This window comes from Candidatus Sulfurimonas marisnigri (assembly GCF_015265475.1).
GTDB classification, from domain to species: Bacteria; Campylobacterota; Campylobacteria; order Campylobacterales; family Sulfurimonadaceae; genus Sulfurimonas; species Sulfurimonas marisnigri.
Map to the genome: position 1 here is coordinate 806,922 of NZ_CP054493.1, position 230,686 is coordinate 1,037,607.

Annotated in this window: 224 protein-coding genes, 8 tRNA genes, 3 rRNA genes and 3 pseudogenes (2 of these 238 only partly in view); 136 read left to right on the top strand and 102 right to left on the bottom strand. The window is 33.2% G+C overall.

Features of this window, described 5'->3' with window-relative positions:
- The 7 genes in view from infB to HUE87_RS04140 are tightly spaced (at most 21 nt apart) and all read left to right on the top strand, a layout consistent with a single transcriptional unit that may run on beyond the window.
- Positions 1-2,129 carry the 3' portion of a translation initiation factor IF-2 gene (gene infB, locus HUE87_RS04110; protein WP_194367470.1) on the top strand. It extends 490 nt beyond the left edge of the window, so the window shows 2,129 of its 2,619 coding nt (coding positions 491-2,619); its start codon lies off the left edge, out of view; its stop codon occupies positions 2,127-2,129.
- Positions 2,126-2,476, top strand: coding sequence for a 30S ribosome-binding factor RbfA (gene rbfA, locus HUE87_RS04115; protein WP_194367471.1), 351 nt, complete (start codon positions 2,126-2,128; stop codon positions 2,474-2,476). Before infB ends, rbfA begins: the two co-directional genes overlap by 4 nt.
- 2 nt (positions 2,477-2,478) lie before the next feature.
- Positions 2,479-2,940: a ribosome maturation factor RimP gene (locus tag HUE87_RS04120; protein WP_194367472.1), complete on the top strand. Its 462-nt coding sequence runs from the start codon at positions 2,479-2,481 to the stop codon at positions 2,938-2,940.
- Between the two features lie 17 nt (positions 2,941-2,957).
- Positions 2,958-3,947, top strand: a complete 990-nt coding sequence (gene ribD, locus HUE87_RS04125) for a bifunctional diaminohydroxyphosphoribosylaminopyrimidine deaminase/5-amino-6-(5-phosphoribosylamino)uracil reductase RibD (RefSeq protein WP_229855220.1) — start codon at positions 2,958-2,960, stop codon at positions 3,945-3,947.
- 3 nt (positions 3,948-3,950) lie between these two features.
- Positions 3,951-4,670 carry a bifunctional demethylmenaquinone methyltransferase/2-methoxy-6-polyprenyl-1,4-benzoquinol methylase UbiE gene (gene ubiE / locus HUE87_RS04130; protein ID WP_194367474.1) on the top strand — a complete coding sequence of 240 codons (720 nt, stop codon included), beginning with the start codon at positions 3,951-3,953 and terminating at the stop codon, positions 4,668-4,670.
- A 21-nt stretch (positions 4,671-4,691) separates the two neighbouring features.
- Positions 4,692-5,942 (top strand): exodeoxyribonuclease VII large subunit, encoded by a 1,251-nt coding sequence (xseA, locus tag HUE87_RS04135; RefSeq protein ID WP_194367475.1) that lies wholly within the window; start codon positions 4,692-4,694, stop codon positions 5,940-5,942.
- Between the two features lie 8 nt (positions 5,943-5,950).
- Positions 5,951-6,550 carry an FmdE family protein gene (locus HUE87_RS04140; RefSeq protein WP_194367476.1) on the top strand — a complete coding sequence of 200 codons (600 nt, stop codon included), beginning with the start codon at positions 5,951-5,953 and terminating at the stop codon, positions 6,548-6,550.
- Between the two features lie 5 nt (positions 6,551-6,555).
- Here the strand turns inward: HUE87_RS04140 and sppA are convergent, their stop codons facing one another.
- The 3 genes from sppA to mqnF all read right to left on the bottom strand — a co-directional run bounded on the left by sppA (position 6,556) and on the right by mqnF (position 9,884).
- Positions 6,556-7,425, bottom strand: a complete 870-nt coding sequence (gene sppA, locus HUE87_RS04145) for a signal peptide peptidase SppA (protein ID WP_194367477.1) — start codon at positions 7,423-7,425, stop codon at positions 6,556-6,558.
- A gap of 110 nt (positions 7,426-7,535) precedes the next feature.
- Positions 7,536-8,609: a methyl-accepting chemotaxis protein gene (locus tag HUE87_RS12640; RefSeq protein WP_194367478.1), complete on the bottom strand. Its 1,074-nt coding sequence runs from the start codon at positions 8,607-8,609 to the stop codon at positions 7,536-7,538.
- A 54-nt stretch (positions 8,610-8,663) separates the two neighbouring features.
- Positions 8,664-9,884, bottom strand: coding sequence for an aminofutalosine deaminase family hydrolase (gene mqnF / locus HUE87_RS04155; RefSeq protein ID WP_194367479.1), 1,221 nt, complete (start codon positions 9,882-9,884; stop codon positions 8,664-8,666).
- Positions 9,885-9,989: 105 nt separating this feature from the next.
- Between mqnF and aroQ the strand changes: the two genes are divergently transcribed.
- From aroQ to HUE87_RS04230, 15 genes are all read left to right on the top strand, one after another.
- Positions 9,990-10,469 (top strand): type II 3-dehydroquinate dehydratase, encoded by a 480-nt coding sequence (gene aroQ, locus HUE87_RS04160; protein ID WP_194367480.1) that lies wholly within the window; start codon positions 9,990-9,992, stop codon positions 10,467-10,469.
- A 2-nt stretch (positions 10,470-10,471) separates the two neighbouring features.
- Positions 10,472-10,960 carry a 2-amino-4-hydroxy-6-hydroxymethyldihydropteridine diphosphokinase gene (folK, locus tag HUE87_RS04165; RefSeq protein WP_194367481.1) on the top strand — a complete coding sequence of 163 codons (489 nt, stop codon included), beginning with the start codon at positions 10,472-10,474 and terminating at the stop codon, positions 10,958-10,960.
- Complete coding sequence (gene flhF, locus HUE87_RS04170) at positions 10,957-12,228, top strand: flagellar biosynthesis GTPase FlhF (RefSeq protein ID WP_194367482.1); 1,272 nt, start codon at positions 10,957-10,959, stop codon at positions 12,226-12,228. The genes folK and flhF overlap by 4 nt, the downstream gene beginning before the upstream one ends.
- Positions 12,225-13,100: a P-loop NTPase gene (locus HUE87_RS04175; RefSeq protein ID WP_272872676.1), complete on the top strand. Its 876-nt coding sequence runs from the start codon at positions 12,225-12,227 to the stop codon at positions 13,098-13,100. The genes flhF and HUE87_RS04175 overlap by 4 nt, the downstream gene beginning before the upstream one ends.
- Positions 13,101-13,121: 21 nt before the next feature.
- Positions 13,122-13,457, top strand: coding sequence for a hypothetical protein (locus HUE87_RS04180; protein ID WP_194367483.1), 336 nt, complete (start codon positions 13,122-13,124; stop codon positions 13,455-13,457).
- Positions 13,450-14,133 carry an RNA polymerase sigma factor FliA gene (locus tag HUE87_RS04185; protein ID WP_194367484.1) on the top strand — a complete coding sequence of 228 codons (684 nt, stop codon included), beginning with the start codon at positions 13,450-13,452 and terminating at the stop codon, positions 14,131-14,133. Before HUE87_RS04180 ends, HUE87_RS04185 begins: the two co-directional genes overlap by 8 nt.
- Before the next feature lie 2 nt (positions 14,134-14,135).
- Positions 14,136-15,236 carry a flagellar motor switch protein FliM gene (fliM, locus tag HUE87_RS04190; RefSeq protein WP_194367485.1) on the top strand — a complete coding sequence of 367 codons (1,101 nt, stop codon included), beginning with the start codon at positions 14,136-14,138 and terminating at the stop codon, positions 15,234-15,236.
- Between the two features lie 2 nt (positions 15,237-15,238).
- Positions 15,239-16,102, top strand: coding sequence for a flagellar motor switch protein FliY (gene fliY / locus HUE87_RS04195; protein ID WP_194367486.1), 864 nt, complete (start codon positions 15,239-15,241; stop codon positions 16,100-16,102).
- A gap of 13 nt (positions 16,103-16,115) precedes the next feature.
- The gene (locus HUE87_RS04200) at positions 16,116-16,877 is read left to right on the top strand and encodes an LOG family protein (protein ID WP_194367487.1); all 762 of its coding nucleotides are present in this window, start codon (positions 16,116-16,118) and stop codon (positions 16,875-16,877) included.
- Between the two features lie 9 nt (positions 16,878-16,886).
- A complete protein-coding gene (gene mnmA / locus HUE87_RS04205; RefSeq protein ID WP_194367488.1) occupies positions 16,887-17,912 on the top strand; it encodes a tRNA 2-thiouridine(34) synthase MnmA in 1,026 nt (341 codons plus the stop codon).
- A gap of 475 nt (positions 17,913-18,387) precedes the next feature.
- Positions 18,388-19,903, top strand: a 16S ribosomal RNA gene (locus HUE87_RS04210).
- Between the two features lie 118 nt (positions 19,904-20,021).
- A tRNA-Ala gene (locus tag HUE87_RS04215) sits at positions 20,022-20,097 on the top strand.
- Between the two features lie 227 nt (positions 20,098-20,324).
- Positions 20,325-23,218 (top strand): 23S ribosomal RNA (locus tag HUE87_RS04220).
- Positions 23,219-23,417: 199 nt separating this feature from the next.
- A 5S ribosomal RNA gene (gene rrf, locus HUE87_RS04225) occupies positions 23,418-23,533 on the top strand.
- The 16S, 23S and 5S rRNA genes sit together here with 1 tRNA gene alongside, the layout of an rRNA operon.
- Positions 23,534-23,644: 111 nt before the next feature.
- Positions 23,645-24,328 (top strand): uracil-DNA glycosylase, encoded by a 684-nt coding sequence (locus tag HUE87_RS04230; RefSeq protein ID WP_194367489.1) that lies wholly within the window; start codon positions 23,645-23,647, stop codon positions 24,326-24,328.
- Here HUE87_RS04230 and HUE87_RS04235 read toward each other — a convergent pair.
- Together HUE87_RS04235 and HUE87_RS04240 are read right to left on the bottom strand one after the other, a co-directional pair.
- Complete coding sequence (locus tag HUE87_RS04235) at positions 24,303-25,250, bottom strand: endonuclease/exonuclease/phosphatase family protein (protein ID WP_229855221.1); 948 nt, start codon at positions 25,248-25,250, stop codon at positions 24,303-24,305. The genes HUE87_RS04230 and HUE87_RS04235 overlap by 26 nt on opposite strands.
- A 56-nt stretch (positions 25,251-25,306) precedes the next feature.
- On the bottom strand, positions 25,307-27,256 hold the full coding sequence (locus tag HUE87_RS04240) for a M3 family metallopeptidase (RefSeq protein ID WP_194367491.1): 1,950 nt from the start codon (positions 27,254-27,256) through the stop codon (positions 25,307-25,309).
- A gap of 131 nt (positions 27,257-27,387) precedes the next feature.
- Between HUE87_RS04240 and HUE87_RS04245 the strand changes: the two genes are divergently transcribed.
- Entirely contained in the window at positions 27,388-28,293 is a 906-nt protein-coding gene (locus HUE87_RS04245; protein ID WP_194367492.1) for a tetratricopeptide repeat protein, read from the top strand.
- Here HUE87_RS04245 and HUE87_RS04250 read toward each other — a convergent pair.
- From HUE87_RS04250 to HUE87_RS04280, 8 genes are all read right to left on the bottom strand, one after another.
- On the bottom strand, positions 28,290-29,378 hold the full coding sequence (locus HUE87_RS04250; RefSeq protein WP_194367493.1) for a trypsin-like peptidase domain-containing protein: 1,089 nt from the start codon (positions 29,376-29,378) through the stop codon (positions 28,290-28,292). The two genes, HUE87_RS04245 and HUE87_RS04250, sit on opposite strands and share 4 nt — an antisense overlap.
- A 4-nt stretch (positions 29,379-29,382) precedes the next feature.
- Entirely contained in the window at positions 29,383-30,696 is a 1,314-nt protein-coding gene (locus tag HUE87_RS04255) for a hypothetical protein (protein WP_194367494.1), read from the bottom strand.
- A 23-nt stretch (positions 30,697-30,719) separates the two neighbouring features.
- Positions 30,720-30,923 (bottom strand): hypothetical protein, encoded by a 204-nt coding sequence (locus tag HUE87_RS12645; protein ID WP_229855222.1) that lies wholly within the window; start codon positions 30,921-30,923, stop codon positions 30,720-30,722.
- 186 nt (positions 30,924-31,109) lie between these two features.
- Complete coding sequence (locus HUE87_RS04260) at positions 31,110-32,234, bottom strand: protein phosphatase 2C domain-containing protein (protein ID WP_347401023.1); 1,125 nt, start codon at positions 32,232-32,234, stop codon at positions 31,110-31,112.
- Positions 32,156-33,016, bottom strand: coding sequence for a hypothetical protein (locus HUE87_RS04265; protein WP_194367495.1), 861 nt, complete (start codon positions 33,014-33,016; stop codon positions 32,156-32,158). Before HUE87_RS04265 ends, HUE87_RS04260 begins: the two co-directional genes overlap by 79 nt.
- A 20-nt stretch (positions 33,017-33,036) precedes the next feature.
- Positions 33,037-33,831 carry an ABC transporter ATP-binding protein gene (locus HUE87_RS04270; RefSeq protein ID WP_194367496.1) on the bottom strand — a complete coding sequence of 265 codons (795 nt, stop codon included), beginning with the start codon at positions 33,829-33,831 and terminating at the stop codon, positions 33,037-33,039.
- On the bottom strand, positions 33,831-34,646 hold the full coding sequence (gene ntrB / locus HUE87_RS04275; RefSeq protein WP_194367497.1) for a nitrate ABC transporter permease: 816 nt from the start codon (positions 34,644-34,646) through the stop codon (positions 33,831-33,833). The genes HUE87_RS04270 and ntrB overlap by 1 nt, the downstream gene beginning before the upstream one ends.
- A 154-nt stretch (positions 34,647-34,800) precedes the next feature.
- A complete protein-coding gene (locus HUE87_RS04280) occupies positions 34,801-36,180 on the bottom strand; it encodes a CmpA/NrtA family ABC transporter substrate-binding protein (RefSeq protein WP_194367498.1) in 1,380 nt (459 codons plus the stop codon).
- A gap of 166 nt (positions 36,181-36,346) precedes the next feature.
- Between HUE87_RS04280 and HUE87_RS04285 the strand changes: the two genes are divergently transcribed.
- Entirely contained in the window at positions 36,347-38,326 is a 1,980-nt protein-coding gene (locus HUE87_RS04285) for a molybdopterin oxidoreductase family protein (RefSeq protein WP_194367499.1), read from the top strand.
- A gap of 28 nt (positions 38,327-38,354) precedes the next feature.
- On the opposite strand, the gene HUE87_RS04290 is transcribed toward HUE87_RS04285, so the two are convergent.
- From HUE87_RS04290 to HUE87_RS04305, 4 genes are read right to left on the bottom strand one after another with little or no spacing between them, the layout of a single operon-like run.
- Positions 38,355-38,600 (bottom strand): thioredoxin family protein, encoded by a 246-nt coding sequence (locus HUE87_RS04290; RefSeq protein WP_194367500.1) that lies wholly within the window; start codon positions 38,598-38,600, stop codon positions 38,355-38,357.
- Positions 38,601-38,645: 45 nt separating this feature from the next.
- Positions 38,646-39,590: a permease gene (locus HUE87_RS04295; protein WP_194367885.1), complete on the bottom strand. Its 945-nt coding sequence runs from the start codon at positions 39,588-39,590 to the stop codon at positions 38,646-38,648.
- Positions 39,590-39,772, bottom strand: a complete 183-nt coding sequence (locus HUE87_RS04300; protein ID WP_194367501.1) for a hypothetical protein — start codon at positions 39,770-39,772, stop codon at positions 39,590-39,592. The genes HUE87_RS04295 and HUE87_RS04300 overlap by 1 nt, the downstream gene beginning before the upstream one ends.
- Positions 39,769-40,254 (bottom strand): HugZ family pyridoxamine 5'-phosphate oxidase, encoded by a 486-nt coding sequence (locus tag HUE87_RS04305; RefSeq protein ID WP_194367502.1) that lies wholly within the window; start codon positions 40,252-40,254, stop codon positions 39,769-39,771. The genes HUE87_RS04300 and HUE87_RS04305 overlap by 4 nt, the downstream gene beginning before the upstream one ends.
- Before the next feature lie 211 nt (positions 40,255-40,465).
- Between HUE87_RS04305 and HUE87_RS04310 the strand changes: the two genes are divergently transcribed.
- From HUE87_RS04310 to HUE87_RS04330, 5 genes are all read left to right on the top strand, one after another.
- Complete coding sequence (locus tag HUE87_RS04310) at positions 40,466-40,714, top strand: hypothetical protein (RefSeq protein ID WP_194367503.1); 249 nt, start codon at positions 40,466-40,468, stop codon at positions 40,712-40,714.
- Between the two features lie 12 nt (positions 40,715-40,726).
- Positions 40,727-41,122 (top strand): ester cyclase, encoded by a 396-nt coding sequence (locus tag HUE87_RS04315; RefSeq protein WP_194367504.1) that lies wholly within the window; start codon positions 40,727-40,729, stop codon positions 41,120-41,122.
- 15 nt (positions 41,123-41,137) lie between these two features.
- The gene (locus tag HUE87_RS04320) at positions 41,138-42,061 is read left to right on the top strand and encodes a glutaminase (RefSeq protein ID WP_194367505.1); all 924 of its coding nucleotides are present in this window, start codon (positions 41,138-41,140) and stop codon (positions 42,059-42,061) included.
- 368 nt (positions 42,062-42,429) lie between these two features.
- Positions 42,430-42,591 carry a hypothetical protein gene (locus tag HUE87_RS04325; protein WP_194367506.1) on the top strand — a complete coding sequence of 54 codons (162 nt, stop codon included), beginning with the start codon at positions 42,430-42,432 and terminating at the stop codon, positions 42,589-42,591.
- The gene (locus tag HUE87_RS04330) at positions 42,591-43,550 is read left to right on the top strand and encodes a hypothetical protein (protein WP_194367507.1); all 960 of its coding nucleotides are present in this window, start codon (positions 42,591-42,593) and stop codon (positions 43,548-43,550) included. The genes HUE87_RS04325 and HUE87_RS04330 overlap by 1 nt, the downstream gene beginning before the upstream one ends.
- A 150-nt stretch (positions 43,551-43,700) precedes the next feature.
- On the opposite strand, the gene HUE87_RS04335 is transcribed toward HUE87_RS04330, so the two are convergent.
- A complete protein-coding gene (locus HUE87_RS04335) occupies positions 43,701-44,516 on the bottom strand; it encodes a class I SAM-dependent methyltransferase (RefSeq protein WP_194367508.1) in 816 nt (271 codons plus the stop codon).
- Positions 44,517-44,622: 106 nt separating this feature from the next.
- On the opposite strand from HUE87_RS04335, the gene HUE87_RS04340 reads away from it, so the two are divergent.
- From HUE87_RS04340 to HUE87_RS04355, 4 genes are all read left to right on the top strand, one after another.
- The gene (locus tag HUE87_RS04340; RefSeq protein ID WP_194367509.1) at positions 44,623-45,822 is read left to right on the top strand and encodes a class I SAM-dependent rRNA methyltransferase; all 1,200 of its coding nucleotides are present in this window, start codon (positions 44,623-44,625) and stop codon (positions 45,820-45,822) included.
- Positions 45,823-46,467 (top strand): HAD family hydrolase, encoded by a 645-nt coding sequence (locus tag HUE87_RS04345; protein ID WP_194367510.1) that lies wholly within the window; start codon positions 45,823-45,825, stop codon positions 46,465-46,467.
- A 41-nt stretch (positions 46,468-46,508) separates the two neighbouring features.
- Positions 46,509-47,147, top strand: a complete 639-nt coding sequence (locus tag HUE87_RS04350) for a helicase-related protein (RefSeq protein ID WP_194367511.1) — start codon at positions 46,509-46,511, stop codon at positions 47,145-47,147.
- Between the two features lie 220 nt (positions 47,148-47,367).
- Positions 47,368-48,102, top strand: coding sequence for a Gabija anti-defense Gad2 family protein (locus tag HUE87_RS04355; protein WP_194367512.1), 735 nt, complete (start codon positions 47,368-47,370; stop codon positions 48,100-48,102).
- 118 nt (positions 48,103-48,220) lie between these two features.
- Here HUE87_RS04355 and HUE87_RS04360 read toward each other — a convergent pair whose 3' ends face one another.
- Complete coding sequence (locus HUE87_RS04360) at positions 48,221-50,479, bottom strand: CHASE domain-containing protein (protein ID WP_229855223.1); 2,259 nt, start codon at positions 50,477-50,479, stop codon at positions 48,221-48,223.
- Positions 50,480-50,594: 115 nt separating this feature from the next.
- On the opposite strand from HUE87_RS04360, the gene HUE87_RS04365 reads away from it, so the two are divergent.
- The 3 genes from HUE87_RS04365 (at position 50,595) to HUE87_RS04375 (ending at position 53,696) form a co-directional block, all read left to right on the top strand.
- Positions 50,595-52,505, top strand: coding sequence for a TIGR00341 family protein (locus tag HUE87_RS04365; RefSeq protein WP_194367513.1), 1,911 nt, complete (start codon positions 50,595-50,597; stop codon positions 52,503-52,505).
- Between the two features lie 24 nt (positions 52,506-52,529).
- Complete coding sequence (locus HUE87_RS04370) at positions 52,530-52,934, top strand: POTRA domain-containing protein (RefSeq protein ID WP_194367514.1); 405 nt, start codon at positions 52,530-52,532, stop codon at positions 52,932-52,934.
- A gap of 483 nt (positions 52,935-53,417) precedes the next feature.
- The gene (locus HUE87_RS04375) at positions 53,418-53,696 is read left to right on the top strand and encodes a hypothetical protein (RefSeq protein ID WP_194367515.1); all 279 of its coding nucleotides are present in this window, start codon (positions 53,418-53,420) and stop codon (positions 53,694-53,696) included.
- Positions 53,697-53,905: 209 nt separating this feature from the next.
- Here the strand turns inward: HUE87_RS04375 and HUE87_RS04380 are convergent, their stop codons facing one another.
- Positions 53,906-54,922: a polysaccharide deacetylase family protein gene (locus tag HUE87_RS04380; RefSeq protein ID WP_194367516.1), complete on the bottom strand. Its 1,017-nt coding sequence runs from the start codon at positions 54,920-54,922 to the stop codon at positions 53,906-53,908.
- A gap of 137 nt (positions 54,923-55,059) precedes the next feature.
- Here HUE87_RS04380 and HUE87_RS04385 point away from each other — a divergent pair, with 137 nt between their 5' ends.
- Positions 55,060-55,758, top strand: a complete 699-nt coding sequence (locus HUE87_RS04385; RefSeq protein WP_194367517.1) for a pirin family protein — start codon at positions 55,060-55,062, stop codon at positions 55,756-55,758.
- Here HUE87_RS04385 and HUE87_RS04390 read toward each other — a convergent pair.
- From HUE87_RS04390 to HUE87_RS04415, 6 genes are all read right to left on the bottom strand, one after another.
- Entirely contained in the window at positions 55,725-56,810 is a 1,086-nt protein-coding gene (locus tag HUE87_RS04390; protein ID WP_194367518.1) for an alkene reductase, read from the bottom strand. The two genes, HUE87_RS04385 and HUE87_RS04390, sit on opposite strands and share 34 nt — an antisense overlap.
- Before the next feature lie 72 nt (positions 56,811-56,882).
- Entirely contained in the window at positions 56,883-57,461 is a 579-nt protein-coding gene (locus HUE87_RS04395; RefSeq protein ID WP_229855225.1) for an NUDIX domain-containing protein, read from the bottom strand.
- 79 nt (positions 57,462-57,540) lie between these two features.
- Complete coding sequence (locus HUE87_RS04400) at positions 57,541-58,332, bottom strand: CbbQ/NirQ/NorQ/GpvN family protein (RefSeq protein ID WP_194367519.1); 792 nt, start codon at positions 58,330-58,332, stop codon at positions 57,541-57,543.
- An 8-nt stretch (positions 58,333-58,340) separates the two neighbouring features.
- A complete protein-coding gene (locus tag HUE87_RS04405) occupies positions 58,341-60,065 on the bottom strand; it encodes a nitric oxide reductase activation protein NorD (protein WP_194367520.1) in 1,725 nt (574 codons plus the stop codon).
- 9 nt (positions 60,066-60,074) lie between these two features.
- On the bottom strand, positions 60,075-61,457 hold the full coding sequence (locus tag HUE87_RS04410) for a cbb3-type cytochrome c oxidase subunit I (protein ID WP_194367521.1): 1,383 nt from the start codon (positions 61,455-61,457) through the stop codon (positions 60,075-60,077).
- 6 nt (positions 61,458-61,463) lie between these two features.
- Positions 61,464-61,910: a c-type cytochrome gene (locus tag HUE87_RS04415; RefSeq protein WP_194367522.1), complete on the bottom strand. Its 447-nt coding sequence runs from the start codon at positions 61,908-61,910 to the stop codon at positions 61,464-61,466.
- 136 nt (positions 61,911-62,046) lie between these two features.
- On the opposite strand from HUE87_RS04415, the gene HUE87_RS04420 reads away from it, so the two are divergent.
- Positions 62,047-62,460 carry an RrF2 family transcriptional regulator gene (locus tag HUE87_RS04420; protein WP_194367523.1) on the top strand — a complete coding sequence of 138 codons (414 nt, stop codon included), beginning with the start codon at positions 62,047-62,049 and terminating at the stop codon, positions 62,458-62,460.
- Positions 62,461-62,473: 13 nt separating this feature from the next.
- Here the strand turns inward: HUE87_RS04420 and HUE87_RS12785 are convergent, their stop codons facing one another.
- Genes HUE87_RS12785 through HUE87_RS04430 form a run of 3 tightly spaced genes read right to left on the bottom strand, consistent with a single transcriptional unit; the run spans position 62,474 to position 63,298 of the window.
- Positions 62,474-62,605, bottom strand: coding sequence for a hypothetical protein (locus tag HUE87_RS12785; RefSeq protein WP_268246181.1), 132 nt, complete (start codon positions 62,603-62,605; stop codon positions 62,474-62,476).
- Between the two features lie 34 nt (positions 62,606-62,639).
- Positions 62,640-62,885 (bottom strand): hypothetical protein, encoded by a 246-nt coding sequence (locus HUE87_RS04425; RefSeq protein ID WP_194367524.1) that lies wholly within the window; start codon positions 62,883-62,885, stop codon positions 62,640-62,642.
- On the bottom strand, positions 62,882-63,298 hold the full coding sequence (locus HUE87_RS04430; protein WP_194367525.1) for a bacteriohemerythrin: 417 nt from the start codon (positions 63,296-63,298) through the stop codon (positions 62,882-62,884). Before HUE87_RS04430 ends, HUE87_RS04425 begins: the two co-directional genes overlap by 4 nt.
- Before the next feature lie 158 nt (positions 63,299-63,456).
- On the opposite strand from HUE87_RS04430, the gene HUE87_RS04435 reads away from it, so the two are divergent.
- From HUE87_RS04435 to HUE87_RS04465, 7 genes are all read left to right on the top strand, one after another.
- The gene (locus HUE87_RS04435) at positions 63,457-65,361 is read left to right on the top strand and encodes a ferredoxin--nitrite reductase (protein ID WP_194367526.1); all 1,905 of its coding nucleotides are present in this window, start codon (positions 63,457-63,459) and stop codon (positions 65,359-65,361) included.
- A gap of 78 nt (positions 65,362-65,439) precedes the next feature.
- Positions 65,440-66,150: a UMP kinase gene (gene pyrH / locus HUE87_RS04440; protein WP_194367527.1), complete on the top strand. Its 711-nt coding sequence runs from the start codon at positions 65,440-65,442 to the stop codon at positions 66,148-66,150.
- Between the two features lie 15 nt (positions 66,151-66,165).
- Positions 66,166-66,384 carry a DNA-directed RNA polymerase subunit omega gene (locus tag HUE87_RS04445; protein ID WP_194367528.1) on the top strand — a complete coding sequence of 73 codons (219 nt, stop codon included), beginning with the start codon at positions 66,166-66,168 and terminating at the stop codon, positions 66,382-66,384.
- 4 nt (positions 66,385-66,388) lie between these two features.
- Positions 66,389-68,545 (top strand): RelA/SpoT family protein, encoded by a 2,157-nt coding sequence (locus HUE87_RS04450; protein WP_194367529.1) that lies wholly within the window; start codon positions 66,389-66,391, stop codon positions 68,543-68,545.
- A 15-nt stretch (positions 68,546-68,560) separates the two neighbouring features.
- The gene (gene tyrS, locus HUE87_RS04455; protein WP_194367530.1) at positions 68,561-69,760 is read left to right on the top strand and encodes a tyrosine--tRNA ligase; all 1,200 of its coding nucleotides are present in this window, start codon (positions 68,561-68,563) and stop codon (positions 69,758-69,760) included.
- Positions 69,760-70,851 carry a nitronate monooxygenase gene (locus tag HUE87_RS04460; RefSeq protein WP_194367531.1) on the top strand — a complete coding sequence of 364 codons (1,092 nt, stop codon included), beginning with the start codon at positions 69,760-69,762 and terminating at the stop codon, positions 70,849-70,851. The genes tyrS and HUE87_RS04460 overlap by 1 nt, the downstream gene beginning before the upstream one ends.
- Positions 70,852-70,858: 7 nt before the next feature.
- Positions 70,859-72,241 (top strand): N-acetylmuramoyl-L-alanine amidase, encoded by a 1,383-nt coding sequence (locus tag HUE87_RS04465; RefSeq protein WP_194367532.1) that lies wholly within the window; start codon positions 70,859-70,861, stop codon positions 72,239-72,241.
- 44 nt (positions 72,242-72,285) lie between these two features.
- Here the strand turns inward: HUE87_RS04465 and HUE87_RS04470 are convergent, their stop codons facing one another.
- From HUE87_RS04470 to HUE87_RS04480, 3 genes are all read right to left on the bottom strand, one after another.
- The gene (locus tag HUE87_RS04470) at positions 72,286-73,353 is read right to left on the bottom strand and encodes a DHH family phosphoesterase (protein WP_194367533.1); all 1,068 of its coding nucleotides are present in this window, start codon (positions 73,351-73,353) and stop codon (positions 72,286-72,288) included.
- 13 nt (positions 73,354-73,366) lie between these two features.
- Positions 73,367-75,451 (bottom strand): flagellar biosynthesis protein FlhA, encoded by a 2,085-nt coding sequence (flhA, locus tag HUE87_RS04475; RefSeq protein WP_229855265.1) that lies wholly within the window; start codon positions 75,449-75,451, stop codon positions 73,367-73,369.
- A gap of 144 nt (positions 75,452-75,595) precedes the next feature.
- Complete coding sequence (locus tag HUE87_RS04480; protein ID WP_194367535.1) at positions 75,596-76,000, bottom strand: RrF2 family transcriptional regulator; 405 nt, start codon at positions 75,998-76,000, stop codon at positions 75,596-75,598.
- A gap of 136 nt (positions 76,001-76,136) precedes the next feature.
- Between HUE87_RS04480 and rpsO the strand changes: the two genes are divergently transcribed.
- Positions 76,137-76,412, top strand: coding sequence for a 30S ribosomal protein S15 (gene rpsO / locus HUE87_RS04485; RefSeq protein ID WP_194367536.1), 276 nt, complete (start codon positions 76,137-76,139; stop codon positions 76,410-76,412).
- 56 nt (positions 76,413-76,468) lie between these two features.
- Here the strand turns inward: rpsO and kdsB are convergent, their stop codons facing one another.
- Positions 76,469-77,185 carry a 3-deoxy-manno-octulosonate cytidylyltransferase gene (kdsB, locus tag HUE87_RS04490; RefSeq protein ID WP_194367537.1) on the bottom strand — a complete coding sequence of 239 codons (717 nt, stop codon included), beginning with the start codon at positions 77,183-77,185 and terminating at the stop codon, positions 76,469-76,471.
- A 63-nt stretch (positions 77,186-77,248) separates the two neighbouring features.
- On the opposite strand from kdsB, the gene HUE87_RS04495 reads away from it, so the two are divergent.
- The 4 genes from HUE87_RS04495 to trpC are packed head-to-tail and all read left to right on the top strand — an operon-like array spanning position 77,249 to position 80,373.
- Positions 77,249-77,944, top strand: coding sequence for a tRNA1(Val) (adenine(37)-N6)-methyltransferase (locus HUE87_RS04495; RefSeq protein ID WP_194367538.1), 696 nt, complete (start codon positions 77,249-77,251; stop codon positions 77,942-77,944).
- On the top strand, positions 77,932-78,312 hold the full coding sequence (locus HUE87_RS04500; protein ID WP_194367539.1) for a YkgJ family cysteine cluster protein: 381 nt from the start codon (positions 77,932-77,934) through the stop codon (positions 78,310-78,312). Before HUE87_RS04495 ends, HUE87_RS04500 begins: the two co-directional genes overlap by 13 nt.
- Positions 78,305-79,591: a tetratricopeptide repeat protein gene (locus tag HUE87_RS04505; RefSeq protein WP_194367540.1), complete on the top strand. Its 1,287-nt coding sequence runs from the start codon at positions 78,305-78,307 to the stop codon at positions 79,589-79,591. The genes HUE87_RS04500 and HUE87_RS04505 overlap by 8 nt, the downstream gene beginning before the upstream one ends.
- Complete coding sequence (gene trpC / locus HUE87_RS04510) at positions 79,588-80,373, top strand: indole-3-glycerol phosphate synthase TrpC (protein WP_194367541.1); 786 nt, start codon at positions 79,588-79,590, stop codon at positions 80,371-80,373. Before HUE87_RS04505 ends, trpC begins: the two co-directional genes overlap by 4 nt.
- A 102-nt stretch (positions 80,374-80,475) precedes the next feature.
- Here trpC and HUE87_RS04515 read toward each other — a convergent pair whose 3' ends face one another.
- Positions 80,476-80,919, bottom strand: a complete 444-nt coding sequence (locus HUE87_RS04515; protein WP_194367542.1) for a GatB/YqeY domain-containing protein — start codon at positions 80,917-80,919, stop codon at positions 80,476-80,478.
- 76 nt (positions 80,920-80,995) lie between these two features.
- Between HUE87_RS04515 and flgH the strand changes: the two genes are divergently transcribed.
- From flgH to HUE87_RS04530, 3 genes are read left to right on the top strand one after another with little or no spacing between them, the layout of a single operon-like run.
- Entirely contained in the window at positions 80,996-81,718 is a 723-nt protein-coding gene (flgH, locus tag HUE87_RS04520; RefSeq protein ID WP_194367543.1) for a flagellar basal body L-ring protein FlgH, read from the top strand.
- Between the two features lie 13 nt (positions 81,719-81,731).
- Positions 81,732-83,129 carry a hypothetical protein gene (locus tag HUE87_RS04525; RefSeq protein ID WP_229855226.1) on the top strand — a complete coding sequence of 466 codons (1,398 nt, stop codon included), beginning with the start codon at positions 81,732-81,734 and terminating at the stop codon, positions 83,127-83,129.
- Between the two features lies 1 nt (position 83,130).
- Positions 83,131-84,363 carry an EAL domain-containing protein gene (locus HUE87_RS04530; RefSeq protein ID WP_194367544.1) on the top strand — a complete coding sequence of 411 codons (1,233 nt, stop codon included), beginning with the start codon at positions 83,131-83,133 and terminating at the stop codon, positions 84,361-84,363.
- 5 nt (positions 84,364-84,368) lie between these two features.
- Here HUE87_RS04530 and HUE87_RS04535 read toward each other — a convergent pair whose 3' ends face one another.
- The 3 genes from HUE87_RS04535 to HUE87_RS04545 form a co-directional block, all read right to left on the bottom strand.
- Positions 84,369-84,689 (bottom strand): hypothetical protein, encoded by a 321-nt coding sequence (locus HUE87_RS04535; RefSeq protein ID WP_194367545.1) that lies wholly within the window; start codon positions 84,687-84,689, stop codon positions 84,369-84,371.
- A 106-nt stretch (positions 84,690-84,795) separates the two neighbouring features.
- Positions 84,796-86,349: a SulP family inorganic anion transporter gene (locus HUE87_RS04540; protein WP_194367546.1), complete on the bottom strand. Its 1,554-nt coding sequence runs from the start codon at positions 86,347-86,349 to the stop codon at positions 84,796-84,798.
- A gap of 4 nt (positions 86,350-86,353) precedes the next feature.
- The gene (locus tag HUE87_RS04545) at positions 86,354-88,981 is read right to left on the bottom strand and encodes a valine--tRNA ligase (RefSeq protein ID WP_194367547.1); all 2,628 of its coding nucleotides are present in this window, start codon (positions 88,979-88,981) and stop codon (positions 86,354-86,356) included.
- A 189-nt stretch (positions 88,982-89,170) separates the two neighbouring features.
- Here HUE87_RS04545 and HUE87_RS04550 point away from each other — a divergent pair, with 189 nt between their 5' ends.
- Positions 89,171-89,602, top strand: coding sequence for a host attachment protein (locus tag HUE87_RS04550; RefSeq protein WP_194367548.1), 432 nt, complete (start codon positions 89,171-89,173; stop codon positions 89,600-89,602).
- A gap of 46 nt (positions 89,603-89,648) precedes the next feature.
- Here HUE87_RS04550 and HUE87_RS04555 read toward each other — a convergent pair whose 3' ends face one another.
- The gene (locus HUE87_RS04555) at positions 89,649-90,470 is read right to left on the bottom strand and encodes a GGDEF domain-containing protein (protein WP_194367549.1); all 822 of its coding nucleotides are present in this window, start codon (positions 90,468-90,470) and stop codon (positions 89,649-89,651) included.
- Positions 90,471-90,574: 104 nt separating this feature from the next.
- A complete protein-coding gene (locus HUE87_RS04560) occupies positions 90,575-91,012 on the bottom strand; it encodes a hypothetical protein (RefSeq protein ID WP_194367550.1) in 438 nt (145 codons plus the stop codon).
- Positions 91,013-91,178: 166 nt separating this feature from the next.
- Here HUE87_RS04560 and HUE87_RS04565 point away from each other — a divergent pair, with 166 nt between their 5' ends.
- A complete protein-coding gene (locus HUE87_RS04565; protein WP_194367551.1) occupies positions 91,179-93,263 on the top strand; it encodes an ATP-dependent helicase in 2,085 nt (694 codons plus the stop codon).
- Here the strand turns inward: HUE87_RS04565 and HUE87_RS04570 are convergent.
- From HUE87_RS04570 to ileS, 24 genes are all read right to left on the bottom strand, one after another.
- A complete protein-coding gene (locus HUE87_RS04570) occupies positions 93,260-94,042 on the bottom strand; it encodes an EI24 domain-containing protein (protein ID WP_194367552.1) in 783 nt (260 codons plus the stop codon). The genes HUE87_RS04565 and HUE87_RS04570 overlap by 4 nt on opposite strands.
- Positions 94,039-94,980 carry a DUF3137 domain-containing protein gene (locus tag HUE87_RS04575; protein ID WP_194367553.1) on the bottom strand — a complete coding sequence of 314 codons (942 nt, stop codon included), beginning with the start codon at positions 94,978-94,980 and terminating at the stop codon, positions 94,039-94,041. The genes HUE87_RS04570 and HUE87_RS04575 overlap by 4 nt, the downstream gene beginning before the upstream one ends.
- A 13-nt stretch (positions 94,981-94,993) precedes the next feature.
- Positions 94,994-95,548, bottom strand: coding sequence for a LemA family protein (locus HUE87_RS04580; RefSeq protein WP_194367554.1), 555 nt, complete (start codon positions 95,546-95,548; stop codon positions 94,994-94,996).
- Between the two features lie 123 nt (positions 95,549-95,671).
- A complete protein-coding gene (locus tag HUE87_RS04585; protein WP_194367555.1) occupies positions 95,672-96,868 on the bottom strand; it encodes a BaiN/RdsA family NAD(P)/FAD-dependent oxidoreductase in 1,197 nt (398 codons plus the stop codon).
- A complete protein-coding gene (locus HUE87_RS04590) occupies positions 96,869-99,088 on the bottom strand; it encodes an endonuclease MutS2 (RefSeq protein ID WP_194367556.1) in 2,220 nt (739 codons plus the stop codon).
- On the bottom strand, positions 99,079-99,408 hold the full coding sequence (locus HUE87_RS04595; RefSeq protein ID WP_194367557.1) for a hypothetical protein: 330 nt from the start codon (positions 99,406-99,408) through the stop codon (positions 99,079-99,081). Before HUE87_RS04595 ends, HUE87_RS04590 begins: the two co-directional genes overlap by 10 nt.
- Entirely contained in the window at positions 99,408-100,721 is a 1,314-nt protein-coding gene (gene murC, locus HUE87_RS04600) for a UDP-N-acetylmuramate--L-alanine ligase (protein ID WP_194367558.1), read from the bottom strand. The genes HUE87_RS04595 and murC overlap by 1 nt, the downstream gene beginning before the upstream one ends.
- Positions 100,722-100,812: 91 nt before the next feature.
- The gene (locus HUE87_RS04605) at positions 100,813-101,316 is read right to left on the bottom strand and encodes a hypothetical protein (RefSeq protein WP_194367559.1); all 504 of its coding nucleotides are present in this window, start codon (positions 101,314-101,316) and stop codon (positions 100,813-100,815) included.
- Positions 101,313-102,449, bottom strand: a complete 1,137-nt coding sequence (locus tag HUE87_RS04610; RefSeq protein WP_194367560.1) for a succinyldiaminopimelate transaminase — start codon at positions 102,447-102,449, stop codon at positions 101,313-101,315. Before HUE87_RS04610 ends, HUE87_RS04605 begins: the two co-directional genes overlap by 4 nt.
- 48 nt (positions 102,450-102,497) lie before the next feature.
- The gene (locus HUE87_RS04615; RefSeq protein ID WP_194367561.1) at positions 102,498-103,028 is read right to left on the bottom strand and encodes a hypothetical protein; all 531 of its coding nucleotides are present in this window, start codon (positions 103,026-103,028) and stop codon (positions 102,498-102,500) included.
- A gap of 2 nt (positions 103,029-103,030) precedes the next feature.
- Positions 103,031-103,702, bottom strand: a complete 672-nt coding sequence (locus HUE87_RS04620) for a HesA/MoeB/ThiF family protein (protein ID WP_194367562.1) — start codon at positions 103,700-103,702, stop codon at positions 103,031-103,033.
- On the bottom strand, positions 103,699-104,496 hold the full coding sequence (locus HUE87_RS04625; protein ID WP_194367563.1) for a carbon-nitrogen hydrolase family protein: 798 nt from the start codon (positions 104,494-104,496) through the stop codon (positions 103,699-103,701). The genes HUE87_RS04620 and HUE87_RS04625 overlap by 4 nt, the downstream gene beginning before the upstream one ends.
- A 49-nt stretch (positions 104,497-104,545) precedes the next feature.
- Positions 104,546-104,731, bottom strand: coding sequence for an exodeoxyribonuclease VII small subunit (gene xseB / locus HUE87_RS04630; RefSeq protein ID WP_194367564.1), 186 nt, complete (start codon positions 104,729-104,731; stop codon positions 104,546-104,548).
- Between the two features lie 26 nt (positions 104,732-104,757).
- A complete protein-coding gene (locus tag HUE87_RS04635; protein ID WP_194367565.1) occupies positions 104,758-105,201 on the bottom strand; it encodes a hypothetical protein in 444 nt (147 codons plus the stop codon).
- Positions 105,198-105,632, bottom strand: coding sequence for a thioredoxin family protein (locus HUE87_RS04640; protein WP_194367566.1), 435 nt, complete (start codon positions 105,630-105,632; stop codon positions 105,198-105,200). The genes HUE87_RS04635 and HUE87_RS04640 overlap by 4 nt, the downstream gene beginning before the upstream one ends.
- A 13-nt stretch (positions 105,633-105,645) precedes the next feature.
- Positions 105,646-106,749 carry a homoserine O-acetyltransferase MetX gene (gene metX, locus HUE87_RS04645; RefSeq protein WP_194367567.1) on the bottom strand — a complete coding sequence of 368 codons (1,104 nt, stop codon included), beginning with the start codon at positions 106,747-106,749 and terminating at the stop codon, positions 105,646-105,648.
- 72 nt (positions 106,750-106,821) lie between these two features.
- Positions 106,822-108,087 (bottom strand): O-acetylhomoserine aminocarboxypropyltransferase/cysteine synthase family protein, encoded by a 1,266-nt coding sequence (locus HUE87_RS04650; RefSeq protein WP_194367568.1) that lies wholly within the window; start codon positions 108,085-108,087, stop codon positions 106,822-106,824.
- 140 nt (positions 108,088-108,227) lie between these two features.
- Positions 108,228-108,725, bottom strand: coding sequence for an RDD family protein (locus tag HUE87_RS04655; RefSeq protein ID WP_194367569.1), 498 nt, complete (start codon positions 108,723-108,725; stop codon positions 108,228-108,230).
- Entirely contained in the window at positions 108,725-111,283 is a 2,559-nt protein-coding gene (locus HUE87_RS04660; protein ID WP_194367570.1) for an EAL domain-containing protein, read from the bottom strand. The genes HUE87_RS04655 and HUE87_RS04660 overlap by 1 nt, the downstream gene beginning before the upstream one ends.
- A 158-nt stretch (positions 111,284-111,441) precedes the next feature.
- Positions 111,442-112,887 carry an IMP dehydrogenase gene (gene guaB, locus HUE87_RS04665; protein WP_194367571.1) on the bottom strand — a complete coding sequence of 482 codons (1,446 nt, stop codon included), beginning with the start codon at positions 112,885-112,887 and terminating at the stop codon, positions 111,442-111,444.
- Between the two features lie 112 nt (positions 112,888-112,999).
- On the bottom strand, positions 113,000-113,254 hold the full coding sequence (locus tag HUE87_RS04670; RefSeq protein ID WP_194367572.1) for a hypothetical protein: 255 nt from the start codon (positions 113,252-113,254) through the stop codon (positions 113,000-113,002).
- 66 nt (positions 113,255-113,320) lie between these two features.
- A complete protein-coding gene (locus HUE87_RS04675; protein WP_194367573.1) occupies positions 113,321-113,743 on the bottom strand; it encodes a hypothetical protein in 423 nt (140 codons plus the stop codon).
- A gap of 212 nt (positions 113,744-113,955) precedes the next feature.
- A complete protein-coding gene (gene gatA / locus HUE87_RS04680; RefSeq protein ID WP_194367574.1) occupies positions 113,956-115,299 on the bottom strand; it encodes an Asp-tRNA(Asn)/Glu-tRNA(Gln) amidotransferase subunit GatA in 1,344 nt (447 codons plus the stop codon).
- A 201-nt stretch (positions 115,300-115,500) separates the two neighbouring features.
- Complete coding sequence (ileS, locus tag HUE87_RS04685) at positions 115,501-118,263, bottom strand: isoleucine--tRNA ligase (RefSeq protein WP_194367575.1); 2,763 nt, start codon at positions 118,261-118,263, stop codon at positions 115,501-115,503.
- 124 nt (positions 118,264-118,387) lie between these two features.
- Between ileS and HUE87_RS04690 the strand changes: the two genes are divergently transcribed.
- The 7 genes from HUE87_RS04690 (at position 118,388) to HUE87_RS04720 (ending at position 120,153) form a co-directional block, all read left to right on the top strand.
- A complete protein-coding gene (locus HUE87_RS04690) occupies positions 118,388-119,476 on the top strand; it encodes a CinA family protein (protein ID WP_194367576.1) in 1,089 nt (362 codons plus the stop codon).
- A 74-nt stretch (positions 119,477-119,550) separates the two neighbouring features.
- Positions 119,551-119,626, top strand: a tRNA-Lys gene (locus HUE87_RS04695).
- Between the two features lie 22 nt (positions 119,627-119,648).
- Positions 119,649-119,725 (top strand) — tRNA-Asp (locus tag HUE87_RS04700).
- A gap of 19 nt (positions 119,726-119,744) precedes the next feature.
- Positions 119,745-119,820: transfer RNA gene (locus HUE87_RS04705), tRNA-Val, on the top strand.
- 28 nt (positions 119,821-119,848) lie between these two features.
- A tRNA-Glu gene (locus HUE87_RS04710) sits at positions 119,849-119,924 on the top strand.
- A gap of 28 nt (positions 119,925-119,952) precedes the next feature.
- Positions 119,953-120,028 (top strand) — tRNA-Val (locus HUE87_RS04715).
- A gap of 48 nt (positions 120,029-120,076) precedes the next feature.
- Positions 120,077-120,153, top strand: a tRNA-Asp gene (locus HUE87_RS04720).
- A 24-nt stretch (positions 120,154-120,177) separates the two neighbouring features.
- On the opposite strand, the gene HUE87_RS04725 is transcribed toward HUE87_RS04720, so the two are convergent.
- Positions 120,178-120,591: a bacteriohemerythrin gene (locus HUE87_RS04725; RefSeq protein WP_194367577.1), complete on the bottom strand. Its 414-nt coding sequence runs from the start codon at positions 120,589-120,591 to the stop codon at positions 120,178-120,180.
- A 59-nt stretch (positions 120,592-120,650) separates the two neighbouring features.
- Positions 120,651-121,763, bottom strand: coding sequence for an FtsW/RodA/SpoVE family cell cycle protein (locus tag HUE87_RS04730; RefSeq protein WP_194367578.1), 1,113 nt, complete (start codon positions 121,761-121,763; stop codon positions 120,651-120,653).
- 93 nt (positions 121,764-121,856) lie between these two features.
- Between HUE87_RS04730 and HUE87_RS04735 the strand changes: the two genes are divergently transcribed.
- The 7 genes from HUE87_RS04735 (at position 121,857) to thrC (ending at position 129,891) form a co-directional block, all read left to right on the top strand.
- A complete protein-coding gene (locus HUE87_RS04735) occupies positions 121,857-122,831 on the top strand; it encodes an RluA family pseudouridine synthase (protein WP_194367579.1) in 975 nt (324 codons plus the stop codon).
- A complete protein-coding gene (locus HUE87_RS04740) occupies positions 122,779-124,131 on the top strand; it encodes a fibronectin type III domain-containing protein (RefSeq protein ID WP_229855227.1) in 1,353 nt (450 codons plus the stop codon). Before HUE87_RS04735 ends, HUE87_RS04740 begins: the two co-directional genes overlap by 53 nt.
- A gap of 13 nt (positions 124,132-124,144) precedes the next feature.
- Positions 124,145-125,317 (top strand): tRNA (guanosine(46)-N7)-methyltransferase TrmB, encoded by a 1,173-nt coding sequence (trmB, locus tag HUE87_RS04745; protein WP_194367580.1) that lies wholly within the window; start codon positions 124,145-124,147, stop codon positions 125,315-125,317.
- Positions 125,310-125,981: a cell division ATP-binding protein FtsE gene (locus HUE87_RS04750; protein ID WP_194367581.1), complete on the top strand. Its 672-nt coding sequence runs from the start codon at positions 125,310-125,312 to the stop codon at positions 125,979-125,981. Before trmB ends, HUE87_RS04750 begins: the two co-directional genes overlap by 8 nt.
- Positions 125,968-126,780 (top strand): cell division protein FtsX, encoded by an 813-nt coding sequence (locus HUE87_RS04755; protein ID WP_194367582.1) that lies wholly within the window; start codon positions 125,968-125,970, stop codon positions 126,778-126,780. Before HUE87_RS04750 ends, HUE87_RS04755 begins: the two co-directional genes overlap by 14 nt.
- Positions 126,777-127,997, top strand: a complete 1,221-nt coding sequence (locus HUE87_RS04760; RefSeq protein WP_194367583.1) for a murein hydrolase activator EnvC family protein — start codon at positions 126,777-126,779, stop codon at positions 127,995-127,997. Before HUE87_RS04755 ends, HUE87_RS04760 begins: the two co-directional genes overlap by 4 nt.
- Positions 127,998-128,418: 421 nt before the next feature.
- Positions 128,419-129,891: a threonine synthase gene (thrC, locus tag HUE87_RS04765; RefSeq protein ID WP_194367584.1), complete on the top strand. Its 1,473-nt coding sequence runs from the start codon at positions 128,419-128,421 to the stop codon at positions 129,889-129,891.
- Positions 129,892-129,931: 40 nt separating this feature from the next.
- Here the strand turns inward: thrC and HUE87_RS12880 are convergent.
- A pseudogene (locus tag HUE87_RS12880) lies at positions 129,932-130,258 on the bottom strand (pyrroline-5-carboxylate reductase dimerization domain-containing protein).
- A gap of 266 nt (positions 130,259-130,524) precedes the next feature.
- Positions 130,525-130,689 (bottom strand): NAD(P)-binding domain-containing protein, encoded by a 165-nt coding sequence (locus HUE87_RS12885; protein WP_347401022.1) that lies wholly within the window; start codon positions 130,687-130,689, stop codon positions 130,525-130,527.
- Positions 130,690-131,344: 655 nt separating this feature from the next.
- Between HUE87_RS12885 and HUE87_RS04775 the strand changes: the two genes are divergently transcribed.
- Entirely contained in the window at positions 131,345-132,580 is a 1,236-nt protein-coding gene (locus tag HUE87_RS04775) for a glutamate-5-semialdehyde dehydrogenase (protein WP_194367585.1), read from the top strand.
- Between the two features lie 3 nt (positions 132,581-132,583).
- Here the strand turns inward: HUE87_RS04775 and HUE87_RS04780 are convergent, their stop codons facing one another.
- Positions 132,584-133,609, bottom strand: a complete 1,026-nt coding sequence (locus HUE87_RS04780) for a response regulator (protein ID WP_194367586.1) — start codon at positions 133,607-133,609, stop codon at positions 132,584-132,586.
- Positions 133,610-133,695: 86 nt separating this feature from the next.
- On the opposite strand from HUE87_RS04780, the gene rsmH reads away from it, so the two are divergent.
- The 5 genes from rsmH to HUE87_RS04805 all read left to right on the top strand — a co-directional run bounded on the left by rsmH (position 133,696) and on the right by HUE87_RS04805 (position 138,616).
- Entirely contained in the window at positions 133,696-134,628 is a 933-nt protein-coding gene (rsmH, locus tag HUE87_RS04785; protein WP_194367587.1) for a 16S rRNA (cytosine(1402)-N(4))-methyltransferase RsmH, read from the top strand.
- Positions 134,621-134,899 carry a hypothetical protein gene (locus HUE87_RS04790; protein WP_194367588.1) on the top strand — a complete coding sequence of 93 codons (279 nt, stop codon included), beginning with the start codon at positions 134,621-134,623 and terminating at the stop codon, positions 134,897-134,899. Before rsmH ends, HUE87_RS04790 begins: the two co-directional genes overlap by 8 nt.
- 12 nt (positions 134,900-134,911) lie before the next feature.
- A complete protein-coding gene (locus HUE87_RS04795; protein ID WP_194367589.1) occupies positions 134,912-138,037 on the top strand; it encodes an efflux RND transporter permease subunit in 3,126 nt (1,041 codons plus the stop codon).
- Between the two features lie 35 nt (positions 138,038-138,072).
- Positions 138,073-138,149, top strand: a tRNA-Ile gene (locus HUE87_RS04800).
- Positions 138,150-138,463: 314 nt separating this feature from the next.
- Positions 138,464-138,616, top strand: a complete 153-nt coding sequence (locus HUE87_RS04805) for a hypothetical protein (protein WP_194367590.1) — start codon at positions 138,464-138,466, stop codon at positions 138,614-138,616.
- A gap of 8 nt (positions 138,617-138,624) precedes the next feature.
- Here HUE87_RS04805 and HUE87_RS04810 read toward each other — a convergent pair whose 3' ends face one another.
- Entirely contained in the window at positions 138,625-139,428 is an 804-nt protein-coding gene (locus HUE87_RS04810) for a D-alanyl-D-alanine carboxypeptidase family protein (RefSeq protein WP_194367591.1), read from the bottom strand.
- A gap of 133 nt (positions 139,429-139,561) precedes the next feature.
- Positions 139,562-139,870 (bottom strand): hypothetical protein, encoded by a 309-nt coding sequence (locus HUE87_RS04815; protein WP_194367592.1) that lies wholly within the window; start codon positions 139,868-139,870, stop codon positions 139,562-139,564.
- A gap of 252 nt (positions 139,871-140,122) precedes the next feature.
- Between HUE87_RS04815 and HUE87_RS12650 the strand changes: the two are divergent.
- Both HUE87_RS12650 and aspA read left to right on the top strand, forming a co-directional pair.
- A pseudogene (locus HUE87_RS12650) lies at positions 140,123-140,473 on the top strand (cyclic nucleotide-binding domain-containing protein); the annotation flags it as partial.
- 129 nt (positions 140,474-140,602) lie between these two features.
- The gene (gene aspA / locus HUE87_RS04820; protein ID WP_229855267.1) at positions 140,603-142,006 is read left to right on the top strand and encodes an aspartate ammonia-lyase; all 1,404 of its coding nucleotides are present in this window, start codon (positions 140,603-140,605) and stop codon (positions 142,004-142,006) included.
- A 124-nt stretch (positions 142,007-142,130) separates the two neighbouring features.
- Here aspA and HUE87_RS04825 read toward each other — a convergent pair whose 3' ends face one another.
- The 3 genes from HUE87_RS04825 to HUE87_RS04835 all read right to left on the bottom strand — a co-directional run bounded on the left by HUE87_RS04825 (position 142,131) and on the right by HUE87_RS04835 (position 144,445).
- Positions 142,131-142,742, bottom strand: coding sequence for a hypothetical protein (locus tag HUE87_RS04825; RefSeq protein WP_194367594.1), 612 nt, complete (start codon positions 142,740-142,742; stop codon positions 142,131-142,133).
- 238 nt (positions 142,743-142,980) lie between these two features.
- On the bottom strand, positions 142,981-143,742 hold the full coding sequence (locus HUE87_RS04830) for a hypothetical protein (protein WP_194367595.1): 762 nt from the start codon (positions 143,740-143,742) through the stop codon (positions 142,981-142,983).
- 79 nt (positions 143,743-143,821) lie between these two features.
- A complete protein-coding gene (locus tag HUE87_RS04835) occupies positions 143,822-144,445 on the bottom strand; it encodes an alpha/beta hydrolase (RefSeq protein WP_194367596.1) in 624 nt (207 codons plus the stop codon).
- Positions 144,446-144,592: 147 nt separating this feature from the next.
- On the opposite strand from HUE87_RS04835, the gene HUE87_RS04840 reads away from it, so the two are divergent.
- Entirely contained in the window at positions 144,593-144,946 is a 354-nt protein-coding gene (locus HUE87_RS04840; protein WP_194367597.1) for a hypothetical protein, read from the top strand.
- A 60-nt stretch (positions 144,947-145,006) separates the two neighbouring features.
- Here HUE87_RS04840 and HUE87_RS04845 read toward each other — a convergent pair whose 3' ends face one another.
- Positions 145,007-145,747 carry a response regulator transcription factor gene (locus HUE87_RS04845; protein ID WP_194367598.1) on the bottom strand — a complete coding sequence of 247 codons (741 nt, stop codon included), beginning with the start codon at positions 145,745-145,747 and terminating at the stop codon, positions 145,007-145,009.
- 96 nt (positions 145,748-145,843) lie between these two features.
- On the opposite strand from HUE87_RS04845, the gene thiS reads away from it, so the two are divergent.
- Positions 145,844-146,044, top strand: coding sequence for a sulfur carrier protein ThiS (gene thiS / locus HUE87_RS04850; RefSeq protein ID WP_194367599.1), 201 nt, complete (start codon positions 145,844-145,846; stop codon positions 146,042-146,044).
- Here the strand turns inward: thiS and acpS are convergent.
- From acpS to radA, 4 genes are all read right to left on the bottom strand, one after another.
- A complete protein-coding gene (acpS, locus tag HUE87_RS04855) occupies positions 146,021-146,386 on the bottom strand; it encodes a holo-ACP synthase (protein WP_194367600.1) in 366 nt (121 codons plus the stop codon). The genes thiS and acpS overlap by 24 nt on opposite strands.
- Complete coding sequence (fliL, locus tag HUE87_RS04860) at positions 146,387-146,935, bottom strand: flagellar basal body-associated protein FliL (protein ID WP_194367601.1); 549 nt, start codon at positions 146,933-146,935, stop codon at positions 146,387-146,389.
- A 78-nt stretch (positions 146,936-147,013) separates the two neighbouring features.
- Entirely contained in the window at positions 147,014-147,274 is a 261-nt protein-coding gene (locus tag HUE87_RS04865) for a hypothetical protein (protein WP_194367602.1), read from the bottom strand.
- Between the two features lie 63 nt (positions 147,275-147,337).
- Positions 147,338-148,684, bottom strand: a complete 1,347-nt coding sequence (gene radA / locus HUE87_RS04870; protein WP_194367603.1) for a DNA repair protein RadA — start codon at positions 148,682-148,684, stop codon at positions 147,338-147,340.
- A gap of 360 nt (positions 148,685-149,044) precedes the next feature.
- Here radA and HUE87_RS12860 point away from each other — a divergent pair, with 360 nt between their 5' ends.
- Positions 149,045-151,102: a methyl-accepting chemotaxis protein gene (locus HUE87_RS12860; protein WP_194367604.1), complete on the top strand. Its 2,058-nt coding sequence runs from the start codon at positions 149,045-149,047 to the stop codon at positions 151,100-151,102.
- Between the two features lie 21 nt (positions 151,103-151,123).
- Here the strand turns inward: HUE87_RS12860 and ftsY are convergent, their stop codons facing one another.
- Both ftsY and HUE87_RS04885 read right to left on the bottom strand, forming a co-directional pair.
- The gene (gene ftsY / locus HUE87_RS04880; protein WP_194367605.1) at positions 151,124-151,999 is read right to left on the bottom strand and encodes a signal recognition particle-docking protein FtsY; all 876 of its coding nucleotides are present in this window, start codon (positions 151,997-151,999) and stop codon (positions 151,124-151,126) included.
- Between the two features lie 10 nt (positions 152,000-152,009).
- Complete coding sequence (locus HUE87_RS04885; protein ID WP_194367606.1) at positions 152,010-152,576, bottom strand: TlpA family protein disulfide reductase; 567 nt, start codon at positions 152,574-152,576, stop codon at positions 152,010-152,012.
- A gap of 63 nt (positions 152,577-152,639) precedes the next feature.
- Here HUE87_RS04885 and HUE87_RS04890 point away from each other — a divergent pair, with 63 nt between their 5' ends.
- Both HUE87_RS04890 and rny read left to right on the top strand, forming a co-directional pair.
- Positions 152,640-153,218 carry a 5-formyltetrahydrofolate cyclo-ligase gene (locus HUE87_RS04890; RefSeq protein WP_194367607.1) on the top strand — a complete coding sequence of 193 codons (579 nt, stop codon included), beginning with the start codon at positions 152,640-152,642 and terminating at the stop codon, positions 153,216-153,218.
- 2 nt (positions 153,219-153,220) lie between these two features.
- Positions 153,221-154,789, top strand: coding sequence for a ribonuclease Y (gene rny, locus HUE87_RS04895; protein ID WP_194367608.1), 1,569 nt, complete (start codon positions 153,221-153,223; stop codon positions 154,787-154,789).
- A gap of 24 nt (positions 154,790-154,813) precedes the next feature.
- Here the strand turns inward: rny and HUE87_RS04900 are convergent, their stop codons facing one another.
- Together HUE87_RS04900 and HUE87_RS04905 are read right to left on the bottom strand one after the other, a co-directional pair.
- Positions 154,814-155,170 carry a hypothetical protein gene (locus HUE87_RS04900; RefSeq protein WP_194367609.1) on the bottom strand — a complete coding sequence of 119 codons (357 nt, stop codon included), beginning with the start codon at positions 155,168-155,170 and terminating at the stop codon, positions 154,814-154,816.
- A 65-nt stretch (positions 155,171-155,235) separates the two neighbouring features.
- Positions 155,236-156,129: a cation diffusion facilitator family transporter gene (locus HUE87_RS04905; protein WP_194367610.1), complete on the bottom strand. Its 894-nt coding sequence runs from the start codon at positions 156,127-156,129 to the stop codon at positions 155,236-155,238.
- Positions 156,130-156,245: 116 nt separating this feature from the next.
- Between HUE87_RS04905 and cmoB the strand changes: the two genes are divergently transcribed.
- Positions 156,246-157,136, top strand: coding sequence for a tRNA 5-methoxyuridine(34)/uridine 5-oxyacetic acid(34) synthase CmoB (gene cmoB, locus HUE87_RS04910; RefSeq protein WP_194367611.1), 891 nt, complete (start codon positions 156,246-156,248; stop codon positions 157,134-157,136).
- Positions 157,133-157,624 (top strand): PaaI family thioesterase, encoded by a 492-nt coding sequence (locus HUE87_RS04915; RefSeq protein WP_229855228.1) that lies wholly within the window; start codon positions 157,133-157,135, stop codon positions 157,622-157,624. The genes cmoB and HUE87_RS04915 overlap by 4 nt, the downstream gene beginning before the upstream one ends.
- A 33-nt stretch (positions 157,625-157,657) precedes the next feature.
- Here the strand turns inward: HUE87_RS04915 and HUE87_RS04920 are convergent, their stop codons facing one another.
- A complete protein-coding gene (locus tag HUE87_RS04920; RefSeq protein WP_194367612.1) occupies positions 157,658-158,254 on the bottom strand; it encodes a class I SAM-dependent DNA methyltransferase in 597 nt (198 codons plus the stop codon).
- A complete protein-coding gene (locus HUE87_RS04925) occupies positions 158,254-158,847 on the bottom strand; it encodes an MBL fold metallo-hydrolase (protein WP_194367613.1) in 594 nt (197 codons plus the stop codon). Before HUE87_RS04925 ends, HUE87_RS04920 begins: the two co-directional genes overlap by 1 nt.
- A 116-nt stretch (positions 158,848-158,963) precedes the next feature.
- Between HUE87_RS04925 and HUE87_RS04930 the strand changes: the two genes are divergently transcribed.
- The 4 genes from HUE87_RS04930 to argB are packed head-to-tail and all read left to right on the top strand — an operon-like array spanning position 158,964 to position 162,673.
- Entirely contained in the window at positions 158,964-159,770 is an 807-nt protein-coding gene (locus HUE87_RS04930) for an NAD+ synthase (protein ID WP_194367614.1), read from the top strand.
- 11 nt (positions 159,771-159,781) lie between these two features.
- Entirely contained in the window at positions 159,782-160,903 is a 1,122-nt protein-coding gene (locus HUE87_RS04935) for a DegT/DnrJ/EryC1/StrS family aminotransferase (RefSeq protein WP_194367615.1), read from the top strand.
- Between the two features lie 11 nt (positions 160,904-160,914).
- Positions 160,915-161,838, top strand: a complete 924-nt coding sequence (locus HUE87_RS04940) for a tetraacyldisaccharide 4'-kinase (protein WP_194367616.1) — start codon at positions 160,915-160,917, stop codon at positions 161,836-161,838.
- Positions 161,822-162,673: an acetylglutamate kinase gene (gene argB / locus HUE87_RS04945; RefSeq protein ID WP_194367617.1), complete on the top strand. Its 852-nt coding sequence runs from the start codon at positions 161,822-161,824 to the stop codon at positions 162,671-162,673. The genes HUE87_RS04940 and argB overlap by 17 nt, the downstream gene beginning before the upstream one ends.
- A 44-nt stretch (positions 162,674-162,717) precedes the next feature.
- Here argB and HUE87_RS04950 read toward each other — a convergent pair whose 3' ends face one another.
- Entirely contained in the window at positions 162,718-163,860 is a 1,143-nt protein-coding gene (locus HUE87_RS04950) for an FAD-dependent oxidoreductase (protein WP_194367618.1), read from the bottom strand.
- Positions 163,861-163,958: 98 nt separating this feature from the next.
- On the opposite strand from HUE87_RS04950, the gene HUE87_RS04955 reads away from it, so the two are divergent.
- The 12 genes from HUE87_RS04955 to HUE87_RS05010 all read left to right on the top strand — a co-directional run bounded on the left by HUE87_RS04955 (position 163,959) and on the right by HUE87_RS05010 (position 174,641).
- On the top strand, positions 163,959-164,240 hold the full coding sequence (locus tag HUE87_RS04955) for a DUF2018 family protein (protein ID WP_194367619.1): 282 nt from the start codon (positions 163,959-163,961) through the stop codon (positions 164,238-164,240).
- A complete protein-coding gene (locus HUE87_RS04960; protein ID WP_194367620.1) occupies positions 164,241-164,657 on the top strand; it encodes a hypothetical protein in 417 nt (138 codons plus the stop codon).
- A gap of 9 nt (positions 164,658-164,666) precedes the next feature.
- Entirely contained in the window at positions 164,667-165,554 is an 888-nt protein-coding gene (locus HUE87_RS04965) for a polyprenyl synthetase family protein (protein ID WP_194367621.1), read from the top strand.
- A complete protein-coding gene (gene hemA, locus HUE87_RS04970; RefSeq protein ID WP_194367622.1) occupies positions 165,554-166,858 on the top strand; it encodes a glutamyl-tRNA reductase in 1,305 nt (434 codons plus the stop codon). The genes HUE87_RS04965 and hemA overlap by 1 nt, the downstream gene beginning before the upstream one ends.
- Positions 166,845-168,149 carry a proline--tRNA ligase gene (proS, locus tag HUE87_RS04975; RefSeq protein WP_194367623.1) on the top strand — a complete coding sequence of 435 codons (1,305 nt, stop codon included), beginning with the start codon at positions 166,845-166,847 and terminating at the stop codon, positions 168,147-168,149. Before hemA ends, proS begins: the two co-directional genes overlap by 14 nt.
- Position 168,150: 1 nt before the next feature.
- The gene (locus tag HUE87_RS04980; RefSeq protein ID WP_194367624.1) at positions 168,151-168,579 is read left to right on the top strand and encodes an FxsA family protein; all 429 of its coding nucleotides are present in this window, start codon (positions 168,151-168,153) and stop codon (positions 168,577-168,579) included.
- Positions 168,542-169,363 (top strand): thioredoxin domain-containing protein, encoded by an 822-nt coding sequence (locus HUE87_RS04985; protein WP_229855229.1) that lies wholly within the window; start codon positions 168,542-168,544, stop codon positions 169,361-169,363. Before HUE87_RS04980 ends, HUE87_RS04985 begins: the two co-directional genes overlap by 38 nt.
- Complete coding sequence (gene hemC, locus HUE87_RS04990; protein ID WP_194367626.1) at positions 169,364-170,323, top strand: hydroxymethylbilane synthase; 960 nt, start codon at positions 169,364-169,366, stop codon at positions 170,321-170,323.
- Between the two features lie 39 nt (positions 170,324-170,362).
- Positions 170,363-172,177, top strand: coding sequence for a menaquinone biosynthesis decarboxylase (locus HUE87_RS04995; protein ID WP_194367627.1), 1,815 nt, complete (start codon positions 170,363-170,365; stop codon positions 172,175-172,177).
- A 97-nt stretch (positions 172,178-172,274) separates the two neighbouring features.
- Positions 172,275-172,616, top strand: coding sequence for a cytochrome C (locus tag HUE87_RS05000; RefSeq protein WP_194367628.1), 342 nt, complete (start codon positions 172,275-172,277; stop codon positions 172,614-172,616).
- A 174-nt stretch (positions 172,617-172,790) separates the two neighbouring features.
- Positions 172,791-174,170, top strand: coding sequence for an argininosuccinate lyase (gene argH, locus HUE87_RS05005; RefSeq protein WP_194367629.1), 1,380 nt, complete (start codon positions 172,791-172,793; stop codon positions 174,168-174,170).
- A 6-nt stretch (positions 174,171-174,176) separates the two neighbouring features.
- Positions 174,177-174,641 (top strand): OsmC family protein, encoded by a 465-nt coding sequence (locus HUE87_RS05010; protein ID WP_194367630.1) that lies wholly within the window; start codon positions 174,177-174,179, stop codon positions 174,639-174,641.
- A gap of 222 nt (positions 174,642-174,863) precedes the next feature.
- Here HUE87_RS05010 and HUE87_RS05015 read toward each other — a convergent pair whose 3' ends face one another.
- Together HUE87_RS05015 and HUE87_RS05020 are read right to left on the bottom strand one after the other, a co-directional pair.
- Positions 174,864-176,051, bottom strand: a complete 1,188-nt coding sequence (locus HUE87_RS05015; protein WP_194367631.1) for a transglycosylase SLT domain-containing protein — start codon at positions 176,049-176,051, stop codon at positions 174,864-174,866.
- 3 nt (positions 176,052-176,054) lie between these two features.
- A complete protein-coding gene (locus tag HUE87_RS05020; RefSeq protein WP_194367632.1) occupies positions 176,055-176,411 on the bottom strand; it encodes a histidine triad nucleotide-binding protein in 357 nt (118 codons plus the stop codon).
- Positions 176,412-176,519: 108 nt separating this feature from the next.
- Here HUE87_RS05020 and pheS point away from each other — a divergent pair, with 108 nt between their 5' ends.
- The 21 genes from pheS (at position 176,520) to HUE87_RS05125 (ending at position 199,527) form a co-directional block, all read left to right on the top strand.
- Positions 176,520-177,524, top strand: coding sequence for a phenylalanine--tRNA ligase subunit alpha (pheS, locus tag HUE87_RS05025; RefSeq protein WP_194367633.1), 1,005 nt, complete (start codon positions 176,520-176,522; stop codon positions 177,522-177,524).
- Entirely contained in the window at positions 177,521-179,854 is a 2,334-nt protein-coding gene (gene pheT, locus HUE87_RS05030) for a phenylalanine--tRNA ligase subunit beta (protein ID WP_194367634.1), read from the top strand. Before pheS ends, pheT begins: the two co-directional genes overlap by 4 nt.
- The gene (gene aroA / locus HUE87_RS05035) at positions 179,851-181,131 is read left to right on the top strand and encodes a 3-phosphoshikimate 1-carboxyvinyltransferase (protein WP_194367635.1); all 1,281 of its coding nucleotides are present in this window, start codon (positions 179,851-179,853) and stop codon (positions 181,129-181,131) included. Before pheT ends, aroA begins: the two co-directional genes overlap by 4 nt.
- 25 nt (positions 181,132-181,156) lie before the next feature.
- Positions 181,157-181,984, top strand: coding sequence for a 4-hydroxy-3-methylbut-2-enyl diphosphate reductase (locus HUE87_RS05040; protein WP_194367890.1), 828 nt, complete (start codon positions 181,157-181,159; stop codon positions 181,982-181,984).
- A gap of 108 nt (positions 181,985-182,092) precedes the next feature.
- Positions 182,093-183,748, top strand: coding sequence for a 30S ribosomal protein S1 (locus HUE87_RS05045; protein ID WP_194367636.1), 1,656 nt, complete (start codon positions 182,093-182,095; stop codon positions 183,746-183,748).
- Between the two features lie 5 nt (positions 183,749-183,753).
- Positions 183,754-184,233 (top strand): hypothetical protein, encoded by a 480-nt coding sequence (locus tag HUE87_RS05050; RefSeq protein ID WP_194367637.1) that lies wholly within the window; start codon positions 183,754-183,756, stop codon positions 184,231-184,233.
- The gene (gene serA / locus HUE87_RS05055) at positions 184,233-185,822 is read left to right on the top strand and encodes a phosphoglycerate dehydrogenase (RefSeq protein ID WP_194367638.1); all 1,590 of its coding nucleotides are present in this window, start codon (positions 184,233-184,235) and stop codon (positions 185,820-185,822) included. The genes HUE87_RS05050 and serA overlap by 1 nt, the downstream gene beginning before the upstream one ends.
- A 270-nt stretch (positions 185,823-186,092) precedes the next feature.
- Positions 186,093-187,025, top strand: coding sequence for an IS256 family transposase, variant Zn-binding type (locus HUE87_RS12905; protein ID WP_430732982.1), 933 nt, complete (start codon positions 186,093-186,095; stop codon positions 187,023-187,025).
- 127 nt (positions 187,026-187,152) lie between these two features.
- Entirely contained in the window at positions 187,153-187,914 is a 762-nt protein-coding gene (locus HUE87_RS05065) for a DUF726 domain-containing protein (RefSeq protein ID WP_194367640.1), read from the top strand.
- Positions 187,904-188,596, top strand: coding sequence for a hypothetical protein (locus HUE87_RS05070; protein WP_194367641.1), 693 nt, complete (start codon positions 187,904-187,906; stop codon positions 188,594-188,596). The genes HUE87_RS05065 and HUE87_RS05070 overlap by 11 nt, the downstream gene beginning before the upstream one ends.
- Before the next feature lie 89 nt (positions 188,597-188,685).
- A complete protein-coding gene (locus HUE87_RS05075; RefSeq protein WP_194367642.1) occupies positions 188,686-190,320 on the top strand; it encodes a hypothetical protein in 1,635 nt (544 codons plus the stop codon).
- Positions 190,320-191,048, top strand: a complete 729-nt coding sequence (locus HUE87_RS05080; protein ID WP_194367643.1) for a hypothetical protein — start codon at positions 190,320-190,322, stop codon at positions 191,046-191,048. The genes HUE87_RS05075 and HUE87_RS05080 overlap by 1 nt, the downstream gene beginning before the upstream one ends.
- Before the next feature lie 221 nt (positions 191,049-191,269).
- On the top strand, positions 191,270-191,650 hold the full coding sequence (locus HUE87_RS05085) for a helix-turn-helix domain-containing protein (protein WP_194367644.1): 381 nt from the start codon (positions 191,270-191,272) through the stop codon (positions 191,648-191,650).
- A 1-nt stretch (position 191,651) separates the two neighbouring features.
- Positions 191,652-192,254, top strand: a complete 603-nt coding sequence (locus tag HUE87_RS05090) for a mobile mystery protein B (protein WP_194367645.1) — start codon at positions 191,652-191,654, stop codon at positions 192,252-192,254.
- A gap of 175 nt (positions 192,255-192,429) precedes the next feature.
- Positions 192,430-193,734, top strand: a complete 1,305-nt coding sequence (locus HUE87_RS05095; protein ID WP_194367646.1) for an ATP-binding protein — start codon at positions 192,430-192,432, stop codon at positions 193,732-193,734.
- Positions 193,735-193,963: 229 nt separating this feature from the next.
- Complete coding sequence (locus HUE87_RS05100; RefSeq protein ID WP_194367647.1) at positions 193,964-194,413, top strand: helix-turn-helix domain-containing protein; 450 nt, start codon at positions 193,964-193,966, stop codon at positions 194,411-194,413.
- The gene (locus HUE87_RS05105; RefSeq protein ID WP_194367648.1) at positions 194,403-195,083 is read left to right on the top strand and encodes a nucleotidyl transferase AbiEii/AbiGii toxin family protein; all 681 of its coding nucleotides are present in this window, start codon (positions 194,403-194,405) and stop codon (positions 195,081-195,083) included. Before HUE87_RS05100 ends, HUE87_RS05105 begins: the two co-directional genes overlap by 11 nt.
- 280 nt (positions 195,084-195,363) lie before the next feature.
- Positions 195,364-196,458 carry an HD domain-containing phosphohydrolase gene (locus tag HUE87_RS12910; protein ID WP_430732979.1) on the top strand — a complete coding sequence of 365 codons (1,095 nt, stop codon included), beginning with the start codon at positions 195,364-195,366 and terminating at the stop codon, positions 196,456-196,458.
- A 194-nt stretch (positions 196,459-196,652) separates the two neighbouring features.
- A complete protein-coding gene (locus HUE87_RS05115) occupies positions 196,653-198,200 on the top strand; it encodes an inorganic phosphate transporter (RefSeq protein ID WP_194367649.1) in 1,548 nt (515 codons plus the stop codon).
- 195 nt (positions 198,201-198,395) lie between these two features.
- Positions 198,396-199,067, top strand: a complete 672-nt coding sequence (locus HUE87_RS05120; RefSeq protein ID WP_194367650.1) for a DUF502 domain-containing protein — start codon at positions 198,396-198,398, stop codon at positions 199,065-199,067.
- Positions 199,051-199,527: a CYTH domain-containing protein gene (locus tag HUE87_RS05125; protein ID WP_194367651.1), complete on the top strand. Its 477-nt coding sequence runs from the start codon at positions 199,051-199,053 to the stop codon at positions 199,525-199,527. Before HUE87_RS05120 ends, HUE87_RS05125 begins: the two co-directional genes overlap by 17 nt.
- A 31-nt stretch (positions 199,528-199,558) precedes the next feature.
- Here HUE87_RS05125 and HUE87_RS12795 read toward each other — a convergent pair whose 3' ends face one another.
- Genes HUE87_RS12795 through HUE87_RS05145 form a run of 4 tightly spaced genes read right to left on the bottom strand, consistent with a single transcriptional unit; the run spans position 199,559 to position 205,029 of the window.
- Complete coding sequence (locus HUE87_RS12795) at positions 199,559-201,241, bottom strand: efflux RND transporter permease subunit (RefSeq protein WP_194367652.1); 1,683 nt, start codon at positions 201,239-201,241, stop codon at positions 199,559-199,561.
- On the bottom strand, positions 201,241-202,824 hold the full coding sequence (locus HUE87_RS12800; protein ID WP_194367653.1) for an efflux RND transporter permease subunit: 1,584 nt from the start codon (positions 202,822-202,824) through the stop codon (positions 201,241-201,243). The genes HUE87_RS12795 and HUE87_RS12800 overlap by 1 nt, the downstream gene beginning before the upstream one ends.
- A 10-nt stretch (positions 202,825-202,834) precedes the next feature.
- Complete coding sequence (locus tag HUE87_RS05140; RefSeq protein ID WP_194367654.1) at positions 202,835-203,623, bottom strand: efflux RND transporter periplasmic adaptor subunit; 789 nt, start codon at positions 203,621-203,623, stop codon at positions 202,835-202,837.
- The gene (locus HUE87_RS05145) at positions 203,620-205,029 is read right to left on the bottom strand and encodes a TolC family protein (RefSeq protein ID WP_194367655.1); all 1,410 of its coding nucleotides are present in this window, start codon (positions 205,027-205,029) and stop codon (positions 203,620-203,622) included. Before HUE87_RS05145 ends, HUE87_RS05140 begins: the two co-directional genes overlap by 4 nt.
- A gap of 207 nt (positions 205,030-205,236) precedes the next feature.
- Between HUE87_RS05145 and HUE87_RS05150 the strand changes: the two genes are divergently transcribed.
- Genes HUE87_RS05150 through HUE87_RS05165 form a run of 4 tightly spaced genes read left to right on the top strand, consistent with a single transcriptional unit; the run spans position 205,237 to position 207,489 of the window.
- Positions 205,237-205,551 (top strand): hypothetical protein, encoded by a 315-nt coding sequence (locus HUE87_RS05150; RefSeq protein ID WP_229855231.1) that lies wholly within the window; start codon positions 205,237-205,239, stop codon positions 205,549-205,551.
- The gene (locus HUE87_RS05155; RefSeq protein WP_229855232.1) at positions 205,536-206,168 is read left to right on the top strand and encodes a type III pantothenate kinase; all 633 of its coding nucleotides are present in this window, start codon (positions 205,536-205,538) and stop codon (positions 206,166-206,168) included. The genes HUE87_RS05150 and HUE87_RS05155 overlap by 16 nt, the downstream gene beginning before the upstream one ends.
- Complete coding sequence (gene hisG / locus HUE87_RS05160; protein ID WP_194367657.1) at positions 206,162-206,791, top strand: ATP phosphoribosyltransferase; 630 nt, start codon at positions 206,162-206,164, stop codon at positions 206,789-206,791. Before HUE87_RS05155 ends, hisG begins: the two co-directional genes overlap by 7 nt.
- 2 nt (positions 206,792-206,793) lie before the next feature.
- On the top strand, positions 206,794-207,489 hold the full coding sequence (locus HUE87_RS05165; protein WP_229855234.1) for a class I SAM-dependent DNA methyltransferase: 696 nt from the start codon (positions 206,794-206,796) through the stop codon (positions 207,487-207,489).
- Between the two features lie 4 nt (positions 207,490-207,493).
- Here the strand turns inward: HUE87_RS05165 and HUE87_RS05170 are convergent, their stop codons facing one another.
- The gene (locus tag HUE87_RS05170; protein WP_194367658.1) at positions 207,494-207,949 is read right to left on the bottom strand and encodes a hypothetical protein; all 456 of its coding nucleotides are present in this window, start codon (positions 207,947-207,949) and stop codon (positions 207,494-207,496) included.
- 105 nt (positions 207,950-208,054) lie between these two features.
- Here HUE87_RS05170 and HUE87_RS05175 point away from each other — a divergent pair, with 105 nt between their 5' ends.
- The 3 genes from HUE87_RS05175 (at position 208,055) to HUE87_RS05185 (ending at position 209,760) form a co-directional block, all read left to right on the top strand.
- Complete coding sequence (locus HUE87_RS05175) at positions 208,055-208,744, top strand: ABC transporter permease (protein WP_194367659.1); 690 nt, start codon at positions 208,055-208,057, stop codon at positions 208,742-208,744.
- A 115-nt stretch (positions 208,745-208,859) separates the two neighbouring features.
- On the top strand, positions 208,860-209,474 hold the full coding sequence (locus tag HUE87_RS05180) for a YceI family protein (protein WP_194367660.1): 615 nt from the start codon (positions 208,860-208,862) through the stop codon (positions 209,472-209,474).
- A gap of 22 nt (positions 209,475-209,496) precedes the next feature.
- Positions 209,497-209,760 carry a hypothetical protein gene (locus HUE87_RS05185; protein ID WP_194367661.1) on the top strand — a complete coding sequence of 88 codons (264 nt, stop codon included), beginning with the start codon at positions 209,497-209,499 and terminating at the stop codon, positions 209,758-209,760.
- A gap of 3 nt (positions 209,761-209,763) precedes the next feature.
- On the opposite strand, the gene HUE87_RS05190 is transcribed toward HUE87_RS05185, so the two are convergent.
- A complete protein-coding gene (locus HUE87_RS05190) occupies positions 209,764-210,885 on the bottom strand; it encodes a metallophosphoesterase (RefSeq protein WP_194367662.1) in 1,122 nt (373 codons plus the stop codon).
- 54 nt (positions 210,886-210,939) lie between these two features.
- Here HUE87_RS05190 and HUE87_RS05195 point away from each other — a divergent pair, with 54 nt between their 5' ends.
- Positions 210,940-211,584, top strand: a complete 645-nt coding sequence (locus HUE87_RS05195; protein WP_194367663.1) for a class I SAM-dependent methyltransferase — start codon at positions 210,940-210,942, stop codon at positions 211,582-211,584.
- On the opposite strand, the gene HUE87_RS05200 is transcribed toward HUE87_RS05195, so the two are convergent.
- From HUE87_RS05200 to HUE87_RS05235, 8 genes are all read right to left on the bottom strand, one after another.
- Positions 211,581-212,210 (bottom strand): NAD(P)H-dependent oxidoreductase, encoded by a 630-nt coding sequence (locus HUE87_RS05200; RefSeq protein WP_194367664.1) that lies wholly within the window; start codon positions 212,208-212,210, stop codon positions 211,581-211,583. The genes HUE87_RS05195 and HUE87_RS05200 overlap by 4 nt on opposite strands.
- A gap of 115 nt (positions 212,211-212,325) precedes the next feature.
- Positions 212,326-213,873 (bottom strand): DUF3373 family protein, encoded by a 1,548-nt coding sequence (locus tag HUE87_RS05205; protein WP_194367665.1) that lies wholly within the window; start codon positions 213,871-213,873, stop codon positions 212,326-212,328.
- Positions 213,874-213,893: 20 nt separating this feature from the next.
- Entirely contained in the window at positions 213,894-214,160 is a 267-nt protein-coding gene (locus tag HUE87_RS05210; protein WP_194367666.1) for a hypothetical protein, read from the bottom strand.
- 69 nt (positions 214,161-214,229) lie between these two features.
- On the bottom strand, positions 214,230-215,789 hold the full coding sequence (locus HUE87_RS05215; protein WP_194367667.1) for a methyl-accepting chemotaxis protein: 1,560 nt from the start codon (positions 215,787-215,789) through the stop codon (positions 214,230-214,232).
- 238 nt (positions 215,790-216,027) lie between these two features.
- Positions 216,028-216,951, bottom strand: coding sequence for a 4-hydroxythreonine-4-phosphate dehydrogenase (pdxA, locus tag HUE87_RS05220; RefSeq protein ID WP_194367668.1), 924 nt, complete (start codon positions 216,949-216,951; stop codon positions 216,028-216,030).
- Complete coding sequence (locus HUE87_RS05225) at positions 216,948-217,730, bottom strand: pyridoxine 5'-phosphate synthase (protein WP_194367894.1); 783 nt, start codon at positions 217,728-217,730, stop codon at positions 216,948-216,950. The genes pdxA and HUE87_RS05225 overlap by 4 nt, the downstream gene beginning before the upstream one ends.
- Before the next feature lie 194 nt (positions 217,731-217,924).
- The gene (locus HUE87_RS05230) at positions 217,925-219,070 is read right to left on the bottom strand and encodes a hypothetical protein (RefSeq protein WP_194367669.1); all 1,146 of its coding nucleotides are present in this window, start codon (positions 219,068-219,070) and stop codon (positions 217,925-217,927) included.
- A 9-nt stretch (positions 219,071-219,079) separates the two neighbouring features.
- Positions 219,080-220,225, bottom strand: coding sequence for a hypothetical protein (locus tag HUE87_RS05235; RefSeq protein WP_194367670.1), 1,146 nt, complete (start codon positions 220,223-220,225; stop codon positions 219,080-219,082).
- Positions 220,226-220,315: 90 nt separating this feature from the next.
- Here HUE87_RS05235 and HUE87_RS05240 point away from each other — a divergent pair, with 90 nt between their 5' ends.
- Positions 220,316-220,663 carry a sensor histidine kinase gene (locus tag HUE87_RS05240; RefSeq protein WP_194367671.1) on the top strand — a complete coding sequence of 116 codons (348 nt, stop codon included), beginning with the start codon at positions 220,316-220,318 and terminating at the stop codon, positions 220,661-220,663.
- Positions 220,664-220,807: 144 nt separating this feature from the next.
- Here HUE87_RS05240 and HUE87_RS05245 read toward each other — a convergent pair whose 3' ends face one another.
- Entirely contained in the window at positions 220,808-222,742 is a 1,935-nt protein-coding gene (locus HUE87_RS05245; protein ID WP_194367672.1) for a thioredoxin domain-containing protein, read from the bottom strand.
- A 315-nt stretch (positions 222,743-223,057) separates the two neighbouring features.
- On the opposite strand from HUE87_RS05245, the gene HUE87_RS05250 reads away from it, so the two are divergent.
- The 6 genes and pseudogenes from HUE87_RS05250 to proA form a co-directional block, all read left to right on the top strand.
- A complete protein-coding gene (locus HUE87_RS05250) occupies positions 223,058-224,596 on the top strand; it encodes a carbon-nitrogen hydrolase family protein (protein WP_194367673.1) in 1,539 nt (512 codons plus the stop codon).
- A 373-nt stretch (positions 224,597-224,969) separates the two neighbouring features.
- Positions 224,970-228,557, top strand: a complete 3,588-nt coding sequence (locus tag HUE87_RS05255) for a proline dehydrogenase family protein (RefSeq protein WP_194367674.1) — start codon at positions 224,970-224,972, stop codon at positions 228,555-228,557.
- Positions 228,558-228,665: 108 nt separating this feature from the next.
- Positions 228,666-229,463: a glutamate 5-kinase gene (gene proB, locus HUE87_RS05260; protein WP_194367675.1), complete on the top strand. Its 798-nt coding sequence runs from the start codon at positions 228,666-228,668 to the stop codon at positions 229,461-229,463.
- Complete coding sequence (locus HUE87_RS05265) at positions 229,460-230,227, top strand: pyrroline-5-carboxylate reductase (RefSeq protein WP_194367676.1); 768 nt, start codon at positions 229,460-229,462, stop codon at positions 230,225-230,227. Before proB ends, HUE87_RS05265 begins: the two co-directional genes overlap by 4 nt.
- 12 nt (positions 230,228-230,239) lie before the next feature.
- Entirely contained in the window at positions 230,240-230,557 is a 318-nt protein-coding gene (ppnP, locus tag HUE87_RS05270) for a pyrimidine/purine nucleoside phosphorylase (RefSeq protein ID WP_194367677.1), read from the top strand.
- Positions 230,558-230,686 (top strand): annotated as a pseudogene (proA, locus tag HUE87_RS05275) (glutamate-5-semialdehyde dehydrogenase); its annotated part runs 249 nt beyond the window's last position; the annotation flags it as partial. It abuts the gene before it with no gap.

Genomic DNA, 230,686 nt, shown 5'->3' on the forward strand with positions numbered 1-230,686 from the left:
AAGAAAATTTTTCTATTCCTGAAAAGCAAGCGTCTATATCTTCATATGGAAAAATGAGTGCAGAAGCTTTGGAAGAGTTAGCTGGTAAGAAAAAATCTAAACAGCATACTGCAACAGCTAAAAAACAGACTCAAGGAACGAAAATAGATGTTTTTGGCGGTTCAATGGCAGACGTATCTATGGATATGGATAATCAAGTTACGCTTCTAGACCTTAACTCCACAGAGCGTCGTGAAATGATGCCTGAACAACCAAGAAAACCAAGAGAACCAAAACCTATAGGTAGAAATGCTAATAAAAAAGCAGCACCAAGAGGCAGAAAAGTTTCTCGTGACAAGAGAAAAACATACGCAAAAAGTAAACCTGAAGATTTAATCGTTACACATGTAGAGATTCCTGAAGATATTCGTGTTTATGAATTTGCAGAAAAATTAAATCGTCCTATATCAGATATTATTAAAGTTCTTTTTGATCTTGGTTTGATGATGACAAAAAATGATTTTTTAGGAAATGATGAGATTGAAATTCTTTCTGAAGAGTTTGATGTAGAAGTTACTATTGTTGATCCTAAAGATGAATTTACTCATGACGAAGAGGATATAGAAGAAGATGTAGATGCTACACCGAGACCTCCTGTAATTACGATTATGGGTCACGTAGACCATGGTAAAACTTCACTTTTAGATGCTATTCGTGAGGCAAAAGTTACTGATGTAGAAGCTGGTGGCATAACACAACATATTGGGGCTTATACGATAGAGCAACACGGTAAACCAATTACATTTATTGATACTCCTGGTCATGCTGCATTCTCTCATATGCGTCAACGTGGTACAGATGTTACAGATATAATTGTAATCGTGGTTGCGGCTGATGATGGTGTTAAACCTCAAACTCTTGAAGTTATTAAACTTGCTAAAGAGTCAGGCGCTCCAGTTATAGTTGCTCTAAATAAAATGGATAAAGAAACTGCTCAACCAGATATGGTTAAAGGTCAAATGGCAGAGCACGGTATGAATCCTACTGACTGGGGTGGAGATGTAGAATTTATTCCTGTTTCTGCAAAAAGTGGAATGGGAATTGACGATTTACTTGAAAACATCCTTCTTACTGCTGATGTATTAGAACTTAAAGCTAATGAAAATGCTATGGCTAGAGCTGCTGTTGTTGAGTCATCACTTGAAAAAGGTCGTGGTCCAGTTGCAACAGTTATTGTTCAAAATGGTACACTTAAAGTTGGTGACTATGTTGTTTGTGGTAGTGCTTATGGTCGTGTTAAAGCGCTGATTGATGAGAACAATAAACAAGTTAAAACTTTATTGCCAAGTCATACTGCTGTTGTAGCTGGTCTTAACGAAGTTCCATCTTCTGGTGAAATTATGATGGCTATGGTTAATGAAAAAGAAGCAAAAGAGTATGCTCTAAAAAGACATGAGTATGATAGACATAAAGAGCTTTCTCACAGTACTAAATCATCATTAGAAGATATGACTTCTATGATTGCAGAGGGTAAGCTTAAAACTCTTAAAGTTGTGCTTAAAACAGATGTGCACGGTTCACTTGAAGCAATTAAATCTTCACTTAACGAACTTAGAAATGATGAAGTTAAAGTAAATGTAATTAGTTCTGGTGTTGGTGGAATCACTGAAAATGATGTTGAGTTGGTAAACAATAGTGAAAATTGTGTACTACTTGGTTTTAATGTTCGTCCAACAGGTAGTGTTAAAGCATCAGCAAAACAAAAAAATGTTGAAATTAAAACTTACTCAATTATCTATCAACTTCTTGATGATATTACGGGTATGCTGACTGGTATGATGTCTCCAAAATACACAGAAGAAAACACTGGACAAGCAGAAGTTAGGGATACATTCAAAATACCAAAAGGTATGGTTGCTGGTTGTGTTGTTGTTGATGGTAAGCTTGTGCGTGGTGGAATGGTTCGTGTTATCCGTGAAGGCGTTGTGATTTATGAGGGCAAACTTACATCACTAAAACGCTTTAAAGATGATGTTGAAGAGATTGGCAACGGTTATGAGTGTGGTGTCGTTATAAGTGGTTATGACGATATTATAGCTGGCGATGTTATTGAAACGTTTAAAAAAGTTGAGCAAAAAGTTTCTCTGTGACAGAAGCTCAAATAAAACTAAAGAGAACAGAGTCACTTCTATTGGAGTTGATTCCAGAAGCTCTTGGTAGTTTAAACGATAAGAGACTACATGTACTAAGTATAATTGATGTTAAATGTTCTCGTGGTAAAAGCGATGCTAAAGTTTATATTGATCCTGCATCATATACTGAACAAGAAAAAAGAGATTATCTAAAACTACTTCGTAATGCTAGACCAATTGTTGAAACATTTTGTCTAAAAGATCAAGGTTGGTTTCGTTCTCCAAAATTAACATTTGAATTTGATGAACAACTAAAAAAGTCTCAAAATATAGAAGATCTTTTTAAAAAAATAGCTAAGGATTAAGGATGGGTTTAGAGAGTGATATTAATTCATTAGTAAAGTCAGTAGATTTAGAACTTTATGACACGTCAATAGTTAGAGAAGGTGAAGATACAATCTATAGGGTTAGTGTTTTATCTACAGAGACAGAAAATGGGAAAAGAAAAGGTGTTAGTCTAGATTCATGTGTGGATTTGACTCATCTTATATCTCCACTTCTTGATGTTACACCTCCGATTTCTGGAGACTATAGACTTGAAGTAGGTAGTCCAGGAATTGAGAGAAAAATATCTTCTATAAAACAGTTTGCAATGTGTATTGGAGAAAAAGTTTCTATTAATTTAAAAGCCGTAGATAAAATTAGAGATAAAATTAGAGGTGTGCTTACAAAAGTTGAAGACTCTAAAATTTTTGTAGAAATTGATGGTGAAGAGATCTCTATAGATTATGGAGAAATTTCAAAAGCTAGAACATATTTTGAATGGTAATCAACAATAACTTTTATATGAGCCTAGCCATTAAAGAGGCTTGGAGATATCAAGGTTTAACTTATCCAAATCCAGCAGTTGGTTGTACGGTTGTTAGAGGTAGTGGCGAAATTCTTGCTGTGGAAGCTCACAAACGTGCAGGTGAGCCACACGCTGAAGTAGCGGCTCTTAAATCTGCCTATTTTAAACTCACAAATGATAAAAATATTATAGATATTACAACATCATCTGAAATACACTTTTACCTTCTAAAAAATCATAAAAACTGTTTTGATAAAGTTTCACTTTATACAACTCTGGAGCCATGCGCACATATTGGAAAAACTCCATCATGCGCTACACTTATATCTTCATTGGGAATAAAAACTATTTTTGTAGGTTCAAATGATACAAACGAAGAAGCTTCAGGCGGCAATGGAATTCTAAAAAAATCTGGGCTACATGTAGAAAATAATATTCTAAAAGAGGAGTGTGATAACTTATTGAAGCCATTTAAGCTATGGACTCAAAAAAGCTTTGTTTTTTTTAAATGGGCACAAAGGCTAAATGGAACTACTGATGGTGGAATTATAAGCTCGCAAGAGTCTAGAATAAACGTGCACGCTATGAGAGACAAATGTGATTTATTGGTTATTGGCGGAAATACAGTTAGAGTTGACAGACCAACTTTAGATGCTCGGTTGGTTAATGATGGCAAGGCACCGGATGTTTTGATTGTATCAAGATGTAAAGAGTTTGATATGAGCATACCTCTATTTAGTGTTCAAAATAGAAAAGTTATCATATCAGATGATTTCTCTAGATGTAGAAATTATAAAAATATAATGATAGAAGGAAGTTCAAAAATGTTTGAACTATCTCGTAATATTATTGATTATTATCTATGTTACTTGGCTCCAACAGTCGGAGGAAGTAACAGTTTTACTGAAATTGATGATAAGTTAGAGATTTTAAATATACAAGAAGAAGCACAAGATATAATTATGTGGATGAAAAGGGATGTGTAAATAATGGAAGAACAAGAAAAACAGAGTAAAATAGTTTCAATGTTTGATAACATAGCTCCAACATACGATACAGCAAATCGTGTGATGAGTATGGGTGTGGACAAAAGCTGGAGACGCAAAGCTTGTGATTTGGCTTATGAGTTCTATGCTAAAGACTCTTTGGATAAAATTGTTGATGTTGCCTGTGGAACTGGTGATATGATGGACTTTTGGAAAAAAAGATCTGAAGTTAATGGCATATCAATTGGTGAAATAGTTGGTGTTGATCCGTCAAATGGCATGGTTAATGTTGCAAGAGAAAAATATCCTAAGTTTAATTATCATATATCTAAGGCGACTGAAATCCCAATGCAAGATAGCGGTGCAGATATTTTAAGTATTACCTATGGTATCAGAAATGTTGTTGAAAGAGTAGAAGCACTAATAGAGTTCAATAGAGTTCTTAAAAAAGATGGACTTGTTGTTATATTGGAATTTATGAAAAATGAAAACCCTTCCATATTAGGAAAAATTAGAGATTTTTATATGAATAAAATATTGCCCAAGATTGGTGGATTTATATCTAAAAATCTAGAAGCATATGAGTATTTACCAAACTCAATAGAAGATTTTTCAACAGTTGAAAATATGAAAAAAGAGCTTGAAAATGCCGGTTTTGAAATGCTTTATGTGAAAAGTTTTTCAATGGATATTTCAACTCTTCTTATTGCAAGAAAAATATAATTTTCCTACAAAGATGAAGCTTTGAATATTTTAAATGTTTCATCGCTAAATGAGCAGATTAAAACTCTGCTTGAGAGTACCTTCTCTCGTGTTTTAGTCGATGGAGAACTTTCCCGTATTACTTTTCATAATAGTGGACATATTTACTTCACGCTAAAAGATTCTACATCAACTATTAAAGCAGTAATGTTTAAAGGTAATGCTTCGAAATTAAAGTTCCAACTTAAAGAGGGACTAAAAGTTATACTCGATGGTGCTGTGACCCTTTATAAACCACGTGGTGAGTATCAGATTAACTGCTTTAGTATTGAGCCCTCAGGACAAGGAGCTTTAGCCTTAGCCTATGAGCAACTAAAAAGTAAGTTGTCAGAACAAGGGTATTTTGATACGCAAAGAAAAAAACAACTTCCCAAATATCCTAATAAAATAGCACTTATTACTTCTGCAACTGGTGCAGCCTTGCAAGATATGCTAAGAGTAGCAAATACAAGATATAGAGCTTTGGAGATAGGCATTTATGATGTTTTAGTACAAGGTGATAGTGCGGCTTTTACAATAGCAAATGCTATCGCCTTGAGTGATACTAAAGAGTATGATATTATTGTTATTGGTCGTGGCGGTGGAAGTATTGAGGATTTATGGGCTTTTAATGAAGAAATTGTGGCAGAGGCTATTTTTAAAGCTAAAACTCCTATAGTCTCTGCAGTCGGTCATGAAATAGACTGGGTAATAAGTGATTTTGTTTCAGATTTACGAGCACCAACACCAAGTGCCGCAATGCAAATGATTCTTCCAGACACCAATGAGCTCTACCAATATATTGACTCGCTGTCAACGCAGTATTCACAGATATTGTCACAAAAACTTTTTAACTCAAAACAAGAGCTTACGCACCTGATAAACTCATACTCACAGCACTCGGTAGAGAGAAAAATTACACAAAAACTCTATGAGATAAAACAGCTAAAAGAGGTGTTTTACCAGACTGTATCATTTAAAATACAAAATTCCTTCAAAGAGATGCAAAGTGTAAATGAGAGCTTTCCTAATATGATTGATTCAAAAGTAAATATTGCTAAAAATCAGATTGTTACTCTGCAAAAGATGTTAGAGTCTAATCATCCAAAATTTAAGAGTAAAAAAGGTTTTGCTCAAATATCTAAAAACTCAAAAGTGATAGATATTTCATCTCTACATGTAGACGAGATTTTTGATGTTCAAAATGATAAAATCAGCATAAGCGCAAAAGTAATTAAAATAAGTAAAATTTAGGAATATATATGAATTATCCAGAGTTTTTCAAGAGTTTAGAAGTTATTAAAGTTCTAGACCCGCTCTCAAATATTTTAGGTGCATTTGAGATGGGGATATATGAGTTTAATTATTTAGATGTTGTAAAATCGGCAGGTCATAGTTGCCCTACAGTTGCAGGTGCTTACCTTATTACCTCAGAGGCATTAAAAGTATTATACTCAAATGGACTGGCAGTTAGAGGAGAAATAAAAGTAGAGTTTAAAGAGGAATTACAAGATGGTGTTTCTGGTGTTATAAGCAATGTTGTTTCTCAAATTACCGGTGCAACTGACAAGAGTGGATTTAAAGGATTATCTGGAAAATTTGCCCGTCATTCATTAATGAGCTTTAACTCAAATATTAGTTCATCTGCAAGGTTTACAAGAGTAGATAACGGTAAAAGTGTGGATGTTTATTATGACCCATCTTCAGTCGCTCCGAGTCCTAATATAAATCCATTAATGCAAAAAATAATGGGTGGCTTGGCCGACCCTAAAGAGATAAAAGAGTTTGGTGAACTTTGGCAAGATAGGGTAAAAAGAATTTTTGAGAATAGTTCTAGCGTAATCAGAGTTGTAGAGCTCTAATTACATTACTTTAATGTAAGGACTGGAAAATAGGTATGAAGAGTAACAGCAGTATTTGCTGAGAGTTTTTTCATAAGTTTTTCGAGCTTATCTTCTTTGTTCCATATAGGATTAGTTACTCCGCTCAGTTCAGTAATTCTCTTTTTAGCATCATGGCTGACCCCAATACTGTCTATTAGACCAACTTCTTTGGCTTGGTGAGCTGTAAATATATGAGCATTGGCATATATGTCTCTTTTTTTAATATCTAAGCCTCTTGCACTTGCTACATCAGCTGTAAATAAATCATAAGTTCCATTTATTACTTTGTTTAGCTCATTTATCTCATAAGGAGTCCAAGGTCTATCCCCTGTTCCTACTTTTTTATATTTTCCAGCTTGGACACTTTGGGATTTCACACCTATTTTGCTCATAAGTTCACTTAAATCAGCTCCTTGCATAATAACACCGATGCTTCCAACCATTGAACCAGGGTTTACTATGATCTCATTTGCCCAAATACTTGCATAGTAACTTCCACTTGCAATAGTTCCTCCCGCATAAGCAACAACCGGCTTTCTCTCTTTGAGTCTTTTAATGGCATATGCCACCTCTATAGATGGAGCAACCGCACCACCTGGAGAATCCACTACTAGCAAAACACCTTTTATAGAGTCATTGTAAGTTGCATCATCAATCTGTTGCAAAACTTCAGACACCTCCATTATTGGCCCAACCAAGTTTATTTGCTGTAGGTTGTTTGGTGTATAGTCTTTTTCACTATCTGGAGCAAATAGTAGAAATAGGATAAGTACAAAAATCATAGCTTTGAAATGATTTTGAATGAAACCTAAAGTTGCTGTTATTGGTGAAAATATTGTTTTAATAAACTGCATAAAATTCCTTATTAATTATTAGTGAATTATATCTAAAGGGCGTTTATAATGAAAGGTATATTGCTTGTAGGTAATTACAGAGGCAATTAAGCCTCTAACGTATATGTTTATTAAGGTTTTCTTACAGCATTTATAAGTTCTTCAAATGCTACTTCGCTTGAATTTTCAACATCTTTTATTCTATCTAATGAATCAGAAAGTTTATTGTTTTTAAACATTTCAATAGCTTCTTTTAAGCCAACATGTACATTAGTATGATGCTTACTAACGCTATTTACAACTTGAGGATTATTTTTAAGTATACCTTTTGCTGCTTCGCCGAACCATTTCCCAAATGCACAACTATTTTCATCTATAATATCTACTGATTCAGAATTTAAAATAGCCTTATAGCCTTCAAGTTTTAATGCAATATGGTCAATTTTTCCATTGTTGACATTAATTTCATTTGTTAGGTTCTGAGTTTTTTCTTTAATATTAGATGAGTTGTTCATTACATCTCCAATATTAGAATTGAAAGTATCTAATATGTCCATAACTGAGTCTGTTTCACTAATAAAAGTTTTACTGATTTCCATCATAGAGTTAGAGTTTTGTTTTAATCCATTGATATTTATCTCTACTTCTTGAGTTGCCTTTTGGGTACGTTCTGCTAGTTTTCTTACTTCATCTGCAACAACAGCAAAGCCACGACCATGTTCACCAGCACGAGCTGCTTCAATAGCAGCATTTAAGGCAAGAAGGTTTGTTTGGTCAGAGATGTCTTTAATAAGATTGATTATGTCAGCAATTGAAAGTACGCTATCATTTAGAGAGTTTGAATCATCACCAAGTTGGTTTGAATACTGTTGAATTGTATCTATTTTTTCAGCTATAACAGAGGTTTCAGATTTAACATCAACCATACTAGTCTCTGATGTGGCATTTAAATGATTTATGTCAGTTAGCATTACTAGGTTTTCTTTTATATTTTTTTGTATAAAGTTGGCTCCACTAGTGTAGCTTTTTAGCAAAACATTTAAAAAACCACTATTGTCATCCTTCATATTTGCAATTAATTCGGAATTTTGTGACTCCAATTCCTGAATTTTATTATTTAAATTTGCAATTTCAGACTCTTTCTCTGATATATGATGAGAGTGCTTTTTCTCTAATTCCGTAATTTTCTTATTTGTTCCAAACATTATTGTCTCCTAATAATCTTTATTTATTAAATTATACTCTAGCTATTCTTAGTCTCAAGATTTTGTGATAATATTACCATTAATGTATGTTTTACTGATGTTATATTTATGAAGTATTAGGTGTATAGCTAACTGATCGTTTGGCTCGTTATCCAAATCAAGTATAAGCATATCGGCATTTTTACCTTCACTTATTTCGCCTGTGTTGAGCCCAAGTGCATCGGCAGCATCTTTTGTAACACTATTTATAAGTTTTTTTGCTAAATCTAATAAAGGCAACTCTGAGTGCATAAAGAGTGCGGCCTTCATCTCTTCAAAGAGGTCAAGTTTATAGTTTGAACTTAGTCCGTCAGTTGCAGTAATCCATCTGATATTAAGTTCATCAAGCTTTTTTAAATCTATGGCTCCATTGCCTAAAAGTCTGTTTGAAACTGGACAATGAATAACTGTATGTCCATTGGATGAGATATTGTTTAGTTCTTTATCATCAGCTTTAACCGCATGTGTAAGCAGAGTCTTTTGTCCATTAAAATGTTCTAAAAACTCATGAGAATCACTCACCGCACTATTTTGTTTTAGTAAGTTTTCAAAAAAATCTTTAAAATCTCCATCACTGTTGTCAAGCCAATTCCTTTCAGCTTCACTCTCCATAAAATGAGCAGTAAGTTTTAATTTTTCACTCTTAACAATCCCAAGAGCTTTTTTAATTAAAACAGGATGCACAGAGTAGGGTGAATGAATTGCTACAGCTGGATAAAATCCTTCTCTTTGTACACTTTTAGAGGCATCTAAACGAGATAAAAAATCACCAAAAAGAGCATCAGCCATAGTTGCTTGAGAACCTATAAGTTCATTGAAAAATACAACATTCTGCTTCGCATTTGCACAAGCTTCTAAATCTATACCATGTGAACTGACAGCCCCAAAAGTTGTAATCCCAGACTCTAGCATTGAGTCTATTGCTTTTCTCATACAGTCGTTTTCGCATCCGTTTATAAGATCTTCACGATTTTCAATTACGCTGTAAAGCCAGTTTATAAAGTCACCATAACTAAGATTTGTTTTATTAGCACTAAACTCTACATGTACATGCGCATTAATAAGTCCTGGCATCAAAAGTGAGTTTTCTTCTAAAATAGTTATATCTGCATCTGGAAACTCTTTTCTTAACTCATTCAAAGGAGCAATTTTTTTTATTGTTTTATCAAATGCCACTGACATATTCGATAGCAGTTTATTTGGTGTTAAAATATAATTTGGAACTATAATTTGCATATCTTCTCTTTAAAAGTTGAATTTTGTATAATTTAAAATAGATTATGCTTAATTTAGATAAAATAACTCCTTAAAAGTTTAAACAATTAAATAAAAAGGTAAAAGATGAAGATAGCAGTAATTCAAGGGCCAAACTTAAATATGTTAGGTGTTAGAGAGCAACAAATTTATGGTCCAATGAAGTTAGAACAAATTCACGCTCAAATGAAAGACGTTGCAACACAAAACAATATAGAGATAGAGTTTTTTCAAAGTAACCTAGAGGGTGAAATAGTAGATAAAATTCAAGAGTGTTTTGGCGATGCACAAGGTATTATTATTAATGCTGCAGCGTATACTCACACATCTATTGCCATTCGTGATGCTATTTCTGCTGTTAATCTTCCAACTATTGAAGTTCATATATCTAATATTCACCGTCGTGAAGAGTTTAGAAAAGTCAACATGATTGCACCTGTATGTACATCATCAATCGTTGGTTTTGGCCCTTTTGGATACCATTTGGCGATGGTAGGAATGACTCAGATTATGAATGAAATCCATGCAGCACAAGAAGCTCAAAAAGAAACTGCTCAAGCTAAATAGTTATGTATATAAAGTGTAGACTTAGTGATAGTTTAACAACTTTTAAAGGTTTACATTTTGGTACTACATGTAGAGCTAAAAGTTCTCACCGCTACACATCAACTGTTGGTGTTGGCGGAAACATTGGAGATGTTAAACGAAGGTTTGAACACCTCTTTGTTTATTTGAAAAAAGACAAAAGAGTAGAGTTATTACAAACATCATTGATTTTGAAAAATCCTCCATTTGGTTTTAGCGACCAAGATGATTTTTTTAATTCAATAATTGTTTTGAAAACTAGTATGCAGCCTATAGTTTTTTTAGATTATCTAATGAGATTAGAGAAAAGATTTGCTCGCAAAAGAAGTTTTGCAAATGCTCCAAGGACACTAGATTTGGATATTATATTTTTTGACAACAGAATTATAAATAAACTAAAACTACAGGTTCCACATGTGGATTGGTCTAAACGAGAAAGCGTGTTAATACCATTAATGGATATAAATAGATGAAGATACTGACTTTTACTGGTAGAACACCATCAGATGCTCTTAAAAAAGCAAGAATGGATGTCAACTACGATCATATGATTCACATTGACACTAAAGAGGTCCAAAAAAAATCATTAGGTAGAGAAGCTATGTATGAGATTGTTATGGGCATTGAGAACCAATCTGCACATAACACATACAATAATGCTAAAAAAATTAATGAAGACGAAAGACCTTTGACTCAAAAAAGTGCAGATGTTTTATTTGATATTTCCAGTGCAGCACGACAAATTTCAAAAATAGCAGAAGTTAAAGACCCACTCTATGAATATCAAGAAAAGCCTCAAAACAGTTCACTTGAGCCAAAAGAGTTAAAGGCGATAAAGTTAGAAATTTCTAAACTCGGCGATAAAGTTAAAATTATTCAAAATATGTTTTGGGAAGAGAAATCTCCAGAACTTGAAAGTGCAATTCCATCTGAATTTGCAGAGATATACCGTCTTGCCTCTCAAAGCGGAATGAATAAAGAGCACCTAGACAGTATAATGAGAATGACACTCGAGCATATGCCATTCAAGATGAGAGAGAACTCATCTACAGTAAAGCGATATTTTCAAACCCTTTTGAGAAAGATGGTGCCAGTAAGAAGAGAGAGCAAAGCATCTGTTGGAAACAAAAAAGTTATTATGCTTGTTGGTCCAACAGGTGTTGGTAAAACAACGTCAGTTGCCAAACTTGCTGCAAGATACTCATATCTACTTGAAAAAAAGTATAAAGTTGGACTTGTAGTGCTAGATACTTACCGTATTGGTGCTGTTGAACAGTTAATGCAGTATGCAAGAATGATGAAGCTTGGCATTGAGATTGTTGTCGATCCTCCTGAATTTTCAAGCGCTCTTGATTCACTAAGATATTGTGACTATATTCTTATAGATACCATGGGTTCAAGTCCGTACGATAAAGGTAAAATAAAAAAAATTTACGAGTGCCTTGAGGGAAACACTACATCATACAGTATAGATGTAGTTCTAGTAATGCCAAGTTCTATTAAATATGAAGATTTAAAAGCTACATATGATAACTTTGATTCATTAAACGTAGATACTTTGATGTTTACAAAATTAGATGAAACAAGAGGTTTCGGAAATATTTTTTCACTTGCGTATGAGACAAAAAAACCTATAAGTTACTTTTCTGTAGGACAGGAAGTTCCAGAGGATTTAGTAGTAGCAAGCAGTGATTTCTTAATTGAATGTTTGCTGGATGGCTTTAATCGGAGTAAAGCATGATGAATCATCAAGCTAAAAAACTCGAAGAGTTGGTTGCATCAAATAATAAAAACAAATCAAAGAAGACTCGTTTTGTAGCTATTACTAGTGGAAAGGGCGGAGTTGGTAAAAGTACAATTAGTTCTAATTTAGCTTATGTTTTGTCTCAAAGCGGACTTAATGTGGGGATATTTGATGCTGATATAGGTCTAGCTAACTTAGATGTCATGTTTAATGTAAAAATTAAAAAAAATATTCTACATGTATTAAAAGGTGAAGCTACTGTCTCCGATATTCTCATTCCCATTACAAGAAATTTAATTTTAATTCCTGGAGAGAGTGGTGATGAGATACTTAAATATTCTAATCAAGCTCTTTTTGAGCGTTTTATGCAAGAAGCTGAAATTTTAGACAAACTAGATATTATGATAATAGATACGGGGGCTGGAATTGGTGAGCATATAAGAATGTTTATAGATGCTGCTGATGATGTAATTGTTGTTACAGTTCCTGACCCGGCAGCAATTACGGATGCATATGCAACCATAAAAACAATTGCCGCATTGCGTGACGATATTGGTCTTATTATGAATCAGGTAAAAAGTGAAAAAGAAGCAGTAGCTGTGTATGAAAAGATAAAAAAAGTTGCACTTGCTAATATCGGTACTAATTTAGACCTAAAACTAATTGGTAAAATTAATAGTGATATAAAAGTTTCTTCTTCTGTAAAGCAAAGAGCTCTGTTTAGTGCAAGCTATCCATCTTCTGGCGTACATAAGGATATAATAGCAATAGCTGATAATATAAGTAAAAATTTGGAACGTAATATGCTTGTCACTCCTAGTGAAAGCGGATTATCAGGGCTTTTCAAGCGTTTAGTAAAACATTTTTAAATAAATTTGAGGTAAATATAGATGTTGGGTGAGAATTTTGTACATTTTTTTACTGTTCAGGGGTTTTTTATCGGAATTATTTTCGGTATTTTAAAATCATTTGATGCAGAAGGCTTATTGTTCTACACATTTGTTATAACAATATTTTTCTATCTGTTTTCTCACATAATTATTGCATTTTATTATAGAACAACAACACTTAGAACGTACCTTTTTCCAAAAGATATACATGAAAGACAGTTGGATATATTTGTACGAGAAATAAACAAAAGAGAAAAACTTATTGATTCAGCCATTAAAATTACAGATGTTGCAATAAAAATGAATGCAAATGATATGGAATTTAAAAATGCTTAGTGCATACACACAAGAAGTTAAGCATAAAGAAGATGAGCTTGCCTTGCAGTACCTACCTGCGGTTAAAGCAATGTCGTTTAGGCTCAAAGAGAGGCTCCCAAGCTCTGTTGATTATATGGACCTCTCAGCTATCGGAACAGAAGAACTTATAAAGTTAGCTAGAAGATATGATGAAAAATTAAATGATTCTTTTTGGGGCTATGCTAAAAAAAGAGTCTATGGGGCAATGCTTGATTATCTTAGAAGTTTAGATATAGTAAGTCGTGCCAGCAGAAAGCTTATTAAAGCCATTGATTATGCTGTAGAAGAGTATAGGCTTACTAATGATGAGGAGCCAACAGATGAAGAGTTGGCAACTATTTTGGACGAAAGCGTAGAAAAAATTCATGATGCTAGGATTGCCTCAACAATATATGCAGTTATGCCTCTTCATGACCAACTTAATGTTGGTGATGAGGGTGCATCTATAGCAATGATAGAAAAAGAAGAACTTATTAACATTATTAAAACAGTTCTTGGTGCGTATAGCGAAAGAGAACAATTGATAATACAATTTTATTATTTTGAAGAGTTGACACTTAAAGAGATAAGTGAAATTTTAAATATTACAGAATCAAGAATTTCACAAATTCACAAATCAGTTATTCATAAAATTAAAGAAAGTGTAGGGGCATAGCAATGGCAGATATACTTTCACAAGAGGAGATAGATGCTCTTTTAGATGTAGTTGATGACGAAGGGGATGATGCCCTTGAGGGATCAGACGATGAGCTAGGCCACCAAAGACAAGTCACACTTTACGATTTTAAAAGACCAAATAGAGTCTCAAAAGAGCAGCTTCGTGCATTTCGTGGAGTGCATGATAAAATGGCAAGATCTTTAGCTTCGCAAATATCTGCAATTATGCGCTCAATTGTTGAAATTCAGCTTCATTCAGTTGACCAAATGACATATGGCGAATTTTTGATGTCACTTCCAAATCCTACAAGTTTTAATGTTTTTTCAATTAAGCCGTTAGAAGGAAGTGGAATTATAGAGATAAATCCATCCATCGCTTTTCCAATGCTTGATCGTCTTCTCGGCGGCAAAGGTGAGCCATTTGATGCAAGTCGTGAGTTTTCTGATATAGAACTTAGTCTATTTGAAACTATACTTCGAGTAATGATGGCTACACTCAAGGAAGCTTGGGCTCCTGTTATGGATATATTTCCTGTCGTAGATTCTAAAGAGTCAAGTCCTAATGTTGTGCAAATTGTTGCTCAAAATGAGATAGTTGTAATGGTTGTAATGGAGATTATAATTGGACAAAGTTCTGGAATGATGAATATATGTTATCCAGTTATTGCGCTTGAACCAATTTTACCAAAGCTAGCAAGTAGAGATTTGATGCTTAATGAAAGCACTAGTAGAAAAAAGAGCAGAAATACAGAGTTGCAAGTTCTTCTTGGTGGAGCAAAAGTTGAAGTACAAGCGATGCTTGGGAGAACTGAAATTAGTTTGAGAGAACTTTTAGAATTGCAAAATGGTGACATTGTTAGACTTACAAGTTCTGCTGATGACATAGTGACTTTGAGTGTTGATGGTAAAGATAGGTTTAAAGGTCAAATAGGACTAAGAAGATTTAGAAAATCTATTCAAATCACAGAGATAATAGATACTGAAAAAGATGCAGTAAAGAGAGCTCTTGAGAATTTTGAGACATCAAGACAAGAAAAAATATCTGGTGTAAAAGCAATGATTGATAAAGATCAAGATGAAGAGAGAACATATGAGGAGTAGCAATGAGTGATTTTATGAAACTGTTTGAAGATGAAACAGTTGGAACGGTTGAGGCATTAATTGGTCAAGCTCCTGCATTTACTTTAAAGGAGGAGCAAAAGCTTAGTATTGTCTCAAATATTATTCCTCCAATAGTACTTCTTAAAATCACTATTAGTGGTGATGTTTATGCTTCAGCAATGCTTGCTTTAACGCCAAATTTAGCAACTACACTCTCGGATATGATGATGGGTGAAGAAAATAGCGATAGAGAAGATGTAAGTGATGATGACTTAGATGCTGCAAAAGAGATAGCATCAAATATTTTTGGAGCTATCTCAAACAGTCTCTCAGCTCAAAAAGAGTTACCAGTATTGTCTTTTAGTATAGATAGTATTGAATTGATTCCAGAAGATACTGAAGTTTCTCTAGATAAATTTACTAAAATGTTTGTTTATAACTTCAGCATTGGAAATATGAAGTCTCTTTTTATGTTTATAATAGATGAAAGTTTGGAAAATTCTATATTTGGGTTAAAGGAAGCATTTAAAGAAGATAACTTATCAAATGTTATAGACTCTACCCAAAGAGGTGGTTCAAATGTTTCTTTAGACAATGCTGAAATGAGTAATATATCATTGATAATGGATGTAAAACTTCCTGTTAAAGTGAGAATAGGAAAAAAGAAAATGCTTTTAAAAGATGTTCTTAATATGGATATCGGCTCAGTAATTGAGTTAAATCAATTAGCTAATGATCCTTTGGAAATATTAGTTGATGATCATGTTATTGCTGAGGGAGAAGTTGTTATTGTGGATGGTAATTTCGGTGTTCAAATAACCACTATTGGTACAAAAAAAGAGATATTAAACCAACTAAAATCATAGGATTAAGATATAAATGCAACATAATAAAAATGATCTAATAAAAAAGTATACGAAAGAGATAAAGTCAGGCGACGTTTGGAGTGTATTCAAAATAATTGCTGATTTTGTAAAAGGTTTTGATGAGCTTGGTGAACTAGGACCTTCAGTAACTGTTTTTGGTAGTGCAAGAACAGATAAAAATGATATATATTATAAAAAAGCACAGAAGCTTGGGTCACTTTTAGGCGCAAGAGGGTTTAATGTAATGACAGGTGGTGGACCTGGTATTATGGAGGCAGCTAACAGAGGTGCACATAAACATGAAGTAGAGTCAATTGGTTTAAACATAGATCTTCCTTTTGAGCAGGTTGCAAATCCATATACTTCAAAAGAGTTAAGTTTTGACTACTTTTTTTCAAGAAAAGTAATGTTGGTTAAGTACTCTATAGCATATGTTATTTTCCCCGGTGGTTATGGCACTTTAGATGAACTGTTCGAAGCATTAACTTTAATTCAGACTAGAAAAGTTACAGGCGTAAAAGTTTTTATTGTAGGAGTTGAATTTTATACACCACTAATGGATTTTATAAAAACAAAGTTGTTAGAAGCTGGTATGATTGATGAAGAAGACATAGATTTAATTAGCATGACTGATGACTTAGAATGTATTGCTAATGAGATTGAAGAGTCTTTATTAGAACAGATTCGTGTACTTAAAGAGGTTGGATTAGGTGATACTTCATATTATAAATCACTTTTAGAGTTCTCTTTAAACAAAAATATAAAAAGCAAATAGATACTCATTATGAAAAAGAGAGTATTAGTAGGGATGAGCGGTGGAGTTGACTCAACTGTCTCAGCATTACTTTTAAAAGATGAAGGTTATGAGTTGGAGGGAGTATATATGAAGCTCCACTCTAACTCAGGCTATCACGAAATCCATCAAGCACGAGCACAAAAAGCTGCTGATTTTGTAGGGATGAAACTACATATATTAGATCTCCAAGAAACATTTAACGAAAAAGTATTTCAACCATTTATTAATACCTATGCTCAAGGTAAAACACCAAATCCTTGTGCTTTGTGCAATAGAAATTTAAAATTTGGTGAGATGGTTTCCTTCGCAGATAAAATTGGAGCTGACTTTATAGCAACAGGTCATTACATCAAAACAGATGGTGAATATTTTTATGAGGCTATTGATGATACAAAAGATCAAAGCTATTTTCTATTTTATGTGCAAAAAGAGATTTTAACAAGATTGCTTTTTCCACTTGGAGATAGAAAAAAAAGTGATATTAAAGAACTAGCCGCATCTATTATGGGATTAGAGTCATTTGCTTCTCAAGGGGAATCAAATGAAATTTGCTTTGTTGATACAACATATACTGATGTGTTAAAAGATTATGTTGATGTAGATAAGCTAGGTGAAGTTTTAGATATAGATGGTAATGTTGTAGGGGAACATAAAGGTTATATGCACTATACAATTGGAAAAAGAAAAGGTTTTACAGTTAAAGGTGCTCATGATCCTCATTATGTAGTTGATATAAGTGCTGATAAGAATCAAATAACTGTTGGCAAAAAAAATGATCTTCTTTGTAGTAGTGTAGTTTTAAGTAATCTTAATATGTTTACAAATAAAACTGAATTCGATACAACAGTAAAATTGCGCTTTAGAACAAAAGCGGTGCATTGCCATGTAGTTATAAAAGATGATAAAGCATATGTTGCATTAAAAGAGAGTGTTTTTGGTGTGGCAAAAGGTCAAGCGGCTGTATTTTATGACAAAAATAAATTAATTGGCGGCGGCTGGATAGAGCAAAACTAAGTAGATTAATCCTTCAAAAACAATACATCCAAAAAATACTTCCCATAACTTTCAAAGATTAAGAAACAACTAAGCATTAGTTGCCTATAATTCCCATCCACAAACAATGAGACCTTAAGTTAAGGCCTAGAGAGACTTCGAGTAGAAGCTTTTGAATATGTTTGAGATCATTGAAAACTAAGCAAGTAAATAGACGAGATAACTAATAACAAATTAGTTAATTAGTCACTATAAGTTTACTTAGAAATAACTAATATAACAACAACCGTCTATTCTATTTGGTCTATAGCAATATAGATACCCAATAGAAATAGATACTATACAAAACTAGGGGAACCGATTTTATCGCAAGATAAAAAGTTTCTTTAGAAAAAAGTCCACTAACTATTTATAGATAGTGGCAACAAAGCCAATGAATTTTAATTCTTGGGCAATGATCAGTAATTTCACAGCAATGTGATCTTTACATAATTTAATTATGGAGAGTTTGATCCTGGCTCAGAGTGAACGCTGGCGGCGTGCTTAACACATGCAAGTCGAACGATGAAGAAGAGCTTGCTCTTTGGATTAGTGGCGCACGGGTGAGTAATATATAGTTAATGTACCTTCAAGACCGGGATAGCCATTGGAAACGATGATTAATACTGGATATACCTTCTCTACTTAAGTAGAGTCGGGAAACGTTTTTTCGCTTGAAGATCAGACTATATCCCATCAGCTTGTTGGTGAGGTAAGAGCTCACCAAGGCAATGACGGGTAGCGGGTTTGAGAGGATGATCCGCCACACTGGTACTGAGACACGGACCAGACTCCTACGGGAGGCAGCAGTGAGGAATATTGCACAATGGGGGAAACCCTGATGCAGCAACGCCGCGTGGAGGATGACGCATTTCGGTGTGTAAACTCCTTTTATGAGTCAAGAAAATGACGGTAGCTCATGAATAAGCACCGGCTAACTCCGTGCCAGCAGCCGCGGTAATACGGAGGGTGCAAGCGTTACTCGGAATCACTGGGCGTAAAGGACGCGTAGGCGGGTTGGTAAGTCAGATGTGAAATCCTACAGCTCAACTGTAGAACTGCATTTGAAACTACTAACCTAGAGTATGGGAGGGGGAGATGGAATTAGTGGTGTAGGGGTAAAATCCGTAGATATCACTAGGAATACCTAAAGCGAAGGCGATCTCCTGGAACATTACTGACGCTAAGGCGTGAAAGCGTGGGGAGCAAACGGGATTAGATACCCCGGTAGTCCACGCCCTAAACGATGAACACTAGTCGTCGGGATGCTTGTCATCTCGGTGATGCACTTAACAGATTAAGTGTTCCGCCTGGGGAGTACGGTCGCAAGATTAAAACTCAAAGGAATAGACGGGGACCCGCACAAGTGGTGGAGCATGTGGTTTAATTCGAAGATACGCGAAGAACCTTACCTAGCCTTGACATTGATAGAACACACCAGAGATGGAGTGGTGCCCTTCGGGGAACTTGAAAACAGGTGCTGCACGGCTGTCGTCAGCTCGTGTCGTGAGATGTTGGGTTAAGTCCCGCAACGAGCGCAACCCTCGTCCTTAGTTGCCAGCAGGTTAAGCTGGGCACTCTAGGGAGACTGCCTTCGCAAGGAGGAGGAAGGTGAGGACGACGTCAAGTCATCATGGCCCTTATGGCTAGGGCTACACACGTGCTACAATGGGGCGTACAGAGAGTTGCAATACCGCGAGGTGGAGCCAATCTCACAAAGCGTCTCTCAGTTCGGATTGAAGTCTGCAACTCGACTTCATGAAGCTGGAATCACTAGTAATCGTAGATCAGCAATGCTACGGTGAATACGTTCCCGGGTCTTGTACTCACCGCCCGTCACACCATGGGAGTTGATTTCACCCGAAATTGGGAAGCTAACCTTCGGGAGGCTACCACTTACGGTGGAATTAGCGACTGGGGTGAAGTCGTAACAAGGTAACCGTAGGAGAACCTGCGGTTGGATCACCTCCTTTCTAGAGTAAAGTCAATCATTCATTTGAATTGACATACAAAGAAAATCTCACGAGAGATGTTGTTAGTTATTAGTTTATTTGCTTGCTTAGTTTTCAGTGATCTATTTTCATTTGAAATGGGGGGTTAGCTCAGCTGGGAGAGCGCCTGCCTTGCACGCAGGAGGTCAGCGGTTCGATCCCGCTACTCTCCACCATTTCACACTTATCAATAGAAAAAGCTTAATCTAAGTTCTCAACAGAGAGTTTAGATTAGACTTCAAAGTCTATCGTTCATTAAATTATTATTGTCAAAGTCAACATATATAAAAGATAAAAGAATTTATTCAATTATTAATTATATTAACTAAATAACTACAATCAACAGTACACTGACTTACTTAAAGTAGAGATACATTAAGTAAGGTAGTGAACGCAAATTAGAAAAAAAGATATTAAGGGCCATAGGTGGATGCCTTGGCTAGTAGAGGCGATGAAAGACGTATTAGGCTGCGATAAGCCTCGGGGAGCTGCCAAAGAGCTTTGATCCGGGGATTTCTGAATGGGGCGACCCAGCATGGTGCGAATCATGTTACCCTACGGGGGGCGAACTCAGGGAAGTGAAACATCTCAGTACCTGAAGGAAAAGAAATCAAACGAGATTCCCATAGTAGCGGCGAGCGAAATGGGATTAGGGCACTTAGTGATAATATATTTGTTAGCCGAACACTTTGGAAAGAGTGGACATAGAGGGTGATATCCCCGTAAGCGAAAACATTTATATGGTACTAGACTAAGGAACGAGTAGGTCGGGACACGTGTTATCTTGACTGAATATGGGGGGACCACCCTCCAACCCTAAATACTACTACTAGACCGATAGCGAACAAGTACCGTGAGGGAAAGGTGAAAAGGACCGCGGTGAGCGGAGTGAAATAGAACCTGAAACCTATGGCTTACAATCATTCGGAGCACTATTGTCGCAAGACAAGTGTGACGGACTGCCTTTTGCATAATGAGCCTGCGAGTTGTGGTATCTGGCAAGGTTAATCTAACGAGAAGCCGTAGCGAAAGCGAGTCTTAATAGGGCGAATTAGTCAGATGCTGCAGACCCGAAACTGAGTGATCTATCCATGTGCAGGTTGAAGCTGGTGTAAGAGCCAGTGGAGGACCGAACCCGTAGAGGTTGAAAACTCTTGGGATGACGTGTGGATAGGGGTGAAAGGCCAATCAAACTCAGTGATAGCTGGTTCTCTCCGAAATATATTTAGGTATAGCCTCGAGCATTAGCATGAAGGGGTAGAGCACTGACAGGGCTAGGGCTGCTTACCGCGGTACCAAACCCTATCAAACTCCGAATACTTCATGTGTAACCTCGGGAGTCAGGCGTAGGGTGATAAAATCCTATGTCGAGAGGGGAACAACCCAGACTAGCAGCTAAGGTCCCAAAGTCTTGTCTAAGTGGAAAAGGATGTGAAGTTGCTGTGACAACCAGGAGGTTGGCTTAGAAGCAGCCACCCTTTAAAGAAAGCGTAACAGCTCACTGGTCTAGCGATTTTGCGCCGAAAATATAACGGGGCTAAGACAAGCACCGAAGCTCTAGATTCATAGTTTACTATGAGTGGTAGGAGAGCGTTCCATTCAGCGTTGAAGGTATACCGGTAAGGAATATTGGAGCGGATGGAAGTGAGCATGCAGGCATGAGTAGCGAGAAAAGAAGTGAGAATCTTCTTCGCCGTAAACCCAAGGTTTCCTACGCGATGCTCGTCATCGTAGGGTTAGTCGGGACCTAAGTCGAGTCCGAAAGGGGTAGACGATGGCAAATCGGTTAATATTCCGATACCGACGGTTGTTCGTTTGAGTGATGGGGGGACGCATAGAGTTAATCGAGCTCACTGATGGAATAGTGGGTCGAAGGACGTAGGTCGACAAATAGGAAAATCCGTTTGTCATTCGACCGAGATCTTACAGGCTCTGCAATGGCTTCGGCCAGCGCGGAGAATCGATGATACTGTCGTGCCGAGAAAAGCCTCTAAACGAGAACAACCGTTGCCCGTACCGTAAACCAACACAGGTGGGTGAGATGAGTATTCTAAGGCGCGTGGATGAACCATTGTTAAGGAACTCTGCAAACTAGCACCGTATCTTCGGTATAAGGTGTGCCCTATTTGTTAACAGATTTACTCTGTAAAGCATTGACGGGTCGCAGCAAAGTGTCCCTCCCGACTGTTTACCAAAAACACAGCACTCTGCTAACTCGTAAGAGGATGTATAGGGTGTGACGCCTGCCCGGTGCTTGAATGTTAAATGGATTTGTTAGCTCTGCGAAGCATTGAAATGAAGCACAAGTAAACGGCGGCCGTAACTATAACGGTCCTAAGGTAGCGAAATTCCTTGTCGGTTAAATACCGACCTGCATGAATGGCGTAACGAGATGGGAGCTGTCTCAACAATGGATCCAGTGAAATTGTAGTGGAGGTGAAAATTCCTCCTACCCGCGGAAAGACGGAAAGACCCCGTGCACCTTTACTATAGCTTGACACTGCTATTGGGATATTCACGTGCAGGATAGGTGGGAGCCTTCGATTCATCGACGCCAGTTGATGATGAGGCATCCTTGAGATACCACCCTTGAATATTCTGATAGCTAACTCGGTACGATTATCTCGTGCGAGGACAATGTCTGGTGGGTAGTTTGACTGGGGCGGTCGCCTCCTAAAAAGTAACGGAGGCTTACAAAGTTCGGCTCAGGTGGGTTGGAAATCCACCGTAGAGTATAATGGCACAAGCCGGACTGACTGTGAGACATACAAGTCGAGCAGAGTCGAAAGACGGTCATAGTGATCCGGTGGTTCTGTGTGGAAGGGCCATCGCTCAAAGGATAAAAGGTACGCCGGGGATAACAGGCTGATCTCCCCCAAGAGCTCACATCGACGGGGAGGTTTGGCACCTCGATGTCGGCTCATCGCATCCTGGGGCTGGAGCAGGTCCCAAGGGTATGGCTGTTCGCCATTTAAAGCGGTACGCGAGCTGGGTTCAGAACGTCGTGAGACAGTTCGGTCCCTATCTTCCGTGGGCGTAGGAACGTTGAGGAGAGCTGACCCTAGTACGAGAGGACCGGGTTGGACATGCCACTGGTGCACCAGTTGTTCTGCCAAGAGCATCGCTGGGTAGCTACGCATGGATGAGATAACCGCTGAAAGCATCTAAGCGGGAAGCCAACTCCAAGATGAACGTTCCCTGAAGTACGCTTGAAGACTACAAGCTTGATAGGCTGGGTGTGTACGCATAGTAATATGTTTAGCTGACCAGTACTAATAGTACGTTTGTCTTTTTTTACAGTTCTTTGAATAGAACACAACTTCGTTCACTACCTTACTTAGTGTAAACACACTATTTAATGAACCGTGTACTGATACAGTTATTTAGAATAATGTTGACTTAAACAATAATGTATACTAGAAATAGTATAAACACTCACTCAATTGACTCTAACAGTCAAATGTAAGAACATTTAGATGTCTTTACACTTGATTGTCTAGGTGGCTATAGAGAGAGGGAAACGCCTGGTCCCATTCCGAACCCAGAAGCTAAGCCTCTCATCGCTGATAATACTGCATCTTTCAGGTGTGGAAATGTAGGTCGCTGCCTAGTTGATCAATTTACTCACACTCTTTTTACAATCATAACTATTTTCATTAACATTAACTTTTATGAAATAAGACTTTATATATAATTATTTTAATTTTATCACTTAGGTTATATATGCTACTAAATACTGAATGGTCATCTTTATTTGATGATGAATTACACTCTAGTTATTTCAAAGAATTACAAAATTTTATAGATATAGAGTATAAAAACAAGATTATATTCCCAGAATATGAAAATATATTTAGAGCTTTTAATTTAATATCTCCTCAAAAAATAAAAGTTGTAATTATTGGACAGGACCCATATCATGGAGTTAATCAGGCTAATGGTTTGGCATTTTCTGTGTGTGATAAATGCAAAATTCCTCCATCACTAAAAAATATTTTTACAGAGTTGGTTGATGATATTCGCTGTGATACTCCTGCAAATGGAAATTTGACTAAATGGGCGAAAGAGGGAGTACTTCTTATAAATACTGTATTGACAGTAGAAAAAGCAAAGCCTAATTCTCATAAAAATATGGGATGGGAAATATTTACTAATAGTGTAATAAAAAAGTTATCGTATGAGTATGAAAATATAGTTTTTATACTCTGGGGCGGACCATCACAAAAAAAAGAGTCTTTAATCGATACTACAAAGCATTTTATTCTAAAAGCTCCACATCCTTCGCCTCTTTCATCATATAGAGGTTTCTTTGGCTCTAAGCCATTCTCTCAAGCTAATATTTATTTAAAAGCTAATGGCAGGAAAGAGATAGACTGGTGTCTTACTTCACAAAAAACTTTGCTATAACTGGTAAGTGGTCTGAGTAGCCTGCACCTTTATGTTTTGGAATTTTTGCACGACTTACCTGCCATCTATAAATACTTTTCTTTTTAAAGAGATATTTTTTATCAAAGTTTGTTATGCTGTCTTTAATATATGATATTCCTTCTTTATCTAAAAGTGATTGGGAGATCAATATATTATCAAGAGCCTCTTTTTTACCCTTAAATATATATGAGTAACTATCTTCTTTTTCTTCATCATACCAAAGGTTATAGAAGTTCTTCTTTTCATATCTTGTATCTGGTGATTTTTGAGTTTGTTTTAGAGTTCTAAGCACATGATTTATTCCTGTCTTTCCATTTGTATCGTTGTGTTTTCTTTTTCGTTTAAACAATATATATTCTTCATAGTGAGAGTTGAAGTCTCCAAGTAGGATGATATTTTTGTCATAGCCAATTTGACTAATTCTATTTCTCAAAGTTTTTGCAGATACTATCCTCATACTCTCTGGTCCGGCTTTTGATTTCCAATGATTTGTTAATATATACAACTCTTTATTATTTATTTTAAATTTTGTCTCTAGTATATTTCTGTATTTATAAGATGTTGTTACGCTGAGTTCCTTCGAGTATATAAAGGGAATTTTACTTAATATAGCTACTTTTATTGCTGTATTTTTTTTATCTGCAATAGAGTAGTATTGGTAATATACGCCTTTTTGTTTTAGTGCAAACCTTAAATCTTTCAGTGCTTTAAGGGAATGAACTTCTTGAAGAGCAATTATATCGGCATCTATATCTTTGATTACATGTGATATATTTTGTAGTTTTATTTTGTAGTTTTTTTTATTCCAAAGAGATTTTCCATATGGTTTGTACTCTTTATATTTATATCCTTCTTTTTCCAAGTCAAAGAGATTCTCAATATTATATGTTGCTATTTTCAAAGTTGTACCTCCAAAGGCGAATGATATAAATAAAAATAAAAAAGCAATAACGCGCACTATTTAATGCCATTGAGTCTTAGTAAATTGTCTGGATTTGGTTCTCGTCCCATAAGCTCTTTAAAGAGCTCGCTCATACTTTTTGCACCACCACCATTAAGAACTACATGTAGGTATTTTTTTGCGGTTTCAGAGTCAAATATCCCTTCGTCTACAACACTGAAAAATGCATCAGCACTTAAAACTTCAGCCCATTTGTAGCTGTAGTAACCAGCTGCGTAACCACCTGCGAATATGTGTGAAAAGCCATTTTGGAACTTGTTGTAACTTGGTGTTTTGATTAGTGCTGTGTCTTCTCTAATGCTATCTAGTAAATATTGAACTTCTTCGCCTTGATAGATTTTAGAGTGAAGCTTAAAATCAAATATAGAAAACTCTAGCTGTCTAAGCATACCTGATGCAGAGAGAAAGTTTTTACTTCTAACTAGTTTATCAATCATCTCGTCTGGGATAACCTCTCCAGTTTCATGATGGATAGCAAATAGTTTTAAAACATGAGGTTCATAGGCAAAGTTTTCTAAAAATTGTGATGGAAACTCAACCGCATCCCACTCAACACCATTTACACCGCTAACCTCATTTTCATTTACATTACTTAATAAATGATGAATTGTATGACCCATCTCATGAAATAGAGTAACTACATCATCATGTCTTAGTAGAGAAGGATTTTTATCACTAGATGGTGGAAAATTACATACTATAAATGCTGAGGCTAACTGCTCATCTCCATTTTCATCTAAGCAGTGGGTTTGGAAGTTGTGCATCCATGCACCACCTTTTTTACTCTCTCTTGCTTCTAAATCTAAATAGAGTCTAGCAACAAGCTTATCTTCTACATGTAGATTGTATGAGAATGCTTTTTTATCCCATAACTCTTCATCTGTCTTTTCAAATTTAATTCCAAATAGTCTATTTAAAAATTCAAACATACCATTAACAACACTTTTTTGCTCAAAATATGGACGGTACAACTCTTCATCCAAATCGTACTTTTCTTTTTTTAGGATTTCACTGTAGTAAGCTGTGTCAAAACTTTGCAGAGGTTCTTTGGCAATGCTTTGAAGCTCTTTTAGCTCCTCTTGTGCTTGAGATTTTGAATTTATAATAAGTGTTTGGAGAAAATCAACAACACTTTTTTCATCTTTTGCCATTTTACTGGCTAGGGAGTAGGAGGCATAGTTGTCAAAACCTAAAAGATTGCTCATCTCATTTTTTAAACTTAGCAGTTCATCGATAATCAAAGCATTTTCGGGTGATCTTGTTACATAGGCTTTATATAGTTCTTCTCTTATTTTTGCATTTTTACCATATGTCATATAGGCAATATATGATGGCATTTGAAGTGTAAACTTATATTTTATTATTCCATCCTCTTCAAACTTTGCATTTTCTATATCGCTTTGAGGTAACCCTTCTATATCTTTTTCGTCAGTAATTATGTATTTATAGGCATTGGTGGCGTTTAAAAGATTTTGAGAAAAATTATTTGAGAGCTCACTCTTTTTTATATGTATCTCCTGAAGCCTCTCTTTAGTCTTATCATCTAGGTGTGCACCACTTAGTTCTAAGTGTAAAATATTAAGTTCAATAACTCTTTTTTGCTCATAATTTAGTGTGTTTTTTTCATTTTCTTCTATCTCTTTATATGCTTTATAGATATCTATGTTTTGAGATAATTTTGTAGAGTACTCCGTAATAATTGGTAAAGAATCTGCATATATCTCTTGCGTTTTATCAGAGTTGTTTACTGAATTTATATGCGACAGCGGAGTGAAAAATTGTTCCAGATACTCTTCCATCATTTGCAATGGCTTTACGAAGTTTTTGTATGTTTTATATTCTATTTTTAAAAGTTTTTCTACATGTAGATTATTAGCTTTAGTCTTTTTGTTTAAATCACTTATAAAGTCATCTAAATTAACTTTAACACTCGCAAACTTTGACATTTCTCTTCCTTGATTACAATAAATATTATAAATATTTTCAAGTAGTATAATACTTGTTTGAGTATTACAGTGTCCTGAATGTTTATTTAAATGTGATATAATTATTATAAATAAAGTTAAGAGGGATTTTTATGAATTTTTTGAATTTAAAATTAGTGATAATATTATTTGCAATAACATTTAATTTAATAGCATCAGATATAGAAAAAGGTACAAGAGCGTATATTAATAAAGATTATAAAAATGCATTTATTTTACTTGAACCACTTGCAAGTAATGGTGATGAAAGAGCTCTTTATATGCTTGGTAATATGCATTATGCCGGTAAGGGGACAAATAAAGACAAGAAAAAAGCAGTTCTTTTTTGGCATAGAGCAGCAGAGGGTGGTTACCTGCGTTCAGAGTATAAACTTGGTAATGCTTATTACAAAGGTGAAGGGGCTAAGTTAGATAAAGCAAAAGCCTTTGAGTGGTATAAAAAATCAGCAATTCATGGAAGCTCAAAATCACAAATGCTACTTGCATCAATGTATGATTCTGGTGATGGAGTAAAGAAAAATCAAACTGAAGCTTTGCTTTGGTATGAAAAAGCTGCTAATGCTGGTAATTTAGGAGCGCAGTTTCTTTTAGCTATGAAATATGAAAAAGGTGAAGGTGTTACTAAGGACTTAAAAAAATCATTTTATTGGTACAAAAAAGCAGCTGATGCAGGTGATGCCGCCGCACAATCTTTTTTAGCAACAATGTATGAAAGTGGTAATGGCGCTATTAGTGATTTTAAAAAAGCATTTGATCTTTATGAAAAGTCTGCAACACAAGGTTATCCAAGATCTGAACATAGACTTGGCATGATGTATTATGATGGTGTAGGTATGCCTCAGGATAAAGAAAAAGCACAGTTTTGGGTGAAAAAAGCTGCCGATAAAGGGGATATGTTCGCACAATCTTCGCTTGGAGCAATTTATTGTAAAATAAATCAAGATCACAAGCACCCAGAGCAAGGGTATAAACACTCAGAGCATGAGGATAAACATTAATCCTCCTCGTCTCTTTTTTGCAGTATCGCTCCGTATTTATTAATTAAAATATCATCATATTTATTAGAATAATCAAATAACCTTTCAAGCGCTACTTTTCCCTCTTTGAGGGTTAAAGATGAGTCTATAATAAGGTATGATAGATATATGCTGTTCTCGTTTATAGAAAATCGCAGATATGAAAGTTTTTGATTTTCGTGAAGCATATAATCATATATCTCATCTATATTTTTATTTGGAATCGCACATAGTTTTGTTTCACCTATTATAATACCATTCTCATAATAGCTTATTTCCACTCTCGCAGTTCCATTGTCTATTCTCCAAGATGCCTGGCTTCTTCTTGCTAAAGTTACATTTATATTTAATGAGGTAAGTATGTCTTCCATCATTTTTGTAGCACCTGTCGGAATATAGCCTTTTCTTCTTTGTTTTGCTACTTCAAGCTTGACTCCACATGCAGGGCAATAGTCATTGACAATATCCTCTTCATTTGTGAGATTTTTACATGATGGGCATTTGATAATATTTTCTTTGTTTACCTTTTTGAAATTTTCAAGTGCTTCTTTAACATAAAAATAGGGGAGTGAAAAACCTAAATTGTTTGCATTTTGAATAATAAAAGTATTTACACCTATTACATCTCCATCAACGTTAAGAAGTGGTCCACCGCTGTTTCCAGGATTTATCGCTGCATCTATCTGTATATACTCTAAATCACCTTGAAGTCTTGACGCTCTGGAGACTATTCCCTCTGTTGCAGTATAGTTAAGACCGTATGGGTGACCGATTGCTATTGTAGTGTCTCCATTTCCCACTAAACTAGTTGTTAGTTTTAAAGGATTTTTTGGTGTTTCAAAGTCAAAACTGATAAAAGCTAAATCATAGTATGGGTCATCATAAACAACTTTTGCAATAGTTCTGGGAACTTTTTTAGAACTAATTACAATCTCTTTTAGACCAGAAACTACATGTGAGTTTGTAATAATTAAATCATCTATAATAAAACCGGTACCGGTTCCATAAGGCGTCATAATCTGTATGATATTTTCAATATATGTTTCGAGGATTACCTGAGTATTCATAATTTTATATCTCCTCAAAGTTTAAATTTTGTAGTTGAAGGTAGAAGCTATTGTTAAATTCATTCATAGAATTGAAGTTAAGCTTATTGCCAAAAGGTTGCAACAGCTTAAATTGGTTCTGATAAGGGGTAATGGCATCCTCAATTTTTGAGATAATAGCCCTTTTAGAAAATGATTTATCCTCTTCATCATAGAGTGTAGCATAACCAAGTGCTTTGAAAAACTTAGGATACTGGATTGCAATAAGTGTGTGCAGTAGCTCTTTAATAGCGGGGTGAATACCATAGTTGTAAAGAATATAAAATGCTATATATCTGTAGATTGTAGGAATTATTTGTCTATATCTATTGTTTTTATACCATCTAACTTTTATTAGTGATTCATTTATAAAATTGTTAATCTCTTCATTGGATGCTCTTTCTGTTGGATTGAATGTGTACTTGGCATTATAGAAATTCTGACTAAACTCTTCAATACTCATCTCTTGGAGTACCTTTAAATACTGTTTTAACTCATCATTTTTAGATTCTGAAGAGATGTTTTCATCACTGAAATACTCTTGTACTTTTTTAGTTATAGTTTGATAAATATCATATTTTGGTACAAGAAGATAATCTATTTTAAACAAGGTAGTTAAGTATATAAATGATTGCATCCCTACGTTATCATTTGATGGAAGTGTTTTAACTTTTTCATCAAGTTCATCTATCCATTCTTTTAAAAAATCATATTTTATCTTTAGCTCATCTCCGCTTAGCTCTTCTAAGTGCGCGATGTCTTCCAATTCTATATCAGGAAATTCTGATCTAATATACTCTTTGTCAAAATCTGCATTTAGAGCTAACTCTCTTAGTGGAAAAAATATTTTTTGAGGGCTCATAGTTATGTTATCATGAAAAAGTTTTAGTTTTATATACTCTTCATCAGTAAAGTAGCTAGCATATGTTAATTGATAGTTTCTCTCTAATATGCGTCTTTTTAGAGCAACATTTGCTTTGTCTTTTTTTACAATAATCACTTCTGCGTAAAGCTTCTCATTGGTTATAGTACCCGTGATTATAGCACTACCTTGATAGATTTCAAACTCTAACTTATCATCTTGTATTTTAATAACAATATTTTTATTGGAGATATCGTTTGTATAGTTTTCAAGTGATTCAAAGAAGTATTTGTACGCATTTATAATATCTTTTTTTTCAAATGCTTCATAAGATTTGTTAAACAGTTCTTCTTCGTTAGGATGCAGTTTTGAATTTATACCTCTTCCAAAAGGGTGTCTATATTGAGTGCTTTGCTCAAAAAAATTAAGCCAGTTCATGTGCCTACTTTATAATATTTAATTTATGAATTCATCCATGTTAATAGTATGAAATTTATAAGTGTCATTATAATAAAACCACCCTTATAAAACGCCAATGGTGAGCGTTCTATGAGTGAAGCATTTTTAGAAAAAAACGGTTTTACATTTTGAGGGGACAATAACTCATAACTCATCTCAGAGTAGTGTTTATATCGTAAATCTTTGTCGATGGATATTGCACGCATAATTACACTCTCAAGCCAGTCAGGTATGTTTTTATTATATGTACTTGGTTTTTTAGTATCTTTGAATGTAGGAGATTGGAAAGGTTCAATCTCTCCATAAGGATATTTACCTGTTAAAGCAAGATATAGCGTAACACCTATAGAGAATATTTCACTTGATTCACTTATCGCTTCATTTTGAAACCTCTAAGGAGAGGGGAAGCTTGGAGTTCCTGCTTTTGTGGAGTTTAAATCTTCGCCATGAATTAGCTGCATTACATAGTATCTTTGAGTTCTGTTCTTTGGTATAACCGCTTTTGGAAAAAAGAGTGCTTTTAATCTCTTTCCATTCCAAGCTTCTTTTACAAATAAATCTAATAATTTTTCATTCTCTAAAGCTTCAAGAGGGGCAAATTTAAGTACATACTGTTTGTTGTTTTTCAAACTCAGCCATGTTCGGTTGTTCTGAATAAGTGGTTTTTGCAGAGTATATCCATCTACTGTTTGTCCCTTTTTCAGCCTCTCTGATATAAGAAGATTTTGTTTTTTTAGAATTTCTAGTTCATTAGCTTCCAATATTTCAAGAACTACTGCCGTTGTATCATATGGAAGGTTGTCATCCATAAGTTTACTAGCTTTTCTGACTAAGGAGTGAGCTGTAAAGTTTATCTCACTTTCAATTGTGTTTTCACTTAAAATATTATATAGCCCATCACTGCAAAGTAAAATTTTGTCATTTTTTTGCACTATGTTTTCAAAATAGTATGTAGCTACTTCACTATCTATTCCTATGGCTTGTGTTAAAATATTCTCATATCCAGACTCATCCATAGAGTGGTCAAATGAGAGCAGATTAATATTCTTATCTCTTAGTAGATAAACTCTACTGTCACCAACATTTGCTCCATACAGTCTATTACCTTCTATTACAACTATTGTTAGTGTTGTAACAAGTTCAGCTCTTTCATAATTTACCATAGACTCTTGATATAAAATTGAGTTAATTGATGTTATAAAGCTTATGATAGATTTTTCAATATTCCAGCTTTTAGGGCGTATTTTGAAGTTGTTTATTAGATATGAAGTAACTCTTGAAGCTGCCTCAGCTCCTGCATCAGCACTTGCTACTCCATCACAAACTATGGCAACTGTTAAATTTCCTATAGTCCTTACATCGTAAAAGTCATCTCCGGTTAATTTTTTACCTTTTGCAAGAGAAAAACCAGAAGTTTTGATGTTGTTTTTTTGACATATTAAATTTTCTTTTTTGTAAAATATATAAATGATCCCAATGCCATAATTAAGAGAGATACTCCGCCTATGAGATAAAATGCATGAACCATATGTGAATAATCATCTATAGCAATTTTAAATACTACCATAAGAGATTCTATAAGTAAAGCTATAATAATTGTAATGGAGAATTTTGTTAAAACTTTATACTCTGCATTAGAGTTTTTAGAATAGCTTTTAAATACCACCTCTTGTGCAAATACTGTTTTTGCAAGGTCAAAGATTGCCAATCCAAGCGTTAGCGCAATAACAGGTTTAAATATCAACTCTATTGTTAAGCCATCTTTAAAAAAAAGAGAATTTATAAATTCATACATTGCATAACCGATTGTAAAGAGTGCTAAAGCCATCATAATAGTTGCAGTAAGAAAGTAAAAACTTTTACTTACAAGGTTAAAACCATTATGTATTTCAATAAGTCCAAGTCTTTGAAGGAGGGCTGGAATGTTAAAATCAAAAAAGTATATTTTGCCATTCTCTTTTTTTGCTATTGTAACACAAGTCTCACCTGTAGCACTGCTAATATATGCTTTAGAGATTGCTATATTTGTAGAGTCAAATTGCACTTTTTCAAGCAAGTAGTTTCTATCTCTACCTAAGGTAATATCACTTGTTTTATTTCTGTAAATATTTTCAGATAATTGAAGCATACTCTCTTCATCACAAACGTACATGAGTTCCAAAGATGGAAAAACTTTAAAAATATTGCTAAACTTTTTACCTTCTCTCTCACTTAGATTACCAATATTAAAAATAGTTTCCATTAAAAAATTTTCTATATTATTGATATTGTTTTTATATATATCCATAAACTCTTGCATTCTATTCCTTGTTTATTAAACTACTCGTCATCTTTTGCAAACTTTTCATATAAAAAGCTTAAAATAGCTTCTCTACATCTGATATACTCTGGGTCACTTTGAAGCTCGACTCTATTTCTTGGACGCGCTAGATTTACTTCTAGAATCTCGCCTATTGTTGCATCAGGCCCATTTGTCATCATTATAACTCTGTCACTTAGTAAAACTGCTTCGTCGATATCATGTGTGATAACTATAACAGTGTTTTTTACTTTTTGTTGAATTCTCATTAAATGCTCTTGCAAATTGGCTCTGGTTAGAGAGTCAAGTGCACCAAATGGCTCATCCATAAGCAGTACTTTTGGTTTAATAGCTAGTGCTCTGGCTATTCCGACTCTTTGCTTCATTCCGCCGCTTATCTCATCAGGCAGCTTGTCTTTTGCATGATCTAGATTTACCATACTTACAAACTTTTCAACTCTCTGTCTTAATTCAGAAGAATTTAACTCAGGCATAACTTTTTTTACCGCCATCTCTATATTTTGGTAGACTGTAAGCCACGGAAGCAAAGAGTGGTTTTGAAAAACAACTGCACGTTCAGGTCCTGGACCCATTACATGTTTGTTCTCAAGCAAAATTGTACCTTGAGTTTGTGAGTCAAGACCGGAAATCATGTTAAGAAGTGTACTTTTGCCACACCCGCTATGGCCAATTATAGAGATAATTTCATTCTCTTTAATTTCCAGATTTACATCAGTAACAGCAACATAGTCATCTTTGCCAGGAATTGGAAATCTTTTTTCAATGTTATTTAAACTTAAAAACTTTGTTCTCATTATGCTCTACCTCTCTTTGTATAATCAAAATAATCTGCAATTTTGCCCATTATCAAGTCTAAAAGGTAACCGATTAGACCAACTACAATAATACCTATGATAATATTGTGATAGTTGAGGTTATTATACTCATCCCAAATCCAAAAACCTATACCAATACCACCAGTTAACATCTCAGCTGCAACAATAACCAGCCAAGCAATACCAAGGGAGAGCCTCATCCCTGTAAATATATATGGGACAGACACCGGTAAAATAATCTGAACTATTTTCTCCATTGGTGAAAACCTTAAAACTTTCGCAACATTCATATAGTCCTCACTAACACTTTTTACTCCAAGAGCCGTATTTATAATAATAGGCCAGATAGAAGTAATAAAGATGGTTGAAATAGCTGTCATATTTATATCTTGAAATATAAATAGAAGCAAAGGCAACCATGCTAAAGGAGATACGGGTTTAAATATCTGTATAAATGGATCAAATGCATATTGGGCACTTTTGCTCATTCCAACAAGCAGACCAAGAGGTACACCAACTAAAATTGCTAGCACAAACCCTGCAAAAACTCTTTTTAGGGAAGCCATGATTTGCCAAAATATACCTTTGTCATCTTGATTGTTTACATAAAAAGGGTCAGATAAAACACCAGTAATCTCATCTCCATCTTCATTAGTACCACCAAAGGCTGCTACATAAGTATCACTTGGTGTAGGAAATTCCTCAACCACATTTGATAGTCCAGACCAAAACTGGATTATAAATAGTAGTACTAACAGTGGTAATACTATTTTTTTAATTGTCTCTTTATTCATTTAAACTTCCTTATGTAAATTATTTACTTGTAACTTAGATTTGCACATGTAAGTACTTAGTATGTTAACGGACTGAAAACATATATAAAATTTCTAGGTACTTACATCTGCAAATATTGAGTGACATAAAGGGTAATCCTTTATGTCGTTATCTTTATTTTATTACAAACTTAGGGTCTGCACATCCAGCAGGTCCATAAGGACATACATAGTTTGGTTGCTCAGTTTTAACACTCCATTTATTAACTTTTAAAAGTTCTTCTTTAGATACTTTTGACTCATCAATCCCTGTAGAGAAGATATACTCAACAGCTTTATTAGGATCCCAAACTTTTCCATCCATAAACATGTTGTACTTGTCTACACCATCTTTTTTCCATGCACTTGGTGGTAGGCTGTACCCAATCTCTTTTGCTACTTCTGCAAAAAGGTCTGGTCTATAAACAGACTCTATAACTTTTTTCATATCTACAGCTTTGTCAATTTGACCCCATCTATACATTTGAGTTATAAACCACATTCCATGTGAATAGTATGGATATGCTGCATAGTAGTTAGCAAAAACATTAAACATTGGGTTTGCTTCAGACTTTTGACCTTTTAAGTACTGAAATGTACCAGTCATTGATTTTTCAAGAACACTTACAGGAGCATTTACATAGTTCTTTTTACTTAAAATCTTAGCTGCTTCTTTACGATTTTCCCATGATGTATCAAGCCAAATTTGAGCTTCTAAAATCGCTTTCATTACAGCTTTTGTAGTCTCTGGATTTTTCTTGATAAAATCAGCTCTCGTTTGAAGAACTTTTTCAGGGTTGTTATTCCAGATATCGTAGTTTGTTACAAGTGTAGAACCTTTTTTCTTTAAAACAATTCTCTCATTCCAAGGCTCACCAACACAGTAACCTTCAATATTACCAGCGATTAAGTTAGAAGGCATTGTGGGTGGCGGAAAAGGTTTGATAGTAGTATCACGGTCAGGAACTATCCCAGAAGATGCCATCCAATATCTTAACTCGTAGTTATGAGTAGAAACAGGGTGAACCATACCAAATGAAAGAGGTTGATAATTTGAACCCTCTGCTTTATGTTTTGCATCTATATATTTTTTAAGTGACTCTGATGTTAATGGACGAGAAGTTTTATCCATACCGTACTTTTCCATGCTTTTAATGATTTTATTACCAAAAGTGATGCCATTACCATTAAAATCAAGACTAAGAACAGCTTGAAGATTAGCATTTCCATTTATTCCAAGAGTTGCGGCAATGGGCATACCCGCTAGTGCGTGAGAAAAATCATACTCTCCACTAATAACCTTTTGTTGAATCCCCGGCCAGCCGCCACCCTCTTTAACTACATGTACATCTAAACCATATTTATCAAAGAAACCTTTTTCTTCAGCAATTACAATAGGTGCACAGTCAGTCAGTGCTATAAAACCTATAGTTAATTTTGTTTTCTCCGGTGCTGCCATCATTGAAGCAGTTACAACTGAAAGACCTAATCCGATTCTTACTATTTTAGCTAACATATATTCTCCTTAAATCTACATTTAAAAAATGTCGTTGAGAAATTATACGATTAAATATATAGTTAATAAGCAATATTTTGATTAATTTTTATACAATATATCTTAATTCTACATTAAACTTATGTTATTATAATAGTATTAATTTAATTGAAATAGGTTCTATATAATGATAAAGTCAGTGTGTGGGTATTGTGGTGTTGGTTGTGGATTGGAGTATGACGAGAGTAAGCTTATTGGAGATGTTGCATATCCTATTAATGAGGGCAAGTTATGTTCTAAAGGTATATCAGAACTTGTAAGTATTGATACATCCACAAGACTGCTAAGACCGCAGATGAGAGATAATATAAGTGATGAGTATAAGGTAAGTTCTTGGGATGAGTCTATAAGAGTTATTGCTGATAAAGTAAAAAAAACAAAACCTAAAAAGATAGGTTTCTATCTCTCTGGGCAACTTTTAACGGAAGACTACTATATTGCAAACAAGTTGGGAAAAGGTTTTATTGGCACAAATAATGTAGATACAAACTCTCGTACATGTATGTCAAGTGCGGTTGTTGCTTATAAAAAATCTATCGGTGCTGATTTTGTTCCCCTTAGAATGGAAGATATTTTCAGCAGTGACCTGCTTATACTAACTGGTGCCAATACCGCTGAAGCACATGTAGTGTTTCATAACCAGATAAAAAAGGCTAAAAAGCAAGGGCTAAAAGTAATTGTAATAGACCCAAGATATACAGAAACGGCAAAAATTGCTGATTTGTATCTACCTATAAAAGCTGGTGGTGATATAGACTTTTTCAATCTAATTTCAAAACGTTTAATCGATGAAGCGTTATATGACAAAGAGTTTGTAGATTTACATGTAAACAATTTTGAACTCTTACAAAACAAGTTTAAAAGAGTTCCTGTAACTAAAATGTTAAAAAGAACTGGATTGACTAAAGAGCAGTTTGAATGGTTTTGGATGTTTTATAAAAACAGTAAAAATATTATAACGGCTTGGACTATGGGACTTAACCAATCTGTTCAGGGTGTTGATAAAAATTTAGCACTCATAAATACTCATCTTTTAACAGGAAGGATATTTAAGCCTGGAAATGGACCACTTAGTCTTACCGGTCAGCCTAATGCTATGGGCGGCAGAGAAGTTGGAGGTTTGTCTACTGTGTTAGCTGTTCATTTGGGTTTTGATGTAAAGTCTATTAATAAGGTATCAAAGTTTTGGGGTACGAATAAAATTTATAACAAACCTGGACTTACTGCAACGCAGATGCTTGAAGCGGACCTGGATCTGCTGATAATTTGCCACACTGACCCAATCTATCATCTTCCAAACAGACATAAGATGGAGAAGTTAATTCAAAAAATACCTATGGTTGTAGAGATAAATGCATATGAGAATAGTGAGACTTCTAAGTTTGCCCATATAAGATTACCTGCAGCTCCATGGGGAGAAAAAGAGGGTACTCAGACAAACCTAGATAGAAGTATTACAAAGCAGGAGAAGCTGTCACGCACATCAATTGATTGCAAGGCTGATTGGCAAATATTTCAACTTTTGGCATTGGAATTGGGTTTTGAAAAAGAGTTTAGTTATAAAAATACAAAAGAGATTTTTCAAGAGTATCAGGAGATGACAAAGTTAAACGATCATATGGATATTCATTTGGCTAATTATGATGAATTGTCAGATAAACCTTTTGTGTGGGGTGAAAATATTAAAGGCTTTTTAACAAAAGATAAAAAAGCCAACCTTTATTTTCTAGAAAACAAACTGCTTAGTGAAAAAACAAACCTGATATATCCGTTTGTCCTCTTGACCGGTCGTACAAGAGACCAGTGGCATAGCGGCACAAAAACAAATCTGCCAAAAACACTATTAAAGTATAAAGCACTTGAATTTGTAGAGATAAATAGCGAAGATGCAAAATTATTAAATATAAAAAGTGATGATATAGTAGCTGTCACATCGCTCCGAGGAACAATAACTACAGTAGCTATAGTAACTGATAATATAAATAGAAAAACTATTTTTATGCCAATTAGTAATAGGGATATAAACTATTTAACTAACGATTTACTAGACAGTGAGTCTTTTGAGCCTGACTATAACTACAGTGCAGTAAAAATTACTAAGGTATAAGAAGTTGTGGTTTAATTTTACAGGCTCTTTATTTTACATCTTTACCATTGATAATATTAACTATTTCTTCTATACTTAAGAGTTTACCTGTACTTATAACCTCACCATCTATAACTAATGATGGTGTGCTTATAACTCCATAGTCCATAATTTTTTGTATATCTTCAACTTTTTCTACACTATGGAATCCGCCAATTTTAGCTACTGCTTGTTTTGCAGCTTCTTCTAATGTTTTACACTTTGTACAGCCTGTGCCAAGTATCTCTATCTTCATTTTAATTTTTCCTTTTTATATTCTTCTTGAACTTACTTTGCAAGTTTATAATATCAAATTAAATAGATAACCTATAGCGATTATCCCAAAACCAACAATCCCAAAAAATAGAACAATCAACTTAGTGTGTATTATTCTTTTAAGTATCAAAGCCTCAGGAAGGCTCAGAGCAGTTACCGCCATCATAAAGCTTAGAGCGGTTCCAAGTAGCATTCCTTTGCTGACAAGTACTTCAACTAGTGGCATTACTCCAGCTGCGTTACTATACATCGGTATTCCCATTAAAACAGCAACTAAAACAGCAAAAGGATTATCTGCTCCTGCATATTTTGCTATAAAGTCTGCTGGAATATAGCCATGTATGAATGCTCCAACTCCAACACCGATAAGCACATAGAGATATATTTTTTTAAATATATCAAGCGTATACTCAGATGCTTCTTTTACTCGCTCTTTAAATGTAAGTTTTATTTTAAGTTTATCTAATTCTCCATCCATTGGTGTCACATCAAGTAAAATATATTTCTCCATCTTCATTCGACCTATGAAGTATCCACCAAGTGTTGAAACTAATAATCCAAATCCAATATATACAGCCGTAATTTTCCAACCAAATATACCAAACAGAAGTGCTATAGCTATCTCATTGTTTAAAGGAGAGCTAATAAGAAATGAGAAAGTTACGCCAAGAGGAATACGAGCTTGAATAAAACCTAAGAACAGAGGAATGGCACTACAGCTGCAAAATGGTGTGATAATACCAAAAAGTGAAGCTAAAACATTGCCGAAAAATGGTGATTTACCTTGAAGGTAAGCTCTTACATACTCCGTGTTAAAGTGAGTTCTTAAGTATGAGACAATAAAGATAATTGTAATAAGTAAAAACCAGATTTTTATGGTGTCATAGATAAAAAAGTTAATTGCATCAGCTAAATTACCTTGCATATTTAAAAGATTATATATAAAATAATCAACGCTCTCTTTCCACATCATTTGCCTCCATCTTTATTTAAATTCCACTCAATAGTTTGAAGGTTTTTCCAACTTTTCTGAGGTGTTTTAACTTCAAATGAGTAGAATAAATCACTGTCAAAGCTTACATTTGTAAAAATCGAAGCATATTCTAAAACAACATTTCCAGTGCTGCATGCTACATCTAAAACATCACTCATTTATTTCCTCCGTGATGTCCACTTCCACCTGTTCGAGCTACTAATTCATTCATATTTTCTCCACCGATTAAGTAAGCTTCACCAAAACCAAATGTAGCTTCACCAGCTTTTACTTCCAACTCAAACAGATTAAAATCTTTCATCTTTTTAAGCATTTCAACCATAGAAGTATCAAACTTTTCATTATAAAGAGCAAACACCTCTTCAAAACGCTCCGCATCTCTTTGTATTATACTTGATTTGCACTGTAGAGATATACGTTTTCTTGCAAAAAGATTTTCTGTCTTGCTTTCATCTTCAATAAAAAACAGAGATGCATTTGGGTTTGCCTGTATGTTTTTGGCATGTGTTGCTATGTTTGATATATAGATGTAAAAATGATTGTTATCATAAATATAAGGAGCGTATGACGAAAAAGGATTGTTGTTACTATCTATGGTTGCTATAACTGCTGTTTTAATATTTGAAATAAAGTTTTTCATCAATTCTCTCTTTTTTAGTAAGTTTAGCATAATCAACTTCAAAATATTAAAAAAAGATGTATAATTTCGCACTCAAATTATAGGTTCACTTTAGCAGAACCTTTGGGTCAAAAGAAATACCACTCAGTGGTATTTTAGGTTTTTTTGGCTGTGTTTGATAATGTTTATCAAACGGTGATCTCACGTAGAATTATTTATTTATGAGGGCGTAATGAACGTTTCTGATGTAGTGTTTGAAATGGAACTTGGTGGCGTTGATGAAGCAGATATTGCTGATATCGTTTTACTTTGCGAGGACAAAGGATTTAATCGTAATTTTATAGATGAAGAACTAGTTAAGCTAGGTTATCCAAAACTTTTTACTATAGATTATGATGCATATAATGAATACGATGGTTGGGAAGATGATGAGTATGACTCAGTTCAAAAATTTCCACATAAACGTAGTTATACTGACTAGAAAGAAACAAATATGACAAACAAAGAACTAATTAGTGCTTATTACCAAATGTGGAATGATAAGGACTTTGACAAAGCAAATATGATTTGTGACAAAGATATTCGCTTTAGAGGCTCACTCGATATTACAGCGAATGGGATAGATGGTTTTAAAGAGTATGCACAAATGTTAATTGGTGTATTTCCAAACCTTTATCATGCTGTAGAGATGTCGGTGTATGAAAATAATATGGTGGCAATTTATGTTACTTATACAGGGACTCATGATGGTACACTGTTTGAATATGCACCAACTGGCAGACGAATATGTTATTCTGGCGCTTCTTTTTTCCAAATTAGAGATGGTAAGATTGTAAGTATAAATATATTAGGTGATTTAAACTCACTTCATAAACAACTAAGCGAGTAAATAAAGGCAGTTATAATGGATTACCAATCAATAATAGACGAAATTTCAAATGAGATTACCCCTTTGTTTGGTACCGGTAAAGTTGCAAACTACATACCGGCCTTAGCCGGAGTAAATCCAAAACAATTTGCTATGACTCTAACACTGTTTGATGGAACTCAGTACAGTGTAGGTCAAGCGGATACACTTTTTTCGGTTCAAAGTATTTCAAAGGTTTTTACTTTTACATTGGCACTAAAGTTTTACTCAAAAGATCTATATAGCCGCATTGGTCATGAACCATCTGGAAATCCATTTAACTCTCTTGTTCAGCTGGAATACGAAAATGGTAAACCAAGAAACCCATTTATAAATGCCGGAGCTATTAATATTACAGATGCATTGATGAACCATTATGGTAGTTGTGAAGCCGCATATAATGAAGTTTTAGAGTTTATAAAATCAATTTCTGATGACTACTCTATTGATTCAAATGATGTAGTCGCGGCCTCTGAAATGCAATATGGACACAGAAATCTTGCCCTAGCAAACTTGATGAAAAGTTTTAACAATCTTGACAACGAAGTTGAAGATGTAGTCGGTATATACTTTAAACATTGTGCTCTGGAGATGAATACTAAAATGCTCTCAAGAGCTATGCTTTACCTTGCAAATCACGGAGTTGATCCAATAACCGACAAGTGCTACATAACTCCATCGCAAGCAAAACGGATAAATGCGGTTATGCTTACATGTGGGCACTATGATGCTTCCGGAGACTTTGCCTTTCATGTAGGTCTGCCTGGAAAAAGTGGAGTAGGCGGAGGCATTGTCGCTGTCGTTCCCAAGACTATGGGCATTTGTGTATGGTCACCTGAACTTAACGCTCAAGGAAACTCTCTTATAGGAACTAAAGCATTGGAGCTGTTTACAGACAAAACAGGTCTCTCTATCTTTTAGTCTTCTCTTTCCACTAAGAATAGAGTTTACATCTACCTCTTTTTACCAATATTAAAATCAACCAATATGCAACTTTTATTAACACATGATTCATCTTTTTTATAATATATTGTTATTTGTTGTCAAATAAAAATTAAAAATGTAAACTTGTTTAAATTTATAAATATTGTAATTGAGACTTGTAAATAATTCATAAACTAGATTCCAAGTCAAGCTTGGAATGACGATATGCCGTTAATTTGAATAAGTGGTCATTGAAAACACGTCCATTATTGGAAAAACGCTGTCATTGACGACACACCCGTCATTCTGGACTTGATCCAGAATCTAGTTGCTATTTATATATCTTTACAAACTAAGGCATAAAATTGACAAATATACTTAAAGTACTAATAACTGACAAATCATATTTTAGAGACAACTCTACATGTAATAAAACTTTTACATGCAGAGAGTTAAAAGTAGCAAATAATATATCTACATGTAGCTTACATGTAGAGCAAAATAAAGAAGAAAGAGAGATAGCATAATGGGCTTAATAATATTAATCGTACCACTAATAATATACTATGTAATTATAGTTCCGATAATAAAAAAGAAACTAATTAATAAAAAGATTACTAATCCAAAACTAAGGAACTTAGCTTTTATACTTTTACTACTTTTTCCTATAGGTGACCATATAATAGGATATGGGGTATATAAAGCTCTATGTTATACAAACGGTGGAGTAAAGATATATAAGACTGTAACTGATGAACAGGAGCAGAGGGATTATTGGATAGATACTTATAAACAAAAAAGACCTCTTGCTAGTAAAGGTGAGAGATATGGAATTGAGGGAAGAATATATTTAGCAAATGATTTAAAATATCATAAAACTGTTTACATCAATAATTGTAAAACTAAAAGATGGAAAAGTTATGATTGTAAAAAAGCTGAAGAATATATCAAAAATAATAATATAGATATATATTCTTATATAAAAGAAGAAGATTATTTCCCAAGAAATAAAAAATATACAGACCATTTAGAAGAAGCTAATATTGAAGTTATTAGCTTAATAAATGAAAAAGATTTTACCTTGGAAAGAGCTTATTTTAATAAATGCAACAATAAATACAACACCCTCTCAAAAACAGACCCAAACTATAAAAAATCATGCACAAATGCAGATGAAATCATAAAAAAATACAATCTAAAAAATGTGATTAAGGTTCCTGCGAGTTCGTATATTTTTTATAATAGTACTTTTGATAAAAGTTATAACTATAATATAGTTCCTTTTTTAGAAGTCACTTTAGCTACACAGATGATTAAAGATTATAAAACAAATGAAATATTAGCAATCAATAAAGAATATGCTTTTGGTGGTGGCTGGTATGTAAATCTTGTAAGCCCATACCCTTTTGGAATAGGATGTAGTAAAAATAATTTATATGATTTTCATACACAAATTATCCCAAATCCATACAAAAATAAAAAATAATAAAAGGAATTTCCTCGTTGGGAATGCATACATGTAGAACAAAACAAAAAAACTGACATATATACTTCCAGGCACAGCATTGGAGTGAGATAAGTAAAGCTAGGAATGACGATATACCAGTGATTCCGGACTTGAACCAGAATTTAGTTACTATTTGTTAGTCTCTTTTCTAATAATGGTATAAAAAGTGTCTGCATTTAGTTCTACCATTCTTGATTCATCTTCATGCCACTGCATAGCCTCAAAGTACATCTCTTTAACTGATTCATAATCATCCAAAGAGAGCTGCAGCAAAATACCTCTGTGAGCTGTGTCATTGTTTAAACTCCACCACTCGGGCAGACTCAGTGGGTAGCGTATAGCTTTTTCATGAATATCAAAATCTTTTATGTCGGCTTGGTTGCAAAGATAGGTTATCTCTTGAGTAGTTTGAAGAGTTTTCCAGCTTTTTTGCGGTGTTTTAACCTCAAATGATTCAAACAAATCACCAAGTATTTTAGATGAGGGAGAAAAAGCATTTTGTGTAAAAGATGTAAAGATGAGCGTTCCACCTGTTTTTACATGTGCATAAAGTATTTTAAGAGTCTCTATGGGGTTTGGTAAAAAAAACAGAGCGTATGAACATGTAACTATGTCATACTGCTTTTGCATGTCGAGAGTTTCAATATCACAGCAGTGAAAAGTGATATTTGTTATGTTTTGCTCTTTGGCTTTTTCTTTTGCACACTTGAGCATCTGTGTTGAGATATCAACTGCGTCAAAGTTGGCATCTGCAAAAGTTGAAGCATACTCCAAGACAACATTGCCGGTGCCGCATGCTACATCTAAAACATTACTCACACCTTCACACGGGAGTAAATCAGCTATATTTTTAGCTGAAATCTTAAAAAAGTCTATATTTTCATATCTGGTTGCAACTTCATCAAACGTATTTTTAATATTGTTTTTTATATCTTCATCACTCATTTTTTCTCTCCATGATGTTTACATTCTAATAATTCTATCATAATGAACTTCAAAACCTTAAAACACAATTCATATTTATACTATAATTGCACCAAGGAAAAACAACATGTATAAAGAGATTGAGCTAACTGTAAAACCCGAATATATTGATGAATACAAAGATGGATACCCACTGATTTGTAAAGAGTCTATTGCAGATTTGAGTAGATTGACAAAAGAGGGGACAATAGTAAATCTAATGGACAGTAAAAAAAAGTTCATTGCTAAAGGTTACTACGGTATTCAAAACAAGGGTTACGGTTGGGTACTCTCGTCAAACAAAGATGAACAAATAGATGCAGAGTACTTTGCAAAGAGAATAAAATCTGCCATAGAGTACAGAGAAGAGTTTTTTAACGACAAAGAGACGACGGCGTTTAGGGTTTTTAACGGCGAGGGTGACGGAGTAGGCGGTTTGACCATAGACTATTTTGATGGTTTTTATATGGTAACATGGTACAGCATTGGTATATATGAACTTAAAGATGAGGTTTTAAAAGCGCTTAAATCTTCAGTAGAGTACAAGGGGATGTACCAAAAGAAAAGGTTTGACGCAAAAGGTCAGTACTTGGACGATGCGGATGATTTTGTTTGCGGAACTAAAGCGGATGCTCCCATCATAGTAAAAGAAAACGGTGTAAATTTTGCCATCTACTTGGACGATGGACCAATGGTCGGCGTGTTTTTGGACCAAAGAGAAGTGCGAAAAACAATACGTGACAAATACGCAAAAGGAAAAACAGTTCTTAATACCTTCTCGTACACGGGGGCATTTTCAGTTTTTGCAGCTCTTGGCGGTTCGAGCAAAACTACAAGCGTTGACTTGGCAAACAGAAGCCGCAGTAAAACAGAAGAACACTTTAGTATAAACGGCATACATGTAGAGAGTCAAGAGATTATAGTTGAAGATGTCTTTAACTACTTCAAGTATGCCGTAAAAAAGAACTTATTGTTTGATTTGGTAGTGCTTGACCCGCCTAGTTTTGCAAGGTCTAAAAAAGTTACATTCTCTGTAGCAAAAGACTATGTAAAACTTCTTAAAGAGGCTATACAGATAACAAACAGAGGCGGTGTCATAGTCGCCTCTACAAACTACGCCAACTTTGGGATGATGACGTTTAGAGACTTTATATTTAAAGCATTTAAAGAGCTTGGTGGGAAATACACAGTTGAAGAGAGTTTCACTCTGCCAAAAGATTTCAGGGTTGCAGAGAAGTTCAAAGAGGGAGATTACCTTAAAGTGGTGTTTATTAAAAAGGTTAAGTAATTGAAAAAGTATCTTCTATTTGACAATGACGGCGTTTTAGTTGAGACTGAACAATGGTACTACGAAGCAAATAAAAAATCTTTAAATGAGATAGATGTAGAACTTCCGTTTGATGTCTATATGGAGATAATGGCAAGAGGTGGGACAGCATGGGAAGTGGCAAAGAAGCATGGACACACTCAAAAAACAGTTGATGAGCAGAGAAGACGAAGAGATATCTACTACCGAGAGTTTATCTCATCTGAGCATATAGAGATAGATGGTGTAGTTGATGTTCTTGAAGAGTTGTCCAAAGAGTACAGTTTTGGGATAGTAACTACTTCAAGAAGAGTTGATTTTGACCTGATACACTCACAAAGAGAGATAGTAAAGTATATGGATTTTACACTCTGTGTTGAAGAGTATCCCCGTGCTAAGCCACATGCGGACCCATATCTTGCAGGTATGAAAAAGTTTAACGCTCTAAAAGATGAGTGTTTAGTAATAGAAGACTCACAAAGAGGGCTTAGTTCGGCTGTAAATGCAGGGATAGATTGCGCAGTCGTAGAGAATACATTTACAGCTTCTCATGACTTCAGCAGTGCAACTTACAAGATTAAAACACTAAGAGAGTTGCCAACACTGCTCAAATCGTTGAAGCGGTAAAAATCAGCTATAATTCGCTCAAATATTAAGGAAATAACTACATGTCAGAAGAGAAAACTAAAAAACCTAGCAAAAAAAAATACTATGACAATGTAAGTGTCGGAAAACGCACTAAACAAGTAGCTTATTTAGTAGAAGATGGTGACAAAGCTTCTATGTTTGAGTACTTTATTAAAAACAGTGACAAGAAACAGAGTATCGTTGTTGCAAGAAGTAAACGCAGAGCAGATGAGCTCAAGGAATATCTAAAAACTAAAGATATTTCAGCTGCTTCAATTCATGGAAATCACAGAGTCGAGCAGCACGAAGAGGCAGCTAAATCCTTTAACTCAGGTGAATTAAATATCCTTATAACTACCGATATGATTTTGCAAACCTTAGAGTTAAACAATATACAAACTATCCTAAACTATGACCTTCCTCCACAGCATGAGGACTATTTTAATCGCCTTATTCTTGTTGACGGAGTAGGGGAATCTATCTGTTTTGTCTCTCCCGAAGAAGAGGGACTGTTAAGCATTTTAGAGTTGAGGTTGAAAAATGAAATGCCACAAGAAGAGCTAGAAGGCTTCACTCCAGAAGTATCTGATGAGGTAGCTCACGTTGTTAAAGATAAGAAAAAGAAACCTCGTCACCGCTCACAGGTTGTAAAAAAAGTTAAAAAGAAAAAAGCGGAGTAGGGCTTAGAAGTTTCTATATATAACGATTTCAAGAGCAAATATATTTTATAAGACTCTAAGTACTGCTGACAATTTTATCAATATGACATGGTTTTAAAGTATCTAAAACTTTTTCTTTATCACGTTCAAATTTATAACAAACTTCACGATTGTTTTGAACACTCTTAGAATAATAATAAGATATAATATCTCGATTAACTATTTTAAATTTGGAGTATTTATGGTTTACAAATTTTGGAAAGATTATGAAGAGTTGCTTTCATATGAACAGGCATCTCTTCTAGACTATCGACTAGACAATATAGCAATCAAGTTAAATAGTTTTTTTCAAAGATTAATCATACATAATATAGAAAAAATTGATATTAAATTTTTTCTAGCAGGTTCGTGTTTAAAAGCTGATACTTTTCGGGACTTAGATATGTTCTTTCCTTCAAATGAAGACAGAGAACTTGTAAATAGTGCTATGAACCAAGACTTTTTTGAATATGAGAACAACTCATATACGTACAGATATAAAAGTGATATTTACCAACTTGTTTTTAGAGAAAGATTTAAAAATGCTTCTTTGAAAGAACTTGTAGATGGATTTGATTTTGATTCTACAAAGATAGCTTTTGAGTGTAGTTACAATACAAAGAAGAGACTCTTTAGCATTGTAAAATGTGATATGAGAATGGAGTTTGTAAACTATATCAATACAAGAACCAACAATCTCTCAAAAGTTAGTGTCAATCCGTTTGTATCACTTCAAAGAGCAATCTATTTTTTAAAACGAGGGGATGATGTTCCTTATGATGTCTTTCTTCAAGTATGCTCAAAAATTGCAGATTTAAAAATAGAGAATAATGAAGATGCATCTGTATACTTTAATAACTTACAAGGAAATCCAAATAAGTTGAGTAATATCAAAGATGCTATCACACATTATATTGATAATCATAAAGATAAATAACCACTATAAACTAGGCATATTTTAGTTCAGTAAATGAATATTATAATTATAAAAATAAAGTTTAAATACATTTAGAACTTGTTGTCCTACATCACATATAAGAGATGTAGAGTTTTGCTTAATATTCCTCTGCTTCTACTCTATCTCTACCACTTTTTTTTGCGCGATATAAAGCTTCATCGGCTCTTTTTACCATGGTTTTTTCATCATCGCCAGCATGGTATGAACTCACTCCGAAACTTGCAGTTGTGTGTCCTGTAAATGAAAATTGGAATAAAGAGACTATCTCTCTTAATTTTTCAGATAATTTAATAGCACTATCAAGGTCTGTGTCTGATGATAGTATTAAAAATTCTTCACCTCCCCATCTGCCAACAATATCTGTTTCTCTAACATTGTCTTTTATAATTGACGAAAACTCTTTTAAAACATCATCGCCTGCTTGGTGTCCCCAAGTATCGTTTACAAGCTTAAAGTAATCAATGTCAATAATTATTACAGAAAAAGGTGTATTGTACCTTCCTGAAGTTGCTAGTTTCATGGCAAAAATCTCGTCTAACTTTAGACGATTATAAAGTTGAGTCAGTCTGTCTATGACAGAAAGTTCCTCAATACGCTTTTTATCTGTTATATCATGTCGAATAGCCGTATAGCCAATGGTTTTATTTTTTTCATTCTTAACTGGATATATAGTCATATCTACCCAATAAGCCGAACCATCTTTATGCATGTTTTTAATTTCGCCTCGCCATATATTATCCATTTTTATTGTTTTCCAAAGCTCTTGATAGATAGTATCTGTCATATCTGGATGTTTTACAATATTGTGATTTTTACCAAATGCTTCATCTTTACTGTAACCTGAGTTATCACAAAATGCTTGTGAGACTTTAGTAATCTGTCCATATAAATCAGTTGTTGAAGAATTTACATTTTTGTCAATTATTCGTATGTATTCTTGTAACTTCAATTGAGACTGTTTACGCTCAGAAATATCGCTATGAGAGCCAACCATTCGTATTGGACTCCCATCAATACCACGATGAACTATATGACCTCGATCAAGTACCCATAAGAAAGAATCATCTTTACACTTGACTCTATGCTCATTTATATAAGTATCACTTTTACCTTCAATATGTGCTTTTATATCTGCATTGACTTGTTCAAGATCTTCTGGATGAACTCTATTTTTCCACTCTTCTAAAGTATTTGATATCTCATGTTCTTCATACCCTAGCATCTCTTTCCATCGTTTAGAAAAAAAGATCTCATTTGTTTTGAGATTCCAGTCCCATAAGCCATCTCCAGCACCTTCTAATGCAAATCTAAGTCTTTCTTCTGAGGTATGCAACCTTTGGGTAGCTTTTTTCGCAATTAGTAGCGCATTTTCTTTTCTCCTAATCAATGAGCTTAGCAATAAGTATAGCAGTAAAGTTAGTATCAGGGTAAAGCTTGGAATAAGAAAAATAATGTAAATATTTTCACTTTTTAAGATGCCACTTGTTCTAAATACAAGTGTCCATATATGCCCGTTTATTGTAATATTTGTTTTTTTGTATACTTGAGCAAACTCATCATTCTTATTTGAGTCAAAGAGAATATTTTCTCTTATAGTTTGATTACCATCGAAAATTTCAAAATGTATGTTAGGAAACATAGTTCCCAAAAGGCCACTCATAAGGTCATTTACTCGGAATGGCGCGTATACAAATCCTTGAGTAGCTATAACTCTATCTTGAACTGTGTCTAGCTTGGAACCTTTTTTGTATACTGGCAAATAGACCAAAAAGCCAGCCTGAATATTCTTGTTATATTCTTGAACAAGTTTAATTTTACCTGAGAGAATTGCTTCACCGCTTTGCATTGCTTTTGTCATAGCTTCTCTACGTACTTCCTCAGAGAACATGTCATAGCCGAAGGCTCTTATATTACGCTTGTCAAAAGGTTCTAGATATATTATGGAAGTATATAGCTCCCTTTGCCCATCTGGATGTATTTTGAAATCAGAAAACCCCTCTTTTCTTATACGTTCTTCATGTCTTTTTTTGTTCTGTGGCAAAACTACTTCAGAATAACCAAATCCCTGAATTCCATTGAAATTCTCATTTAGTTTGTGCTCACTTACAAATATTGCCCATTCATTGCGAGTTACATTATCCGAAGCATTAAATAAACCAACACCGCTTCTTAGAACTTGTTCATATGTGGACATACGGTTTTTTACGCGGATAACTATTTCATTGGTTGCAAGTTCTAAGCGTAAGTGTTCTTTCTCCTCATAGTATTTATAGGCGAACCACCCCACTAAGATACTTATTGAAAACCCAATAAAAATTGTAATATATAACCATAATTTATTAAATCTAAGAGACATGAAAAACCTTTTAACTTTCTTTGATACAAGTATTATACTATACTATGTTTATAGTATTTTAATTTAATTTTTACATATAGTTTTAGTACACCCAAAACTCTCTTAAGGTTTATAAGTGATAAGAAAAGTAGCTATTGCATACAACAATGAGATAGAAGTTCCACCAGAGTTACAAAGCATAATTGAACATATTAAAACTCAATACGAAGTTGATATTGAAATAGTTGATTATAGAGAAACAGTTTATGAAGTAAGTGAGTTTACACTTACTCTATTATATTTAGATGATATAAAAATAAAAACATTTCTCAAAAATCATTTAAACACTGCAATAAAGATAGGTTTTATTCCTAATGATCATTGCATAAGAGCTATGGGCAGTTATGGAATTTCAAAAGATGTTTATATAGCAATCGAAGAAGCAATGAATGAAAATAACATTAGCTGTGTTGATGTTTTAACATGTAATTGTGAAGTAGTTTTTACAAATGTTGTAATTGGCGATGTACACGGACTCAACTATAAAAATATAGAGAATCAAAGCATCTTTGCAAAAATGAAAAATTTTTATTTAAACCTCAAAAATCTAGGATTTAAAGATTATACCCTTACTACTGCAAAAGGGCAGAGCGTTCAAACTGCTGCAACTGGTGTGATGATTGTAGAACATAACGCAACATCTGGAAAATATAATATTATTAATGAGGAACTGTCTCTGCATGATGGGAAGCTGAATGCCTTCATTATATCACCTACGAGCATCTTCTCTTATATCTACTATCTTTTAGTGGTCACATTTTATGCGAAATTAAATCCAAACACTTTACCAAAAACCCTTGGTTTTATTAAAACTTCAAAGCTCGATATAGGAAGCTCAAAACCTATGGATTTTATGATTGATGGTATATTAATGAGCTCAAAAGAGATTGCTTTAGAAGTATTTAAAGATACGTTAACTTTATCTATCGGAACAAGTGTCATACAAAGCCTACAAGATAATACAAAATTAGAAGAGGATAAAGAGATAATAAAAACAAAACATCTTCCAAAAGGGGAAGTAGGAGCTTTACTTTTAAAAGAAGCTGTGCCACTCTTTAAAAAAGCAAATGAGGATGATTTTAAAGAGCTGTTTATATCGCTTAAAGACAATTCACAGCACAGCTCAATTTTTATTGTTCTAATGATTTTAAGTACCCTTCTTGCCACTACAGGTCTGTTTCAAAATTCGGCTCCTGTAATAATTGGTGCTATGATTCTAGCACCACTAATGTCTCCAATTATCTCCTTGTCAATGGGTGTAGTAAGGGGTGAGAGCTTTTTAATTACAAATAGTTTAAAAACGCTAATGTTTGGAATAATTACAGCTCTGATATTCTCATCTGTATATACATACTTAATACCGTTAAATGTTTTAACTGATGAGATGAGAGGCAGACTAAACCCTAATTTATTAGACTTGATGGTAGCAATTATTTCAGGTATTGCCGGTGCTTATGCGAACTCGAAAAGTGAAATAGCTAAAAGTTTGGCTGGAGTTGCCATTGCTGTGGCTCTTGTTCCTCCACTGAGTGTAGCAGGGATTGGACTTGGATGGGGAGATTTTGATGTTACCTATGGCTCGTTTTTACTTTTTTCTACAAACCTTGTAGGAATCACTTTATCAGCTGCAATCACTTTTTTGGTTTTAGGGTATTCACCAATTCGTAGAGCAAAAAAAGGTATTATTTACACCTCCGCTATTTTAGTACTGGTTTCTATTCCACTTGTTATCTCTTTTAGTAAAGCAATTAATCAAAACAATATTACTAGAAAACTCAACAACTACGCATTTATGGAAAATAGTAAAACAATCACTATACATGTATTGCATGTTGACCTGAGCAAGAATAAACCTGAAATATTTCTGCAAACAAGTTCAAATGATGTTTTAGATAAATTAGACTTAAATTTACTTAAACAAGATATTGAAGATAGGCTCAAACAAAGTGTTGTATTGAATATATCAACAAACACAATTATTCAATAATATATCAACAGGTTGGGGAGCATAGTGAAAAATAAGTTTATTTTTTTTATTTTCAGCTCACTTTTATTTGTAGAGACGCTTCCACTTTTTTTTCAAGGCAATCATAAAATTGATGAGCGTGATTTGTATGGCGTAATTAATCTTTATAAGCCATATTTCTATGAATTTTACAAAGAAAAACCTGCAGCAGAGCCAAAAACAGCGATGTTGCTTGTTCAAACTATTAAAAACTACTACAAAAGCAGAGGCTTTTTTCACACTGTTGTTACCTATGAAGAAAGCAAAGAGTCTTTGTATATAAGTATTAGTGAAAAACTTCCTATTGTGGTAGCCGATGTCGCAGTAGTATCAAAGCTTGATATTAGTTCAAAAATACCATTTAATCAGGGTGATATTTTTGAGAGTAGTAAGTTTTCAAAGAGGACTTAATAGTAAATACGGGTGCTTAAAACACCCTTCAAACTATGGTATAGTAGGAGTAAACAAAGGTTTATTTACAAATGGTTGTAAAAAAGCTCTAAAACTTGTCCAAAATGTAATTCTAAAAATACTATTTCTAAAGGTTTAAGAAGAGGGATTAAGAGATATTATTGTCATGAATGCAACAGTTGGTTTAGTTCAAAAAGAAGACCTAAAAATTTACAAGAAATCATCTTTAAAAAGTATGTTTATAGAAGGCAAATTTTAATTCACTTAGCTGAAGATTATCATCGCAGCATTCCATGGATAAGAAAGCAAATATTTGATTATGAACTTTCTCTAAAGGTTCATAATCCTAGAGCAGTAGTTATTGTCTGTAATGCTACTTTTTACGGAAAGAAAAAAGACAAGCTAGGTACACTAGTTTTTAAAGATATTTTAATTGATGGAAAAAGAGGCTTATACAAGGCTTTTAAAGATTATCCAGTACAAATGTGTCACTTTCATCAAAAGAAAGTTATACAAAGATATATCACAATGCATCCAAGACTAGAAGCCGGTAAAGATCTTCAAAAAATTATGTACAACCTGACATCAACAACTCAAACTATTTTTACAAAAAAACTTAATGAATGGTATGAAAAGCATAGAGATTTTTTAGCAGAGAAAACTGTTAAACCTGAAACTTTAAAAGAATCATTTACTCATCAAAAACTTGTATCAGCATACAAAAAGCTTAACAACACATCTTCCATAACTTTTTACGTATAAGAATGAAAAAAATATAGTTATTAACAACACTACAAATGCATTAGATGGCGGAGTGTTTTCTCCTATGAAAAAACTTTTAAAAATACACAATGGATTTAGTAAGAGTTTGAAACTTAAAATAGTAGATGACTACCTGGTAAATTATAAGAATAAATAATTATTTAGGAGCCCAAATTTTTCATTAAGCCTTACATGTAGAAGTGTTGAAACTATTTAACTATCCAAAAATGGCTGTGCCAATACCATTTTTCATCTTTGGCTTGAGCTGTACATGTATACTTATCTCTAGGCGGTTTTAGCTCTTTATCTGCACTGATTTCAAACTCTGTTTTTGAAATCAAATTTACTTTTATGGCTTCTCCGTTGGATGTGTAGCACCCTATATTTTTAACTTCTTCTTTTAACTTTATACGTAATTTTGGTGGGTTCTCTTTTATAAATGGCTCTCTTGGCTTAATAGTTTCTATTGGCATAGGCACTGTGTTTAACTTGGTTTTAAAACCATCTGAGGTAGCAAATGCCTCTGCCATTGGAAATCTTGTTATTGCCATTAAGTCACTCTCCTCACCAACTGGACCTGATGTTTGGGTGATTCCAATGTAGCCTAGTTCTCTCACCAACTCTGCGGTTTGCATTGTGTATTCCCCAAAAGGGTAAGAGAATAGTTTTTGGTTGTTCACATCTGCTCCTAGTTCCTCTTTAAGCCGTTGTTCTGCTCCCTGTATCTCAGCAGAAATCCACTTTTTCCAAGACTCGTCCGACTCATTTTCTTTAGGGAGAAGAAACTCATGACTTAGTGAGTGGTTAGCAAACTCAGAACCATTTTTTTGCATCTCTCTCATCTGCTCCCATGACATGTAAGAGTCAGATTTGCTGTCAACCTGGTTCGTGCTAACAAAAACAGTAAATGGAAAACTTTTGCTTTTTAGCATAGAGTAAGCTTTTGTGAAAGTGCTTATATAGGCGTCATCTATTGTAAGAGAAACTGTTTTTGGAGGGAGAGTTTTTTTGTTTTTTATATAGCTTATTACTTTTGATAGCGGCCAGACATTGTAGTGGTTTTTTTGTAGGTAATTTAGCTGATACTTGAATTGCTCAATGGTAATGTTGGTGGATGGGTATTTCGACTCACCAAAACGATGGTACATAAACACAACGGCACTATTGGCAAATAGAGGTATGGTAAGAAAAAAAAGTAATATAAACAGTGTGATTTTTAAATTCATAAACTCTCCATATTGCTATTAAGTTGCAGTTAAAACAGGACATTATATTTTCATTAGCCTTAAACAACTATTGGCATTAAAAGCATATAATGATAGTATATGAAAAATTATATATCTTAAAGCATAGGAGTGAGAAAATGATAAAACACATACCATTTAACTTATTGTATTTAGCAGACCATGGATGGCTAAAAAGCCGTTTTCATTTCTCATTTGCTGAATATAGAGATTTTGACAACATTCACTATGGTCCTCTTCGTGTTATGAATGATGACCTTATAAAAGGAAATGAGGGGTTTGGAGAACACCCTCACAATGATATGGAGATTATTACCTATGTATTAAGAGGTGAACTGACACATCAGGACTCCATGGGGCATATGGAGAGTCTAAGTAGAGGCTCTGTTCAGTATATGAGTGCCGGAACAGGCATCACCCATTCTGAGATAAATGCAGCAGAGGAAGAGCTTCATCTTATTCAGACATGGATTATTCCAAATGAAAAAGGTCTGAAACCGCAATATGGTTCTAGAGAATTTGAACTAGAAGATAGACATAACAAGTGGCTACATGTAGTTGGACCTGAGGGGAGTGGTGCAAAAATAAAAATCTACCAAGATGCCTCGATGTATGCATCAGAAATGGATGATGGAAAAAATCTGGAGTTTAAGCTTTTAGAGGGGCGAGCACTTTATGTAAAAGTTATGGAAGGGAGTGCGAAAATAAATGGGATAATTTTCGCACAAGGTGATGCGGCTAAAGTAGAAGATGAGAGTCTACACGTACAAGCAATAAAAAATGCTCATCTGCTTTTAGTTGAGTTGGCAAAAGGGTAATCAGTATAACCTTTTTCGTCTTGTGTGTAGAATGTACTGGTATCTGCCTCATTTAATTTAGCGTCCGTTTTAAAACGCTCAGGCAAGTCAGGATTGGAGATAAAAAGTGCTCCAAATGCTACAGCGTCAGCCAAATTATTTTCTATAGTTTTGTTACCTCTCTCTTTATCATATGCACCATTTGTAATTAATACACCTTTATAGGCATCTCTTAAAATAGAGAGTTCTACGACACTTGCTCCATGTTTTATATCAGCATCAAGAGCATCTATAATATGAAGATAAGCAAGATTGAAATCATTTAGTTTTTCACAGACATAGGTAAAATGCTCTTGTGGGTTGGAGTCTGTCATATCATTAAAAGTACCGCTTGGAGAGAGTCTTAACCCAGTTCTGTCTGAACCAATCTCTTTTGTTACTGCTTCAATGACCTCAAAAAGAAAACGGCTTCTATTCTCTATACTCATTCCATATTCATCTTCTCTTATGTTTGTCCCGTCACGCAAGAACTGATCTAGTAAGTAACCATTTGCACTATGTATCTCAACACCGTCAAAACCAGCCTCAATGGCATTTCTAGCTCCGTTTGCATACTCTTTAACAATCTCTTTTATCTCATTTACGTTAAGAGCTCGTGGAGTTTCAAACTCCTTCATTCCATCAAAGGTATAGACTTGACCGGAGGGTTTTATAGCTGAAGGAGCTACTGGGAGCTCTCCGTTATGATAAGCAGAATGAGAGATTCTACCTACATGCCACAGTTGTAAAAATATCTTTCCATCTTTGTCACGTACAGCTTTAGTCACTTTTTTCCACCCTTGAACTTGCTCGCGTGTATGAATTCCAGGAGTACATGGATAGCCAATTCCCTGCGTTGAGATTTGCGTTGCTTCTGATATTATCAGTCCGGCTGAAGCTCTTTGAGCATAGTAAGTAGCCATCATTTCATTTGGCACATTGTTTTCAATACTTCGGCATCGTGTCATTGGAGCCATAAAAATCCTGTTTTTAAAAGTGCTTGTTCCGATTTTAATAGGTGAGAAAAGATTCATAATTAACTCCTGTGAAATTATAGAAGTTATTATCTCACAAAATTAATTATTTTTACATTATAAATTAATATTTTACTTGACCTTTATATTAAAAACTTCATCAAGTAAAATAAGCAGCTCTTTTTTAGCAGAACCAGCAAAAGAGTTCTCTAAAAAGTGGTTTAGCCCTTTTCCTGCATGTTGGACTAAAGGGATAATCTTTATCCCTGTTATCTCAGATAAAAAGTGGGACTTATCACCCTCTTCGTAAGCATGAAGCAAAATGGAACGTGAAAAGTTGTTAAGTATGTGGTAGTAGATATGCAAAAACTCAGCTTCTAGAACTTCAAGTCCGTAAAGATGAGTGGCTATCTTCCACTCGTGTGAGGCAATAGGGCGGACTTTGTCTGGCTTTACATTTATCCCTATCTCCTCTTTGACCTCTCTTACAAGTGCATCTAAAAGCTCTTCGCCCTCATCAACAGTTCCACCAGGAAAGCCCATTCGTCCATCCCATCTGTCTATCATGATTATTGCCGGACATCTCATGCTTTTAATCTCATCGTTAAAGTACTTCCACGGCGAGATTTCATTTACATATATAACTAAGAATACAGCATTCTTTTTATCTCTGTAGTGGTCACCGAACTCTACTCTTTTCATTTCGCTCATATTTGCTCATTATAAAATTTTATAGAATTTTACATCAAATAAGGGTACTTTAGTATTAATTGAAACAAGAATTTGAGTTTTAGATTAAATCTTTTTTTGTGAAGTGAAGTCCTATTAATTTTTCCAGTACTTCTATTACTTCATCTTCATCACTTAATGATTCAACTATAGAGTGAATACATGCGTCATAAGAGTTAAAACCTTTTGTTATAAGCTTGGCAGCATAGATTAAAAGTCTTGTTGAAACTGCTTCTTGAATCTCGTTATCACTAAGTTGTCTAATCTCTCCTGCTATATTTACAAGCTTTTGCGCCACGTCTTCATCTACACCGCTCTCTTTGATGATTATCTCTTTTTCAATATCAGCTTTAGGGTAATCAAAACTAAGTGAGATAAAACGCTGTTTTGTGCTTGGCTTCATCCCTTTTAGAACATTCTGATAACCTGGATTATATGAAACAACTAGCATAAAGTCAGGGTGAGCTTCAATCATCTCTCCGGTTCTGTCTATTGGTAAAACTCTTCTGTAATCAGCAAGAGAGTGAAGAACGACTGTAGTATCTTTTCTTGCCTCGATTATCTCATCAAGATAGCAAATTCCACCTTCTCGAACTGCTTTTGTAAGAGGTCCGTCTTGCCAGTAAGTTCCATTTTCATCTATAAGATGGCGACCAACTAAATCAGCAGCACTTAAGTCATCATGACAAACTACTGTATATACTTTGCGACCTAGTTTTTCACCCATAGACTCTATAAATCTTGTCTTGCCACATCCTGTAGGTCCTTTGATAAGTATAGGCAAGTTCATTTCGCACGCTGCTTCAAAAAGTTCAACTTCATTTGCCTGTGATAAATAATATATATTTGACATTTTTTTCCTTATTTTGTTAGGTTCATATAAATTTCTGGTAGTACTTTTGGTAGTTTTTTGCTATCTCTGACTACAACATAACCATTTTTTCCAAAGAGATATGAGAGGTAATCTTTCGCCTCTAAATCAATAGTGATACAAAAAGGTGTTATGCCCAGTTTTTTAACCTCTTGTATGGCTTTTTTGGTGTCTTCTATCCCATATCTTCCATCATATCTATCTACATCATTTGGCTTGCCGTCACTTATGATAAGCAGAAGTTTGTTTTGACTCTGTTGTTTGTTTAAAATTTTCCCACTCTCTCTGATTGCTGCACCCAATCTTGTGTAGTAGCCGGGCTTAATGCTGTCTATTCTTCCACGTATTAAATTAGAGTATTTCTCTTTAAAATTTTTTATAATATGAAAACGCACATTTTTATTTTTAATTGATGAAAAGGCATATATAGCAAACCTGTCCTGCAATCTCTCTAGTGACTCCGAAAAAACCATTAATCCATCTTTAATCATGTCAATAATACGAATCTCTTGAGTTATTCCAGCTTCAGTAGAGAGTGAAATATCTGCTAAAATCAGAGTTGACATGTCACGAGTTTTTCTAATAAAACTCTCATAGAACTTCTGATGGTGCCCAGATTTGTTTTGATGACCTTTATAGTCAATCCATGTATCTATATTTATCTCATCACCATAAGGCAGTTTATTGTTTTTAATACGCTCTAGTTCCATTAAATCAAGTTCGCTTTGAATCTTTTTTACCATGTTTTGTAGACGCTTAGGTAAAGGAATAGGCTCTGTATTTGGAGTGATTATAGGTTTTATACATACATAATTTTTTAGATAAACCTCTTTAGAGTAGTCCCATTCGTCAATATAATGACCTTTACCAAGAGGGTACTCTTCACTGCTGTTTGTCGTTAAATCAAGGTCCATCTTTAGTCTTGCAGAGAGGTTCGCTTTTTTTCTACCTAAAGTTATTTCATCTAAATCTTCGGCATTGTAAAGAGCATCTTCATCAAAACTGTCATCTTCGCTTCTATCTACATTTACCTGCTCCATTATGCTCATAAGTGAATCAGGAAGAAAAGCTAAAAGACCGTCTGTCTCTTTTTTGTCATCTATCTGATTTGCCTGTTTTTTCATCTTTAGAGTATCTGTCTTATTTGGCTTCTCTTCACCTCTGACAGCTTCTTCCTCATCCTCAAAATCACTGTATTTGTTTTTGCCGGACAAAGATGGGTATATCCACATCGGAGATGGATAAGTTTCACCATATTTCAGGTTGAGATAATCTGTAGCTGTCTCATAAAAGTTTTTAAAACCGGGGTATGTTTTTAGCAAAATTTGAGATGCAATTAAATTTTTATCTTCATGGGAGCCTCTGTTTGCATCTACTTTTGTAGCCTGAGCAATTAGCCAAAAATAAAGCATCTCATTTTGCTCTTTTGTCGGAAAATAGGCAAGTGATGCAGGGAGGTAAACACCCTTTTCATCTTGGTTGGCAAGAAAAAAAGTGTCACCAGCGCCCGATATTTTCTCTAAAAATGAACGAGAGGTATCTATAAAACGCTTATCGGTAACTTGCAACTCTTTGCCTTTTTCACCACCTAAAAGGTGATAAAAAATCTTTAGAGATTTACTTTTATCTGTAAAAAAAACTTGGCTCTCATTGTGAGACTTACTTGTTTTTTTATTTAAAAATTTGTTCCAAACCTTACCAATGCTCTCTTCCATATGTTTTTCTTATGCTTTGGCTATTGCTGTCTCTTTAACAAAGAAACTGTAAAGGTATGCTAAAAGACCGGCAAGTGTAACTAGTCCAAACACTAAACGAACTATGTAAACAGGAATTATTTCAGCCTGTGTTGCCATAAAACTAAGCGCATCCGCATCCGGCCAACGCTGTAACATTATTTGTATAACTCCGGCTACTGTAAGAGCTGCTGTAACTCCAAGCATACCAATTACCATCATCCAAAAACCTTTAAGCTCCATGCTTTGAGCTTTAGGACCATTTCCATGAGGACGGCCACGCATAATCGGCATCGCATAAGAAATGATTGTAAACATAATCATGATATAAGCACCAAAGAATGCCAAGTGACCGTGTGCAGCTGTCAGTTGTGTTCCATGTGTATAAAAATTAACAGGAGCTAAAGTGTGTAAAAAGCCCAAAACTCCTGCACCTAAAAATGCCATTACAGCTGTACCTTTAGCCCATGTAAGTGCTATTTTATTGTCATGATCTATTCGACGTTGTTTAGCCATGGTAAATGCATAAAGTACCATTAAAAAGAAAGGCAGAGGTTCAACAGCTGAAGCAATAGAGCCAATCCATAACCAGTAAGATGGTGTACCAATATAAAAATAGTGATGTCCAGTTCCAACAATTCCCGAAACAAGTGTCATAGCAATAATAAGGTAAAGCCATTTATCAATATGTTCACGGTCAACACCAGTAACTTTAATAAGTACAAATGAGAGTATAGCTCCTAAAATAAGCTCCCAAACACCCTCAACCCATAAGTGAACTACATACCACCAGAAAAATTTATCTAAAACTAGATTCTCAGGAAGATAAAACGCAAATAAAAAGAAAACCGCCAGACCAAGAAGACCGGTTAAAAGTACAACAGTAATAACAGTTTTTCTACCTTTGATTACAGTCATACCAACATTTAACACAAAGGCCAAAGCAACTATAACAATACCAATCTTCGTAATAGTAGGCTGTTCTAAAAACTCTCTCCCCATAGTTGGCAATAGACTGTTATATGTGACTTCTGCCAAAGTTGCGTAAGGAACAAGCAGATAACCTAAAATAGTCATAACTCCAACTACCGCAAATATCCAAAAGGTAACTTTTGCAAGCCATGGGCTCCATAACTCTCTTTCGGACTCTTCAGGCACCAAGTAGTAAGTAGCACCCATAAAAGCAAATAGTATAAGAACTATAAGTAAGTTTGTATGAACCATTCTTGCTACATTAAATGGGATATGTGGAAACAAGAAGTCTCCGTTAATATACTGTGTTCCAAGTATTAGACCAAAAAGTATCTCTCCTGCTAGAAGAGCCAATGCAAAAATAAAATATGGTTTTGCTACCATCTGAGAAGTGTATTTCATCTTCAATTATCCTTCAATGTTTGGCGGCCATTCGTTATCGTCAATACGAGATGTCCAGATTAAAAAGTCAGAAATATTATTTACTTCTTCTTCACTTAAGTTAAATTGAGGCATTTTTCTTCTGCCTGGCTCACTTAGCGGCTGTGCAGCCATCCAGCCAATCATATATGATTTAAAAAACTCTTCATTTTTTAGACCTCTTCTGTCAAACACATTAGCTAGTTCCGGTGCATAGTAAGCGCCTTCTCCCATAATTGTATGACATCCCACACAGTTGTTAACTTCCCACAAGTTTTTTCCTCGGGCAACAGACTCGGTGATTTTGTCACTGTTAGTCAGTTTTGGAATCTTTTGCACAGTATCCATAGTTAGACCGGCAAATAGTAAAATGGCAAAAAGACTTCCGCCAAAGTAAATATTTCTAGCCATATTTTTAGTAATACGTTCACTCATAATAACTCTCCTTATAAATTCTACCACTAAGTAGTATTTGAAATTGTAGCAAGAAAATATTAATTCTACCTTTTAGTAGTATTTAAATTATATTATTAGATATTTAGTATATAATGTTCAAATCAAAGGGGAAAATATGCAATTAAATAATACATCTCAATATGCGATACGAATTTTGAGTTATATTGCTAATACCAATGACAACAAACTTTGCAATGCAAAAGAGTTGTCAGAAATACTGGATATTCCCTATAAATTTTTAACAAAGATTATGACTCACTTGGTAAAAGCAGAATTTGTAATATCTATACAGGGGAGAGAGGGTGGTTATAAGTTGGCTAAACCTGCTTCGGGCATAACTGTCATGGATGTTTTAAATGAATTTAATGAACCAATTAATCATCAACAATGTTTATTGGGCATAGGTACATGTGATGGAAAAAATAAATGTTCTTTGCATGATCAGTGGGCAGAGCCTAAGAGTCTTATTAAAAAAATGTTTGAAGAGACTACATTAGAAAATATAGAAGGTAAAAATTTCAAATCATGATAATAACAATAGCTTAAAGTTTATTGTCTATACATATGCCAATAATACGTGGAAATAAAGTTATTTCATCACCTTGTTGTTTATCAGGGTAACCCATACCATTTTTAATTGCAATCTCGTGCCCAAGAGCTGGGTGTGATTTCATAATGCTTTAGCATTATTTTATCTAAATTACTGAATTAAATAATGTCTAGTTTATAGGGGACATTCCATAATAGTGAAACACAATCACTGATATCAATGATTGTATCACTATGTAAAAAAAGTGACATTCTTGATAATGAGTTATGAAAAAAAAGATTAAAATTTAGTGAATCTCCAAGATTAAACAGAAGCTTATTGATTGGGGTATAGGAGCGAGCTGTATTTGCCGGTTTTTTGGCAAGGTGATTCATAGTAGTTTGAAGTGTTCTTGTGCGTTTCACTGAAGTAAATGTTTTTTTTCTTTAAATAGTTTTATTTTTACATCTTCATTGGATATATGATCAATAAGAGCACGTTTTGCAAATACTCGCATTTTTGTCTTGATAATATCAAGTTTTGCAGGAGTATGAATAATATCAGATAATAGTTTTCTAAAGCTTTCATGCATTTCTTTTTGCTGTTCTAACTCTGGATAGTTTATATAAGACATATACTTTTCCTCAGCTGCAAAATGTATGTTTATGTAATCATTAAACTCATATAGAATTTTTCTAAGATCCTCTTTTGTATCTTGGCTTTCATCTAGTTCATAGAGTCTATTGACTAATAAAAAGAGATTTTTATGTTGATTGTCAATTGAATCAATATCTAGAGAGTAGGCATCATCCCATTGAAGTTTATTATTAGATGACATTTTACACATCCCTTATATATATTTATATATATCAGTATTGTATACATATTGAACTTAAAATATTGATAATACATTGTATAAAATATGAGCATTCATATATTTTTTCTAGCTAAGAAATTGCTATACTTACCAATAATAAATAACATGGAGCTTAAATTATGCAAGCACTACAAAACGCTTATGATGCAAGAGCTAAAAAAATAAATAAAATTGAAGAGATAAAAAACTCTAAAAGTCCACAGGAAGCATTTGATAAACTGCAAGAGTATGCAGATAGTGGATATGACTCAATTCCTAAAGAGGATAAAAGTTACTTTTTAAAATGTTTCGGAATTTATGACAGACCTGCTACACCCGGAATGTTTATGATAAAACTTCGTATTCCTGGGGGTCATTTAAACTCTGCTCAAGCTAGAGTAATAGGGGAGTGTGCTAGAGATTTTGGACAAGATTATATAGACCTTACTACAAGAGCTCAGTGTGAACTTAGATACCTTAAAATAGAGGATATGCCTACTCTTTTAGATAGACTAAAAGCTGTTGGAATAGACTCGTACCAAACAGGTGTTGATAATTTGAGAGGCATTATGGGTGATCCACTTGATGAATTTGGTTTTGATAATATTCTACCATCTCAAAAACTTCTTTTAAAGCTTCAAAGTATGTTTCTTTATTCACCTGATTGGATTTCAACACTTCCAAGAAAGTTTAATACAGCCATAACCGGTTCATTGTCTAATAGATGTAATGTTTTTACACACGACTGCTCTTTTGTCCTGGCACAAAAGGATGGTATTTATGGCTATAACATGTATCTTGGCGGTAAGGTTGGTGTGATTGCGAAGAGTGCAGATATATTTTTAGCGAATGAAGATGAGGTTGAAAAAGCCTTTGCATCAATTACTGATATTTTTAAAAGATTTGGATTTCGTGACAATAGAAACAAAAATAGACTTCACTTTCTTATAGAAGCTGTTGGAATGGGCGAAATAGCAAGTGCAATAAGAGAAAATGCTGGCATCAATTTTGCGAGAGCTGGTGAGACTATGACTCAAATAGATTTCAACGATCCAGACCAAGGAAAAGTACAGCTTCGCGATGGTTCATATGGCGTACATGTAGTAGTCCCTTCTGGGGTATTTACGGGAAATGCTATGATGGAAGTAGCAGACTTAAGTGATAAATATGGAGATAAAGAGATTAGATTTGATATGGAGCAGAGTCTTTATATTTTAGGTGTTAATGATGTTGATTCTTTACTCAAAGAGAAGTTTTTTGAGACATATAAAAGTTTAAACACACCATATTTTAACCACCTTATAGCCTGTGCAGGAACTGAGCATTGCCCATTTGGGGTTATTGAAAATAAAAATGATGCAATTAATATGTCTAAATATCTGGATGAAAAAGTTCCACTTGAAAATGGTCGAGTTAGAATGTACTGGTCAGCATGTGTAAAAGGTTGCGGTATTCATGGATTGGGCGACATAGGTTTTGAGGGTTGTAAAACTAAGGTAAACGGAGAAACAGAGGGTGGTGTAAACATATCCATTGGGGGAAAACTTGTGAGTGAGGGAGAAGAGGGATATACTGTTATAAAATCCGCTCCACTAAGATATGCACACCTTTATGTTGAAACATTAATGCTTGAATACAAAAAACATAAAGGTCAAAGTGAGAATTTTGAAGGATTTTGCGATAGAGTTTTAAGACAATACACTTCTTCATATATTGGTTTTACGATGAAACTAGGAGCATATTTAAGAGAAAATAATATAGATGTATGTATAGGTTTTAGTGATAAAACAAAAACAGGTAAAAATGAAGAATATGAAGTTTTTGAACTCGGACGTAAGGTTTATTATGCCATGTCTAAAAAAGAAGCATACTCTGCATATGAAAGATTTACAAATGTTTTAAACAATGAAAAATTAGAAGATATACGTAACTTAATGCCAAATATTGATGAAAATATAGCATTAATGCTGGATGCTATTTTAAGCACGAAAGAAGAAAACAGAGCAGTTGTTTTCTCTGAAATTACACCTTTTATATCACTATAATTTATGTATAGATAATATTCAAAGCAATATCAAAGCCATTATTAAGTATACTTCGCGGATTTTATATAAAGGAATTTCATGGCTAACAAACGAGTATTGGTTAAGTTTTCAGGTGAAGCATTAGCAGGTGAAGCAGGTCATGGAATCGACACACAGATTTTAAACTATATTTCTCAAGAAATTAAGTCATTAGTAGATGCTGGTATTGAAGTTGGTATAGTTATTGGAGGTGGTAATATAATTCGCGGAGTAACAGCTGCTAAAGATGGAATTATTAAAAGAACATCTGGTGATTATATGGGAATGCTAGCAACTGTTATAAATGGTGTTGCTATGCAAGAAGCGTGTGAGCATGCCGGGCTTCAGGTTCGTATGCAGACAGCTATTAAAATGGAGCAGATCGCAGAGCCTTACATTAACCGTCGTGCAGTTCGTCATTTAGAAAAGGGTCGTGTTGTTATTTTTGCAGCAGGTACTGGAAACCCATACTTTACAACAGATACAGCAGCAACACTTAGAGCAGTCGAAATAGGGGCAGAAGTTATCATTAAAGCAACAAAAGTAGATGGTGTTTATGATAAAGATCCTAAAAAATTCACTGATGCTGTTAAATTGCAAACACTATCGTATGAACAAGCACTTAGTGATAATATTAAGGTTATGGACGATACGTCTATAGCACTAGCAAAAGACAACTCCTTGCCAATTCTAGTATGCGATATGTTCAAAAAGGGCAATCTTTTGGACATATTAAACGGCAATATGCAAAACTGTTCAATCGTAAAATAAAATTAAGGAAACAGAATGAAAGTAGAAGAATTAACAGCGAAAATTTTAGACAATAACCCAAATATGGATCGTTACCAAATAGCAATATCTGTAGCAAAAAGAACTGATCAGCTTTTAAATGGTGCGACAAGTAAGCTAAATGTTTCAAAAAACGTAAAAGCAGCTGACTTGGCTTTAATGGAAATCGCTGAGGGCCTTATAACTGTTAAAGGCTTTGTTGATATAGAGAAGTAAAACTTTGAGTTTGAGTCAAGTCAATATTGAAAAAGTTAAACATATACATGATGTTGACTCGGCTACAACTTACCTTTTTACACAAATAACTCTAAGCGATGCTCTTAGCAATGCCTTAGAATACTCAAGTAAAGCCCACAGAAACCAGCTTAGAAAAAGTGGTCAACCATACATAATTCATCCAATCTTGGTAGCAAGTATTGTTGCATCAATAACTAATGATGAGGCTATGACTATAGCAGCACTTCTTCATGACATTGTTGAAGATACGGAAGTCTCTATTGATGAAATAAAAGAGCTTTTTGGTGGTGATGTAGCACACTTGGTTGAAGGCCTTACAAAAATAGATACCATTAGGGATTCTGAACTTATTCCATCAAATTCAAATGAACGTTTAGTTGTATCTGCCCTTTCATTTAGAAAGATGCTTTTAGCAAGTACAGAAGATGTTAGAGTTTTAGTTGTAAAACTTTGTGATAGATTGCATAATATGCTAACTCTTGATGCCCTTCCAGATCATAAACAAAAACGTATTGCTGAAGAAACGCTTGTCGTTTATGGACCAATTGCACATCGTTTGGGTATATCTTTTTTGAAAAACATATTAGAAGATTTAAGCTTCTCATATCTTTTTAAAGAAGAAAAACACCATATAGATAACTATCTTGATACAAATTATCATGCAATTGAGATGAAACTAGAAGAGTTTAAACAGTCAATAGGTAAAATTTTACTACAAAATGGTTTCTTTGAAGATGATTTTGAGATACTCTCTCGTGTTAAACATCGCTATTCAATATATCTGAAAATGCAAAGAAAAGGGATAGGTATTGAGGAGGTGTTAGATCTTCTAGCTGTTAGAATACTAACTAAAGATTCTGTTAAATGCTATAATATTTTAGGTCTGATTCATCTGCACTTTCAACCTCTCAGCTCAAGGTTTAAAGACTATATAGCTGTTGCTAAAGATAATGGATACCAAACTCTTCATACTACTGTTTTTTATAATACTGCTATTTTTGAAGTGCAAATAAGAACTTATGATATGCACAATACTGCCGAACTTGGTGTTGCTGCTCATTGGAAATATAAGAGTGGTGGAAATAACAGTATTAAGCTAGACTGGTTAAATAATTTAGGTTATCAAAATGAGTCAGTAGAAGATTTTTATGATTTAATTAAAAATGATTTATACAGTGATGACATATCTGTATTTTCCCCAACGGGTCAAGCTTTTACTCTTCCTCGTGGAGCAATTGTTCTTGATTTTGCTTATGCTGTGCATACATACGTTGGAGATCATGCAAAGTCAGCTCTTGTGAATAAAACAAAAGCACCGCTTTTAAGCGAGTTGCATAATGGTGATATTGTAAAAATAGAAATGTGTGAAAATATTATTACTAGGTGCAGTTGGATAGATGCAGTAAAAACATCTAAAGCTAAAGCAAGTATGAGACAAAATTGTAATGCAATAGTTAGAGATATCAATGCAAAATCAAGTGTAAACATCTTAGCAACTGCAATGAATTTAAACACCTCAAGAGTATTGGAATGGCTAGACACACAAAGCAGTGAAAAAAAAGCAGCGATTCCTATGGATATAGATCATTTCCGAGAAGTAATTCATAAGTTTGTTATGGATATAAGTCAAAATAATCGTTTTAAAAGATTTCTCTCTAGTCATAGATTTAAGTTAAAACAGTATATTTCAAGAGGAATTGAAATATACAGTACCTCTAATATAAGTGACGTAGTGTTTGATTACTGCTGTCATCCAAAAACTGGTGATGAAATAGTTGCACTTTTGGACAAAGGTAAAGCTCATGTACATCATAAGATGTGTAAAAGTGCAATTAAAGATATAGATAAACATATGCCTATGGTATTTGTAAAATGGGAAAAACAAAATATTTATAATTATAATATGATTGTATCACTTCATAGTGGCAAAGGAACTTTGGCAGACTTTTTAAACTTTTTAGTAAAATTAAATATTGATATAAATTCGATTGAACTAGGAAAAAATAAAAGTGAATCAACAAGATATTGTGAGCTTGGTTTTGAGTCTAAAGAATCAGACATTAATTCACTTCGTGCTAAAATGGAACAAAAAATAAAAGTTATACATCTTATACGAAAAGATGATGCGTATAGAAATTAAATAGGAAGATATGAAATGGTTAGTGAAGCTTTAAGAGAAATAAATAGAGGTTGTGCAGAGATTATAGACATTGAAAGAATTGAAACACTATTAAAAGCATACTTTGATGAAGGTAAGACATATACAGTAAAAGCTGGCTTTGATCCAACTGCACCTGATTTGCATTTAGGACACACTGTTCTTTTACAAAAATTGGCAACGTTTCAAAGGTACGGTGGCATAGTTCAGTTTTTAATAGGGGATTTTACAGCTCAAATAGGTGATCCTACCGGTAAGAGTTCCACAAGAAAAGTACTCTCAAAAGAAGATATACAAAAGAATATAAAATCTTATACAACACAAGCATTTAAAATATTGGATAAAGATAAAACCGATATAGTTTACAATAATGACTGGTTAGAAGCACTAGGTGCTTCAGGAATGCTTGAATTATCATCAACTTTAACAGTTGCAAGAATGTTGGAGCGTGATGATTTTTCAAAGAGATTTGCTTCACAAACTCCAATAGCAGTAAGTGAGTTTATGTATCCACTACTTCAAGGTTATGATAGCGTTCACCTTAAAAGTGATGTAGAGATTGGTGGAACTGACCAAAAATTCAACCTTCTAATGGGAAGACAACTTCAAAAGGTTTATGAAGTTAAAAAACAACAAGCTGTTTTGATGATGCCTATTCTAGAAGGTCTTGATGGCGTTCAAAAAATGAGTAAATCTTTGAATAACTATATTGGTGTAACTGATGAGCCAAATGATATGTTTGGAAAAGTTCTTAGCATATCAGATGATCTTATGTGGAGGTTTTACGAACTTTTAAGTTCAAAGTCTTTAGATGAAATTGCTAGTATTAAAAAAGGTGTAGAAGATGGTTCTCTTCACCCTAAAAATGTTAAAGAAGATTTAGCTAATGAAATTACTACTAGATTTCATTCTGAGGCTCAAGCCAAAAGTGCAAAGACTGAATTTGATAGAATTCACTCTAAAAACCAGATACCAACGGATATAGAAGAATTTAGTTGTGATGGTGAGGTTTGGATAGCGAAAGCCTTGGTTGATTGTAACATTGAACCATCTACTTCTCAAGCTAGGAGAGATATTAAGCAAGGTGCTGTTAAAATAAACCAAGAAAAAGTATCTGATGAGCAGTTACAATTATCGCCCGGGGAGTATATACTTCAAGTCGGAAAAAGAAAATTTGCAAAACTAAAGGTGAGTTAATGGGTTTCAAGTCATTAAAAATTGGTAAACATATAATAGAGAAGCCCATAGTTCAAGGCGGAATGGGTGTTGGAATAAGTTGGGATAAATTAGCCGGTAATGTTTCAAAAGAGGGTGGACTAGGTGTAATTAGTTCAGTCGGTACAGGTTATTATGAAGATAAAAAATATGCAACAAAATTAGTGGCTGGCAGACCGCTTGATGCTCTTGGGTTTTACTCAAAAGATGGTTTTAATGCTATAGTTAAAAATGCAAGAAAATTATGTGGCGATAAGCCGCTTGCAGCAAATATTTTATATGCTATCAATGATTATGGTCGTGTTGTTACAGATGCTTGTGAAGCAGGGGTCAATATAATTATAACAGGTGCTGGACTTCCAACAAATATGCCAGAGTTTACGGAAGGTTATCCTGATGTCGCTCTTGTACCAATTATATCATCTGCAAAAGCTCTTAAGATTATCTGTAAAAGATGGCAGAAAAGATACAACAGACTTCCAGATGCAGTAGTTCTTGAAGGTCCAAAGAGCGGAGGACATCAAGGTTTTACATACGAGCAGTGTTCAATGCCTGAAAATCAGTTAGAAAACCTTGTTAAACCAGTTGTTGAAGAAGCAGCCTTGTGGGGAAATATTCCAGTAATAGCTGCGGGTGGTGTTTGGGATAAGAGTGATATAGAAGAGATGATGTCACTTGGTGCTTCAGGTGTTCAAATGGGAACTCGTTTTATTGGAACTTTTGAGTGTGATGCTCATGAAAACCTTAAACAAGTTCTATTAGGAGCAAAAAAAGAGGATATACAACTGATGGCATCTCCTGTTGGATATCCAGCTCAAGGTGTTAGAACAAACCTTACTGAATTGGTAGAAAAAAGAGAAGGACCTGCTATAAAGTGTATCTCTAATTGTGTAGCACCATGTAATCGTGGCGTTGAAGCAAAGGAAGTTGGTTTTTGTATAGCAGACAGACTAAGTGATGCTTTTGAAGGTAATCTTGAAACTGGTCTATTCTTTTCAGGTACAAATGGATATAGACTAGATAAGATAATTTCCGTAAAAGAGTTGATGGAAAAACTCACAGAGGGTGAATAGTTAATAGATGATTCGTTCTTTTTTTTTACTACTCTTATTTGTTATATCTCTTCAGGCACTAAGCAATAGTGAACTTTTAAATCGGGCAGATGGTTTTATGAAAACAGGTTCTCAAAGTAATCAGTTTCGTGCATATAATGACTATAAAAATCTTTATCTTAAAGCAATAATGGAAGAAGACTCCAAATTAAGAGTAAGCTCTTTGCGTGGAATAGTAAAGAGTGGAAATAAACTTCATATAGATGTTGAGCAGTACTCAACTGAACTTAAAAAACTAACAAATAAAAAAATATATAAGAAACCAAAGTCAAATAAAAAAATCAAAAAAGCTAAAAAAATTCAGATTAAATCTTCACATAAGTTAAAATCAATTAACTGGAAAAATGGCAAGCTCGTTTTAAAGTTTGATAAAAAATTAAAAAATAATCAGATAAATTATTTTATACTCTATGATGCTAAAAAGAAAATACATAGATATGTATTTGATGTACATGCTTCAATGCTTACAAAGTCTCAAAACCTTAAAAAAGATGGCATTAGTAGGATTAAACTTGCTCAATATAAGCCAAATACTCTCAGACTTGTAATAGAGAATAGTTCAAAGGTAAAAGTAAGTTTTAAAAAAAAGAATAATAGCTTAATTGTCAGTATGAAATCAACTGCTAAAGTAAGTGAAATTGCAAAAAATTATACACAAAGAAAAGTTGATAAAACTAAAATAATTGTTATTGATGCTGGGCATGGTGGTAAAGATCCTGGGGCAGTTGGGTATAAAAAATATAGAGAAAAAGTAGTTGTTTTTAAAATTGCAAAAGATTTGAAAAAGATTCTTAAATCTCGTGGTTATAAAGTTTTCATGACTAGAGAAAAAGATATATTTGTAAAGCTTAGTAAAAGAACAAAGTATGCGAATAGGAAAAATGCTGATATATTTGTAAGCATTCATGCTAATGCAGTTGATAAAATAATTGCAGAAAAAGCTTATGGAATTGAGTGCTATTTCTTATCTCCTTCTCGTTCAGATAGAGCAAAAAGAGTTGCTGCACAAGAGAACTCAGCAGATTTAAGTGATATGAATAAATACGGAAAGAATAGTTTTTTAAATCTTTTAAATCATCATAATATACTGGCATCAAATAAACTAGCAATAGATTTACAAAGAGGAATGCTTGGTTTACTAAATAAAGAATATAAAAATGTGAAAGATGGTGGAGTTAGAGAGGGTCCGTTTTGGGTCTTAGTTGGAGCACAGATGCCATCAGTTTTAGTAGAGGTAGGTTTTATATCCAATTCACGTGAAGCTAAAAGATTGGTAAAAGATAAATATAGAAAAACTATAGCTAAAGGTTTAGCTAATGGTATAGAGAGGTATTTCGCTAACTGTAATTAATTTAATCAGGTGTAGTTGCGAAATCCATTTTTTTATATAGTTTTTTAAGACTCTTTTTTGTAGTCCAAATCACCAGCTCTTGATTCTTTTTCATCAATTATTCTTTGAATCTGTTGTTTCACCTTATCATATCTATATTGCTCTTTAAACCCAATAATACGTCCACCAGCTGCATTCGGATGTCCCCCACCATTAGCCCATTCTTTTGATATTTGAGAAACACTCACTTTGTTATTTGCTCTTAGGCTCATAGTTCCTCTATAACTAACATCTACTATAAAATCATACTCTGGGTATGTTAATAAGAATCCATTTCCAACTATAGATGTATTTCCAACACCATAACTCAAAAATCCTTTGTAGCCTTTGTAGTAAATAGTTTTTTCGTCTCTTGCTTGACCTAAAAGGTCAACTATAAATGTTGTTGCTAGATTGTCAAGTGTATCATCTTCATTTTTTTTGAAAAATTCTTTTTTTAACATGTGTATTTTTTCATCTAAAACTATCGGAGCATTTTCTTCATCTATGTATTTAACAGCTTCCATAAGAAGAGATATTTTATAGTTATTATCCACTTTTGCAAACATAACTTTGTTTAGTTCTCTTGTCTCTGTGACAAGTCTCATACAAACTTTACCATACTCAAAGTTTTCTTTTTCTTCCATTTTCCATAGATCAACAGCATTTACTACATTAACAAACTTATTCATCCACGATGGTTCATTTAATTCGAAGTGCTCTTTTGCATAGTCATAAGTTATTTTTGTTGCACATCTCTGTGTATCAAGAAAATACCACTCATATTTATTTGCACTGTCTTCTCCACTTCCATGATGATCTAGTAAAATTAAATCTATTTTATCATTTTTACTTACTTCATTATTTAGCCATCTTGACTCATCAGCAGTTAGATTTAAATCAGTTATTAAAATTGTAGCATTAGAATTTTGAGTTTTAATATTTTCTAAAATCACTTCTAATGTTTGTTTTACTTCAGCACCATAATTAGCGTTGTAGTTAAATAGTTTATATGGAGTAGACCTCATAACAAGTTGGCAGCTGTAGCCATCAAGATCTGTGTGTGAAAGATGGTGAATTATTTTAGTAGTCATTTTTTTCCTTAAATTATTTGTCTTGTTCTGTAATTGATATTGAACCCATTACTTCAAATGTTGCACTTGAGTCTATCTCTGCATGTGAGAGAACAACAACATCAAGAGAAAATCTCTCAAATATCTCTGCAATTCCTTTTCTAAGCTGTGGGTCAACTATTATTACGACTGGTGACACACCTTTTTGTAATAGTTCAGCTGCTTTTGTGCTTGTTGCTTGCACAAGAGCATTTATCTCACCAACATTTAGAAGAAGATTTCTTGTTCCATCTTGTTCTTGTGATTTTTCTAACATTAACTGCTCAGACGATGTATCAAATGTTAGAAGCCTTATAACTCCGTCTTCACCTGAATACATTTTAGTGATAATACGTGAAAGTCTAGCACGAACTTGTTCTGTTATTACGTCTACATTTTTAGTAAACTCTGCTATATCTGCAATAGTCTCTAATATCGTAAGCATATCTTTAAGCGGTATCTTTTCATGTAAAAGAGATTTTAAAATTCTTTGTATAAGTCCAATGGATGCAACTTTTTGTACGTCATCAATAATAACAGGAAAATCATTTTTAATTTTATCAATAAGTGTTTGAACCTCTTGGCGAGTAAGAAGGTCCTCAGCATTCTTTTTAACTAGCTCACTCATGTGGGTAGATATAACGGTTGAAGGATCAACAACGGTGTATCCATTTATTATGGCATCCTCTTTTTCCTGAGGGAGTATCCATATTGCGTCAAGTCCAAAAGCTGGTTCTTTTGTTGCCTCTCCAGTTATTTCACCTGTTGCCATTCCGCTATCCATAGCTAAAAACTTATCAGGCATAATCATACCTTCACCTATAGAGATACCTTTTAGAAGTATTTGGTATTGTTGAGGCTGTAGATGCAAATTATCTCTAATACGAACTTGAGGCATTAAAAAGCCAAAATCTGATGCAATCTTACGTCTCATGGAACGAATACGCTCAAGTAAGTCACCACCTTGAGATTTGTCTGCTAAACGGATGAGTTGATACCCAAGTGTTAGCTCTAACATCTCAACTTTTAGTATATCTTCTAGTGCTGTTTCTTCCTCTTTTGCAATCTCTTCATTTGTTTTCTCCGGCCTAGCTTTTTCTTTATCTTCTTGTTCTTTAGTTTTAGATGATAGTTTATTGCCAGCATTAAGTATAGTAAGCTCACCTCTTTCATATTTATATATTGACCAGCCAAGACCGGCAAATAAAATTCCAACAAATCCCATAGAAGCTGTTGGAAGACCAGGAACTAAGGCAAATAAAATCATAATGAAACCAACAATCATCATAATTTTTGCATTTCCAACCATTTGGTTGATCGCACCATCTGCAAAGTTGTCACCTTCACCAGAGGAGCGTGTTATCATAATACCTGTTGCAGTTGAGATTATAAGTGCAGGTATCTGACCAACTAAACCATCACCAATAGTTAATAGTGTAAATGTTGAGGCACTATCTCCTACACTCATATCATTTTGAAAAACACCGATTAAAAAACCACCGATTATATTGATAAGTGTAATGATAATACCAGCAACAGCATCACCTTTTACAAACTTACTAGAACCATCCATAGCTCCATAAAAGTTTGCATCTTGAAGAATTTCAGCACGACGCTGTTTTGCCTCAGCATCATCAATAAGTCCTGCGTTTAAGTCTGCATCAACTGCCATTTGTTTACCAGGCATTGAGTCAAGTGTAAAACGAGCAGCAACTTCTGCAACCCTTGTTGAACCCTTTGTAATAACCATAAAGTTGATAAGAACTAAAATAGAAAAAACTATAATACCAATAACAAAGTTTCCTCCAACAACAAAGTCTCCAAAGCTGGTAATAATGCTACTTACAGCATCTGGACCATTACTTCCTTCACTTAAAATCATCCTCGTTGTTGCTATGTTTAGAGATAGTCTAAATAGGGTAAGGATAAGTATAAGGGTTGGAAATGTTGTTAGGTCTGTTGGTTTTGGTACATAAAGTGAAATAAGTAAAATTAGTACAGCTAAAGCCATAGAGATGGTTAAAAGGACATCTAGCATAGCAGATGGTAAAGGGACAATAATAATTGCCAAAATTGCCATAACAAAGATAACAACACTTAAATCTTTTTGACCAAGTAAAAAGTTTAGTGTTATACCTATTTGTTGTCTTGTTGTATATTTTTTTGCCAAGCTCTATGCCTCTGCTTATTTTAAAACTATAAGAGTTATGTACATGTAATATAATTACTTTTTAAGAATATCAGCTAAAGTCATTTCTGCTAAAAATGAGTCTATTTTTATTTGAAGTTTACTTAAAAAAGGCCAAATGGAGCATAGGTGAGCTTTTTCTGAAGGGCAATCAACTTCTGATATTGAGCAATCAAAAACAGTCGGAGTTTTACCCTCCACACAAGCCATAACTTGCAACATATTTATATCTTCAGGGTCAAGCAAAAGAGCAAAACCGCCATTTACACCTTTGTATGACTTTAGTATCTTTGACTTGGCTAGAGATTGTAGGATTTTTGCTAAAAAACTTTTAGGTATAGATAGCTGCTTAGATAGCGTTTCACTGTCCATTGGAGAATCTGCTTTAGACAAAACTATTAGAGAGAGAATCGCATATTCACTAGCACGAGTTATTAACATATTATTACTTTAAAATTATATTTTTAAGATTATATCAAAAGAAGTTGAAACAAAGGAAATAATTTAGATATAATTCCAGTTCAACTTTATACGCTTAAGTGTAAATGTTAGATTAACATACCTTTTGGAGGCTATTATGGCTTTAAATTCGGCTAAAATACAAGAACTAGTTACTACATATGGTCGCAAAGAAAATGACACTGGTTCAAGTGAAGTTCAAATTGCACTATTAACAGAGAGAATCAGAGATTTAACTGAACATTTGAAAATATTCAAAAAAGATCACGCATCTAGACTTGGTTTATTAAAACTAGTTGGTCAGCGTCGTCGTTTGATGAAATATTTCAAAAGAAAAGATAAAAATTCTTATCTTAAACTAGTAGAAGATTTAGGTATTCGCGATAATATCTAATTTATATCTAGCATATTCAACCGAGTTTTACTCGGTTGTCATTTAAAGTAAAATACCTAAAGAAAAATCTCTATAGCTCTATCCAAATCCTCTTTTGTATCAATCCCAAACCCAGTACTAGCGACCTTAACCATAGTTATCTTTTTTTGGTGATAAATTGCACGAAGTTGTTCCAGTTTCTCTATGTCTTCTATCGGTGCATCATTAAGGTTGCAAAACTCTTTAAGACTCTTTTTGGTAAATCCATAAATACCAATATGACCAAAATATTTGGCACCTCCTCCTTGATTAAAAGGTATTTTTGCACGAGAAAAATATATGGCATTGTCTTGGCCGTCTAAAACAACTTTTACAAGGTTTGGGTCTTCGGCGGATTCAGCATTTATAGAGTTATAACAACTTCCCATGATGAAACTCTCGTTGTTATTTTGAAGAGTTTTAAGTCTGTTTATAAGAGACTCAACAACTTCAGGCTCAATAAAAGGCTCATCAGCTTGAACATTTATTATAAGTTCATTATCATCTACATTTAAAATATTTGCACACTCATTTATGCGGTCTGTACCACTTTTATGTGTTGTAGATGTGAGCATTGCTTCCACTCCATGCTCTTTACATGTAGAGATAATTAGTTCATCATCTGCTGCAACTACTACTCTGTCTAAGTGAGCTACTCTTTTAGCTGTTCTTATAACCATAGGTAATCCACCAATATCTTCAAGTACTTTTTGTGGAAATCTTGTTGAGGCCAATCTAGCTGGAATAATAATCATTTAATGCCTTTATTTAATTGCTTTGAGATATAATTCCATAATTATACTAAAAAAGGTTTTCTTTTGCTTCTTTATCAGCCAGAGTCAGGTTATTGTTACAATAGTGATTCTGTTTTTTTATACGATTTCATATCATCTTTTAAACCTCGCGGAAGAGTTTTGGATGTTGGAGCAGGGTGTGGAGTTGTAGGACTTTTAGTTGCTAGAGATAATCCAAAAGTGGAATTAGAAGCTGTAGAGAAACAAGATGTCTTTATAAAGTATGCAACAATAAATGCCAGAGTCAATAAAATAGAGTATAAGTTGCATAAAAAAGATTTTTTAGAACTCGATGAAGATACAAAGTATGACTATGTTATCTCTAACCCTCCTTTTTATCATGATGGCGTAACTAAAAGTGAAAATGAGATGTTGTTTAATGCAAGGTATAATGTAAACTTACCATTAAAAGAGTTTTTTAAAAAAATTTCAAGAGTTTTAAAACCAAACTCTCACTTTATTTTCTGTTATGATGCATCTCAGTTTGGATTGATTTGTTCGGAACTTGATTATGCAAAAATGAGAGTTGTAGATGTTCAGTTTGTACATCCTAAAGCAGATAGAGTTGCATCGCTAGTTATGGTTCATGCTAGAAATGGATCAAAGTCACTTATGAAAGTTTGGCCGCCATTTATTAGTTTTGATGGGGCAGAGTTTAGTGATATGGCTAAAAATATTTATAAAAAAGCACAAACGCAGAGTATAAAATGTCAAATATAGTAAAAAAAGATGGATACAGCTACTCATTTGATGCTAACGCATGTTCTACATGTAAAGGCAAATGTTGTACAGGTGAGAGTGGATATATATATGTAACAAAGGCAGAAATAGAAAGTATTTCTAAGCTGTTAAATTTAGATATTAAAGATTTTGTACAAGAATATCTTTTTAAAAAACTTTATAAATACTCAATTAAAGAGAAAAAATTTGGTGAAAACTATGAATGTATATTTTATGATAGAGAGTCAAATGGCTGTAACATATATGACGCAAGACCATTGCAGTGTAGAACTTTCCCTTTTTGGGACTATTTTAAACAAAGAGTTGATGAATTGAAATTAGAATGTCCGGGAGTTATTGATGTTTAATTATGTAAAATTATTTACATTATTTGTTCTGTTGACGATTTTATCTGGCTGTGGTGCAAGACCATCCGCTGAAATAAAAGGTCATGAAAAAATTTTTGAAAATGAAGATTTATATATTATGTTTGCACTTAGAGCTGAACAAATAAAGGATTACAATGCATCATCTAGTATATTTAATACTTTGTATAAAGAATCAAATAAAGATGAATATTTTTATCGCTCTGTACAAAATGATTTAGCAGCTGGTGAAAATTATAGAGCTATAGCAAGAATTGATAAAGTTATATCCGAAGAAATTGAAAATTTTGCACTTGTTCGACTTAAAATTATTGCTTTAATAAAACTGGACAGAATAGATGAAGCAAAAGAATTGGCTATAAAGCTTGTAGAGAAATCTAAAGAGATAGATGATTATCTTTTAGTCAGTGAAATCTATGTTAAAGAAAAAGAGTTTGACTTGGCTGTTAAATATCTAGAAAGTGCTTATATTAAGGACTTTAATGAAAAAATACTAGATAAAATAGCGATTGTGTTATATGTAAATCTTCAAAGAAAAAAAGATGCTATAGCACAGCTGGAGTCTCACTCAAGGATTCGTGGGTGTACTAAACTTATTTGTGCGAGACTCATTGGCTTTTATAGTAATGAAAATAATATTGATGGACTTTTATCTACTTATTTGAGAGTCTATAAAATAGATTCAAATAAAGAAATAGCAAAAAAAATAGTTCAGATTTATGGGTACAAAAAAGAATATCTTAATATGATGAACTTTTTAGTTGAGAGTAAAACTGATAATGAACTACTTCTGCAACTTTTTATACAGCTAAAAGAATATAAAAAAGCATCACTTTTAGCAGAAAAACTTTATAAAGAGGGTGCCGATATTGCTTACTTAGGACAAAGCGCTATTTTTGAGTATGAAAGTAGCAGTGATAAAAATGATAAAAAGATGCAAAAAAGTATTATAAGAAAACTTGAAGATGTTATAAAAATAAGAAATGAAGGTCTTTATTTGAATTATCTTGGTTATCTTCTTATAGATCATGAAATAGATGTTGAAAAGGGAATATATTACGTTAAGGAAGCACTAAAAATAGAAGCAAATTCAGCATATTATCTTGACTCTTTGGCTTGGGGATATTATAAACTAGGAAAATGTAAAAGAGCTAAAAAGATAATAGACAAAGTTGCTAAAATGAAAGGTAACGACAATCCTGAAGTTATTAAACATATAAAGATGATAAAAAACTGTAAAAAAGGTAAAAATAAAAAATGATTTTAGATGATATTATCAAAAGAACTAAAGAAGATTTAGTAAAAAGAGAAAAAGAGTTTTCACTTGATTGGCTTGGTCGCTCACTGGCTTTTAATGCGCGTGCTCCAAGAGATGTAATTCCATACTTAAAAGCTACAGAAGAGGATCCTTATAGAATTATTGCAGAGGTGAAAAAAGCTTCACCATCAAAAGGTGTTATTCGCGAGAATTTTGACCCTTTGGCAATAGCTCAATCTTATGAAAGAGGTGGAGCCAGTGCAATCTCTATTTTAACTGAACCACATTTTTTTCAGGGTAGTCTGGATTATCTTGGAGGAATAAGAAGATATGTTGGCATTCCTCTTCTTAGAAAAGATTTTATAGTTTCAAAGTATCAAATTTTAGAAGCCATGGTTCATGGGGCTGATTTTATTTTGCTTATAGCAGCAGCATTGTCAAAAAAAGAGTTAAAAGAACTTTTAGCATATACAAGACATCTTGGTATGGAAGCATTGGTAGAAGTTCACGATAAGCCAGATTTAGTAAAAGCTATATATGCTGGCAGTGATATCATTGGAATTAATCATAGAAATCTTCAAACATTTGAAATGAATATGAATTTATCATATGAATTAATACCTTTGATTCCAAATGGTAAAATAATTGTTGCAGAGAGTGGGATATATGAGCATGGACAGCTTGAAGATTTAAGTAAAGCTGGTGTAGATGCATTTTTGGTTGGTGAATCTTTAATGCGACAGGATAACGAAGAAGAGGCTTTACGAAAGTTAAAATTCGGATAAAAGTTATTTTACAGTATATAAACTCTGAGCTTTTCATAAAGCTCAAGCTTTAGTGACCACAGCGGTCCAAGCGAAGCTGAAGGAATTATTTCCTTTAGCGGACTAACCTAATAAACTCTTAGCACACTCGTTAATTCTTTTTCCATCAGCTTTCCCTGATAGCTCTTTTGAAGCCATACCCATAACTTTTCCAATATCTTTAATAGTTGTTGCCCCAACTTTAGAAATTATTTCTTTAATTGCAGTTGAGAGTTCATCACTACTAAATTGTGCCGGTAAATATGGAGTATAAATAGAAATTTCATAAAGTTCTATTTGCATTAAATCATCACGGCCAGCATCTTTATATTGAGTTGCTGAATCATTTCTTTTTTTAACCTGAGTCTGTATTATTTTAATTACATCTTCATCGCTTAGCTCTTTTCTCTCATCGACTTCTACTTGTTTAAAAGCACTTGTAAGAAGTCTAAGGGCATCTCTTTTTTTTGTCTCTTTTGCTTTCATAGCATATTTTACTTCTTGATTAATCGTATCTCTTAAATTCATAATAAATTTACCTTTGTTTGGAACTATATTTGCTAGTATTATAACTAAATAAACACCTTAAATTAGAGAGAAAACAATGAAAAAACAACTTTTAATACTTACCATACCTTTTTATGCTATACTTTTTTTATCAGGATGTACTGCAAATTTAACTGAACCAGAGATTGATTTTAAGCCTCCAACTTATGTTGAGGAGATGCCGTCTCGTGAAGATAAAAAAGATTTTTCTTCAGTGGGAAGTGTATTTGGTAAGGGTGATAATCCTCTATTTTCTGATCACAAAGCGATGCATGTTAGTGATATTGTAACCGTAGTAATATCAGAGAGTGCGACTAGTTCAAATGCAGGTACTAAGCAGCTTAGTGAGAGTGATGTTTCTGCTCTTGGTGGTGGTGCTTTTACCTCCGCTGGTAATAATTCAGCAGTTAGTTCTGCTATTGCAAAACTAAATGGTATCGCAAATGTTGGTCTTTCTAGCACGTCAGACAGCTCATATAAAGGGCAGGGGAGTGCTACAAAAGATGCGTCTTTCAATACTACTGTGTCAGCCAGAATAGTAAAAGTACTAAAAAATGGAAATTATTTTATATCTGGAAAGAGAGAGATCCTGGTTGATAATCAAAAACAGATTATACAAATAGGTGGTGTTATACGTCCTTATGATATAGACCAAAACAATAGAATAAGTTCAGCTCAGATGAGTGAAGCAAAAATTCTTTATAAAACAGAAGGAGATGTAGGACGTGCAACAGAACAAGGTTGGGGAACAAAAATTATTCAGTCGGTTTGGCCATTTTAGTTTACTAATTCTGTTGGCATGCACTACTATTAGTGCACAGAGTTTTTCTGATTTTAAAAAATCTCAATCAAAATCTTTTAATACATATAAAGATGAAAGAGATAATGCTTTTGATAACTATCTAAAGGGACAATGGAATGCTTATGAAGTGTATACCGGAGAACCATTGTATGAAGAGAGAAAACCTAAAGAAATCACCCCCTCAAAGTCAAAAATAACAAAACCTGTTGGTCCAAAAATCACTATTAAAATAAAAAAAAGAGTAGAGTTAAAACCTGAAATTGAAAAAATAGAGCCAAAACAAGAACCATTAGTAAAGGCTAAAGATATAAGCTTTGATTTTTATGGCGCACAACTGGAGTTTGATATACCTAGTGGAATTAAGCAAGCAAACTATTATCCTCACAATCAAAAAGGGATAACTAGTTTTTTTAGCAGTGCAGCTTCTAGTGCATACGATAGTTTTATTTCTGAGATTGGCAAAGTTTCAAAAAATATGAACCTAAACGATTGGGGTATTTATCTTCTAATTACAAAAATCTCTGATTCTATTTTTACAAATCAAGATAATTCAAAATTACTCAGTTGGTTTATATTTAATAAAATGGGATATGCAGTGAAAGTGGGACTAGCAAAGCAACATATAGTTTTAATGCACTATTCTGATAAAATTATATATTCTACTCCAAACTACAGCTTTTCAGATAAAAAATATTATGCTATATCTAACTACGATAAAGGGAGTATTGGAAGAGTGTTCTCATATAGACAGGACTATCCAGGTTCAACTAAGCCATTTGATTTGTCACTCCTATCACTACCAAAGTTACCATTTAATATAAAAACTAAAACTTTAAATTTTAAGCAGTTTGGAGATGAATACAGCGTCTCTTTTGAGTACAACAAAAATCTTATTGACTTTATGGATACATATCCTCAAGCTGACTATCAAACATACTTTAATGCTCCTATGGAGAGTAAAACTTTTGAAGATGTAGCTTTATCACTTAAAAAATATATAGATGGTAGAAAAGCAAGCGATGCAATGAACTTTGTTCTTGCTTTTGTGCAAAAATCGTTTAAATATGAGCGCGATAATGAGCAGTTTGGAAGAGAAAAAGTTATGTTTGCAGAGGAGACTCTATTTTTTGATAAATCAGATTGCGAAGATAGAGCAGTTTTATATACATATTTAATGAAAGAGCTGTTTCATGTTCCTGTGATAGGTTTAAAATATAAAAACCATATGTCTACGGCTATATATGTTCCTATGGATGGTGATAGTGTAAAAGTAGGCTCAAGAAAATTTATTGTGGCAGATCCAACATATGTTAATGCGACGATTGGTATGAGTATGCCAAATTACAAGTCAATAAAACCTCAAAGCTATATAGAAATTGGCATAAAATAATATGAATGACAAAGATATAATATATAGTGATCAGCTTACAAATATTCAGAATAGATTTGCTCTTATGGAATATCTTGAAAAGATTTTACATGGGAATGTTTTTTTAATAAATATAGACAATTTCAGTAATATTAACAGTGCTTATGGCTTTGAATTAGGAGATAAAGTTTTAATAGAAATATCAAAATTAATAAATATCGCTAAACCATTGTCATGTCAACTTTTTCGACTAAATTCCGATGAATTTGTACTGGTAAATGAAATTGATATGACAAAAAAAGAGCTAGAAGATGTTGCAAGTTCTTTAATATCTTTTTTTGATCAAATGGAAATTGAAGTTTCTGATGATATAGATATTCGTATTTCTATTAGTATTGGAATCGCTACAGGAAGTTGTAGTGAAGTACTTAATCACGCAAAGGTAGCTATAAAAGAGTTGCGTGAATACAAGAGAGGATCTTATAGGATATTTGACTCAAAATCAACTTTTATAAAAAAACAACAGGAAAATATATATTGGATTCATAAAATTAAAGTTGCATTTATGGAAGAAAATTTAATAGCATTTTATCAACCAATCATAAATAATAAAACAAAAAAAATAGAAAAATTCGAATCTTTAGTTAGAATATATGATAATGGAGTATTAATACCTCCAGTAAGGTTTTTAGAGGCATCAAAGATTACTGGAACACTTACTTTGGTTACAAGAACTATTATTCAAAAAAGTTTTGAAATGTTTAGAAATAAAGATTATGACTTCTCAATAAATATTACAAGCACTGATTTTCATCTTAATTATTTAGAAGAATATCTTCTTAAGTACTCAAAAAAATATGATATTAATCCATCAAGAGTTGTTCTAGAAATACTTGAAGATATTACTACTCTTGATGCTCCCGGAATTCTTGAACAATTAAACTCATTACGTGCGAATGGCTTTAAAATTGCAATAGATGACTTTGGTAGCTTAAGTTCAAATTTTTCTAGGCTTTTAGAATTCTCACCTGATTATTTAAAAATTGATGGGTCGTTTATAAAAAATATCTTAACTGATAATAAGAGTTTAATTATTGTTGAAGCTATAGTTTTGTTATGTAAAAAAAGTGGTATAAAAACAGTGGCAGAATTTGTTCATAGTAAAGAAGTTCAAGTTAGGGTTGAAGAGTTAGGGATAGATTACTCCCAAGGCTACTATTTTAGCGAGCCTCAAGCTGAATTGGTGACTTTATAAAAGAGTTATTTGTTTTTATTTACTATAAAGTCTGCTATTTGACTTCGTTGTTGTGCATTGTATTTTTTTAAGATTATTTTCATTAAACCTTTTCTCCCACCATCTGGTGCATTATCATATTTATCAAATACTTCTAATAATTCTGATTTAGAAAAAAGACCTATCTGTCTTGTTGCATGTAAAACTTTTTTTTCAAAATTTTCACCATGACATTTTTGACATTTTTTAACAGTTTTCTCAAGATTGAAACTTTTCGCTGATAAAAAGTTTGGAGATAATAGAGCAGATAGTAATGCACTCCCGATAACAACTTTTTTTATAAACATCTACATTCCTTTTTTTATATTAAATTAAGATTATATTTTAGAAAATTATACCTACTCTTTTACAAATATGGCTTAAAATTGATGTTTTAAGTTGTTAATTTGTTACTTAGTAGTTATATGCAACCTTGTATGTTGGATCATCTTCTTCATATGAGCAGTGAGGACCAGCTTTTTTAAGTATTGCTTTGCAGTCGGCACTTAGATGTCGAAGTAATAGATTCTTACCAGCATCTTCATATTTTTTTGTTATAGCATCTATAGCTTCAACACCTGATGAATCCATAACCCTTGCATTTTTAAAGTCAATCACAACTTTTGGTGGATCATTAGGTATATCGAAGTTATCTGCAAATGTTGTAGCACTTCCAAAAAATAGTGGGCCATCTAGTCTATAGACTCTAGTTCCATCATCTTCTGTATTAACTGTTGCGAATATTCTTGCATGCTTCCAAGCAAAAGCAAGAGCGGATATAATAACACCTGCTATAACTGCAATTGCTAAATCTTCTGCAACCGTTATAAGTGTAACAGCAACCATAACAAAAGCATCAGTTCTTGGCATTCGGCTTAAGCGAGAAAAGCTTGACCACTCAAACGTCCCTATACTAACCATAAACATAATACCAACTAAAACGGCAACGGGTATAGCATTTAAAACGCTACTCATTGATACAACTAAGATAATTAAACCTACCGCAGCAACAAATGATGACAATCTTCCAATACCACCAGATGTGTAGTTGATGATACTTTGACCAATCATAGCACAACCAGCCATACCGCCAAAGAATCCACATGTAACATTTCCAGTTCCTTGAGCAATACACTCTTTATTAGCTGAACCACGAGTATTGCTAAGTTCATCTAAAACTGAAAGAGTAAGTAGTGACTCAATAATCCCTACAAGTGCAACGATTACGGCGTAAGGGAGAACTATAATAATGGCATCTAAGCTAAATAAATAATCTGGAATTCCAAAACTAGGAAGTTGTCCAGCAAACTGACTCATATCAGCTAAGCCACTTAAAAGAAGTGTATTTGTTTGAGTAAAATAAACACCAAGTGTTATTGTAATAATTGCTATTAGACCAGCTGGGATTGCTTTGGTATATTTTGGAAGTATATACATGATCGCCATAGTCACAGCAACTAAAATATACATCATATAGCCTTGATTATCAAAGAACTTAAACTGAGCCGTAGCAATAACTATTGCAAGACCATTTACAAAACCATGAATAGCAGGGGTTGGAACAAGACGTATAAATTTACCAAGCTTTAGCATTCCGATAGAAATTTGAATGAGACCGGCTACAACAGTAGCCAAAAGTATGTAGTGAAGAACACCCATAACGATTGCTTCATTGGCTAAACCTTGGGCAGATAAAAGTGCATTTGCTTCAAGACTGAGTCCAACTAAAACAATTGCAACTGCACCAGTGGCACCAGAGATCATACCAGGCTTACCACCAATAAGTGCAGTGATTAAACCTAGGATAAATGCAGTGTAAAGACCAACTATTGGACTGACACCTGCAATAAAACTAAATGCAATTGCTTCTGGAACTAGTGCGACTGCAACAACTAATCCAGATAAAATATCATTTTTGATATTGACTGATGAGTATTTTTTTAAATCAAATAATTCGTTAACTTTCAATACACTAACCCTTTAGTGAGCTTAGTTGCTCTAAAACTTTTTCTTGCTTCGTTCTTGCATCTGCTAATGCACCTCTATTCTTAACTAAAACATCCTCTGGAGCATTTGCAACGAAACGCTCATTATTAAGCATACCATTTAGCTTGTCTATCTCTTTTTGCAGCTTCTCATCTTGTTTTTCAAGTTTAGATATGATTGAAGTTAAATCAATAGAATCAGTAGGTATAAATGTCTCACATGTATCTGCAATGTCACTTACTGCATCAGAGATTTTTACATCAGTAAACTCTACCACTTCAACTTTTGCAAGTCTTGTAATAAAAGGGAGCATCATAGCTTTGTCATCTTCGCTTATGCCATCTATTTTCACAAATGCTTTTTCTATTTTTTGGTTGGCTAAATCAACAAGAACTTTTGCACGCCTTATTGAAACAATCGCATCCATTATAATCTCAAATTTTTTCTCTTCTTTACGTTGTTTAATTTTAAAAGGATATTTTTTAATCATGATAGAATCTGACTCTTCAAGAGATGTTCCTGAAAGCTCATGGTAAAGATACTCTGTAATAAACGGCATAAAAGGGTGAAGAAGTTTCATTGCCTCTTTAAATATAGCACCAAGTTCAACAATAGAACCTTTGTCAGCCTTACTTAACTCAATACCCCAGTCACAAAACTCATTCCAAAGGAATCTGTACATGACTAAGGCAGCATCATTAAACTTATACTCATCTAGATTAGCACGAACCTCTTTAGTCGCATAGTTTAAACGGGACAACATATAGCGACCTAAGTCAGTCTTAATACAAAAGCCTGCTAAATCAGGGAAAGTATCTACATTCATTTGTAAATATTTCGTTGCATTGTAAAGCTTGTTTGTGAAATTACGGTTTTGCTCTAGTTTCTCTGTACTCATACGGATGTCACGACCTTGAGCGGCAGAGATGGCAAGTGTAAATCTTAATATATCAGCACTGTATTTGTTAACCATATCTAAAGGATCAATTACATTGCCTTTAGACTTGCTCATCTTTTCACCTTTTTCATCACGAACAAGCGCATGAAGATAGATGTGATTAAACGGAAGTTTGCCGTTAAAATGCTCACCCATCATCATCATTCTAGCTACCCAGAAGAAAAGAATATCAAAGCCTGTGATTAGAAGTGTGTTTGGATAAAAGTCTTTCATATCATTTGATTGGAAAAGCTTGTCCATCTCAGCATCACCATTACCCCAACCTAGAGTTGAAAAAGGCCATAGCGCAGAAGAGAACCAAGTATCTAGAACATCAGGGTCTTGAGTGAAGTTTTTAGAAGCACATTTTGGACAAGCTGACGGGTTTTCTTCTTGAGATGCAAATTCATGGTCACAATCTCCGCAGTAAAATACCGGGATTTGATGTCCCCACCAAAGTTGACGTGAGATACACCAGTCTCTAAGGTCACCCATCCAAGAGTTGTAAGAGTTTATCCAGTGTGGAGGGAAGAACTGTGCTTCACCTGCATTAGTTTTTTCTATGGATTTTGCGGCTACCTCTTTTCTTACAAACCATTGTTTAGAAATATAAGGCTCTACGATATTTTTACATCTGTAACAGTGTCCAACCTGGTGCTTATGGTCTTCTACTTTAACCATAAACCCTTCTTCTTCAAGTCTTTTTACAATAATGTCACGAGCTTCTAGTCTCTCTAAACCTTTGAACTCTTCTGCGTAGTCGTTTAGTATACCTTTTTCATCAAATACTGTGATGAATTCTAAGTCATGACGCTTACCAACTTCGTAGTCATTTTGGTCATGTGCGGGAGTAACTTTAACAACACCAGTTCCAAAATCCATATCTACATGTGAGTCTGCAATTATTACTACTTCTCTATTTATTAGAGGCAATTTGATTTTTTTACCTATTAAATCTTTGTATCTCTCATCATCAGGGTGAACCATAACAGCAGTATCGCCAAAGTATGTTTCAGGTCTCGTAGTTGCTACTTCTACAAAACCACTTCCATCAGCAAAAGGGTATTTAATATGATAAAACTTGCCGTCATGATCTTCATGCTCAACTTCGATATCACTAAGTGCACCATCATGAGTACACCAGTTAACCATGTAGTTTCCACGAATTATAAGACCTTCATTATAAAGATGAACAAAAGCTTCTTTTACAGATTTTTGAAGTCCAGCATCCATAGTAAATCGCTCACGTTCCCAAGCAGGAGATACACCCATGTGACGAAGTTGCTCTGTCATGATTCCAGCAGATTCTTCTTTCCAAGCCCAAACTCTCTCTAAAAACTTCTCTCGTCCTAGTTCCTCTTTTGTTTTTCCCTCTGCAAGAAGCTGTTTTTCAACAACATTTTGAGTTGCAATTCCTGCATGGTCAGTCCCAGGTTGCCAAAGAGTTTTGTAACCATCCATTCTCTTGTATCTAGTTATAATATCTTGAAGTGTGAATGTTAGTGCGTGACCTATGTGAAGACGACCTGTAACATTAGGAGGAGGCATCATAATAGAGAAGTTTTTTCCCTCTTTTTGAATGGCTTTATTCCCATCAATCTCGAAGTATTTTCTATCTTCCCAAATTTTGTAAAATTTGTTTTCTACATTTAGTGGTTCGTAGTTATTTGCTGACATTTTTTAGCCTTATAAACGTGTTCTTATATTTTCGCGATTATATCTAAAAAGCAGTGAGGACTAACTTATAGGAGTTTTTTGAGTTATATATATTTAATATATTATATTTAAGTTAAATACGGTATCATAATATCAATAATAGTTATATTTAGGTATAATTTGTTTAAGTAATAGAAAAGGGGTTTTTTTATGTCTTCAAAACTAATAATTGTTGCTGATCTACAGCATTTTAAACTTTTCAGTAGTAATCAAAGTCCATTTGGTATGGAGTTTGTTGAACTTATTGAAGGTAGTGAGAGTCTGGATATTTATCAAAGATTTGGAAAAAAAATTCTTGATTTAGAAGAAAATTATATTGAAATAGAAGCAAGCAACTATGGAGAAAGTCATAAAATTGTTCTTGAATGGGAACATCGAAGATTTGAAGAAATTGGAAAGCAGATTTCTAAAGTCTTAAAAAAGTATAGTCATGAGTCTTGGTATTTTGCTGCACCACTAGCAATAAATAATCAAATTTTAGATCTGGTGGATGTCGATGAAAAAAAGAAAATGAAAATAAATCTTAACTCTAATTTGACAAAAATTGAAAATAATAGGCTTATAAAACATTTTTTGAAATAAAAATACCAAACTGATTAAATATGAAATAAATTTTAGTCAGTTATACTCATATACTAGGGACTCTTTTTTTTATCTCTATTTTGTCTTGTTTCATGTTTTTATCTGCTTTTGCTATAACTTTATCGATAGCATCATCTTCTTTAAAATCAATAGCTCCAAAGGAAAAGCTTACTTTAAAAGAGCTGTTATCAGCTTTTAATTGTTTTTTTATAATATTTTCTCTAATTACATTGAGTTGTTTTAGTGCGCTTGTTTTTGAAGTAGAAGCAGGGAAAATAACAATAAAGACATCTCTTTCATACCTCAGTACTGGCTCATTTAGTTTTTTTAATTTATTAGCAATAAATTGTAAGACTTTGTCTCCTATAATATGTCCATGAGTATCGTTAATAGTTTTAAAGTAGTTTACATCAACTATAGCCAGTGTACCAATCTCTTTAAAGCTTTTAGTATCTTCTTTTAAAAATTTATCATGCAACCATTTTCTACTGTATACATTAGTTAACTGGTCTATATAAATAGAAACTTTTAATTTTTTTAATTCTTTTCTTAATTTTTTTGTCTCTTTTAAAATTTCAGTAAGAGCCTTTTCATCTTTATCAAGTATAGCTGATATTGATTTTTCTGCATTTGTACTTAGAATGTGAGCATTTTTAGTTGCTTGCTTTTGAAGATTTGTATATAGAGTTATTCTTTCATTAAGTAACTCATCTGTCATTACTTCTTCATTGTTTAGTTTAATTTTATATGGAGAGGCATATTTTGAAAAAATATTAGAATAGATAGTTGGAGTTACAATTTTAATCTCACTAATAACATTTTTAGTCTGATTGGAAATTATTTGAAGTTTGTCTTCATATGTTAGCATTTATAATAACCTTTAGAGTATTAAATTTAGATGTAGTTTAGCACATAAAATTATTATTATTACTTTATGTTCTAAATATTAGTTCAGTAATCAATAACTCTGCTTCAGTATGATATGCTAGTATCCTTTTTTCTTTCAAGGATTTTAAAAAGAAAAGAGTTAATAAAATTATAACACCTATCTATCTCATGTTCTAACTCATCAAGATAAAATGAGTATTCAATATTATTTAAAATATCATACTCAATATCCTTGACAAAAGAGTAGCTGTTTTCTATGTCTGTAAATGGCAAAAATATAAAGTTAAAATATGAGTCACCTACTTTTATTACTTTTAATCCATCACTAATTCTTATGTTTTTCTTTATCTCTAAAGATATATCTTCTTCGGTATAAAATAAAACTAAAGTAACTGGTACTTTATATCGCTTAATATTATAAGTAAAGAGTTCAAGAGGAGATTTTAATTGACTAATTAAAATATTTGTTGTAGAGATTTGTGATAAACCAGTTTTTAAAAAATTACCATCATCAATAATCATATTTAGAACTACCTTATCTAGTGAAATATAATAAAAATACAGATTTATTGTAGCTAAATAATCATAAATAAAATAATAGAGATAGCCTAAAAATAAAAATATAGTCCAATGCTGTAAGTTTCGCATTGTATAATCACACTCTTAAAAATTCTGCAGGAGCTAATATTTGCCACTTTCTCGTCTTAACCAAGAGCAGTATGCTGCCGCAACTTCTGCAGAATCACAAAACCTAATTATTGCATCTGCTGGAACTGGTAAAACATCTACAATTGTTGGACGAATTGGGCACCTTTTGGGTTCAGGTGTTAAACCGCAAGAGATTTTACTTCTCACATTTACAAATAAAGCTGCCGCAGAGATGGTTTCGCGTGTAGCGGAGTATTTTGGTAAAGACGTAGCCTCTAAAATAGACGCAGGGACTTTTCATGCTGTTAGTTATAGATGGCTAAAAAAGCAGGATAAAAAAGTAGTTTTAAAGCAACAAAGAGAGCTGAAAACACTTTTTAGAAGCGTGTTTGAAAAGCGTTCCTTTGATCATATTGGTGCTGAGATAACTCCTTACGGTGGGAACTATCTTTATGATTTATACTCTTTTTATCAAAATACAGAGTTAGAGAACAGTTTTGATAATTGGGTTATAAATAAATACCCTGAGCATGAGCTGTTTGCCATGATTTATGCAGATATAGTAGATGAATTTGAAAAGTTAAAAAAAGAGTATGGATTTGTTAATTTTAATGACTTGCTTCTAAATTTTAGAGAGATTTGCAAAACTAAAGATCTCGGCTATAAAGAGGTGCTTGTAGATGAATATCAAGATACAAATGCACTTCAAGGGACACTAATAGAGGCAATAAAACCGCCATCACTTTTTTGTGTTGGGGACTATGACCAAAGTATTTATGCTTTTAATGGTGCTGATATATCAATAATCGGTTCATTCGCTACAAAGTTTCCAAATGCAATAGTTCATACACTTACAAAAAATTATCGCTCCACAATGCCGATTCTTTCACTTGCAACAAAAGTTATAAATCATAATGAAAGAATATATGAGAAAAAACTAGAGGTAACAAGAGCTCAAGAGGCACAAGCTCCAAGGCTTTTGGCTTATGATGAACTATTTGACCAGTACCATGCAATGGCAGCGCAGATAAGAGACAGCCAGACTCCAAGAGAGGAGATAGCGGTTATATTTAGAAACAACTCTTCTGCCGATGGTATTGAAGTTGGTCTTAGAGAGCTTGGAATTCCATGTAAGAGAAAAGGGGGGACAAGTTTTTTTGACTCACGAGAGGTTAAAGCTGTTCTTGATTTTTATACACTGCTTGTAAATGAGTCAGATATGATGTCCTTTATTCATATATTTGAATTTGCTCGGGGAATTGGAAGTGCAATGGCAAAAGAGATTTATATTGCGCTAAAGACTTTAGGTCACGGAAGTATTTTTTATGGTCTATATGCACCTGATGAATCAATTAAAAATCCTTTTGAAAAACGAAAGTTAAATCATCAGCTTGGTCTTTTTGATGACTTTATAGAACTAGGAGCTGTTGGGAAATTTGCAAAGCTTGGGTTTGAAGCAAAGTTTATGAAAAATCCAATTTTAAAACATCCAAAACTTACAAAAGATTCGGCTACATTTTTACATGATTTTTATCTTTTGTATCGTGATTTAAAAGGTATAAAGCAACCAAGAACTATTGTGAAAAAAATAGCTGCCTCTGCCGTTTATACATATATATCTGAAATATTATCTAGCAAAAGAGCACAGCTTAAAGATGGCACTATAGACGAAAAACAAAAAACAGAATCACTCTCTAAAATAAGCAGAAAAATGATTCTTTTAGAGGAACTCTCAAAACCATACTCTGAGCATGAGAGATTTTTGAATGCTATGATTTTAGGATCATCTGACCTAACGCAAGGTGAGGGTGTAAACCTGCTGAGCGTTCATGCTTCTAAAGGGTTGGAATATAAAGAGGTATATGTAATTGATTTGATGGATGGAAGATTTCCAAACAGAAAACTTATGCAAAGAGGTGGCTCACTCGATGAAGAGAGACGTCTCTTTTATGTTGCAGTGACTAGAGCCAAAGATATACTTTTTTTGAGCTATGCAAAATATGACAAAATCAAAAAGACAAACTTTGTACCATCCCAATTTTTGTATGAAGCTGGCTTAGTTCCAAAAGATGAAGCGTACAGAGCTTTAATTGAAAAAGAGATGGAAAAAGAGGAGGAAGACTAAGACGTTTGTCTTAATTTTCTAACCTCTAAAAAGTAAGTATGCCCCAAGTAAATAACATAAAACACAGCTCCAAAAAATATGGCAAACGGTATTAGTGAGACAACATACAGAGCTAATGTTTTCATTCTCAAGCTGTTTTTACTAAAGTATTTTATCTGCTTATCTTCTTCTGTCGTACATAGGTTTGAAGATATATCAAATGTCATCATCTTATGGAAAAAATAGTAAAGAGGAAGATTTAAAGCTACTATATTTACTAATGGTATAAAGTAAAATGGAACAAGCAGTATAAATAAAAGTAACATTGTCAGTGTCCATTTTATAACTAAAAACAGAGTAGTAAAAATATTTGAGTGACCTATCATCTCTAGATCGTTGTAGTGTCTCCTTTGAAGTTCCCTCATAACCAGAGGAGTTAAAAATCCAATTATAATTACTGCTACAAAAATAGAAGCATAAAGAGTTAAAAAGCCGCCAATAGCGTAGATGAAAAAAGTCGCTATCCAAGAGGTTATAGCAGAACTCATCAAAAACTTAATTATTGCACTACCCTCCAGCTGAGCAGATATGCTCTCAGTATGAGGAATGCCATTTTGTATAGTTGTTTGAGTGCTTTGAACGTTTAATGTGCCGAGTTGGTCTATTCCTATACCTGCTATAACAAAAAATAAAATATACATTACAACTAGTGTTACAATAAAAGGTAGTATCGCGTATTTAAGCATTTTAGGTGTTAGAAAATCTTTTGTGCTTTGTATTAGTAGGTTTTGCTCGCTCATCTTTTGCTCCATAATTTTTGGTTTAATTTTAGCTCTTGTACAATTGATATTGCTAGATGGAGAGTTTTCACATACTCCATAGCTACTTTATAATCTAGTAGTGAGCTAAATATAGCAGGTTCAAATAGGTCTTTGTTGTATTCAACTGCCATGTGAATATTAGAGCCTATAAATGATACATGTAGAGGGTGTTTTGATTTGTGTTTAAACACAAGAAGTTTTTTCATAAGCGAATGGGATAGTATATATCTAGCCTCTATTTGATTAGTTGAATATACCACAAACTCTTTTTCAAATTCAGGGTTATCCATCTTGACAAGTTCGTCTCTAGCCATATTGTTTGATTGCAACCAGTTGCCTATAAGGTCTCCAAAAGTACTCTGAGCAGAATCAGGCAAAACTACTGTCTCACCGGCAAAGTGTTTGTTAAACTCCGCGACTATAAACAGACCTTTAAATATGGTGCTCCAGCTATCTTTTCCCTTTGAGTTTCGGTTTCTTTTCTCAGCATGAATATCTGAAAACTGAATATTTATATCTTCAACATTACCTTTTACGTAATCGTTTCCACTCATTCTATCAGGCTCTGAGAATAGATTTGAACGATTGAAAATATACTCTGAAATATGAGTTTTTGAGGAGTAAAGAAGGGTCTTGTCGATAGCATGAATAAGTGGTTTTATAATACTCATTTTAAATTCGTGAGTATAATCATGAACCAAGAACTTGTATATAATTACACCCAAAGCAATATATATAAAAATAATTATATCTAGATTGTTAATGAAGAAACTAGCTAATATAGCCGAAATAATTGTATATATAACTGCAATGAAAATAATTTTTTGTTTTAGTCTTCTTCTATCATCTTCTAGTTTTTGAAGTGTTGGAAAAAGATTTTTATAATAAAAGTCAGTTAGTTCACTTACACTTTTCATCTACATGTAGCCTTTAGTTAAACAGCTCTTTAACATCTACATTCTTACGCTCTGATTCAACTATCTCAAATACCTGTTTTCTTTTGTAGTTCATAGCACTTGCCATAAAGTTTGTAGGAACCATCTCTATAGCATTATTGTAGTCTGTAACACTCTGATTGTAAGCACGTCTTGCAGCTGATATTTGCTCTTCTATTTCATGAAGTGTATGCTGAAGATGCATTACATTTTCATTTGCTTTAAGTTCAGGGTAGTTCTCAACAGCAATCATAATAGAACCAAGAGCAGAACTCACTTTAGCATCAAGAGCTATTTTATGTTCATCGCTAATATTTGGCTTGTTTGCCTCAGCGCGAAGTTTTGTAACCTCTTGTAAAAGAGATTTTTCATGCTCCATATATTTACTGACTGATGCAACAAGATTTGGGATTAGGTCATATCTTTTTTTAAGAACTGTATCTACGCTTGCGAAGATATTCTCAACTTGATTTTTCTTTGCAACTAAAGAGTTGTACATCAAAACTAAAACTATAACAATTAAAATAAGAACTATAAGTGATGTTGACATGTGATTTCCTTTTATTATTTAGTACTATATCAAAAATAATTTCGCTATCTACGCTTAGACCGCCTGGGTCACTAAAGCTAAACTCTTAGGAGTTAGATTTATATGTAGTTTATCTAAAAAACTCTAAGGTTTTGTTATGTCTTTCGCAGCTAAATATCCACTAGCCCAGGCAAAGGCAAAGTTATACCCGCCACGACGACCAAGAACATCTAAAACCTCTCCGCAGAAGTATAGTTTTTTTTGTTTAAGTGATTCCATAGTCTTTGGGTTTACTTCAGTTGTATCCACTCCGCCACCGCTTACTTCGGCATGTCTGAAGCCGTGAGTCTCGTTTACTTCAAAACGCCAGTTTAACATCTGATTTGCTATTTTTTTACTAAGTTTTATTCCGATTTCAGAGCTACATGTTGTAGCAGATATTTTTAAATCCTCTAGCAGTCCATGTGCTATTTTAACAGGGATTAGACCGGCTAATATATCAGCTATTGTAAACTCAGGCATACTCAAAGCCATTTTACTAATATGGGCTGATAGTTTTTGTGCATTGAAATTTGGAAGTAGGTTTATAGCTATATCAACTTTTGCATACTCCATCAGAGCAACACTTGCACGTTGGGATACATCGAGTATAGCAAAGCCTGAAACTCCATAGTTAGTAAAGAGAATATCACCGCTACATGTAGAGTCTTTTTTATTGTTGATTAGTAGTGTAACTTCGCCATTTATTTTAGCTCCGCTCATCTTGTGGGCGATTGAGGAGTCCAAATGAAACTGGACTAAAGATGGATATGTTGGGATGATGTTATGTGTATACTCCTCTGCAAACTCTAAGCCATCACGGTTTCCACCTAGATGTGAAGCAGCCTCAGAACCAGTAGCTATAACAACAGCATCATATTCAGCAATCAGTTTTTTAATATCAGTTATTTTTGAATTTACATGTATATTTACACCGAGGTATTTTGCATGATTTTGTAAAAGTGAAGCAACGCTTTTGGCTTCGTTACTAAGCGGATAAGCACGCCCATCATCTTTTATATCAAGCAAAAGGCCGATACTATCACAAAATTTTTCAAACTCTTTAAAGCCAAATTCTTTTAATGCAAACTCTGTAAATAATGGGTTATCACTAAAAAAATCGTTTGAGCTTAGGTTAACGTTTGTAATATTGCATCGCCCATTTCCAGAGACTAAAATCTTTTTAGCACACTTTGAATTTTGTTCGAATATATCTACAAATAGATTTTTTTTGGCACAAAATATTGCACATAAAAGACCAGATGCACCCCCGCCTATTATTGCTATTTTTTTTGTGCTCATTTAAAGAGTTACAACCTTAGCGCCAAATCCACCTAGGTATTGCGGCGCATCTTCAAACTTTTTAACTCTTGGGTGAGCAATAAGAAAGTTTTTAACAGCGTATGAGAGTTTTCCTGTTCCTATTCCGTGATAGATAATCACTTCATCCCAGCCATTAATAAGTGCATCGGAGATAAACTTGTCTAGTGCTTCTGTCGCTTCATCGGCTCTCATACCATGAAGGTCACACTTTAATCCCGATCTTTTTTCTACACTTACTTTTACGTCGGTGCGAGGGTTTTGTTTTACTATTTTAGTATGCTTGAGCTGTGAGGTTTTAACGCGAACTCTCATCCCTTCAATCTCTATAGTGGCATCTTTTTTGTCCCTCATTGAGACGATAACACCTTTTTTACTGTGGTATTTAACACTATCTCCAACTTTGAACTCTTCTTGAATGATAACTTGCTCTTTTTTATCTTTAGGAAGTTTTTTATTTGCCTTGTCCATAGCTCTGTGAATAGCCTTTGAATCACCGGCACGTGCTGCTGTTTTAGCTTCATTTATTGCAACATCGTAGCTGTTTTTCAGCGCATCTCTCTGCTCTTGCAATTCAGAATAAAGCTTCTCTCTTTGAGCTTTTATATCTAACTCTTTTGCTTTTAACTCTTCTAGCTTCTCATCAACTTTTTGGTGTTTTTGTTTTAGCTCACGCTCTAGTTGTGAACCTCTTTCAATAAGCAGGCTTAGCTTTTCGCTGTTGTCACCGTAAACAATTTTTGCCTCATTTACAATAGTGTTTGAGATCCCATATCTGCTAGCTGTCTCAAAAGCATAACTCTTACCTATGATTCCTTGCATAAATTCATAAGTTGGTTTTCTTTGCTCTTCATCGTAAATAGCAGCCATCAGTTCAACATCATCACGGTCAGCCATAAGTGCAGCAAGACGTTTGTGGTGAGTTGTAACTACAACTTTTTGACCTCTTTTTATCAAATCATCAAGAATCACTTTAAACAGAGCTGCAGCTTCGTCACTGTCTGTTCCGAGTTCTATTTCATCCACACCTACAAGAGCCTCTTTATGCTCAAATATTTTAGAGAACTCCTGCATACGTCCGGCAAAAGTTGAGATGTCATTTTTAACATTTTGAGGGTCGTCTATAATTGCTAAAACGCTTTTGAAACTTCCTACATGTGATCTGTTTTCATTTAGCTTCATCGGTATTATATATTTAGCCATAAACGCCGCTGCTAATATCGATTTTAAAAGCATTGTTTTACCACCCGCATTAACGCCGGTAACCATAAGTATGTTCTTAGAGAAGTCTACATGTATAGGTTTCGCATGCTGAATGGCAGGATGGTAAAAGCCATCTAAAATAATTTTAGAATCTTTTTTTGACTTGATAATCTGCAAATTAGATGAACGGGCGAACAAAACTCTAGCTTGGTAGTTGTCAAACTTTGTAAACTCTTTGTCTATAAAAGCTATGAAAAGTTGAAGTTCAGATAGTTTGTTAGAGAACTCTTTTGCATATCTGTAAAAGATTGACTCTCTCTCTTGGTTAATATATCGTATTTGCTCTTTAGACTTTAGTATGGAATCAGGAGCTACAAAAAAGCCTCCACTGCTACTTCTGCTAATAACCGCACCCTTTAGAACATGGTTAAATCCACCGCGAACTAGAACACACTCTTCATCATTTATAAGATGTATCTGAGAATCCATAAGATATGAGGAGAGTTTCGCATTAGAGATTAGTCTTTTCAAAGAGGAGCTAATATTCGCTTTATGCTCTCTTACTCTCGCACCTAAACCAAATAGTGTCTCATCAAGGTTTTCTTCAAATTTTCCATCGTGAGTGAAGTATTTTTCAACTTCGTTGAACTTTTCATCAATTATAAATTTTCTCATCCACTCACCGATGATGCCGTCTAATTCTTTATTTTTAAAGTAGCGGAAATATCTGACAACTTTTACAATCTCAAAAATCTGTTCAAAATTCAAAACACCATGTTTTTTCAGATGTCCTTTAATAGTAAAGAAATCTGCTACTTTAGGGGGTGCTTTAAACTCTATAGTGTCAAGTGATTTTATGTATTTATAGTGAAGTTCTTGGTCTCCCTCAATGTATAGAGCGCTCTCTCTTGAGAAAAACTGCTTAAATGAGTTTATATGTTCATTTAGGTCGAGCTGATTGATTAGGTGATCAATCTTTGAAGTTTTTTCTACTCGCATGTAGATGCGCTAATCATCTGGCCGTAGTTTGGAGTTTTCTCTTTGCCTATGAAAGTGTATGTTCCAATGCTCAGTGTATAGTTACTGCTGTTTACATCAATGCCATCGCATTTAATTGTTTTTTCTTGGTTAAATTTCATAACAGTATTTAGCATGCTTTGTGTTTGATGATTGCTGTATTTATTAAACCCGATTGCTGAGAGTACTACAGCTAAGAGAATTAAAGTTACCAAAGTTTTTTGATGTTTTGTTAATTCTGTAAAGTAGTGCATAGATAAAAAGAAAAGCCCTACAATTACAAGTCCTGCTAAATATTGCACTAGAGAACACCTCTTATTTGATAAGTTATATCTCCAGCACCAAAACCAATAATAAGACCTTTGTCTAAAGTTTTAAGAGCCTCTTTGTCTTTCATGATGGTAATGGTGTTGTTCGCCCTTGTGATGTTGTCCGCCATAGTGAGGTTGTATCTTTTAAACTTCTCTTTAAAGTCAATCTCTCTAGTTGCTTCACCCGCAGACCAAACAGGAAGAATAATAAGCTCTTCAGCCCCTTCAAAACATTTTATAAACTCTTCAAGATTATCTATTGTGCGAGAGTATTTATGCGGTTGCCAAATAGCTGTTATCTTGTCGAAACCTTTTAAAAGAGCGTACTCTTTAACTGATTCAAAAGTTGCTTTTATCTCTGTTGGATGGTGCCCATAATCATCAATTATTACGCTTCCTTGTTCTGCTCCGACTATATCAAAACGTTTTTTTATTCCCTTGAATGAAAGAATGTTTTCTCTAATATATTCAATATCCATTGACTCATTTGCAGCAAGAATTGCCAAAGCCGCATCAAGAGCGATATGCTTTCCAAATCCCCAAACATCAAAGTTACCTAAATCTTTAAGAGTAAACCTTGTATGTGGCTCGTCGTTAATAAGTATAAATTCTATATTTGTAATATCTCTACTTGGATATAACCAGTTGGCATCAACTTCATCTTTTAGAGTTGCTAAAAATGGGTCTTCAGCGTTAAGAACACGACAAGGAGCAGATTTTATAAAAGTTTTATATGAGTCATAAAAACGCTCGTAGTTGTAGTCGTAATACTCCATATGTTCAGGTTCAGCATTGATTACAATTGCACAATGAGGATTTGAATTTATAAAACTTCCATCACTCTCATCAGCTTCGAAAAGCATAATATCTGTCTCTTCGTTATATCTGACATTTGAGCCAAAAGCTTTTGATTCTGCACCGATAATCGCTGAACCGCTCATTATGGCTGCTAGTATTGCTGTTGTTGTGCTCTTGCCGTGAGCGCCGGCAACAGAGTAAACTTTTGATTTATCCAGAATTTTAAGCAAAGCTTCTCGGCGAGCAAGAACTTCAATCCCTTTTGCTTTAGCTTCCAATACTTCTGGATTATTAGGACTGATTATTGCAGAATGAATAACCAAGTCTTGATTGTTGATTGCTGAGGCAGAATGAGGAATTGTTACCTCTATTCCCATAGAGCGAAGTTTTTTCGTAATAATCGTATCAGCTATATCTGAACCACTAACTTTATGCCCTTGAAAGTGCATATATTGTGCTAAACCTGAAATACCAATTCCGCCGATTCCAATAAAGTGAACTTTCATTCGCTACTCCCCATACTATTATAAATCTCACATATTATGAACAAGTCCATAATATGTTCACTCACTAAAGCTACACCTTCGGTGAGAGGAGTCATGATGACTCTTCTTGGGTTTTATCAAGCAATTTTTGTGCCTCTTTGTTAAAACAGCTTATATAAAATGTGCCAGCTGCTTCAGTTGCATCAATATCTGCTATGTTAGCAAGAAAATCGTCCAAAGATAAGTTCTCTTTAGTAGCTATCCAGTGAAACTTTAATGCGCTAGAAAAATTAGTATCATTAGTAAGTCCACTAAGGACTTCAAATAGTGCACTTGCGTCTGCTACTGCACCAGCACTGTAATGCTCTATCGCATACTCATAAAGTGCTCTGATGGTAGCAAAATCCTGAACTTCATTCATGTCCATAACTCTATGAGCTTCTAATGTGTCCGTCAGCTTTTCAAGCGCCAAATCAAGAATATTTGCATAAAATCCATTTAGTGTATCTTCATCAAAAGTCTCATGTGCACGCTGTTCTAAAATATACAGTGAAGCTATGTCATCACTTTGTTGAGCTTTAAGAACCTCTGCTTTTAACTTTTCTACTTTATTCATGACAAACACTCCTTGATTCTTAACAATGCATCTTTGGTTTTTTCTACATTTTCTACTAAAGCAATTCTAATAAAACCTTCTCCAGGATTTACTCCACTTTTATTCTCTCTGCCGAGATACTCACCAGGGAGTACTTTTACATTGTACTCTTTATACAATTTTTTTGTAAAATCGATTGCATTTGGAACTTTGAGCCATATGTAAAAAGTTGCATCAGGAGTAGCTACTCCTAAAATCTCTTTTGCTAGTTTAAAATTTTCTTTGTAAATTTCTCTTGCTTTTTCTACATGCTCTTCATCCATCCAAGCTGCTGCAGCTGCATGTTGAAGAGGAAGAGGAGAGGCACACCCAATATAAGTTCTATATTTCATATACTCTTTTAAGATATTTTCATCTCCTGCTATAAATCCAGAACGAAGTCCAGGGGCAGATGAACGTTTAGATATAGAGTTAATTACTAAAATATTTTTAAATGTAGTATTTCCTACATGTAGAGATGCTTCAAGGAGTGAATTTGTTGGTTTATTTGTATAGATTTCGCTGTAGCACTCATCATTTATAAGTACAAAATTATGTTTTAAAGCTAGTAAAATCCACTCTCCCAGTTCATCAACAGTTAAAGTAGAAGTTGTAGGATTGTTTGGAAAGTTTAAAATAACAATATTACATGTAGATAATGTATCTTCGTCTATCTCTGGTTTAAAATGGTTCTCTTGATTTAGGTCTAAATGAATTATTTTAGCTCTTGATGCTATAGCTGCACCCTCATAAATCTGGTAAAAAGGGTTTGTAAATGCAATAGTAGGCTCTTTTTTGTCAAATAGAAAAAATTGAGGAAAGTTAAATAGCACTTCACGGGTTCCAAAAGTAGGGATTATCTGTGCATCACTAAGCTCTACGCAAAATCTTTTCAATACAAATCCACGCTGAGCTTCCCTTAGTTTTGCTTCACCGGCAGTAACTGGATATTTTTTAAGTAAATTAGAATTTTCACAAAGGGCTTTTTGTATAAAATCTGGAGTTTCAAACTGCGGCTCACCTATGGTCAAAGCAGATGGAGAATAGTTTTTGTTTGGTGTTATCTCTTGAAGTAAATTGTTTAGTTTTTCAAATGGATATGGTTCAAAATTCATATTTTATCGCCTTTATATAATCGCGGTATTATAGCTTAAATGTATAAACTACTCATTAAATTCATTTGCCAGACATGGGGCAACCCCTTCTGAGTCTCTGCAAAACTTTGCATCTCTGTCGAAAAAAATAAAATATGGTCTGAGTTTAATATTAAGGCTCTTGGCAAATTTTGAAATGTCATCAATAATTTGCAATGTTTTTTCATTTGCTTCAAACTCGTCAAAATCTATAAATGTGTTATTGTTAAGCATTATGTCTAAAAGTGTGGACTTAGGATTCTCTGATTGATAAATATATTGGATAAACTCAATGGATTCAAATCTTGGAAGTTCAAGTAAAAAAATGTGGTAAGTATTTTTTGATTTGAGTAACTTGTCTTCAAAAATTTTGGTTATGTATTTTTGAGAGAGTGAACATAACGGGTCAACAAAAACATAAATATCGCTGTCTGAACCGCTGCCAATGTTTATTTCATATTTGGAAATGGAATTTAAAAAGTTTAAAGAAGTGTTTTCATCTGTTTTATACTCACTTGCAAATAGATTAAAACAGAGTAATATTATATAAAAAAGTTTCATTTTTACCCCTTTGGTAGTCCAAATTTTTGAGTAACAAGTTCTCCATCATTATTAAAAAACAGATAATAAAGCTTGTCTTTTTGCACGCTTAGACCAGCTAAAAATCTAAGTGCAAAATTGGCTTGAAGAGAAGCAATATGCATAACAATAGGTGCAGCAATTCCAGCTGGAGTTTGAGAAGTTATTTTAAAGGCATCAGTAAAAAGAGAGTTCTCAAAAAAACACACCTGTCCATGAAAAGCCTCCACGCTCCCGTAAACCCAAGGTCTGTTTTTACTTTTTGCATAATTGTCAATTTCTGCTCTGGTTTGGAGATTGTCTGTTGCATCTATGATTAAATCAACTTCAATATTTTTTTTACTAAACTCATCAAAGTTACACTCATGAGCAATAGATTTTACATAAGGACATCTTTGCTCAATAATTTCTGCATTAATAAGTGCTTTATTCTTCCCCTCATCCCCCATTTTAAACGCTATTTGACGGTGTATATTATGTAGGCTCACTTCGTCAAAATCAACAATATGAATCTCACCGATGCCGCTGGCGCCAAGAGCGAAAGCCAAAGAACTTCCAAGCCCGCCTGCACCAACTATAACAATTTTTTTGGTTTGAAGCAACTCTTGAGTATCTTCTCCCCAAAGTTGTATTTGACGGTTGAAGTATTTAATCATAGCGAGTTCCTTTTATTTATTGCCTCTTTAAATCCCCAAGTGCGTCTTGCATAAACAACCTCTGTATGGCTCATATCTACTATCATCAACTCTTCTTTGTTCCCTAAATGCTCAAGAAGTTCACCATTTGGCGATGCCAAAAGAGAATCTCCGTAAAATTTCCAACTGAACTCTTTATCTATATACTCTCCAATTCGGTTTGCTCTTAATATATAACAGTTTTGAGTAAAAGCACGAGATAGTATAAGTGCTTTCCATCTTTCAAATGAATCAAAGGTAGAGACACTAGGAAGTAAAATACAATCAATATTCTTGGAAGATATTTGTTCAAATATCTTATCGAAATGAAGTTCAAATCCACTCATAACAGCAAATTTAAAGCCATCAATTTTAAAAATAAGAGGTGCTACTATTGTTTTTATATCATTGTTGAAAAACTTCTCTTCGTTCCAGTGAGCATAATTAATTAGAAGCTGTTGTTGATAATAAGAGGTAGAAGAGGGGGAGAATTTTGCTATCGTTTTATAAACATTTTGTTTCTTCACAAGTATCAAGGGTGCAATAATAGTCATATTGTACTTTATTGACAACTCTCTTAAAATCTTACTTTGATGAAGCCCTTGCTCTTTTATCATACTTATAGTCAGAGTTTGAAGTTCTTTAAAAAAAGGGTTCAATATATATTCACCAAGAAGTAAAACTTTAACCCCTTTTTTATGTGCAATTCTAATGTAGTTATATAGCTTTGTTGAGCTCATCCCTTGGGCACTAAGTTGTAAAACTGCCGCTTTCACTTTAGATTCTCCCTATGGATAATCTTATCGCTACAAAATACAAGCATTTTTACTTTTCTTTTATCTCTGTTATCTTAATAACAGCATCTTCGAGAATTTTTTGTGCTTTACTTAGCTCACTCATCCCTTTTTCATAAGCCTCTACACTCTCTTGTAGAGTTATTTCAGGGTTCATAAGTTTTTCTAAAATCTCTTTAGCACTATCTAGTTTAGATTCGAAGTTTTCTTCAGCCATTTTTTTCTCCTATAAATTTAGTTTGTTTACTCATTGTCATCTCTGTAAGCGGTTAAAAATTGACATGTCAAATAGTCTATTGCCTCAAGAGTATCCTCGTAAGGGTTTTCTGATTCAATAAGAGTGTCAGCTACGTAAGTAAAAGCATGTGTTTTTATATTGTTATCTCGAGTTGTAGTGACCTCTTCAGCTAAGCCAATAAAAATACTTATAATGTACTCTTCTTCAGCCACTTCTCTTGATTTTATTTTTACAACAAATGAAATTGGATCAATTTCTCCAAAAGTAAAGCCCTCTTTTTGTAGTTTTTTAATTATAAATTTTTTAATACTCTCTTTTTCTTCTTTTTTCATAAAAGTTGTGTAGTTTGTAAAGTGAAATTTTAAATTTTCAACATTATCTAGTGTAAACATTGAAGATGAGAAGAGTGAGCTACATGTAAATAAAATAATAAGTAGCTTTTTAATCATTTTGACACTTCTTTATAAGAATTTAGCGCTTCATCTATACTCAGTGAAAAGTCTTTTTTATTGACATATGAGATAGATTTATATATGCTATTTTCAGTATTTGGGTCTATGAAAAATACACCAGGAATTGCTGAACTATTATACTTTTTTGGATAATGTTCTTTTTCTCTGTATTTATCTACAATGGCTGGTATAAAATCTTTTTTTATTTTAGTTGAAATAGATAAACTTTGTAGAGTTTTTCTCTCAAATTTTTTGCACCATGGACAATAGTCAGCCACTACTACAAGCATAATCATTTTGTTCTCTTTTTTTGCTATTTTTAGGGCAGAATTATAATCTCTTAGGTAGCCTACTTCTTTAGCAAATTCATCAATACGAGCTCCCAAAAGAGAAGTGATAAATAAAAGTGTTGTTATGAAAATCTTCATACTACTCCCTTTTTTACTTTAGTACATCCGTTACATAATCTTGAAATTTATCAAGTTCAACTAAAAAAGCATCATGACCATAGTCACTGTCTATATCTATATAATGGTGATTTTTATTTCCTATTTCCGTTAATGTATCACTAAGTTCTTTCATCTCAAAGTTTTTAAAAAGCTGGTCATTTCTAAAGCTGATAAGGTGTAACTCAGCAGTTACTTTTGTCATAGCTTCACTTAGTGAGTCAAACCCACGAGATAGATCAAAGAGATTAATAGCTTTTGTAATGTATAAATAAGCTAAAGGGTCAAACCATTTTGTAAAATTATATCCGTTATACTCGAGGTATGATTCAACTTGAAATTTACCAAATAACTCGTAAAGACCATCATCTCTTTTGTATTCTCTTCCAAATTTTTTTCTCATTGACTCATGTGATAAAAAGCTAATATGCCCAGCCATACGACCAACCGCCATACCTGAAAGTCCTTGTTCTTTTATAACTTCTGGGTCATAATAACCCTGTTTAAAATCAGGGTCTTTTAGTATAGATTCTTGGGCAACTTTATTAAATGCTATAGCCCATGGCTGTGTAGCGTGTGTTGCTGCCATTGAGATGATTTTTGTTGCAAAATTAGGATAATGTATAGCAAATTGTAAGGCTTGCATACCACCCATTGAACCACCAAGAATAGCATAAACTCTATGTATATCTAGTCTATCAAAAAGAATTCTTTGTGCTTTTACCATATCTTTGATTGTGACAACCGGAAACTTATAGCGATAAGGTTCGTGATGTGGAACTTTAGGACTCATAGGGCCAGATGAACCAAAACAGCTCCCAATGACATTTGAGCATATTACAAAATATTTATCTGTATTTATTGCTTTGCCTGAACCGATTAGTCCATCCCACCATCCAGCTTTATTTTCATCTTCATAAGTTCCGGCACAATGGTGAGAACCTGTAAGTGCATGACAAATCACAATGACATTACTTTTGTCATCATTGAGTTCACCATATGTCTCATAAGCTATGTCATAAGGCTCTAAAATACGTCCACTCTCCAGATAGAGCGGATTAGTAAAGTGTTCCGTATGTGTTTTTAAATTCAGTGACAAGTTTTTAACTCTCCATAAAATAATTGTGTTATTCTAGCGAAAATGACTTAATGCTAATTTACTGATTATAGCCTAAGCCTCCAATGCTTGTTTTATATCTGCTATTAAATCAGCAGAACTCTCTAAACCACAAGAGATTCGGATAAGACCTTCTGGTACTCCACATGCAATTAACTCTTCGTGTGATAGTTGCTGATGTGTTGTAGAAGCAGGGTGGGTGATGATTGATTTTGAATCACCAATATTTACAACAAGTGAGTAAAGCTCAGTAGCATTTACTATTTTTGTTGCACTCTCTAAAGAATCAACTTCAAAACTAAGAAGTCCAGAGCATGCTCCATCTTCAAAATACTTTTGAGCGTTTTCATAGTTGGAGTTACTTTTTAAACCTGGATAATTTACTTTTTTTACTTTTGGATGTGACTCTAAAAATTCAGCTAAAGCAAGAGCATTTTTAGAGTGTTCTCTCATACGAAGAGCTAGTGTTTCTATCCCTTGAATAAATAACCAAGAGTTAAATGGAGATACAACAGCACCTAAATCACGAAGTAGTGAAAGACGAGCACGAAGTGTAAAAGGAGGTAGTCCAACTTCTGTGTAAACTAAGCCGTGGTAAGAGGCATCCGGCTCATTAAAGTGGGCATAGCGAGGGTTGTTTTTTAACTTATTTACCAACTCTTTTCTCTCAACTAAAATACCGCCAATAGCCAAGCCTTGACCAGTTGTATATTTACTGGCACTATGAACTGAAATATCAGCACCATGCTCAAAAGGACGGCATAAAACAGGTGTTGCAACAGTATTGTCCACAACTGTTAAAATTCCGTGCTTATTTGCAACTTTAGTAATTGCTTCGATATCTGCTACATCGATACTAGGATTTGTAAGGGACTCAAAAAATATAACTTTTGTTTTGTCATCTACAAGTGCTTCTATCTGCTCAGGTGCGTGAACATCAAAAAATCTAGCTTCAATGCCGAATCTTTTAAGAGTGTGAGTATTTAGAGTTAGGCTTCCACCGTAAAGCTGTTTAGCACATACTATGTTATCACCAGCCTCAGCAGCATTAGCAATAGCATAAAATATTGCACTCATTCCACTCGATGTTGCAATAGCAGCCTCACCACCCTCAAGCTGGGCAAATCTTTTTTCAAATACATCAGTTGTCGGGTTATTAAGGCGAGTGTAGATATTTCCCAACTCTTTTAAAGCAAACAAGTTTGCAGCATGTTCTACGTCACGAAACTCATAAGCAGTAGTCATATAAATAGGAACTGCCATAGTCCCCTGAGAATCTTTTTCATAACCTGCGTGTAGCGCTTTTGTTTGTAAATCCATTGTGTTTTCCTAGTGCTTTAAAAGTTTACTTTAGTAATTTTGTTATTTTATCAAAAATGACTTAACTCTGAGTTGTAAACAGCTACTATTTAAATATTGAACTTTTTGATAAATTTAGCAACTTTATTTAAAAAATAGTGTTAGATATCTTCTGTGTAATCATAAATGACTACAGTTCCAGCTAAAAGGTCATGCAGTCCTCTTTTATCTTCTCTGAATGCAACCATTAGAAATCCTATAAGAAAGGCTAAAGTAGAGACTATATAGCCAAGTGAACGGGTTATCGCCTGTTTATTGTCAATGTCTTGAAATGTTTTTGCATCAACAATCTTTACATGTAGATATTTTTTACCAGGAGTGGCTCCTCGCCATCTTCTCCAAAAAATCATAGTCACCATTAATACTGAAACTTCAAAAAGAAGTTCCCACTTCATTGACATTTGTGGTTGTGACGATAGAGCTTTGCTTGCATTTCCACTCATTGCATAAGCCATGTTTTTTTGATATTGTGCAAAGTCAAACCAGTTTCCATCACTTAAAAAATAGATAATTATAGCTACTGGAAGAGCTAAAAGAATAGTATCAAGTAGAGATGCAAAAAAACGAACCCAAAATCCAACATATCTTACTTTATCCATTATAGTAAACCATAGGCATCAGGACTTTTAGGTTCACCATAGTAGTAACCTTGAATATAATCAATCCCGAGCTCCCTCACGCTGTCGTCTAACTCTTTAGTGCTGACAAACTCTGCTATAGTTTTAATATTTGCATTTTTTGAATATGCAATAATCCCCTTAATCATATGCTTAATATTTACATCAATATTTATCTTTTCTATCAATGAACCATCTAGTTTAATATAGTCAATATCGAGTTGTGTTATATTTGTAAAGTTTGAATATCCAGAACCAAAATCATCAATAGAGATTTTACATCCAAACTCTTTAACCATTGAGATAAACTCTTTTATTCTTTTATAGTCGAGTATATCTTCAGATTCAACAATTTCAAAGGTGATACCATCTCCTCCATACTTATTTAACCTGTTTTTGATGTATTCTAGCATAGTTTTAGACGTGATATTTTCATAGGTAAGGTTTATTGATATATTTACATCATTTTTTTCAAATACATTAAATACTTTTTGCATCATCTGTCTTGTGAAAAATTCAAAAGTTTTATCTTCTTTGGCAGAATCTAAAAAGTAATATGGAGAGATAATCTCTCCATCATCTGTCTCTAGTCTGGCTAGTGCTTCATATTTAATTATTGAGTTATCTGAAGTATCTATTATTGGTTGAAAATAAGGAATTATTTTTCCTTTATGAAGAGCATTTTTATAGATTCTTAATCTGTCTAGATTGTCTTTTTGCAGTTGTTTTGCAGTTTGATTACTACTATAAATTTTATAGTTTTCTTTAGAAATTATTGCATCTTGAAGGACAATATCAGCGTGATTAAATACATTTAAAATACCGTATGAAACTCCAGCTGTAAAATCAGCAAGAATATTTGTGTTTGCATTGTTTTCATCTTCATCATTAGGCATTAAGATAGAGTGTATTAAAAGTGAAAAATATTTCTCAAATAATTTTTTATTTGTTACTAAAATAGCAAATTCATTTAAATTTAGACTATAAAGTGAAGCCTCTTCCTCTTTTAGTACATATAGTAATTCTTTTGTTTTTTTTATTACTAGATCTGTTGCATACTTATCTCCATAAATATCTTTTAGTGAATTAAGTTGATTAATATGTAATAGTATTAGCATCGCTTCTTTTTGCAACACTGAAATATCTTGCAGTAAAGCAATTCTGTTTGGAAGTTTTGTTACTCTATCTATATTTTTTAATTTTTCAACATAGGACTGGTCAATTTTAAGGAGTATGTTATTCCTTCCATTAAGTTTTGCTTGATTAAGATTAGAATCAGCTATATTATATAAATTGTTGTTGCTTATATTATAAAGTATGGTGTCAAGATTGACTCCACCAATTGTGGCAGTTAAATATTTTGATACATTACTTTGGGAATTATCTATTTTTAGAGACTCGATAGAACTAAGCAAGTCATAGGAAAAATTTTCTATAAAAGCGTCATCTTTATTTAAAATTATAACCGCAAATTCTTCTTCGCTGATTTTAAATATATTGTATGCTTTTGAATCAGTATATTTATTTAATATACTGGATATTTTAATAAGTGCATTATCTGCTTTAGCATTTCCATAAGTGTTTTTAAACTCTGTATAGTAATCTATCTCAATTAGTAACAGTGCAAAATTTTCTTTCTTCCAAATTGAGTTCTTGAGTTCTTTTTTTATAAAATAATCAAAATTTCTTTTGTTGTAGAGCATTGTAAGCGGGTCTTTAATGGATAGTTCTTCTAATCTTTTTTGATTAGTAATATCTTCTTTTATTGAGGTATAGCCTATTTTTACATTTTCTTCATTATACAAAGGGGTAATAGTAGTGTTAATCCAGTACTCTTCGCCGCTGATTTTATTGTTTTTTAATTCACCTACCCATATTCTGTCTTTTAAGATAGTATCCCATAAGTTTTGAACAATATTATTATCTAAATCTTGATTCCTGAAAATACTGTGATTTTTTCCAATCACTTCTTCCATTTTATAGCCTGTGAAATCTAAATAAGCTTTTGATATATCTGTGATTTTTCCATTTATGTCTGAGGATGTGAAATATACATGTTGATCAATAATTTTCTTTTTTTGCTTAAGTAAAAACTCTTTATTCTTAAGTTTATTTTGAAGTATAGTTTTTTTAGCTAAATCTATTAATATATGTTTGATGCTATCAAGGTTAATTATTGGCTTTAATATAAAATTGTCAACACCTATACCAATTGCATCTAAATAATATTTTGAATCACTGCCTATCGTGGTAACAGCAATGATTTGATTTTTGTTATATGCTTTTATTTTGCTACTCATGATTAGTCCATTCATATCAGACATATTGACATTAGTAAGGACAATATCATAATAATCGTGAGTATCAGAAAAATATCTTTTATAAAGTTCAAGGCCTTCTGTAGTGCTTTTAGCTACAACTACTTCTAGAAATAAATTTTTGATTAGATTAAGTGTAGAAGTTATAACTTCTTCATCACTTTCAATATATAAAAGTTTTAATTTTGTAGTATATTCTGATAGTTCTTCTAAACTGTCCATTTACTTTTTCCTCAACATGATATGTTACAAAAATTAATACTTTAATATCACTATAGGTGGCAATTATATATTACATTTCATTCAGATAAAATTAATTTTTTTAAATATCTATTTAGAGCAAAAAAATGCTCTAAAGATTTGGGGTGAGGAGATTGTAGTTATATTTGGTAATTAGGTGCTTCTTGAGTAATAATAACATCATGAACATGGCTCTCTTTAAGTCCTGCACTTGTTATCTCAACGAACTCTGCTTTATCCCAAAAAGTTTCTATGTTCTTGCTGCCGCAGTAGCCCATTGAAGCGCGAAGTCCACCCATCATCTGGTGAACAATTCCAGCAATGCTTCCACGAAATGGTACACGACCTTCAATTCCTTCTGGAACTAACTTATCAGCTGCAGTTCCTTCTTGGAAATATCTGTCATTTGAACCTTTTTGCATAGCACCAATACTTCCCATACCACGGTATGATTTATACTGACGACCCTGAAACATGATTGTCTCTCCTGGTGACTCTTCAGTACCAGCTAAAAGTGAGCCAGCCATAATACAAGATGCACCAACTGCTAAAGCTTTAGCAATGTCACCTGAGTATTTTATACCACCATCTGCAATAACAGGAACACCGTGTTTTCTCGCAGCTTCAGCACACTCAGCAATTGCAGACATTTGTGGAACACCTACGCCAGCAACAATTCTTGTAGTACAAATAGAACCAGGTCCTATACCAACCTTTACTGCATCTGCTCCAGCTTCAATAAGTGCTTCCACTGCTTCAGCTGTTGCAATATTTCCTGCAATAACATCAACTTCCATTGTCTCTTTTATTTTTCTTACAGTATCTAAAATACCTTTTGAATGACCATGAGCTGAGTCAAGTACTAAAACATCACAGCCAGCATCAACAAGTGCTTTTGCACGGTCAAATTGACCAACACCAATTGCTCCGCCAACAACAAGTCTGCCAAAAGCATCTTTGTTTGAATTAGGATACTCTATGCGTTTTTTAATATCTTTGATAGTAACAAGACCTTTTAAAAATCCATCTTTATCAATAATAGGTAGTTTTTCTATTTTATGTTTGTGCATAATATCTGCAGCATCATCTAAAGATATGCCATTCTCGGCAGTGATAAGAGGCATTTTTGTCATAACTTCATCTGCACGTTTGCTCATGTCTTTTTCAAATCTCATATCACGGTTTGTTAAAATACCTAACAGCCTGTTGTGAGCATCAATAACAGGTACTCCAGAGATTTTATATTCACTCATTAATGCATCTGCATCTGCTAGAGTTGCATCTGGATGAACATAAATAGGGTCTATAATAATCCCGCTCTCACTCTTTTTTACTTTTTTTATCTGTTTACATTGAGCCTCAATATCCATGTTTTTATGGATAATTCCGATACCGCCAAGTCTAGCCATAGCAATTGCTGCTCTATACTCAGTAACAGTATCCATCGCAGCAGAAACCATAGGAATCTTAAGTGAAATGTTACGAGTTAGCTTACTTCCTATAGAAACCTCTTTTGGAAGTACTTCAGAATACTGAGGTACTAATAATACATCTTCGAATGTCAGTGCTTTTTTACGAATTCTCATGGTTATCCTTTGGTGCTAAGAATATAATATGCTTATTTCTTTATAATTTTTGGATTATAGCTTTTTTGTGGTTAAAAATAGGTAAATCGTTTTTTGTACTCTCTAAATATAGTTATATTTCATGGTTTTTCCAAGCTTGGATTGCATCATTAAGAGTCTCAAATCCGCTAACTCTACCAATAACAAAAACTTCATCAAAAACATAACAGCAAATATTGCCGTTTAGTTCCAGCATAAAGACAGCATACTCATCTCCGCGTACATCTTTTGAGATAACCCTCATACCATCTACTGTATCGTTTATTTCTACTATATCGTCATACTCAACATTAAGCAATTCTTTGCCATTACTAGTATATATAGCCATTTTTGCCTCTTTGTAATCATGATTTTTCTTCTACATGTAGCAGCAATATCTGTTCTCGTTTGTATATTAAACGGAGTGTAGTTCTAAAAAGAAACCATTTAATTTTTCTCGACATTCAACAATTAAGGCTAGGTCTTCTTCTTCCCACTCAGAGTTTATTACTCGACGAAGTTCATAATTATAATATTCATTATCTTTTACCCAATCTTTATCTATCATTGCATATGAATAAGCAAGAAATCCACCTGCTGAATGAGAAGAACCCATATGCTGTTTGATTTTCTCATAAAATGGTTTTGCTCTTTCAAGTAGTTCATCCAAAATATCAAGTGTGTCTAGTCTTATTCCTGATTCCAAATCTTTTAACTGTTCATCGTAGCTCTCTAGTTTTATGTCAGGAAACTTCCACTTCATATATTCATAAATAGAGTCAGATGTTATTGCTTGATGCAGATTGTATTGGTTAAGTGGTTCATCAAGTTCATGCATGTTCTCTCCATTACTAACTGGTTGTTGCTTAAAGACTGTTTAGAGTCTATTTCGTTATTATATAATAATGTGGCATTTTTTTAAAGAGAACGATTATAATAAATATGTTTTTTTTGATGTAGATTGTTATTTGGTCTTTACATTTTAAGTTTTTCTAATAGTAGTTTAAAATTAACATGCAAATGGCAAAGAAGCCCTTTACATGTAGAGTTTTATTTAGTGTAGTTAATCTGCTTCTCTAAACTAAGAGCACCGTCAAAAAGTGTCTGCTCATCGTAAGCTTTAGCAATTAGTTGAAGTCCAACTGGCATGCCGTTTTCGCCTTTGTTGATTGGTAGTGAAAGGGCGGGGAGTCCTGCAAGGTTTACACTAATAGAGTATAAATCGCTTAAGTACATGTCCATAGGATTTTTAAGCTCTCCGAACTTAGGTGCAGTACCAGGTGCGATTGGAGAAAGTATCAAATCTACATCTTTAAATATTTTTGCATATTGGTCTTTGATGATGTGTCTAGTTTTTTGTGCTTTTACATAGTAAGCTTCATAGTAACCGCTTGAAAGAACGAAGTTACCAAGTAATATACGACGTTTAACTTCATCACCAAAACCATTGCTTCTAGTTTGTATAAAAGTATCTTCAAGATTTGTACCAGTTACACGGTTTCCATAACGTATGCCGTCATATCTAGCTAAGTTTGTAGTAGCTTCAGCAGTTGCCGTGATGTAGTAAGCAGAGATATCAAATTTAGCATCCATCAACTCACGCTCTACTATCTCATGACCTGCATTTTTAAGTTCAGTTATTGCTAGCTCATAAGCTTTTTTTATATCTTCACTTGCATTTTCAATATGCTTAGGAAGCACAGCGATTTTTAGTTTTCTAGTAGCGTCAAGTTTATCTGAAACTTTATCATTCATATTTACAGAGGTTGAATCTTTTTCATCATGACCGCTGATTATGTCATATAAAATTGCAGCATCTTCAACGTTTTGTGTCATAGGTCCAATTTGGTCAAGAGAAGAAGCGTAAGCACCTAATCCGTAACGGCTTACTCTTCCGTAAGTTGGTTTCATTCCAACTATTCCACAAAATGAAGCAGGTTGACGGATACTTCCACCAGTGTCACTACCAAGAGCAGCAATAGCTAAACCAGCAGCAACAGCAGCAGCAGAACCACCAGAACTTCCTCCAGGGACATAGTCGCTATTGTGAGGATTTAAAGTTTTGCCATAAAAGCTAGACTCTGTAGTTGAGCCCATAGCAAACTCATCCATATTTGTTCTACCAAAAGGAGTTAGTCCTGCTTTTGCCATTTTGTTGATTACAGTCGCGTTATATGGAGCAATGTAACCTTGAAGAATGTTTGATCCAGATGTTACAGACCAGTCTTGTACTTGAATATTGTCTTTAATAGCTATTGGAACACCATCGCCAGCATTGTTTACGTCAAGATATGCATTGAGTTCAGGTTTTGCTTCAATCTTAGATTTTAAATCTTCTTTAAATTTTTTTAATTCATCTTTAGATAATTTTAGGGCTTCTTTTAATGTTATCACTAAACTTCCTTTGTCTATTTTGTATGAAAAAGGAACAAAGTCCCATTTTCTACGCTAGCCGCTATGGCACTAAAGCTTGTCGCCAAAGCGACATATTTTTATTTTTTGAATTGTTTAACTGCAAATATACCAATGCCTATAAAAATAAATATCACAGCAATTGTAGCTATGACAAATGAACTCTCTACGGGCTGGGAAAAATTAGGCATTTAAGACCTTAGAACACCTCTTACATGTAGACTCTTCATCAGCTGACTGATATTTCCAACATCTTGGACATTTATGCTCAATTGCTTTAGATATAACAAAAGTATCGTCATCTATTTTAAAAGTTCCAAGTCTCTCTTGTTCTGTATTGTCTTCATCTATGCCAGATACAACAAACCAATCTTCAGCTTCAGTCTTATCCATTTTCAGAGCTACTTGTGAGTCAGTTGAAATAACTAACTCTAAAGTGTTTTTGATTATTTTTTCTTTTTTAAGTGCATCAACAATTGTTCCAAAGCCTTCTCTGGCTTTAGTCATATACTCTGCATTAAAGCTTGATTCGCCAGTTTGAATCTCTTCATAAACAAAATCAAAGATATCTACAGCATCACCTTTAATAATTGACGGAGCATTATCAATAATCTCATCTGCTGTATATGTCAATATTGGAGCTATTAAAACTAAGAGAGATTTTGTAATAATGGCCATTGCACTTTGACTAGAGTTTCTTTTAGCATCTTTCAATCCGTCACAGTAAAGAGAATCTTTTGTTATATCTATATAAATTCCACTTAATTCATTTACAATGAAGTTATTTAAAAGACTCATACCGTGAACAAAGTTATACTCGCTAAATGATTTATGAACAGTATTAAATACATTTTTAGCGTGAGTTAAAACCCATTTGTCTAACTCTCCCATCTCTGAGTATGGAGTCAGAGTTTCTAAGTCGTTAATATTTGCCAACATTATTCTAAAAGTATTTCTAAGTTTTCTATAGTTTTCAGAAGTCTGTTTTAAGATCCCTTGAGAGATTTTCAAATCACTTTGATAGTCGCTTGAAGCTACCCAAAGGCGAAGTATCTCACTTCCATACTCTTTTAAAATCTTATCAGGGGCAATAACGTTACCCTTAGATTTAGACATCTTTTCACCTTTTTCATCTACTGTGAAACCGTGAGTAAGAACTGCTTTATAAGGTGCTTTGTGCTCAACAGCACAACTTAAAAACATTGATGATTGGAACCAGCCACGATGTTGGTCTGAACCTTCAACATATAAATCTGCCTGATATTCGCCAGCATCATAATTACGAGATTTTAAAACTGAGTTCCAAGTTGAACCACTGTCAAACCAAACATCTAAAATATCAGTCACTTTTTCAAGCTCATCCGCTTTGTATCCTGAACCTGGATAAAGAAGCTGCTCTATCGGCATTGAGTACCAAGCATCACTCCCTTGCATCTCGAAAATCATTGCAGTAAAGTTTAAAACCTTCTCATCAAGTAAAACCTCACCAGTTGCTTTCACTCTAAAAAATGCGATTGGAACTCCCCAGTCTCTTTGACGTGAGATACACCAGTCAGGACGGTTTTCAACCATTGATTTTAGTCTGTTTTTTCCGCTTTGTGGGTAGAAAAGAGTTTTTTCCACTTCACTAAGAGCGATGTTTCTAAGAGTGTTGTATTCACCATCTGGCTTTTCATCAACAGAGATAAACCACTGTTTAGTTGCACGGAAGATTAACGGAGTGTGACTTCTCCAGCAGTGTGGGTATGAGTGCATAAATTTAGATACATGTAGAACACTCTCTCCCATAAGTTCAAGTATTGCTTCATTACATTTAAAAATATGTTTTCCAACGAACTCCTCAGCATTAGGAATTAATCCATCACGAACAACTGTATTGTCATAACAGCCAGTTTCATCAACAGGCATAACAACTTCTAAGTCGTAAATAAGTCCAACACGGTAGTCATCTTCTCCATGACCTGGCGCTGTGTGAACACAACCAGTTCCATTTTCAACTAAAACATGCTCTCCTAAAATTATACGAGAGTTTCTTCCGTTTAGCGGGTTTATAGCAAGTAGGTTTTCAAACTCAACAGCTTTAAAAGTTTTAACAACCTGTCCACTCAAAACAGCAGTTTCATTTAGTAGGTTTAGTAGTTTTTTAGCAACTATATAGCCAGTATCAGTTAAAACATACTCTTCATGTGGATTTAAAGAGATAGCTGTGTTCGCCGGAATAGTCCAAGGTGTTGTTGTCCAAATAACCGGAGCAGCTTTTCCTTCTATACCAAGCTTTACTTTTGCCTCGTAGCTAAGCTCAAAAGCAACAAACATTGAGTAGTCTTCTTTATCTTCATACTCAACTTCTGCTTCTGCAAGAGCCGTTCTTTCAGCCCAAGACCAAAAAACAGGTTTGCTACGTTCAATTAAAAGACCTTTTTTAGCAACACTACAAAGTGTTCTGTATATATTTGCTTCAAATTTATAGTCCATAGTTACGTATGGATTTTCCCAGTCAGACAAGATTCCAAGTTGCTTGAACTCTTCTTTTTGAATATCAACGAATTTAGCAGCGTGCTCACGACAAAGCTCTCTAACTTTTGCAGTCTCTAAAAGCTCTTTTTTCTGTTTTCCACCAAGCTTTTTCTCAACTTGTTGCTCTATTGGAAGACCATGGCAATCCCAACCCGGAGTAAAGCGAACAGATTTGCCATTGAAGTAGTTGTGTTTGATTATGATGTCTTTTAGAATCTTATTTAAAGCATGACCAATATGTATATTTCCATTTGCATATGGAGGTCCATCATGAAGAGTAAAGCTTGGAGCACCTTTACGCTTGCTCTTCATTTTCTCATATATCTTATTCTCATCCCAAGCAGCATATCTTTTTGGTTCATTGTTTATTAAATTGCCTCTCATGGCAAAGTCTGTAGTAGGTAAAAGTAGTGTGTCTTTGTAGTCCATCTGTACCTCAAAAGTGTATTAAAATTTTTGCATTGTATCTTTTATGTCTTTAAATACCACTTTAAATAGTAAAAACAGTGCTATAATAAGCAAACACAATCTGCTGAAGAGGGCTTTATACAATATGAAACTACATCTTATATTCATTGGAAATAAATTTATATATAACACTCCATTAAAGGAGTATGTAATAAGAAAAATTGAACAAAAAACAGATTTTATTGATTCTATAACATTCTTCAGGGAGAGTGATAACTCTCTTTTTTTATATTTAGAGGAGGAACTTAACTCATTAAATCAATTAATTGTAGTAACAACAAAACAGCATTTCTCAACTATAGGGAAGGTTATATGTACAGCAACTAGTGATAATCAGATTTTAAAAGATAATATGCTTATACCGTCTAAGTGTTCAGTTTTTGAGGATGGAAGTTATCTCTTAGAGTACAATAACTCTCAAATAAATGTTCTACATGTAGACGAGATGCAAAAACTTCCAGAAATACTACTGCACTTTCATGATTCTAAAGCTACATTGCATCTTTTTGAAGAGGATAAAGAGAGTGCTATTGCAGTACTTAGTCCAATTGCACAAACATACGACGTACATATTGATATAGTAAATATAATTGATGGATGGCTTCGAATAGATGTTAGAAGTAAAAAATATGGAGATATATCTAAGTTTATAAATTCAGCAAAGCAACTGTTGCCAAAAAAACTTATATCAGCATCTTGTGTTGTAGGGTATATAATCAATAAATTATCTACAAATCAAAAGAAACTAAGTTTTGCTGAGAGTTGTACAGGAGGTCTTTTAGCTTACTACTTTACAAAGCATAATGGAGCATCTAAAATGCTCGATGGCTCATTAGTTACTTATTCAAATGCACTAAAAGAAAACTGGCTTGGGGTTGAGAACAGTACACTTGTTAAGAGTGGTGCTGTAAGTAAAGAAGTTGTCTTAGAAATGAGTGAGGGTGCTATGAATGTCAGTAGTTCTGATTATTCAATATCTATAAGTGGTATTGCTGGTGAGGGCGGAGGAACTGAGGATAAACCAGTAGGTACAATATATATAGGTGTACGAAGCAAAACTCAGCACATAGAAGAGCATCTAAATTTAAGCGGAGATAGAAACTATATTCAGCATCAGAGCGTACTTTTTGCCATTAAAATGTTGCTATTGGTAGATAAAGATATGTTTTTTTAAATTTAGCTCTTTATGTCTTGACAATTGAAATCTATTTGTCTATAATTTCGACCTCTTAACAAATAGAGGAAAACGTCTTGTTAGCTCAGCTGGTAGAGCACGTCACTTTTAATGATGTGGCCGATGGTTCGAATCCATCACAGGACACCATTTTAAACTAAAAAATAATTATGCGGTGGTAGTTCAGTTGGTTAGAATACCTGCCTGTCACGCAGGGGGTCGCGAGTTCGAGTCTCGTCCACCGCGCCATTAGTTTTTTGTTTAATATGGGCGCTTAGCTCAGTTGGTAGAGCGCTACCCTTACAAGGTAGATGTCACTGGTTCGAGTCCAGTAGTGCCCACCATAGTGTAAACCTTATTGTTTATGAAAGTGACCCTTTCGTCTAGTGGCCAAGGACACTATCACTTCATGGTAGGAACAGAGGTTCAAATCCTTTAGGGGTCGCCACAAAATTGGTGTAGTAAAAGTCATAAATGGGCGCTTAGCTCAGTTGGTAGAGCGCTACCCTTACAAGGTAGATGTCACTGGTTCGAGTCCAGTAGTGCCCACCATTTAGTGACAAGTTTTATTTTTAGTAAAACATTTTTTTAATTATAGGTGCGGTGGTAGTTCAGTTGGTTAGAATACCTGCCTGTCACGCAGGGGGTCGCGAGTTCGAGTCTCGTCCACCGCGCCACTTTTCACTTCAACTTAACAATAATTATTTATATTTTTTAACTAGTTTATGTGCCAAAATTTTGGTATCTTCTTTTACAATATGATTTACCAGAATTTCTTTAGCAATAACATTCATCTTTGTTTTTATAGTCTCTATGTCTGCAGGAGTATTCATAACTGATGCAAGACTTTCAACTAGATTTTGATGCAATAATATATGCTCTTTTATGTCAGGATATCCAATTGACAACATATACTTCTCTTCATCATCAAAATGTGTTCTCATGTAATCACTAAACTCATATAGTATTTTTTTAATCTCTTCTGTCTTATCTGAAGTGTTTTCTATAGCAAACAAACGATTTACTATTTCAAACAGTTTTTTATGCTGAGTGTCAATACTTTCTATTCCTACACTGTATACATTGTTCCATTTTAGTTCATCATTTATTTGCATATAAATCCTTTGTATTTATTATAATATATAAAAAATTAAATATAAATATATAATAGGTACTATAAAAAACTTTTAGTTCCTCTTGCATCATACATATCTTTATATCTAAAGGTTATGAGATTTTGCATAATAGCAAAAAGAATTATAAAGTTTAAAAAACTGCTTCCCCCATAGCTGAACATTGGCAGTGGTAGTCCAACAACAGGTGCATATCCTATCGTCATTGCGATATTAACACCCATATAAATAAATATCATAAATGATATAGATATAGTTACTACTTTTATATAATAATCAGTGTTAAAGATACTCAAACTCAACAAATGTAAGATAAGCATTACATATATTAGTATAATTCCTAAAGCACCTAAAAAACCACTTCTCTCAACAAGAAAGGCAAAGATAAAGTCACTTGTAGCGATAGGTAAAAATCTCATTTGTGTTTGTGTGGCTTCATCTTTTGATTTGCCTGTTAATCCACCTGAACCAATGGCAATTATTGATTGTCTCACATGATAAGAGGGTTTTTCACTTAAAAAGTCTTTTATTCTAAGTTTTTGATAGTCATGTAGTAAATATTGATACACAAGTGGTGAAGAGAGTAGTATAGTTCCTATGATCACGGCCCATATTTTCCAATATACACCTATAAAAAAAAGAACTCCATAGCCAATTAGAAGAAGAACTAAAGCGGTACCTAGGTCAGGCTCTTTTACTATAAGTATAAAAGGCAAAAGTATATAAAAGCTAATTTTCAAAAAATCTTTTATTCTATAACCTTGTGTTGGAGGAGGATTTCTATATATAAGATATGCAAGCATTAATATAAGAGCTGGTTTGACAAATTCAGAGGGCTGTATGGTTGCATTTATAAATGGTATCTCAATCCATCTTTGTGCACCAAGTCTGGCATGACCAAAAAATTCAACTGCCAATAGCAGACCGATATTTATCCAGTATATTAGAGGGATAAGCCAACTCATTCTGCGAATGGGGAGCAAAAATACACCAATAAACGCTAAAAAAGCTACACCAATATAGGCTGTTTGCTTCTGGGCAAGAGCAGGAACTACCTCGCCTATCAGCCAGTTTGAAGTTATGATTAGTGGAATAATTAAGATAATAGAAAAAAAATCAAATTGTGCTAAAATACGTTTATCAATTCTCCACAAGTTGTAACTCCAAAATAAATTATGAAATTGTATCACAAAACTAGTAGTAGCGGTCTTGTATATAAATAAGTTTCTTTAAAAAAGGTCTAGAAAATGGGTGAAGTAGAAAGTTATGTTTGCGAAGAAGCACAACGCTTAGATATATTTTTGGCGTCTGAAATAGGTCAGAGTCGTTCACAAATAGCACAGTTAATTAAAAAAGAGTGTGTATATGTTGATGATAAAATAGTTGCTCGTGCCGGTGTCAAGCTAAAAGCAAACCAAAATGTAAGAGTTGAGTTTCCATACGTTGATAAAAAACCAGCCTTAGAAATTGATTTTGATGTTGAAATACTTTATGAAGATGATGATGTATTGGTTATTAATAAACCAACTGGTGTTACAGTTCATCCAGCTCCAAGTGTAAAAGAAGCGACCTTGGTTGATTGGCTTAAACATAAAGGAATCAGACTCTCAACAATAAGTGGAGAAGAGCGACACGGTATAGTCCATAGACTAGACAAAGGGACAAGTGGTACTATGGTAGTTGCTAAGAATAATGAAGCTCATGAATTTTTATCAGCGCAACTTCAAGATAAGAGTATGGGAAGATATTATATTGCAGTTATTAACCCACCTCTAAAAGATGATATAACTACTATAGATAAACATATAGCTAGAAGTGTTAGCAATAGGCTTAAAATGGCATGCTCAGACAATAATGGCAAAAATGCTACGACAATGTTTAAAGCTCTGACTCTTTCAAGTGATGAAAAAAATCAACTTGTTGCATGTAAGCTATTTACTGGTAGAACTCATCAAATCCGTGTTCATTTGGAGAGTATAAATCGTCATATAATTGGTGACCATATTTATGCTGTAAGCCCAAAACAAGAGAAATCGGAACGAATTTTGCTTCACGCTTATATAATATACTTTATCCATCCAACGAGCAAGGAAAAACTATCTTTTATTGCACCATTTGATGCAGATATGAGAGAGTATATGGATAAAAAATTCAATCCGGAGCAAATAAATGAAGTTATTGACCCTAGTTACATTCTGCACAGCTTCACTGCTGATTCTTAGTGGTTGTGGCGCTAAACCTACACCAAAAAAAGAGCCGACTGTTGATGCATCACTGCCGTTAGTCAATCTTACTCAAAGCGGAACTATACTTGAGAGTAATGCTATAGCTCTTGAGTGGGGATTAATAGAAGATCAAAGAGTTAAAGGTATTTATATCTACAAGGTGCCGCTGGATGAAAAATTCAATAGCAAAGATGAGTACTATGATACTGTAAATAGCCGTTTTTCTACCCACTATCTTGATTTAAATATTAAACCCAGCTCAAAATATAGGTATTATTTTAAAACTTACAGTGACAATGCAGAATCAACACCAAGTAAATCAACCGTATTGACATCTCTTGATGTTATGGACTCAGTTACATGGCTCTACGCAGGAACGGGCATGCCAAGAAGTGCAAAAATAATCTGGAGACCGCATACAAACCAAAAAGTAAAGGCATATATAATTCAAAGAAGAACTTTGGAAGAAAATGTCTGGACAGATATTGCAACGGTTGATGGAAGACTAAGTGCAGAGTATATAGATGACAAGCTAAAAGATAAGTATACCTATATATATCGTATACGTGCCTATACTTATGATGGTATTACTTCAAAGCCAAGTGAAGAGGTGAAAGTTACAACAAAGGCACTGCCTCAAGATATAAATAAAATAAGCGCAACAACTGATCTTTCTAGAAGAATTGAAATTCGGTGGGAAAAAAGTGAAGCAGAAGATTTTTTAAAATATAATTTATATAGGGCTTCAAATATAGATGGAAGTTATACATTGTTAGCAATTCTAGTGAACAACTCTTATATTGATACAATTGAAGAAGATGGAAAACAGTACTTTTACAGGGTAAGTGTAGTAGATAAAGACGGTTTAGAGAGTAAAAATGATAAACAGTCTGTAATGGGTATAACGTTGATTAAACCAAAAACACCTTCATTGGTTGAGGCAAAATTAATTGACGGTAAAGTCAAAATATCATGGAGCAAAGAAGACCCTAGGATTAAAAGCTATATTGTTCAAAAGAGGTATAAAAAAAGTTTATTTGATGAATCAATCGCAGATTTCGAAGGTATTAATGGTGTAGAGTTTATAGACTCAGAGATAGAGTCAGATAAAATTTATTACTATAAAGTGTTTGGTGTAGATATCAATGGCCTTAAATCTGAACCTAGTATTGAAGTTGAACTTAAAGTTGGAGATGTATTAGTTAAAGATGCATTTAAACAATCTCCTAAGACATTGGAAAAAGAGCAAGTAAACTCTAAAAAAGACTTAATTACACCATTACAAGATTTTAACTAAAAGAACGAGAATAATGCCACATTTACATATATCAGAATTTAAAGAGATAGAGTTTCCATTAAGCGAAGATGGAGTTTCGTTTAATTTTATAGCAGATAATATAAATCATGATGAAGAGAAACTTATCTCTGTAACTCTTGATGGTGATGACTTTTTCTTACTTGTAAAAGAAGAAGATAATAGAAGTCTGTTGAAGTCTGATAAATTAACAAGACCCGCTTCAATTTTTAACGTACACAAAGCACTTCTGGCCTACGCTAAACTTGCAAAACTAGATATTATAAGCTCCAATGTACCAGAGCAACAAAAGAATATTCATCTTGAAGAGATTAGTTCTTTAAAAAAAGTAGAATATTTCGCTTCAAATTTTAAACCTGACAAAGAGGTTAGAATAGAAGTTGGCTTTGGTTCAGGAAGGCATGTCTTACATCAAGCTGCTCAGAATCCAGATATTTTATTTATTGGTATAGAGATACATAGACCATCTATAGAACAGGTACTAAAGCAAATAACAATTCAGAATTTAGATAACTTACTGGTACTTGATTATGATGCCAGACTTTTTATGGAATTGATTCCATCAAATATTGTAGGAAAGGTTTATGTTCATTTTCCAGTACCATGGGATAAAAAACCTCATAGAAGAGTTATTTCTACCTCTTTTATTAAAGAAGCAAATAGAGTATTAAAAGTTGGTGGGCAGCTTGAACTTAGAACAGATAGTGAAAACTATTATGCTTACTCTTATGAGACATTTATTGCCTTTAATAAAACAATACTTCACATAAATAAAAACAAAGATATTGCAATAAGTAGCAAGTATGAAGATAGATGGAAAAAGATGGAAAAAAACATTTATGATATTACTATGATAAATGAAGAAGAATCTCCAGATTTATCGATAGAAGGTGATTTTAGTTTTTCACATGTAGAACTATCATCACAAGAGATTGAATTACTGCATAAGCAAGTTAAAAAGTTTGATGGAGGTTTTATACATTTTGAAAGAGTTTATAAGATTAAAGATGGAGTTATGCTTCGTTTATCTATGGGTAGCTTTGATAGGCCAGAACATTTATATCTTATTATAAACAAAGGAGTTGCAGAGTATTTTCCATCGCTTCCTCTAAAATCATATACTAACCTCTCAGCACATAGATTTTTAGAAAAGATGCTTCATGGATAAAGTGATAATTGCAAAAAATTTATCACTATCATACTCGAGTAGTGAAACTATTATTAATCAAGTTGACTTTTCTATTAGCTCTGGCAGTTTTGTTTTTATTACAGGTGCTAGTGGCAGTGGAAAATCTACACTTTTGAAGTCCTTATACGGCGCTCTCAAACCAAAGCAAGGTAGCCTTATAGTTGGAGGAGTTGAGTTAAAGGGTGTGTCTAAATCTAAACTAAATTTTTTAAGACGACATATAGGAATAGTATTTCAGGATTACAAACTTGTTAAAGAGTGGAGTATAGAGAAAAATATTATGCTTCCACTCATTATAAACGGATATGTAAAGAGTATTGCTCAAAATCAAGTTGAAAATTTATTAAAACATGTGAGACTAAATCATCAAGCTGGAAAATGCCCATTAGAACTTAGTGGTGGCGAACAGCAGAGAGTTGCAATGGCTAGAGCACTTGCACACAATCCAATACTAATTCTTGCAGATGAACCTACTGGTAATCTTGATGATTACTCATCTCAGTTAATCTGGAATCTTCTTGAAGGTGCTAATGAGCAGCTAAATACAACAGTTATAGTTGTTACACACAAAATACCTCACTCTTTAAAAGTTGATTATAAACATTTTAACATTGAATATGGGAGTATTCGTGAAGTCAATTAGAAATCACCTCTCGCTTGTATTAGCGCTTTTAAGCATAATTTTTTCAATTCAGATTTTCTTTATTGCAGAGCGTTCAATAGACGCATATAAAATAAATTTATCTACAAGTTACTCAGTTATAGTCGTTAGTAAAATTAAATTAACAAATAGTAGTATTTTAGATATTAATAAAATAATATCAAGTGCAGAAGAGTTGTCCGCAGATGCTGTAATCGCAAGATTGAACACTAATATGAAAACAAAATACATAGAACTGTTAAAACTCTCCTTACCAAAATTTTATAAGTTAAGACTTGCTTATTATCCAAGTCCAAAAGAGATACATAGGTTAAGAGAAGATTTGTTAAGAAATAAATCGATTACTAAAGTTGAAGATTTTTCTCATACACATGACACAACTTATAAACTTTTGCTTTTATTTAAGAATGTTGTTTTTGTTTTTGCTCTTGTGGTCTTTGTTGTTACTGTTCTTCTTATATTCAAAGAGCTTAAAATTTGGCAGTATAAACATAATGAGCGTATGAGTATTATGAGTCTCTTCGGTGCAGCTGTGTGGCTTCGTTCAGCAGTTTTATTTAGGCTTGCTATAGTCGATGCAATAATAGCAAGTATTTTAGTATTTGGAATCTTTACTTATATATCTTCCTCAGCTTGGATTATTGAACAGTTTAATAATATAGGTATTAATATAGTGATTTTTAATCCATTAGAAGATTTTTTCATACTTTTGGCGGTTGCTATGTCTATATCAATTTTTTTAGCATCTTTTATAGTTCTTGGGCATAAAGAAGAGGTATGAATCATCTACTAATAATTAGTGTAATATTTTTTGTTTTAAATGCCAATAGCAATATTGATAGTAAAATAAAAAAAACAAGTTCAAAGTTAAATACATACTCGAAAAACTATAAAAATATTAATCAAAAGATGGCTCAAAATGCAAAAGAAATTTTAGAACAAAAACTAGAAATCTCTATGCAGGAAAAACATTTAAAAAATTTAAAAAATGAACTCTCCCAAAAAGAAATTAGTTATAAAGTTAATACCACGGAGTTAACTAATCTAAAAAAATCAGAAAATAGTTTAAAAGAGGACTCAGAGAAACTAGAACAAGAACTTGTTTTTACTATTGCGCAAAGTGTCTCTTTATCTGTTATTTTAGAAGAGGAATATACGACAAGTGAAGAGTCACTTATAGAATTTGAAGTTCTTAGAGCAATGCTTAAAAATGCTAAAATGAAAATAACAGAACTAAATGATAAATTTTATATAAACTCTAAAAATATAGAAGATGTAAATGCTCAAGTAAGTACTCTAGAGGTAGAAATAGCAATAATTGATGGAAAAAGAAAAGAGATGCTAAATATCCAAGAAAAAAATAAAAAAGATCTTAAAAATTTAAAAGTAGCAAAATCTTCATATAAAAAAGAGTTACAAAAAGTCTTAAAAAAACAAGATTCACTTAAAACAACTTTAGCTAGATTAAACATAATAAAAATAGATGAGATAAAAAAAGCAAAACAAGAAGCTGAAAGAGCTAGGGCATTTAACTCAAATAATATTATATTAGATAAAAATTTACCAAAAGTAAAAAAACATGGTAGCAGTTATCAAGCTATAAAAACAAAAAAATATAGGGGTCTAAAAACAATTTCACCTTTTAGTCCATATGAAATTACTAAAAAATATGGAACATATACAGACCCAATATATGGAATAAAAGTATTTAATGAATCAATATCATTAAAACCAAATAAAAAGAACACAAAAGTTAAAACTGTATTTAATGGTAAAATTATTTATGCTGATAAAACGGCCGTGCTAGATAATATAGTAATTGTAGAGCATAAATATGGGCTTCACACCATATATGCAAATCTCTCTCAAATTTCACCCAATATTAAAAAAGGTAAAAAAATTAAAAAGGGCTATACAATTGGACGTGTTAGTGATGAGCTAATATTTGAGGTTACACAAAAGTCATTCCATATAAATCCTGTAAAACTTTTTCAATAAATAAAATAACGTTATAAATTTATTTAGTTACTGTAATTGGTATGAAATTGAATATTTTTTTAATGTACTACAATTGAATGCTTGATAAGTCTGGTGATATAAAACAGCGTGAGGTTGTGGAAAAAAAATCTAGTTTTTTTTGGTTGGCAAAAAGTTGAACTTACTGATTACTAGGAGGCTCCAGAAGGCTTTGACTCTGTTGTATACTCTTTGTATTTCCTTTTTATACCTTATGTTGTTGGATGATTGGGTATTAGATTGTAGCGACTGCTTTACTTGTTGGTATTTTAGTGAATTTTTTAAAATATGATGATACTTCTGTTAAGAGAAGGAATTTTTAAACAGCTACTATTTTAAATAAGAAAGTGTATAAAAATATAATTTTTGTTATAATTTCAAAAATTTAAATATAGAGAAAAATATGAACTTTATACAAACTCGTGGACACGATAAAAACAGACCTCAATATGTTACATTTTCACAAGCCATTTTAAGCCCTATTGCCTCTTTTGGTGGTCTTTATGTGCCAGAGAACTTACCTGAACTCGGGAAAGAATTTTTAAACAAACATCTTAATTCTTCATATAAAGAGTTGGCATCAGATATGTTGAGTCGTTTTGAGATTGATATTGATGAAAGTGTTATAAAAGAAGCGTTAGACTTATATGACAATTTTGATGACGTTAGTAATCCTGTCCCTGTTAAAAAAGTAAAAGAAAATCTTTATATAAGTGAGCTTTATCACGGGCCGACACGCGCCTTTAAAGATATGGCACTTCAGCCTTTTGGTGTTGTTTTGTCATCAATAGCGCAAAAAAGAAATGAAAATTATCTTATCTTGGCTGCAACAAGTGGGGACACTGGACCTGCTGCTCTTGAGACATTCAAAAATCGTGCAAATGTTCAGGTTGCATGTCTCTATCCAGATGGTGGAACTAGTGATGTTCAAAGACTTCAGATGGTTACAGAAGATGCTCCAAACTTGAAAGTTATCGGAATAAATGGCGTTTTTGATGATGCACAAAATGCACTGAAAAGACTTCTGGCTTCTGATGATTTTAGAGCAGAATTAAAAACTAAAAATATCTCTCTTTCAGCTGCAAACTCTGTAAACTTTGGAAGAATCATTTTTCAAATTATTTATCATATTCATAGTTATTTGGAGTTAGTTCGTCAAGGTGCTACTGTTATGGGTGAAAAAGTTTATTTAAATGTTCCAAGTGGAAATTTTGGTAATGCCCTTGGTGGATATTATGCTTGGAAGATGGGAGTTCCTGTTGAGAAGATTATTATATCTTCTAACGAGAATAACGTTTTAACTAAACTTATTAAAACTGGAAAATATGATTTGAGAGATTTACATGTAGTAGGTACAACTTCACCTGCCATGGATATTTTAAAATCATCAAATGTTGAAAGAATCTTGTACGATATGTTCGGGCTTGAGAGAACAAGAGAGCTTATGGAAGATTTAGAAACTAAAAACTTTTATGAATTGACACAAGATGAACTTGTAAGGCTTCAAAACAGTTTCGATGCTGACTTTTGTAATGGAGAAGAGGGTAAGAAGTATATTAAAGATACATTTTATAATGATGGTTATCTTATGGATCCACATACGGCTACATGTATGAAATCTTATGAAACTTGCTCAAGTCCTGAAATAAAAACTATAGCGTATTCAACAGCAGAGTGGACAAAATTTTCACCAGTAATTGCTAATGCTTTAACTGGTGAATTAGATGCCCATGATATTGAAGCGCTAGAGTCTATTTCTAAAGTTGCAAAGCTAGATATACCAGATATGGTTAAAGGTCTTTTTGACAAAGAGGTAGTACAAAATACTATTATAGAAAAAGAAGATATTGAAAAAGAGATATTAAAGTTTTTATAATTTATATGTAGCAGTTATTTCTCTACATGTAAAAGTTGTTTTATAGCTCGGTGGCTTTTTTATAGGCTTTCTCAACAGCATTTATACATGCAGCTCTTACATTTCCGTCTTCTAGTGCACCGTAGCCAGCTGCAGTAGTTCCACCTGGGCTCATAACGCCGTCTTTTAGTAGTGCAGGGTGGATAACTTGTATAAGCTCACCAAAACCACCAAATAAGCCTTACATAATATTCATAGCATCATCCCTTCTGGGACCTTGTTTTACAGCACCGTCAGTGAGTGCTTCGGCAATAAGTGCTAGGTAAGTAGGACCACTTCCAGCTAATGCTGTGGCAATATCCAGCTCTTTATCGCTTGATAACCATATTGTTGAACCAATTGCTCCAAGAGCTCATGTGCTTCTTCTTTAAACTCTAAATCTCCAGTGAGGGTTGTCATAGATCTGTTTACACTTACGCACAAGTTTGGCATAGTTCTAACTACAGCCATTGGTTTAGATTTGTTCTTAGTTTTTCAACTGTAGTTCCCAGCAAGAACAGTGTAGACTACTCTTGCACGACCTTGTAGTTTTTTAGATACCTCTTCAACATTCGCAGGCTTTACACAAAACATTGCTGTTTTGCCTTCTGCACTTCAGTTATCCATAAGTTTCTTTGTAATTTCAACACCTAACTCATCTTCAAATTTATTTAGTTTTTCTAAGTTTCTACCAATAACTTCAATCTTATAGTTCTCTTTTAGACCCTTGGCAATACTAAGTGCCATATTCCCATTTCCAATAAAAGTGATAGTTTTCATATTATTCCTTAATTTTATTACATGTAATGAAGGAAGCCTCCATTTTATGAGTTCGATAAAGGAACAAGTCCCTTCATCTTCGCTTGCGCCGTTAAGGCGACTAAAGTTGCAAATTTTGTGCTAGTAAAGCATCTTGGTAATAATTATTATATAAAAGAAGTTAAATGAATATATCTAATGATAATCCGTACATGTTAAAACCATTTATTTAGAATCTCGCTATCAAAAGCTGGTAGATTTAAGGAAGAAATAAATAAAGTATTTAAATATTCTAATAATTTTTCTTATTGGATTGAGGCAGAATTCTCAAAAGAGTATGACTATACAAATATAAGAGGACTTAGTAATATTATCCGTATGAAGAAGATAAATTTAGTAGAGATATGGAAGAATTGAGTTAATGCATTACTATATTGAACAAAGTATTTCAGACAGTTATGATCGTTAAGTAAATCTAGGGGTTAAAGAACAGCTATTATTAAAGATAGCGTTAATTAGAATATGCTAAAATATCTAAACAAAGGTAAAATGAAATAAAGATTTTTTTGATTAATGGCTTTGATTTCTTCTCTGCAGAATCATTTCTTTTACATGCTGAGCATAAATTAGACGCGCTATTTGAACTAAAAGATATATATTATAAGGATACATAAAAATGGAAAAATTTTTAGAAGAAGCAAAATCTTCAAGTAGAATCTTATCTACTTTAAGTGGGTCAGAAAAAAATAGAATATTAAAAGATATGGCAAATGCTCTGAGAAGTAATACAATGGACTTACTTGAAGCAAATGCACTTGATATGTCTGATGCTGACAAAAACGATTTAAGCACGGCTCTAAAAGATAGACTACTTTTAGATGAGTCACGCATAGAAGGCATGGCTGTGGCTGTTGAAGAGATAGCAGCACTTAAAGAACCAGTTGGCCGTGTAATTGATGGTTGGGTGACAGAAGATGGTCTTAAAATAGAAAAAACTTCTATACCTATTGGTGTAATAGGAATTATCTATGAATCTCGCCCTAATGTCACAAGTGATACTGCAGCACTGTGCTTTAAAAGCTCTAATGTATGTGTACTAAAGGGAGGTAAAGAGGCTGAGAATTCTAATAAAGCGATTGCAAAAGTACTTCAGGCAGTTTTATCTACAAATAACTTACCTGTGTCTTTGATTTCACTTATACCAGACTCTTCAAGAGAGGGTGTTGCTAAACTTATTAAAATGGATAAGTATGTTGATTTAATTATTCCTCGTGGTGGGGCAGGGCTTATTAAATATGTTTGTGATAATGCAACCGTAAGTGTTGTTAAACACGATAAAGGTCAGTGTCACACATATATAGATAAAGATGCCAAGCTTGATAATGCAATTGCTATTGCAATAAATGCAAAAGTGCAAAGACCTGGTGTTTGCAACGCTATGGAAACGTTATTAGTAGATAGTGCTATAGCAGCGGATGCACTGCCAAAGTTAAAATCAGAATTCGACAGGGCTCACACAGAGTTAAAAGGGTGTATTAAAACTCAAAGTATAATTGAAGTGGCAAATGCTACTGATAAAGATTATGACACTGAGTATTTAGCAAATATTTTAAATATAAAAGTAGTTGATGGAGTTGATGGCGCAATTGAGCATGTAGTGAAGTTTACATCAGGACACTCAGAAGCTATAATCACTGAAAATATAACCGTAGCAGAGAAGTTTTTAAATTCTATAGACGCAGCTGTTGTTTATGTAAATGCTTCAACTCGTTTTACAGATGGCGGAGCATTTGGTTTTGGTGCAGAAGTTGGAATAAGTACAAATAAGCTACATGCAAGAGGTCCTATGGGAATAGAAGGACTCACAACATATAAGTTTAAAATATATGGTAGTGGTCAAATAAGAAAATAACAGTTAAGTTTGTTTATACTCTTCGATTGCAGCACAAACTTCTGCTAGTGCTCTTTTGTATTCTTTTAGATTAGTAACATACTCTAAATCTTCAGGTTTTTCAATGCTATTTTTTAATTTTATAGCTACATTATGTAAATAATCAGCGCCTATATTTGCTGCAACACCTGAAATATCTAGTAACATTTTATTGGCATTTATGGCATCTTGATTGCTGATGTACTCTTGCAGTTGTTTAGAAGAATCTGAGTATTTAGATGTAAAGTCGTTTAATATTTCAATATAAAATTCTTTATCTCCACCACAAACATCCAGTCCAACTTCGATATCAAATTTTGCTGATGTTTGAGTAGAATGTTGAGCTCCATTGTTGCTCTCATCACCTGAGGTGTACATATATAAAACATCGTAAAGATTGTCCATTTTTAGTGGTTTTTCAAGATGCTGTTCCATGCCAACTTTATACATATTATTAATGTCATCTGTCGCAGTATCTCCACTAAGTGCAATGACAGGTATATGGTTGTAGTCAGGATTTTTACGAATAAGTCTAGTGGCTTGAAAACCATCAATATTTGGCATATGTGCATCCATTAAAATTAGTGAAAAATCAGAATCATCCTTTAAAATATCTAAAGCAATTTGTCCATCACTTGCCATTGTTATATCTATACCAGAAGTAGCCAAAAGAGCTGTTATAACTTTTTGATTAATTAAATTATCTTCTGCTACTAGAATTCTAACACCTTTAAAGATTTCAAAATCCACTTTTTTAATTTTATCATGATAAACTACAGCTCTTTTAATTCTCTTTGTATCAGGAACTGTTGGTTCATCTTTGGCAACACTTTCTACTTCTAAAATTTTATTATCTTTTGGAACATCGCCTATTGTAACATCTACTACACTTTCAGTAACATCTTCTTTAATTATTTGTTTAGGTTTTCTAATTAAAAAATATAATATAAGTATAATAACTAAGGCAATAGCAACAACTGTTTCAATTATGTATTCATTTATTATTTCCATAATGAACCTCTTTTTTATTTATGATACTGTAATAAAAATTAAATTTTACAAAGTTAATGTATAATATAAAAAAATATAGGTCTTGTATGCAAATTATTCCACATATTCCAGTTTTATTCTCACAAGTTTTAGAAACATTTAGTGGTGTTGAGGATGGTATTATAATTGATTGTACTATGGGTTATGGTGGACACTCATCTATGATTCTTGAGGCAAATCCACATGTAACGCTTATTGGCATTGACCAGGATCAGACAGCAATAGATTTTTCTACGAAAAGGCTGGAACAATATAAAGATAGAGTAGAGATTAAAAAAGGTCGTTTCTCATCTGTTATAAAAGATATTTTAAAAGAGCATGACATTGAAAATATCAAAGGTATTTTAGCAGATATAGGGGTTTCATCACTTCAGTTAGACCAAAAAGATAGGGGTTTTTCTTACGATAGTGATAAGCTTGATATGAGAATGGACAAAGATTCTCCACTCAGTGCATTAGAGGTTGTAAATGAGTATTCAACAACTGAGCTTGAGAGAATACTATTAGAATATGGAGAGCTAAGAAACTACAAGAAAATAGCATCTTTTATAGTAGACAATAGACCATTTAATTCAGCTAAAGAGTTATCAGATACCTTAAAACCCATGATGCCTCATGGTAAAAAAATTCATCCTGCCACACTTTTAATGCAGGCAATTCGCATAGAAGTAAACGACGAACTTGGTGAGTTGAAATCACTTTTAAAGACAATTGAAGATGCAAAGTTTCCAAATGCAAAAGTTGCAATCATATCTTTTCATTCTCTAGAAGATAGAATTGTAAAACAAACATTTAGTGATTGGAAGAAAAATTGTATCTGTCCTGATGAAGCAATGAGATGTACATGTACAAATGACAACTCGCTTGGAAGAGTAATTACAAAGAAGCCAATTATGGCGAAGAATGATGAATTAAAAGAGAATATTAGAAGCCGTAGTGCTAAGATGAGAGTTTTTAAAATGGTTAAAAACAGTGAGTAAAAAATTAAACTTACTAGATGAAGTAGATTTAGTTTTAAACCCTAAAAAAATGCTAGATACTAGATATCTTGTATATGTTGTCTTATCTATACTGTTTGTTGGTGTCGTTCTTTTTCCAAAAATTTATATTCAACAACAAATATATTTTAAGAGTAGAGATATTTCGAAATTAAAAGGTGAATATGATACTTTAAAAGAGGAAAATAGGCTTATAAGTAGCTCAGTTGAATCAATACGATTTAAAAATCAAATCTTTGATACAATTTTTTAGAAAGATATAATTATGATTAGACGCTTTTTAGAGTTTGCAATTGATAAACCACTTTTAAATCACATACTACTTACATTTATAGTCTTACTATCTATTTTTGCATATGTTAATATTCCAAAAGAGATATTCCCACCTATGAATATGGATAAGGTGACAGTTTCTGGTGGTTATGCGGGAACTTCAGCTGATGTTTTAGACAAAATGGTTGTTAAAACAATAGAAGATGACTTACAAAATATAGATGAACTTGATACTATAAAAACAACCATTAAAAACGGGTCATTCTCAATTCTCGTGGATATAAAACCAGGCTCTGACAATATAAGCGTACTTAATGATGTAAAAGATATTATAAGTAGTGTAAAAAAAGATTTACCTGCAGACATGGCTGAACCAATTGCTAAGGTAAGACTTCACAGTTTTCCCCTTGTTCTTATTGCGTTGGCTGGAGATAAAACAAAAAAAGAGTTACTAGAGAGAGCGGATGAGTTAAAGAGTGAGCTTAGCAGGTTTAAAGACTTAAGTGAAATAAGTATTCGCGGCGATGCAGAAGACGAGTTGGTTATAAAAATAAATGAGCAGAAAATTTTAGCTTTTGGACTGTCACCATCATTGGCAATTGAATCCATAAGAAATATAAGCTCAATTTTCCCTATTGGAACTATCAAAGAGAGAGGGTCTCATCTATATATTTCAACATATAATGGTGAAAAAAATCAAGAGAGTATAGAGAGCACAGTTATTAGTGTTGGGGATTTTCGTGTTCGTATTGGAGACATAGCAGACGTTTCATTTAAGCTAAGTGACGAATCCGAACTCTCTCACTATAATGGTGTTAGAAATGTATCTTTGAATATATCAAAATCAGAAAATGGAAATTCAATAGAGTTAGTGAAGCAGATTAGAGAACTGTTAAAAGAGAGTTCAAAAAAGCATCCAGAACTTCAGTATGAGATATACACAGACACATCTATTTGGATAAAAAATCGTTTGAATACAGTTTTTGCAAATATTCTCTTTGGACTTATGCTTGTATTTATTGCAATGCTCATTTTTATAAATCGTGGAATTGCTATGGTTGTGGCAATTGGAATTCCTGTAAGTTTTATGATAGGCTTAATAGTGACAGAGTTAATGGGTGATAGTTTGAATATGCTATCTCTTCTTGGAGCTCTTATTGCGCTTGGTATGCTTGTTGATGAAGCTATAGTTGTAGCTGAAAATATATATAGACATCTAGAGGAGGGAATGGAGAGGAGAGAAGCTGCTATAGTTGGAGCATTAGAGATGTTTCCAGCTGTTCTTGCAGCGACTTTGACAACTGTATTTGCATTTTTGCCTATGTTGTTGTTAAGCGGAGAGATGGGAATGTTCATAAAAATAATTCCTATAATGATTACTGTACTCCTTCTCTCCTCACTTTTTGAAGCTTTTTATTTTTTACCTCTACATGCACATGACTTTTTAAGAGTTTCACATGATGAGAGTTTTACAAAGAGTATCTGGAAAAAGTTAAGATCCTGGCATAACACAGCTTTACATTTCGTTTTTAAAAAAAAGTGGCTCTCTTTAATAGTTATAGTTGTAACCATATTATCTCTAACCTTTGTACTTATTAAAAATTCAAAATTTCAGTTGTTTCCTGATTTTGATACTACGCAAATATATGTATATGGTAAAGTCAATATAAATAGTGAGTTAGAAGACACAGAAAAAATAATCACTGATTTAGAAAAAAAATTATTGGCAAATATAAAAAGTGATGATGTTTCTTCAATCACTTCTGTTATAGGATTTACTCTTGATGCAAAAAATGTAGCTGAAACAGGAGAACACCTTTTTCATATATTTATAGATTTACATGAGCGTGCACCGACTAATGTTTTTGATACATATATAAGTCCATATTTATCTATTGAATATAGTAAAGATGTTTTAAAAAGGAATAGATCTGCAAAAGAGATAGCAGTTGAAGTAGAGTCAATTGTAAAACCCTTTAGAAATTTGAAAGATAAAGATGGCTCAGTTTATGATGAAGTTGTTGTAAGAGTTCCTGGCGCTGGTGTTGTAGCCTCTGACATAGAAGTGAGTTTAAGTGGAAATAATGAGCAAAAAATAATAGAAGGTGTAAAAAAACTTGAGAGTGCTTTAGCTGAAATCTCAGGGGTAAATAATGTTTCAAATGATGCAAACATTGGTGAAAAAGAGTTAAAACTTCGTGTAAATGAGTATGGCCAGCAGTTGGGTTTCAATGAAGAACTCATATCAAGAGAGTTGAGGACATATTACTTAAAAGGTGAATATGCAAAGATGTTCAACGATAGTGGTCTTGTTCGTGTTAAAATTGAGAGTGGTATAAATGAAAAAATAAGCTCTATAGACACTATTGAGGTTCAAGTGCCGTCATCTAACCAGTATGTGCTATTAAGTGATGTCTGTGACTTTATTATGATACAAGGCTTTGTAGCTCTTAAAAAAGAGGATGGGGTTCGAATTCGTACAGTAGTTGCCTCTTTAGATAAAAAAATTCAAACTTCTGCTGAGGTTATGAAAAAATTAGAGCCAACTTTTGGACAACTAAGAAGTGATGGATATAAAATAGATATAAAAGGTGAAGAAAAAGAGAACAATAAAAATAAAAAAGAGATGATGCGCTCAGCAGTTATTGCGATATTTCTTATTTTTATTACTTTGGTTTGGCTATTTGATTCTATAAAAAAATCACTAATAGTAATAAGCACAATTCCATTAGTATTACTTGGCGTTTATTTTGGACATATGGTAATGGGTATTAACCTTACAATGCCAGGAATGATAGGAATAGTTGGGCTTGCAGGTGTTGTTGTCAACGATGGTCTTATAGTTGTTAACTTTATAAAGCATGCAAGCGATACAGAAGAGTTAATGAAAAAAGCGCAAACAAGACTAAGACCTATACTTCTTACATCTTTAACAACTGTTTTAGGACTATCAACGTTAATATTTTTTGCTTCAGGACAAGCCATGATACTTCAGCCAATGGCGATTTCATTGGGGTTTGGTATAGCTTGTGCAACAGTACTAAATCTAATTTATGTGCCACTGCTTTATGCAGTTGTGTTCAAAATAAAAGATAAAGAGGAAATAAGTAAAATCTAAGCTATTGTTGAATATAATTCCGCTCTACAAACAGTGGGTCTTTAGCTCAGTTGGTTAGAGCCCTCCGCTCATAACGGAGTGGTCGCGTGTTCGAGTCACGCAGGACCCACCACTTATTTTCCTCGTAAATAACGGACTTTCAAATAATTTTTCACTAATAAATGAAATAAGATATAAGTAGCTTACCACCCAACTTTAAGACGATTTATTATTGTTTTCTGCTTTCATTATATTAATAAAAAGAAAAAGTACCATTAGACAAAGGAAATCAATATATAATGAAGTTAAATCTGCCAATAAGCATAATGAATAATATTAGTGTATCATTCTTAAATTTCTTTATTGCAATGTTATTAAACAATAGAAGCGATAAAACTCGCTACACTATAGCACTACGATTTATCAAATATAAAAATAGGATTGCTAATGGCAAAAACAAACTACAATTATGAAAAACGGGCCCGTGAGTTGGAAAAAGAGAAAAAAAAAGAAGAAAAGCGTAAGAAAAAGTTAGCTCAAAATAGTGATGAAACACAAGAAGAAGATACGCAGACAGCTTCAGATAAGTCCAATACTTAACATTAGCCTTATATTATCTGCTGAAAAATTTCTTTCGCAGTTTTCCAGCGATCTTCTTTAGAATTCATCATAACAATCAAGCAATCTTGACCATCTTTTTTAGCACGAGCAATTAAACATGCTCCTGCTTTTGAAGTGTATCCAGTTTTGACACCAACCGCATACTGGTATTTATTTAGAAGACGATTGTGTGTATTAGCTTCAAATGTTTTAAACTGACCATTTCTTACCACTTTATATATGTAAGAGTTTCTATTACTAATTCTGTTGAACATCGGACTTTTGATTGCATATTCGGCCATTATAAGTAAATCGTTTGGAGAAGAGTAGTGGTTTTTTGCATCAAACCCACATGGATTACTAAAATGAGTATGTTCCATTCCTAGTTGCTTAGCTTTTTCATTCATCATGGCAATAAATTTTTTTTCATATCCACCACCAATTGAAATGGCAATCGCTTTTGCAGCGTCATTATCTGATTCAATCATGGCTGCTTTTACTAAATCAGCCAGCAAAACTGCATCACCTTGTTTGTAACCAGCTATTGTAGGCTTAACTTTTAGCATAGCCTTTGTTATTATTACATATTTGTTCATATTTCCATGTTTTATAGCCATTAACACTGTCATAATTTTTGTTAAACTAGCTGGTCTAACTCTTTTTTGAGCATATTTTGAGTACAAAATATTTTTTGTTTTTAAATCTTTTACAATCAATGCTCCAATTTTGAGTTGATCTAATTTATGCTTATTTATATCGCCAAAAAGAGAAATGCTAAGAGCTAATATTAATACAATAATTTTCTTTATCATTAAAAACCTTTTTATATGCATAGTTGAGCAAATAGTATACCATTAGATTTAATGGTGATTTATAATATGAAATTGTGATTAAGCTAAAAAACCACATTGTTTAAAGACTAATATTTTAGCATCATAGTTGATGCTAATGATTCTGTTTATTTTGTAGAACATTTCTAATTTCAGCAGAAGTGTTATCTACCCATAGTTTATTTATGTCAGGTGCCATTTTAGAATATATTTCATAATATTTTTTGTCATTACACTTAAGAATAATACGGTCAAAATAAGATTTAACCATAGTAATAGAGTATTTTTTTGCTTGTGGTGAATTGTTGTTGAAGTTATCTAAATGTCGGCTAAATTTGTTTTTATATCTTATACAATCTGTGGCAGTTGCTGCATCCAAACTAATTATGCCAATTATTGTAATAAGAAAAACAAATTTTTTCATTCACAATCCTTTGTATACAATTACTCTCATATAGATATCTATGTATTATACATTGTTTACAAAATGCATTATATTAAATTAACGAAGATATTGAATTTCTGTTTTAAGTTTTCAGTCCATTATAAACAAATATATATTTAACTTTATCTTAGCTATCATTATTTACAATATTAAACTCATGGAATAAATTTGGAGGGCTAGTTTAACTCCTAATGAGAGTTATCTTAGATAAACGACAATATGGAGAATTTAATGCACACGGATAAAATAAGGGATTTTTTTAAGGGTGTTGAACTGTTTTCAACATTGAGTGATGATGAGTTAAGCCTACTTCTAGATGAAGTTGAAGTGAGAACTTTAAACACAGGGGACCTTTTGATTCGCGAGAATCATCCACGAAAAGCAATTCATTTTATCTATGACGGTAAGGTGGCTTTGTTTAAAACCACTCCTTATGGTGAGGAAAAGAAGATGGGGCTTTTTACAAACTTTGATTTTTTGGGAGAAGGTGCTCTTTTTGATGACTCCCCACATTCCACTTCAGCCAAGGCAGAAGTAGATACTACTGTTTTATCCATAAGAAAAGAAAAACTTTTTCATCTATTTGAAAATAACGGTATTTTGGCAACAAAAATATTTTCATTAATTGCAGGGGTGATTTCAAGAAGATTACAGCAAACTAACAGCCGTGCAGTCAACTCTTCGGCTCAATACAAATCAGGCCAAACTAGGATGGAACACGACCTTCTTGGAGACAGAAAAGTCCCTTTTGAAGCATACTACGGCATTCAAACTATGAGAGCTATGGAAAACTTCAACATCAGTGGAGTGACTCTCAACTTTTTTCCAGATCTAATCATAGGACATGCAATAGTTAAGATGGCAGCAGCAAAAGCCAACGCAGAACTGGGTTACCTAGATGAAAAAATACACAATGCAATCGTAGAAGCGTGCCAAGAGATTATAGAAGGAAAACTCCACGACCAATTTGGGGTGGATATGATACAAGGAGGTGCTGGTACCTCTACTAATATGAATACTAATGAGGTAATTGCCAATCGAGCCTTGGAAATTATGGGTCACAAAAGAGGACAGTACCAATATTGCCACCCAAATAATCATGTAAACTACTCCCAGTCTACAAACGATGCTTACCCAACTGCGGTGCATCTGGCTCTAAACTTTGCCAATAAAAAACTACTTGATGTTCTTCGTAATCTCGTTAGTGCTTTTGCAGAGAAGTCTCTTGAGTTTGCTGATATTATAAAAATGGGAAGAACCCAGCTTCAAGATGCCGTTCCGATGACACTGGGACAAACATTTCAAACTTATTCAGATACCTTGGAGACAGAAGCAAAGAAGCTAGTCTACGCTGCAGATCATTTTTTAGAAGTAAATATGGGTGCTACAGCTATCGGAACAGGAATCAATTCTGACCCTGAGTACAGCGACAAAGTGGTAAAACATCTTAGAGAAATAACAGGACTAGACGTAGTATTAGCTACCAACTTAGTAGAGGCAACACAAGACACAGGCTCATTTGTGATGTATTCAGCAACGATGAAGAGGCTAGCCATAAAGTTATCTAAAATCTGTAACGATTTACGCCTTCTCTCTTCAGGTCCAAGGGCAGGTTTTAATGAAATCAATCTGCCAAAAATGCAACCTGGTTCTTCCATTATGCCGGGGAAAGTAAATCCTGTTATTCCTGAAGTAGTAAATCAGATTGCCTTTAAAGTTATTGGCAATGATTTAACAGTTAGTCTTGCGGCAGAATCTGGTCAACTAGAACTAAATGTAATGGAGCCTGTAATAGCTCAGAGTATTTTTGAGTCTATAGAGATGTTGAAAAATGGAATGAAGACTCTTCAGTACCGCTGTATTGAGGGTATAACGGCTAATAAAGAAGTATGTCGTAGACAGGTTGAAAACAGTATTGGACTTGTTACAGCCCTCAATCCTATACTGGGTTATGATACATGTACCATGCTTGCCAAAGAAGCATTGGAAAAGAATGCTAGTATTTACGACTTAGTCCTTGAAAAAGATTTGATGACAAAAGAAGAGTTAGAAGATGCTCTATTGCCTGAGAACATGACTAAGCCTAAAAAGAGAGTTTTTCGTGAGTGGAAATAGAGAATTTATGAAAATATGGTCGTTCTCCACGTTAAAAATATTGAACAATGATAAAACAAGAAAAACATTACCAAACTGTGCCTAATTATAATATATTTACTTGCTATTATGGAATTATAACTTGCTAATAAACCTTTTTTCCATTAATCATTACGCTTACATTAATTTTAGAGTCATGGTAACTGATGTTTACTTCTCCATAGTCATCTATTGAATAGCTTCGTAGTGAAACTTTGCGTGATTCATTATTGCCAGAATCATTTGCAAGTTTATAACCCATATCTTTTAAATATTGGATGTGCTCATCTACACTTGTGAGTGGATGTATCTCTTTTACTAGTTCAGGCTTGGCATTTTTTAAACTTACTGAAATATTGTATACACCTTCAGCAGAATACTTTTGCATTATGAGTTTATCTTTTGTATTGCTAATCGTTATAAAGCTCTCATTTAAATAATAATTTTCATATTCTTCTATGGATGTAAAATTCTTAATATCTATATCTCGGCTTGTTTTTTTGTCGGAAGAGATGTTGTTCTTTTCTTCTTCACTGGGCACTTTGATTTTTTTAAAATATCCATTGTCTTCATATGACACTTGTAGCCCTATTGTTGGTGCATTAGAGTCATCTATCCAATCACGAATAGTAAAATCTTTTGTTTCTCCATCAGAGAGCATAACAAGACCTGTCCCTTGGTCATTGTTAAACTGATATATCATCCCTATTGAGACCATTTTCTTCCTTGGTAAATACAAATTTTTGTTGATTTTAACTTCTTTATACTTAATAATACTCTATTAATAAACAACTTGTTTAAAATAAAATTTCTATTTAACTCTTGATACTAATTATATATATTGTGATAATTATGAGTTATAAATATTCAGGCCATTATATGTTGCTGATAGTAAAGTGTATTTTATTCTTTCTAAAATTAAAAATCAGCTGTTTAACATTATTTTAAAAATGACATTACCATACAACACATTGATTAAGAGTACCATAAGCAAAACAACCTCTATAGTCTCTTGTTATAGTATTTGTAATTAAAGATGAGTTTTTTATAGTTTTATTTGAATCTGCATTATGTATACTTTTTGTATTTGAATATGCTTTTCTTACTGCTTTATAAGAGTTACTACCTTGTAGGCTTTTATTGTTTGAAGATAAACAAGATGTATGTCTAGATTTTAAAATATTTTCAACTGTTTGAATGGGATCGATTTTTGTCGTATCTGTCTTCCAAATAAGAAAAGTCATGTTTGTGCTATTTTCTTTTAAATAAATATCTAATTCTCCGACAGTAGATATGTCAAAATACATTATATAATCATAGTTTTTACTATTTAAAGGAGTGTTTGCTTGCTTGACATACTCGACAGTAATATCCGCAAAGGAGTTTCTTTTTTTAAACATTAAATGTACTAAATCTTGTTCCCTAGTGTACGCATTTAAATAATAGTTTTCTGACAAAATACCTTTGTCAGATAGAGGAATTAATGAAGTGATTGTTTCATTTGATAGCAAAAGTATATTGATAGAGAATGGATAAGGGATTAGCAATGTGCTAGTTTCATTAATTATTTTATTATTATTGTAATCTTTTTTATAATATGCAGATTTTTCTATAGCATATGTATTTACAGCTGTGTAGTCAATCTTTTTTTTTACACATCCTGAAATAGATATCGAAATAAAAAAAATTATACTTATATTTATAATATTTAATTTCATGACATCATTATATTTATTAATTAATTAAAACTGTTTGAATCAAAGATATAAATGCGTGTCAGATAAAATTATATATTAATCACTTAATATTTTTTATCCACTCTGAAATCATTAGTAATTCATCTCTATCAATGTTGTGGTCTTTTTCATAACTTTTAAACTCTATGTCAAATCCAGAATCTTGAAGTATTTCAATCTGCTCTTTTGAAGTTTGAAAAGAGAGTACACCATCATATATTCCATGAGTACATAGCCATTTTGAGTTATTTACATCCTTATTCATTTCTTTAAGAAGTTTATCAGTATCATAAATATATCCACTTACAGCAATATAGCCTCCAAGAGTTTTATGGTATCTCGCTCCAAACTCAAATGTTAGTAGTGAACCTTGTGAAAAACCAAATAAAAAACTCTCATGTGCATTAAAGTCTTCTTCAAACAGTTCATCTAGAACTTTTGTAAGTACCTTAGATGAGTATTCAATTCCTGGTAATTGACCTGGAGGTAATGGATACCACGAGAAGCCTGTATAGTACTCAAATGGAGCATTTAATAAAAGATAGTTCATATCATTAATATCTAAAAATGACGGAAAGGAAGTAAAGCCTTCAGCGGAGTCACCACGACCATGAAGAATAATCATCAACTTTTTTGAAGGAGTTTTTGAGGGTATAAAAATATTATCTAGTTCTAAATTATTCATGGTATATTATACTGGGTTTATGTTATTATCAACAGTATATCTGGTGAATAATCTTAGTCATAAGCTTTAATAAAGTTATTTGGATTTACTTGAAATTAATTAATTCTAATTTGCCTTTTGGTAAACTGTTGGTTTTAAAGGATGAAAATGAAATATATTATAGATATGATAGATGATATACGCGAGAATATACAAAACTCTTATGATTACACACTTTTGGCTATGCTTTTAAAAGAAGATAGTCTCGAAAACTTTCAAAATGTAGGTGTAAAAGTTATTACGTCTTTATATGTAGACCATGACGCTAAACAGCTGCAGTTAGGGTTTTTTGATGAGAATGTTACAAGTAAAGAGTTGTTAGAGTGTGTGAATTCTTTAGAAATGAAAGCTATGATGTATGAGGTAATGATAAAAGTCTCAAACGAGCATCCACTAATGCCTATTATTGGGTTTGGTGACAACCATAAAGAAAAACAGTACACTTTTTTTGTTATAAGCTAATCTATATTAATAATGTTAATGCACAACTGTTTTAGAAGATAAATCATTACATTTTTTCAATTAAATATCCAAATAAGGCGTTAATCTATAACCAATTCCATAAATACTTTCTACACAATTCTCAGGAAGTTTTTTTCTGAGTTTGGAGACAAGTTTTCTTATATTTGAAGTGTCTAAACTTTCATTAAAAGAGTTATAATGAGATGTTATAGCCTCATTAGAGTATATTTTGCCAACATCTTGACTCAGTATTTGTAAAAAAATTATTTCATATTTTGTTAATGGAATAATAGTTCCATGGTTAATAAGAAGAGAATTCTCTTTATTAAACATGAATGAAGAGTCTAAGTTTATATTAGAATTTTTATTTGTGTTTTTTGTTTTATTTAGGTTTTTAGATGCACTCAAAAGTGCTTGCAGTAAGTTTTGATAGTCTATGGGCTTCTTAATAAATTGTTCAATTCCCAAGTTTATTAAAGGTAATAAGTATTTTGAATCATCATATGCAGATAAAATTATAACTTTTTGGCTTGCATTTATATTGTAAATATTAGCTACTAATTCGACACCGTTTAAGCGAGGCATCTGAATATCAGACAGTATAATATCGTAGTAGTTAGAAGTTTCGTTGTAGTAATCTTTATATTTAATAAGTGCATCTTCTCCATTGATAGCAGTATCAACTTTTTTAAAAAAATTTTTTAAAATTTCAGATGTGTTAGCTCTTAAGTCTTCAATATCTTCAACAAAAAGAATTGACAAATCTTTAGTATAAACTAGTAATTCTTTAGAATTTAGCATAATAATCACTTTAAATATATTTTATGAACGATTATACCTATTTATATATTATATATTCAATAAAGTAAGATATTATTACAATAAAAAGAGATGACAATGAAAATAATTATAAATGGCGAAATAAAAGAGTTTGATGAAGATATAACACTTGAAATTATACTGATAGAGCTTGACTTAACTGATAAAGTTATGGCAGCGGCAGTTAATATGGATATAGTAAAACAGGAAAATTGGAGTTCATATAAATTGTGTGATGGAGATAAATTGGAGTTATTAGACTTTGTTGGTGGTGGATGACTCTATTGCTACCACGGCTATTGCATACTCTCCATCATGTGTAATAGATAGACTGCTATCCGTTATTTTAAAGTTATCAATAATTTTTTTTGATAGCTTTAAAATAGGAGCACCTTTGGGAGTTTTATCTATTGTTATATCATGAAAACTACATTCTGAGCCTATGCCAACTCCAAGAGCTTTAGAACATGCTTCTTTAGCTGCCCAAAATCCAGAAGCGGTTTTATAGTTTTTAACGAGATAAATCTCGTCAGAAGAAAGAAATTTTTGAAGTGCTTTTTCGCCAAATCGCTCTATTAAGCGATTCATACGTGAGGTTTTAATTAAATCTATGCCAATCATTTACTGAATGACAAAGTCTGTAAAGTATATACCTTGTACATTTCCATCAACAATCATAGAGTTTAGTGTATCCATTATCTGTTCTGAAACTTTTTGTTTGCCTTTTTTTGAAGATATCTCTTCTAAGGTCTTTGAAGTTAAAATTCTAATAATTCTATCTCTAATAACTGGAGACTTATTGTCAAGTTCTATACTTAGTTCGTTGCCATTTAATTCTAGAGATATTGTTGCTTTTAAATAACGACGGCCAGCATCACTTTTTAAATTAACAGTAAATGTATCAAGTGGATATAGAATTCCAATTTCACTCAATTTTTTTGATTGTATTATGTCTGAATTTCTTTTGGGTCTATCTGAAGTGCTTTTTTCTTGCATTTGTGGAGCACTGTTTTGTTGTACTTGAGCTTCTTCTCCACCCATTAACATCACAGCCACAATAGCACCACCAATAATAATAAGAACCAAGACTACTATGATAATTATCATTAGCATATTTTTTGGTTTTTTATCTTCCCCAGTGGTTTCTTCTTTACTCTCTACTTCAGCCATTGCATCTTCCTTGATTTTAGTTCTGTTAGTATATCAAAATTTATACAATTTTATAAACAGTTGTTCTTTATGTGTTAATTAGTCACACTTCTTTATATTTAGACTTTTTATAATTTTTTCAAATATAGCACCAGACTCACGAGTTGAATCATCATGGTATTCAATAACTAATACTTCTCTATTGTTAGAAATAGTACATGTGTAAGTTTCCGGTTTAGTAGTATACTCAGCAATTATTTTCTCCACACAAGTATTAACCTTTTTCTTCTCTTCTTTGCCCTCATAAGCTAGTGATAATTTTGAAAACCTCTCTTCACTTCTAAACTCAGCATCAATCATGTCTATCCTTTTGTATAAATATTTTGAAATTATACATCTTTTATAGTTAAAAGCGGTTTTAAATTAGTACCATTCTATTAGTTTAGTTACTTCATCAACTAGAAAAATTTTCATTGTAGTTTTTTCAAGTGGTATTTTTGCCAATAGTGCTTTTGTAATGTTTTGCATTTTAGCTTCTTTAAGTCTAGCATCCATCGCATAAACTTCTCTTACGTCACCAACAAGAGAAACTTCACCTATAAAAACTGTCTCTTTTGATATAACTCTATTTCTAAAACTACTTATTATTGCTGCTAAAACTGCTAAATCTGCAGATGTTTCAGTTATTTTTATTCCACCAGTTATATTTATAAATACATCATATCCAGAAAGTGGAATTTCTAATTTTCTCTCTAAAAGTGCTAAGAGCATATTCAACCTGTTGTTATCAAATCCAGTTGCTTGTCTTTTTGAATTACTAGTGTGAGACTCTGAAACAAGTGCTTGTACTTCTAGTATTATTGGGCGTGAACCTTCCATTATTACAGTAAGAGCTGAGCCTGCTTGTTCTGAGTTTCTATTGAAAAATCTAGAAGCAACATCTGTGGCAGACACCAGACCATCGTTTCTCATCTCAAATACGCCTATCTCACTGGTCGGTCCAAAACGATTTTTAAAACCTCTTAGTATTCTAAGTTCTTGTGAAGAATCTCCTTCAAAATATAGCACAGTATCAACCATATGCTCTAGCACCCTAGGACCAGCAATAGAGCCCTCTTTTGTAATGTGTCCAATTATAAAGATTGCTATGCCTTTGTCTTTTGCTATTCTCATTAGCTCAAATGTTATCTGTCTAACCTGTGTTACAGAGCCAGGTGCAGAAGTTATTGCTTCAGAGTATAGTGTCTGAATAGAATCAATAATTAAAAAATCATATTTTCTGTGCTCAAGTTCAACTAAAACTTGTTCTAGCCTGATTTCAGCTAAAAGGTACAGAGAATCGTGATTTGCTTTTAGACGATTTGCACGCATTTTAATCTGCCCACTAGACTCTTCACCGGTTACATAAAGAACATTTTTTCCACTTGATGCAATATCTCCGCCAACTTTTAAAAGTAGTGTTGATTTGCCGACCCCTGGACTTCCACCAATTAGTGTAAGCGAGCCAGGGACTACTCCACCACCAAGAACCATATCAAACTCTTTGTCATGTGAACTAAACCTATAAATATTTTCTTCTTTTATATCATTTATACTTACTGCTTTAGAAGAGCTGTTTGATGCAGATTTTGTCTGCTTAACAACTTCTTGTTGATGCTCATTAAGCTCCACAAATGAATCCCAAGCTCCACAGTTTGTACACTTGCCCATCCACTTTGGAGTTGTCAATCCGCAATGTTGACATTCAAAAAGAACTTTCATTTTAGCCATAAAATTACCCTTATTCTTAATTGTGAGAAATTATACATGGTTTTACATGTAGAAGATTAAAGTATGACAAAATGCAATAATATTGTAATGATCAATATATTCAATTCCTAATCTTTGATCCACAAAACAGTGTAGGTGATTCAAGTAATGATGTTTGTTCTTATTGCTGATGAAGTGAAAATATTGGCAGAGAGAACTCAAAATTCACTTACTGAAATAGATTCAATAAAAAAATAATGAGTCTATTTCTGTATTCTATTTTGGAATATAATTAATATGAATACATATTCAATATATTTATTCTTATTTTATTGTGTTTAAGCATTTTTAGAGTATATTACGGGCTATAAAAGGAAATTTATGGGTCGTTTTACAGATATATCACTAAAAGCTAAAACAATTGCTTTATTAATAGGTGCTATGATTTTTATGGCAGTCTCAATGACAGTTATTATTTCAGCTCAGAGTAAAGATGCACTATTGAAAAAAACTTATAACTCTTTAGTCTCTTCTAGGGAGGTTAAGGCAAATCAAGTAGAGCGTTTTTTCTCTAATACAATGGTGGATATAAATGTCCTATCCCTTAATGCGAATGTAATGAAAATTCTTTCAGAGTTAATTATGCTGCACAGAGAACTTGAAGTACAAGCTACAGATCCATACCCCATTGATGACATGGATGTAGATGATATAATTGATAAATATGATGAGTTTTTTCAATATTATGCGAAAGAGTACAAATACAGTGATTTACATATTATTTGTCAAGAACACGGTCATGTAATGTATTCTCAAGCAAAGAAGTCTGATATTGGAGCGAACTTAAGTAGTGGCAATCTTAAAAACTCACCTCTTGGAGAGGTTTGGAAAAAAGTTAAAGATTTAAAACGCCCTGTATTTATTGATATGAAACCTTATATTCCAAATAAGAGTGAGCCTACGATGTTTTTGGGAGCACCTATTATGGTGAATGGTTTTCTCAAAGGTGTTTTAGTATTTCAAATATCTGAAAAATCCATTAATGAAATTATGACTTTTAGAGATGGATATGGAGAGTCACAAGAGGATTATCTTATAGGAAAAGATAATCTTATGAGAAGTGATAGTTTTCTTAGTCCTAAGGAGCGATCTATTAGTGCATCGTTTGCTAATCCTACTTTAGGTTCTGTAAAAACAGAAGCTACTAAAAATGTTCTATCTGGAAAAACAGATATACAAATTGTTTTAGACAATAATAAGAAATCAGTTTTATCTGCATATAAGCCTATAAAAATTGGTAAAGATTTAACTTGGGCAATTATGAGTGAAATTGATGAGTCTGAAGTTATGAAAGAGCCAGATAACTTTAGAAACACTATGGTGATAATATCTGGTGTAATTTTCATAATATCTTTAATAGCTTCTTCATTTATATTAACTTTAGTTTTGGTTCGTCCTCTAAAAGAGTTGGAAAACAGAGCAGAAGATTTAGCGCATGGAGAAGCTGACCTGACACAAAGGTTAAATATTCAAGGTAATAATGAAATTGCCCGTGTAAGCAACTATGTTAATGACTTTATAAAAAAAGTTCAAGATACTATTGTTCAAGCAAAGTTTACAAGTAATGAAAATTTATCTGTATCAGAAGAGTTGGCAAAAACATCCAGAGAAATTGGTAAAAAAGCTGAAGAAGAGTCTACAATTGTCAGCGAAGTTAGTTCTCATGGAAAAAGGCTTCAAAGTGTTCTTCAGGGCTCTATTGAGAATGCAAAAGCTACAAAAGATGAAATTGACAGTGCTGAGTCAACAATGTTAAGTACAAGTAAAGTAATAGTTGCTCTTTCTGATGACATTAGAACAAGAAGTGAAGTTGAAGCAGAATTAGCAGACCGACTACTACATTTAAGTTCTGATGCACAACAAGTAAAAGGTGTTCTAGATGTTATATCTGATATTGCCGATCAGACAAATTTATTGGCACTAAATGCTGCTATTGAAGCAGCACGTGCAGGTGAACATGGTAGAGGATTTGCAGTAGTTGCAGACGAGGTCAGAAAACTTGCAGAGAGAACACAAAAGTCACTCTCAGAGATTAATGCAACTATAAGTGTAATTGTCCAATCAATTTCAGATGCTAGTGAAGCTATTTCTGCAAACTCTTCAGCTATAGAGAAGTTGTCAGAAAATGCAATTACTGCTCAAGATGAAATATCTAGCAGTGTAACTCTTATGGGAAGCGCTGTTATAAAAGTTGATGATATGGTTCAAGGATACATTGACAACGGTAAGGCAATCGAAGATATGATAATGAAAGTTGAAATTGTAAACGAATTGTCCGTTTCAAACACAAAAAGTGTTGAAGGTATTGCATCTGCTTCTAATCAGTTGTCATCAATGACTACAAAATTAAATACTCTGTTAGAGTCTTACAAAACTTAGAGAATAAGTTTCTCTATGGCTCTACTCTTCTACAAATATAACATCAAGCAAACCATCAACAAACTCATACTTGTCGAATGGAGTTAAGTTTTCTGGTTGTTCACCTGTTCCAACATAAAGTATAGGAAGTTCAAGTGCGTAGGCTATACTAAATATGCTTCCACCTTTTGCAGTGCCATCTAGTTTTGTGATGATGATACCATCTATCCCTATCATCTCATTGAATGCTTTTGCTTGAGCAATAGCTGAATTACCTTGTGTGCCATCTATAATAAGAACTGTTCTATGCGGTGCTCCACTATGAGCTTTATCACAGATGCGATTTATTTTTTTAAGTTCATTTGATAAATTTGTTTGCGTGTGTAGTCTGCCGGCAGTATCAATAATAACATTATCAAAACCTTTTGCTTTAGCTGAGTCTATGGCATCATAAGCGACGGCAGAGCTGTCGTGTCCTTGCTTTGATGAAACTATTGGGATATCAAGCTTTTTAGACCATAAAGTAAGTTGTTCTATGGCAGCGGCTCTAAAAGTGTCTCCAGCGCCTAGTAAAACTTTTTTACCTTCATTCTTATATCTAGATGCCAGTTTTGATATAGTTGTGGTTTTTCCTGCACCGTTTACACCAACTATCAGTTCGACAAAAGGTGCATTGAATTCTGGTTCTTTATATGAGGTATAGGCCAGAGTTGCTAAAAGCTTTGATCGTAAAATATCACGTGTAATTTTACTTTGGTACATCTCATTTAAAATAATCTCAACCAATTCATATTCAACGTCAGCTTCTAGTAGAATATCTTCAAGTTCATCTTTTGTGAATGATATTTTTCTTTTTGGTGCTACCGCTTTTATTGCTTCTGCAGTTTTAGCAAGAGACTTTTTTATAAAACCAAACATTGGTACTTCCTTATTTTCCTAAAGCTCTTTTGATGTCACTATCAATAAACTCTTCTTCAGTTGCACCTATAAAATGGTTGATTAGTACGCCATCTTTATACATTGCCATTGTTGGAATGGGGTATCTGTCTCCAAGTTTTAGTTCAAAAGCGATTGCGTTTGTTAAACGACGATTTTGGTCAGAATTCACTAAAGTATAGTTTGCTGTGTACTCTTTTCTAAAATCTAATAGTTTATCATTTAAAATTTTGTCTTCAATTGTTATACCGATGATTATAAGGTCGTCTTTATATTTTTCCTGAAGTGAACTTAAGTGTGTCGCAGCTGCTTTACAAGGTGGGCACCAAGTTGCAAATATATCAAAGATTACTACTTTTCCTTTTGCACCTTCTAGAATAAACCCGTTATCTTTTTTCTTTACAACATACTGTTTTGAGTCAAGCCCCGTAAGCAAATACTCGTTTGCTGACACCATGTCATTAACACTACTGCTTATGTCTTTATTTTCGTCATTTGAGCAAGCTTGAAAAGTAAGAGCAGATAGTATTGATATAAATAAAATAGATTTTTTTAACATTTTGTTACCTTGTTTTCTGTTTTTAGAGTAAAATTAGCGAAATTATATCCATAAAGATTTAATATGCCCCTATCAAAAACAATATTTAGACAGAATTGCCTAAAAAAGATAAAAAATAGTTCCAAAATAAATATTGTATATAAAAATTCAAAATTAAATTCAAAATTATTAGATAAGATTTTGGGATTAAAAAAGAAAAAAATACTCTTATATATTCCACTTCCCTTTGAAGCAAATATAGCTAAAACTATTAAGATATTGCGAAAAAAACATGACATTTTTGTTCCGTTTATGGAAGGCGAAAGTTTTAAGATGGTACCATTTAGATTGCCGCTTAAGAAGAAAAAATTTGGTATTTATGAAGCGGGAAATAGTTTAAGAGATATAAAGAATATTGATATAGCTGTTGTACCTATTGTTGGTATGGATGGTAAATTACAAAGAGTTGGGTTTGGAAAAGGAATGTATGACCGTTTCTTTGCAAAGTTAAAAAAGAGACCATATATAATTTTTGTACAATCAGATCTTTGTCAAACAAAAGAGTTTATTTGTGATGATTATGACATCACATGTAATATATTAATAACACCACATGTTAAAATTGAAAATAAAAACTTAGCAAAGGCTAAGAATAGGAAATAAAAATGTTAAGCGAAATACTAATAGGTGGCTCAATTGCTACCGTTAGTGGGCTTGCAGGTTTTTTGATTTCTAAAAAAGTAACTAACGCTAATTTTGATATTTATGTCGATAAAGCCAAGGCAAAAGCAAGTGCAATTGAAAATGAAGCACATATACTTTTAAGCAAGTCTAATATAAAAGCTCAAGAGATTGAAATAGAAGCTAATAAAAAGTTTGAAAGTGCAAAAGCAAGAGCTAAGGAAGATCTTCGTCAAAGAGAAGATGATGTAATACGAAAAGAAGATAGCTTTAAAAGGTACAAGCAGAGTGAAGAGAAAAGACTTTATGATGAAAGTGCCACTTTAAAAGCTCGAAAAGTTGATTTACAAAGAAATGAAAAATCTCTAAACTCACTAAAAATGAGATATGAAAAAAAGATTGATGAAGCACTCCATGATATGGAACATTGTGCAGGAATGACTGAAGATGAAGCTAGGGCTGTTTTACTTGAAAAAGTAGAGGAGAAATCTCGTGCAGAGATAGCTCATATTGTTAGGCGTTATGAAAATGAAGCAAAAAAAGAGGCAAAGCAAAAGGCAAATTATATTTTAGCTCAAGCAACAAGTAGATTTGCAGGAGAATTTGCCTCGGAGAGACTTACCAATTTGATTCACCTTGAAAGTGATGAATTAAAGGGTCGCATAATTGGTAAAGAAGGTAGAAATATAAAATCCCTAGAGACTCTTTTAGGTGTTGATATTATCATTGATGATACACCAAATGCTATACTTGTTAGTAGTTTTAACCTCTATCGCAGAGCAATTGCCACTAAAACAATAGAGCTACTTATTGAAGATGGTCGCATTCAGCCGGCACGTATTGAAGAGATATATACAAAAGTTTGTGATGAGTTTGAAGTTGCTATATTAACCGAGGGTGAAAACCTTATTGCGGACATGGATATAGGTGTTATGCATCCAGAACTTGTAAAACTAATTGGAAAGCTGCGTTATCGTGCTAGTTATGGGCAAAATGCATTGGCACATACTCTTGAAGTTGCTCATTTAGCTGGAATAATGGCTGCTGAAATGGGTGGAGATTCAAGACTGGCAAAAAGAGCAGGGCTTCTTCATGATATAGGCAAAGCTCTTACTCATGATCATGATGGAAACCATGTTGATTTGGGTGCAAATATTTGTAACCGCTACAACGAGAATACGGTAGTTATTAACGCTATTTATGCTCATCATGGGCAAGAAGAGATAAATTCTATTGAGTGTGGAGCAGTTTGTGCAGCAGATGCACTATCAGCTGCAAGACCAGGAGCAAGACGAGAAGTTTTAGAGAGTTTCCTAAAAAGAGTTACAGAGATAGAAGAGATAGCTTCAGGGCATATAGGTGTAAGTCAAGCTTATGCTATAAATGCCGGAAGAGAAGTAAGAGTATTAGTTAACGCTTCGCTTGTGAATGATGATGAGTCTATATTGTTGGCAAATGAGATAGCTAAAGAGATAGAGGCAAGAGTTCAATACCCAGGTGAAATAAAAGTTAATGTTATTAGAGAGAGCAGAGCTGTTGTATTTGCTCGATAGTTCTATTTAGAGTAGTCGTAAAGACTACTTTTTAAGAGGACTGTTTGTGCTATCTTTAGCGAAACGCTTCAAGAAAACATTCATATATGGAAGTCTTTTTTGATATCTTTCAGTTTCAAAATATGGTTTAAGTTTTTTCTCTGCTTGGATAGCTTTGTATTGATTGCTGTTTATATGTCTTAATCCAATATCTTTACCATTGTTTACCATAAAGTCTTCCCACTGTTTCATTGTATAATTTACCACAAAAACACTACTACCACCATGGCAAACCCTACACTGTTGCAAGTACTCTTTTTGGCCACTAAAGTAGTGTATCTTCTTCGCATAAGCAGAACTTGAAATAGTTAGTAAAACTGAAATTAAAATAATTTTTTTCATATAAAGTCCATTTTTAAATTAATTAAAATTATATCTTTGTATCTCTGATAAGATACTTAATCTGTCTAATACGCATCTTCAATATCATTAATCTCTGAATCATCATACGGATCCATATGTACAATAATATGAACATTCTTATCTTTAAAAAGTTCTTTTATTTTCAGCTCCAGCCTGTCTGATACTACATGTGCATCATAAAGTGAAATGCTAACATTAAAGACTACATGTACAGATATGTATATGTGTGAACCAGACTCTCTTGTTTGTAGGTAATGATAGTCTGTTGTAGCTACATCACTCTCTAAAACATCTTTTATTCTTTGTATATCTTCTTCTACCAAAGCTGCATCTAGAAGCATTAAAATGCCTTCTTTTATTATAGGAAAAGCTGAGTAAATCATATATATAGCGATACCTATTCCAAGTATTGGATCTATTAACATCTCTCCTGTCATTGATATAAGACCTAGTGCAACAAGTACTGCACCATTAGAAAATATGTCTGTTTTATAGTGGAGCGCATCTGCTTTAATAACCATGTTCTTTGTTTTATTAGCAACATAGTTTAAAAATATAACCAATACTGCCGTAATAATTATGGAAGCTGACATTACCCAGATACTTTCGGTCATAAAGTTCATCTCTCTAGGGTATGCTATTTTTACAAGTGCTTCATAAAATATGAAAAGTGCGGATAAAGATATGACAGTGCCTTCTATCACTGCAGCAAGTGGTTCAATTTTACTTCGTCCAAAGTTAAAGTTGTCATCTGGATTTTTCTCTGAATTATGTAGAGCAAAATAATTAAAAAGTGAAACAGTTAAATCTAGTAAAGAGTCTATCGCAGATGCTAGAACAGCGATAGAACCACTCAAAACACCAACTGTCATTTTCATAAGTACGAGGAGTGCTGCTACAGATGTTGAAATTACTGTTGCTTTTTTTTCTAATCTCATTAAGTGTCCTATTAGTTTTAGGGTACAATTATATTAGAATAAAGATATTATAGTTATTAAAATGAATTTAAATAATTTGAGAGAAGTATTTTAAAATAAGGTAGAGATTTAATATTATGGATTTAAAAGAGTTAAGGCTACAAAGAGAAAAATGGATGACGTGGAAGAATATAGCTCCTCTTCGTGAAGCATTAAGTAATTTAGAAGATGGTTCTTGGGATATAGAACTCAAAGATGCAGTTAAAATTAGTGGTGAAGCTCCAAAAAATATTGAAGAAGTTGCAAAACTTATGATGCCTTGGAGAAAGGGTCCGTTTGAACTTTTTGATACTTATATAGACTCTGAGTGGAAAAGCAATATAAAATATAATCTATTACGAAAACATTTTAGTTTAAAAGATAAGAGAGTTGCCGATATAGGTTGCAACAATGGATACTATATGTTTAGAATGCAAGAGGACGAGCCAAAGTTATTAGTCGGTTTTGATCCGTCTCCTTTGTATAAAACACAGTTTGATTTTATAAACCATTTTGTAAAAAGTGAAATAGTTTACGAGCTTTTGGGCGTTGAGCATTTAGAATTCTATGAAGAGAAGTTTGACACTATATTTTGTTTAGGCGTCCTTTATCATAGAAGTGATCCTGTTGCAATGTTGAAGTCGCTTTATAAAGGTTTGGACAAGCAAGGTGAAGTAATCTTGGATACTTTTTATATTGAGGGAGATAATGAGATGTGTCTATGCCCTGAATCATCATATTCAAAGATACCAAACATATATTTTGTCCCAACCATTAAAGCTTTAAAAAACTGGTGTTTAAGAGCTGGTTTTGTTGACTTTGAAGTTTTAGAGACCTCAAAGACTGATGCAAATGAGCAGAGAAAAACTCATTGGATTGATGGTCAATCGCTAGAAGATTTTTTAGATGAAAACGATAATTCTAAAACTGTTGAGGGTTATCCAGCACCAGCGCGTGTATATATTAAACTTATTAAGGATAAGAGATGAATGAGATGCAAGAAGCCAATGAAATAGATGAAGATAGTGAACTAGATATTAATGAGTACAAAGATGAAAATCAAGTTATTATAAATACTCACGAAAGAGTAAACTTAGATTTGAATGGGACAATAGAAAAACTAGAGAGTGGGTATGTTGAGTCTAAGTTAGTAACAATACCTGAAATGGTTGCTGATGATCTTGGCCTGGTTCATGGTGGATTTATTTTTAGTGCAGCTGATTTTGCTGCTATGGTTGCTGTAAATGAAAAAAATGTTGTATTAGTAGCTAGCGAATGTCAATTTTTATCTCCCGTTAAGTTTGGTGATGTTGTTTATTTCAAAGCAAAGGTTCGTCACAAAGAGGGTAGAAAAAGAAATGTAAATGTTACTGGGTATGTATTAGATATAAAAGTTTTTGAGGGTGAATTTAAAACGGTTGTTACAGAGAGACACGTTTTAAAGCTAAAACTTCTTGATACTGAAAAAGAAGATTAGTTTTTTTACATGTAGAACTCTACATGTAAATAGTTATCTCTCCGCAGTTAGTAAAAATACACCAAATTTTTTATTAGGTTTATTTATTGTATTTATATTTCTATATTTAACATTTTTAAAACCTGATTCCTCCACTATCTTTACTAAGTTTTCTTCATCAAATCCAAAATGAAAAACACCCATGTTGTCAGAATGGAAAGTTCCATCTTCTACTTCTAAGTCGGCTATAGCAATAAAACCGTTACTACTTATATTTTTATGTATAGTTTCAAAAAAAGCTTTTAAATCTTCTACATGATGTAGTGTCATAGAACTGACTAAGCCATCAAATATGTTTTTAAGAGGTTCTTTTATTATGTCTTGACAGTATGTGTCAATACTTAATTCTGAAGTGTTTTTTTTATGAAGTTTTTCTAGCATAGAAGCTGATGTATCAATACCATAAACTTTTTTTACACTTTTTGCGATTTCAAAACCAAGTAGTCCAGTTCCAACTCCAAAGTCCAATATCTCCATACTTCCAGATAGTTCAATGTCATTTTTAATTGCGTCAGCTATTGTTTTTGCACCTTGAACTTGTACAGTTCCCTCGTCCCAAGTTTTTGACTTCTCACTAAAATGATCTTTCATTATAAGTTTCCTATCCAATAATCAGCATACTGTTGTTCTTGTTTTATCGTTGTTGTATTTCCATGACCTGGATATATTGTTTTGTCGTAGTCTAATTTTTTAAACCTCTCTAGTGAAGCTCTCATATCATCAGGTGATGAGTATGGAAAATCTGTTCGCCCAATTGAGCGCTCAAATATAAAGTCACCGCTAAACATAGCGTCACCTATCTCTATGGTTGAACAACCAGGACAGTGCCCAGGAAAATGACGAAATTTCACCTTTACGCCATCAAAATCAAACTCTTGGTTTGGTTCAACTTCAACATCAGGTTCTGATGGTGGGAGGTCTGGTCTCCAACTACTGTCAGAGAGAAGCATAACATCTCCTTTTGGAGTGTAAAGAGGAATGTTTAATTTATTTTGAAGCTCATCATTGCTCCAGACATGGTCAAAATGTCCGTGGGTATTTAATATGGCAACAGGGTTTGTAACATTGTCTAGAACCCATCCAGTCGCACCTATTCCTGGGTCTATTATAAAATCTTTTCCATCTGCTGTCGCGATGTAACAATTTGTTTGGTACTCTCCCATTGGTTGAACTTTAATAGTCATAATTTCTCTTTTTAGGCAATTGTATCAAAAATAGATTAATTACCAATTATAAAATTAGTGTGTTGTTACCAAACTTTGATATAATATTTTTTGTTAAAGATTATTAAAGGTTAATGATGATGAAGTATGAGCAGATAACAATTTATCTGCAACATTTTTTAGATAATGAAGTTCGTAAGACAGGACTTAATAGAGTGGTTCTTGGGCTAAGTGGCGGACTTGATTCTGCGGTTGTAGCAGTGCTCGCCCAGAGAGTATTTAAAGATGATCTTCTTTGTGTGAAAATGCCATCGCAATACTCTTCAAAAAGTTCACTTCACGATGCTGATGAGCTCTGTCGTGATTTTGGTATTAATGTAATAACTGCCTCAATAGAGCCAATGCTAAAAGCATATGAAGAGTTGAATCCAGATATGGATAATCTAAGGAAGGGTAATATATCTTCTAGACTTAGAATGACAACCATCTTTGATATTTCAGCTAAAGAAAACGCTTTAGTTTTAGGGACAAGCAACAAGAGTGAGTTAATGTTAGGGTATGGAACACTCTACGGTGACCTCTCAAGTGCTATAAACCCAATCGGCGATTTATATAAAAGTGAAGTATTTGAGTTAGCAGAGTACCTTGGTGTTACAAAAAGTATCATTAAAAAGCCTCCTTCTGCAGATTTGTGGGATGGGCAGAGTGATGAGGACGATTTAGGATATACATATGCACAGCTTGATGAAGTCATGAAACTGTATGTAGAAGATAGGTTAAGTAAAGAAGAAATTGTAAATCAAGGTTTTAACGAAGATATGTTTGATATGATTATAAAGAAAATATTTCGTAACCATTTTAAGAGAAAAATGCCAATTATTGCAAAGTTGACATCAAGAACTATTAATCACGATTTTAACTATCCAAGAGATATAACACTATAAAGGATTAGAATATGAAAATACCATTTTGTAAGTATGAAAGTAGTAGAGATGCACACTCAAATGTGAGTGATGTTTTAGATGGCGAAGATTTAAATCAGGTTGAAGAGTTAGAGAATGATTTCATATCTTATATTGGAGCAGACTATGCATTAGCAACGTCGCATGGTACTTCTGCGCTTCACTTAGCGATGTTGGCTTTAGACCTTAAGCGTGGTGATAAAATAGTGTGTTCTGTAAATACGCATCCTAATGTTCCTGAAGTAGTTCGTCATTTTGATGCAGAACCTACTTTTATAGATATAGATGCTGATACATATAATATTAATCTTGACAAACTTGAAGCTTATCTGCAAGATAATCAGTCTAAAAAACTAAAGGCTGTAATAGTCACGCATGTTGCTGGTCAATGTGTAGATTTAGATAGACTTTACAATATGGCTAAAATTTACGATGTAAAAATTGTTGAAGATGCGAGCGAAGCTTTAGGCGCAACATATAATGGTAATAAAATAGGCTCAACTGGTGCAGATATTACTTGTTTTAACTTCTCTTCTCACCTAAAAAAAGATGTTTGTAATGGCGGTATGCTCGTTTGCAACTCTGAGGATATTATAAATAGAGCTAAGCTTTTAAGTTCACATGCTATGGTTAGAGATGAAGACTCTTTAGAATATATCTATGATGTTACAGATATTGGGTTTGATTACTCAATGAGTCAGTTAGATGCTGCGTATATTAGAGCGCAGATAAAAGAGCTAGATAACAACCTGCAAAGAGTGAAAGAGATTGCCAATATCTATAGTGATGCTCTTAAGAAAGTTGAACACATATCTATACCTAAACAAATTAGTGAGGAGCATCCATACTCTCTTTATATTATTAAAGTAGATAAGAATAGAGATTCATTCGCATTAGAGCTTAAAAAACAAGGTATTGAAGTTGGGCTACACTATATTCCGCTTCATTTTTTAACATATTATAAAACTAAGTATTCACTAAAAATAAATAATTTTCCTACAGCCCTTACTAGTTATCAGCAAATTATGTCGTTGCCTATATATCCTAGTATGACAGATAGGGATGTTAAATTTGTGATAGACAAAATCAAGTTAGTTGCTTCTACAAGAGTTTAAAAAGATAAATATTGAAAAAAACTATAGTCTTTTGGGTTGAAAAATACTTTTACAACCCAAGTTCTACTCAAAAACTTCTGTCCATTTTACTATTACCTCTAAGTTGGATTTACTGTTTAGTAATGTTTTTAAGATTTAAAAGCAAAGTGATAGAAGATTTTGGTGTAGATATTGTAAGTATTGGAAACCTTAGTGTTGGAGGAAGTGGAAAAACACCACTAGTTACTGCACTATCTTTAAAGTATAAAGATGTAGCGATAGTACTTCGTGGATATGGACGAGATAGTGTAGGTCTTTTTATTGTAAGTGATGGTAAGAATATCCTTTGTAACGTAAATACAAGTGGTGATGAGGCTATGATATATGCTCATAAAGTTCCACATGCAGTAGTTATAGTAAGTGAAGATAGAAAAGCTGGGATACATAAAGCAAAAGAGTTAGGCGCAAAAATTATATTTTTAGATGATGCTTATTCAAAGCACGACATAAAAAAACTGGACATTCTTATAGAAGTTAATAGTAGTAATAATTTTTGTTTGCCATCCGGACCCTTTAGAGAGAGACTTTGGACTTCAAAAGAGAGTGTTATTGTAAGAGATGGAATTGATTTTAAGCGTCATGTAGAGCTTGTAAATAAATATGATAAAATGTCATTAGTAACCGCAATAGCAAGACCATCGCGTTTAGAAGATTATTTGCCACAGGTAGTTAGCAAAAACTACTTTGAAGATCATCACTCATTTGTAAAAAGTGAGATAGAAGAGATACTTAAGAAAGATGCTTCAGAATCGGTCTTGGTGACATATAAAGACTTTGTAAAATTAGAGTCATTTAATTTGACACTTTCGTTGTTGGACTTACATGTAGAAGTTGATAAAAGAATATTTACAATTATAGATAATTATAGAAGGAATAATGGTGCAAAAAAAGATTGAAACAGTAAAAACTCTGCTTGAGGCTTTGCCGTTTATTAAGCAGTTTAACAAAGAGATTATTGTTATAAAGTATGGTGGTTCGGCACAAGAATCACCTCAGTTAAAAGAGAAATTTGCTCAGGATATTTTACTTATGTATTTGGTTGGAATAAAGCCTGTTGTAATACATGGTGGAGGAAGACAGATTAATGAGATGCTTGATGCATTAAAGATTGAATCTAAATTTATAGATGGACAAAGAGTTACTTCCAAAGAGATTATGAGAATTGTAGAGATGGTTTTGAGTGGTGAGATAAATAAAGAGATTGTTTCTCTATTAAATTCTCATGGAGCAAAAGCTATTGGAATTAGCGGTAAAGATGCTCACTTTATTACTGCAAAAGCAAAAGATTTTACTAAATGGGGACTTACTGGAAATATTACAGATGTAAAGTCTGAAGTAGTTTCTAACTTAATTGCAGAAAAGTTTATTCCAGTTATTGCACCTATAGCAGCTGGTGAAGAGATGGGACATCCTGGGTTTAACATTAATGCAGACTTGTGTGCTTCATATGTAGCAAAAGCAATTGGTGCAAATAAAATAATATTTTTAACTGATACTGCTGGAGTGTTAAACAATGATAAAGAACTTTTAAGTACACTTACCAAAGATGAAATAGAAGCTCTTAAAGCAGACGGGACTATACATGGTGGCATGGTGCCAAAGGTTGATGCCTGTCTTGAAGCTATTGAGGGTGGAGTGGAAAAAGCACATATTATTGATGGAAGAATAGAGCATTCATTGTTGCTAGAACTCTTTACTTCAGAGGGTGTTGGTACTCAAATAGTTAAATAATTCTTTTTTAAGAGTGGCTATGGATTTTATAAATTTCAGTTTTATTATTTTCTAGCCATTTTATAAAAAAGTTTCTGAGTAGAGATTTCTTTTGGAATTTCTACATCGTTTAATAAGTTTTCACTTAAAATTTTTGCTAAGTATGGACCAAATACAAAGCCTCTGGAACCAAGAGCATTTATTACATGTATATTTGGATAGTACTCTAGTGCATCAAATGGGATTTTTGTACCATTTTTTATAGATGGGTGTTTTTCTACGGAGCTTTTATAATCAATAGCTTTTCCTATTACAGGAAAAAAACTTTTTATAGTTGCGCGTGCCCCTTTGAATATTTTTACGACTTCTAGGTTTTCTAATTTGATTAATTCATTTGCTTGAGTCAACAGAGAATCTATTTGATCTTTTTCACTGTCTACATAAAAGCCGCACTCATCACATGTAGTGTAACACTCTATCTCATTTGTTGCAAAGTGTCTTATCTGAGTTGCACCAATAGCCACAGTTCCATCATTTTTATTTGTTGAGACAGATATTGATTTATGAATATTAAAAGGGATTTTGGTTGTAGTCTTTACATCAATTTTAAGGCCAAATACATGTGTTATTGCCATGTATGGAACTTTTACTAAAGAGCTACTTCCGCCTTGAGCTAAAATTATATTTTTTGCTCTAATGTCGTCTATATTGTAAAAACCGTCTTCAAAGGTTAATTTCTTGATATCTTTTATGTATAAATCACAGTTTTCAAGCAGTTTAGTGCAGACTGTTAGAGGGTTTATAACAGCCGCATTTTCATAGTAATACCCATCTATTTCTTTGAAGTTTTTCGATATGTCTTGTAATTTTTTGTTGTCATAATACCCATATGAGAGAGCATTGTCTTTTAGTTTATTAAGCTCAAAATTATCATTAGGAACCCTTAAAACACCTTTTTTATTCACGGCTTCAGGAATTAACTTTTCATAAAAATCTATAGAGAACTCTAGGGCACTATTTACAAAATTATTGTAAAGGTTCTCTTTACCAGGAAGAGGAGATAAGAATGCCCCTGCCGCTCCACTTGCCCCCCGTGCTATCCCTTTTCTATCAATAACAGCTATTTTTTTAGCACTTTTTTGCAGGGCATAAGATATGTTACATCCTGCACTTCCGGCTCCAATAATTATAAAGTCATATGTTTTCATTGTGCGATTATATGAAAATAAGGCTTAATAACAGGTGTTAAGCCATTATTGTTATAGTGATGATATAATATATAAAATATAAAATATAGGAAGTATTGATGTACGGAATGTTTGAAGATGAAGATGATATTTTTATGGGTTCACCTGAAAGTAAGTTGATGGATGTAATATTTAATGCTAATAATGATGTTGTAAGATTTGACTTGGCTAATTTTATTAAAAGAAGAGCTTTGATGGAGTTATTTATAAATGAACATTTTGGTGATGATTTTGACAAAAAAATAGATATGTTTAAAATCGAAAATAGTGATTTAGTTGAAAATAAAACAAAAAGCCTATATATAGAGCTAATGGGTGAAATACTTTCAAAAAGTGAATAATTGAAGCATTTTTTAAAAGTTTTCACTTTTTTACTGTTTAGTTTTGGTTTAATTTTTGCTAATGAGTTTAAAGAAATTAAAGAAATATCCTTGAAAAAGGATGAGCAAAAGAAAATTCTTGTAAAATACGACGACAAAGAGAAGCTTTTTGAATTTAGATGGACACTTTATAAAAATGGTGGACTTGTGATTTTGAGGTCATACGACACAATTGTAGCTCAAAATGTACTTTATTTAAGGAATCAAAACAAAAGTTTTAGACTTATTTTGAAGCCTAGGGGGTCTGGTTTTTTTACTGAGCCATATGTGTTAGTTAGATTTAAAGAGTTTAACCATGACACAGGAGAAGCAAAGTTTGAACTTCTCCTGTCTGATGGTAGTGGAAGTATTGAGTTGAAGTATTTAAAAAATAATTAAAGAGAGCTAATGCAAAGAGTAGAAGACGAAATAGCAAGATTGATTAAAGAGATAGATTATGATGAAGTTACTCGTCTTTTTGAGATGTTGTCTGGTGGGAAAAGACTTCGAGCAAAGTTGATTCTAAAAATTGCAAGTAGTTCTCCTGAAGCTCCTCTTTTGGCTGCTATTGTAGAGCTTATTCATGCTGCTAGCTTGTTACATGATGATGTTATTGATGAAGCTAACCTTAGACGTGGAATGCCATCTGTTAATGCTACAGATGGTAGTAAAACGGCTGTTATGCTTGGGGATATTCTATACTCAAAAGCCTTTACTGAATTAGTTTCATTTGACAAAGATGTTGCTAGAGTAATAGCATCTTCTGTTACTGCTCTTTCTAAGGGTGAGATGATGGATGTTAAGATGGCAGATGAGTTTAACTATAATGAAGATAAATATCTTGACATGTTGTATCTTAAAACTGCTACTTTAATCGAGGCTGCAGCTGAAGCTAGTGCAATTTTGGTTGGTAAAGATTCTACTTCTCATGCACTTTATGGAAGAAACCTTGGACTCTCTTTTCAGATTATTGATGATATTTTAGACATTACAGCAGATGAAGAGACTCTTGGTAAACCGGCTATGAATGATTATGTTGAGGGTAAATGCACACTACCGTATATATATTTGTATAAGCTCTTAAATGAAGAAGATAAAAAAAGATTAGTATCTCTTCATGCACAACCTTTGAACGAGGAAGATAGTTCTTGGATCAAAATGAAGATGAATGAGCATAAAACAATAGAAAAATCATTTGAACTAGCTGCAAAACTTTCAAATGAAGCTATGAATGCTATGAAAGATGACTCTGAATTAGTCTCAATATTACAAACTATGATAAAAAGAAGTTACTAATGCACTATCTGAATATAAGTTTTTCACATAAAAATTCAACTATGGAGATTAGAGAAAAATTATCTTACTCTGATCAATATCATTTAAACGCATGCTTAACAAAGCTACATAATCATGAAGCAATAAATGAAGTTATGCTTATATCTACATGTAATAGAATGGAAGTGTTTTCTAGCTGTAATGATGTGAGGTTAGCTACAGAACATGTCTTTGCAATGCTTAGTGAACACTCAGAAATAAGTGTAGATGAGCTTGAGGGGCGTGCCGATGTTTTTGATGACAGTAGTGCTATACATCATCTATTTGCAGTTGCCTCTTCTCTTGACTCTATTGTAGTTGGTGAGACACAGATTGCAGGGCAGATAAAAGATGCATTTAGATATGCAGGAGACCATAACTTTGGTGGCAAAAAACTTGCGCGCGCAGTTCATCATGCTTTTAAGTGTGCAGCAAAAGTTAGAAACATAACAGATATATCTTCTAAGCCGGTTTCCATTGCAAGTGTGGCAGTCTCACTTCTAAAGTCTGTTTTGAAAGAGATAGATGGCAAAAAAGCACTAATAATTGGTGTAGGAGAGATGTCAGAGATAACTGCTAAGCACTTGCTCTCAAGTGGCGCAGATGTTTATGTTATGAATAGAACAAAAGAACATGCGGATGCTTTTGCAGAAGCTAATGGCACTAAAGTTTTAGACTATAGCGAATTGCCTATTGCTGTAAATGAGTTTGAAATTTTATTTACTGCAACATCAGCACCTAAAGCTATTATTACAGATGAGCTAATAAAACCTTGTGACTTTGATAGATATTGGTTTGATATGGCATTGCCTCGTGATATCAGTTGCCATAAAGATGAACGCATTAATTTATATGTTATAGACGATTTAAAAAATATTGTTGATGAAAATATGAGTGCTAGAGAAGATAGCGCAAGAATGGCCCATGGTATTGTTGGAAGGAGTACTGTTGAGTTCTTTGAACTACTAGATACTCTTGATGTCGAACCAATTATAAAAGAGATATACAGTAAAGCTTTTGAAGCTGCTAATGCGGAGAGTGACAGAGTGATTAACAGCGGCTATATCCCAAAAGAGTATTCTGATCAAGTTCGTAAAATGGGGGAACAGGTAATAAAAAGATTTTTGCATGATATGACATATAAGATGAGAAATAATTCTGACGAGTCAAAGTCAGATACAATGGCTGGCGCAATGCTCTCTAGTATGAAAAAGCATAGTTGCGATGCTCCAAATGGTCATGCCTGTGAATTTTTTGTTAAAGGAAAGATAAATGAGAAGAAGTAGAGCGTTTATACCAACAACAAAAGAGGCTCCTTCTGATGCAACCTTACCGTCACACCAGTTTTTAGTGCGAGGCGGTTTTATAAATCAGCAAGGTGCCGGACTTTATAACTTTATGCCATTAGGAAAAATTGTATTAGAAAAGATAAGAACTGTTGTAAAAGAAGAGTTGGACAACGCCGGCTGCAATGAAGTACAACTTAGTTTTATAACACCAATCAGTTTATGGGATAGAAGTGGTCGCTCTGATACAATGGGAAAAGAGATGCTTCGTATCTCTGATAGGCATCAAAATGACTTTGTATTAAGCCCTACAAATGAAGAGGCTATGGTAGAGTTAGTTAAAAATAGAGTAACTAGCTATAAAGACTTGCCTTTAAATTTATATCAAATCAATACTAAGTTTCGTGATGAAGCAAGACCAAGATATGGACTCTTACGAGGTCGTGAATTTTTGATGAAAGATGGATATTCATTTCATGCTTCAACAGAGGATATGGTTAGGGAATTTGATTTAATGGAATCAACTTATAAAAAGATTTTTACTAGACTTGGACTTGACTTTAGAGTAGTTGAGGCTGATAGTGGAGCTATTGGTGGAACTGGAAGTAAAGAGTTTCATGTTTTAGCAGATAGTGGAGAAGATACTATCGTTGTATGTAAAAGTTGTGATTATGGAGCAAATATAGAAACTATATTTGAGAGTGAAGAAGAGGTTGATGCTTTAAATGAGAAATCTTATGAAGAGTTACAAACAAAACAACTGGATGAAAGATGTACATGTGGTTCTGATCTTAGTTTTAAAAAAGGAATTGAAGTTGGACATATTTTTCAATTGGGCACTAAATACTCGAGCGCTTTAGAAGCAAACTTTAGTGATGAAAATGGCAAACCAAAACCTTTTGAGATGGCCACTTTTGGTATAGGTGTTAGCAGACTTGTTGCCGCTGTAATAGAGCAAAATCATGATGAATACGGTTGTGTTTGGACTAAAGAAACAGCTCCATATATGGTTAATATTATGATTTCTAATATTAAAGATGAGGCACAAAGTACACTGGGAGAAGAGTTGTACTTAAAACTTTTAGGTGAAAATGTTGAAGTTATGCTTGATGATAGAAAAGATAGATTTGGCTTTAAAATGAAAGATGCTGAACTTATTGGTTTTCCATACACTGTAATTATAGGAAAAGAGTTAGAGAATGGACTTGTTCAAATATATGATAGAAAATCAAAAGAAAAAACTTCAGTTAAGATAGGTGATATTTATAAAAATATTATGGAGTTAATCTAAGATGATTTACTTTGTAGTATATCTATTTTTAGAAGTACTTGTATCAGTAAATATCTCATCATATATTGGTGGTTTGGCAACATTTTTAGAGATAATGTTAAGTGCTTTTTTTGGAATATCAATATTAATAAATTTTAGAAAAACATTAACAGAGAACATGACGGCTGTATCTTATAGCTGTATAGATTTGGAGCAGTTTCAACGACTAAATCTTTTCACAATACTTGGTGGTATTTTACTAATTATACCTGGTTTTTTAACAGATATATTTGGCATATTATTACAGTTTAGTGCTTTTACTACCATGGCTGTTAATCGTTATAATGTAAAATCAGGAAACTGTAAAACAAATTTTAAAACTAAAAATATAAAAAAGGATATAGATGTCATCGATGTTGAAATTATTAGCGATAACAGTTCTACTAAGTAGTGTATTGGAGGCAGCTTCTTCGAGTGAAAAAGTTGAAGATTTTTTAAAGAAGAATTTTGCCAATAACCCAAGTATAGAGTCCGTAAACGTTAAAGTTAGAAATGAAGTTACTGTAAAAGAGAAAAAAAATTGGACAGCATATTTTGTTGAGTTAGAAGCTGTTGTTAAAAAAGATAAACGAAAAGTTTCTCAAAAGATGGTTTGGTTTTCTGACGGTGATGTAATAACAAAAGAGTTATATGATATTAAAAGCAGTAGTAACATTGGCGACTTAGTTTCATTACCATTCAAAGACGAGTACTATAGTAAAGAGAATTTGATTTATGGAAATAGCAATGCTAAGCATAAGGTAGTTATTTTTTCAGACCCACTGTGTCCGTTTTGCAGAAACTATGTTCCAGAAGCAATAAACTATATGAAAAAATATCCAAAAAAGTTTGCAATATATTATTACCATTTTCCACTTCCATCACTTCATCCAGCAGCTGTAGAGTTGGTTAAAGCGGCTGTTGCTCTTGAACTTAAAGGTAGAAAGAATGTTGTTCTTAACCTTTACAAAGTTGAAGTTAATGCTAGAGAAAAGTCGATAGACAATATACTAAAAGCATTTAATAAGACTATGGGCTCAAATATCAAGGCACATGATTTAGCTACTAGTGAAGTAAAAAAACATATTGAACATGACTTGAAAGTGGCAGATTTAGTAATGGTTAGAGGAACACCAACAATATTTTTTGATGGTGATATGGATAGAACTAAAAACAAATATAAAGAAGCCAAATAGATGGAAAAACTAACAATAGCAACAAGAGTATCTGATTTAGCACTTTGGCAAGCGTATCATATAAAAGATAGAATAGAAGCATCTTATCCAGAGATAACAGTTGAGTTAAATAAAATTGTCAGTAATGGGGATAAAGTTTTAGATAAGCCACTAGCTTTGATTGGTGGTAAAGGTCATTTTACAAAAGAGCTTGAAGATGAGATGCTAGCAGGTAATGCAGATATAGCTGTACACAGTCTAAAAGATGTTCCAACATATATACCTCAAGGGTTAGAGCTGGTTGCTGTTACTCAAAGACAAGATCAAAGTGATGTGTTTTTATCACACAAGTATGAATCTCTTGAGAAATTACCCCAAGGTGCAGTAGTTGGAACGACAAGCCTAAGAAGAAGAATGCAGCTTTTACAACAACGACCAGACTTAAAAGTAAAAGATTTAAGAGGTAATGTAAATACAAGACTTAGAAAACTAAGTGAAGGTCAATATGATGCGATTATATTAGCCTGGATTGGACTTAATAGACTAGATTTACTTAAAGATATTCCATATACACAAAAACTCTCACTAGATATGATGATACCTCCTATGGGTCAAGCAGCTCTTGGAATTGAGATAGTCTGTGGAGATGATAAAATCCGTGAGATAGCTATGAGCCTAAATGATGAAGACACTCTTATTTGTACAAAAATAGAGAGAGATTTTATAAGTAAAATTGGAGCAGGGTGTTCAGCACCTGTTGCATGTAACGCGGTAAAGAACAAAGACGAAATAACTTTTAGAGTTATGCTTGGTTTTCCTAATGGAACAAATATTATGAATGAAAAAGTAGTGTTACATGTAGATGAATCCAAAAATCTGGGTTTTGAGATGGCAAAAAAAATGATAGATAATGGCGCACTAGAACTATTGAAAAAAGCAGAGCAAACAGCATTTAAAGATGAAATGCCACAAAGATTATAAACAATTAATGAATAAAATAAATAAAAATAAAGAAAAATTATGAAAAAAACGATAGAACTTTTAAAAAAAAACGATGAACTGAAAATTATTGACGCTGAGCTAGATATATATCTTGAGATTCCTCATATTGCGTATGCAGAGGTAAAGAAAAAGGATGGCGGTAAAGCCCTTCTTTTTACAAATGTTGTAGATAAAAAAAGCGGTGCAAAATTTGAAGAGCCTGTATTTATGAATGTTTTTGGTTCTTATAGACGCTGTGAGCTACTTTTTGGCAGAACTATTGAGTCTGTAGCTGATGAGATAACCAAACTTCTCCATATGAAACCACCATCTAGTTTTATGGATAAAATGTCAATGGCAAGTGAGCTGTTTTCACTTAAAAATATTTTTCCAAAGCGTTTAAAGGGCGAGGGTGCTTGTCAGAAAGTTAAGTATTTAGAAGATGATATAGATCTTTACAAAATTCCAGTACTAACAACTTGGGAACAAGACGGCGGTCCTTTTATTACTATGGGGCAAGTTTACACACAAAGTTTAGATGGCGATATGGTAAATCTTGGAATGTATAGACTTCAAGTTTATGATAAAAACCATTTAGGTATGCACTGGCAAATTCACAAAGATTCTTCTCATTTTTTTGATCAGTATCAAAAAGCTGGCAAAAAAATGCCTGTTAGTATCGCTATTGGTGGTAATCCACTCTATACTTGGTGCGCTACCGCTCCTCTTCCGTATGGTGTTAATGAGTTACTTATGTATGGTCTTATTACTAAAACTCCAGCAAAGCTTGTTAAATCTATAACAACTCCGCTCTATATACCTGCTGATGTTGATTATGTGATAGAGGGCTGGGTAGATACACAAGAGCTTAAAATAGAGGGTCCATTTGGTGATCATACTGGTTATTATACGCTAGAAGAGCCGTATCCAGTTATGGAAGTTTCTGCAATTACAACTAAAAAAGACAAGATATTTTTAGCAACAGTTGTTGGTAAGCCACCTTTAGAAGATAAATATATGGGTTGGGCAACCGGCAAGATATTTTTCCCACTTTTAAAGACTACTGTCCCTGCTTTAGTCGATTATCATATGCCTGAAAATGCAGGCTTTCATAATCTGATTTTGGCAAAAATGCAACCACAGTATAAAGGTCATGCTAAACAGTTTATGCACGCTTTTTGGGGTGCAGGACAGATGAGTTTTGTTAAACATGCAGTTTTTTTGGATGAGAATGCTCCAAAGTTAGAGAATTATGAAGCATTAACATCATATATATTAGATAGGTTTACACCAAAATCGCTTTTCATATCTGAGGGAATTTTAGATGCACTTGATCACTCTTCCCCTGAAACACTTGTTGGTGGAAAACTAGGTATTGATGCTACAGCTGCAAACAGAGTGGATGCCCCACAACTTTTAGGTGATGAAGAATTATTGAAAATGGTAAAAGAAGTAATTCCTGATGCTGTTAATCTCCATCAATTTATGAGAAGAACAAAAAATCCTATTACTGTAATATCAGTAAATAAAACAAAAAATGCCAAAGAGTACTTTAATGCTCTTGTAGGTTTGAGTACAAATATTAGAATTGTTGTTTTTGTTGATGATGAAAAAAATGATATATTTAACTCTTACATGTTAATTTGGAGAGTTTCAAATAATATTGATGCACTTAGAGATATTTTTATATCTGGATTGATGGTTGGTGTAGATGGAACTAATAAAAATATACTAGACGGATTTAGCAGAGTGTGGCCAGACGATGTTGAATGCACACCAAGTGTTGTGGAGTTATTGAAGGAAAAAGGTGTCTGGGATTTAGACGATAAAACGTATAAAAAGTTTCAATTATAACTACTAATATCAAATAACACTTATTTGTGTTGTATATAAGGTTAATATAATTAATAGTAATGTAATATTGAATATTATTAAATTTTGAGGTTCATATATGAATAAGTTTTTCTTTTTTCTGCTGTCTATATTTGTTTTAACGTCGCTCACTTCTAGTGCGGCTGTGTATAAAGGTCAAAGAGAGTTTGTGAAAAAATGTGTAAAGTGTCATAAGGGTGGACAGGCATTTGTTTCTACTAAGAAAAAAAGAGAATGGAAAAGGTTGATGGCTAAGAAAGGTAAAAATTTAGCACAAATTCATTTGAGTAGTAAAGACAAGAAAGCTAAAAAATCTATAAAATATTTTACTAATAGAAAGTATAAGAAAAAGGTTAAACATTTGCAACATTTTTTAGTTGAATATGCAAAAGACAGTGGAAATGTACCTGCTTGTGATTAATAGACTCTACGATATATATTTTAGATAGAGATAGACTCTATCTTTGTTTCTGCTTTTTTTATTTTGTAAAATCAATTAATTTCGCTAAAATACCAGACTTTTAAATAACTAAATGGCACTATTACTATGCACATTTCACTGAAATAAGTATGAAATAAATTTAAGGATATAATTATGGATAAAATGTGGTCAGGTCGTTTTTCGGCAGGTGCTTCATCTCTTTTAGATAAGTTCAATGCGTCAATAATGTTTGATAGAAAACTATATAAAGAAGACATTGAAGGTTCATTAGCTCATGCCCAAATGCTAGCAAAACAAAATATCCTAACCAAAGAAGAACTTACTCAAATAACAGATGGATTGAATCAAATAATTGTTGAGATAGAGTCAGATGTATTTGAATGGAATATTCACGATGAAGATTTACATATGGGAATTGAGAAAAGGTTAACAGCTCTTATAGGCGATGCTGGAAAAAAACTTCATACTGCTAGAAGCAGAAATGATCAAGTTGCAGTTGATTTTCGTCGCTATGTATTAAAAAGAAATTTAGAAATCGTTGAAGGTTTAAAACTTTTAATGAGTGAAGTTTTAGTTGTAGCCCGGAAGCATACTGAGACACTTATACCAGGCATGACTCATCTACAACATGCTCAGCCAACTAACTTTGCTTTTCATTTAGGTGCTTACCTCTCTATGTTTAAACGAGATATAGAGAGATTTGAAGATTCATATAGAAGAAATAATGTATCTCCTCTTGGCTGTGCAGCGCTTGCAGGTACTCCTCATAAAATAGATAGAGATATGACTGCAAAGCTTTTAGGGTTTGATAGTGTGAGTGTAAATTGCTTGGATACAGTAAGTGATAGAGATTTTGCGCTAGAGATTTTATTTAATATATCTACTATGATGATGCATATTTCTCGTCTTAGTGAAGAGCTTGTTATGTGGTCAAGTTATGAGTTTGGGTTTGTTGAGCTAAGTGATGAATACTCTACAGGATCGTCAATTATGCCACAAAAGAAAAATCCTGATGTTCCAGAACTTCTTCGAGGTAAAACAGGTCGTGTTTATGGCTCTTTGATGGGTCTTTTGACTGTAATGAAAGGTTTGCCTTTAGCTTACAACAAGGATACGCAAGAGGATAAAGAGGGTGTTTTTGATTCTGTAGAGACTGCTCAAATATCATTGGAGATTCTAAAAGAAGCAATTAAGACAATGGAAGTAAAAGCTCACAATATGAAAAGTGCGTGTTCTGTAGGGCACCTGGCGGCTACAGATTTAGCTGATTATTTGGTTGAGAAATGTGATATTCCTTTCCGTGAAGCACACTTTATTACAGGAAAAGCTGTCGCAAAAAGTGAAGAGTTAAAAATCGATTTAAGTGACATTGAGTTTAAATACCTTCATGAGATAGATTCGAGAATAAGCGACGATGTACTGGAGTTTTTAATACTAAAAAACTCAATGAATGCTAGAACTTCAGCTGGCGGCACATCAACTGTAAGAACAAAAGAACAGCTTGCATATTTTGAAACTTTCTTACAAGTCTAAACTATAATGAAAGTAACCATAACGCATAAAGAAGATATGAAGTTTGAAGCTAAAACCGCAAACAGCAGTTTTACAATTAATGTACCTGAAGTTTCCCCTCTAGAGTATTTTTTAGCAGGGATTATTACATGTAGCGCTACTGACATAGTCTCACTTTCTAAAAATCAGAATAAAACAGTTTCAAATTTAGTAATTGAAGGTGATGTTGTTAGAAACATAGATTTTCCAAAAAAATTTAATGAACTATTTTTAAATTTTAGTTTTGACTCTGATGCAGATGATACTATGGCTGCTAGATGGGTTATGGCTTCGTTGGAGACATATTGTTCAACAATCAATACTATTAGAGACTCAGTCCGTATATCATACTCTATTACTCACAATTCAAAGTTAATTCGCGAAAATGAAAATATGATTTCAGGTAGCGGAGTAAAAATAGATATGGGTGAAATAGAAGCTTGCCCATCATGATAATATGACAATTTGACATATTATTCACACTATATGATTTTATACTCTATTATATAAAAAATATATAAGGAGTCTATCATGTTGGAGATAGCAACAGTATTATTAGCTAGTGGAGCTTTATTGATTATGGCTTATGAATTGACATATTTATTAAACAATAAAAGAGAGTGGGGAGAAAATTACAGAGGCTTTTTTTAGTCTCTATGATTATATAAGTATTCTTTATAGACCATATATTTTATGATAAGCACTCATTCTTTTTGAAACTTTTTTTAAATACTCTTTTGGTTCATCATATCTTAGATCTTTAATCAGTCTATTATATACCTGTTCAGGTGTTAAAGTATTGATTACAGGTGCTGCTTTATTCATATTATGAGTTTTAGTAAATGCCCATGCAATATTACCGGCTCCGGTATTATATGCAGCTATTGTGCAGTAGAGGCGGCTGTCATTATTTTTTATTTCTTTTAAATATTTATAATAGAGTATATGTAAGTATCCGCTTCCCATTGTGATATTGTTTTTGCTATTGTATAAATAAGTGCCAGATACAAGCTTTTTCTTTTTATATAAATATTGGTAAGTGTCAATTCCTGCAGACTTTGGAACAATCTGCATTAGTCCATATGCAGGTATATGCGATCTCGCTCTTGGATTGAAACTGCTTTCAGAGTGCATAATAGCAAAAACCAAAGGTACAGGGAGTTCCTGTACTTTAGCTTGTTTTTTTACTTCATTATAGTAGAGTTTTGACCTTTTAATCATTGCATCTTTAGGCATTTTAACCTTTAGCGTGTAAACTTTTGAGTGTTTGATTTTATTTGAGTTAATCGACTTTACTTTATTACTCTCTATAGTCTTTTTTACATAACTTGCTACATCTTCTCTTGTTGGAGTTTTGTTAAATATAACAGTTGACAAAATAGGTTCAGATTTTACTTCGCTAATTACAATAGAAGATGGTGTTCTTATTTTTGAGAGTCTAATCTCTAGAGGGTCATTTTCCTGAACAGTCTTAGTATCTACAGTAATTACTTTTGCCAATGCTATCTGAAGATTTTCATTAGCTTCTTTTTGGGAGTTTGCTATAGTTTGCACAACAATCGTCTCTTCTTCAAAGTTTACATTTGTTCTGGTTTTTTTATCTTTGGTGTATGAAATCCAACTCTTTTTGGTCGACATTTCAGGATTATCCCAGTAGTTGCTCAGTTCTTTTTTATAACTATTATATTCTTTTAGATATGTTTTTTGATAGTTCTCAAACTCTTGTTCAAGGTTTTTTTTATAATCATTAAACTCAGTTTTTTCATTTGCAAAATTTTGCATCTGCTGTTTTTGAAACTCGTCTGCACTTTGAGCAAAAATAATTGTCGCACATGATAAGCTGATGATTATTTTTTTAATCATTAGTTAAATTAGACCTTTTGGGTCAACATCACTTAAATGACCCCACTTTAGTTTTGCCCCACCAAGTATATGAAAATGGAGATGTTTGACCTCTTGTCCCCCATTATCACCAATATTTGTTATAACTCTGTAACCACTAGTTTCAATATTCACTTCTTTTGTTACATCATGAATAAACGATGTCATCTTTGCCATCATTTGAGGAGACGTATCATTAAAACTGTCTACATGTAGTTTTGGTATTGCTAAAATATGTATAGGAGCTTTTGGATTAATATCATGAAATGCAAGAAATTCATCATTCTCCGCAATTATATTTGATGGTATTTCTCTATTTATTATTTTGCAAAACAAACACATATCGTTTCCTTTTTTTATTTATTGTAACATATAAATTAATAAATGAAGCTATATATAAATTATATTTGACTATAATCTTTTTAAAATTTATGTGGCATGGACCACAGTATGGAGACTCTATTGAAAGAGTGGTATGATGCAATAAAAGAAGCACAGAGTGTTGATAGAATTGAAGAGATTCGTATTTCTGTGTTTGGTAAAAAAGGTGTATTAGCAGAGCAGTTTGCTAAGATGAAGACAGCATCAAATGAAGAAAAATCAAAAATAGCACAAGAGTTAAATACTCACAAGAGTGCCATAATGAATGAACTTACGGCAAGAAAAATAACTCTTCAGACATTAGAATTAAAAGCAGCAATGAAAGCTGAAGCTATTGATGTTTCTATGTTTAGCTCAAGTTCTGAAGCTGGTGCCCTTCATCCCGTTATGGAGACTATGGATAGAATTGTAGAATATTTTTCTTCTATGAATTTTGCTGTAAAAACAGGTAATATGGTAGAAGATGATTTTAATAATTTTGAGGCTCTAAACCTTCCTAAATATCATCCAGCTCGTGACATGCAAGATACATTTTATTTTAAAGATGAAATGCTACTTCGTACTCACACTTCACCTGTTCAAATCAGGACTATGATGAATACTAAGCCTCCTATTCGTATGATTGCACCTGGTGCTGTGTTTCGTCGTGATTATGACATTACTCACACACCAATGTTTCATCAGGTTGAAGGTCTATTGGTAGATGACGAAGGCAAGGTTTCATTTGCAAATTTAAAGTTTATCTTAGAAGATTTTTTAAAGTATATGTTTGGTGATGTTGAAGTAAGGTTCCGTCCATCTTTTTTCCCTTTTACAGAGCCATCGGCAGAGGTTGATATTTCCTGTGTATTTTGTGCAGGTAAAGGTTGTCGTGTATGTTCTAAAACAGGCTGGTTGGAAGTATTAGGGTGTGGAATTGTTGACCCAAATGTGTTTGAAGCAGTTAAATATGAAAATGTTAGTGGATATGCTTTTGGCTTAGGTGTTGAAAGATTTGCCATGCTTATTCATCAGATAGGCGATCTTCGTTCTCTTTTTGAGGGAGATATTAAATTGTTGGAGCAGTTTCAATGATAGTTACTAGAAGTTGGTTAAACGAGTGGATAGATTTAGACGGTATCACAACTGATGAATTGGCTAAAAAATTAAACTCTATTGGTCTAGAAGTAGACAGTATTATAAGTTATGATATTCCAAAAAAAATAATATTTGGAAAAGTTTTGGAATGTGAAAAGCATCCTGATGCTGATAAACTAAATGTTTGCCAGGTAGACATAGGATCAAGCATTCGTCAAATTGTATGTGGTGCTTCAAATATTAGAGCCGGACTTGACGTTATAGTTGCTACAATTGGTGCTGTGATGCCAAATGGTACTGTTATAAAGCCTGTTAAACTTCGCGGCATTGAGTCTGAGGGGATGATATGTTCTGCTTCAGAGATTGGACTAGAAGATTGTCAAGATGGGATAGTAGAGCTTGACAATAGTATAGGAAAATATGTATTAGGTGCAGAGGTTTGCGAAAATCATATTTTCAGTGATGATTTAATAGATATAGAACTAACTGCTAATCGTGGAGATTGTCTTAGTATAAGAGGTGTCGCAAGAGATTTAAGTGCAGCCTTTGATAGATCACTAAGAGAAAACAATATAGAAGAGAGTGATGAAAAGAGAGTTGGAATTGGAAGAATTTTAACTCTCTCACATGATAATCACTTAAATGTAAATCTTCGCTACAAAGCAGTTGAGCTTAAAGATTTGTACTTACCATTTGTAGTGAAGCTTAGACTTGCCCAAATAGAAGAAAAAAGAGACACTGATATTGAGTCAATTATTTTATATGCAACTCATAGTAGTGGCGTTATTTTAAGAGCATATAATTTTGGTTTTTTCTGCGGGGAAAATGAAACTATGGCAAAAATTGAATTAGTTGAAGATGATAATGGATATGCATCTATTATGTCAAAAGAAAAAGCTTCAACAGTTGGAATTATTCAAGAAAATGTATCAAAAGTAACTTATAATGAAGGTACAGTTTTAATAGAAGCTAGTTACATCCCACCAGATATTATCTCTAAAAAGATGCAGGAGAGAAAAATAGTTTCTGGACCTATGTATTACAGAACTTCAAGAGGAAGTGAACCTGAACTAAATCAGGGACTGAGCTTTTGTTTAAATCTTTTAGAATCAAACTCAAACTCTGCATTGTTTGGCGGTACGATTGAGCTTACTAATATATGTGAAGATAAAATAATAAGTATTTCAAAAAAAGAGATTGATGAGATTATTGGTGCTAATATTGATAAGGTTCAAATAACTAGAATATTGAAAAATTTAGGTTTTAATGTAAGAAAATCATCAGCTGATACTTTTGTAATTACTGTCCCTAGGTTTAGACATGATATATCTAACAAGCAAGACATAACTGAAGAGATAGTTCGTCTTGTTGGTATTGACAATATACCGTCAAAAGCGTTTAAATTTACAGAAGACAATAGACTTAAAGATGATTATTTCACATATAAAAAGAGACAGACATATAGACATAAAGCAGCATATAGCGGGTTTTTTGAATCTGTACATTTTGTTTTTGATGAGAAAAAAATTCTTAACGAGTATGGATTTGAAACAGTTAGTGATGAGCTAGAGCTTCTTAATCCGATTGTTAGTACACTTGATACTTTAAGATCAACACTTTTAACAGGACTTTTAAAGGCAGCATCAAATAATAGTAAAAATGGGTATACATCTGTTAAACTTTTTGAAGTTGGCTCAATATTTAACTCTAATAGGGAAGAGTCTGTTAAGATGGCAATACTGTTTTCTGGAAATAGAGAAAAAGAGAGTTTGTCTAACATTGGAAAACCAAATAAAGTTGATTTTGCACACTTTGCTCAAAAAGTATCAGATATAATTGGAAACTTTGAACTTAGTGAATATGAAACTAAGCACTCATTATCACACATTTATCAGTGTGCGGAAATGTTTATAGATGGTGAGTCTGTAGGAGAGTTATTCCGTGTTAACCCAACTGTTGAAGATGCTTATGGTTTAAGTGAGACTTTTATGTGTGAGTTAGATTTTGAAAAACTTCCATATGGTTTAAAAACAGCAAAAAAATCTTCAAAGTATCAGGCGTCTTTTAAAGATTTAAGTCTTATTATGCCGCAAGATATGAATTATGAAAAAGTTAAAACAACAATAAATTCAGCTGGGATAAACAATTTAGTCCGTTTTTATCTAGTTGATAAATATAATGATGAGTCATTGGGTGACAATATGAGTCTTTCTATCCGTTTTGTACTTCAATCAAATGATAAAACTTTAGAAGAAGAAGATATCACTTCATCAATGGATTCTATTTTAGCTTCACTGAATAGTGAATTAGGAATCGGACTTAGATGAGTAGTGTAGAGGTAAGTAAAGCAACTCCGTTTTCGCTCTCAATCAGTGAAATTGCTCCAGATAAGTCTATCTCTCACAGAAGTGCTATGTTTAGTATGTTGGCAAACGGAACAAGTGAAATTACTAACTTTTTAAGAGCAGAAGATACTATGAACTCTTTAGAAATTGTAAAAAACCTTGGTGCTAAAGTTGAGGATGATGGTGTGACTATCAAAATCTCTTCAGATGGAATTAAAGAGCCTTTTGAGATACTAGATTGTGGAAACTCTGGAACGGGTATGAGGCTTTTTTGTGGTCTTTTAAGTTCTGCAAATGGTCATTTTGTTTTAACTGGTGATAAATACTTGCGTAAGCGCCCAATGAAGCGTGTAACAACTCCTCTTCGTGAAATTGGTGCAATTTTTGACGGTAGAGAAGATGCAAATCTAGCTCCACTAAGCATTAGAGGTTCATCTTTAAAAGCATTTAATTATGATAGCAAAATTGCATCTGCTCAGGTAAAGAGCTGTATGATTCTTGCTGCACTTCGTGCTAATGGAACATGTACATACAGTGAACCAGAGTTATCACGTGACCATACTGAGAGAATGTTAAAAGGAATGGGAGCAGATATAAAAGTTGATGGTTTAAAGACGACTATAAATCCCATGAAAGAGCTTCTTTCTCCTCTGAAAATCAGAGTTCCTGCTGATCCATCTAGCGCATTTTTCTTTGCTGTTGCGTGCGCTATTACACCTGACTCGAGTATTATTCTAGAAGGTGTTACACTTAATCCTACCCGTATAGAAGCATTTAAAGCTTTACAGAGAATGGGTGCAGATATAAAATATGAAACAACAGATAGTAAGTATGAGCCAATAGGAAATATACATGTAAAGTATGCTCCTCTAAAAGCTATAACTATTAAAGATAATATTTCATGGCTGATAGATGAACTTCCCGCTCTATCAATTGCAATGGCTTGTGCAGAGGGGACTAGCGTTGTTAAAAATGCAGAGGAACTTCGTGTAAAAGAGAGTGATAGAATTTCTACAGTTGTTGATGGACTAAATGCCTGTGGTATAACTACTACTGAGTATGAAGATGGCTATACCGTAACAGGTGGAGAGTTGAAAAAAGCTACTGTTGATAGTCATGGTGATCATAGAATTGCTATGAGTTTTATTATTGCAGGGCTAAGATGTGGGATGAATGTAACTGACTTAGATTGTATCAATACATCATTTCCAAACTTTTTTGAATTGATAAAGAGAATTACAAATATAGAATTGATTTAATTTCTTTCATAATGGAGTAAATATGATGAAAATAGAACTGGCGGAAAATTATGGTTTTTGTTTTGGTGTTAAGAGAGCTATAAAAATAGCTGAAGAAAATACAGACTCATCAACATATGGACCACTTATACATAATAATAAAGAGATTGAAAGATTAGAAAAAGATTTCAAGATAGGTCTTAGCAATGATTATAAAAGTTTTAAAGCTGGCGACAAAGCTGTTATAAGAACTCATGGAATTCCTAAAAATGAACTTGAAGAGCTAAAAAAGAACAGTGTCAATGTTGTTGATGCGACTTGCCCTTATGTTACAAAGCCACAGCAAATTTGCCAAGAGATGAGTGATGATGGCTACGATATTATTATTTTTGGAGATGAAGCTCACCCAGAAATAAAAGGTGTTAAAAGTTATGCCACTTATGGTGCGAGGGTTGTTACATGTCCCAAAGATTTAGAAGGGATAAAGCTAAAAGATAAAATAGCTTTGGTTGCTCAAACAACCAGAAAAGTTGAAGATTATATGGATGTTGCTAACTATTTGATTCCTCGCTACAAAGAGGTAAGGGTATTTAACACTATCTGTAACGCAACATTTGAAAACCAAGAAGCTGTAAGAAATATATCTACAAAAGCTGATGTTATGATAATAATTGGTGGGAAGAATTCATCAAATACAAAACAGCTTTTTAGTATCTCACATGATAATTGCATGGATAGTTATCATATTGAAGATGAAAACGATTTAGATTATAAATGGTTTATAAACAAAAAATTCTGCGGTATAAGCGCTGGAGCATCAACTCCTGATTGGATTATACAAAATGTTGTGAATTCAATAAAAAAAGCGCATTAGTCAAAATAAGAAGCTTTTTAACAATACCTAAATTCATTCTTAATTAATAGTAATATAATCATTATTTAGATATAATCACGAAATTTTTATGTAACAAGAGGATAGGTAATGGCGTTCGATAACGAATCATTTGAAGAAGAAGAAAATTTTGCAGAGATGTTTGCTGCAACTGAAAAACAGCAAGAAACAAGTCGTATCGTAGAGGGTGAGATTGTTGAAATCCAAGCGGATGAAAACAGAGCATTAGTTGGTGTTGGCGATAAGCTAGAAGGTATTCTTAGCTTAGACGAAATCAGTAAAGATGGCATACTAAAGTTTAATGCTGGTGATAAAATTAAAGTAATGGTTACAGGATACTACAATGAGCGTCCTAAAATCTCTTACAAAAAAGTTTTAGAACTACAAAAAACTATTGATTTTATTGATGCACATAAAGAAGACTTTGAAGATGTAATTATTGAAGGTATCATAACTAAGAAAAATCGTGGTGGTTATGTAGTGGAAGCTGATGAAGTTTCTTTCTTTATGCCTCGTTCATTAGCTGCTTTTAAAGATACAGATGATGTTGTTGGTCGTAAGATTAAGGCACAAGTTGTTAAAGTTGATGAAGAGCAAAACTCAATTGTTGTTTCTCGTCGTAAACTTTTTAATGAAGAGCGCAAAAAGAAAAAAGATATCATTGATAAATTGATGGAAGAAGACACACTTGTAGAAGGTTCTATCAAGAAAATCACTAGCTACGGTATGTTCGTAGATATCGGTGGTGTTGATGGTTTAGTTCATTACAATGAAATCAGCTATAAAGGACCAGTTAACCCATCTAAACTTTATAAAGAGGGTGATATTGTAACTGTAAAAGCTATCTCTTACGATAAAGATAAAAGACATCTTTCATTATCTATTAAAGCTGTTCAGTCAGACCCTTGGGCAGAAGTTGAGAGTGAATTAGATGAAGGTGATACAATTACTGTTACTGTTTCAAATATTGAAGCATATGGTGTATTTGTTGACTTAGGAAATGATATTGAAGGTTTCTTACATATCTCAGAAATTTCTTGGAACAAAAATGTTAAAAATCCTAATGATTACTTAACAGTAGGCGAAGAAATCGATGTTGAAGTTATTGAAATTAATTCTAAAACTCATAAGCTTCGTGTTTCACTAAAAAGACTTTTACCAAAACCTTTTGATGAGTTTATGAAAAAGTTCAAAGAGGGTGATATTGTTACTGGTGCAGTTACTTCATTAACTGACTTTGGTGCATTTGTTCGTATTGATGGTGTTGAAGGTCTTTTACATAATCAAGACATTTCTTGGGATAAAAGCACTAAATGTAAAGATGTTTTAAAATCTGGAGATGAAGTTGAAGTAAAAATTGCTAAAATCAATCAAGAAGATCAAAAAATATCTCTAAATAGAAAAGCTCTTCTTGAGTCTCCTATTGATAAATTTGCAACTACACATAAAGTGAACAGTATTGTTACTGGTACTATCCGTGATATAAAAGATTTTGGTGTATTCGTTTCTTTAGAAGATGGCGTTGATGCTTTAATCCGTGATGAAGATTTAGCTCCATTAGAAAAAAGCGAATTAGTTTCTGGGCAAGAAATAGAAGCTGCTATAGCAATTATAGATACACGCAATGACCGTATTCGTCTATCTGTTAAAAAACTAGATTATATTAAAAATCAAGCTATGCTTGAAGAACTTAATGATAATGAAGCACACTCTTTGGGTGACCTTATTAAAGATAAATTTAAGTAAATATTATGCAAAAGATTTTAAAATGGTTTACTCCACTCATTGCAGTTGGGGTAGCTGTTTTTATTATCTTTTTTCTAATTTCAATTAATTCAAATGAAACTAAAATCAACCTTCAGCCTCTGGAGCACAAGAGTGAAGTTCTTATTAAAGAACCAAAGAAAACTTGGTTAAACCACTTTTCTCAAACTGAGAGATTGGGATACTTTTACCCAGTAAATGAAGTTTTTATAAAAGTTGATTTAAATGAAAAAATTCTTAGCAAAACAATATACAAACTCTCCGCATCTCTTTTAGACCCATATCAGCTTTTTTGCCTAAAAGAAGAATTAGGACAACATAAGTTAAAGTATTATCTTTCAAGAGATAAAAATGGTGTAGAATTACTGATTTATTCACAAGATATAAAAAAATTAAATTCTTTAGTTAAAGCGTTAAAAAAATACCAAATTTCAGCCAATGTTGGGCTACACAAAGAGGATACATAATGAAAAAACATACTATAGTAGTTTGTGATCATATTCATGAAGCTGGTTTAGAAATGCTTCGTAATGATGAAAATATTAATTTTATAATGGCAGCTGATGAAGATAAAGTGAAACTTTTAGATATTATCGCTAATGCTGATGTAGCAATTACTAGAAGTTCAACTGATGTTGATGATAATTTTATTAAAGCTGCAAAAAATATGAAAGCTATCGTTAGAGCTGGTGTTGGTGTTGATAATGTTGACATCCAAGGTTGTTCTAAAGAGGGAATTATTGTAATGAATGTTCCTACTGCAAATACTATTGCTGCAGTTGAACTTACTATGGCACATATACTTTCATGTATGAGAATGTTCCCATATTCACATGACCACCTTAAAAACCAAAGAATTTGGAAAAGAGAGAAGTGGTACGGTTATGAGATGAAGGGTAAAAAGCTTGGTGTTATCGGTTTTGGTAACATTGGTTCTCGTGTAGCAAAGCGTGCTGCATCTTTTGAAATGGACATTGTTGCTTTTGATCCATATATTAACCCTTCAAAAGTTACTGACCTTGATATGACTTATACTAAAAACTTCGAAGATATTTTAGAATGTGATATTATTACAATTCACACTCCTAAAAACCAAGAGACTATCGGTATTATTGGTGAGTCTGAGATTGCAAAGATGAAAGACGGTGTAGTTTTAATTAACTGTGCTAGAGGTGGTCTTTACAATGAGGAAGCACTTTATAACGGACTTAAAAGCGGTAAAATCCGTTTCGCAGGTATTGATGTATTTAACAAAGAACCTGCTACTGATCATCCTCTTTTAGATCTTGATAATATTGTTGTTTCTCCTCATTTAGGTGCAAATACTTATGAGTCTCAGTATAACATAGGTACTCAAGCAGCTGAGAATGCAATTGCAGCTGCTAAAGGCATATCTTATGCTCATGCTATGAATTTACCAATTGATGAGAGTAGAATTCCACCATTTGTTAAGCCATTTTTAGAGATGGGTCAAAAGATAGGTTTCTTAGAGTCTCAGATTAACAAATCTCAAATTATTGCTATAAAAGTAAGTGGTCAAGGTGAGATAGGTAAGTATGTAGAGTCTCTTGCTACTTTTGTTGCAGTTGGTGCAATGAGCCAAACTAGTGATGACACAATCAACTATGTAAATGCTGATTTTGTAGCTAAAGAGAAAGGTATAAAAGTAGAATCTGAAGCTCTTGTTGATTCAACTGTTTATAAAAACCTAATTACAATTAAGCTTACTACGGCTGAGGGTGGAACTACTACAATTAGTGCAACAATATTTGATGATAACGTATTCCGTATAGTTGCAATTGATGGTTTTGATATTGAAGTAGCACTTAAAGGTGATTTAGTAATACTTAAAAATACTGATGTCCCTGGTGTTATTGGTAGTATAGGGTCAATTTTGGCTAACCATAACGTCAATATCGCAGACTTCTCACTAGCAAGAAATAATAAAGCACAAGCTATTGCTGTTATTCTTGTTGATAGTATCGTTAATGAGGCTACTCTTAACGAACTTCAACAGTTAGAAGCTTGCTTAAGCGTCAACTACGCACGTATATAAATCTAACTTCTCTTTTAATCTACATGTCAATTATTGACATGTAGATAACTTCAATTCCTATTTCATTTTCTTATACTTAATTAAAGTTAACTAAAGAATATTAGGCTAAAATTCTTAGTAAATATTCATGTTATATATTATTTTAAAAGGTTATAAAGTCTATGAATTATGGCTTAATGAAAAACATGGGGGTCTAAAAAGTGCTTGAAAGTATGTTATATTGGTAGTAAACAAAGGTTAATTTATAAATGGCTGTAAAAAACTGCAAAGATATGTCCAAGTTGTCAAAAAAACAACACTAAAAAGATAGGTATAAGACGAGGTATTCAGAGATACAGATGTAATGATTGCAACAAGAAATTTCAGTCCAAAAGAAGACCAAAAAACTTACAAGAAGTTATCTTTAAAAAGTATGTTTATAGAAGACAAATCCTACTTCATTTAGCTGAAGATTATAAACACAGCATTCCATGGATAAGAAAGCAAATATTTGATTATGAACCTTTAGAGAAAGTTCATAATCCTAGAGCAGTAGTTATTGTCTGTGATGCTACTTTTTACGGAAAGAAAAAAGACAAGCTAGGTACACTAGTTTTTAAAGATATTTTATCTGGCGAGGTTCTTATTTGGAAGCATGTACAAAGTGAACTAACTAAAGACTATAAGCAACTTCTTCAAAGACTTTTAGATATGGGCTATACAATAAAAGCTATTATAATTGATGGCAAAAGAGGCTTATACAAGGCTTTTAAAGATTATCCAGTGCAAATGTGTCACTTTCATCAAAAGAAAGTTATACAAAGATATATCACAATGCATCCAAGACTAGAAGCCGGTAAAGATCTTCAAAAAATTATGTACAACCTGACATCAACAACTCAAACTATTTTTACAAAAAAGCTAAATGAATGGTATGAAAAGTATAAAGATTTTTTAGCAGAAAAGACTATAAATCCTGACACATTCAAAGAGTCATTTACTCATCAAAAACTTGTATCCGCTTACAAGAGTTTAAAGACAAATCTACCTTACCTTTTTACTTACAAAAATGAGAAAAACATTAAAATACATAACACGACAAATGCAATAGATGGCGGTGTATTTTCTCCCATGAAAAAGTTACTCAAAATACACAATGGATTTACTAAAAGTTTGAAGTTGAAAATTGTTGATGATTATCTAGTTAGTTATAAGAAAAAATGATTATTCAGACCCCCGAATTTTTCATTAAGCCGCAAAATACACAGAATCAGCACTGGACTATAGCCACGATTCATCACTAGCAGATACCAACACACACAACAACGGACAAGTAACAACTTTCCCATCAGTGTTCAATGATAATACACTTGCAACTAATAATACTGAGTTTAGTGGGTTGGATAAAGTTGTTGGGGATGATAAAATATTTCATGTTCCAGGAACTTTTTCAGACAAAAGAGATGTTGAAAAGAGTTTTGAAGATGGGTTAAAAAACTTTTACAAAGATGATAAATTAGTTGTAGTTGACCTTGGCAGAGTACTTGAAAATAGTTATGATGATAGAGATAAACTAGCAGAAATTGTTGTTAAACAAATTATACAAACAATAAAAGACAATCCAGATGAACCAATACGAATTACAGGTCATTCACATGGTGGAAATGTTCAAAAACTAGTGACACAAAAATTAGTTGAACAGGGTTATAAAAATGTAGTTGATGATGTAATGTACTTAGGAACACCTGTAACAGATAAGCATGTAATGAATAATAAAGCATTAAAAGATACTGCTACGGTAATTAATGCTTATGATAAGAGTGATTTTGTTCAAAAGAATGGTGGCGATGGTACAACTAGCTTTTTTGGAATTAATAAATTTGAAGTTGGTTCGGCTGGTCAAACAATAGAAAATAATTATAGAGTTACAAATATAGAAGTGGAATCACCAAATCAAGGTCTTGAGACTAATAGTATCTTCAGTTTAAATCCAATAATAACTATAGGAAAAATCATTAATAAACAGTATCAAGATAAGCTTGAAGACCACTCTAATATTGATAAAGTAGAAGTGTTGCAGCAAATAAAAGAGAAGATGAAAAATGATAAATAAAATACTGATTTTACTATTTATATTATTGAATTATGTAAATGGAGATGATTGTTATCCTGATAGATACTATTACAATTATAATAATAAAAAAATACTTAATATACCTCTTAAGCAAGAATGTATGCTTATTAATAGAGTTTCAAATTTCAAATTTAATTTGGGCTATTTTTTCTTTGCTGGTAAAAACCCATTTCAAGTTCCAAAAATTTTCTCAGCTATACAAAGTCCTGCATATTTTTCAGATGAGATATTAAATGAGTTAAAGATAAGTAATGGGAAGTATCAACCAATGCTTATTTATTCAAACGATGATAAATATACTTTTATATTAGTTTTAGAAATTGATGAAATTATTTATAAATTTAATGTTACTTCGGATTACTTTGATGAAGCTAATCAATTAAGTTTATATCCTAGTGGGTATGGTGACACAGATAAAGAACAACATTATCCAATTTTTATTGATGACAATAAATTGATTTTTATAGCAACAAATCATCTTAAAGTTATTGATGCTAAAAAGTATATATTTTCTAGTGATATTTATTTTATTGAAATTGAATTGCCATTTAATGGTTCTGAGAATGCTGAAGTTATTCATAAAGGTTATTATTTATTACCTAAAGGTTTTCGCAATTATTCGAATAAAGAAATTAAAAACTTTTTTAAAAAAAGCAAATAAAAATAGATAAGCCATAACTTCTACATGTAGAGACTAAAAACCTAGAAGTTGCATCGGTTCAAGACAAGCTAAAAACTAAAACAAGAAGTATGGGAGCAAGTGCAGGTTTCGGAACAAGTGGACTAAGCAGTGTAGGTGCAAATATGGCAAAAGCAGATATGAACTCTAAGCAAACAGTTCTTACAAGCTTAACAGGAAACAAAGTAGATATTTCAGTACAAGAAAATACAACACTAAAAGGTGCAACTATTGCAAGTGTAGATAAAGAGGGTAATGACAATAACAACCTAACCCTAAAAACAGACACCCTACATGTAAGCTCACTAAACAACACCCTAAACTCAAAAAGTATTTCTGTTGGTATAAATGTAGGAGGAAGTATAAAAGACAACACAGCTTCAAATGTTGCACTAAACTTCTCAAACGATACAACCAACAAAAAAACTAAAACCCTAGCAACTCTAGGAAATGGTAATATCTTCGTAGCAAACAAAGAAGACTCAGACACTAAAATGCTTAACTCTGATATAGCAAACAACGAAGTAGATATTTATGATATATCTAGTCATAAAGGTTTGAAGGGTGAGTTGGATACTAGACTGCTTACTGAAGAAGGTAGGGCAGAGATAAAAGAGGATGCTAAAAAAGCTGGTGAAGAGATGCAGGAATTGGATAAGATACTTCCAAGTGCTAATAATGAAAATGAAGTTTTAGCGGGAATAGGTAAAACATTAAATTTACTAAATACGGTGAGTTTAGGTATTATACCAAGTGATGATAGTGATGGTGGATTGATAGGTCAAATACCTGTGTTGTTTGGGCAACATGATGTTAATCAAAAAGTAATAAAAGTAGTATCAAAGGATTCTTTATATATGAAAGAAAACCCAGACAGTTTTGTAGCTATGAAAGATAGTGATTATTATAAAAACGCATCAAAAGAAACAAAAGACATGTTAGACCTAAGAAGTGATTTGTATGTGTCAAAAGTGCCTATTAAAGTAGACAAAAATAGTGCAACTTATCAAAACGCTACAAATGGTATGATGAATACCGAAGCAGATGCAATTAAGAATGCAATAAATCAAACTCATAAAAAAGCTGATGATATTGATAAAACTGTAAACTTAACACTAAACTACAATCCAACACATGGATTACTAGGTGATGGTTTAGAATCACTAGTAGATAAAGTAGGAGGAACAACAGGAATGGCGGAACAAACAGGAGAGTTTATAAGAGATGTGACAACTGCTAGAGGAAAAGACGGTTCAAACTTTGCAGCACACTCTCAGGCAAACATCTTGACAAAATCAGGAATAGAATATATAAATGAAATATCAATTAATAATCCAGCGTTAGGGTTTTTAAGTAGGGATTATTATATGGATACAACAAAAGCCACAAAAAAAGAGCAAGAAGCAGGTATTCCAACATTTAAAGGATATGGCTCACCTATTAACACCGAGGATATGGATGGTGTAATTGGAGAATATGGTCTAAAATATAATTATAAAGGAATGACAACAAACTCACATGACTTCGTAGGAGAAGTACTAGGTGGAAATGAAGCTAACAATGAAGATAGAGGATTGATTAGGTTAACAGACCCTATAAACCCAGTAACATATATAGAAGGGTTGGTTTTATTTACAGACTATTCACCTCATAGTACTTATAAGTGTAATCCTGCTAATGGCGATATGTGTGGAGATAAGAAATAATGAGATATTTAATTTTAATACTAGCAATAATCTTTTTTAGTGGGTGTTCTTTTGGTTCTTCATATAGAAATGTAACACCTAATGAATATATTGAGAATAAATATGTTAGCGTCAATATTGCCGATAGTTCATATAGAATAAATAAAAAATATGACACTGTACCTAAGTTAGAAACTGGACTACCTAGTTTTAATAAAAGTAGAAACGGTACAAGCTATAAAATCAATTTTAGAACCTACCCATATAAAGATGCACTTTTTTATAAACAATTTTTCAATAAAGATGCAGTGTATGATGACAGTGATATTGTAAAAGAAACTTATGATGAAAATGATAAAGAACAAGGAATAAACTATAAAAAAGGATGGCAAGTTTATGTTAATGATATGAGATGTGCTGGAGGAGTTTATGCCAGAGTATCAAAAGGCTTGTACCAACATGTGGATAAGAACTATGGTATAACTTGCGGTTACTACGATAAAACAGAAGGCAGACGATTATTAGATATAAGTTATAGCTACTTCTATGCTAATGGCAATACAAGACTTCAAAAGGATAAAGATAAACCAAGAGAAGAACTTGTAAGTCAAGAACAAGCTGAAGAAGGTTTAAAAGAAGCAGTAAAAGCTTTAGTAAAAACCATAAAAATAAAAAACTTAGATAAAGAGAGAATGGAAAAAGAGGGCTTAATGCACTATGATAAAGAGTTTGAATCAACTAAGTGGTAAACAGTTGATATTGTGACATGTAGAAATAAAAAATGTGCAAACCCATAAACCTAAAATCTAACTTCTACATGTCAAACTTAAACCCTAAAAATTATCTACATGTAGATATCACAAAAACTATACTACCCCAAAAAGTAAAGGGAAGGTTGATAGAGGTTAAAGTATCTAGTAGAAGAAACCATTAATGCCATTTATGGCATAATACTTCTAAAGGAGTTGTTATGAAAAGGTTAGACTTAATAAATCAAATCATTGCTAGAAAAGAGCAACTTGGTATCACTATAGAAAATCTTGCTAAGCTTAGTGGTGTTGGCGTAAGAACAATTAATAGACTATTAAAAAATGAAGATGTTAAGTTAAGCACTATTGAGCATGTAACAAACTTCTTAGGATTAGACTTTGCAGGCAATGAACAAGTATCTATACAAGCCTTAAAGAAGCATAGAGCGCATGAGAAAGCTTTGTTTTTAGCTTCTGTAGTTCAAGGTACATCAGCACTGGAGATGCAGGGTTTAGAAGATGATAGTTTAAACACCATCATAGCCGCTTACGAAAAAGAGTTTCTTAGTGGAAGTTATAAAGATACTCTATGGGTAGCTTAAAATGATACATTCTACAAAACCTATAGACGATGCTACTCCACTTGATGACATATCAGGACTAAAACTACCAAGAGATAAAGTTTACTCTCTTAAAGAGATCTATGTTGCAGAAGCAAATAATATAGCAGTTGCAACAATTAAATACTTGTCAGCACCACCATCTAAAAAAGTAGCACCGTTCTCTTATGAATGGCTCTCAAAGCTTCACGAAGAGATGTTTGGAAATGTATGGGATTGGGCTGGAAAGTTTAGACAAGTAGAACTCTCTATTGGTATAAAGGCTTATCAAGTGCCAACAGCATTAAAAGAACTAGCAGATGATATAGCTTATTGGGATAAGAATAAAACATTTAACATATACGAAACAGCGACAAGGATACATCACAGAGCAGTTCAAATCCACCCTTATAAAAACGGTAATGGTCGCTGGTCAAGAATGTTAGCAAATATATATCTTAGACAGAATGGTTCTATGCCCGTAAAATGGCAAGAAGACTTACTATCAAAAGAGAATCCCAAACGAGATGAGTATATTCAAGCACTTAAAGCTGCTGATAATGGGGATTATTCATATTTAATTGAGATGCATAAAAGAACATACTAATAATTACCTATAAACCTTTCAACGACTTTTGACTGGCGGTTTAATTTATAGGAATGTTAGGTTGTGTGTTAATGATATTGAAAAGTTTTATATATATTGATAGTTTATTGAAAAAATTCATATTTTATTGTAAAATACATTACAGTAACTGATATTACTATAAGTGCAGGACAGAATGAAATTTTACAATAGAGGAAAAGAACTTAAAAACCTTGAAGAGATAGAAAATTCATCAAAAATATCTTCGAAAATGACAGTGATTGTTGGACGAAGAAGAATTGGAAAAACAAAACTAATCCAAGAGGCATACAAAGAGAAGATATATCTATTTGTCTCTAAGAAAAATGAAGTACTTCTATGTGAAGAATTTATCTCAATAATTCAATATGCTTTGGATGTAAAAATATTTGGTCAAATAACAAAATTCAAAGACCTTTTTGAATACCTTATGAACTTAGCCACTACAAAACCTTTCACGCTTGTAATAGATGAATTTCAAGAGTTCCTGCAAATTAACGATAGCATTTATTCTGACATGCAAAACATCTGGGATAAATACAAAGATAATTCTAAGATGAATTTAGTACTTAGTGGTTCTATCTATTCACTCATGAAGAAAATCTTTGAAGATAAAAAAGAACCTCTCTTTGGTCGTGCAAATAATAAGATTCATTTAAAACCATTTACAGTAAAAACAATCAAAGAGATTCTACAAGAGAATTATCCAGAGTTCACAAATGATGATTTATTGTCATTTTATATATTGACCGGTGGTGTAGCAAAGTATGTTGAAATACTTGTAGACAATTCTGCTTTTACATTAGACAAACAGCTTAACCTTATCTTTGATGAGTATTCACTATTTTTAGAAGAGGGAAAAAACTTACTTATCGAAGAATTTGGCAAAGAGTATACAACATACTTCTCAATATTGTCTCTTATCGCATCATCTAAGACTGCTAGGGTAGAAATAGAGAGCATCTTGGGTAAAAATGTAGGTGGTTATCTTGATAGACTAGAAAATGAATACACAATCATAAAAAAAGTGAAGCCTATCTTTGCAAAAGAGGGAAGCAGAACTTTAAGATACGAAATAATAGATAACTTTTTCAACTTTTGGTTTAGATTTATATACAAATATAAGAGTGCTATTGAAATAGAAAATTATGAGTATGTAAAAGATATTGTAAACAGAGACTATACAACATATAGCGGACGCTTTTTAGAGAAGTATTTTATAGAAAAAATAAAACTTTCTAACCAGTATTCAGATATCGGCACATACTGGGAAAGAAGGAACGAAAACGAGATAGATATCGTTGGCGTAAATGATGATAGTAAAACTATGTTAATTGCTGAAGTTAAAAGACGAGCTCAAAAAATAGATATAAATAAACTTCAAGAAAAAGCTACAAAATTAGTATCTAAGCATAAGAACTACGAAGTTCAATATCTTGGATATTCTTTGGAAGATATGTAGTTTCCCTGGTTTGTATACTTAATTACACCCCTGTGAATGAATCTCCACTTTTAACAACTAAAAAAATATCTACATGTAGAACCTAAACACAGCCCAAACAACAACCATAAAAGGTGCAACTCTCAAAGCAGATGACACTCTACAGGTAGAGACTAAAAACCGTTTTTTTAATTAAGTCTCATTTGACAATTAGGCGGTATTCGCCTATAATTATAAAAAGAGGATAATTATGACTCAACAAGAAATTAGTAGATTATTGGACATTCCGGATAGAACACTTAGGGATTGGAAGAAGAATAGAAGTAGGCTTTACGATGTATTAGAATCGCTTGATTATGATGAGACTAAAGAAAAACAGTCATTTCAAGATACAAATGATGTTGTAGTATTTAATCCTAAGAAGTACACTACTAACTGTTTTTGGCAGACTAATGAAACAAGTAGTCAGACAGTTTATTCTATTATCTACAATTACTTATCTTTGATGGATGCTAGTGACATAAAACAGATATGTAAAGAGTATGGAAAATCACTTGTCAGGTATGTACTCAATGATAAATACAAAAAAATGTATGATAAAGGCTATATAAGCACTGGTGGTATGGATATCCAACTAAGCGGTAGCTACAATAAAAGTGAAATGTACAAAGAACTCTCTAGGATAATCAATGACTGCTAATGTAATCAAAACACTCAAAAAAATCCAAGATTTAGATTTGTTCAACGATGATTTGTATTTCATCGGTGGTACTGCACTCTCATACTACATAAATCACAGAATATCTGAAGATATAGATGTCGTAAGCCCCAATATACTCAACCATAAAGCAATAATCTCATCAATGTTGTCTATCAATGCTAACAAAGTCAAAGATGAAAATGTATTTGCTCTAAGATTAGCAGGTTTGTTTCCAGATGAACATATGTTGAAATTTAATTTAGATGGTGTAAAAGTAGAATTCTTTAAAGCTAGTAGAACTCTACAATTAGAAATACTAGAGCAATCATCATTTAAACAGTTTGAAAATTCAAATATTAAGATACTAGATTTAAAGTCAATTGCTAAATTAAAAATTGTAGCACTATTTTCAAGAGATAAGTCTAGAGATCTTTTTGATTTTGGAGCGATACTAGATAATAATGTTCTATCTATAGACGAAATATTAGAAATAGCCAAAAAGCTAACTAAAATAGAGACTAAAGAATCTCTACTCATGTACATCAACGATAAAGTACAACCCCTTAACGATGAAACAGTTTATCTGGATGAAAAAGAGCGGTCATACTTGTCATTTATCGAGATTAAAGCGAGAGTCTTACAATCGATTGAAAGTATAAATGAAAGTTGATATTTTAAGGGGACCGTTCATAATTCCGTGTCAATCGGGTAAAATTATATTTACTCAAGGAATGACACATGAAAATAGAAATCGATGTAGAGCAATTTGCTCGTGATATAAAAGCTGGTAAAAGTATTGGCGGTTCAGATTGATATGTCAACCCTGTATCATATAAAGAATACAACATTCTAAGCAACCATTTCTTTTAGTAACATCTTTTCTTCGAACTCTACAGGCGACAAGTAGTTATTTATGCTATACTTTTTTAGAAAAATAAAAGGGATGTCTTATGTATAAAAAGTACCTTATTAATATGAAAAACTCTGAATCATATTTTAGAATGTTTATAGCTTCACTAGTTTTACTCTACGCCATTTATAGCTCATCATTCATTTTCGCTTTTATAAGTATGATTATATTTTACACAGCATCTACAAGATTTTGTTTTACATACTATTTATTTAATATAAATAAAAAATACAGCATAGATAACTACTATCTTTCTCTTTTACCAAAGTATAGAACTTCTCCTGTTTTTATATTTGACAACAAGGGTGAAATAACTTTTGAAAATAGCTTTTCTAAGCATGAATTACCAGATATAACATCTATTAAAACATTAAATGTAACTAACTACGAGAGCATCATTGAAAATAATATAGAAGATACTATGGAATTTGATAGCAATGGTAAAAATTATCAAATAAAATTGAAAGGTATATCCGAGGAAAATTTTATATTAGCTTACTTTACAGATGTTACAGAATTGGTAGAATTAAATAAAGCTATTGAAGATACACAAAGAGAAGTCATTTATGCCATGGGTGAAATAGGTGAAACTCGTTCTAGAGAAACAGGGAATCATGTAAAAAGAGTTGCCCTTTACTCAAACAAACTTGCACTTTTATATGGCCTATCAAAAGAAGAAGCGGATAAATTACAAATGGCTTCTCCTATGCTTGACATAGGTAAAGTAGGAATTCCTGATGCAATATTAAATGCTCCAAGAAAATTAACAGTAGATGAGTTTGAAATAATGAAGACACATGCCTCTCTTGGTTATGACATGTTAAAAAGTTCAAGCAAGCCAATACTTCAAGCAGCAGCAATTGTAGCGAACGAGCATCATGAAAAATTTGATGGCAGTGGCTATCCTAACGGTACAATTGGTGAAGATATTCACATCTATGGTCGTATCACTGCTGTTGCTGATGTTTTTGATGCACTTGGTTCTATTAGAGTATATAAAAAAGCATGGCCTCTTGAAAATATTTTAGAATTCTTTCAAAGGGAGAGTGGCAAACATCTTGACCCAAAACTAGTAAAATTATTTACAGATAATCTAGATGAATTTTTAGTTATACGAGACAAGTTCAAGGATTAATGTGAAATATTATGACTAAGACTCTAAAGATTTAATGTTCCTTAATCTTACATGTGTAACCAAACAAAGCTCACAAACTCAAAACTACTAGTAAACAACAAAACATATCCCTAATTAAATAATAAAAAAAACTAAAAACAAATAGATTATGATAAAATCAACGCATAAGTTCAAATAATTATATAGGGGTAAGTATGAACAGAGATAATCTTATAGCATTTTCTATATTTGCTATATCAACTGCTGGTTTCTTTTTATGGGGTTTTAAATTTATACCATCACACCATTTATTGCTTTTTTCTGTTGCGGCGGTTTTTGGAATATTTATGGCATTTAATATCGGCGGAAATGATGTTGCAAACTCTTTTGGTACAAGTGTTGGTGCTAAAACAATAACAATAAAACAAGCTCTTGTAATTGCAGCTATTTTTGAGTTAAGTGGTGCTATCTTTGCTGGTGGAGAAGTAACAGACACTATTCGAAAAGGTATAGTAAATATTCCTTCATCTGACTTTGACCCTATGTTATTTGTGTTGGTTATGATGTCTTCACTTTTAAGTGCTGGATTATGGTTGTTTTTTGCTTCAAAAAAAGGACTACCAGTCTCAACCACTCACTCTATTGTGGGTGGTATAGTTGGTGCAAGTTTAGCAATGGGTTATGTTGTCACAAATGGCGATAATGTCATCTCTATGGTTAGCTGGAGTAAAATAGGACAAATAGCAGCTAGCTGGGTAATATCTCCTTTATTAGGCGGTATCTTGTCTTATGGTATCTATTACTACATAAAAGTCAATATATTAACAAAAAGCAAAAATTCAGTTCAAAGATTAGATTCAATAAAAAGCCGTCTTAATTATTTGAAAGAAGCTTATAAAATTACTTTAAAAGACAAGCCTGCTGATGTTCAACTAAATGAACTAAAACAACTAGCGCATATGAATGATGATGATGAAGCCAAATTTGAAACTGCCAGCCATTATGAAAAGAAAATTGAAAAGTTAAAAGCCGAAGCTAAACATATCGATGTATTTGCACATTTACGAAAGTATATACCTCTCGTTGGTGCATTTGCCGCTTCTATAATATCTGGAATGTTGCTATTTAAGGGTTTAAAGCACCTAAAACTAGCTGTTAGTATGATAGAAACTATATGGATTATATTTGTTATTGCAACAGCTGCATATCTTATAAGTTTTGCAATAATAAATATTATGGGAAAACATGATGTACATAAAGCAACTCTTAGAATTTTCTCTTGGCTTCAAATCTTTACAGCATCAGCATTTGCTTTTAGTCATGGAGCAAATGATATAGCAAATGCGATAGGACCATTTGCTGCTATTTTAGATGTATTAAAAACTGGTGAGATAAATGCACAAGCTCCTGTTCCCATTGTTGCTATGGCAACCTTTGGTGTGGCTCTTATAGTAGGACTTTGGTTTTTAGGAAAAGAGGTTATTCAAACTGTAGGAACTCGTTTGGCAAAAATCTCACCTGTAACCGGATTCTCAGCAGAACTTGGTGCAAGTGCAGTTATATTGTTGGCTACAAAAATGGGTATTCCAGTATCTTCCACACATATACTAATTGGTGCAGTTTTAGGAATAGGGCTATTAAACAAAGATGCAAACTGGGGTTTAATGAAGCCAATAGCTTTAGCATGGATAATTACATTGCCAATTGCAGCAGTTTCATCAGCAGTATTCTTTTTTATACTAAAAGTAATAGTTGGAATATAAAAAGTAAACTAAAGGTTTTGTCTCAAGCTTTAAATGATAGCTTAGATATAATCTTTATTAAGATTGAGACCTCTGATTAATTAATAAACTAGATTCCAAGTCAAGCTTGGAATGACGATAACTCCGTCACTCTGAACTTGATTCAGATTCTAGTGGCTAATTATTCAGAGAATTTGATTAAAAAACGGAGCAAAAATGACAAATAAAAAATCACCTATAAAGCACTTTTTAGAAGTGACACTTCAAGGGGTGTTTTGGCTACTTCCTATAGTAGCGGTTGTAATGATTGTACTATGGCTATATAATAAAGTTGATTTATTGGCACACGGTGTATTTACGCTTATTGGTTTTGCACCACAAAATAACGGATTTTTATGGCTGCTTATTGTTGTAGTTATTTTTGTATTTCTTTTATATATTGTCGGTCATCTGATGGAGACAAGAGTAGCTAATTTTTTAGAGACATTAATCTCAAAGATACCAGGCTACTCAACAATCAAAGACATTATAGGTATATTTAACTCTTCAAAAAAAGGTGAAACGCAGGTTTTAGTAGTAGCTATAAGAGGCTTCGCAAACGAGGGGTACAACATAGGGCTTATGTACTCTCAAAAAGAGAGCATTATAAAAGAGCACTACACAGTAACTTTATCGCAAACACCAATCCCAAACGGTGGATATATGTTTGAAGTACATAAAGATAATATTTTTGTTATTGAAGAAGCAAAGTTTGATGACAACTTGAAGTATCTGCTCTCTATGGGTGTGAAAAGTATGTCTGATATTGTAAAAGTACAACCAAAACGAATAAGTGATTTCATTTCACTAAGCGACTGGCTGGGGAGAAAAAATGGGATTAGAGATTGAAAGAAAATTTTTAATAGATATAGACAAAGTTGAGAATTTAGAAAATGGATACGAAATTAAGCAGGGTTATATTCAGACTAAAGATAAAACTACTGTTCGTGTGAGAGTAAAGGGTGACGAGGCGTTTATAACCATAAAAGGTAAAAATGTGGGTGCATCAAGAGTTGAATTTGAGTACTCTATACCGCTCGATGATGCAAATGAAATGTTAGAGAAGTTATGCTCAAAACCATTTATAGATAAGAAAAGGTATCTTGTTGAGCATAAAAATCATACTTGGGAAATAGATGTGTTTCATAAGGAAAACGAAGGTCTAATAGTTGCAGAAGTGGAGCTTGAAGATGAAAATGAGATTGTTGAATTGCCGAAGTGGATTGTAAAAGAGGTGACTGGTGATGCCAGATACTATAACTCTAATCTTTTAGAGAATCCATTTTCCAAGTGGGAAACAAATTTGTAAAACTACATGTAGAGAGTTCTACATGTAAGAGTTAATCTAAATTAAAATGTCTTTGTAAATCTGCTTTAAACAGAAGTATCGGCACAACTATAAGTGAAGCCACAACTGCCGCTATTGTTCCAAATATTAGAGCAACTCCTAGACCGCCAAATACAGCGTCACCAGCCAAAAGTGTTGAAGCAAGGATAATGGCTGCCGCAGTCAAGAAAATAGGTTTAGCACGTGTTGCTGTTGCGTATGCGATAGCTTCAGCATTTGGCATTTTCTTTTCGTCCATTAGAGATTTTGTAAAGTCTATAAGAAGTAGTGAATTACGAGAACTAATACCTATTAGGGCGATAAAGCCTATAAGAGAAGTAGCTGTCAAAAAGAAAGTGTCTGCTGTGAAAACATCCATAATCCAGTGACCTACAATTACACCTATAATTGAGAGGAATGAGCCTAAAAGTATGATACCGCTAAGAGTATAACTTTTATAGTAGATAACCATAAGCAAAAAGATAAGAACCAAAGCAGCTATAAATGCAGCACCAAGCTCTACAAAAGTATCTAGTGTTACTTCCATCTCTCCGTCCCAGATTAGCTTATATACTTTAGAAGTCTGCTTATCAGTTAGTTGCAAGTTGAATAGACCTATTTTTTCAATCTCATATTTATCTGTAAATGTGCTTAAAATCACATCTCTAGCATCCATAAGAGGATAAACCTGAGAAACCATATCTGTCTCAGCCATAACATTTGTCATTTGGTGTAGGTTTTTACTCATAATCATAGGGTTTGATTTTTTAGCAGTAACTTCTACAAGCTCTGTAATAGGTATCATCATCCCCATTTTATTCATAAGTTTCAAAGATGAAAGCTTTGCTTTTATAGAGTTAATATCTTTAGATGAAAACTTTTTAGACTCTTTGCTTAATGAGAGGTAGATTGGGATTTGATCACTAATAGTATCTGAGTTTTTAACAGCTATCTGCATCCCTTCAAAAGAGAGGTAGAGTATGTCGTTTAACTGTTTTATATTTACTTCAGATATTGCAACTTTTGTACTTAAAACTTTTAGCTCAAAAGTATCGTAAATCTCATCATGCATAATTTCTACATCAACCAAACCGCTTGTAGTTTTAAATACGTCTGCAACTCTGTTTGATAGCTTTCTAATGCCTGTAGCATCATTTCCGTAAATCTCAGCAACTATTGCCGCTAAAACAGGAGGTCCAGCTGGAGGTTCAACAAAAGATATATTTGTGCCTTCATATATAGAGGCACAGTTTTTCAGTATGCTCGGTCTCATTCTTTGAACCATAAAGTACGACGGCTCAACTCTGTCATGTTTTTTTGTAAGGTTTAAGACTATTTCTGCAACATTCTCGCTGTTTTTAAAGTGTGAACCTTTTATAAGACCTGCAAAGTCAAGGGGAGCACCCATCCCCAAAAATACCTCTAAGTCTGTAACCTCTTTTTCTTTTTGAACTAAACCAACTACACAGTCTGTTACCTCTTTTGTTTGCTGAATAGAGCTACCTTCAACAAGTGTAGTATAAATACTGAATGTATCGTTATTTTTGCCAGGGAGCATTTTTGCCAAAACCATTTTTGTTGGAGCTATCATCATTACTGATAGTATAAAGGCAAGTAGCGTTGCAAGAAGTATAAAGTTTCTCTTCTTTGGACTCTGTATGCCATTTAGAACAGCATTGTGAAATTTTTCAAACATTAGTGATTATCCTCGCTGCTTTGGTCTGGTTTTTTTAGCATTCTAGCTGCCAAGTAAGGTGTAAATATATATGCTACAAATAGTGAAGCAACAAGAGCAACAGGAACATTTGCCGGGATTGGCTTCATAAACTGACCCATCATCTGCCCAACGAATGCCATTGGAACCATAGTCATAATAATTGCTAAAGTTGCAATATTTGTAGGTGGTCCAATCTCATCTGTAGCCTCTACCATAAGATTATCGAGTGTTTTATCTGCAGAATCTTTTGAGTGCAAGTGTCTGTGGATGTTTTCAATAACAATAATTGCAGCATCAACCAAAAGACCAAGTGAAAGTAAAAATGCAAATAGGGTAATTCGGTTAATAGTCTGATCAGTTAAATAAGCAACAAAAAGGGTAATTGCTAAAATTGCTGGAACTGTAAAAGTAACAATAAGAGACTCTCTCCAGCCAAGAACTAAGATAAGTAGGATTGCTATAATTACAATAGATAGAACAAGATGATATACAAGTTCATTTACTGCCTCATTTGCCCTTTGCCCGTCATTTCTTGTTATAGTAAATCCGATTCCCTCTTTGTTTAAAACCTCTCTGTAGGTTTCAAGTTCTGTCTTAACAGCCTCTGCGATTATTACGGCATTTGTCCCCTGAAGTTTTGAAACAGTAAGGGTAACCTGCTCTTTAAGTGGCATAAAATTACCGCTTTCATCTCTTTGACTAATATGAGCTGATTTAAAGTTTTGAATATCATATGAGTCTTCTACTTTTGCTATCTGCTTTAGGTAGATTGGTGAGCCATTGTATTGAGCTACTATTATATTTCCAATATCATCAGCGCTCTCAATCGCATTTTTGACACCAAGTATAATAAGCTTATTTTCTTCAGTTCTGTTTTTTACGGCTGGAACACTGTATGAAAGTGAGTTTACCCCTTGCACAATTTGACCCATAGAGATATTGTAACCAGAGAGTTTATTAATATCTACTTCTATATTGAACTGGTGTCTATTACCACCTTTTAGCTCTGTAACGGCCACATTATTTAGACCATTTATTTGGTGTTGAATATCTTTAACTTTGTCGTATAGCTCAGTTTTACTCATCTGCTTATTTTTTGAGTAAAAAGCAACAGAAACAACGGGAATGTCAACATCAATATCAAGAGGTTTTATAATAGGGTTCATCGCACCTTTAGGAAACATACCTGAGTTTTGCATAATCTTGTCATACACTTTAAGGTTTGACCCCTCTTTTTCCTCACCAATAAAAAATGCGGCATTTACAATTCCGACATTATCCATAGCCATTCCAGAGATGTGCTCAACTCCCTTTACCTCTTTAAGCTTTCGCTCTAGTGGTTTAACAATAACTTTTTCTATCTCGGCTGCACTAGCACCTGGAAGAGCAACAATTACAGTAGAACCACTTACTACCATCTGAGGGTTCTCTTCTCTTGGCATAATCATAAGGGCTAGATATCCAATGGAGAGTAAAAATATACCCAATACAATAGTTAGAGGATTTCTTAAAAATCCAGATGCCAGTTTCCCGGCTATATCATTTGGTTTATAATTATTCATAAGCAGTGCCTTATTTAATAATTACAGTAGCATACATACCAGGATATACTGATTTGTAACTGTTTTTAAATGAAATTTTAATCTGAAATGTGTGAGTCATCGGGTTTGAATTGGGGATAATCGCACTTACTGTCCCTATCACTTTTATGTTTTGTGATGGTATGTTCACAGTAACCTTTGTTCCATGCTTTATGCGGCTTAAATCATTTTCAGCTATTTCAGCAGATATTTTAAGATTAGTTAAATCTGAAAGTATAATAGCTGGCATACCAGGCATAGCCATCTCACCGACTTTTATGTTTTTATTTACAATAACACCGTCATTTGGCGCTTTTATATTTAGGTATCTGTACTGGTTTTTAACTTCTGCTAATTGTGCTTCTGCTTGTGTCACTTGCTTCTTTGCTATGTTTATCATATTCGCTAAATTTTGTTCAGCAAGTGAAAGATTCTCAACTTCAAACTTTGAAACCATATCTTTTTCAAGAAGTCTCTTATGACGCTCTAGGTTTAGTTTTACATTTGTGTATTGGTTTTGATACATTTGAAGGGAGAGTTGCGCTTGTGAAATACCAAGTTGAACCTGAGTAAGCGCGGAGTCGATTTCTTTTGAATCAATAGTATAAAGAAGGTCTCCTTTTTTTACAAAGTCACCCTCGGAAACTTTGACTTCTGTTACAAAGCCCATAAAACGGCTTGTTATCATCTTTTTATTATCACTTATAACTGTTCCTGAAAGTGTTATGCTCTCTGCTACAAGCGAAGCTCCCAGTGCTAAAAGTATTAAAAATCTCTTCATTTATCTTCTCCATTTGCTAATTTTTCTAATGCGAATATTCTTTCGTTTCTCTTGTTTCTTGCTTGATTAAGTTGCAGAATTTTTTGAATTTGTTCAGACTGTTTTATGATTACGTCACTCATGGAAGAGAGTTTCTCTTTATATCTTCCCTCGTAGTTTTTGTAAATCTCATCAGCAAGAGCCAACTCTTTTTCTAGAGAGATTATATCGTGATTATAAGTGTCAATCTCTGTTTTTATTTTGTCTATCTGAAGTGCTATGCCACTGTTTGCAAGTTGAACTTGAGTCTTTGTTTTTATAAAATCAAGACGTGCCTTTTCAACATTTGCACTGTCTATCCCGCCGTTAAATATATTCCAAGTAAGTCTAGCTCCGATTGTATAGGCTGCATGGTCAGATGCTTCACCCAAAAATGAGTTGTCAGCAGTTGACACTTCTGCAAAAGCCCCAATCATAGGGTAGTACGAAGCCTCAGAGAGTTGAACCATACTTTTTTTAATCCCCAGTCCATTATTTGCTCTTTTTATATCTATGTTAGAACTTAAAATATCATCATTTGTGTATGATGGCATCGGCATATCCATAGATGGAGTTTGAATCTCTGTGACTTTTTGGTTTAGTAAAAAGCTGATAAAGTGGTAAAGAAGTTTTTGATTAGAGTCCATTTGAGAGATAAGTCTCTCAACATTTCCCTTTTTGGCTTTTACTTCAAGCAGGTCTACTTTTTTTGCATAACCTACCTCTATCATATTTTTTGTAATAAGTTCAAGGGTGTCAATATTTTGTAAAATAGTATTGAGATTTTCACTTGAGTTTCTCAAAAGAGCCATATCATAAAAGCTTTTTCTGATTTGATAAATTTTTTCGTTTACAACTTGCTTTTTTTCAAGAGTTTTCATTTTTGTCATAGAATTCATGATATCTGTATAGCTAGAGATTTTAAAGCCTGTGAAAATAGGCACTTCGTACTTTAGTTTACTCTGAAAAAAGTTTCTTGAGTCAGGGTAGTTTAGGTCATCTGGTTGTACAGCAAGTAGTCCACTCATATCCGATGGAGCAATATCTGCTGCTGCACCACCTATAGCTTGCCCAAGCGGTGTTAAAAACTCATTAAAACCAAAATCACCAAAAGTCGCCTCTCTAGAGGTTAGTTTAAAGCCAAAAACATTTCCCGCATCATCAGAGTTTGCAAAATCTTGTATAAAATCTAGTTTACCCCAATGGTTTCCTGAAGCTGTTTTTACATCTTCTTTGGCTGATTGCAACTCTAACGAGGCACTTTTTATCTCTAAGTTCTCTTTTTTTAAAATTTCTATAGCAGCAGTCAAGTCAATAGATTCTGAGGCATATATAATTGATGAATTAAGGATAAACGCAGTAAAGAGCAGACCGAATCTTTTTTTCATAAAGTTCCTTTGTTTTTATCTTATTAAATTAAGCTTTGATTATAACATATATGTCTTTAAGTTATATTGATAGAATATAGCAACTCTAATTTAACTAATCTTGTTTGAAGTAAATTGTATTTAACATTCTCAAAAGAACTACTTAAACTATGGATAGTTTTGATAGAATAAGAGATTAATTAAAAAGGCAAAAATATAGAGATGCAAATGGTAGTAGATTCCTTGAGAGCCAAGGGGAAGATTTATAAAAAAATGTTAGAGATAGCCCCCAAAGAGCTTGGAGTGCGAAACAAGATAAAAATATTTAAAGCTACGGATGTGACCGGGTATTTTTGGGTAATTATTGCAGTTAGCCAAAAGAGTAGAATACTTATGAAAGATGTACATAAATTTGAAGAGATTTATGCAAAGTTAACCATTTTTTGCGGGCATAATTTTAAACACAAAATTATTTTTATAGATGCACCGCTATGCTCCAAAGCTAGTGAAGCATTTAAAAAGCAAGGGTGGAAGATTCACTAATGCTACTTTGTGATATTGGAAATACTTCGTTTCATTTTCTTGACGGTGATGAAGATTATAAAAAAGATGCTAAAACTTTTGAACCATCAACCGTTCAAGAGAGGGTCTTTTATATTTGTGTAAATCCAGATGTCAAAAATATTTTAAAACCTTTAAAAAACTGGGTTGATTTGTCTCTACATGTAGATATGTCAAAATACTATGAAACAATCGGTATAGATAGAGTTATTGCATGTGAAGATATAGGCGATGGTATTGTCATAGATGCCGGAAGTGCAATTACGGTTGACCTTGTAAAAAGTGGAAAATATGAGGGTGGTTTTATATATCCAGGGCTTATGGCTATGAGTAACGCATATAAAAATATATCAACAGTTTTGGATTACTCATTTAACTTTGAGCTAGATTTAGATAAAATGCCAAAAAATTCCAGAGATTCCATAAGTTATGGATATCTTAAAACACTTCAGAGTGAAGTTCTCTCTCATAATATGAAAATAGTTTTAACGGGTGGAGATGCAAAAGAGTTTGCGAAAATCTTTACTGAAGCAATAATCGACGAGAGAGTAGTGTTTAACGGGATGAAAAAGATAATGAAAAAGGCAAATATATGTTAACAGTTGCACTTCCAAAAGGTCGTATCGCAAAAGAGACTTTAGAGATTTTTGAGACAATTTTTGGTGACACTTTTAAATTTGATGATAGAAAACTAATCCTTGATACTCCAGATTTTCGTTTTTTACTTGTTAGAAATCAAGATGTGGCTACATACGTTTACCACCAAGCAGCAGATATCGGTGTTGTTGGACTAGATACTTTAGAAGAGCAGGGCTTAGATGTTATTCGCCTTCTTGACCTTAAGCGAGGCATCTGTAAAGTTTCAATCGGTATGAAAAACGGTGAAAAACTTGACCTTGATAAGCCAGATATTAAAGTTGCATCAAAAATGGTAAATATCACTAAGCGTTACTTTGAAGAGCGTGCCGTATCTGTTGATATTATTAAGCTTTATGGCTCTATAGAACTGGCTCCAATTATTGGACTTGCTGATATGATAGTTGATGTTGTTGAGACAGGTGCTACAATGAAGCAAAATGGTTTAGAAGTTGTAGAAGACATTATGACTTCATCAACTTACCTGATTGCCAACAAAAACAGCTACATCGCTAAAAAAGATAAAGTTTTAGATATCTATGAAAAAATCAACGAAGTTATCAAAGCCGAACAAGAAGCTAAATAATTATGACAACACAGATGACTAACCTAGACCTATACGCAAAAGCTGAACACCTTCTGGGAATTGAAGAAGCAACTGAAGCACTTTATGACCTTTATCGCTCAGAACTAGATGAATATAATGTAAAAACACTTCTAGATGTGGGTTGTGGCCGTGGCGGTTTTATGGAGCGTATGATTAGTGATGGCGTTACATGTAAGGGAGTTGACCTTAGCTCTATTATGGTTGAAGAGTGCAAGCTTAAAGATCTTGACGCCGAGTGCATTGACGTTAGTGAAGTGTCGGGCAAGTACGATGCTGTTGTGAGTATATTTGATGTTCTTAACTTTTTAGATAATGACGCTCTTATAAAGTTCTTAGATGCAATAGCTGAAAAACTAAATGATGATGGAATCTTTATTGCAGATATAAATACCCGTTACGGTTTTACTGATGTGGCTGAGGGAACTATGACTAATGACACAGATGAAGAGTTTCTAAGTGTAGATGCTCAGTTTGAAAATGATGAACTGTATACAAAATTTACCCTGTTTGAAAAAATAGAAGATGACATGTATAAAAAACATCAAGACACAATAGTTCAATATTTTCACAAAATAAAAACATTCCAAAATCTTTCCGCTTTAAAGCTTGTAGAGAAGCAAACTTTTTCTCTTTATGACACTGAGGATAAAACACTTCTTATTTTTAAGAAGAGATAATATATTAGTAAATTTTTATATTAAATCTTAGCCCAAACATCTCTGTAGTGGTTAAAAAATCAAGCTTAATATATTTGTTTTTATAGTAAAGCAGTGGTAAGATGATTATACTTGTATCATTACTGTTATCTTGACACTCAACTGACTTAAGAGCGCTAAAGCAGTAACCCTTTTGGTATCCTCCAATTAACTGTAATCCAAATGATTTATTTAACTCAAAAAGGTATCCAACTCCTGCAACATCAACTTCTTTGTCTCTTGAATTTGTAAAATGGTTATAAGTTAAGCTGTATTTATTGTCGGTTATATACTCTAAACCATAAGCATCATGCTTCTCATTAAACTTCTCTTCGCTACCATCTCTATCTATAAAGTGTGAAGAGAATATATAAGCAGTTACATATAGCTCATCTGCTTTTATAAAAGTAAAAAGAAATAATAATAGTATATGAAATTTCATAAAGCAATTGTAGCTAAAAAGCACTCTACGTTTATATATTTACAATTAAAGTATATTTATTTTTGTATACTTCCAAACAAATAATATGATTTTTTGGAGAATTAAATGGAATTAATTCCAGCTCAAAACCTACTTTATATGCTTCTTCCTCTCTCGTTAGTATGGTACTTTTATTATAAATGGATAGACAATAGCAAAGAAGTACTCTATGCAAGCAGCAGAATGGTGGTTCAACTATTCCTAATTGGCTATGCATTAGTATATATTTTTGAGAATGATTCATGGTATATAGGTCTTTTAATAATTGTTATTATGATTACAATGTCGAGCTTTATAGCTTTAAGAAATCTGCAGGACAAATCTCTTCATGTATACTCTGTAATAGTTTTTGCTATAGCAATCGGAGGAACTATAAATCTTGTTTTAGTTATAAAATTTGTATTGGAGCTATCTCCATTTTATGAACCAAGGTACGTCATACCAATCGCAGGTATGATATATGCAAACTCTATGAATGCTGTGTCTCTAGGCGCAGAGAGATATGAAAAAGAGTTAATAATTTCAACATATGAGCAAGCAAGAAAAGTTGCCTTAAAAGCTTCATTAATACCTAAGATAAATACATTTTTAGCAGTTGGGATTGTTTCACTTCCCGGTATGATGACAGGACAAATTCTTTCAGGTGTGGACCCTTTGATTGCTGTTAGATACCAGATAGTTGTAATGGCAATGATTTTTTCAAGTGCTGGAATTAGTGTAGTCTTATATCTTCTTATGCTAAATAAGCAAAAGTAGTCTTTATTAACATATAAAAACAATATAATTAGATAAAAGTTATTAAAATTTAACGTTGCTTTTATAAATCAGTAGTTATACTCAGCTTGTACAAAAAAACAAAAGAAGGATTTTCATGTTAAAAGTTATTATTTCTATAGTGTTCGCAATATCACTGTTAAACTCTGCAGAGTTAAGCTCTACAAATGGTTGTGAGTTGTCTCAGGTTGGTGAGTTTGGTGTAAATTTCAAAGCATTTAAAACTCCAAGCAAAATTGGTGTTGGCGGCGGATTTGATAGTGTGAATTATAAAGCTGCATCATTGAGCGGGGAAAGTTTACAAGATATATTTGTTGGTTCATCTGTTAATATTGAGACTAAAAGTGTAAATTCAAAAAATCCTGGTCGAGATGCTAAACTTGTTGAATCTTTCTTTTATGTTATGGTTGGCAAAAATATAAGTGCTAAAATAATAGCTATAAAAGATGATAAAAAAGCAGAAGCAGGACAAAGAACAGGTTCACTTTTAGTTGAGATTAATATGAACAACATCGTTAAAGAAGTTCCTATGAGGTTCACTTATAATGCTGGAGTATTTGTAGCAGAGGGTGTGATAGATGTTTTTGACTTTAATGCAAGTAAAGCACTATCTTCGATAAATAAGGCATGTTTTGGCTTACATCAAGGAAAAACTTGGAATGATGTCAATATAGGGTTTACAACAAGCATTAAATCTGCAGGTTGTGAATAAATATTGACAACTAAGGGTTTGTATGAGCCATAGACATAAGGTAAAGATAGAAAAACTATTTGAGCACCCGGTATCTGGAAATATTGATGGGCGAAAGGTGCTTAGTGCATTAGAACATTATGGTGCTAGAATAGAGATGACAAAGCATAACAAGGCAAAAATATTTATCAAAAATAAAGAGATGATTATGGCACTTGCTCATAGCAGTATTTTAACAAAAGATACGATATTAAAGCTAAGACACTTTTTAGAAGAGGTTGGATTAGTTCCTGATAGTATAGAGTAGAGACTAAATCTCTGCTTCTATAAGTATCTCTGTTATCTCTGAAGAAGCACCTAGTCTCATAGGTGGTCCCCAAAATCCTGTTCCTTTATTTACATATATTTGAAGTTTATCATTGTGTTGATGTAGCCCAGATATGTAAGGTTGTTGCAGTTTTACTAAAAGCCTAAAAGGGTAGAGTTGTCCACCGTGAGTATGTCCGCTTAAAACCAAGTCAACACCATCTTTTACCTCTTCTATATACCTTGGTTGATGAGCTAGAAGAATAGTTGGAGAATCTTTTTTTGCTAGAAGTGCTTTTTGTAAATCTGGCATATGCGTTTTAGCTCTGTACCCGAAGATATCATAGACACCCGCTAAGTTAAAGCCTTTGCCATCCTCGCCAATATACACATTTTCATTTTCAAGGACTCGTATACCTATAGATTTCACTCTGTCGATGATTTTTGTAATATTGTGAAAATATTCATGGTTCCCTACAATGAAAAAAGTTCCATATTTTGAGTTTAAAGATTTTAGTTCTTGTAGAGTATCTTTTGCATGGTCTATGTCTATATCTATTAAATCTCCTGTTATCACTACAATATCTGGCTTCAGAGCATTTACTCTTTTTACTATGTCTTTGATAAATTTTGCATTGATAAGGCCGCTTATATGTATGTCGCTAAGTTGAACTATTTTATATGGGCGTTTTAAATCTTTGATTTTTATTGTAACACGCTCTAGTTTTACAAATCTTGCTTCATATATTGACCTTAGAGTAAGAGTTGTTGCAACTGTAAGTGATGATATATCGAGTGATTTTTTAAAAAACTTTCTTCTTGACTCCGAGATTGGTGCAAATGAGAGCAAGACCCTAGAGATGTCATAAATAATAGTTGTACAAAAAAGCAAAAAAAGTATCCCGATAGGGAGCGAGAGCATAAAGTATAACCAGTTTGGAATGTTTAAATAATATCTGCCGGACATGTAGCCAATAATTCCCAAAAGGTTTATAATAAGAAAAATACGCAAGTAGCGTTTAGTAGTTGTTTTTATATCTAGCTTTGCAATAAGCCGCTTAGATATATACATGTTAAGAAGAATAAAAACACCAAAGAAGGCAGTGAAAAATAGTATAGGATTCATAAGTTGAAGTATATCAAAGATAATGGTATGATTGTATAAAAAAGATTTTTAGAAATGAATAGTTGTAAAATATGCGCAAGTGACACAGTTGCTATAACTGATGAGAAGAGTAAAAAGATATATCACAAATGTTCTACATGTAGATATATATTTTTAAATGAGCAGTTTTATATAGATGAAGAGCATGAAAAAAAACACTACGATAAACACCACAATAACTTTGAATCATTAGGGTATGTCAAGATGTTCGATGATTTAATTGATGATTTTGTAGAACCACATTTGCAAAATATAGAGAGTGCATTAGACTTTGGGTGTGGTGAGGGCGAAGTTTTACCTATACTTTTAGAGCGTAGAGGTATTTCATGTGACAGATATGATCTTTTTTATTTTCCAAAAAAAATATATGAAGATAAAAAGTACAGCTTAATCTGCTCTACCGAGGTGTTTGAACACTTGCAAAATCCGCTTGATATGTTGAAAAAGCTACTTCTACATGTAGAGAAAAACGGGTATCTTTTGATTATGAGTGCTTTTCATCCAAACAACGATGAAAAGTTTTTAAAGTGGTGGTATATTCGTGATATTACACATATAGGTTTTTTTGACATCTCAACGTTTGAGTATTTGGCTAAAGAGTTAAACTTGAAGATTATCAAGCATAATAGTAAAAACACTATTATACTTCAAAAGATTTAGTCTATAAACTCTACTACCTTTTTGAAGGGGAGTCTAACTTGTGTCGACTGTTCATTAATTCTATATCCAAAAGGCAAAAGCATAGATACTTGATACTTCGTAGTATCAAGTTTTAAAATCTCTTCAACTCTATCTTTGTCAAAACCCTCAATAGGACACGAGTCTATACCAATAAATGCTGCAGCACTCATCATATTACCAGCTGCTATATATGTCTGTTTTGATGTCCACGCATAGATGTTTTCATCACTGCTTAGAGTCTTTTTTAGGTGTTCTGAGTAGATACTAAGATACATATCCAACATCTCTTTTTTCATCTTTCTTCTAGAAAACCGTTTTTTTGGTAAGCCTGACTCTAATTTTGCAGACTCAATTCCCGCCAACACTACCACTAAATGAGAACATGTAGTTATTTGCGCCTGGTTCCAGCACTCTGGTTTTAGCTTAGCTTTTAACTCTTTATTTGTTATAACCAAGAACTTCCACGCCTCCATACCAAAAGAAGATGGTGACTTTCTGCCACACTCTAAAATATAGTTTATATCTTCATTAGATATTTTTTTTGTTTCATCAAAAACTTTGCAAGCGTGTCTAAAGTCCATAGATTTTAAAAAATCATTTTTCATATAGTGGTCCTCGAAAATATTTTAGTAAGTTTATCATAAAAAGTATTCATTGAAAAAGAGGTAGAAGAAGTTCCACCTCAAAAGAGGTGGATGTTGGATAAATTAAGCTAAATGCCTAGAAAAATGCATTAACTTTAAGATAAAAGTTTTCTTGTAATGCATCCATGTCTTGAGAGTCTGTACCATCTACAGTACCGAAGTGCCAGCCAGAACCAGTATAATCTTCTTGCATTCTTAAGTAACCAAAACGAATAGAGATATTACTTGCTAAAGGTTGAATGATATATGCTTCATGAACAGTACCACGAATAGCTAGTTTGTTAAAAGGATCTTCTGAACCCTGAGTTGCTGACCACCAGCTCTCATCACCCATATTGAACTCATAACCAACCTTAGTTCCCCAGCTACTTTTAGTATCGTACTGGAAACCTAAATAGATTGCTGAACCATTGTCTTTTATTAGTGTACCACCTGCAACTGTAGCGTAGTAAGGATTTGCATTAGGTTCACCACCAATACCGGTAGTACATGTACCGTTTGCTGTCATATTCGTATCAGTATAGTTTACACAGTTTCCATTTGAGTCTGTATCAGAGATAGCATAATGAAAGAAAGCGTCAAGGTTACCATCAACCATACTGCGAGCCTCTATACCAAAACCGTAGTTAGTGATATCACCAAGTGATTGTTGATTCTTGATCTTTGTGTTTGCTGATACTTGTTCAGCAGTATCTCCGCCTAAAAAAGGTGTAGCTTTAATATCTCCATTATTGTTTATTCCAACCCAGAATGTATTCTCAACACCTAAAAACTTTAATTCTGTTTCAAGAAATAGTCCCATAACATCCATATCTTGGATATTTTCACGGTTACATTGGTAGTAAAAACCATCATCGTTTAGAGTAAAACCTTTACCATAGATTGCACGAAGATAAGTTTTCTCCATCCCCGTAACTTTTGAAAGATTAGCAGTTAAGATAGCACCTTGAACATTACTCTCAAATACTAAACTTGGAAATACAGACTTACGAGGCTTGTTCTCCATCATGTTTAGACTCATACCACCAGTTGTTGGGAGTATTCCTAAACTAGCAATCATAGGTACAGCACCATCATTGTTAAATTTTAAGTCAAAGTAAGCACGATCAAAATCTATAGCACGAAATTTTGTAGAACTAGCAGATGGAAGTTCTGCTCCTATGTCTTGTGGACTAAGTTTACAGATTCTCTGGTCACCTTGAGAACTCCAGTTGATGATCATACGACCAACAAAGCTAGTATTATTAGTAAAATTTGCCTTACCTGCAAGTTTTAGACTACCAGAGTAGAAAGGATCCCACTCTTTTACCTGAGGGAAAGCAACCTCACGTTTGTGTGCAGTAGGAACTTGAGCAAGAGTTTTGCCAATATTTGCACCCATACCATTGTTGTCATAAGAGAATGAATCCATTCTAAAACCAAGGTCAGCCGACCAACTAAGTTTATTTGAAAAAGCTTTAGTCTCAACTTTTTCAGTAACTTCCCAAATCTCTGTACGGTCAGTTTCAGCAGTCTTTGCTTGTTTCTCAAGTACATCAATTCTTGCTTTTAATTCTTCTAGTTCACCAGCAAAAAGTGTACTACCTGCTAATAATAGTGATAATGTTATTGTTGATAATTTCATTTATATTCTCCTTAAAATGTCTATTTAGGTACTGTTGACTGATCTTTATCAGCAGAACGCTCATTTAAATAACTTAACAGTGCAGCACGATCACCGTCACTTAAACCATCAATTCCAAATTTTGCCAGTTTGGCAGGTTTTGAGAAATAACGAGTCCACTGAGCCTCAGTCTTGTTTCCACCAGCTTTTGCATAAACACCCTGTGCTAAAGCACCTAAATCTGCTGCCATTAGTTGAGTTGCAAGTAGTGCTGCAGCAACCAATGATACAATTGTTTTTTTATTCATAGTCTTTCTTCCTTTTTTATGATTTTGGTTTATAACTAACAGTTCACACCTTCTTAAATATATCTCCTTTTAAATTTTAAACTGATTTGCTTCTTGGGATAACAATTCACTAGTTTGTATCAATTTTGATGATGCAGAAACAGTATCTATACTTAACAACTTACTATCCTCACTTAGTTTTGCAATTTCTAAATTGTCTTTGTATAGTAAGTTCATTATTTCTTCCACATCTTTAGAATATGTAACCGTCATAGAGACATCTTTACGTACATTGTAAATCATATCTGAAGCTTCTGTTAATGTATTGTTTATTAGTAGTACATCATCTGATAAAGCTTGTGACTCTTTAGCCCCTGCAGCTGTTTGTTCAGATGAATCTTGAATCCCTTGAACAACAACCGAGATACTTGCACTTATCTCTGAAAGACTATTTTGAGTTCTCTCTGCTAGTTTTCTAACTTCATCAGCAACAACAGCGAAACCACGTCCGTGTTCACCGGCACGAGCAGCTTCTATAGCTGCATTTAATGCAAGTAGGTTAGTCTGGTCTGCAATATCATTTATAATGCCTAAAACATTTTTAACATCTTCAGCATCACTACTGAGCGATCTTAGTTTGTCTGCCAAATCTGTAAAGTGCTCTGCTGAATTGTTAGCTTGTGTATTTAGTCTTTTTGATTTGTTTTTTGCGTCATCAATTGATTCAACTGCTACATTTATTTTATCATCAGCTTCAATCGCAGAGTTCTTTGACTCCTCAACTTTTGTCAATGAGTGTTTTGCGTGCTCACCAGAAGAAGTTGTTTTTTCTAAAATTGTTTCTGAAGAAACACCAACTTTTTTCGATAAAACATCAATATTTTCTGATGAAGAAAGAACATCTCTTGAAGCATCAGTAACCTTTTTGATAGCAGAGGAGAATGATTGTGTCAAATCATTAATAGAGTCAGAGATTGTTAAGAGTTCTGGTTCCAATGTTGATTTACAACTTATGACTAAATCTTTATTTTTACTTATGTCGTTTAGTAAACTAGATATGTTTCTTATAGAATTTGTAATTCCTTTTTGTATAAAAAGTGAAAAAAGAATCTGTATAAGTGCTGCAATTAAACTAATTATAATTAATTGGCTGTTTGCATCTTTTAGTGCATCTTCAATTGCTAACTCCTTAGCAGCTTTGTTTTCAATTACAAATTTAGAAAAAATCGTCATCTCTTTAAAAAGATTATCAACAAGTTTATTTAACTCACCTGTTTCAAAAGTTGCTTCCTCAGGATCATCAATTATATTTTTAATAAAACTTTTCCCATTTTTAAAAAATGTCACATACATTAATCTTACTTTTTCAAGCTTCTCTGTTAGCTGTTTTCTATCTTCAGGATCTTGAAAAGTTTCAGTTTTTGTTGATAAATCTTTTATGAGAGAGTTTATATTTTCATTTTCATTACTTAAGCTAGCTAATTCACTCTCTTTTTTTAGGGCACCTTCATAAAAGTTACCTCTGATAGTGTTTAGTTTTATTTCAAGGTTTATAGTTGACTCAAAAAAAGAGTTTAATTGTGTCTTTTCATCATTCTTTTCTTTAAATAAAGAGAAAGCACCCGTAGCTATTAAAAAAATTACCGACATTGACATAATCCCGATAAAAGACAATAAAATTAACTTTAACTTTATACTACACTTTTCTTTGCTATTAAACATACATAATGACATCTTAAATTCCTTTTTCAAGTCTTTAACTCTAATTATTGGTTGACTTGGTTTTAATTTATTAATAACTAGTTTATCTGCAGTGGCTAATATTATAACTTAAATAAACATTTTGCATAAAGACATTAAGTTGACATTATAAGGACATTTAGATTAGCTAAGGCTTAATTAGGATGTTTGCAGAGTGCTTTATTGCATTTATATAGCTAAGAGTTTTGGCTTCACCCTTGTACGAAATATCAAAAGCAGTTCCGTGATCTACAGATGCTCTCATGATGGGAAGGTTCAAAGATATATTTATGCTCTCATCGAAGTAAAGTGCTTTTAGAGGTGCAAGCCCTTGGTCGTGATACATTGCTATAAAATATTTAAAGTTTTTTCTAAACTCTGGAGTAAATGCTATGTCGGGGACAATTGGACCTACAAACTGCTCAAAACCAAGTTTTTTATTGGCACTTTTTATTGCCTTGTATATTCTTAGCTCTTCGTTTCCAAGAACACCATTGTCTCCTGCATGTGGGTTTAGACCCAAAACTGCAATTTTTTCATTTGGGATAGAGTTATGTAAATCTAAAAAGAATTGTTTTAACTTTTTATATTCTATAGAGGAAGCTACATCTTTTAGTGGAATATGCTCAGTGAATAGTGCTACAAACATCTCTTCGCATCCAAGCATCATTATCGCATCTTTTTTAAAGTATTTACGAAGTACGTCTGTATGACCTTTGTACTCTAATCCTGCCATCATCCACGCCTCTTTATGTATTGGCATAGTGACAACAGCATCTGTTTCTTTAGTTTCACAAAGTCTTACTGCATGCATAAAAGAGTCAAATGAGTAGTTTCCCGATTTAGCAGACACTTTTCCTGCTTCTATATTGAAATCGCCATCTACAAATGATATTTCAAAGTCATCAGGGATCTCTACATGTAGAAGTTTAGAGGCTTGTTCTAGCATATATTTGTTAATGCAGTAAATAGGAGTACATAACTTTGAGATCTCTTTATGAGCTTTTAGAATTATCTCAATGCCTACACCATTTAAATCACCAACACTTATAGATATTTTTGGTTTATTCATCTAGTAGTCAACCTTTTCATCTCTTTTACAGCATTAGCCAAACCGCTAAAAACACTTCTGGCAATTATGCTTTGGCCAATATTTAGTTCTGTAATCTCTTGTATCTTCATCATATAAGATACATTGTGATAGTTTAGTCCATGCCCAGCTGCTACTTCAAGACCAATCTTTTTAGCATGTTTAGCAGCATTTATAATATCTTCTATTGAATTCTCAAGTCTCTCTTGAAGTTCATAGCGTGGAAGTTCTAGCTCTTTTATAGAGTGGTTGGAGTGAGAGAGTGAAGAGTTAAGCATAGCGAAAACATTTGCAAAGCTTCCGGTATGAAGCTCTACCATCTCTGCTCCTAATTCCTTAGATTTTTCTATAGCTTGTAAAGTAGGGTCAACAAATAGTGAAACAGGAATTATAGAGTCATGAAGTTGTTCAATAGCATAAGAAATTTCATCTTCATAAGTGAAAACATCAAGTCCACCCTCTGTTGTTACCTCTTCTCTTTTTTCAGGAACCAAAGTAGCACGGTGAGGCTTCAGTTTGCAAACTATGCTTAATATATCTCTATTTATAGAGCACTCAAGGTTTACAGGCAGAGTAGAGTGCTTTAAAATATTTGATGCATCAATGTCTTGTATATGTCTTCTGTCTTCTCTCAAATGAATAGTTATTTGGTCGGCGCCACTTGCACATGCCACATAAAGCGCATTTAAAATATCTGGGTCATTTACCCTTCTTGCTTCTCTTAAAACTGCTACATGGTCTATGTTTACACCTAGTGTCATACTCAATTTATTATCCTCAATTTTTATGGTAGCAATTATATCTAAGTAAATATAAGTTTAATAGTAATAATATAGCATTATTTTTGTACTTGCTATTAATTAGGTTTAGAGATTAAATCAATAAAGTATATCTAAGATGTGATATTAAAAGAAAGTATCGAGACCCAAGGGTCTCGATATAAAATGAGTTAAGTTTAGTTAATAGAAGAAATAATTCCCAGAGCTAACTGCTGAGAAGCTAATAGAGAGATCTGTGTTGTTGCAATATTTGCACTTTGTAACCCTTGGCTCAGAAGAATCTGATCTGCACTAAAGCCAATATTGTCTGACATCATAAGGATCTTATCTGCCATTTCCAAGATAGAGTTTGACATAGACCCAATATCTGCAGAGATATTTAACATACTATTCATAGAGTCAAGAAGTACGCTGTCTCTAGTAAAAACTTCTAAGACCGAGATAGAACCATTATAACCTTCCATGACTGCACCAATAGATGTCATAATAACACTAAGGTTGGTTAATGAAGTTAATGTGCCTGAATCTATATACATTGTGTTGTTACTTGTATCTGAATCTATTGTTGCTTGAAAATCTTGTACTTTTACTAAATAATTCTCTATATCTATTTTTACATCTTCAAGTTTTGAAGCCATTGTCCAACGTGTAAATCCTACTAAGACCATCTTTGCAACTAGGATATTTCCGTCTGTAACAAGTGAGTCCAGGCTAAGGTCATAGCTTGCTGTTTCTGCTACAGATACAAGTGAAAGTATATTTGTCTGTGTCGTTAAGATACTGTTTTGCGTTAAAACAAGATTTTCACTTTGAATGACTTGTGTCTCAAGAATACGGTCTGCCATCAAACCGATATTGTCCGCCATGATTAAGATATTATCTGCCATCTCACCGATACGATCAGCCATCTCACCAATGTCACTTGAAAGTTGTAAGCTTGCTCTGATACCATCACCAAGTGTAAATGCATCAGTAGTGGGTGCAAGTAGAGCAATATCATTTGATAATAAAAATGATTGATTAGATATAGCAGCTACATTAATAAAAAGTCCTTGTGCTAACATCAAAGTCTCATCATCAAGTGTAATTGGCCCTGTAAAACCATTGTTTGTGACAATAATAGCGTCAATAATTGCCTGCGCTTCTTTGTTAAGCGAAATGAGTGGTGCACACATAGTCTCATTAGTAATCACCACATTAGAAATACTACTGTTTAACTCAGTCATAGAATTATTGATATTGATTAGATCTGTTTTAAGATCTGCCTGAAGAAATGATGCCGATAAGGCAAGAAGTGCAATCAGTTTAATATATATTTTCATCTTTACTCCCTATAGTCCAAAGTTTTTAATCACAGTAATCATAATTGACTGTGATGATAATAGTGATGATTCTGTAAGTGCAACATTTGTCATCTGAATGTTTTGAGTCTCTGCAATACGATCTGCCATCAGACCGATGTTGTCAGCCATAATAAAGATTTTATCTGCCATTTGCATAATGCGATCCGACATAACACCAATATTTTTTGTCAGTTGTAACATAGTATCTGTAGCATCTGAAAGAATCACAGTGTCAGTTAACGGTGCAATCTGTTCAATTGTTCCTGAATACGCTTCCAAAGAAGCCCCTAAACTCACATAGATTCTTGAAAGATCACCTAACATTGTCAATGTGTCAGCATTGACATAATGACTCATATGTGCACTGTTTGTTACCACTGTGTCTAAAAGTGCTGTTGTCCTCTCTAAAAGAGCAACTGTTTGTGCTTCAATACCTGTCAGTTCAACTTCCATATTTAAACTGTTTAAACTAACCGCTTGCATAGCAATAGAAAGTACATCTACATCATCTACTATCTGACCTAAAGTAAGGTTATAAGCAATCGTAGAAAGTGAATCACTTAAAAGTATCATATTCTGCTGCGTGATCAAGATCGAACTTTGTGTTACAGCAAGGTTTTGACTTTGGATTACTTGTGTTGTTATGATCCTGTCTGCCATCAAGCCGATATTATCTGCCATGATTAAAATACGATCTGCCATCTCCAAGATACGATCTGCCATGGCACCTATATCTTGAGAAAGTTGTAAGATAGCGTCAACTCCTGCGCTATACTCAAAAAGTTCACCCGTAGCTGTAATATCTGTTAACTCCATTGACAGACTTATTGAGTGTATACTCATATTTTGAACTAAATATGATAAAGATGTAAGCGCGTCCATATCTACGTCTGTAGCAGAGAAATCTGTCATGCTTGTTGTCGCGTTAGCAACACTTTGTGTAAAGTCTTCAATTGACTGGTTTAATACCCCCATTTCCATACAAGCAGCATCTTGGTGGAAAGTAAAGTTTACCAATTCATCTTTTAGATTGTTCCCCTCAACGACTAAGTCTTGCAAGTCTGTGTGAATATCTGCGCGTAATGTTATACTTGATAAAAATAAGACAACTAACAATTTAATTATATTTTTCATATAAATTCCCCTCTTTTATTATTATTATTACTTATAATTAAGTTATGCAAATTATATCAATAAGTAATAATAAATAGATTACATTAATATATGATTATTATAAATTATAAAAAATTAAGTTTATGGTTTTATGCTAGCAATAAAGAAGTAATAGTAGAAAATTACATCAATGAAGGAAATGTCTATATATCTATAGCGGAGCAAACAGATAGCCTAACTCTTAATATCTGTGATAATGCCGGCGGAGTGAATGAAGATATAATTAATAAAATTTTTGAGCCATATTTTTCAACCAAAGGTGAGAAAGATGGGACAGGTTTGGGTCTTTATATGAGTAAAACTATAGTTGAGAAGCATATAGGCGGTACATTATCTGTGTATAACTCAGATGATGGTGCTTGTTTTGAGATAAAACTACCTCTAAGCGCAAAAGTTTAGGGTAGTTGAATAGAGACCTACTTATTTTGAACGATAACCTGGGTGTTGATAGTCATTACGCTCACATGCAGTGAACATACTTGCAATTCCAAGTGCTAAAATTAAAGTTAATACAATTTTTTTCATATTTATTCCTCTTTTTGGTTAAAAACTTTTGGCGATTATATCATTAATATTGTTTAAATTATCTGTATTTGCAAAACAGCTTTTTGCGCCACAAACCATAAAATCTTTGTCATCAGTAGCTTTTCTTTGTATAAAAGGGTAGGTGATTAAGCTAAGCTGTAATGCACTGTTTTGCAGGTTTTTTATGTTCGACTTGATAACTCTATCTCCCTTTAAATGCCTTAACATTTGACGTAACATGTAAGGATATACAACAGGACGGCGTCCTAGCTCATACGAGTTGTATTCTATGGTTTTAAAAGCAAAATGAGCATATTTGTCATCTTCGAGCAGAGTACCTAAAGATATTAGTACATCTACCATTATACTTACTGAACTTGTGTATGTATTGTCAGCTATATCTGCTTTTGTTTCAAACTCTCCTGTACTGAATTTCCAAACACCATTTTTGTAAAACTCTTCTAGTGCCATATTTGTAAAATGATGGGCTTTAACTAGATACACTTCATCTTGAGTTGAATTGAATGCTAAAATTAGAGCTTGTGCAAGATAAGCGTAGTCTTCTAAAAAAGCTTCTACTTTTGGTTTTTTATGTATAAGTGTAGTATGGTAAAGTTTTCCCTCTATAAACATAGTTTTTAGTAGTGCATCAAGGCTTTTTTTCCCTCTTTGTTTATATTTTGCATCAATATTTCCTAAAACAAAAAGAGATTTTATCATCATGCTTGACCATGAGGTTTGAATTTTTTTATCACAAAACGGGTACTCTCTAGAGGCTCTTAAATCACCTAGTAGAATTTTTATAGTTTCAAACTCTTTTGGTGCCTCTGCATCTTTAAATCTGATAATATTTTTGCCCTCAAAGTTTCCACTTTTTGTAATACTAAGACTCTGCAGAATATCTTCAATGTTTTCATAGTTGTTCACCTGTAAAATATTATAAACTTCCTCATAGGTATAAATAAAGTAAGTTCCCTCTTCGCCGTCACTGTCTGCATCACTGGCACTGTAAAAAAGGTTGTCTTCACTCATAAAGTTTTGCCAAAAATCTGCAATCTCTTTGGCTACATGTAGAAAACTCTCATCTTTGTATGCAAGATAAGCATTTGCATAAACTTCACAAAGCAGGGCGTTATCATAAAGCATCTTCTCAAAGTGAGGAACTACCCACTCGTTGTCAACTGAGTAGCGACAAAATCCGCCGTCAACCAAGTCATACATCCCACCCTTTTTCATACTGTTTAAAGTATGAAGCAACATGGAAGAGGCCTCTTTGTCGCCATATAGTTTGTCAATAGTAAGGAGTGTTCCAAGTGTGCTTACATGTGGAAACTTAGGTGCAACCGAGAAACCTCCATCTTTTGTCTGATAGTTATTCTTAACCTGAAGCATAAAGTTCTTGACGAAATCCTCTTTTAGTAGAGTTGCCTCTTTTGGGTGTTCAATATGATTTAGAAAACCTTCAATTTCATCTGCATTTTTATAAATTTGTTCATCATTTTGGGCTATCTTCTCACCAATAAGTTTTGTAAGTTCTATAAACCCCATCCCTTGAATGCTCCCACCTTGAGACTCTGGAGGTATATAAGTTCCTGCAAAAAATGGTTTGTTTTGTGGGGTACAAAAAATAGATGTTGGCCAACCTCCGGCACGACGGTTGAGCAACATGTGAACTTCTTGATAATGTTTATCTATGTCAGGTCTCTCTTCTCTATCAACCTTTATAGATACAAAATGCTCATTTAAAATATCTGCACATATCTGGTTCTCAAACACAGTCTCTTCCATTACATGACACCAGTGACATGAACTGTAACCTATAGATATAAATATTGCTTTGTTTTCAGCCTTTGCTTTAAGAAAGGCTTCGTCACCCCAAGGATACCAATCTACGGGGTTCTCTTTGTGTTGTTGTAAATATGGTGAGTCTTCTTTTTCTAATCTGTTTGACATAATATTTTCCTACATGTAAGGTGTATAAATTAATTATTTGTAGAGTATGGAAATATTGATGAGAGATTGCTTAAGTGTTTTTTATTTGATGGATTTTAAGTTTGCTATTTAAGTGTACTTTGAATAGAACTGTGATTTAGAATAGCTTTGATTTTGAGTAAACTAACTCCATTAATAGCGAGATGGGAAGTTTGAAGTTAAAAAGGTTGATTATAAGGGAAAATGATTATTTAGGAGCCCAAATTTTTCATTAAGCCTAATTGTCTTAATTATTATAAAATAAATGTAAAAAAAATTTATTATAATTGGATATAAATGGAAACTCAAAATAAAGAAAATATTGAACTAAAATTTCTTAATATAGATGACTATGATGAAATTACAGAGACTATGCTTTTATCTTATGAAACAATGCCTGAAGCTTATTGGAAAAAAGAGCAAGTAAAGTCATTGATTGATAAATTTCAAGATGGACAGGTAGTTATTAAGGTCGATGGAGAAATAGCTGGATGTGCTTTTTCTATTATTGTTAATTATGATGAATTTTCAAATCATCACACGTATAAAGAAATAACTGGAGACTATACTTTTGATACACATACAAAGGATGGAGATATACTCTATGGAATTGACGTATTTGTAAAACCAAAGTTTAGAGGGCTCAGAATTGGCAGACGCTTATATGACTATAGAAAAGAGTTGTGTGAAAACCTCAATCTTAAAGGTATAGCTTTTGGTGGAAGAATTCCAAATTATCATAAGTACGAAAATGAAATGTCACCAAAAGAGTATATTGATAAGGTCAAAAGAAAAGAGATTCATGATCCTGTGCTCAACTTTCAGACTTCAAATGATTTTCACCCATCAAAAATCTTAAAAGGTTACCTTGAAGGGGATCAAGATTCAGGAGAATTTGCAGTTTTACTAGAGTGGGATAATATTTATTATGAAAAACCGAGTAAAAAAATCAGTACAAATAAGAAAGTTGTACGACTAGGACTAATTCAGTGGCAGATGCGACCATATAAAAACTTGGAAGAACTGTTACAACAAGCTGAGTATTTTATTGATACGGTTTCAGGATACCGCTCAGATTTTGCTCTATTTCCTGAATTTTTTAATGCACCTTTGATGGCTGAAAACAATCATCTTTCGGAACCTGATGCGATAAGAGAACTAGCTAAACATACCCATGACATTATTCAAAAGCTCTCAGAGTTTTCTATATCTTATAACATCAATATCATCTCAGGTAGCATGCCAGAAATAAAAAATGGACACTTGTATAATGTTGGTTACTTATGTAGACGAGATGGTACTATAGACCGTTATGAGAAGATACATGTAACACCAGATGAGGTAAAAGTATGGGGTATGCAGGGTGGACACGAAATAAAAACATTTGATACAGATTGCGGAAAAATAGGGATACTCATATGTTATGACTCTGAATTTCCAGAACTCAGCAGATTACTAGCAGATGAAGGAATGGATATTTTATTTGTTCCATTTTTAACTGATACTCAAAACGGTTATTCTAGAGTTCGACATTGTTCTCAGGCAAGAGCTATTGAAAATGAGTGTTATGTTGCTATCGCAGGAAGTGTAGGAAACCTACCAAATGTTCATAATATGGATATGCAGTTTGCTCAGTCAATGGTATTTACACCTTGTGATTTTGCTTTTCCAACAAATGGAATTAAAGCAGAGGCAACTCCAAATACAGAGATGGTTTTAATAGCGGATGTTGATATAGGCCTTTTAAGAGAATTGCATGAGTTTGGAAGTGTAAAAAATCTTAAAGATAGAAGAAAAGACATATTCGAATTAACAAATAAAACTAAATCTATTTGAGTTAGCTAGAAAAAAATATTAAATTAAAAAGGGTCGGGAAGTATTGTGTACAAATGCATTGAAAGAGCTATAAGCAGTTATTTGACGCGTGTTATGAGCTTCTTGATAATCTGAATAACCATATATAAAGGATTAGAATAATTTTTCAAGACAATCTGAATTGTTAATTTAATGGATAAGTGTTTATTAAATTATGGTCATTCCAGTTTGAAAAAAGATATAATAAGGAGGCTACACAAAATTAGGTTTTTACTGAATTTGTAAGTGTCTATAAAAGTGGAGTCATTCTAAACTCAATAAAATCTTAAAAGTTATATAAAGTTGAGTAGTGAATATGAAAAAACTATAAGAATGTAGTGCATGAGGAAAATATATGAGCATACCAAAAAAAACAGTTCAAGAAGTAAAAAGTGTCGCTTATGAGTGGCAAAAAAAGATACAGGTTTCAAGAAAAGGTAAGGAACAGGATTTTCACGACATGATGATGAAAATGCTGAAAAATCCTATTAATAAGATATTCCTTATTGAGTTACTTGACCAAAGTTTTCGTTCAAAAGATGGAGATAGAGTTGCTGATCAGTTAGAGCATATCTTTGCCAAATATAAAAGTACAGACTTTTTTTCTCAATTTGAACAGATCCTTATCTGGTTATTTCGTGATGTAGGTATTTATGTAAGTTCTATATCTATTCCCCTTTTTATTAAGTATCTTCGAAATGACATTAGTAGCATAGTTATTAAGGGCGAAGATCCAGTTTTAGCTAAACATATGAAAGCTAGAAAAAATGAGGGAACTCGTGTAAATATCAATGTCATTGGAGAGATAGTACTAAGTGAAGAAGAAGCGCAAGAGAGAGTAGATAAATATATAAAACTTTTAGAAAATCCAGATGTTGATTACCTCTCTATAAAAATATCAAATCTTTTTTCTCAGATAGTTCCACATGCACATCATAATAACATTGTTAAAATTTCGAAGCAGTTAGAAAAAGTTTATAGCACGGCTATGAAAAACAGATATAAAGATAAAGATGGTAAAGAGAAGTATAAATTTGTAAATCTTGATATGGAAGAGTATAGAGATATTGAAATCACTATTGATTCATTTAAAAATGTTTTAGAAAAAGAGGAATTTAAAGATTTTCACGCAGGTATTGTTATCCAAAATTATCTACCAGATGCTATGATTTATATCAAAGATTTAGTAGCTTGGGCTAAGAATAGAGTTCTTAATGGTGGAGCCCCTATAAAAATCCGTATTGTAAAAGGTGCAAATCAAGAGATGGAGTTAACCGAAGCTTCTTTAAGAGGTTGGCCTAATGTTACTTATTCATCAAAAGCGGAGAGTGATGCAAACTTTAAGATAGCAATGGATTTTTTGCTAGACCCCGAAGTAGCGCCATATGCTCATACCGGTATAGCCTCTCATAATCTTTTTGACCATGCTTTAGCTATGCTTTTAGCAAAAGAGAGAGGAACACAGAAATACTGTTCCGCTGAGATGTTAGAGGGGATGAGTGAGGCAGCTTATGAAGTCCTAAAGAAGGAAGGCTTAAATGTAATACTTTACGCCCCAACCGCTACAAAAGAAACATTTACAAATGCTATTGCTTATCTTGTTCGACGATTTGATGAAAATACAGCAGATCAAAATTTTTTAAGACATAGTTTTGGTCTTGAAGTCGATACTCCAGCTTGGGATACTCTCATAAAAAGTTATGACGACGCCATCGCTTTAATACCAACTGTTCATCAAAAACCATACAGAACGCAAGATAGAAACAAAGAGATAACCAAGAAAGATATTGACATAAGATATTATCAATTTGAAAATGAACCAGATACAGATTTTATTTTATCTGCAAACAGAAAATGGGCGGAGAGTATCTGCGATAAATGGCAAAATATTGGTAAAGTTGGTGGTTTTAACGCTTATCCAGTTGTTGGTGGTAAAATAGTTAAAAGAGACGATAATATTATAGAGGTAATAGATAAATCTCAATATCATGAAAAAAAAATAGCCGGACATTATATGTCAGCAAATGAAGATGATATGAGAGTAGCTATCGCTACTGCAAAAGAGGACCCAGATGGTTGGAGAAAATTACACTATTTAGAAAGACAAAGAATTTTAATGGATGTGGCGCATGAGTTAAGATTGGCAAGAGCTGATTTAATTGGTGTTGCTGCCGCTGAAGTTGGAAAAGTTTTTACTGAGACAGATGTAGAAGTAAGTGAAGCGATAGACTTTGCAAATTTTTATCCTTATAGTGTGGCTAAAATGTCAGGTCTTACAGGTGTTGAAGCAAGTGGTAAAGGCGTTGGATTGGTTATAAGTCCTTGGAATTTCCCTATCGCTATTCCTGTTGGAGGAGTTGTGGCATCTTTGGCCGCTGGAAATACGGTTATACTAAAACCTGCTAAAGATTCAATCCTTTGTGGATATAGGCTTTGTCAATGTTTCTGGGATGCAGGGGTAAGTAAAAATACACTTCAGTTTCTACCTGCTCTTGGAAGTGAAGTTGGTAAGCATGTTATACCTAATGAAAATATTGATTTTACTATATTTACAGGCTCAGATAAGACAGCGTATCGAATCATAAAATCACGTCCAGATATAAGTTTAAGTGCTGAAACTGGTGGTAAAGATGCCACCATAGTAACAGCACTTGCGGATAGAGATCAGGCTATTAAAAATGTAGTTGTATCTGCCTTTCATAACTCTGGACAGAAATGTTCAGCTACATCATTGTTAGTTTTAGAAAAAGAATTATATGAAAACAAAGCTTTTAAAAAGACTTTAAAAGAGGCAGTAGAGTCACTTCAGACAGGTTCAGTGTGGAATTTTGCAAATCGAATAGGTACTCTTTCAAATCTACCTGCAGGAAGTCTTAAAAAATCACTTACATATCTTGATGATGGTGAAGAGTGGCTTGTCCCACCTTCTTATGCAGATAAAGGCAACCCTTATATGCTTACACCATCTGTGAGATGGGGAACAAAAAACAATGATTTTTGTCATATGAACGAATTATTTGGTCCAGTACTTAGTGTAATGTGTGCAGACAATCTTGATCATGCTATAGAACTAGTAAATGCAACGGGATATGGTTTAACTTCAGGTATAGAAACGCTAGATAAAAGAGAACAAGATTATTGGAGGGATAAAATCCTTGCAGGAAATCTTTATATAAACCGTGGGACAACTGGAGCTATTGTAACTCGTCAGCCATTTGGTGGGATGAGAAAGTCTGCTATTGGGAGCGGTAAAAAAGCTGGTGGTTTTAACTATGTTAGCCAATTTATGAATATTGATTATAAAAAGACTAATCTTTATGAGAGTTGTTCAACACAGTTCATAGATCAGATGCGAAGTTTCTTGACTAGAGATACTGTATTTAATGATGAGTGCGAGTTGGCACTTCGACATATCTGTCATTTTGCTCATTGGCATGAAGTTGAATTTTTAAAAGAGCATGACTATGCATACATACGTGGTGAGAGCAATATTATCCGATATCTTCCAGTTGAGAGTGTGCTTTTAAGAGTAGAAGAGAATGATGCGTTAGATGAGATTTTAACGACTATTATTGCTATTAAAATGATTGGCGCAAAGCTTCATGTTTCTATACCTAAGAAGAGTAAAAAAGCGGAACTTATTTGGCTAGAATCAAAACAAACTTCATTTATAGGTAAAGAGGACAGCATAAGTAGAGATGACGAAGATGAACTAATCGAGATTATGACTAAGGTTCAAAGAGTCAGATTTTTACATCCAGATAATGTAACGCAAAATATTTATGAGCAAGTTGCAAGTAAAGCTATATACATAGCACACGATCCTTTTGTTTCACATGGTCGTTTAGAACTAATGCACTACTTTATCGAGCAAAGTATCTCAAACAGTTACCATAGATATGGTAACTTAGGGATTCAAGGTTTAACTTTAGAGGAGGTTTAAGTCTATGTAATGGTAGTTTTCATGGTATATCTCAGCAAATGAAAACTCTGTTCAAAAATAATTAACCATAACCATAGATTTAAATTTTAAATAAAATAAGGGGAAAAAGTGAAAAGAATAGTTTTTAAAGTAGGAAGCAGTGTTTTAACGGAAACAACAAACATAGCAAATGAGAGGATGTTGAACCTGGTCTCTTTAATTGTTGAAGCTAGGAAAAAATATGAAGTAATTTTAGTCTCATCTGGTGCTGTAGCGGCTGGATATACAGCAGTTCAATTAAATAGAAGTATCCCTGAAAGTAAAAAGGTTTTAGCTTCTGTCGGGCAATCTGTCCTTATGAGTTCTTATAAAAATAAGTTTGATATTTTTGATGTAACTATCTCTCAAATACTATTAACAGAGGAAGATTTTGACTCAAGAGTACATACTGAAATATTTCAAGATATTATAGATAGAACATTAAGAAATGACATTTTACCTATTGTAAATGAAAACGATATCTCAACAACTCCAGATCAGCTATTTGGAGATAATGACCAACTATCCGCTCATGTTGCTTACTATACAGGAGCTGATATGCTTATAATATTAAGCGATATTGATGGTTATTACGATTCTAACCCTAAAGATAATCCTAAAGCGCAAATAAAAAAAATAGTAACCCAAATAAAAGAGGAGGAGTTAAATCAAGAACATACTCCAAACTCTAAATTTGCAACGGGTGGGATTGTCACAAAACTTAAAGCGGCCCAATACATTATGAGTAAAAATAGAGAGATGTTTTTATGTAATGGTTTCGATTTAACGTCCGCTAGAGAGTTTTTGATAGATGGAGTGCATAACAAAGGCACTCTCTTTACTAGCAAGCAAGAAAAAAAAGAAGAAGAAAAAAAAGGTAAAAAATGAAATTAACTTTTATTGGAAATGGTAATATGGCTAAAGCTCTTATAGAGGGATTAGTCTCAAATTATGATATAGAGGTGTTAGGTAGAAATGAAAAAACTCTCCAAACACTTAAAAATAAACTTCCTAAAATAACGACAAAAGTTATAGGTAAAAGTGAAGATATAACTGGAAAAAACATAGTTCTTTGTGTGAAACCTTACTCTCTTCCTGATTTAGCACCGAAGTTATCTGGAGAAGCAGACACCATTTTTTCTGTATTAGCTGGAACATCCATAGATAGCATAAGAGCACAGATAAAATCTAAAAAATACATAAGAACTATGCCAAATTTAGGAGCTAGTTTTTTAAAGTCAATGACTACTATAACTGGTGATGAAGAGTTAAAAGAGACAGCTCTTGAAATATTTAACAATATCGGAACTGCTCTATGGTTAAGTACTGAAAATGAGCTAGACATAGCTACTGGAGTTGCTGGAAGCGGTCCTGCATATCTCGCACTTATTGCTGAGAGTTTAGCTGATGGCGCGGTAAATCAAGGACTAAAAAGAGAAGATTCTCAGATTTTAGTGCAAGGTCTTTTTGATGGCTTTGCTGCATTAATAGCAAATGAAAACCCTGCACTTATAAAAGATGGCGTAATGAGCCCTGGTGGAACGACGGCAGCAGGATATGCGGCACTAGAGAGATGCAATGTTCGTCATGGGATGATGGAAGCGATAAGCGATGCTTATTCAAAAGCTAAAGAATTAAAACTTAAAAACTAAAAGGAAATAAAAATGACAAAATTAGAAAATATATCGATGATAAAAGAAGCAAACGTATACTTTGATGGAAAAGTTGTAAGTAGAACAATTTACTTAGAAGATGGAAGCCGACAAACTCTAGGTGTAATGCAAGCTGGTGAATACACATTTGACACCAACGAAGCTGAAATTATGGAGATGATGAGTGGTGATTTAGAAGTAAAACTACCAGGAGAGAGTGAATTTAAAACTTTAAATACTCCAGAGAGTTTTAATGTTCCTGCAAATTCATCTTTTGATTTGAGAGTAAAAACTGTTACGGATTACTGCTGTAGCTACATTGTGGCGTAAGCTATGGAAGCGTTTTTGGTAGATAAAGCTATTGCCAAAGATGCTCTTCCTAAGATAAAAGTCGTATTTAATAAGGCAGGAACTGAACTTAAAGGCTGTGCAAATACCCAAGAAATTATTACCGTAACA

Excerpts from the sequence above, each read along its gene's own strand:
- HUE87_RS04340 (WP_194367509.1), top strand. The coding sequence starts at position 44,623 with ATGTATAAAGAGATTGAGCTAACTGTAAAACCCGAATATATTGATGAA.
- HUE87_RS05210 (WP_194367666.1), bottom strand. The coding sequence starts at position 214,160 with ATGAATAAAAAAACAATTGTATCATTGGTTGCTGCAGCACTACTTGCA.
- HUE87_RS04460 (WP_194367531.1), top strand. The coding sequence starts at position 69,760 with ATGGGTTTCAAGTCATTAAAAATTGGTAAACATATAATAGAGAAGCCC.
- HUE87_RS04805 (WP_194367590.1), top strand. The coding sequence starts at position 138,464 with ATGGCAAAAACAAACTACAATTATGAAAAACGGGCCCGTGAGTTGGAA.
- HUE87_RS04750 (WP_194367581.1), top strand. The coding sequence starts at position 125,310 with ATGGATAAAGTGATAATTGCAAAAAATTTATCACTATCATACTCGAGT.
- HUE87_RS04465 (WP_194367532.1), top strand. The coding sequence starts at position 70,859 with ATGATTCGTTCTTTTTTTTTACTACTCTTATTTGTTATATCTCTTCAG.
- ntrB (WP_194367497.1), bottom strand. The coding sequence starts at position 34,646 with ATGAATAAAGAGACAATTAAAAAAATAGTATTACCACTGTTAGTACTA.
- HUE87_RS12800 (WP_194367653.1), bottom strand. The coding sequence starts at position 202,824 with ATGAATAATTATAAACCAAATGATATAGCCGGGAAACTGGCATCTGGA.
- HUE87_RS04405 (WP_194367520.1), bottom strand. The coding sequence starts at position 60,065 with ATGGAAGAGAGCATTGGTAAGGTTTGGAACAAATTTTTAAATAAAAAA.
- HUE87_RS12785 (WP_268246181.1), bottom strand. The coding sequence starts at position 62,605 with ATGAAATCACACCCAGCTCTTGGGCACGAGATTGCAATTAAAAATGGT.
- aspA (WP_229855267.1), top strand. The coding sequence starts at position 140,603 with ATGGAACACGACCTTCTTGGAGACAGAAAAGTCCCTTTTGAAGCATAC.
- acpS (WP_194367600.1), bottom strand. The coding sequence starts at position 146,386 with ATGATTGGCATAGATTTAATTAAAACCTCACGTATGAATCGCTTAATA.
- HUE87_RS04270 (WP_194367496.1), bottom strand. The coding sequence starts at position 33,831 with ATGAGAACAAAGTTTTTAAGTTTAAATAACATTGAAAAAAGATTTCCA.
- HUE87_RS05245 (WP_194367672.1), bottom strand. The coding sequence starts at position 222,742 with ATGTCAAACAGATTAGAAAAAGAAGACTCACCATATTTACAACAACAC.
- HUE87_RS04265 (WP_194367495.1), bottom strand. The coding sequence starts at position 33,016 with ATGCAAGAGTTTATGGATATATATAAAAACAATATCAATAATATAGAA.
- HUE87_RS05080 (WP_194367643.1), top strand. The coding sequence starts at position 190,320 with ATGAGATATTTAATTTTAATACTAGCAATAATCTTTTTTAGTGGGTGT.
- HUE87_RS04350 (WP_194367511.1), top strand. The coding sequence starts at position 46,509 with ATGTCAGAAGAGAAAACTAAAAAACCTAGCAAAAAAAAATACTATGAC.
- HUE87_RS05100 (WP_194367647.1), top strand. The coding sequence starts at position 193,964 with ATGACTCAACAAGAAATTAGTAGATTATTGGACATTCCGGATAGAACA.
- aroA (WP_194367635.1), top strand. The coding sequence starts at position 179,851 with ATGAGTAGTGTAGAGGTAAGTAAAGCAACTCCGTTTTCGCTCTCAATC.
- HUE87_RS04500 (WP_194367539.1), top strand. The coding sequence starts at position 77,932 with ATGTCAAATATAGTAAAAAAAGATGGATACAGCTACTCATTTGATGCT.
- HUE87_RS04810 (WP_194367591.1), bottom strand. The coding sequence starts at position 139,428 with ATGATAAAGAAAATTATTGTATTAATATTAGCTCTTAGCATTTCTCTT.
- HUE87_RS04740 (WP_229855227.1), top strand. The coding sequence starts at position 122,779 with ATGAAGTTATTGACCCTAGTTACATTCTGCACAGCTTCACTGCTGATT.
- HUE87_RS04590 (WP_194367556.1), bottom strand. The coding sequence starts at position 99,088 with ATGCGAGTAGAAAAAACTTCAAAGATTGATCACCTAATCAATCAGCTC.
- HUE87_RS04305 (WP_194367502.1), bottom strand. The coding sequence starts at position 40,254 with ATGAAAAACTTTATTTCAAATATTAAAACAGCAGTTATAGCAACCATA.
- HUE87_RS05085 (WP_194367644.1), top strand. The coding sequence starts at position 191,270 with ATGAAAAGGTTAGACTTAATAAATCAAATCATTGCTAGAAAAGAGCAA.
- flhF (WP_194367482.1), top strand. The coding sequence starts at position 10,957 with ATGAAGATACTGACTTTTACTGGTAGAACACCATCAGATGCTCTTAAA.
- HUE87_RS04655 (WP_194367569.1), bottom strand. The coding sequence starts at position 108,725 with ATGGATAAAGTAAGATATGTTGGATTTTGGGTTCGTTTTTTTGCATCT.
- HUE87_RS04185 (WP_194367484.1), top strand. The coding sequence starts at position 13,450 with ATGCTTAGTGCATACACACAAGAAGTTAAGCATAAAGAAGATGAGCTT.
- ileS (WP_194367575.1), bottom strand. The coding sequence starts at position 118,263 with ATGGACTACAAAGACACACTACTTTTACCTACTACAGACTTTGCCATG.
- HUE87_RS04430 (WP_194367525.1), bottom strand. The coding sequence starts at position 63,298 with ATGTCATCTAATAATAAACTTCAATGGGATGATGCCTACTCTCTAGAT.
- HUE87_RS04480 (WP_194367535.1), bottom strand. The coding sequence starts at position 76,000 with ATGTTAATAACTCGTGCTAGTGAATATGCGATTCTCTCTCTAATAGTT.
- trpC (WP_194367541.1), top strand. The coding sequence starts at position 79,588 with ATGATTTTAGATGATATTATCAAAAGAACTAAAGAAGATTTAGTAAAA.
- HUE87_RS05215 (WP_194367667.1), bottom strand. The coding sequence starts at position 215,789 with ATGTCGGTAATTTTTTTAATAGCTACGGGTGCTTTCTCTTTATTTAAA.
- HUE87_RS04835 (WP_194367596.1), bottom strand. The coding sequence starts at position 144,445 with ATGAATAATTTAGAACTAGATAATATTTTTATACCCTCAAAAACTCCT.
- HUE87_RS05175 (WP_194367659.1), top strand. The coding sequence starts at position 208,055 with ATGGAATTAATTCCAGCTCAAAACCTACTTTATATGCTTCTTCCTCTC.
- HUE87_RS04375 (WP_194367515.1), top strand. The coding sequence starts at position 53,418 with ATGTGTCACTTTCATCAAAAGAAAGTTATACAAAGATATATCACAATG.
- HUE87_RS05045 (WP_194367636.1), top strand. The coding sequence starts at position 182,093 with ATGGCGTTCGATAACGAATCATTTGAAGAAGAAGAAAATTTTGCAGAG.
- HUE87_RS04505 (WP_194367540.1), top strand. The coding sequence starts at position 78,305 with ATGTTTAATTATGTAAAATTATTTACATTATTTGTTCTGTTGACGATT.
- HUE87_RS05105 (WP_194367648.1), top strand. The coding sequence starts at position 194,403 with ATGACTGCTAATGTAATCAAAACACTCAAAAAAATCCAAGATTTAGAT.
- thrC (WP_194367584.1), top strand. The coding sequence starts at position 128,419 with ATGAACTTTATACAAACTCGTGGACACGATAAAAACAGACCTCAATAT.
- mqnF (WP_194367479.1), bottom strand. The coding sequence starts at position 9,884 with ATGCAAATTATAGTTCCAAATTATATTTTAACACCAAATAAACTGCTA.
- HUE87_RS04515 (WP_194367542.1), bottom strand. The coding sequence starts at position 80,919 with ATGAATTTAAGAGATACGATTAATCAAGAAGTAAAATATGCTATGAAA.
- HUE87_RS04795 (WP_194367589.1), top strand. The coding sequence starts at position 134,912 with ATGATTAGACGCTTTTTAGAGTTTGCAATTGATAAACCACTTTTAAAT.
- HUE87_RS04140 (WP_194367476.1), top strand. The coding sequence starts at position 5,951 with ATGAATTATCCAGAGTTTTTCAAGAGTTTAGAAGTTATTAAAGTTCTA.
- guaB (WP_194367571.1), bottom strand. The coding sequence starts at position 112,887 with ATGAGAATTCGTAAAAAAGCACTGACATTCGAAGATGTATTATTAGTA.
- ubiE (WP_194367474.1), top strand. The coding sequence starts at position 3,951 with ATGGAAGAACAAGAAAAACAGAGTAAAATAGTTTCAATGTTTGATAAC.
- HUE87_RS04725 (WP_194367577.1), bottom strand. The coding sequence starts at position 120,591 with ATGCAAATAAATGATGAACTAAAATGGAACAATGTATACAGTGTAGGA.
- mnmA (WP_194367488.1), top strand. The coding sequence starts at position 16,887 with ATGAAAAAGAGAGTATTAGTAGGGATGAGCGGTGGAGTTGACTCAACT.
- HUE87_RS04605 (WP_194367559.1), bottom strand. The coding sequence starts at position 101,316 with ATGAATAAAGTAGAAAAGTTAAAAGCAGAGGTTCTTAAAGCTCAACAA.
- HUE87_RS12860 (WP_194367604.1), top strand. The coding sequence starts at position 149,045 with ATGGGTCGTTTTACAGATATATCACTAAAAGCTAAAACAATTGCTTTA.
- HUE87_RS04620 (WP_194367562.1), bottom strand. The coding sequence starts at position 103,702 with ATGATTAAATACTTCAACCGTCAAATACAACTTTGGGGAGAAGATACT.
- rsmH (WP_194367587.1), top strand. The coding sequence starts at position 133,696 with ATGCAAATTATTCCACATATTCCAGTTTTATTCTCACAAGTTTTAGAA.
- HUE87_RS04890 (WP_194367607.1), top strand. The coding sequence starts at position 152,640 with ATGCCCCTATCAAAAACAATATTTAGACAGAATTGCCTAAAAAAGATA.
- HUE87_RS04560 (WP_194367550.1), bottom strand. The coding sequence starts at position 91,012 with ATGATTATTGATGATGGTAATTTTTTAAAAACTGGTTTATCACAAATC.
- HUE87_RS04310 (WP_194367503.1), top strand. The coding sequence starts at position 40,466 with ATGAACGTTTCTGATGTAGTGTTTGAAATGGAACTTGGTGGCGTTGAT.
- HUE87_RS04255 (WP_194367494.1), bottom strand. The coding sequence starts at position 30,696 with ATGAACTGGCTTAATTTTTTTGAGCAAAGCACTCAATATAGACACCCT.
- xseB (WP_194367564.1), bottom strand. The coding sequence starts at position 104,731 with ATGGCTGAAGAAAACTTCGAATCTAAACTAGATAGTGCTAAAGAGATT.
- HUE87_RS04295 (WP_194367885.1), bottom strand. The coding sequence starts at position 39,590 with ATGTGGAAAGAGAGCGTTGATTATTTTATATATAATCTTTTAAATATG.
- HUE87_RS05250 (WP_194367673.1), top strand. The coding sequence starts at position 223,058 with ATGGAAACTCAAAATAAAGAAAATATTGAACTAAAATTTCTTAATATA.
- HUE87_RS05095 (WP_194367646.1), top strand. The coding sequence starts at position 192,430 with ATGAAATTTTACAATAGAGGAAAAGAACTTAAAAACCTTGAAGAGATA.
- HUE87_RS04175 (WP_272872676.1), top strand. The coding sequence starts at position 12,225 with ATGATGAATCATCAAGCTAAAAAACTCGAAGAGTTGGTTGCATCAAAT.
- HUE87_RS04865 (WP_194367602.1), bottom strand. The coding sequence starts at position 147,274 with ATGATTGATGCTGAGTTTAGAAGTGAAGAGAGGTTTTCAAAATTATCA.
- HUE87_RS04335 (WP_194367508.1), bottom strand. The coding sequence starts at position 44,516 with ATGAGTGATGAAGATATAAAAAACAATATTAAAAATACGTTTGATGAA.
- tyrS (WP_194367530.1), top strand. The coding sequence starts at position 68,561 with ATGGTTAGTGAAGCTTTAAGAGAAATAAATAGAGGTTGTGCAGAGATT.
- HUE87_RS05120 (WP_194367650.1), top strand. The coding sequence starts at position 198,396 with ATGACAAATAAAAAATCACCTATAAAGCACTTTTTAGAAGTGACACTT.
- radA (WP_194367603.1), bottom strand. The coding sequence starts at position 148,684 with ATGGCTAAAATGAAAGTTCTTTTTGAATGTCAACATTGCGGATTGACA.
- HUE87_RS04840 (WP_194367597.1), top strand. The coding sequence starts at position 144,593 with ATGAAATATATTATAGATATGATAGATGATATACGCGAGAATATACAA.
- HUE87_RS04985 (WP_229855229.1), top strand. The coding sequence starts at position 168,542 with ATGTTGAAATTATTAGCGATAACAGTTCTACTAAGTAGTGTATTGGAG.
- HUE87_RS12885 (WP_347401022.1), bottom strand. The coding sequence starts at position 130,689 with ATGAAAACTATCACTTTTATTGGAAATGGGAATATGGCACTTAGTATT.
- ppnP (WP_194367677.1), top strand. The coding sequence starts at position 230,240 with ATGACAAAATTAGAAAATATATCGATGATAAAAGAAGCAAACGTATAC.
- HUE87_RS12640 (WP_194367478.1), bottom strand. The coding sequence starts at position 8,609 with ATGTTTGGAACAAATAAGAAAATTACGGAATTAGAGAAAAAGCACTCT.
- HUE87_RS05015 (WP_194367631.1), bottom strand. The coding sequence starts at position 176,051 with ATGATTAAAAAAATAATCATCAGCTTATCATGTGCGACAATTATTTTT.
- HUE87_RS05230 (WP_194367669.1), bottom strand. The coding sequence starts at position 219,070 with ATGAAAATATATATTAAACTGATTGCACTTCTTGCCTTATCGGCATCA.
- pheS (WP_194367633.1), top strand. The coding sequence starts at position 176,520 with ATGGAGACTCTATTGAAAGAGTGGTATGATGCAATAAAAGAAGCACAG.
- HUE87_RS04415 (WP_194367522.1), bottom strand. The coding sequence starts at position 61,910 with ATGAGTGAACGTATTACTAAAAATATGGCTAGAAATATTTACTTTGGC.
- kdsB (WP_194367537.1), bottom strand. The coding sequence starts at position 77,185 with ATGATTATTATTCCAGCTAGATTGGCCTCAACAAGATTTCCACAAAAA.
- trmB (WP_194367580.1), top strand. The coding sequence starts at position 124,145 with ATGCCACATTTACATATATCAGAATTTAAAGAGATAGAGTTTCCATTA.
- HUE87_RS05150 (WP_229855231.1), top strand. The coding sequence starts at position 205,237 with ATGGTAGTAGATTCCTTGAGAGCCAAGGGGAAGATTTATAAAAAAATG.
- flgH (WP_194367543.1), top strand. The coding sequence starts at position 80,996 with ATGAAAAAACAACTTTTAATACTTACCATACCTTTTTATGCTATACTT.
- HUE87_RS04200 (WP_194367487.1), top strand. The coding sequence starts at position 16,116 with ATGCAACATAATAAAAATGATCTAATAAAAAAGTATACGAAAGAGATA.
- HUE87_RS04315 (WP_194367504.1), top strand. The coding sequence starts at position 40,727 with ATGACAAACAAAGAACTAATTAGTGCTTATTACCAAATGTGGAATGAT.
- HUE87_RS04775 (WP_194367585.1), top strand. The coding sequence starts at position 131,345 with ATGGAAAAATTTTTAGAAGAAGCAAAATCTTCAAGTAGAATCTTATCT.
- HUE87_RS04950 (WP_194367618.1), bottom strand. The coding sequence starts at position 163,860 with ATGAAAACATATGACTTTATAATTATTGGAGCCGGAAGTGCAGGATGT.
- HUE87_RS04965 (WP_194367621.1), top strand. The coding sequence starts at position 164,667 with ATGCAAAGAGTAGAAGACGAAATAGCAAGATTGATTAAAGAGATAGAT.
- HUE87_RS04400 (WP_194367519.1), bottom strand. The coding sequence starts at position 58,332 with ATGTCAAATATATATTATTTATCACAGGCAAATGAAGTTGAACTTTTT.
- HUE87_RS05000 (WP_194367628.1), top strand. The coding sequence starts at position 172,275 with ATGAATAAGTTTTTCTTTTTTCTGCTGTCTATATTTGTTTTAACGTCG.
- ribD (WP_229855220.1), top strand. The coding sequence starts at position 2,958 with ATGAGCCTAGCCATTAAAGAGGCTTGGAGATATCAAGGTTTAACTTAT.
- HUE87_RS04670 (WP_194367572.1), bottom strand. The coding sequence starts at position 113,254 with ATGGCTATATATACTAGTAATGGCAAAGAATTGCTTAATGTTGAGTAT.
- HUE87_RS04570 (WP_194367552.1), bottom strand. The coding sequence starts at position 94,042 with ATGAGCGAGCAAAACCTACTAATACAAAGCACAAAAGATTTTCTAACA.
- rny (WP_194367608.1), top strand. The coding sequence starts at position 153,221 with ATGTTAAGCGAAATACTAATAGGTGGCTCAATTGCTACCGTTAGTGGG.
- HUE87_RS04585 (WP_194367555.1), bottom strand. The coding sequence starts at position 96,868 with ATGAGCACAAAAAAAATAGCAATAATAGGCGGGGGTGCATCTGGTCTT.
- HUE87_RS04290 (WP_194367500.1), bottom strand. The coding sequence starts at position 38,600 with ATGAAGATAGAGATACTTGGCACAGGCTGTACAAAGTGTAAAACATTA.
- murC (WP_194367558.1), bottom strand. The coding sequence starts at position 100,721 with ATGAAAGTTCACTTTATTGGAATCGGCGGAATTGGTATTTCAGGTTTA.
- HUE87_RS04360 (WP_229855223.1), bottom strand. The coding sequence starts at position 50,479 with ATGTCTCTTAGATTTAATAAATTATGGTTATATATTACAATTTTTATT.
- flhA (WP_229855265.1), bottom strand. The coding sequence starts at position 75,451 with ATGGCAATTTTGGCAATTATTATTGTCCCTTTACCATCTGCTATGCTA.
- HUE87_RS04530 (WP_194367544.1), top strand. The coding sequence starts at position 83,131 with ATGAATGACAAAGATATAATATATAGTGATCAGCTTACAAATATTCAG.
- hemA (WP_194367622.1), top strand. The coding sequence starts at position 165,554 with ATGCACTATCTGAATATAAGTTTTTCACATAAAAATTCAACTATGGAG.
- pyrH (WP_194367527.1), top strand. The coding sequence starts at position 65,440 with ATGGCTAACAAACGAGTATTGGTTAAGTTTTCAGGTGAAGCATTAGCA.
- HUE87_RS04330 (WP_194367507.1), top strand. The coding sequence starts at position 42,591 with ATGGGCTTAATAATATTAATCGTACCACTAATAATATACTATGTAATT.
- HUE87_RS05265 (WP_194367676.1), top strand. The coding sequence starts at position 229,460 with ATGAAATTAACTTTTATTGGAAATGGTAATATGGCTAAAGCTCTTATA.
- HUE87_RS04675 (WP_194367573.1), bottom strand. The coding sequence starts at position 113,743 with ATGCATGAACTTGATGAACCACTTAACCAATACAATCTGCATCAAGCA.
- HUE87_RS04550 (WP_194367548.1), top strand. The coding sequence starts at position 89,171 with ATGTCTTCAAAACTAATAATTGTTGCTGATCTACAGCATTTTAAACTT.
- rpsO (WP_194367536.1), top strand. The coding sequence starts at position 76,137 with ATGGCTTTAAATTCGGCTAAAATACAAGAACTAGTTACTACATATGGT.
- HUE87_RS05075 (WP_194367642.1), top strand. The coding sequence starts at position 188,686 with ATGGGAGCAAGTGCAGGTTTCGGAACAAGTGGACTAAGCAGTGTAGGT.
- HUE87_RS04535 (WP_194367545.1), bottom strand. The coding sequence starts at position 84,689 with ATGTTTATAAAAAAAGTTGTTATCGGGAGTGCATTACTATCTGCTCTA.
- HUE87_RS04760 (WP_194367583.1), top strand. The coding sequence starts at position 126,777 with ATGAATCATCTACTAATAATTAGTGTAATATTTTTTGTTTTAAATGCC.
- HUE87_RS05240 (WP_194367671.1), top strand. The coding sequence starts at position 220,316 with ATGATTATTATAAATTATAAAAAATTAAGTTTATGGTTTTATGCTAGC.
- HUE87_RS05070 (WP_194367641.1), top strand. The coding sequence starts at position 187,904 with ATGATAAATAAAATACTGATTTTACTATTTATATTATTGAATTATGTA.
- HUE87_RS04240 (WP_194367491.1), bottom strand. The coding sequence starts at position 27,256 with ATGTCAAAGTTTGCGAGTGTTAAAGTTAATTTAGATGACTTTATAAGT.
- HUE87_RS04930 (WP_194367614.1), top strand. The coding sequence starts at position 158,964 with ATGATGAAGTATGAGCAGATAACAATTTATCTGCAACATTTTTTAGAT.
- HUE87_RS05195 (WP_194367663.1), top strand. The coding sequence starts at position 210,940 with ATGAATAGTTGTAAAATATGCGCAAGTGACACAGTTGCTATAACTGAT.
- pdxA (WP_194367668.1), bottom strand. The coding sequence starts at position 216,951 with ATGAATAAACCAAAAATATCTATAAGTGTTGGTGATTTAAATGGTGTA.
- HUE87_RS05170 (WP_194367658.1), bottom strand. The coding sequence starts at position 207,949 with ATGAAATTTCATATACTATTATTATTTCTTTTTACTTTTATAAAAGCA.
- HUE87_RS04845 (WP_194367598.1), bottom strand. The coding sequence starts at position 145,747 with ATGCTAAATTCTAAAGAATTACTAGTTTATACTAAAGATTTGTCAATT.
- hemC (WP_194367626.1), top strand. The coding sequence starts at position 169,364 with ATGGAAAAACTAACAATAGCAACAAGAGTATCTGATTTAGCACTTTGG.
- HUE87_RS04915 (WP_229855228.1), top strand. The coding sequence starts at position 157,133 with ATGAATGAGATGCAAGAAGCCAATGAAATAGATGAAGATAGTGAACTA.
- HUE87_RS04435 (WP_194367526.1), top strand. The coding sequence starts at position 63,457 with ATGCAAGCACTACAAAACGCTTATGATGCAAGAGCTAAAAAAATAAAT.
- folK (WP_194367481.1), top strand. The coding sequence starts at position 10,472 with ATGTATATAAAGTGTAGACTTAGTGATAGTTTAACAACTTTTAAAGGT.
- HUE87_RS04885 (WP_194367606.1), bottom strand. The coding sequence starts at position 152,576 with ATGTTAAAAAAATCTATTTTATTTATATCAATACTATCTGCTCTTACT.
- HUE87_RS04815 (WP_194367592.1), bottom strand. The coding sequence starts at position 139,870 with ATGAAAAAATTTGTTTTTCTTATTACAATAATTGGCATAATTAGTTTG.
- fliM (WP_194367485.1), top strand. The coding sequence starts at position 14,136 with ATGGCAGATATACTTTCACAAGAGGAGATAGATGCTCTTTTAGATGTA.
- HUE87_RS04610 (WP_194367560.1), bottom strand. The coding sequence starts at position 102,449 with ATGAATTTTGAACCATATCCATTTGAAAAACTAAACAATTTACTTCAA.
- sppA (WP_194367477.1), bottom strand. The coding sequence starts at position 7,425 with ATGCAGTTTATTAAAACAATATTTTCACCAATAACAGCAACTTTAGGT.
- HUE87_RS04925 (WP_194367613.1), bottom strand. The coding sequence starts at position 158,847 with ATGACTATTAAAGTTCAACCAATGGGAGAGTACCAAACAAATTGTTAC.
- HUE87_RS04580 (WP_194367554.1), bottom strand. The coding sequence starts at position 95,548 with ATGTCAACATCACTTATAGTTCTTATTTTAATTGTTATAGTTTTAGTT.
- HUE87_RS05185 (WP_194367661.1), top strand. The coding sequence starts at position 209,497 with ATGAGCCATAGACATAAGGTAAAGATAGAAAAACTATTTGAGCACCCG.
- HUE87_RS04920 (WP_194367612.1), bottom strand. The coding sequence starts at position 158,254 with ATGAAAGATCATTTTAGTGAGAAGTCAAAAACTTGGGACGAGGGAACT.
- HUE87_RS05235 (WP_194367670.1), bottom strand. The coding sequence starts at position 220,225 with ATGAAAAATATAATTAAATTGTTAGTTGTCTTATTTTTATCAAGTATA.
- HUE87_RS05255 (WP_194367674.1), top strand. The coding sequence starts at position 224,970 with ATGAGCATACCAAAAAAAACAGTTCAAGAAGTAAAAAGTGTCGCTTAT.
- HUE87_RS04120 (WP_194367472.1), top strand. The coding sequence starts at position 2,479 with ATGGGTTTAGAGAGTGATATTAATTCATTAGTAAAGTCAGTAGATTTA.
- thiS (WP_194367599.1), top strand. The coding sequence starts at position 145,844 with ATGAAAATAATTATAAATGGCGAAATAAAAGAGTTTGATGAAGATATA.
- HUE87_RS04690 (WP_194367576.1), top strand. The coding sequence starts at position 118,388 with ATGAAACTACATCTTATATTCATTGGAAATAAATTTATATATAACACT.
- HUE87_RS04380 (WP_194367516.1), bottom strand. The coding sequence starts at position 54,922 with ATGAATTTAAAAATCACACTGTTTATATTACTTTTTTTTCTTACCATA.
- HUE87_RS04410 (WP_194367521.1), bottom strand. The coding sequence starts at position 61,457 with ATGAAATACACTTCTCAGATGGTAGCAAAACCATATTTTATTTTTGCA.
- HUE87_RS04900 (WP_194367609.1), bottom strand. The coding sequence starts at position 155,170 with ATGAAAAAAATTATTTTAATTTCAGTTTTACTAACTATTTCAAGTTCT.
- HUE87_RS04180 (WP_194367483.1), top strand. The coding sequence starts at position 13,122 with ATGTTGGGTGAGAATTTTGTACATTTTTTTACTGTTCAGGGGTTTTTT.
- HUE87_RS04280 (WP_194367498.1), bottom strand. The coding sequence starts at position 36,180 with ATGTTAGCTAAAATAGTAAGAATCGGATTAGGTCTTTCAGTTGTAACT.
- pheT (WP_194367634.1), top strand. The coding sequence starts at position 177,521 with ATGATAGTTACTAGAAGTTGGTTAAACGAGTGGATAGATTTAGACGGT.
- HUE87_RS04385 (WP_194367517.1), top strand. The coding sequence starts at position 55,060 with ATGATAAAACACATACCATTTAACTTATTGTATTTAGCAGACCATGGA.
- ftsY (WP_194367605.1), bottom strand. The coding sequence starts at position 151,999 with ATGTTTGGTTTTATAAAAAAGTCTCTTGCTAAAACTGCAGAAGCAATA.
- HUE87_RS05125 (WP_194367651.1), top strand. The coding sequence starts at position 199,051 with ATGGGATTAGAGATTGAAAGAAAATTTTTAATAGATATAGACAAAGTT.
- HUE87_RS05040 (WP_194367890.1), top strand. The coding sequence starts at position 181,157 with ATGAAAATAGAACTGGCGGAAAATTATGGTTTTTGTTTTGGTGTTAAG.
- HUE87_RS05115 (WP_194367649.1), top strand. The coding sequence starts at position 196,653 with ATGAACAGAGATAATCTTATAGCATTTTCTATATTTGCTATATCAACT.
- HUE87_RS05200 (WP_194367664.1), bottom strand. The coding sequence starts at position 212,210 with ATGAAAAATGATTTTTTAAAATCTATGGACTTTAGACACGCTTGCAAA.
- HUE87_RS04615 (WP_194367561.1), bottom strand. The coding sequence starts at position 103,028 with ATGAAACTTTTTTATATAATATTACTCTGTTTTAATCTATTTGCAAGT.
- HUE87_RS04650 (WP_194367568.1), bottom strand. The coding sequence starts at position 108,087 with ATGGATTTACAAACAAAAGCGCTACACGCAGGTTATGAAAAAGATTCT.
- proS (WP_194367623.1), top strand. The coding sequence starts at position 166,845 with ATGAGAAGAAGTAGAGCGTTTATACCAACAACAAAAGAGGCTCCTTCT.
- HUE87_RS04555 (WP_194367549.1), bottom strand. The coding sequence starts at position 90,470 with ATGCTAACATATGAAGACAAACTTCAAATAATTTCCAATCAGACTAAA.
- HUE87_RS04390 (WP_194367518.1), bottom strand. The coding sequence starts at position 56,810 with ATGAATCTTTTCTCACCTATTAAAATCGGAACAAGCACTTTTAAAAAC.
- HUE87_RS05165 (WP_229855234.1), top strand. The coding sequence starts at position 206,794 with ATGACAACACAGATGACTAACCTAGACCTATACGCAAAAGCTGAACAC.
- HUE87_RS04955 (WP_194367619.1), top strand. The coding sequence starts at position 163,959 with ATGTACGGAATGTTTGAAGATGAAGATGATATTTTTATGGGTTCACCT.
- HUE87_RS04445 (WP_194367528.1), top strand. The coding sequence starts at position 66,166 with ATGAAAGTAGAAGAATTAACAGCGAAAATTTTAGACAATAACCCAAAT.
- HUE87_RS04735 (WP_194367579.1), top strand. The coding sequence starts at position 121,857 with ATGGGTGAAGTAGAAAGTTATGTTTGCGAAGAAGCACAACGCTTAGAT.
- HUE87_RS04980 (WP_194367624.1), top strand. The coding sequence starts at position 168,151 with ATGATTTACTTTGTAGTATATCTATTTTTAGAAGTACTTGTATCAGTA.
- fliY (WP_194367486.1), top strand. The coding sequence starts at position 15,239 with ATGAGTGATTTTATGAAACTGTTTGAAGATGAAACAGTTGGAACGGTT.
- HUE87_RS04780 (WP_194367586.1), bottom strand. The coding sequence starts at position 133,609 with ATGGAAATAATAAATGAATACATAATTGAAACAGTTGTTGCTATTGCC.
- HUE87_RS05010 (WP_194367630.1), top strand. The coding sequence starts at position 174,177 with ATGAAAGTAACCATAACGCATAAAGAAGATATGAAGTTTGAAGCTAAA.
- HUE87_RS04640 (WP_194367566.1), bottom strand. The coding sequence starts at position 105,632 with ATGAAGATTTTCATAACAACACTTTTATTTATCACTTCTCTTTTGGGA.
- HUE87_RS04355 (WP_194367512.1), top strand. The coding sequence starts at position 47,368 with ATGGTTTACAAATTTTGGAAAGATTATGAAGAGTTGCTTTCATATGAA.
- HUE87_RS04300 (WP_194367501.1), bottom strand. The coding sequence starts at position 39,772 with ATGAGTGATGTTTTAGATGTAGCATGCAGCACTGGAAATGTTGTTTTA.
- HUE87_RS05050 (WP_194367637.1), top strand. The coding sequence starts at position 183,754 with ATGCAAAAGATTTTAAAATGGTTTACTCCACTCATTGCAGTTGGGGTA.
- HUE87_RS05180 (WP_194367660.1), top strand. The coding sequence starts at position 208,860 with ATGTTAAAAGTTATTATTTCTATAGTGTTCGCAATATCACTGTTAAAC.
- HUE87_RS04935 (WP_194367615.1), top strand. The coding sequence starts at position 159,782 with ATGAAAATACCATTTTGTAAGTATGAAAGTAGTAGAGATGCACACTCA.
- HUE87_RS05225 (WP_194367894.1), bottom strand. The coding sequence starts at position 217,730 with ATGACACTAGGTGTAAACATAGACCATGTAGCAGTTTTAAGAGAAGCA.
- HUE87_RS05145 (WP_194367655.1), bottom strand. The coding sequence starts at position 205,029 with ATGAAAAAAAGATTCGGTCTGCTCTTTACTGCGTTTATCCTTAATTCA.
- aroQ (WP_194367480.1), top strand. The coding sequence starts at position 9,990 with ATGAAGATAGCAGTAATTCAAGGGCCAAACTTAAATATGTTAGGTGTT.
- HUE87_RS05140 (WP_194367654.1), bottom strand. The coding sequence starts at position 203,623 with ATGAAGAGATTTTTAATACTTTTAGCACTGGGAGCTTCGCTTGTAGCA.
- HUE87_RS05020 (WP_194367632.1), bottom strand. The coding sequence starts at position 176,411 with ATGTGTTTGTTTTGCAAAATAATAAATAGAGAAATACCATCAAATATA.
- cmoB (WP_194367611.1), top strand. The coding sequence starts at position 156,246 with ATGGATTTAAAAGAGTTAAGGCTACAAAGAGAAAAATGGATGACGTGG.
- HUE87_RS12645 (WP_229855222.1), bottom strand. The coding sequence starts at position 30,923 with ATGCGTGCAATATCCATCGACAAAGATTTACGATATAAACACTACTCT.
- HUE87_RS05205 (WP_194367665.1), bottom strand. The coding sequence starts at position 213,873 with ATGAAATTATCAACAATAACATTATCACTATTATTAGCAGGTAGTACA.
- HUE87_RS04285 (WP_194367499.1), top strand. The coding sequence starts at position 36,347 with ATGATAAAGTCAGTGTGTGGGTATTGTGGTGTTGGTTGTGGATTGGAG.
- HUE87_RS12795 (WP_194367652.1), bottom strand. The coding sequence starts at position 201,241 with ATGTTTGAAAAATTTCACAATGCTGTTCTAAATGGCATACAGAGTCCA.
- HUE87_RS04245 (WP_194367492.1), top strand. The coding sequence starts at position 27,388 with ATGAATTTTTTGAATTTAAAATTAGTGATAATATTATTTGCAATAACA.
- HUE87_RS04420 (WP_194367523.1), top strand. The coding sequence starts at position 62,047 with ATGCAATTAAATAATACATCTCAATATGCGATACGAATTTTGAGTTAT.
- HUE87_RS04660 (WP_194367570.1), bottom strand. The coding sequence starts at position 111,283 with ATGGACAGTTTAGAAGAACTATCAGAATATACTACAAAATTAAAACTT.
- hisG (WP_194367657.1), top strand. The coding sequence starts at position 206,162 with ATGTTAACAGTTGCACTTCCAAAAGGTCGTATCGCAAAAGAGACTTTA.
- fliL (WP_194367601.1), bottom strand. The coding sequence starts at position 146,935 with ATGGCTGAAGTAGAGAGTAAAGAAGAAACCACTGGGGAAGATAAAAAA.
- HUE87_RS04250 (WP_194367493.1), bottom strand. The coding sequence starts at position 29,378 with ATGAATACTCAGGTAATCCTCGAAACATATATTGAAAATATCATACAG.
- HUE87_RS04395 (WP_229855225.1), bottom strand. The coding sequence starts at position 57,461 with ATGAGCGAAATGAAAAGAGTAGAGTTCGGTGACCACTACAGAGATAAA.
- HUE87_RS04995 (WP_194367627.1), top strand. The coding sequence starts at position 170,363 with ATGAAAAAAACGATAGAACTTTTAAAAAAAAACGATGAACTGAAAATT.
- serA (WP_194367638.1), top strand. The coding sequence starts at position 184,233 with ATGAAAAAACATACTATAGTAGTTTGTGATCATATTCATGAAGCTGGT.
- HUE87_RS04545 (WP_194367547.1), bottom strand. The coding sequence starts at position 88,981 with ATGTCAGCAAATAACTACGAACCACTAAATGTAGAAAACAAATTTTAC.
- HUE87_RS04830 (WP_194367595.1), bottom strand. The coding sequence starts at position 143,742 with ATGAAATTAAATATTATAAATATAAGTATAATTTTTTTTATTTCGATA.
- HUE87_RS04470 (WP_194367533.1), bottom strand. The coding sequence starts at position 73,353 with ATGACTACTAAAATAATTCACCATCTTTCACACACAGATCTTGATGGC.
- HUE87_RS04905 (WP_194367610.1), bottom strand. The coding sequence starts at position 156,129 with ATGAGATTAGAAAAAAAAGCAACAGTAATTTCAACATCTGTAGCAGCA.
- HUE87_RS04230 (WP_194367489.1), top strand. The coding sequence starts at position 23,645 with ATGCTACTAAATACTGAATGGTCATCTTTATTTGATGATGAATTACAC.
- HUE87_RS05190 (WP_194367662.1), bottom strand. The coding sequence starts at position 210,885 with ATGAATCCTATACTATTTTTCACTGCCTTCTTTGGTGTTTTTATTCTT.
- HUE87_RS04320 (WP_194367505.1), top strand. The coding sequence starts at position 41,138 with ATGGATTACCAATCAATAATAGACGAAATTTCAAATGAGATTACCCCT.
- HUE87_RS05090 (WP_194367645.1), top strand. The coding sequence starts at position 191,652 with ATGATACATTCTACAAAACCTATAGACGATGCTACTCCACTTGATGAC.
- HUE87_RS04635 (WP_194367565.1), bottom strand. The coding sequence starts at position 105,201 with ATGATTAAAAAGCTACTTATTATTTTATTTACATGTAGCTCACTCTTC.
- HUE87_RS04575 (WP_194367553.1), bottom strand. The coding sequence starts at position 94,980 with ATGAAAAGTGTAAGTGAACTAACTGACTTTTATTATAAAAATCTTTTT.
- HUE87_RS12910 (WP_430732979.1), top strand. The coding sequence starts at position 195,364 with ATGTATAAAAAGTACCTTATTAATATGAAAAACTCTGAATCATATTTT.
- HUE87_RS04825 (WP_194367594.1), bottom strand. The coding sequence starts at position 142,742 with ATGGTCTCAATAGGGATGATATATCAGTTTAACAATGACCAAGGGACA.
- argH (WP_194367629.1), top strand. The coding sequence starts at position 172,791 with ATGGATAAAATGTGGTCAGGTCGTTTTTCGGCAGGTGCTTCATCTCTT.